Annotated in this window: 197 protein-coding genes and 2 tRNA genes (2 of these 199 only partly in view); 110 read left to right on the forward strand and 89 right to left on the reverse strand. The window is 44.8% G+C overall.

Annotation, left to right across the window (positions count from 1 at the left end):
- The 41 genes from HMPREF0663_RS06420 to rplQ all read left to right on the forward strand — a co-directional run.
- Positions 1-238: the end of a hypothetical protein gene (locus HMPREF0663_RS06420; RefSeq protein ID WP_004369513.1), read on the forward strand. It extends 1,781 nt beyond the left edge of the window; 238 of the gene's 2,019 nt are visible here — the last part of the coding sequence; the start codon falls outside the window, past its left edge; it ends in the stop codon at positions 236-238.
- A 14-nt stretch (positions 239-252) separates the two neighbouring features.
- Positions 253-429 carry a hypothetical protein gene (locus HMPREF0663_RS12055; protein ID WP_004369514.1) on the forward strand — a complete coding sequence of 59 codons (177 nt, stop codon included), beginning with the start codon at positions 253-255 and terminating at the stop codon, positions 427-429.
- 27 nt (positions 430-456) lie between these two features.
- Positions 457-1,554: a DNA/RNA non-specific endonuclease gene (locus HMPREF0663_RS06425; protein WP_004369515.1), complete on the forward strand. Its 1,098-nt coding sequence runs from the start codon at positions 457-459 to the stop codon at positions 1,552-1,554.
- Between the two features lie 189 nt (positions 1,555-1,743).
- Complete coding sequence (locus HMPREF0663_RS06430; protein WP_004369516.1) at positions 1,744-2,223, forward strand: hypothetical protein; 480 nt, start codon at positions 1,744-1,746, stop codon at positions 2,221-2,223.
- Entirely contained in the window at positions 2,220-2,807 is a 588-nt protein-coding gene (locus tag HMPREF0663_RS06435) for a calycin-like domain-containing protein (RefSeq protein WP_004369517.1), read from the forward strand. Before HMPREF0663_RS06430 ends, HMPREF0663_RS06435 begins: the two co-directional genes overlap by 4 nt.
- 6 nt (positions 2,808-2,813) lie before the next feature.
- A complete protein-coding gene (locus HMPREF0663_RS06440) occupies positions 2,814-3,605 on the forward strand; it encodes an HmuY family protein (RefSeq protein WP_004369518.1) in 792 nt (263 codons plus the stop codon).
- Positions 3,606-3,616: 11 nt separating this feature from the next.
- A complete protein-coding gene (locus HMPREF0663_RS06445; protein ID WP_004369519.1) occupies positions 3,617-5,584 on the forward strand; it encodes a TonB-dependent receptor plug domain-containing protein in 1,968 nt (655 codons plus the stop codon).
- Positions 5,585-5,594: 10 nt separating this feature from the next.
- Positions 5,595-6,497 (forward strand): hypothetical protein, encoded by a 903-nt coding sequence (locus HMPREF0663_RS06450; RefSeq protein WP_004369520.1) that lies wholly within the window; start codon positions 5,595-5,597, stop codon positions 6,495-6,497.
- A gap of 453 nt (positions 6,498-6,950) precedes the next feature.
- On the forward strand, positions 6,951-7,334 hold the full coding sequence (gene rpsL, locus HMPREF0663_RS06455; RefSeq protein ID WP_004369521.1) for a 30S ribosomal protein S12: 384 nt from the start codon (positions 6,951-6,953) through the stop codon (positions 7,332-7,334).
- A 246-nt stretch (positions 7,335-7,580) separates the two neighbouring features.
- Positions 7,581-8,057 carry a 30S ribosomal protein S7 gene (gene rpsG, locus HMPREF0663_RS06460; protein WP_004369522.1) on the forward strand — a complete coding sequence of 159 codons (477 nt, stop codon included), beginning with the start codon at positions 7,581-7,583 and terminating at the stop codon, positions 8,055-8,057.
- A 24-nt stretch (positions 8,058-8,081) separates the two neighbouring features.
- Complete coding sequence (gene fusA, locus HMPREF0663_RS06465; RefSeq protein WP_004369523.1) at positions 8,082-10,196, forward strand: elongation factor G; 2,115 nt, start codon at positions 8,082-8,084, stop codon at positions 10,194-10,196.
- Positions 10,197-10,291: 95 nt separating this feature from the next.
- Entirely contained in the window at positions 10,292-10,597 is a 306-nt protein-coding gene (rpsJ, locus tag HMPREF0663_RS06470; RefSeq protein WP_004369524.1) for a 30S ribosomal protein S10, read from the forward strand.
- 43 nt (positions 10,598-10,640) lie between these two features.
- Positions 10,641-11,255 carry a 50S ribosomal protein L3 gene (gene rplC / locus HMPREF0663_RS06475; protein WP_004369525.1) on the forward strand — a complete coding sequence of 205 codons (615 nt, stop codon included), beginning with the start codon at positions 10,641-10,643 and terminating at the stop codon, positions 11,253-11,255.
- Complete coding sequence (gene rplD, locus HMPREF0663_RS06480; RefSeq protein WP_004369526.1) at positions 11,255-11,884, forward strand: 50S ribosomal protein L4; 630 nt, start codon at positions 11,255-11,257, stop codon at positions 11,882-11,884. Before rplC ends, rplD begins: the two co-directional genes overlap by 1 nt.
- An 18-nt stretch (positions 11,885-11,902) precedes the next feature.
- On the forward strand, positions 11,903-12,343 hold the full coding sequence (gene rplW / locus HMPREF0663_RS06485; protein WP_004369527.1) for a 50S ribosomal protein L23: 441 nt from the start codon (positions 11,903-11,905) through the stop codon (positions 12,341-12,343).
- 7 nt (positions 12,344-12,350) lie between these two features.
- On the forward strand, positions 12,351-13,178 hold the full coding sequence (gene rplB, locus HMPREF0663_RS06490) for a 50S ribosomal protein L2 (protein WP_004369528.1): 828 nt from the start codon (positions 12,351-12,353) through the stop codon (positions 13,176-13,178).
- A gap of 13 nt (positions 13,179-13,191) precedes the next feature.
- Entirely contained in the window at positions 13,192-13,458 is a 267-nt protein-coding gene (gene rpsS, locus HMPREF0663_RS06495; RefSeq protein WP_004369529.1) for a 30S ribosomal protein S19, read from the forward strand.
- A 33-nt stretch (positions 13,459-13,491) separates the two neighbouring features.
- Positions 13,492-13,896 (forward strand): 50S ribosomal protein L22, encoded by a 405-nt coding sequence (rplV, locus tag HMPREF0663_RS06500; RefSeq protein WP_004369530.1) that lies wholly within the window; start codon positions 13,492-13,494, stop codon positions 13,894-13,896.
- 8 nt (positions 13,897-13,904) lie between these two features.
- On the forward strand, positions 13,905-14,636 hold the full coding sequence (rpsC, locus tag HMPREF0663_RS06505; RefSeq protein WP_004369531.1) for a 30S ribosomal protein S3: 732 nt from the start codon (positions 13,905-13,907) through the stop codon (positions 14,634-14,636).
- A gap of 14 nt (positions 14,637-14,650) precedes the next feature.
- Complete coding sequence (gene rplP / locus HMPREF0663_RS06510) at positions 14,651-15,079, forward strand: 50S ribosomal protein L16 (protein ID WP_004369532.1); 429 nt, start codon at positions 14,651-14,653, stop codon at positions 15,077-15,079.
- A gap of 3 nt (positions 15,080-15,082) precedes the next feature.
- Entirely contained in the window at positions 15,083-15,277 is a 195-nt protein-coding gene (gene rpmC, locus HMPREF0663_RS06515) for a 50S ribosomal protein L29 (RefSeq protein WP_004369533.1), read from the forward strand.
- Positions 15,278-15,279: 2 nt separating this feature from the next.
- Positions 15,280-15,546: a 30S ribosomal protein S17 gene (gene rpsQ / locus HMPREF0663_RS06520; protein WP_004369534.1), complete on the forward strand. Its 267-nt coding sequence runs from the start codon at positions 15,280-15,282 to the stop codon at positions 15,544-15,546.
- A gap of 2 nt (positions 15,547-15,548) precedes the next feature.
- Entirely contained in the window at positions 15,549-15,914 is a 366-nt protein-coding gene (gene rplN, locus HMPREF0663_RS06525; protein ID WP_004369535.1) for a 50S ribosomal protein L14, read from the forward strand.
- 17 nt (positions 15,915-15,931) lie between these two features.
- Positions 15,932-16,279, forward strand: coding sequence for a 50S ribosomal protein L24 (rplX, locus tag HMPREF0663_RS06530; RefSeq protein ID WP_004369536.1), 348 nt, complete (start codon positions 15,932-15,934; stop codon positions 16,277-16,279).
- On the forward strand, positions 16,279-16,833 hold the full coding sequence (rplE, locus tag HMPREF0663_RS06535; protein WP_004369537.1) for a 50S ribosomal protein L5: 555 nt from the start codon (positions 16,279-16,281) through the stop codon (positions 16,831-16,833). Before rplX ends, rplE begins: the two co-directional genes overlap by 1 nt.
- A gap of 5 nt (positions 16,834-16,838) precedes the next feature.
- On the forward strand, positions 16,839-17,141 hold the full coding sequence (gene rpsN / locus HMPREF0663_RS06540) for a 30S ribosomal protein S14 (RefSeq protein ID WP_004369538.1): 303 nt from the start codon (positions 16,839-16,841) through the stop codon (positions 17,139-17,141).
- A gap of 139 nt (positions 17,142-17,280) precedes the next feature.
- Positions 17,281-17,676 carry a 30S ribosomal protein S8 gene (gene rpsH / locus HMPREF0663_RS06545; RefSeq protein ID WP_004369539.1) on the forward strand — a complete coding sequence of 132 codons (396 nt, stop codon included), beginning with the start codon at positions 17,281-17,283 and terminating at the stop codon, positions 17,674-17,676.
- A gap of 14 nt (positions 17,677-17,690) precedes the next feature.
- Positions 17,691-18,257 carry a 50S ribosomal protein L6 gene (rplF, locus tag HMPREF0663_RS06550; RefSeq protein ID WP_004369540.1) on the forward strand — a complete coding sequence of 189 codons (567 nt, stop codon included), beginning with the start codon at positions 17,691-17,693 and terminating at the stop codon, positions 18,255-18,257.
- Positions 18,258-18,275: 18 nt separating this feature from the next.
- Entirely contained in the window at positions 18,276-18,620 is a 345-nt protein-coding gene (gene rplR, locus HMPREF0663_RS06555; RefSeq protein ID WP_004369541.1) for a 50S ribosomal protein L18, read from the forward strand.
- Between the two features lie 6 nt (positions 18,621-18,626).
- Entirely contained in the window at positions 18,627-19,139 is a 513-nt protein-coding gene (gene rpsE, locus HMPREF0663_RS06560) for a 30S ribosomal protein S5 (protein WP_004369542.1), read from the forward strand.
- 11 nt (positions 19,140-19,150) lie between these two features.
- Complete coding sequence (rpmD, locus tag HMPREF0663_RS11720; protein WP_004369543.1) at positions 19,151-19,327, forward strand: 50S ribosomal protein L30; 177 nt, start codon at positions 19,151-19,153, stop codon at positions 19,325-19,327.
- Positions 19,328-19,354: 27 nt separating this feature from the next.
- Positions 19,355-19,801 (forward strand): 50S ribosomal protein L15, encoded by a 447-nt coding sequence (gene rplO, locus HMPREF0663_RS06565; RefSeq protein ID WP_004369544.1) that lies wholly within the window; start codon positions 19,355-19,357, stop codon positions 19,799-19,801.
- A gap of 4 nt (positions 19,802-19,805) precedes the next feature.
- Positions 19,806-21,143, forward strand: coding sequence for a preprotein translocase subunit SecY (gene secY, locus HMPREF0663_RS06570; RefSeq protein ID WP_004369546.1), 1,338 nt, complete (start codon positions 19,806-19,808; stop codon positions 21,141-21,143).
- Positions 21,144-21,157: 14 nt separating this feature from the next.
- Complete coding sequence (gene map, locus HMPREF0663_RS06575; RefSeq protein WP_004369548.1) at positions 21,158-21,958, forward strand: type I methionyl aminopeptidase; 801 nt, start codon at positions 21,158-21,160, stop codon at positions 21,956-21,958.
- Positions 21,959-21,960: 2 nt separating this feature from the next.
- Positions 21,961-22,179 carry a translation initiation factor IF-1 gene (gene infA / locus HMPREF0663_RS06580; protein WP_004369550.1) on the forward strand — a complete coding sequence of 73 codons (219 nt, stop codon included), beginning with the start codon at positions 21,961-21,963 and terminating at the stop codon, positions 22,177-22,179.
- A gap of 13 nt (positions 22,180-22,192) precedes the next feature.
- The gene (rpmJ, locus tag HMPREF0663_RS11725; protein ID WP_004369552.1) at positions 22,193-22,309 is read left to right on the forward strand and encodes a 50S ribosomal protein L36; all 117 of its coding nucleotides are present in this window, start codon (positions 22,193-22,195) and stop codon (positions 22,307-22,309) included.
- Between the two features lie 103 nt (positions 22,310-22,412).
- Complete coding sequence (gene rpsM, locus HMPREF0663_RS06585; RefSeq protein WP_004369554.1) at positions 22,413-22,793, forward strand: 30S ribosomal protein S13; 381 nt, start codon at positions 22,413-22,415, stop codon at positions 22,791-22,793.
- Between the two features lie 20 nt (positions 22,794-22,813).
- Positions 22,814-23,203: a 30S ribosomal protein S11 gene (gene rpsK / locus HMPREF0663_RS06590; RefSeq protein WP_004369556.1), complete on the forward strand. Its 390-nt coding sequence runs from the start codon at positions 22,814-22,816 to the stop codon at positions 23,201-23,203.
- A 53-nt stretch (positions 23,204-23,256) separates the two neighbouring features.
- Positions 23,257-23,862, forward strand: coding sequence for a 30S ribosomal protein S4 (rpsD, locus tag HMPREF0663_RS06595; protein WP_004369558.1), 606 nt, complete (start codon positions 23,257-23,259; stop codon positions 23,860-23,862).
- A gap of 12 nt (positions 23,863-23,874) precedes the next feature.
- Positions 23,875-24,867 (forward strand): DNA-directed RNA polymerase subunit alpha, encoded by a 993-nt coding sequence (locus tag HMPREF0663_RS06600; protein ID WP_004369560.1) that lies wholly within the window; start codon positions 23,875-23,877, stop codon positions 24,865-24,867.
- Between the two features lie 96 nt (positions 24,868-24,963).
- The gene (gene rplQ, locus HMPREF0663_RS06605) at positions 24,964-25,509 is read left to right on the forward strand and encodes a 50S ribosomal protein L17 (RefSeq protein ID WP_016665316.1); all 546 of its coding nucleotides are present in this window, start codon (positions 24,964-24,966) and stop codon (positions 25,507-25,509) included.
- A 338-nt stretch (positions 25,510-25,847) separates the two neighbouring features.
- Here rplQ and HMPREF0663_RS06610 read toward each other — a convergent pair whose 3' ends face one another.
- From HMPREF0663_RS06610 to HMPREF0663_RS06620, 3 genes are all read right to left on the reverse strand, one after another.
- Positions 25,848-26,687, reverse strand: coding sequence for a DUF4846 domain-containing protein (locus tag HMPREF0663_RS06610; RefSeq protein WP_004369562.1), 840 nt, complete (start codon positions 26,685-26,687; stop codon positions 25,848-25,850).
- Positions 26,688-26,771: 84 nt separating this feature from the next.
- Entirely contained in the window at positions 26,772-27,287 is a 516-nt protein-coding gene (locus HMPREF0663_RS06615; RefSeq protein WP_234955636.1) for a flavodoxin, read from the reverse strand.
- Positions 27,288-27,413: 126 nt separating this feature from the next.
- Positions 27,414-28,259 (reverse strand): aldo/keto reductase, encoded by an 846-nt coding sequence (locus HMPREF0663_RS06620; protein WP_004369564.1) that lies wholly within the window; start codon positions 28,257-28,259, stop codon positions 27,414-27,416.
- 135 nt (positions 28,260-28,394) lie between these two features.
- On the opposite strand from HMPREF0663_RS06620, the gene HMPREF0663_RS06625 reads away from it, so the two are divergent.
- Together HMPREF0663_RS06625 and HMPREF0663_RS06630 are read left to right on the forward strand one after the other, a co-directional pair.
- Entirely contained in the window at positions 28,395-29,228 is an 834-nt protein-coding gene (locus tag HMPREF0663_RS06625; protein ID WP_016665315.1) for a helix-turn-helix domain-containing protein, read from the forward strand.
- 327 nt (positions 29,229-29,555) lie between these two features.
- Complete coding sequence (locus HMPREF0663_RS06630; RefSeq protein ID WP_004369567.1) at positions 29,556-30,401, forward strand: YMGG-like glycine zipper-containing protein; 846 nt, start codon at positions 29,556-29,558, stop codon at positions 30,399-30,401.
- 17 nt (positions 30,402-30,418) lie between these two features.
- On the opposite strand, the gene HMPREF0663_RS06635 is transcribed toward HMPREF0663_RS06630, so the two are convergent.
- The 4 genes from HMPREF0663_RS06635 to HMPREF0663_RS06650 form a co-directional block, all read right to left on the reverse strand.
- Positions 30,419-31,336 carry an endonuclease/exonuclease/phosphatase family protein gene (locus tag HMPREF0663_RS06635; RefSeq protein ID WP_004369568.1) on the reverse strand — a complete coding sequence of 306 codons (918 nt, stop codon included), beginning with the start codon at positions 31,334-31,336 and terminating at the stop codon, positions 30,419-30,421.
- A gap of 6 nt (positions 31,337-31,342) precedes the next feature.
- The gene (locus tag HMPREF0663_RS06640) at positions 31,343-31,918 is read right to left on the reverse strand and encodes a septal ring lytic transglycosylase RlpA family protein (RefSeq protein WP_004369569.1); all 576 of its coding nucleotides are present in this window, start codon (positions 31,916-31,918) and stop codon (positions 31,343-31,345) included.
- A gap of 91 nt (positions 31,919-32,009) precedes the next feature.
- Entirely contained in the window at positions 32,010-33,347 is a 1,338-nt protein-coding gene (gdhA, locus tag HMPREF0663_RS06645) for an NADP-specific glutamate dehydrogenase (protein ID WP_004369570.1), read from the reverse strand.
- Between the two features lie 315 nt (positions 33,348-33,662).
- Complete coding sequence (locus HMPREF0663_RS06650) at positions 33,663-34,946, reverse strand: O-acetylhomoserine aminocarboxypropyltransferase/cysteine synthase family protein (RefSeq protein WP_004369571.1); 1,284 nt, start codon at positions 34,944-34,946, stop codon at positions 33,663-33,665.
- Between the two features lie 183 nt (positions 34,947-35,129).
- On the opposite strand from HMPREF0663_RS06650, the gene HMPREF0663_RS06655 reads away from it, so the two are divergent.
- The 5 genes from HMPREF0663_RS06655 (at position 35,130) to HMPREF0663_RS06675 (ending at position 43,173) form a co-directional block, all read left to right on the forward strand.
- Positions 35,130-35,423, forward strand: a complete 294-nt coding sequence (locus tag HMPREF0663_RS06655) for a hypothetical protein (RefSeq protein WP_004369572.1) — start codon at positions 35,130-35,132, stop codon at positions 35,421-35,423.
- A gap of 247 nt (positions 35,424-35,670) precedes the next feature.
- Positions 35,671-38,628 (forward strand): PEP/pyruvate-binding domain-containing protein, encoded by a 2,958-nt coding sequence (locus HMPREF0663_RS06660; protein ID WP_004369574.1) that lies wholly within the window; start codon positions 35,671-35,673, stop codon positions 38,626-38,628.
- Between the two features lie 484 nt (positions 38,629-39,112).
- A complete protein-coding gene (locus HMPREF0663_RS06665) occupies positions 39,113-40,912 on the forward strand; it encodes a MutS-related protein (protein WP_004369576.1) in 1,800 nt (599 codons plus the stop codon).
- A 210-nt stretch (positions 40,913-41,122) separates the two neighbouring features.
- Positions 41,123-41,812 carry an MIP family channel protein gene (locus HMPREF0663_RS06670; protein WP_004369577.1) on the forward strand — a complete coding sequence of 230 codons (690 nt, stop codon included), beginning with the start codon at positions 41,123-41,125 and terminating at the stop codon, positions 41,810-41,812.
- A gap of 128 nt (positions 41,813-41,940) precedes the next feature.
- Positions 41,941-43,173 carry a sugar MFS transporter gene (locus tag HMPREF0663_RS06675; RefSeq protein WP_004369578.1) on the forward strand — a complete coding sequence of 411 codons (1,233 nt, stop codon included), beginning with the start codon at positions 41,941-41,943 and terminating at the stop codon, positions 43,171-43,173.
- A gap of 194 nt (positions 43,174-43,367) precedes the next feature.
- On the opposite strand, the gene HMPREF0663_RS06680 is transcribed toward HMPREF0663_RS06675, so the two are convergent.
- The 7 genes from HMPREF0663_RS06680 to HMPREF0663_RS06710 form a co-directional block, all read right to left on the reverse strand.
- The gene (locus tag HMPREF0663_RS06680; protein WP_004369579.1) at positions 43,368-44,273 is read right to left on the reverse strand and encodes an alkaline phosphatase family protein; all 906 of its coding nucleotides are present in this window, start codon (positions 44,271-44,273) and stop codon (positions 43,368-43,370) included.
- A 256-nt stretch (positions 44,274-44,529) separates the two neighbouring features.
- Entirely contained in the window at positions 44,530-46,137 is a 1,608-nt protein-coding gene (locus HMPREF0663_RS06685) for an MGH1-like glycoside hydrolase domain-containing protein (RefSeq protein ID WP_004369580.1), read from the reverse strand.
- Positions 46,138-46,177: 40 nt separating this feature from the next.
- Positions 46,178-47,305: an alkaline phosphatase gene (locus HMPREF0663_RS06690; protein WP_004369581.1), complete on the reverse strand. Its 1,128-nt coding sequence runs from the start codon at positions 47,303-47,305 to the stop codon at positions 46,178-46,180.
- A 134-nt stretch (positions 47,306-47,439) separates the two neighbouring features.
- Positions 47,440-48,255 (reverse strand): hypothetical protein, encoded by an 816-nt coding sequence (locus HMPREF0663_RS06695; protein WP_004369582.1) that lies wholly within the window; start codon positions 48,253-48,255, stop codon positions 47,440-47,442.
- A 13-nt stretch (positions 48,256-48,268) separates the two neighbouring features.
- Complete coding sequence (locus HMPREF0663_RS06700; protein ID WP_004369583.1) at positions 48,269-49,081, reverse strand: endonuclease/exonuclease/phosphatase family protein; 813 nt, start codon at positions 49,079-49,081, stop codon at positions 48,269-48,271.
- Between the two features lie 14 nt (positions 49,082-49,095).
- Positions 49,096-50,694 (reverse strand): RagB/SusD family nutrient uptake outer membrane protein, encoded by a 1,599-nt coding sequence (locus tag HMPREF0663_RS06705; protein ID WP_004369584.1) that lies wholly within the window; start codon positions 50,692-50,694, stop codon positions 49,096-49,098.
- 15 nt (positions 50,695-50,709) lie between these two features.
- The gene (locus HMPREF0663_RS06710; protein WP_004369585.1) at positions 50,710-53,925 is read right to left on the reverse strand and encodes a SusC/RagA family TonB-linked outer membrane protein; all 3,216 of its coding nucleotides are present in this window, start codon (positions 53,923-53,925) and stop codon (positions 50,710-50,712) included.
- Between the two features lie 581 nt (positions 53,926-54,506).
- On the opposite strand from HMPREF0663_RS06710, the gene HMPREF0663_RS06715 reads away from it, so the two are divergent.
- The gene (locus tag HMPREF0663_RS06715) at positions 54,507-55,517 is read left to right on the forward strand and encodes a class II fructose-bisphosphate aldolase (RefSeq protein ID WP_004369586.1); all 1,011 of its coding nucleotides are present in this window, start codon (positions 54,507-54,509) and stop codon (positions 55,515-55,517) included.
- Positions 55,518-55,970: 453 nt separating this feature from the next.
- Positions 55,971-58,199: a glycoside hydrolase family 3 C-terminal domain-containing protein gene (locus tag HMPREF0663_RS06720; protein WP_016665309.1), complete on the forward strand. Its 2,229-nt coding sequence runs from the start codon at positions 55,971-55,973 to the stop codon at positions 58,197-58,199.
- A gap of 256 nt (positions 58,200-58,455) precedes the next feature.
- On the opposite strand, the gene HMPREF0663_RS06725 is transcribed toward HMPREF0663_RS06720, so the two are convergent.
- Both HMPREF0663_RS06725 and HMPREF0663_RS06730 read right to left on the reverse strand, forming a co-directional pair.
- Positions 58,456-59,499, reverse strand: a complete 1,044-nt coding sequence (locus HMPREF0663_RS06725; protein WP_004369588.1) for a DUF4831 family protein — start codon at positions 59,497-59,499, stop codon at positions 58,456-58,458.
- Between the two features lie 3 nt (positions 59,500-59,502).
- Positions 59,503-61,020 carry a bifunctional ADP-dependent NAD(P)H-hydrate dehydratase/NAD(P)H-hydrate epimerase gene (locus HMPREF0663_RS06730; RefSeq protein WP_004369589.1) on the reverse strand — a complete coding sequence of 506 codons (1,518 nt, stop codon included), beginning with the start codon at positions 61,018-61,020 and terminating at the stop codon, positions 59,503-59,505.
- 92 nt (positions 61,021-61,112) lie between these two features.
- Here HMPREF0663_RS06730 and hpt point away from each other — a divergent pair, with 92 nt between their 5' ends.
- From hpt to HMPREF0663_RS06755, 5 genes are all read left to right on the forward strand, one after another.
- Entirely contained in the window at positions 61,113-61,649 is a 537-nt protein-coding gene (hpt, locus tag HMPREF0663_RS06735; protein WP_004369590.1) for a hypoxanthine phosphoribosyltransferase, read from the forward strand.
- 24 nt (positions 61,650-61,673) lie between these two features.
- Positions 61,674-62,246 (forward strand): adenylate kinase, encoded by a 573-nt coding sequence (locus HMPREF0663_RS06740; protein WP_004369591.1) that lies wholly within the window; start codon positions 61,674-61,676, stop codon positions 62,244-62,246.
- Positions 62,247-62,407: 161 nt separating this feature from the next.
- Positions 62,408-63,568, forward strand: a complete 1,161-nt coding sequence (gene obgE / locus HMPREF0663_RS06745) for a GTPase ObgE (RefSeq protein WP_004369592.1) — start codon at positions 62,408-62,410, stop codon at positions 63,566-63,568.
- A gap of 27 nt (positions 63,569-63,595) precedes the next feature.
- On the forward strand, positions 63,596-64,363 hold the full coding sequence (gene pgeF, locus HMPREF0663_RS06750) for a peptidoglycan editing factor PgeF (protein WP_004369593.1): 768 nt from the start codon (positions 63,596-63,598) through the stop codon (positions 64,361-64,363).
- A gap of 24 nt (positions 64,364-64,387) precedes the next feature.
- Positions 64,388-65,509, forward strand: coding sequence for a M23 family metallopeptidase (locus HMPREF0663_RS06755; protein ID WP_004369594.1), 1,122 nt, complete (start codon positions 64,388-64,390; stop codon positions 65,507-65,509).
- Positions 65,510-65,922: 413 nt separating this feature from the next.
- On the opposite strand, the gene HMPREF0663_RS06760 is transcribed toward HMPREF0663_RS06755, so the two are convergent.
- The 3 genes from HMPREF0663_RS06760 to HMPREF0663_RS06770 all read right to left on the reverse strand — a co-directional run bounded on the left by HMPREF0663_RS06760 (position 65,923) and on the right by HMPREF0663_RS06770 (position 69,906).
- Positions 65,923-66,123, reverse strand: coding sequence for a hypothetical protein (locus tag HMPREF0663_RS06760; protein WP_004369595.1), 201 nt, complete (start codon positions 66,121-66,123; stop codon positions 65,923-65,925).
- A 37-nt stretch (positions 66,124-66,160) separates the two neighbouring features.
- Entirely contained in the window at positions 66,161-67,342 is a 1,182-nt protein-coding gene (locus HMPREF0663_RS06765; protein WP_004369596.1) for a phosphoribosylaminoimidazolecarboxamide formyltransferase, read from the reverse strand.
- Between the two features lie 164 nt (positions 67,343-67,506).
- Entirely contained in the window at positions 67,507-69,906 is a 2,400-nt protein-coding gene (locus HMPREF0663_RS06770) for a TonB-dependent receptor (RefSeq protein WP_004369598.1), read from the reverse strand.
- Positions 69,907-70,169: 263 nt separating this feature from the next.
- On the opposite strand from HMPREF0663_RS06770, the gene HMPREF0663_RS06775 reads away from it, so the two are divergent.
- Complete coding sequence (locus HMPREF0663_RS06775; protein ID WP_004369599.1) at positions 70,170-70,499, forward strand: hypothetical protein; 330 nt, start codon at positions 70,170-70,172, stop codon at positions 70,497-70,499.
- A gap of 94 nt (positions 70,500-70,593) precedes the next feature.
- On the opposite strand, the gene rplS is transcribed toward HMPREF0663_RS06775, so the two are convergent.
- Positions 70,594-70,956 carry a 50S ribosomal protein L19 gene (gene rplS, locus HMPREF0663_RS06780; protein WP_016665306.1) on the reverse strand — a complete coding sequence of 121 codons (363 nt, stop codon included), beginning with the start codon at positions 70,954-70,956 and terminating at the stop codon, positions 70,594-70,596.
- A gap of 649 nt (positions 70,957-71,605) precedes the next feature.
- Between rplS and HMPREF0663_RS06790 the strand changes: the two genes are divergently transcribed.
- Both HMPREF0663_RS06790 and HMPREF0663_RS06795 read left to right on the forward strand, forming a co-directional pair.
- Complete coding sequence (locus HMPREF0663_RS06790; protein ID WP_004369602.1) at positions 71,606-72,370, forward strand: 5'-nucleotidase C-terminal domain-containing protein; 765 nt, start codon at positions 71,606-71,608, stop codon at positions 72,368-72,370.
- A 44-nt stretch (positions 72,371-72,414) separates the two neighbouring features.
- Positions 72,415-73,263 (forward strand): bifunctional metallophosphatase/5'-nucleotidase, encoded by an 849-nt coding sequence (locus HMPREF0663_RS06795; protein ID WP_004369603.1) that lies wholly within the window; start codon positions 72,415-72,417, stop codon positions 73,261-73,263.
- A 52-nt stretch (positions 73,264-73,315) separates the two neighbouring features.
- Here the strand turns inward: HMPREF0663_RS06795 and porT are convergent, their stop codons facing one another.
- The 5 genes from porT to HMPREF0663_RS06820 all read right to left on the reverse strand — a co-directional run bounded on the left by porT (position 73,316) and on the right by HMPREF0663_RS06820 (position 82,668).
- The gene (porT, locus tag HMPREF0663_RS06800) at positions 73,316-74,062 is read right to left on the reverse strand and encodes a type IX secretion/gliding motility protein PorT/SprT (RefSeq protein ID WP_004369604.1); all 747 of its coding nucleotides are present in this window, start codon (positions 74,060-74,062) and stop codon (positions 73,316-73,318) included.
- A 73-nt stretch (positions 74,063-74,135) separates the two neighbouring features.
- Complete coding sequence (locus HMPREF0663_RS06805; RefSeq protein WP_004369605.1) at positions 74,136-76,946, reverse strand: M16 family metallopeptidase; 2,811 nt, start codon at positions 76,944-76,946, stop codon at positions 74,136-74,138.
- A gap of 1 nt (position 76,947) precedes the next feature.
- Positions 76,948-78,483: a DUF6850 family outer membrane beta-barrel protein gene (locus tag HMPREF0663_RS06810; protein WP_004369606.1), complete on the reverse strand. Its 1,536-nt coding sequence runs from the start codon at positions 78,481-78,483 to the stop codon at positions 76,948-76,950.
- A gap of 5 nt (positions 78,484-78,488) precedes the next feature.
- On the reverse strand, positions 78,489-79,838 hold the full coding sequence (locus tag HMPREF0663_RS06815) for a DUF4876 domain-containing protein (protein WP_004369607.1): 1,350 nt from the start codon (positions 79,836-79,838) through the stop codon (positions 78,489-78,491).
- A gap of 49 nt (positions 79,839-79,887) precedes the next feature.
- Positions 79,888-82,668 carry a TonB-dependent receptor plug domain-containing protein gene (locus tag HMPREF0663_RS06820; protein ID WP_004369608.1) on the reverse strand — a complete coding sequence of 927 codons (2,781 nt, stop codon included), beginning with the start codon at positions 82,666-82,668 and terminating at the stop codon, positions 79,888-79,890.
- 360 nt (positions 82,669-83,028) lie between these two features.
- Between HMPREF0663_RS06820 and fdxA the strand changes: the two genes are divergently transcribed.
- Positions 83,029-83,196, forward strand: coding sequence for a 4Fe-4S ferredoxin (fdxA, locus tag HMPREF0663_RS11730; protein WP_004369609.1), 168 nt, complete (start codon positions 83,029-83,031; stop codon positions 83,194-83,196).
- A gap of 431 nt (positions 83,197-83,627) precedes the next feature.
- On the opposite strand, the gene HMPREF0663_RS06825 is transcribed toward fdxA, so the two are convergent.
- The 10 genes from HMPREF0663_RS06825 to HMPREF0663_RS06870 form a co-directional block, all read right to left on the reverse strand.
- Positions 83,628-85,043, reverse strand: coding sequence for a tetratricopeptide repeat protein (locus HMPREF0663_RS06825; RefSeq protein WP_004369610.1), 1,416 nt, complete (start codon positions 85,041-85,043; stop codon positions 83,628-83,630).
- Positions 85,044-85,116: 73 nt separating this feature from the next.
- On the reverse strand, positions 85,117-86,076 hold the full coding sequence (locus HMPREF0663_RS06830; protein ID WP_004369611.1) for a PstS family phosphate ABC transporter substrate-binding protein: 960 nt from the start codon (positions 86,074-86,076) through the stop codon (positions 85,117-85,119).
- A 7-nt stretch (positions 86,077-86,083) separates the two neighbouring features.
- Complete coding sequence (locus HMPREF0663_RS06835) at positions 86,084-86,920, reverse strand: energy transducer TonB (RefSeq protein ID WP_004369612.1); 837 nt, start codon at positions 86,918-86,920, stop codon at positions 86,084-86,086.
- A gap of 35 nt (positions 86,921-86,955) precedes the next feature.
- Complete coding sequence (locus HMPREF0663_RS06840) at positions 86,956-87,600, reverse strand: ExbD/TolR family protein (RefSeq protein WP_004369613.1); 645 nt, start codon at positions 87,598-87,600, stop codon at positions 86,956-86,958.
- Positions 87,600-88,229, reverse strand: coding sequence for an ExbD/TolR family protein (locus HMPREF0663_RS06845; RefSeq protein ID WP_004369614.1), 630 nt, complete (start codon positions 88,227-88,229; stop codon positions 87,600-87,602). Before HMPREF0663_RS06845 ends, HMPREF0663_RS06840 begins: the two co-directional genes overlap by 1 nt.
- Before the next feature lie 31 nt (positions 88,230-88,260).
- A complete protein-coding gene (locus HMPREF0663_RS06850) occupies positions 88,261-89,100 on the reverse strand; it encodes a MotA/TolQ/ExbB proton channel family protein (RefSeq protein ID WP_004369615.1) in 840 nt (279 codons plus the stop codon).
- A gap of 226 nt (positions 89,101-89,326) precedes the next feature.
- On the reverse strand, positions 89,327-90,520 hold the full coding sequence (locus HMPREF0663_RS06855; RefSeq protein WP_016665303.1) for a pyridoxal phosphate-dependent aminotransferase: 1,194 nt from the start codon (positions 90,518-90,520) through the stop codon (positions 89,327-89,329).
- A gap of 174 nt (positions 90,521-90,694) precedes the next feature.
- Positions 90,695-91,786, reverse strand: coding sequence for a hypothetical protein (locus HMPREF0663_RS06860; RefSeq protein ID WP_004369617.1), 1,092 nt, complete (start codon positions 91,784-91,786; stop codon positions 90,695-90,697).
- 195 nt (positions 91,787-91,981) lie between these two features.
- Positions 91,982-93,193 (reverse strand): bifunctional 3,4-dihydroxy-2-butanone-4-phosphate synthase/GTP cyclohydrolase II, encoded by a 1,212-nt coding sequence (locus HMPREF0663_RS06865; RefSeq protein WP_016665302.1) that lies wholly within the window; start codon positions 93,191-93,193, stop codon positions 91,982-91,984.
- Between the two features lie 28 nt (positions 93,194-93,221).
- Positions 93,222-95,123, reverse strand: a complete 1,902-nt coding sequence (locus tag HMPREF0663_RS06870) for an LptF/LptG family permease (protein ID WP_004369619.1) — start codon at positions 95,121-95,123, stop codon at positions 93,222-93,224.
- Between the two features lie 816 nt (positions 95,124-95,939).
- Between HMPREF0663_RS06870 and HMPREF0663_RS06875 the strand changes: the two genes are divergently transcribed.
- The 4 genes from HMPREF0663_RS06875 (at position 95,940) to HMPREF0663_RS06890 (ending at position 105,749) form a co-directional block, all read left to right on the forward strand.
- Positions 95,940-96,013, forward strand: a tRNA-Met gene (locus HMPREF0663_RS06875).
- Positions 96,014-96,721: 708 nt separating this feature from the next.
- Positions 96,722-100,411, forward strand: coding sequence for a ZmpA/ZmpB/ZmpC family metallo-endopeptidase-related protein (locus HMPREF0663_RS06880; protein ID WP_004369620.1), 3,690 nt, complete (start codon positions 96,722-96,724; stop codon positions 100,409-100,411).
- Positions 100,412-100,516: 105 nt separating this feature from the next.
- Entirely contained in the window at positions 100,517-103,705 is a 3,189-nt protein-coding gene (locus tag HMPREF0663_RS06885) for a SusC/RagA family TonB-linked outer membrane protein (protein WP_004369621.1), read from the forward strand.
- A 22-nt stretch (positions 103,706-103,727) separates the two neighbouring features.
- Positions 103,728-105,749 carry a RagB/SusD family nutrient uptake outer membrane protein gene (locus HMPREF0663_RS06890; protein ID WP_004369622.1) on the forward strand — a complete coding sequence of 674 codons (2,022 nt, stop codon included), beginning with the start codon at positions 103,728-103,730 and terminating at the stop codon, positions 105,747-105,749.
- A 430-nt stretch (positions 105,750-106,179) separates the two neighbouring features.
- Here the strand turns inward: HMPREF0663_RS06890 and HMPREF0663_RS06895 are convergent, their stop codons facing one another.
- Positions 106,180-109,404: a C10 family peptidase gene (locus tag HMPREF0663_RS06895; RefSeq protein WP_004369623.1), complete on the reverse strand. Its 3,225-nt coding sequence runs from the start codon at positions 109,402-109,404 to the stop codon at positions 106,180-106,182.
- Between the two features lie 313 nt (positions 109,405-109,717).
- Here HMPREF0663_RS06895 and HMPREF0663_RS06900 point away from each other — a divergent pair, with 313 nt between their 5' ends.
- From HMPREF0663_RS06900 to rodA, 6 genes are all read left to right on the forward strand, one after another.
- Positions 109,718-110,311 (forward strand): bifunctional phosphoribosylaminoimidazolecarboxamide formyltransferase/IMP cyclohydrolase PurH, encoded by a 594-nt coding sequence (locus HMPREF0663_RS06900; protein ID WP_004369624.1) that lies wholly within the window; start codon positions 109,718-109,720, stop codon positions 110,309-110,311.
- Between the two features lie 145 nt (positions 110,312-110,456).
- Positions 110,457-111,479, forward strand: a complete 1,023-nt coding sequence (locus HMPREF0663_RS06905) for a rod shape-determining protein (protein ID WP_004369625.1) — start codon at positions 110,457-110,459, stop codon at positions 111,477-111,479.
- A gap of 7 nt (positions 111,480-111,486) precedes the next feature.
- Positions 111,487-112,356 carry a rod shape-determining protein MreC gene (gene mreC, locus HMPREF0663_RS06910; RefSeq protein ID WP_004369627.1) on the forward strand — a complete coding sequence of 290 codons (870 nt, stop codon included), beginning with the start codon at positions 111,487-111,489 and terminating at the stop codon, positions 112,354-112,356.
- A 12-nt stretch (positions 112,357-112,368) separates the two neighbouring features.
- Positions 112,369-112,863, forward strand: a complete 495-nt coding sequence (mreD, locus tag HMPREF0663_RS06915) for a rod shape-determining protein MreD (RefSeq protein WP_004369630.1) — start codon at positions 112,369-112,371, stop codon at positions 112,861-112,863.
- Positions 112,864-112,878: 15 nt separating this feature from the next.
- Positions 112,879-114,729 (forward strand): penicillin-binding transpeptidase domain-containing protein, encoded by a 1,851-nt coding sequence (locus tag HMPREF0663_RS06920; protein WP_004369632.1) that lies wholly within the window; start codon positions 112,879-112,881, stop codon positions 114,727-114,729.
- Positions 114,710-116,179 carry a rod shape-determining protein RodA gene (gene rodA / locus HMPREF0663_RS06925; RefSeq protein ID WP_004369633.1) on the forward strand — a complete coding sequence of 490 codons (1,470 nt, stop codon included), beginning with the start codon at positions 114,710-114,712 and terminating at the stop codon, positions 116,177-116,179. The genes HMPREF0663_RS06920 and rodA overlap by 20 nt, the downstream gene beginning before the upstream one ends.
- Here rodA and HMPREF0663_RS06930 read toward each other — a convergent pair.
- From HMPREF0663_RS06930 to HMPREF0663_RS11540, 5 genes are all read right to left on the reverse strand, one after another.
- Positions 116,165-116,629, reverse strand: coding sequence for a gliding motility lipoprotein GldH (locus HMPREF0663_RS06930; protein ID WP_004369635.1), 465 nt, complete (start codon positions 116,627-116,629; stop codon positions 116,165-116,167). The genes rodA and HMPREF0663_RS06930 overlap by 15 nt on opposite strands.
- Positions 116,626-117,855, reverse strand: a complete 1,230-nt coding sequence (locus HMPREF0663_RS06935; protein ID WP_004369637.1) for a PSP1 domain-containing protein — start codon at positions 117,853-117,855, stop codon at positions 116,626-116,628. The genes HMPREF0663_RS06930 and HMPREF0663_RS06935 overlap by 4 nt, the downstream gene beginning before the upstream one ends.
- Before the next feature lie 63 nt (positions 117,856-117,918).
- Positions 117,919-119,046 (reverse strand): DNA polymerase III subunit, encoded by a 1,128-nt coding sequence (locus HMPREF0663_RS06940; RefSeq protein WP_004369639.1) that lies wholly within the window; start codon positions 119,044-119,046, stop codon positions 117,919-117,921.
- The gene (gene metF / locus HMPREF0663_RS06945) at positions 119,046-120,002 is read right to left on the reverse strand and encodes a methylenetetrahydrofolate reductase [NAD(P)H] (RefSeq protein ID WP_004369640.1); all 957 of its coding nucleotides are present in this window, start codon (positions 120,000-120,002) and stop codon (positions 119,046-119,048) included. The genes HMPREF0663_RS06940 and metF overlap by 1 nt, the downstream gene beginning before the upstream one ends.
- A 213-nt stretch (positions 120,003-120,215) precedes the next feature.
- Positions 120,216-120,515: a hypothetical protein gene (locus tag HMPREF0663_RS11540; RefSeq protein WP_004369642.1), complete on the reverse strand. Its 300-nt coding sequence runs from the start codon at positions 120,513-120,515 to the stop codon at positions 120,216-120,218.
- Between the two features lie 123 nt (positions 120,516-120,638).
- Here HMPREF0663_RS11540 and HMPREF0663_RS11920 point away from each other — a divergent pair, with 123 nt between their 5' ends.
- Together HMPREF0663_RS11920 and HMPREF0663_RS11925 are read left to right on the forward strand one after the other, a co-directional pair.
- Positions 120,639-120,788 (forward strand): hypothetical protein, encoded by a 150-nt coding sequence (locus HMPREF0663_RS11920; RefSeq protein WP_004369643.1) that lies wholly within the window; start codon positions 120,639-120,641, stop codon positions 120,786-120,788.
- Positions 120,789-120,800: 12 nt separating this feature from the next.
- The gene (locus tag HMPREF0663_RS11925; RefSeq protein ID WP_004369644.1) at positions 120,801-120,959 is read left to right on the forward strand and encodes a hypothetical protein; all 159 of its coding nucleotides are present in this window, start codon (positions 120,801-120,803) and stop codon (positions 120,957-120,959) included.
- A 533-nt stretch (positions 120,960-121,492) separates the two neighbouring features.
- Here the strand turns inward: HMPREF0663_RS11925 and HMPREF0663_RS06955 are convergent.
- From HMPREF0663_RS06955 to HMPREF0663_RS07010, 12 genes are all read right to left on the reverse strand, one after another.
- Positions 121,493-122,560 (reverse strand): alpha/beta hydrolase, encoded by a 1,068-nt coding sequence (locus HMPREF0663_RS06955; RefSeq protein ID WP_004369645.1) that lies wholly within the window; start codon positions 122,558-122,560, stop codon positions 121,493-121,495.
- A gap of 238 nt (positions 122,561-122,798) precedes the next feature.
- The gene (locus HMPREF0663_RS06960) at positions 122,799-123,218 is read right to left on the reverse strand and encodes a hypothetical protein (protein WP_004369646.1); all 420 of its coding nucleotides are present in this window, start codon (positions 123,216-123,218) and stop codon (positions 122,799-122,801) included.
- 27 nt (positions 123,219-123,245) lie between these two features.
- Complete coding sequence (locus HMPREF0663_RS06965; protein WP_004369647.1) at positions 123,246-123,953, reverse strand: hypothetical protein; 708 nt, start codon at positions 123,951-123,953, stop codon at positions 123,246-123,248.
- 134 nt (positions 123,954-124,087) lie between these two features.
- Positions 124,088-124,921, reverse strand: a complete 834-nt coding sequence (locus HMPREF0663_RS06970; RefSeq protein WP_004369648.1) for a hypothetical protein — start codon at positions 124,919-124,921, stop codon at positions 124,088-124,090.
- Between the two features lie 39 nt (positions 124,922-124,960).
- A complete protein-coding gene (locus HMPREF0663_RS06975; RefSeq protein WP_004369649.1) occupies positions 124,961-125,869 on the reverse strand; it encodes a WYL domain-containing protein in 909 nt (302 codons plus the stop codon).
- A gap of 180 nt (positions 125,870-126,049) precedes the next feature.
- Complete coding sequence (locus HMPREF0663_RS06980; RefSeq protein ID WP_004369651.1) at positions 126,050-127,030, reverse strand: aldo/keto reductase; 981 nt, start codon at positions 127,028-127,030, stop codon at positions 126,050-126,052.
- 172 nt (positions 127,031-127,202) lie between these two features.
- Positions 127,203-127,766 (reverse strand): cyclase family protein, encoded by a 564-nt coding sequence (locus tag HMPREF0663_RS06985; RefSeq protein ID WP_004369653.1) that lies wholly within the window; start codon positions 127,764-127,766, stop codon positions 127,203-127,205.
- A 38-nt stretch (positions 127,767-127,804) separates the two neighbouring features.
- Entirely contained in the window at positions 127,805-129,103 is a 1,299-nt protein-coding gene (locus tag HMPREF0663_RS06990) for an alpha/beta hydrolase-fold protein (RefSeq protein ID WP_004369654.1), read from the reverse strand.
- 34 nt (positions 129,104-129,137) lie between these two features.
- A complete protein-coding gene (locus tag HMPREF0663_RS06995; RefSeq protein WP_016665295.1) occupies positions 129,138-129,851 on the reverse strand; it encodes a hypothetical protein in 714 nt (237 codons plus the stop codon).
- Between the two features lie 94 nt (positions 129,852-129,945).
- On the reverse strand, positions 129,946-131,724 hold the full coding sequence (locus tag HMPREF0663_RS07000) for a GmrSD restriction endonuclease domain-containing protein (protein WP_004369656.1): 1,779 nt from the start codon (positions 131,722-131,724) through the stop codon (positions 129,946-129,948).
- A gap of 45 nt (positions 131,725-131,769) precedes the next feature.
- Positions 131,770-132,099: a DMT family transporter gene (locus HMPREF0663_RS07005; RefSeq protein ID WP_016665294.1), complete on the reverse strand. Its 330-nt coding sequence runs from the start codon at positions 132,097-132,099 to the stop codon at positions 131,770-131,772.
- A 66-nt stretch (positions 132,100-132,165) separates the two neighbouring features.
- Positions 132,166-132,786, reverse strand: a complete 621-nt coding sequence (locus tag HMPREF0663_RS07010) for an HU family DNA-binding protein (RefSeq protein ID WP_004369658.1) — start codon at positions 132,784-132,786, stop codon at positions 132,166-132,168.
- A 466-nt stretch (positions 132,787-133,252) separates the two neighbouring features.
- Here HMPREF0663_RS07010 and HMPREF0663_RS07015 point away from each other — a divergent pair, with 466 nt between their 5' ends.
- Entirely contained in the window at positions 133,253-133,612 is a 360-nt protein-coding gene (locus tag HMPREF0663_RS07015) for an MmcQ/YjbR family DNA-binding protein (RefSeq protein WP_004369659.1), read from the forward strand.
- A gap of 74 nt (positions 133,613-133,686) precedes the next feature.
- Positions 133,687-134,112: a nuclear transport factor 2 family protein gene (locus HMPREF0663_RS07020; RefSeq protein ID WP_016665293.1), complete on the forward strand. Its 426-nt coding sequence runs from the start codon at positions 133,687-133,689 to the stop codon at positions 134,110-134,112.
- A gap of 196 nt (positions 134,113-134,308) precedes the next feature.
- Here HMPREF0663_RS07020 and HMPREF0663_RS07025 read toward each other — a convergent pair whose 3' ends face one another.
- The 3 genes from HMPREF0663_RS07025 to HMPREF0663_RS07035 form a co-directional block, all read right to left on the reverse strand.
- The gene (locus HMPREF0663_RS07025) at positions 134,309-135,988 is read right to left on the reverse strand and encodes a hypothetical protein (protein WP_016665292.1); all 1,680 of its coding nucleotides are present in this window, start codon (positions 135,986-135,988) and stop codon (positions 134,309-134,311) included.
- Between the two features lie 32 nt (positions 135,989-136,020).
- Positions 136,021-136,233: a hypothetical protein gene (locus HMPREF0663_RS07030; RefSeq protein ID WP_004368382.1), complete on the reverse strand. Its 213-nt coding sequence runs from the start codon at positions 136,231-136,233 to the stop codon at positions 136,021-136,023.
- A 489-nt stretch (positions 136,234-136,722) separates the two neighbouring features.
- Positions 136,723-137,178 (reverse strand): nucleoside deaminase, encoded by a 456-nt coding sequence (locus tag HMPREF0663_RS07035; RefSeq protein WP_004369662.1) that lies wholly within the window; start codon positions 137,176-137,178, stop codon positions 136,723-136,725.
- Positions 137,179-137,315: 137 nt separating this feature from the next.
- On the opposite strand from HMPREF0663_RS07035, the gene HMPREF0663_RS07040 reads away from it, so the two are divergent.
- The 3 genes from HMPREF0663_RS07040 to pyrH are packed head-to-tail and all read left to right on the forward strand — an operon-like array spanning position 137,316 to position 139,160.
- Positions 137,316-137,693 (forward strand): YraN family protein, encoded by a 378-nt coding sequence (locus HMPREF0663_RS07040; RefSeq protein ID WP_004369663.1) that lies wholly within the window; start codon positions 137,316-137,318, stop codon positions 137,691-137,693.
- Positions 137,694-137,697: 4 nt separating this feature from the next.
- Complete coding sequence (locus tag HMPREF0663_RS07045; protein WP_004369664.1) at positions 137,698-138,432, forward strand: biotin--[acetyl-CoA-carboxylase] ligase; 735 nt, start codon at positions 137,698-137,700, stop codon at positions 138,430-138,432.
- A 17-nt stretch (positions 138,433-138,449) separates the two neighbouring features.
- Positions 138,450-139,160, forward strand: coding sequence for a UMP kinase (gene pyrH, locus HMPREF0663_RS07050; protein ID WP_004369665.1), 711 nt, complete (start codon positions 138,450-138,452; stop codon positions 139,158-139,160).
- Positions 139,161-139,403: 243 nt separating this feature from the next.
- On the opposite strand, the gene HMPREF0663_RS07055 is transcribed toward pyrH, so the two are convergent.
- Together HMPREF0663_RS07055 and rsmI are read right to left on the reverse strand one after the other, a co-directional pair.
- Positions 139,404-140,258, reverse strand: coding sequence for a Cbp1 family collagen-binding glycoprotein adhesin (locus HMPREF0663_RS07055; protein WP_004369666.1), 855 nt, complete (start codon positions 140,256-140,258; stop codon positions 139,404-139,406).
- Positions 140,255-140,959 carry a 16S rRNA (cytidine(1402)-2'-O)-methyltransferase gene (rsmI, locus tag HMPREF0663_RS07060; protein WP_004369667.1) on the reverse strand — a complete coding sequence of 235 codons (705 nt, stop codon included), beginning with the start codon at positions 140,957-140,959 and terminating at the stop codon, positions 140,255-140,257. Before rsmI ends, HMPREF0663_RS07055 begins: the two co-directional genes overlap by 4 nt.
- An 835-nt stretch (positions 140,960-141,794) precedes the next feature.
- Here rsmI and HMPREF0663_RS07065 point away from each other — a divergent pair.
- The 3 genes from HMPREF0663_RS07065 (at position 141,795) to HMPREF0663_RS07075 (ending at position 143,639) form a co-directional block, all read left to right on the forward strand.
- Positions 141,795-142,388, forward strand: coding sequence for a thymidine kinase (locus HMPREF0663_RS07065; protein ID WP_004369670.1), 594 nt, complete (start codon positions 141,795-141,797; stop codon positions 142,386-142,388).
- A 26-nt stretch (positions 142,389-142,414) separates the two neighbouring features.
- The gene (locus tag HMPREF0663_RS07070) at positions 142,415-143,506 is read left to right on the forward strand and encodes an AI-2E family transporter (protein ID WP_004369671.1); all 1,092 of its coding nucleotides are present in this window, start codon (positions 142,415-142,417) and stop codon (positions 143,504-143,506) included.
- 60 nt (positions 143,507-143,566) lie between these two features.
- Positions 143,567-143,639, forward strand: a tRNA-Lys gene (locus HMPREF0663_RS07075).
- 708 nt (positions 143,640-144,347) lie between these two features.
- Here HMPREF0663_RS07075 and HMPREF0663_RS07085 read toward each other — a convergent pair.
- The 4 genes from HMPREF0663_RS07085 to HMPREF0663_RS07100 all read right to left on the reverse strand — a co-directional run bounded on the left by HMPREF0663_RS07085 (position 144,348) and on the right by HMPREF0663_RS07100 (position 151,154).
- Entirely contained in the window at positions 144,348-146,630 is a 2,283-nt protein-coding gene (locus tag HMPREF0663_RS07085) for a GH92 family glycosyl hydrolase (protein WP_004369673.1), read from the reverse strand.
- 741 nt (positions 146,631-147,371) lie between these two features.
- Positions 147,372-149,909, reverse strand: a complete 2,538-nt coding sequence (locus HMPREF0663_RS07090) for an outer membrane beta-barrel family protein (RefSeq protein ID WP_004369674.1) — start codon at positions 149,907-149,909, stop codon at positions 147,372-147,374.
- A gap of 37 nt (positions 149,910-149,946) precedes the next feature.
- On the reverse strand, positions 149,947-150,627 hold the full coding sequence (locus HMPREF0663_RS07095) for a DUF4974 domain-containing protein (protein WP_004368028.1): 681 nt from the start codon (positions 150,625-150,627) through the stop codon (positions 149,947-149,949).
- Positions 150,624-151,154 carry a sigma-70 family RNA polymerase sigma factor gene (locus HMPREF0663_RS07100; RefSeq protein ID WP_004369675.1) on the reverse strand — a complete coding sequence of 177 codons (531 nt, stop codon included), beginning with the start codon at positions 151,152-151,154 and terminating at the stop codon, positions 150,624-150,626. Before HMPREF0663_RS07100 ends, HMPREF0663_RS07095 begins: the two co-directional genes overlap by 4 nt.
- Positions 151,155-151,556: 402 nt before the next feature.
- Between HMPREF0663_RS07100 and HMPREF0663_RS07105 the strand changes: the two genes are divergently transcribed.
- The 7 genes from HMPREF0663_RS07105 (at position 151,557) to HMPREF0663_RS07135 (ending at position 160,362) form a co-directional block, all read left to right on the forward strand.
- Complete coding sequence (locus HMPREF0663_RS07105; protein WP_004369676.1) at positions 151,557-152,666, forward strand: DUF3239 domain-containing protein; 1,110 nt, start codon at positions 151,557-151,559, stop codon at positions 152,664-152,666.
- A 293-nt stretch (positions 152,667-152,959) separates the two neighbouring features.
- Positions 152,960-153,502 (forward strand): outer membrane beta-barrel protein, encoded by a 543-nt coding sequence (locus tag HMPREF0663_RS07110; protein WP_231375155.1) that lies wholly within the window; start codon positions 152,960-152,962, stop codon positions 153,500-153,502.
- A 189-nt stretch (positions 153,503-153,691) separates the two neighbouring features.
- Positions 153,692-155,278 (forward strand): Na+/H+ antiporter, encoded by a 1,587-nt coding sequence (locus tag HMPREF0663_RS07115; protein WP_004369679.1) that lies wholly within the window; start codon positions 153,692-153,694, stop codon positions 155,276-155,278.
- A 150-nt stretch (positions 155,279-155,428) separates the two neighbouring features.
- Positions 155,429-156,238: a rhamnulose-1-phosphate aldolase gene (gene rhaD, locus HMPREF0663_RS07120; RefSeq protein WP_004369680.1), complete on the forward strand. Its 810-nt coding sequence runs from the start codon at positions 155,429-155,431 to the stop codon at positions 156,236-156,238.
- Positions 156,239-156,595: 357 nt separating this feature from the next.
- The gene (rhaB, locus tag HMPREF0663_RS07125; RefSeq protein WP_004369681.1) at positions 156,596-158,071 is read left to right on the forward strand and encodes a rhamnulokinase; all 1,476 of its coding nucleotides are present in this window, start codon (positions 156,596-156,598) and stop codon (positions 158,069-158,071) included.
- Between the two features lie 20 nt (positions 158,072-158,091).
- Positions 158,092-159,342 (forward strand): L-rhamnose isomerase, encoded by a 1,251-nt coding sequence (locus tag HMPREF0663_RS07130; protein WP_004369682.1) that lies wholly within the window; start codon positions 158,092-158,094, stop codon positions 159,340-159,342.
- Positions 159,343-159,354: 12 nt separating this feature from the next.
- A complete protein-coding gene (locus HMPREF0663_RS07135; RefSeq protein ID WP_004369683.1) occupies positions 159,355-160,362 on the forward strand; it encodes an L-rhamnose/proton symporter RhaT in 1,008 nt (335 codons plus the stop codon).
- A 287-nt stretch (positions 160,363-160,649) separates the two neighbouring features.
- On the opposite strand, the gene HMPREF0663_RS07140 is transcribed toward HMPREF0663_RS07135, so the two are convergent.
- The gene (locus HMPREF0663_RS07140) at positions 160,650-162,200 is read right to left on the reverse strand and encodes a thiol-activated cytolysin family protein (RefSeq protein WP_004369684.1); all 1,551 of its coding nucleotides are present in this window, start codon (positions 162,198-162,200) and stop codon (positions 160,650-160,652) included.
- A gap of 578 nt (positions 162,201-162,778) precedes the next feature.
- On the opposite strand from HMPREF0663_RS07140, the gene HMPREF0663_RS07145 reads away from it, so the two are divergent.
- Positions 162,779-164,446 carry a formate--tetrahydrofolate ligase gene (locus HMPREF0663_RS07145; protein ID WP_016665279.1) on the forward strand — a complete coding sequence of 556 codons (1,668 nt, stop codon included), beginning with the start codon at positions 162,779-162,781 and terminating at the stop codon, positions 164,444-164,446.
- 104 nt (positions 164,447-164,550) lie between these two features.
- On the forward strand, positions 164,551-165,891 hold the full coding sequence (nhaD, locus tag HMPREF0663_RS07150; protein WP_004369686.1) for a sodium:proton antiporter NhaD: 1,341 nt from the start codon (positions 164,551-164,553) through the stop codon (positions 165,889-165,891).
- Between the two features lie 49 nt (positions 165,892-165,940).
- Here nhaD and HMPREF0663_RS07155 read toward each other — a convergent pair whose 3' ends face one another.
- Complete coding sequence (locus tag HMPREF0663_RS07155; RefSeq protein WP_004369687.1) at positions 165,941-166,537, reverse strand: GNAT family N-acetyltransferase; 597 nt, start codon at positions 166,535-166,537, stop codon at positions 165,941-165,943.
- Between the two features lie 492 nt (positions 166,538-167,029).
- On the opposite strand from HMPREF0663_RS07155, the gene HMPREF0663_RS07160 reads away from it, so the two are divergent.
- Entirely contained in the window at positions 167,030-167,548 is a 519-nt protein-coding gene (locus tag HMPREF0663_RS07160) for a hypothetical protein (protein WP_004369689.1), read from the forward strand.
- A gap of 99 nt (positions 167,549-167,647) precedes the next feature.
- Here HMPREF0663_RS07160 and cysK read toward each other — a convergent pair whose 3' ends face one another.
- The 4 genes from cysK to ruvA all read right to left on the reverse strand — a co-directional run bounded on the left by cysK (position 167,648) and on the right by ruvA (position 178,764).
- Complete coding sequence (cysK, locus tag HMPREF0663_RS07165) at positions 167,648-168,595, reverse strand: cysteine synthase A (RefSeq protein ID WP_004369690.1); 948 nt, start codon at positions 168,593-168,595, stop codon at positions 167,648-167,650.
- Positions 168,596-168,627: 32 nt separating this feature from the next.
- Complete coding sequence (locus tag HMPREF0663_RS07170) at positions 168,628-169,923, reverse strand: O-acetylhomoserine aminocarboxypropyltransferase/cysteine synthase family protein (protein ID WP_004369691.1); 1,296 nt, start codon at positions 169,921-169,923, stop codon at positions 168,628-168,630.
- Positions 169,924-170,450: 527 nt separating this feature from the next.
- Positions 170,451-178,031, reverse strand: a complete 7,581-nt coding sequence (sov, locus tag HMPREF0663_RS07175) for a T9SS outer membrane translocon Sov/SprA (RefSeq protein ID WP_004369692.1) — start codon at positions 178,029-178,031, stop codon at positions 170,451-170,453.
- 118 nt (positions 178,032-178,149) lie between these two features.
- Entirely contained in the window at positions 178,150-178,764 is a 615-nt protein-coding gene (gene ruvA, locus HMPREF0663_RS07180) for a Holliday junction branch migration protein RuvA (protein WP_004369694.1), read from the reverse strand.
- Between the two features lie 206 nt (positions 178,765-178,970).
- Here ruvA and HMPREF0663_RS07185 point away from each other — a divergent pair, with 206 nt between their 5' ends.
- The 5 genes from HMPREF0663_RS07185 to HMPREF0663_RS12260 all read left to right on the forward strand — a co-directional run bounded on the left by HMPREF0663_RS07185 (position 178,971) and on the right by HMPREF0663_RS12260 (position 185,605).
- Entirely contained in the window at positions 178,971-179,870 is a 900-nt protein-coding gene (locus tag HMPREF0663_RS07185; RefSeq protein WP_016665277.1) for a diaminopimelate dehydrogenase, read from the forward strand.
- Positions 179,871-180,636: 766 nt separating this feature from the next.
- Positions 180,637-181,038, forward strand: coding sequence for an FMN-binding protein (locus HMPREF0663_RS07190; protein WP_004369698.1), 402 nt, complete (start codon positions 180,637-180,639; stop codon positions 181,036-181,038).
- Positions 181,039-181,159: 121 nt separating this feature from the next.
- Positions 181,160-183,862 (forward strand): SusC/RagA family TonB-linked outer membrane protein, encoded by a 2,703-nt coding sequence (locus tag HMPREF0663_RS07195; protein ID WP_016665276.1) that lies wholly within the window; start codon positions 181,160-181,162, stop codon positions 183,860-183,862.
- A 4-nt stretch (positions 183,863-183,866) separates the two neighbouring features.
- A complete protein-coding gene (locus HMPREF0663_RS07200) occupies positions 183,867-185,477 on the forward strand; it encodes a RagB/SusD family nutrient uptake outer membrane protein (RefSeq protein ID WP_004369700.1) in 1,611 nt (536 codons plus the stop codon).
- Positions 185,477-185,605: a hypothetical protein gene (locus tag HMPREF0663_RS12260; RefSeq protein ID WP_004369701.1), complete on the forward strand. Its 129-nt coding sequence runs from the start codon at positions 185,477-185,479 to the stop codon at positions 185,603-185,605. Before HMPREF0663_RS07200 ends, HMPREF0663_RS12260 begins: the two co-directional genes overlap by 1 nt.
- Before the next feature lie 224 nt (positions 185,606-185,829).
- Here the strand turns inward: HMPREF0663_RS12260 and HMPREF0663_RS07205 are convergent, their stop codons facing one another.
- Complete coding sequence (locus HMPREF0663_RS07205; RefSeq protein ID WP_016665275.1) at positions 185,830-187,236, reverse strand: C1 family peptidase; 1,407 nt, start codon at positions 187,234-187,236, stop codon at positions 185,830-185,832.
- A gap of 510 nt (positions 187,237-187,746) precedes the next feature.
- Here HMPREF0663_RS07205 and dxs point away from each other — a divergent pair.
- From dxs to HMPREF0663_RS07240, 7 genes are all read left to right on the forward strand, one after another.
- On the forward strand, positions 187,747-189,654 hold the full coding sequence (dxs, locus tag HMPREF0663_RS07210) for a 1-deoxy-D-xylulose-5-phosphate synthase (protein ID WP_036875462.1): 1,908 nt from the start codon (positions 187,747-187,749) through the stop codon (positions 189,652-189,654).
- Positions 189,651-190,994: a Trk system potassium transporter TrkA gene (gene trkA / locus HMPREF0663_RS07215; protein ID WP_004369704.1), complete on the forward strand. Its 1,344-nt coding sequence runs from the start codon at positions 189,651-189,653 to the stop codon at positions 190,992-190,994. The genes dxs and trkA overlap by 4 nt, the downstream gene beginning before the upstream one ends.
- Positions 190,995-191,035: 41 nt before the next feature.
- Positions 191,036-192,493: a TrkH family potassium uptake protein gene (locus tag HMPREF0663_RS07220; protein WP_004369705.1), complete on the forward strand. Its 1,458-nt coding sequence runs from the start codon at positions 191,036-191,038 to the stop codon at positions 192,491-192,493.
- A gap of 52 nt (positions 192,494-192,545) precedes the next feature.
- Positions 192,546-193,508 (forward strand): type I phosphomannose isomerase catalytic subunit, encoded by a 963-nt coding sequence (locus tag HMPREF0663_RS07225; RefSeq protein WP_004369706.1) that lies wholly within the window; start codon positions 192,546-192,548, stop codon positions 193,506-193,508.
- A 441-nt stretch (positions 193,509-193,949) separates the two neighbouring features.
- The gene (locus tag HMPREF0663_RS07230; RefSeq protein WP_016665272.1) at positions 193,950-194,678 is read left to right on the forward strand and encodes an ABC transporter ATP-binding protein; all 729 of its coding nucleotides are present in this window, start codon (positions 193,950-193,952) and stop codon (positions 194,676-194,678) included.
- A complete protein-coding gene (locus HMPREF0663_RS07235; protein ID WP_004369708.1) occupies positions 194,668-195,468 on the forward strand; it encodes a hypothetical protein in 801 nt (266 codons plus the stop codon). Before HMPREF0663_RS07230 ends, HMPREF0663_RS07235 begins: the two co-directional genes overlap by 11 nt.
- A 15-nt stretch (positions 195,469-195,483) precedes the next feature.
- The gene (locus tag HMPREF0663_RS07240; protein WP_004369709.1) at positions 195,484-196,305 is read left to right on the forward strand and encodes a hypothetical protein; all 822 of its coding nucleotides are present in this window, start codon (positions 195,484-195,486) and stop codon (positions 196,303-196,305) included.
- On the opposite strand, the gene HMPREF0663_RS07245 is transcribed toward HMPREF0663_RS07240, so the two are convergent.
- Both HMPREF0663_RS07245 and HMPREF0663_RS07250 read right to left on the reverse strand, forming a co-directional pair.
- A complete protein-coding gene (locus HMPREF0663_RS07245) occupies positions 196,259-197,296 on the reverse strand; it encodes a DUF4435 domain-containing protein (RefSeq protein ID WP_004369710.1) in 1,038 nt (345 codons plus the stop codon). The genes HMPREF0663_RS07240 and HMPREF0663_RS07245 overlap by 47 nt on opposite strands.
- Positions 197,297-197,324: 28 nt before the next feature.
- Positions 197,325-198,146, reverse strand: a complete 822-nt coding sequence (locus tag HMPREF0663_RS07250; RefSeq protein ID WP_004369711.1) for an AAA family ATPase — start codon at positions 198,144-198,146, stop codon at positions 197,325-197,327.
- 149 nt (positions 198,147-198,295) lie between these two features.
- Between HMPREF0663_RS07250 and HMPREF0663_RS07255 the strand changes: the two genes are divergently transcribed.
- The 3 genes from HMPREF0663_RS07255 (at position 198,296) to HMPREF0663_RS07265 (ending at position 201,155) form a co-directional block, all read left to right on the forward strand.
- Positions 198,296-199,243: a DMT family transporter gene (locus HMPREF0663_RS07255; protein ID WP_004369712.1), complete on the forward strand. Its 948-nt coding sequence runs from the start codon at positions 198,296-198,298 to the stop codon at positions 199,241-199,243.
- A gap of 115 nt (positions 199,244-199,358) precedes the next feature.
- Complete coding sequence (locus HMPREF0663_RS07260; RefSeq protein ID WP_004369713.1) at positions 199,359-199,913, forward strand: peroxiredoxin family protein; 555 nt, start codon at positions 199,359-199,361, stop codon at positions 199,911-199,913.
- 18 nt (positions 199,914-199,931) lie between these two features.
- Entirely contained in the window at positions 199,932-201,155 is a 1,224-nt protein-coding gene (locus tag HMPREF0663_RS07265; protein ID WP_004369714.1) for an aspartyl protease family protein, read from the forward strand.
- A 24-nt stretch (positions 201,156-201,179) separates the two neighbouring features.
- On the opposite strand, the gene HMPREF0663_RS07270 is transcribed toward HMPREF0663_RS07265, so the two are convergent.
- Genes HMPREF0663_RS07270 through HMPREF0663_RS07280 form a run of 3 tightly spaced genes read right to left on the reverse strand, consistent with a single transcriptional unit; the run spans position 201,180 to position 204,041 of the window.
- On the reverse strand, positions 201,180-202,352 hold the full coding sequence (locus HMPREF0663_RS07270) for a mechanosensitive ion channel family protein (protein ID WP_004369715.1): 1,173 nt from the start codon (positions 202,350-202,352) through the stop codon (positions 201,180-201,182).
- 16 nt (positions 202,353-202,368) lie between these two features.
- Positions 202,369-203,640 (reverse strand): D-alanyl-D-alanine carboxypeptidase/D-alanyl-D-alanine endopeptidase, encoded by a 1,272-nt coding sequence (gene dacB / locus HMPREF0663_RS07275; protein ID WP_004369716.1) that lies wholly within the window; start codon positions 203,638-203,640, stop codon positions 202,369-202,371.
- The gene (locus HMPREF0663_RS07280) at positions 203,637-204,041 is read right to left on the reverse strand and encodes a PH domain-containing protein (protein ID WP_004369717.1); all 405 of its coding nucleotides are present in this window, start codon (positions 204,039-204,041) and stop codon (positions 203,637-203,639) included. Before HMPREF0663_RS07280 ends, dacB begins: the two co-directional genes overlap by 4 nt.
- A gap of 143 nt (positions 204,042-204,184) precedes the next feature.
- On the opposite strand from HMPREF0663_RS07280, the gene nadB reads away from it, so the two are divergent.
- Positions 204,185-205,768: an L-aspartate oxidase gene (gene nadB / locus HMPREF0663_RS07285; RefSeq protein ID WP_004369719.1), complete on the forward strand. Its 1,584-nt coding sequence runs from the start codon at positions 204,185-204,187 to the stop codon at positions 205,766-205,768.
- A gap of 123 nt (positions 205,769-205,891) precedes the next feature.
- On the opposite strand, the gene HMPREF0663_RS07290 is transcribed toward nadB, so the two are convergent.
- Together HMPREF0663_RS07290 and HMPREF0663_RS07295 are read right to left on the reverse strand one after the other, a co-directional pair.
- On the reverse strand, positions 205,892-206,296 hold the full coding sequence (locus HMPREF0663_RS07290) for a hypothetical protein (protein WP_004369724.1): 405 nt from the start codon (positions 206,294-206,296) through the stop codon (positions 205,892-205,894).
- Positions 206,297-206,490: 194 nt separating this feature from the next.
- The gene (locus HMPREF0663_RS07295) at positions 206,491-207,966 is read right to left on the reverse strand and encodes an ATP-dependent DNA helicase (RefSeq protein ID WP_004369726.1); all 1,476 of its coding nucleotides are present in this window, start codon (positions 207,964-207,966) and stop codon (positions 206,491-206,493) included.
- Between the two features lie 180 nt (positions 207,967-208,146).
- On the opposite strand from HMPREF0663_RS07295, the gene HMPREF0663_RS07300 reads away from it, so the two are divergent.
- Genes HMPREF0663_RS07300 through HMPREF0663_RS07310 form a run of 3 tightly spaced genes read left to right on the forward strand, consistent with a single transcriptional unit; the run spans position 208,147 to position 209,961 of the window.
- On the forward strand, positions 208,147-208,623 hold the full coding sequence (locus HMPREF0663_RS07300; RefSeq protein ID WP_004369728.1) for a hypothetical protein: 477 nt from the start codon (positions 208,147-208,149) through the stop codon (positions 208,621-208,623).
- Positions 208,598-209,425, forward strand: coding sequence for a DUF3822 family protein (locus tag HMPREF0663_RS07305; RefSeq protein WP_004369730.1), 828 nt, complete (start codon positions 208,598-208,600; stop codon positions 209,423-209,425). Before HMPREF0663_RS07300 ends, HMPREF0663_RS07305 begins: the two co-directional genes overlap by 26 nt.
- A complete protein-coding gene (locus tag HMPREF0663_RS07310; RefSeq protein ID WP_004369732.1) occupies positions 209,422-209,961 on the forward strand; it encodes an RsmD family RNA methyltransferase in 540 nt (179 codons plus the stop codon). Before HMPREF0663_RS07305 ends, HMPREF0663_RS07310 begins: the two co-directional genes overlap by 4 nt.
- Positions 209,962-210,074: 113 nt before the next feature.
- On the opposite strand, the gene cls is transcribed toward HMPREF0663_RS07310, so the two are convergent.
- From cls to HMPREF0663_RS07325, 3 genes are all read right to left on the reverse strand, one after another.
- Complete coding sequence (cls, locus tag HMPREF0663_RS07315; RefSeq protein ID WP_004369734.1) at positions 210,075-211,499, reverse strand: cardiolipin synthase; 1,425 nt, start codon at positions 211,497-211,499, stop codon at positions 210,075-210,077.
- Between the two features lie 5 nt (positions 211,500-211,504).
- Positions 211,505-213,208, reverse strand: a complete 1,704-nt coding sequence (locus tag HMPREF0663_RS07320) for a hypothetical protein (RefSeq protein WP_004369735.1) — start codon at positions 213,206-213,208, stop codon at positions 211,505-211,507.
- 105 nt (positions 213,209-213,313) lie between these two features.
- Positions 213,314-214,621 carry an alpha-L-fucosidase gene (locus HMPREF0663_RS07325; protein ID WP_004369737.1) on the reverse strand — a complete coding sequence of 436 codons (1,308 nt, stop codon included), beginning with the start codon at positions 214,619-214,621 and terminating at the stop codon, positions 213,314-213,316.
- Positions 214,622-215,223: 602 nt separating this feature from the next.
- Here HMPREF0663_RS07325 and HMPREF0663_RS12060 point away from each other — a divergent pair.
- Together HMPREF0663_RS12060 and HMPREF0663_RS07330 are read left to right on the forward strand one after the other, a co-directional pair.
- A complete protein-coding gene (locus HMPREF0663_RS12060) occupies positions 215,224-215,385 on the forward strand; it encodes a hypothetical protein (RefSeq protein ID WP_004369738.1) in 162 nt (53 codons plus the stop codon).
- A gap of 2 nt (positions 215,386-215,387) precedes the next feature.
- Positions 215,388-216,860 (forward strand): fimbrillin family protein, encoded by a 1,473-nt coding sequence (locus HMPREF0663_RS07330; protein ID WP_004369739.1) that lies wholly within the window; start codon positions 215,388-215,390, stop codon positions 216,858-216,860.
- Positions 216,861-217,110: 250 nt separating this feature from the next.
- On the opposite strand, the gene dnaG is transcribed toward HMPREF0663_RS07330, so the two are convergent.
- The 10 genes from dnaG to HMPREF0663_RS07380 form a co-directional block, all read right to left on the reverse strand.
- Positions 217,111-219,051, reverse strand: a complete 1,941-nt coding sequence (gene dnaG, locus HMPREF0663_RS07335) for a DNA primase (RefSeq protein WP_004369740.1) — start codon at positions 219,049-219,051, stop codon at positions 217,111-217,113.
- Between the two features lie 292 nt (positions 219,052-219,343).
- Complete coding sequence (locus HMPREF0663_RS07340; RefSeq protein ID WP_004369742.1) at positions 219,344-220,258, reverse strand: hypothetical protein; 915 nt, start codon at positions 220,256-220,258, stop codon at positions 219,344-219,346.
- A gap of 24 nt (positions 220,259-220,282) precedes the next feature.
- Entirely contained in the window at positions 220,283-221,455 is a 1,173-nt protein-coding gene (locus HMPREF0663_RS07345) for a fibronectin type III domain-containing protein (protein WP_004369743.1), read from the reverse strand.
- A 23-nt stretch (positions 221,456-221,478) separates the two neighbouring features.
- Positions 221,479-222,672 carry a DUF4856 domain-containing protein gene (locus HMPREF0663_RS07350; RefSeq protein WP_004369744.1) on the reverse strand — a complete coding sequence of 398 codons (1,194 nt, stop codon included), beginning with the start codon at positions 222,670-222,672 and terminating at the stop codon, positions 221,479-221,481.
- Positions 222,673-222,684: 12 nt separating this feature from the next.
- Positions 222,685-223,311: a hypothetical protein gene (locus HMPREF0663_RS07355; protein WP_004369745.1), complete on the reverse strand. Its 627-nt coding sequence runs from the start codon at positions 223,309-223,311 to the stop codon at positions 222,685-222,687.
- A gap of 54 nt (positions 223,312-223,365) precedes the next feature.
- The gene (locus tag HMPREF0663_RS07360) at positions 223,366-224,400 is read right to left on the reverse strand and encodes a DUF4302 domain-containing protein (protein WP_004369746.1); all 1,035 of its coding nucleotides are present in this window, start codon (positions 224,398-224,400) and stop codon (positions 223,366-223,368) included.
- 6 nt (positions 224,401-224,406) lie between these two features.
- Positions 224,407-225,378 carry a putative zinc-binding metallopeptidase gene (locus HMPREF0663_RS07365; RefSeq protein ID WP_004369747.1) on the reverse strand — a complete coding sequence of 324 codons (972 nt, stop codon included), beginning with the start codon at positions 225,376-225,378 and terminating at the stop codon, positions 224,407-224,409.
- A gap of 24 nt (positions 225,379-225,402) precedes the next feature.
- A complete protein-coding gene (locus HMPREF0663_RS07370) occupies positions 225,403-226,923 on the reverse strand; it encodes a RagB/SusD family nutrient uptake outer membrane protein (protein ID WP_004369748.1) in 1,521 nt (506 codons plus the stop codon).
- Positions 226,924-226,935: 12 nt separating this feature from the next.
- Positions 226,936-230,310, reverse strand: coding sequence for a SusC/RagA family TonB-linked outer membrane protein (locus HMPREF0663_RS07375; protein WP_004369749.1), 3,375 nt, complete (start codon positions 230,308-230,310; stop codon positions 226,936-226,938).
- Between the two features lie 50 nt (positions 230,311-230,360).
- Positions 230,361-230,686, reverse strand: partial view of a TonB-dependent receptor family protein gene (locus HMPREF0663_RS07380; protein ID WP_187115886.1) — the end only. 1,930 nt of this gene lie beyond the right edge of the window; the window shows 326 of its 2,256 coding nt (coding positions 1,931-2,256); its start codon lies off the right edge, out of view — the gene reads right to left on this strand; its stop codon occupies positions 230,361-230,363.

Raw genomic sequence — 230,686 nt, forward strand, 5'->3', positions numbered from 1 at the left:
TAAGGCAAGGATAAGAGGCGTTCGCGCTTATTTTAAAATTCCCGTAAATAGTGTTTCTGCAAAAATTATGACAGATACAGAGGGCTCCGGTCCTACAGCAATCGCTCCTATGATCGAAAAAGACCGGCTGCAGGAATACAAGGTTTATGATCTTTGCGGGCGATATGTCGGCAATAGTCTGCAAAGTTTGCAAAAGGGTATTTATATCGTAAATGGAAAGAAAATAGTTATTAGGTAGGCAAAAAAGTGTAAATGAAAAAGGTATATGTATTTCCTGTTTGCTGGAAAACAGTGTGTCGTAACGAAATATTGGCAGGCTCTTCTTCTCATATCTCAGAGGAAGGAGATATAAATATAGGCGGGCAAAGCTCGGCGGGTGATGCCGATGAGGCTGCAAGCAAGTCCATGGATTTCGAATTTGAAGAATAAATATTAATTATAAAATATTTAATTGAGATGAAAAGATATTTGTTATTGGTAATTGTGCCCTTTACTGTAATTAATGTGTTTGGTCAGTGCCAGATAAATAAGTCTGATATCCGGATTAAATTGAAGAATAAAACGGAGGATGTCAAGATTATAAAGAAGGCTGACTATGATAGCGTGCGGATTATTAAAAAACTGGGTGTAAAGATTTATGCCGGTAATAAATCCGAAGATTATCTGTACTCGCAAGCCGAAATCGATTTAGGTTTTACACCGGAAGGCCCCGGCATTATCGATGACGAAGAGAATAAAAACAAAAACGAACAGGCGTGGGGAAAGGAGGTAGGCAGGTTGGAATATCCCCATTTGAATGCCGATAGGGCAACGAATAAGGTGTTGGTAAAGTATGCAGATGGAGATTTAGGCGTGAATTATTCACTGGAATGGGACTGTAAGAAGCGTGCCAATCGCTGGACTTGCTACGAACTGAACAAGACGAATGGTAAACAAATAGTTCCTCGTAAGGATGCTTTCTGTGAAGATGAAGAACTTCCGGTAAAAGCAAGAACCACGTTGCAGGAGTATAAAAATACCGGTTCTGTTTTTGATCGGGGGCATCTATGCCCGGCAGGCGACCGTAGGGCTTCTGAATTACAGCAGAAGCAAACGTATTATCTTACGAACATGCAACCGCAATACCAAAAGCATAACCGTGGCGTATGGAGTAAACTCGAGCAGTTGGTACGTTCGTGGGTGATAGGAAGTAGTCGTGCAAAGTCTGTAACCGATACCTTATATGTGGTAAAGGCTGCCACGATAGATCGTTTGCTTCCTCAAGGCACGCATCCTACGATGGTCGTTCCTAAGTATTTCTATATGGCAATTCTTGCCAAAACAAATGGGAAGTATCATGCCATTGCTTTATGGACAAGACATGTACCCGATGCAAAGACGCGTGCAAACAAGGGCGATTATGCCATAACGATAGAGGAATTACAGAAAAGAACAGGCCTTGATTTCTTCTGTAACCTGCCCGATAATGTGGAGAAGAAGGTAGAGGGAGAGATCGATTATAAGTTTTGGAATTTGCGTCCGGGTGATGGTCGTGAGGAATATGATGGCGATTAAACAGCACCGTTCGTAGGTTCGGGTAGCGATTTTTTAAATATTTGTCAGGCTCCGATAGTACATATAAAACTATCGGAGCTTTATTGTAATAAGGTGTAAAATCATAAGAAGTGAGTATTGTAATTGCTTTTTTGTTTGCTTAATTTTGCAAATGATTCATATACATAATTAATATAAAGGAATTTTAATATGAAAATGAGAACAATTTATCGAGCGCTTGCGTTCGCATTGTTGGCATTCTCGGCCGGTATTCCGGTCGGTGCAGCCGACTATGTAAAGGTGAGTAGCGCAAATGGGGAGGTAACCTATTTCGCTTTGTCCGAGAAACCGGTTGTTACGTTTGCTGCGGACAAATTGGTTTTAACGACAGCGAAACAAACGGTAGAATATCCTCTTACCGAATTCAGATCGTTCGAGTTTACCAATCAGACAACAGCCATAGCCTCGACAGAGGAAAAGGCTACGGGTGCTGTTTTCTCTTTCGGTACCTCGCTTAAAGGCGAAGGACTTCCGGCAGGCAGCAGGGTAATCGTTTATGCCATTGGCGGTCAGGTGGTCGGCAGCGGCATCGTAAGCGAGACCGGCACTGTGGATATCCCTCTTGGAGGGAAGACCGGAGCGTTTATTGTGAAATCATCATCAAAAACATTTAAATTTATCAAGAAATGAAAAAGATATTTACTTTAGCAGTAGTTGCGTTGTTGGGCGTTGCCGGAGTGCAAGCACAAAGCGTTAAAATCAATAAGACAGACGGGACAACCGTTACGATCAAGGCTTCTGAAATTAAGAACATCGAGTTCTCGCCGGCCGAGACAGGCGAGACAATCGTCGGAGATTATAAAGGTGATAACTCGCTCTTGGTAGGCGGGACGATTGGTCCGTATGTGGCAAAGGATGCGGTTTATACTGTTACAAAGAATGCAGACGGCTCCATTAACCTTAAAAGTCATGAAGAAAAGTATAACGGTACGGTGATGGGAGACCTCACATTGGGGACTTATACCATCGGCAATATTCCTTTCGATGCCGCAACCAAGAGCTATGTTCGGGATTACAGTGCAGACGGTTTGACGGTTCATTTCGTTTGTGTAAGTGGGGGTGAGACTACTATGGATAGCGATTATACGTTCAAGCAAGGCAATGTTACCATCGTACAGGGCGAGAACGGAGAGTTGAAAATTACCAACACCTACACGATAGGCAATATGCCATTCCCCATTACTGCAACATTTAACGGTGTAAAGTCTGAGTAATAATTTATGTATTTTGCATTCAAATCCATGAAATACCTTGCAGGTTGTGCCATCATGTTGATGGTTACGGCCTGCAATGGTATCTTTGAAGGCATTTACGATGATGTACCTACGGCCCCTGTTGTTACGCAGGGGCAGTTGTTGGTTGATGCCACGAGTTGGAAAAATTGGTATTATATCGATTTCGACTCGTTGCACCAATACATAGAACGGGGCGACACGGCGGGGCTATTGAAGGCGCAAACCGAGTTTACTGCTTATCCCATACCGACAGTGCTTACATCGGGTACGGGAGACGAGAAGACCGGAATATACACTTATTGGTTCGATGTATTCGGGCAAGGAGTATCGAACAACGAGAAACGTTCGTTTACTCCGACCGACGTACAGCCCGCACCTAAGTCGTGGAGTATTGCCATACACCGCGACAATGTAAGGACGAATAATGGTGCTGTATTGGAAACCAATTATACTTCGATGGATGAACTACCGAAAAATAGTTCATCGTTTACGGGCGCTACTTTCCTTTCCGACGAATGGACAGAGAATGCTGTATGGGCGGATCAGTCGCAGATGTTGTTGAGTTTGATAGGCTGTCAAGGCATTAAGATCAATAAACTGTTATCAACATGGCTCACGCTCGACATCCCTCCTATGCCGCCTTCGTTCACGCTCAATAACCATGTGTTTATTATACGATTGCAGAACGGCAATTATGCAGCCGTGCAATTGCAGAACTATATGAATGCGGCAGGAGCAAAATGCTGGCTCACCATCAATTACAAATATCCTTATTAAGCAGTTTAAACATGAAAAAATATGCTTTTGTCCTACTGTCCGTTTTGCTCTTCCCATCTCTTTCGGTGGGACGGGAACAGGCGGATACTGTGAGTAGGTCGATAGAACTGGAGCAGGTGGTGATAACAGGAACGCGCACGCCCAAGCTGTTGCTTAACACTCCGGTACTGACAAAAGTCATTACATCGGCAGATATTCAGAAGACAGATGCAACCAATTTACGCGATTTGTTGCAGCAAATACTCCCCGGGGTGGAGTTCTCGTATGCCATGAACCAGCAGGTTCACATGAATTTCTCGGGCTTCGGTGGGCAAAGCATGCTGATATTAGTAGATGGAGAACGGCTTGCCGGCGAAACAATGGACGATGTGGATTTCACTCGGCTGGGCATGGAAAATGTGGATCATATAGAGATTGTCAAAGGTGCAGCGTCTGCCCTCTATGGCTCGAATGCCAGCGGAGGCGTCATCAACATTATTACCAAAGATGCCATACGCCCCTTTGTGTTGAACGTTAATGCGCGTTTGGCACGCCATAATGAGCAGCGTTACGGGCTTTCGTTGCAAACGGGTAAGGGTAAATGGGGCAATCTGTTCACGATGAACCGTAACAAAACGGATAATTATAGCGTGCACAACGGAAGCAATCCCGTAACACGTGTTATTGCAACTATATATGGCGATGCCACATGGAACTTCAAAGAGCAGTTGACTTATGCACTGTCTGATAAACTTAAACTAACCGGACGTGCCGGTTATTTCTTCCGGCAATTGGTGCGAACAGTCGAAACACCGGAACGATACCGTGATTTTTCTGCTGGTCTGAGGGCACAGTGGAGACTTTCAGAGCATGATAATCTTGAAGGAGCTTACGCTTTCGATCAATACGATAAGTCGGACTATCAGCGCATCACCCGACTTGATATCCGTGATTATTCTAATGTTCAGAACTCTATTCGGTTACTCTATCATCATTCTTTCGGAGGGGGAGATGTGCTGACTGCCGGAGCCGATTATCTTCACGATTATCTTTTCAATACCAATCTTGATGGTAATACGCGCAAACAAGACTCTTTCGATGCCTTTGCACAGTACGATTGGAGTATCGATAAAGTATGGGAGATTGTCGGTGCATTGCGTTACGACTACTTTTCCAATGGGCATACATCGCATCTCACTCCTAAACTAAGCGCCCGTTATCAGCCTGTGCATAATCTTAACATCCGCTTCGGATATGGCATGGGATTCCGCGCTCCCACGCTTAAAGAGAAATACTATAATTTTGATATGGCGGGAATATGGATCGTGGAAGGTAATCCTAATTTGAAAGCAGAAGTCAGTCATAACTTCAACCTATCCGCTGAATATACTAAAAACCATTATAATTTTACGGTCAGCAGTTATTATAACCGCATCAATAATAAAATAGCAACGGGGGCACCTTATTATGCCAATCCTTCTGATGTTATGCCCCATCTGCCTTATTTGAACCTTTCGGACTATTCGGTCTTAGGTGCAGAGGCAACGGCACAGGCACGATGGAGCAACGGACTTACTGCGCGTCTGGCGTATGCTTTTACTGATGAGCATCTGCCTAAGGATAAGAACGACCGTTCGGTGAACAACCAGTACATTCCGGCACGTAAACATTCACTGACAGCCCATATCGATTGGGATCGTCAGTTCGGCAAGTATTACGGGCTGAATGTGGGACTGGACGGGCGATACCTGTCGGATGTGAACAATATAGAGTATGTAGATTATTACGATATCTCGAAAGGTGTCAACAATATCCACTATCCGGCATATACATTGTGGAAGTTTTCTTTGGTTCAGCGCCTCGGCAAAGCCGTGAAACTCACCGTGGCACTCGATAATCTCTTTAACTATAAGCCAGAATATTATTATCTGAACTGTCCGCTTACAGACGGTACGAACTTGATGGTAGGCCTTTCCGTAGATGTTGATAAGATTTTCTAATAATAAATAAATGGAACAGGAAAGCAAAAATACATATAAGATTTATTGGTGGCGCACGATCGCTTCGTTCATTCTTGTGTTGTTCTCTATGCCGTTGGGCCATACGCTGATGATACTGATGGAGCGGTTTATGTCGCCTGTGGCGATACATTATGCCGGCTTTATAATGGGATTGGCAGGACTGATTATGGTTATTGTCGGCGTATTCGTTAAGGGCGATACGCGTCAGACGCTTTGGGGACTCTTCGGAGGGTTGCTCTTTTGGACAGGTTGGGTAGAGTTTCTTTTCCTTTATTATGCCCGTCGTTATGGCGTACAGCCGGAGATTGAAAACGGCATTGTAGTAACGAAGCCCGAATACCTGATTATGCCGGCATCGTTCGGCATGTGGATGATGACCATGACAATGTATATCTTCAGTACTAAGAACGGGTGTGATTTCATTACTTGGTTGCAGAAACGTTTCTTTGGCAAACGGCGTTCGGAGATTGTATTTCAACCCATGACGCGCCATACTTCTATCGTTACGTTCATGGAACTGAATATGATGTTATGGGCAATGTATCTGTTATTGATGTTTTGTTATGATAAGAATTTCCTCGGCGACCATCATCCGGTAACGTTTCTTGTAGGTATCGGCTGCTTTATAGGCTCTATCTTCATGTTCAAGAAAGAACTCCATATTGCTGCATGGGGTGCCAATATACGCATGGCAATAGCTACAGTGATTATCTTTTGGACGCCGGTCGAGATACTTGGACGGATGAATTTCTTTACCGAAATATGGGTGGAACCGGAGAAATACATTGTGCAGATGTTTTCTATTTTTATTGTTTTCGTGATGCTTGCCGTTTATTTTTGGACTAAAGGGATAAAAAGAAAAACAAGAAAACAACAAGGAAATGAGATATAGTTGGGATGCCTTTTATAATAAAAGTATACGCCTATGTTTGATAGGTGCTTTGTTTGCACCGAATATACAGTCTATCTATGCTTGATAGACTGTATATCTGTTTTTCACACCTCTTATTTCTTTCAAAATTATTTGTGCTTTGCATTATAAGGAAATGATGTAGATTAGGGCATCCGAGGCCTTGAAAATAATCTTAAATCGATAGCTTTAAAACTGCTTATTTTTCTGAATTATTCAGATGTTTTATTTGTTTGGAATTTTTGAATGTTCAATATATCATAACCGATGTTATATTTTGTTAATTATAAGTATTGCGGTTATTTTTCAAATCTTATAAATTAGGTTGTCCCGATAAATATTTGTACCTTTGCACCCCGAAATGCTTCTTTCCGATAGGAGTGTTGGCGATAAATTGATAATAAATAAAATATATATAATTAAAAAAGTAAAATTATGCCTACTATTTCACAGTTAGTAAGAAAAGGCAGAAAGGTTTTGGTAGACAAAAGTAAGTCTCCGGCTTTGGATAACTGTCCTCAGCGTCGCGGAGTTTGCGTTCGTGTTTACACAACAACCCCCAAAAAGCCTAATTCGGCAATGCGTAAAGTTGCCCGTGTTCGTTTGACAAACCAAAAAGAAGTAAACTCCTATATTCCGGGAGAAGGCCACAATCTGCAGGAACACAGTATCGTGCTGGTTCGTGGAGGTCGTGTGAAAGACCTTCCGGGTGTGCGTTATCATATTGTGCGCGGTACTCTTGATACTGCTGGCGTGGCTAACCGTACGCAGCGTCGCTCCAAATATGGAGCTAAGCGTCCTAAGGCAGCTAAAAAATAAAGGATATGTGAGTTGATGAGTTGGGGTGTCTTTTGGTTGGTAAGTATGTGTAGACACATGACTTCGGAACCGAGCGCTGGAAGAAGAATGAAAGCAAAGATGCCGCAATTTGATACTCATAACCCGATAAAAAATATTTTCAATCGTTTTGCTGGAGAAATGTTATAGACAGGTTGAGTAAATGTTCGGGTGCGGATATTGAAGAACAATGTGAACAACCCCATGCAGAATTATCTTTAAAACAAAATGAGAAAAGCAAAACCAAAGAAGCGTGTGATCCTGCCGGATCCCGTTTACAACGACCAGAAGGTCTCGAAATTCGTAAATCATCTGATGTATGATGGAAAGAAGAATACATCTTATGAGATTTTCTACAACGCTCTTGATGTTGTAAAGACAAAAATGGAGAAAGAAGAAAAGTCGCCGCTTGAAATCTGGAAGCAGGCTCTTGACAATATTACTCCGCAGGTAGAAGTGAAAAGCCGCCGTATTGGTGGTGCTACTTTCCAAGTTCCGACGGAAATTCGTCAGGATCGTAAGGAGAGTATCTCTATGAAAAACCTTATTCAGTTTGCACGTAAGCGCAGCGGCAAGTCTATGGCTGAAAAACTTGCTTCAGAGATTGTAGACGCTTTTAATAACCAAGGTGGCGCTTATAAGCGTAAGGAAGATATGCACCGTATGGCCGAAGCTAACCGTGCATTTGCTCATTTCAGGTTTTAATTAATATATTAAGGTAAAAAGAAAATGGCAAATCGCGATTTAACATTGACTCGTAATATCGGTATTATGGCTCACATTGATGCCGGTAAAACTACAACTTCGGAACGTATTCTGTTCTACACCGGTAAGACTCATAAGATTGGTGAGGTGCACGATGGTGCTGCGACAATGGACTGGATGGCACAGGAACAAGAGCGCGGTATTACGATTACTTCGGCAGCTACTACTTGTAACTGGACTTGGAACAATAAGACATTCAAGATAAACTTGATCGATACCCCGGGACACGTAGATTTTACAGCAGAGGTAGAGCGTTCGCTCCGTGTGCTTGATGGCGCCGTTGCAACATATTCTGCAGCCGATGGAGTGCAACCGCAGTCTGAAACCGTTTGGCGTCAGGCAGATAAATATAATGTTCCGCGTATCGGATATGTAAATAAAATGGACCGCTCTGGTGCCGATTTCTTCGAAACTGTACAGCAGATGAAAGATATTCTTGGCGCTAATCCGTGTCCTGTCCAAATCCCCATTGGGGCAGAAGAGAACTTCAAAGGTGTGGTAGATCTTATTAAGATGAAGGCAATCCTTTGGCATGATGAGACGATGGGGGCGGAATATTCTGTAGAGGAAATTCCCGCAGACCTTGTTGATGAGGCTAACGAGTGGCGCGAGAAAATGGTTGAAAATGCTGCTAATTTTGATGATGCTTTGATGGAGAAATACCTCGATGGGCAGGACATTTCCGAAGAAGAATTGCTTGCAGCAATCCGTAAAGGAACTATTTCCATGGAACTTACTCCTATGCTTCTCGGTTCTTCGTATAAGAATAAAGGCGTACAGCCGCTTCTCGACTACACATGTGCATTCCTGCCTTCTCCTCTTGATACGGAAAATATCGTGGGTACTAATCCCGATACAGACGAGGAGGAAGATCGTAAGCCTTCGGAAGATGCTCCAACTGCAGCTCTTGCGTTTAAGATTGCAACCGATCCGTTTATGGGACGCTTGGTTTTCTTCCGTGTTTATTCGGGTAAAGTTACTGCAGGTTCTTACGTATATAATCCTCGCTCGGGTAAGAAAGAGCGTATCAGCAGATTATTCCAGATGAACTCCAAACAGGAAATTCCTATGGAAACTATTGATGCAGGCGATATCGGAGCGGGTGTAGGTTTTAAAGATATCCGTACTGGTGATACTCTTTGCGACGAAAATCATCCGATTGTTCTCGAATCGATGACATTCCCCGATACTGTAATTTCTATTGCGGTAGAACCAAAGAGTCAGGCTGATATTGCAAAACTTGATAACGGTCTTGCCAAACTTGCAGAGGAAGATCCGACCTTTACCGTCCGTACGGATGAACAGAGCGGACAAACGATAATTTCCGGTATGGGTGAACTTCACCTCGATATCATTATAGATCGTCTGAAACGTGAGTTCAAGGTCGAGTGTAACCAAGGTAAGCCGCAGGTTAATTATAAAGAGGCGATCACCAAAGAAGTTACACTGCGTGAAGTTTACAAGAAGCAGAGTGGTGGCCGTGGTAAGTTTGCTGACATCATTGTTACGGTCGGTCCGAAGGATGAGGATTATAAGGAAGGCGATTTGCAGTTTGTCAATGAGGTGAAAGGCGGTAATGTGCCTAAGGAATTCATCCCTGCTGTACAGAAAGGTTTCCAAGATTCTTTGAAGAACGGTGTACTTGGTGGGTTCCCGATGACAGGAATGAAAGTGACTCTTACAGATGGTAGTTTCCATCCTGTAGATTCTGATCAGCTGTCTTTCGAACTTGCAGCACATAACGCTTTCAAGAATGCTTGTCCTAAAGCAGGCCCTGTTTTGATGGAACCTATTATGAGAGTAGAGGTCGTAACTCCGGAAGAGAATATGGGTGATGTCATCGGGGACTTGAATAAGCGCCGCGGTCTTGTTCAGGGTATGGACGAGGCTCGTAGCGGTGCACGTATCGTAAAGGCAATGGTACCGTTGGCTGAAATGTTTGGCTATGTAACGGCTCTTCGTACTATTACTTCCGGTCGTGCGACGAGTTCCATGGAATATGATCATCATTCTCCACTATCGAGTACTATCGCCAAGACCGTACTTGATGAGGTGAAAGGACATTCGGAACTTTTGTAAAAATATAAAATGTGAATTGAGGTGCTATTTAGCGAATGACTCTTAAATAGTGAACCTCTTTTCTTAATATCAATTAAAAATAAAAAGTAAATAAAATGAGTCAGAAAATCAGAATTAAGCTGAAGTCTTATGACCACCAGTTGGTTGATAAGTCAGCAGAAAAGATCGTGAAGGCTGTTAAGGCGACGGGTGCTATAGTAAGTGGTCCCATCCCTCTTCCAACTCACAAACGTATTTTTACGGTAAATCGTAGTACATTCGTTAATAAAAAAGCTCGTGAACAATTCCAGCTCTCGAATTTTAAACGTCTTATCGACATCTATAGCTCAACAGCAAAGACAGTTGATGCATTGATGAAACTTGAATTGCCGAGTGGTGTGGAGGTAGAGATTAAGGTCTGATCTTTTTAATTCTCGAATTATTTAATTTTAAACATTTATTGAAATGCCAGGATTAATTGGAAGAAAAATCGGAATGACATCCGTTTTCAGTGCCGACGGTAAAAATACACCGTGCACTGTTATCGAAATAGGTCCTTGTGTTGTAACCCAAGTTAAAACTGTAGAGAAAGATGGTTACAAGGCTGTTCAATTAGGTTTCGGAGAGGCAAAGGAGAAAAGAACTACCATGCCTATGATGGGAATCTTTAAGAAAGCTGGCACAACACCTAAGAAGCACTTGGCCGAGTTCAAATTTGATGAGGAGTATAACCTTGGTGATACTCTTACGGTAGAATTGTTTGAAGGTACTGAATTTGTCGATGTGATTGGTACATCTAAAGGAAAGGGCTTCCAAGGCGTTGTAAAACGTCATGGGTTCGGTGGCGTCGGCCAGAGTACTCATGGACAAGACGACCGTGCACGTAAACCAGGATCTATCGGAGCTTGTTCTTATCCGGCAAAGGTATTCAAAGGAATGCGCATGGCCGGTCAAATGGGAGGCGATAGAGTGACAACTCAGAACCTCAGAGTGTTAAAAGTAATTCCGGAACAGAATCTCCTTATTGTGAAAGGTTCGTTCGCTGGATGCAATGGTTCAACTGTTTTAATTGAGAAATAATGGAAGTTAGCGTATTGAATATCAATGGTCAGGAGACCGGAAGAAAGGTTACGTTAAACGAATCTATCTTTGGAATTGAACCTAATGATCATGTTATCTATCTTGATGTAAAGCAGTATCTTGCTAATCAGCGACAGGGAACGGCTAAGTCAAAAGAAAGAAGTGAGCATAGAGGTTCTACCCGTAAGTTAGGTCGCCAGAAAGGTGGTGGCGGTGCTCGTCGTGGTGATATCAATTCACCGGTACTTGTTGGTGGTGGTCGCGTATTCGGTCCGAAACCGCGAGACTATGGTTTTAAGTTGAATAAAAAAGTAAAGGCTCTTGCTCGTAAATCAGCTTTGTCTTACAAGGCACAGGAGAATGCTATCGTTGTAGTCGAAGACTTCAATATGGAAGCTCCTAAAACTAAAGATTTTGTAAATATCGCTAAAAATCTTAAAGTTGAAGGTTTGAAGACGCTTTTGCTTTTGCCGGAAGTGAATAAAAACGTATATTTGTCGGCTCGTAACTTGCAAAAGGCTGAAGTTATGATAGCATCTACACTCAATACGTATAAAGTTTTGAATGCAGATGTTCTTGTTGTGACGGAAAAATCGTTGAAGACCATTGACGATATCTTAACAAAGTAAATTTAGAAGAATAAGATTATGGCATTTATCATAAAACCTTTGGTCACTGAGAAGATGACCAATATTACAGATAAAACTTCAGAAAGCAAAAAGATTAAAGCTGCAAATGAAAAAGCTGCTAAGGTTAAAAATGCTGTGGAGGAAAAGGCGACTTTTGTTGTAAAAAAGAAAGGCAAGCCTGATGTTAAGAAAGAAAAGACTATTTATACTTATGTGAAGCCAGCGCTGGCTAAGTATGGTTTTATCGTTAAGCCTGAAGCAAATAAGCTTGAGATTAAAAAAGAAATTGAAAACCTGTATCATGTTACGGTTTTGAATGTAAATACTATTCGTTATGCCGGCAAGCGTTCAAGTCGCTACACGAAAGCTGGTCTCATAAAAGGACAAAAGAATGCATTCAAGAAAGTAATCGTTACACTGAAAGAGGGTGAAACTATAGATTTTTATAGTAATATTTAAATAAAAAATGGCAGTACGTAAATTAAACCCGGTTACACCGGGACAAAGACACAAAGTTATTGGCACGTTCGAGGATATTACTGCATCCGTGCCAGAGAAGTCTCTCGTTTACGGTAAGCGCTCAACCGGTGGTCGAAACAACACTGGTAAAATGACTGTCCGTTATATGGGCGGTGGTCATAAGAGAAAGTATCGTTTGATCGATTTTAAACGCGAGAAAGATGGTGTTCCTGCCGTAGTAAAAACAATAGAGTATGATCCGAACCGTTCGGCTCGTATTGCTTTGTTGTATTATGCTGACGGCGAAAAACGTTACATAATTGCTCCTAATGGATTGCAAGTGGGTGCTACATTGATGTCGGGTGCTGATGCTGCACCTGAGGTTGGTAATGCTCTTCCTCTTGCAAACATTCCTGTAGGTACGGTGGTTCATAATATAGAATTGCGTCCGGGGCAGGGAGCTTTGCTTGTTCGTTCGGCTGGTAATTTTGCTCAGTTGACTTCTCGTGAGGGCAGTTATTGCGTTATTAAACTTCCTTCTGGAGAGACTCGGCAGATTCTCTCTGCTTGTAAGGCTACTGTTGGGAGTGTGGGTAATTCTGATCATGCATTGGAACAGTCTGGAAAGGCAGGCCGTTCTCGTTGGTTGGGACGTCGTCCTCACAACCGTGGTGTTGTTATGAACCCTGTTGATCACCCGATGGGTGGTGGCGAAGGTCGCCAGAGTGGTGGACATCCGCGTTCACGTAAGGGCTTATATGCTAAAGGTCTCAAGACTCGTGCACCAAAGAAGCTTTCTAACAAGTATATTATCGAAAGAGCCAATAAAAAATAAAGAGTAAATATATATGAGTCGTTCATTAAAAAAAGGTCCATATATCAACGTATCACTTGAAAAGAAAATTCTTGCGATGAACGAGAGTGGCAAGAAGAGTGTCGTTAAGACTTGGGCTAGAGCATCAATGATTTCCCCTGATTTTGTGGGACACACTGTTGCTGTTCATAACGGAAATAAATTTATCCCTGTTTATATTACCGAGAATATGGTAGGTCATAAACTTGGCGAGTTCTCTCCGACACGTAGGTTCGGCGGGCACTCTGGTAATAAGAAGTAAGAGGGATAACCATTTTTTAATTATAGAATAATAATGGGAGCAAGAAAACATATAGCGGCAGAGAAAATCAAAGAAGCCCGCAAAACATTGTACTTCGCAAAGCTCAAAGGCGTTCCCTCTTCTCCGCGTAAAATGCGCTACGTTGTGGACATGATTCGTGGAATGGAAGTTAATCGTGCCCTTGGAGTATTGAAATTCTCGAAAAAACAAGCTGCAGCGGACGTAGAGAAACTCTTGCGTTCAGCAATTGCTAATTGGGAAATTAAGAATGATCGTAAAGCTGAAGATGGAGAACTTTTTGTTAATAGAGTCTTTGTTGATGAAGGTGTTACAATGAAACGTATGAGACCGGCACCGCAGGGCCGTGGATATAGAATTCGTAAGCGTAGTAACCACGTTACTCTGTTTGTAGATGCCAAAACTAACGACGATAAATAATAAATAGAATGGGACAGAAAGTTAATCCAATAAGCAACCGTCTTGGTATTATCCGTGGTTGGGATTCAAATTGGTTTGGTGGCAAGGACTTCGGTGACAATCTTGTAGAGGATATGAAAATCCGCAAGTACTTGAATGAGCGTTTGGCTAAGGCTAGCGTTTCTCGTATTGTCATCGAACGTACATTGAAACTCGTTACCATTACTATTTGTACAGCCCGTCCGGGAATCGTTATAGGTAAAGGTGGACAAGATGTTGATAAATTGAAAGAGGAGTTGAAGAAACTTTATAAAAAGGATATTCAGATCAACATTTTCGAAATAAAGAAACCTGAGCTCGATGCAACCATCGTTGCTAATAATATCGCTCGTCAAGTAGAAGGTAAGATAGCTTACCGTCGTGCCATTAAAATGGCTATCCAAAACACGATGCGTACGGGAGCAGAGGGTATTAAAGTTCAAATAACAGGTCGTCTGAATGGAGCTGAAATGGCTCGTAAGGAAATGTATAAAGAAGGACGTACTCCTTTGCATACTTTCCGTGCAGACATTGATTACTGCCAAGCCGAAGCTCTGACAAAAGTTGGACTTCTCGGTATTAAGGTTTGGATCTGCCGTGGCGAAGTTTATGGTGTTCCTGATCTTACGCCTAATTTTGCACAAGACAAGCAGAATGGCGGACGCGGCGGAAATAGTCGTTCGAGTCGTGGCGGTAATCGTAGGAGAAACAATAACCGTTAAAAGAAGATGCTAATATGTTACAGCCAAAAAGAGTAAAATATAGAAGACCTCAAGATGGACGTGGAAATAAAGGAAACGCCAGTAGAGGTACACAATTGGCATTTGGTTCGTTTGGTATAAAAACTCTTGAAGCTAAATGGATCGATAGCCGCCAGATAGAAGCTGCCCGTGTTGCTGTAAACCGTTACATGCAACGTGAGGGACAGGTTTGGATACGTATTTTTCCAGATAAGCCGATTACCCGTAAGCCGGCTGATGTCCGAATGGGTAAAGGAAAAGGTGATCCTGCAGGATGGGTGGCTCCTGTTACACCCGGACGTATTCTGTTCGAAGTCGAGGGAGTAAGTTTCGATGTAGCAAAGGAGGCATTGCGCCTTGCTGCCCAGAAACTTCCTGTTAAGACAAAGTTTGTTGTGAGACGTGATTACGATAAAAACGCTTAAGCTATGAAGATTAAAGAAGTAAGAGAACTTGATAATAAGGCATTAGCCGAAAAGTTGGAGATGGCTGAGACTGCTTTGCATCAGATGAAACTTAATCATGCTATTTCTCCGCTTGAGAATCCATCACAGATTAAGGCAACTCGTCGTGATATAGCACGTATGAAGACAGAACTTCGTCAGAGAGAACTTAATAAATAACAATGGTCCAGATGGAAACAAGAAATTTAAGAAAAGTAAGACAGGGTGTCGTTGTCAGCAACAAAATGGATAAAACCATTGTTATTGCCTCAAAGTTCAAGGAGAAACACCCTATGTATGGTAAGTTTGTACAACATACGAAGAAATACCATGTACATGATGAGAAAAATGAAGCTAATATTGGCGATACGGTTCTTATCATGGAGACACGTCCTTTGAGTAAGACAAAGAGATGGAGATTAGTACAAATTGTAGAAAAAGCTAAGTAATTATGATACAAGCAGAATCAAGACTTACAGTATGTGATAACAGCGGTGCACGTGAGGCTCTTTGCATCCGTGTTCTCGGTGGTACCGGTCGCCGTTATGCAAGTGTTGGTGACGTGATTGTCGTTTCTGTCAAGAACGTCATACCATCAAGTGATTTGAAGAAGGGTGCAGTATCTAAGGCTTTGATTGTTCGCACAAAGAAAGAAATTCGTCGTGCAGATGGTTCATATATCCGTTTCGACGATAATGCTTGTGTATTGCTGAACAATGCTGGTGAGCTTCGCGGAAGCCGTATCTTCGGCCCGGTAGCTCGTGAGCTTCGTGCAGTGAATATGAAAGTCGTTTCTTTGGCACCTGAGGTTCTTTAATTTATAAACAAAAAGTAATGAATAAGTTACATATAAAGAAAGGTGACATGGTTCTTGTTCTTGCAGGGAGAAGCAAGGATGCAAGAAACTCAAATGGAAAGTTTCCTTCACCTCACAAGGTGTTGAAAGTCCTTGTGGATAAGGAACGTGCAATTGTTGAGGGGGTAAATATCGTTTCTAAATGTACAAAACCATCAGCAAAAAATCCTCAGGGAGGTATCGTTAAGCAGGAAGCTCCTATTCATATTTCGAATTTGAGTTTGGTAGATCCGAAGAGTGGAGAACCTACACGTATTGCTATCAAGAAGACTGAAGATGGTAAGAAAGTTCGTATAGCTAAAAAATCGGGAGAGGAGATTAAGTAATGGATACAGCACAGTTAAAGAAAGTATACAAAGATACTATTGCTCCTTCATTGCAGAAGCAATTCAATTATTCTTCATCAATGCAGGTCCCTGTTCTTAAGAAAATAGTTATCAATCAAGGTTTGGGTGATGCAACTCAAGATAAGAAGATTGTTGATGTCGCAGTAAACGAAATATCAGCTATTACCGGTCAGAAGGCAGTTGCAACATATTCAAAGAAGGATATTGCAAACTTCAAACTTCGTAAGAAGATGCCTATCGGTGTGATGGTGACATTGCGTCGTGAGCGTATGTATGAATTTTTGGAGAAGCTTGTTCGCGTGGCTTTGCCGCGTATTCGTGACTTTAAAGGAATTGAAAGCAAGTTTGATGGTCGTGGTAATTACACTTTGGGTATTGCCGAACAGATTATCTTTCCTGAGATCAATATCGACTCAATCGACCGCATCCAAGGAATGAATATTACTTTCGTTACATCTGCACAGACTGATGAAGAAGGATATGCATTGCTCAAGGCATTCGGCCTACCTTTTAAGAACGCTAAAAACGATTAAGCAATATGGCAAAAGAATCAATGAAAGCTCGCGAGATTAAGCGTGCAAAACTTGTAGCTCGTTATGCCGAGAAACGTGCAGCTCTTAAAAAAACTATCGCTACGACTAATGATTTAGCAGAGGCATATGAAGCAGCTCGTAAACTTCAGGCAATTCCTAAGAATGCCAATCCTATACGTCTTCATAACCGTTGTAAAATCACCGGTCGTCCGAAAGGGTATATCCGCCAATTTGGCCTTTCGCGTATTCAGTTTCGTGAAATGGCTTCGGCTGGTTTGATACCCGGAGTAAAGAAAGCGAGCTGGTAAATACGGCAAATATTGTGGTTTGAACGTCTTAGATAGTATATTTGTCGTTGATAGATATATTGTTTAGGATTATTGAATATACCATATAATTTTATTTAATATTGTCGGGGTGGTCCCGATTAATTAAACATTTTATTTTATGACAGATCCAATAGCAGATTATCTGACAAGACTCAGAAATGCAATTATGGCACATCACCGTGTTGTAGAGGTTCCTGCGTCTAACTTGAAGAAAGAGATCACCAAGATCCTTTTCGAGAAAGGGTACATTCTGAACTATAAGTTCATGGATGATGGCCCTCAGGGTACTATTAAAGTTGCTTTGAAGTGCAATCCTGAAACCAAGCAAAACGCTATTCAGTGTTTAAAGCGTGTATCGACTCCCGGTTTGCGTAAATATACCGGCTACAAAGATATGCCGAGAGTAATTAACGGATTAGGTATTGCAATCATATCTACATCTCAAGGTGTAATGACAGATAAAGAGGCTTCTTCACTGAAGATTGGTGGCGAAGTTCTTTGCTATGTTTATTAATTGGAGGATTTATTATGTCAAGAATAGGAAAATTACCAATTAGTATACCTGCCGGTGTTACCATAGAACAGAAGGATGGCGTGGTTTCTGTGAAAGGCCCTAAGGGTGAACTCTCTCAGAAAGTAGATTCTTCGATAAAAGTTAACATTGCAGACGGCCAGATTACATTCGAAGTTGATGAGAATAGTCCGGTGAATTATAAGCAGAAACAAGCTTTCCACGGTTTATATCGTTCTTTGGTCAACAATATGGTTGTAGGTGTAAGCGAAGGTTACACAAAGACGATGGAACTCATCGGTGTAGGTTATCGTGTTTCTAATCAAGGTAACTTGGTGGAATTCTCGCTTGGCTATACTCACCCCATCTTTATTCAACTTCCGAAAGAAGTTAAGGTTGAGACGAAGTCTGAAAGAAACCAAAATCCGATTATAACTTTGGAGTCTTGCGACAAGCAATTGCTCGGACTCATTTGCGCTAAAATTCGTTCTTTCCGTATGCCTGAGCCTTATAAAGGAAAAGGTATCTTATTCCAAGGCGAAGTCATTCGCAGAAAGTCTGGTAAGACAGCTGCAGCTAAGTAATTTTAATTTTTTACGATTATGACAACAAAGAAAGTAGAAAGACGAATTAAGATAAAGTACCGCATTCGTAAAAGTGTGAAAGGAACAGCTGAGCGTCCGCGTCTTAGTGTATTCCGTTCCAATAAGCAGATTTATGCTCAGGTTATAAATGATTTGACTGGTAATACTCTTGCCTCTGCATCCTCTCTTGGTCTTGAAGCTATGCCTAAGATACAGCAGGCTCAGAAAGTAGGAGAACTCGTTGCAGAAAAAGCACAGGCTGCCGGGGTGACAGCTGTAGTTTTTGATCGTAACGGTTATCTTTACCATGGACGTGTAAAAGAATTAGCTGATGCAGCTCGTAAAGGTGGTCTTAAATTTTAAACGATTATGGCAATGAATAGAGTTAGAATAAATAGTGACGTAGAATTGAAAGACCGCTTGGTTGCTATTAACCGTGTAACCAAAGTTACAAAGGGAGGTAGAACTTTTACCTTTGCAGCTATTGTCGTAGTAGGCGATGGTAATGGTATTATCGGTTATGGTCTTGGAAAAGCAGGTGAAGTTACTGCAGCTATCTCTAAAGGAACGGAGGCTGCTAAGAAAAATTTAGTAAAGGTCCCTGTTCTAAAAGGAACCATTCCTCATGAGATAGAAGCACATTATGGTGGTGCACAAGTTTTCTTGAGACCGGCAGCTGCCGGTACCGGTCTTGTAGCCGGTGGTGCTATGCGTGCTGTACTTGATAGTGTAGGTGTTACAGATGTACTTGCGAAATCAAAAGGCTCTTCGAACCCTCATAATTTGGTAAAAGCGACGATTGTAGCATTGAGCCAAATACGCGATGCATATACGATTGCTGGCACTCGTGGTATAACCATGGACAAAGTATTTAACGGATAAGGAGAAAAACAATGGCAACGATTAAAATCAAGCAGATAAAGAGTAGAATAGGAGCTCCGATAGACCAGAAACGTACTCTTTTATCGTTAGGTCTTCACAAGATTTCTCAAGTTGTTGAGGTTGAAGATACTCCAAGCACTCGTGGTATGATCCGTAAGGTCCACCACTTAGTAAATGTAGTTGAATAATTAACCTTATTAAAATTAGAAATAGTTATGAAATTAAATAATTTAAAACCTGCTGAAGGCTCAACACATTCACGTCGTCGTATTGGTCGTGGTCCGGGCTCAGGGCTCGGTGGTACCTCTACCCGTGGACATAAGGGGGCAAAAGCTCGTTCCGGTTACAAGAGAAAGATCGGTTTTGAGGGAGGTCAGATGCCGCTTCAGCGTCGTGTTCCGAAAGCAGGATTTAAGAATATCAACCATAAGGAATATTTAGCAGTAAATCTTTCGACTTTACAATCTTTGGCAGAGTCTAAAAACTTAGCCAAAATCGGAATTGCAGAACTTAAGGAGGCAGGTCTTACCAATGGTAAAGAACTTATTAAAATTCTGGGTAATGGTGAGTTGAAAGTCAAGATTGATGTTGAAGCAAATGCATTCTCTAAGACCGCCGAAGAAGCTATTAAGGCAGTTGGGGGTAATGCAACTATAATCTAAGTCAATGAAAAAGTTTATTGAGACACTGAAGAACTGTTGGAGAATTGAGGATTTGCGTCAGCGTCTCCTCATAACTCTTCTGTTTACGGCAATTTATCGTTTTGGTTCGTTTGTCGTACTTCCGGGTATTAATCCTGCTTCTTTGGAGACACTTCGACAACAGACTGCGGGCGGTCTTATGTCACTCCTTGACATGTTCTCTGGTGGAGCATTTTCCAATGCATCGATTTTTGCGCTTGGAATTATGCCTTATATTTCAGCCTCTATCGTTATGCAGATACTTGCTGTTGCCGTACCTTATTTCCAAAAGATGCAGCGCGAAGGCGAAAGCGGGCATAAGAAGATAAATTGGTATACACGTTGGCTGACTGTAGCAATTTTACTCTTTCAGGCTCCGTCTTATCTTTTTAATTTGAAATCTCAGGCAGGCCAAGCTTTGGCTTCTGGTATTTCATGGACCGCTTTCATGATACCGGCTGTTATAATCCTTGCTGCTGGGAGTATGTTTATCTTATGGTTAGGTGAACGTATTACTGATAAGGGGGTAGGAAATGGTGTTTCTCTGATCATTATGTTGGGAATTATTGCACGTCTGCCCGGTTCTTTTATACAAGAATTCTCGTCACGTGCTACGGATATTTCTGGTGGTGGAATCATTATGCTCATTGCAGAGATATTAGTTCTGTATTTTGTTGTTTGCGCTGCAATCCTTTTAGTGCAGGGTACGCGTAAGGTGCCGGTGCAATATGCTAAACGACTTGTAGGTAACAAGCAATATGGAGGGGCTCGTCAGTATATTCCTTTGAAACTGTTTGCTGCTAATGTGATGCCTATCATCTTTGCTCAAGCTTTGATGTTCATTCCATTGGCTATTGTCCAGTATCAGCCAAAAGATGCGTCTTCTATAGTTCGCTCGTTGATGGATACTCATAGCTTGCTGTATAATGTAATATATGTGGCTCTCATTATTGCGTTTACTTATTTCTATACGGCTATTACATTGAACCCGACACAGATGGCAGAGGATATGAAACGCAATAATGGATTTATACCCGGAATTAAGCCGGGCAAAGATACGGCAGAATATATTGATACCATCATGTCTCGAATTACTTTGCCGGGTTCTTTGGCTATCGCATTTATTGCCGTAATGCCGGCGCTGGTCAGTGTGTTCCATGTTCAACAGGAATTTACTCAATTCTTTGGTGGAACTTCTTTACTTATTCTGGTTGGTGTGGTTATTGATACATTACAACAGATAGAAAGTCATCTGCTGATGCGGCATTATGATGGTTTGCTCAATTCCGGGCATACACGTAGTGGCGGTGTCTCTGCGTATTAAGTGTACTTCCGCTAATGGAGATATTTCTTAAAACAGAGGATGAAATTGAGTTGATGCGTAAGGCGAACCGACTTGTCGGCGATACCTTGGCAGAATTGGCTAAACATATAAAACCGGGGGTTACCACTCTTCAATTGGATAAGATAGCAGAGGAATTTATTCATGATCATGGTGCTGTACCAACGTTTAAGAATTTTCCCAATCCTTTTGGAGAGCCGTTTCCGGCAAGTATCTGTACTTCCGTGAATGCTATCGTTGTTCATGGCATACCGAGTGAGAAAACAATTTTAAAAGATGGTGATATTATTTCGGTAGATTGCGGTGCATTGCTTGACGGATTCAATGGTGACAGTTGTTATACATTTTGTGTTGGTGAGGTATCAGCTCTGGTGAAAGGCTTGCTTAAAACTACTAAAGAAGCGCTTTATATGGGCATTGAACGGGCTGTAGCCGGTAAACATATCGGTGATATAGGTTATGCTATTCAAGAACATTGTGAGCGTCGAGGATACGGAGTGGTACGAGAACTTACCGGACACGGGATTGGACGAAAGATGCATGAGGATCCTGCAATTCCGAATTATGGGGTGTGTGGCAGGGGAGTCATGTTGAAAGCAGGTATGTGTATAGCTATTGAACCGATGATTACGATGGGAGATCGAAAAATTGGGCTTTTGCCGGATAAGTGGGGAATTATAACTCGTGACTTAAAACCAGCAGCCCATTTTGAGCATACTATTGCTATCGGAAACGGTAAGGCTGAAATTTTATCTTCGTTTGAAGAAATTGAACGTTTAGAAGGAGAAATATATTAAATATGGCAAAGCAATCTGCGATAGAGCAAGACGGGACAATCATAGAGTCGCTCTCAAATGCAATGTTTCGTGTAGAACTCGAAAATGGAGTACAGATTATAGCGCATATCTCTGGTAAGATGAGAATGCATTATATAAAGATTCTTCCCGGCGATAAGGTTAAGGTAGAAATGAGTCCTTATGACCTTACTAAAGGTAGGATCGTATTCAGATACAAATAATCAAGTATAAAATATGAAGACAAGAGCATCGTTAAAGAAACGTACAGCCGATTGCAAGATCGTACGTCGTAAGGGGCGTCTGTTCGTTATCAACAAGAAAAACCCTAAGTACAAGATGCGTCAGGGGTAAGTTAAAAAACTGTAAAGGTAAAATAATGTGCAATATTATTAATACCTTTGCATGCTTTTTAGTGAAATTTGAATTAAAAAATTAACTTTTTATCATTTAACAAATGGCAATAAGAATTGTTGGAGTAGATTTGCCCCAGAATAAGCGTGGCGAAATCGCATTGACTTATATCTATGGTATAGGTCGAAGTAGTTCAGCAAAGATATTGGATAAGGCGGGCGTAAGCCGTGACTTGAAAGTCAGTGAGTGGAATGACGATCAGGCAGCTAAGATCCGTGAAATTATCAGTGCTGAATTCAAAGTAGAAGGTGACCTCCGTTCAGAGGTCCAAATGAATATCAAGCGGCTGATGGATATTGGTTGCTATCGTGGAGTTCGTCATCGTAATGGTCTTCCGGTTCGCGGTCAGAGTACTAAAAATAATGCTCGTACCCGTAAGGGAAAGAAGAAGACTGTTGCTAATAAGAAGAAAGCTACTAAGTAATTTTAAGGAGGAAATTAATTATGGCAAAAACAAAAGCAACATCTAAGAAGAGAAATGTAAGAGTTGATGCTGTCGGGCAGCTTCATGTTCATAGCTCATTCAATAATATAATTGTATCTTTGGCTAATAGCGAAGGCCAGATCATATCTTGGTCTTCGGCCGGTAAGATGGGATTTCGTGGTTCTAAGAAGAATACTCCTTATGCAGCACAGATGGCTGGTGAGGATTGTGCAAAAGTAGCTTTCGACCTCGGCCTCCGCAAAGTTAAGGCATACGTTAAGGGGCCGGGAAATGGTCGTGAGTCTGCCATCCGTGCCGTACACGGTGCAGGAATTGAGGTTACAGAAATTGTAGACGTGACGCCGTTACCGCACAATGGATGCCGTCCTCCGAAGAGACGTAAGGTATAGTACTATCACATCTCTATCAAAGTATCAATTAATAAATCGCATATTTTTATATTATGGCTAAATATATAGGTCCGAAATCTAAAATTGCACGCCGATTTGGTGAACCCATTTTCGGTGCTGACAAAGTTTTGTCCAAGAGAAACTTCCCTCCTGGACAGCATGGCAACAACCGTCGTAAGAAGACTTCTGAGTACGGTGTCATGTTGGCAGAGAAGCAAAAAGCTAAGTACACGTACGGTGTACTTGAACGCCAATTCCGTAATATGTTCGAAAGGGCTGCAAAAGCAGATGGCATTACCGGTGAAGTTCTTCTTCAGAATCTTGAGAGTCGTCTTGATAATGTAGTCTTCCGTCTTGGTCTTGCTCCTACTCGTGCTGCCGCTCGTCAGCTTGTTGGGCACAAGCATATCGTAGTTGACGGTAAAGTTGTAAATATTCCTTCTTACTCCGTTAAGCCGGGACAGATTGTTGGTGTTCGTGAGAAAGCTAAATCTCTTGAGGTTATTGAAACGGCTCTTGCCGGTTTCAATCATAGCAAATATCCTTGGATCGAATGGGATGATAATTCAAAGAGTGGCAAATTCTTGCATAAGCCCGAACGTGCCGACATCCCAGAGAATATTAAGGAACAGTTAATCGTTGAGTTGTACTCTAAATAAATCATTGAATTAATGGCGATATTAGCATTTCAAAAACCTGATAAAGTTGTAATGGTGGAGGCTGATGACAAGTTCGGTAAGTTCGAATTTCGTCCATTAGAGCCCGGTTTCGGAGTTACCATTGGTAATGCTCTGCGCCGCATTCTTCTTTCATCGCTTGAAGGTTATGCTATCAACACCATCCGTATAGGAGGCGTTGAGCATGAGTTTTCTTCAGTACCTGGTGTAAAAGAAGATGTTACCAACATTATCTTGAATCTCAAACAAGTTCGATTCAAGCAAGTAGTAGAAGAATTCGAGAACGAGAAAGTTAGTATCACCGTAGAGAATTCCACTGAATTCAAAGCAGGTGATATAGGTAAGTATCTGACTGGATTTGAAGTGTTAAACCCTGATTTGGTGATTTGTCATTTAGATGTCAAAGCCTCTATGCAGATAGATATTACTATCAATAAGGGCCGAGGTTATGTGCCTGCTGATGAAAATCGTGAATTCTGCACAGATGTAAACGTACTCCCAATCGATTCAATCTACACCCCAATTCGTAACGTAAAGTATTCTGTTGAACCATATCGTGTTGAACAAAAGACCGATTATGATAAACTTGTGCTCGAAGTTACGACGGATGGTTCCATTTACCCGAAGGATGCATTGAAAGAAGCAGCAAAGATTCTTATCTATCATTTCATGTTGTTCTCTGATGAAAAGATTACATTGGAGAGTTCTGATCAAGAGAACAATCAGGAATTTGACGAAGAAGTTTTGCACATGCGTCAACTGCTCAAGACAAAACTTATCGACATGAACCTCAGCGTTCGTGCACTTAATTGTCTGAAAGCAGCGGATGTCGAAACTCTTGGAGATTTGGTTCAGTACAACAAGACCGATCTTCTCAAGTTCCGTAACTTCGGTAAGAAATCGCTCTCAGAGCTTGATGATTTGCTTGAGAGTCTGAATCTGTCATTTGGAACCGATATTTCAAAGTATAAACTTGACAAGGAATAATATCGGGAAAGAGACGAAGGATAAGCGATTAGTAGTTAATATTCCTTCTCTTTTTATCCTTTGTTATATTTTCCTTTTCATCAAAGAAAGAACAAAATGAGACATAATAAAAAATTCAACCATTTAGGTCGTACTGCATCTCACCGTAGTGCCATGCTTGCAAACATGGCAGTTAGTTTGATCATGCACAAAAGAATCACTACGACCGTAGCCAAGGCTAAAGCCTTAAAGAAGTATATTGAACCGCTGATAACTAAGGCTAAAGACGATTCTACCAATTCTCGTCGTGTGGTTTTCCGTTATCTTCAGAATAAAGAAGCTATTACAGAACTTTTCGGTAGTGCAAAGGCAAAATCAGAGGGTAAGGTTTCTGTTATCGAGAAAGTGGGCGATCGTCCCGGCGGTTATACTCGAGTAATCAAGCTGGGTACACGTAAGAGCGATGCTGCTCCTATGGCATTTATCGAATTTGTAGACTTCGATGAGAACATGGCCAAAGCTCCTAAGGCTGCTAAAAAGACTCGCCGTAGCCGTAAGGCAGCTCCTAAAGCAGAAGCTGTTGAGCAGACAGCAAAGGTAGAGGCAACCGATGCGCCTGTTGCTACTACGGAAGAAGCTCCTAAGGCAGAGGCTGCAGAATAATTAAAAGGATTGAATTTCTTTTCTTATAAGCGTCTTCACTCTTATGTGAAGGCGCTTTTTCTATATAAATAAGGTCTATTCGATTTACATGCTATTACATAGGAACCTTATTTTTCTATATACTTTTCCTGTCTGCATAAAACATCTTGCAAAGATAATATAGCCTCATAGCCTGAATACATGTGCCGTATAATGGCGATAAAGTTAGGGTGTAAAACTGGTATATGTCGTATCCGATTTTACCGGATACGGCATATAAATTTATAACAGCAGTATTGCGAATAAGAAAAAAGGTACACACTTGTAACAGATTACGGCCGTTGCGAGTGGAAAAAATATTAGTCTTTGAAGCGTTTTAGAAAGTAGTTATTGCTGTTATGCGTATCGAATGTCCACGACGGGGTATCGAGGCGCCTGCCGTCTTTCGAGGCACTGAGCCATTCGGGAAATATCTCTATCTCCTGTGCCGGCATAAAACTCTGTGCCAACAGCACCTTGCGGTCGCCCTTATCGTTCTCTGCTACATCGACAACAATCTCTGCATGTCCCGGAAATCCGCCCTTTATAACCACGTCTCCGGCCTGTATATCTTTCGTCCAACAGCGACCTATGGGCGTCAGTTCTTTGCTGAGCGATGCCGTTCCGGCATATTGAAACACGATATTAAGGTAATTTCGGAATGTTTTATAGGAGTAGTCTTCCTTTTGAGTCTTTATCCAAGAGTTGCAATTACGTATGCGATATCCCTTTGCCCACTTCGAATATTCCGCCTTGAAACCGTTGGTAAAGCGGAAATGTATCTTATCGAACTGCTTGGTTTGCCACAGATAAGAGGCACGAAGAAAGATAATGGCATCGGCGCATTGCTCGTTCGCATTCTTTCCGAAGTCCATGTTTACGATGGCTCCGCCGTATTTAGCCGTCTTAACCTGTCCGTTATAGTAATGAAGATCGCTGTTTGCGGGCTTTAACGGCAGGTTACGAAGGAAATAGGCAAAGCTCCCTTCCGTTACGGCCACCCGCTTATAACCTGCCGGAGCGGGTATGCGACCGGCGAGGTTATCGGGTGTAGCTACTTTTACCGGCTCGTTTTTTACTTGGAGAGGTTTATCAGAAGACTTTGCTCCGCATGCTGTCAGCATGATGGAGGCAAAAAGTAGAAATGCTATTCTGTTCATTATACGCTATTTTTGCCCAAAGATACGAAAAATAGATGTAAAAAGAACAATAAACAGATAGGATAGTGCAGTGCGGTACTATTATTAATAGCCCATGCTTTCCAGCCACTTTTCTACCTTTGCCTTGCCCGAACGCACCTCGTGTCCGTAGATGGCGAACGCGCCGGTAATCGTGGCTTTGGGGTATAGAGACTTCAAGTCTTCGACCACATTTGCCAGTCCGCTGCCCTCATGTGTAGTGAATGGAATAATTGTTTTGCCGTTCAAATCGTACTTCTTAAAGAAAGTAAACATCACCTGCGGATAAGTTCCCCACCATACAGGGCCACCGATGAAGACGGTGTCGTACTGTTCGATGTCGTTCACCGCACCTTTAAAGGGCGGCAGCTCGCCGTTTTCGGTCTCTTTCTGTGCCAGCTTAGTGAGGTCGGAGTAGGGCATATCATAGCTTTTCTCGGGTATAATCTCGAATTCGTCGGCCCCTGTACGTTCCTTAATATAGTCGGCCACGATTTTTGTGTTGCCCACCTTGATGTTTCCCACTGCATAGTTTTCACCCGCATGCGAGAAGAATACGATCAATGTCTTTCCTTTTTTCATATCGTTTTCTTGTTTGTTATTGCCACCGCAAGCCGTAGATATAAGTAACAGGGCAGCCGCGGCGAATGCTTTCAATAGTTTCATATAGGTGTTGTATGAATGTTTTGCCGTTTTTCTTTACATTCGCTATAGGCCTCGCCAGCCCATAAACATCTTCACAGTTTCCGGATCATTGTGGTCGAAGAAGGCGCTCTTGCCCAAATCCAATGCCTTTATTTGTTCCATTTCCGTATCGGTCAGTTCGAAATCATAGATACTGAAGTTCTGTTCCATGCGCTCTCTGTGAGTTGATTTCGGTATGATAATCACGTCTCGTTGGGTGAGGTAACGCAGTGCAACCTGTGCAACGCTCTTGCCGTGTGCCTTGCCTATAGCCTCCAAAACAGGGTTGGTAAAAAGTCCGTTGCGCCCTTCTGCGAGCGGTCCCCACGACATAATGTGCGTTCCGAAACTATCCATATATTCCTTAGCTTTGATTTGTTGGCAGAACACATGTGTTTCCACTTGGTTAACGGCGGGCACGATGTCTACGTTGCTTGCCAAGTCTATAAAGTGATTAGGCTGGAAGTTGCTCACGCCGATAGCCCTCAGTTTGCCCTCGCGATAAGCATCTTCGAGTGCGCGATAGGCACCGTAGTAATCGCAGAACGGCTGGTGGAGCAGCATAAGGTCGATATATTCGGTTTGCAGTTGGCGCAAGCTCTCGTCGATACTTGCCTTGGCATGCTCGTAACCATAGTTGCTGATCCACACTTTAGATACTAAGAAAACCTCGCTGCGGGCTATTCCGCTGTTCTTAACCGCAGCCCCTACGCCTTCTTCATTGCGATATGCCTGCGCTGTATCTATGAGGCGATAGCCCACTTTCAATGCTTCGCTTACACAACGTTCGGCTTCTGCCGGTTCTACCTGATATACACCATAGCCGAGTTGCGGCATCTTTACTCCATTGTTTAATGTTACGTGCTTCATTGTTTTATTCTTTTTAGTTTACAAGTGTAAAGTTATAACGATTTTATGATGATGTTGTTTCACAAATTTCCGTGATGATTTCACAAATTACGCAAATCGTTCGTTGGTTATAAAAATAATATCTATTTTTGCCTTATGAGCGAGATTAAGGAGACGGATTTTGTTTTTTCCACCGATTTTCTGCAGATCAACGATAAACGTTTCCATGATTGTTGCCTGCATTTGATATGTCTCGACGGCGAAGGCAGCTTTGTTTTCAACGACCGTTGTTACCATATCCGGCGCAATGATGCCGTAATTCTCGTTCTTCCCGATAAGGTGTGTAACCCTGCTCCCCACCCTGAATTGCGGGTAGAGTTTTTTGTTGCGCCTTATAGGTTTTTAAACAGTCTGCTTCCGTCCAATAACTTCGGCATCGGAGGAGGCATCAGTTTGTACGATAATCCCGTGATACCTTTAACTGAAACGGATGCCTTGTGCTTCGTAGAAGATATTCACCGGCTTCGCGACCGTATGAAAGAAAATGCTCATCCGTTCTATCGGGAACTGATGGGAAGCCTCTGCCAGACAATGATATACGATCTTTTCAGCTTCCATTCCAAGTATCATGGCACGTTAGACGCTACGGATCGCCGCAGTTTTGTTGTTAAAGAGCTGCTGCAACTGTTGCAAACAGGCATCTCGCGTACACAGCGCGAAGTTTCTTATTATGCCGAACGTCTCAATGTTTCACCCAAATATCTCTCCGATACCGTGCGCCGTACCACGGGTAGCAGTGTAACATCTTTTATCGATCGCTATACGGTACCGATGCTGAAAGGCTTTCTCGAAGACGAACGTTTATCGCTTACACAGATATCAGAGATGATGAATTTCACCTCTCTATCATATTTCAGTCGCTACGTTTCCAAGCATTTGGGAATGACACCCAGCCAATATCGCATGAGTTTACAGCCCGGAAACGGCTGAAGATAGGATTTTATAACAAGCGTTTATGTTCTGATATTGACCGAGTTCCTGTGGTTTTGGAATTTTTATTATGCGTAATTTGGTGTCATGCACGTGGGTGCAAATTGTGATAATATGGGCTTCTGATGGCGGAAAGAATGCTTCATTTCGTAAATTAATGCGACTCCATGCAATGCTGAACAGCTTGTTTAGCAATGATATAGCTGTTACTTGTGACTGCGGTAGATTTAATCTTTTTAGGGATTTCCCTATCTTTATTTAGGGAAAATGCTGGAATCTTGTCGCATAATTTATTTATTTTTGCAATATATTTAAAAGGTTTCGAATATGAAAAAGCTCATGTTATCAACAGTTTGTGCTGCTTTTCTTCTAAGTAGCTGCGATACTTATACGGGTACGGGTGCCTATGCAGGGGGAACGCTTGGCTCTATTCTCGGCTCAGCCATCGGAGGTATCAGCGGCGGACCGCGTGGTTCAGACGTTGGAACTATAGTGGGAATGGCCGGAGGGGCCATCATCGGCGGTGCTATCGGGGCTAAAGCCGATGAGAAAAGGCAAGATGATTTGTACCAATACAGGCGCGATAAAGAAGAACGGGCATACGAACGGCGGCAACGACAGTATGACCGACAAGAGGAACAGGTATATGGAACCGATGCCGGAGAGGAAGAATTGAATAGCGGTTTCGATGCTTCGAATAGCGGAGACGACCGTTTATACGATTTCAACGGTGCCGACTATACGGGCAATTATACTGCTCAAACGCCTACAGTTACTATGCCTGCTACCTCGAGTGTGGAGAACTTGGCCGACGGGTTGCACTATTCGCCGGCGATAGAGATACGTAATGCTCGGTTTGTAGACGATAATCAGGATAACGTAATCAGCCGTGGAGAGTTGTGTAAGATAATCTTTGAGGTGATGAACCGTGGGAAAGAAGTGCTTTATGATGTGCAGCCTACTGTTATCGAAGCTACGGGTAATAAGCATATATACATCTCTCCGGGCGTACATGTAGAGAAAATTATGCCGGGAGCAGGCATACGTTACACCGCTTTGGTTAAGGCGGATAATCGATTGAAGAACGGTAAAGCCAAGTTCTGTGTTTCGGTTGTTCAGGGAACAAAGTCTATATCGAAAGTCAGCGAGTTCAATATTCCTACACGAAAGTAGGAATATTGAACCGATGTTTATTGCTTATAGGCGATTTTAACCAATACCGGATAATGATCGGATGGTGTGCGTCGGGCATATTTCTTGAACTTTAATTCTTTCGGAGCCTTATTGCTGCTTAAATTTTCCTTACTGCCTTTCTCTGTCCAATAGCCGTTAGTAAGCACTCCATAGCGCTTTACATTGAACTTAGGCGATACGAAGATGTGGTCTATACGGCTCTCGGTTTTCAGTTCGGTATCGAAGTCATTGAAAGTACCATTCTCGGCAAAGCGCATTTTAGCTGCCGAATAGGAATCTTTAAGTATGCCTGAAGCAGAGAAAATCTTAAAGATTTCATCGTTTTGGTCTACGTTGAAATCGCCCGTGAGTATCACCGGAGCGTTACCGCCTGTTATCTCTTTGATCTTTCTGATTACTAATTTGGCCGATTCTCTGCGTGCTACAACGCCGATATGATCCATGTGTAAGTTGAAAAAATAGAATTTCAGCTTATCTTTATTGTCCATAAATTCGCCCCAAGTGCATATCCTGATGCAGGCGGCATCCCATCCCAATTTAGGTTTGTCGGGTGTTTCGTTCAACCAGAAGTTGCCCGATCTGATCTTGGTAAGTTTATCTTTCTTGTAAAAAATGGCAGCATATTCGCCTTTTTCCTTGCCGTCGTCGCGGCCAACCCCAATGTAATTATAGCCTTCGAGCCCTTTTTGCAAGTCGTGTATTTGGTTTACTTTGGCCTCTTGTGTACCGAATATATCGGGTTCTTCGAAGTTCAACATGTCGCAGATGATAGGCCAACGCCGTTCCCACCCGTTGCCTTCTTTCTTATCACCATCGTTGTCGTAGCGGATGTTGTACGTACCGACGAAAAGGTTTTGTGCTTGAATGCCTATTGCACAGAACAGGCAAAAGATTAAAATAAATTGTTTTTTCATATCGTTTTATTTGTTTCTGCGTCTTTTCTTGGTTCTCTTTTGACGTTTCTTGGTATGTTTAGGAGTGCGTCTCTTTACGCTTTTTCTTTTTTTCGATACTGTCTTCTTGCTGTCGACCGTACTGTCGTTTTTCTTTTGTTGTGCAAATTTATATTCATCCTGTGATATACCGAAGTCCATTTCGGGCAGTTCATCCTTGTCGTCCGGTTTGTAAGGAACAATTATGCTGTCCACACGTGTTACTTCAACCATGGCCACACCTTTGCTGAGTATGCCCAATTCTTTCGCTGCTCCCCATGAAAGATCGATAATTCTGCCACGTGAAAACGGTCCTCTATCGGTAACTTTCACAACCACTTCTTTACCGTTATCGAGGTTTCTCACACGAAGCATCGTACCGAAAGGATAGGTGCGATGGGCACAAGTCATACTGTCGTGGTGCAACCTGATGCCGCTTGCCGTACGTGCACCGGTTGCTCTCTTTGAATAAAAAGTGGCTTTACCCCTCTGAGTTTGAGCTGTCAGAGGTGTAAAGCCGCTTAGTACGATAATTAAAATACAAATACTTCTTCGATAGTTCACTGTTTTATGGTTTGAAAAGACCGGTGCATCTTCTTATTGTCCGGCAGTGTAACGCCGTTACAATGTGCACCGGTCTTCAGATTAAGCCGTGTCAAACAACGCCTTGTGCCATCATTGCATGGGCTACCTTCATAAAGCCGGCAACATTGGCACCTTTCACGTAGTCGATATAGCCGTCGGGTTGCGTGCCGTATTTTACGCACTGTTCGTGAATGGAGTGCATTATATAGTGCAACTTCTCGTCGACTTCCTGTCCGCTCCAGTGCAGACGAATGGAATTCTGCGTCATTTCAAGGCCCGAAGTTGCTACGCCTCCCGCGTTTACAGCTTTGCCCGGAGCAAAGAGCTGCTGCGCTTCGACGAACTTAGTTACGGCATCTGCCGTGCATCCCATATTGCTTACCTCGGCCACGCAGTCGGGTTTATGTGCCAAAATCATATCGGCATCTTGGCCATTGAGTTCGTTCTGTGTTGCGCAAGTCAGATAGATGTCGGCCTTGCACTCCCAAGGTTTCTTGCCTTCAACAAACTTCGAGCCCTCGAATTTATCGGCATAAGGCGAACAAATGTCATTGCCTGTTGCACGCAGTTCGAGCATGTATTCTATCTTTTCGCCGCTGATACCGGCAGGATCATATATATATCCGTCCGGTCCGCTGATGGTTATCACCTTTGCGCCGAGCTCTGTAGCCTTCTTAGCTGCGCCCCATGCAACGTTTCCGAAGCCGCTGATGACCACACTCTTGCCCTTGATGTCGATATTACGTGTCTGGAGCATCTGGTTTACAAAGTACAGAGCGCCGTAGCCGGTGGCCTCCGGACGCAGGATAGATCCGCCCCATTCCATGCCTTTACCGGTAAGAACACCTTCCCATTGTGTAGTAAGTTTCTTATACATACCGAAAAGATAACCTATTTCTCTGCCCCCTACACCGATGTCGCCTGCCGGTACGTCGACGTTAGGTCCAATATGTCGATACAGTTCTGCCATGAACGATTGGCAGAAACGCATTACTTCAGCATCGCTGCGCCCTCTGATCGAGAAGTCTGAACCGCCCTTTGCGCCGCCCATAGGCAAGGTGGTAAGCGCATTCTTGAATGTTTGTTCGAAGCCTAAGAACTTCATAATCGACAGATTTACCGATGGGTGGAAGCGCAAACCTCCCTTGTACGGGCCTATCGCGCTGTTGAACTGTACACGATAACCTATGTTTACGTGTACGTCGCCCTTATCGTCTGTCCACGGTACACGGAACATCACAATGCGTTCGGGCTCTACGATGCGCTCGATAATCTTGGCTTTTTCGAACTCCGGATGTTGGTTGTAAATATCCTTAACGGATAGAAGTACTTCTCTTACAGCTTGTAAGAATTCCGATTCCCCCGGGTGTTTTTGCTCGAGGTTTTGCATGATTTTTTCAACTTCCATGGTAGTGTAATTTTTTTATAAATGAGTAGTTGTCAAAATGTCAATAACATGTCGCAAATATATATTTTTTATTGATAACCGCCAAATAATACTTGTTTTTTTTGAGTTTTGGCGTTACACTTTGTAAAGTTTAACCTTTTGTGCTTCTTATTTTAAAAGTGTATCGATGGTATTTATGGTGTCTATATGTCTTGCATTGCCTATTTAATCCCGTTAGGATGCCTGTATAAGGCGGATAGTGTGCCGTTCGGGTGCGAATACAACAGAAGCAGACCGCTGTTGAGGGCGGTTTGTTCCTGTCGTATGTGAAATGTTTCAAAGTTGTGCCAAGGCCTGTTTGAGGTCGTCGATAATATCTTCGGCATCCTCTATTCCCACCGATAGGCGTATCAGGTCGGGGGCAATACCGGCTTCGCGCAGCTGTTCGTCGGTTAATTGTCTGTGGGTGTGGCTTGCCGGATGCAGCACGCAAGTGCGGGCATCGGCCACATGAGTAACGATGTTGATGAGCTCTAACGAGTCCATAAACCGTATGGCGGTGTCGCGATTGCCTTTCAAACCGAAAGCAATTACGCCGCACGAGCCGTTGGGAAGATATTTCTGCCCCAGCCGGTAGTCGCTGTCGTCTTTCAAACCGCAGTAATGTATCCACGCCACACGCTTGTCGTCGTGCAGAAATTCGGCCACTCTTTGAGCGTTCTTGCAGTGTTGCGGCATGCGCAGATGTAGCGTTTCCAGCCCGAGATTAAGCAAGAAAGAGTTCTGAGGAGCCGGTATAGAGCCGAGATCACGCATGAGTTGAGCCACGAGTTTAGTGATGTATCCCAGTTTGCCGAATGCTTCGGTGTAAATAAGTCCGTGGTATGAGTCGTCCGGAGTGCATAGTCCCGGGTATTTCTCGGCATGTGCTTGCCAGTCGAAGTTACCGCTGTCTACAACTACGCCGCCCACCTGCGTGGCATGCCCGTCCATATATTTGGTGGTAGAGTGGGTAACAATGTCGCATCCCCACTCGAAGGGGCGGCAGTTGACGGGCGTTGCGAAGGTGTTGTCTATCAAAAGAGGCACGTTATTCCTATGGGCTATGCGTGCAAACTTCTCTATGTCGAGCACACGGCAGCTCGGGTTAGAGATGGTTTCTCCAAAAACAAGCTTGGTATTCGGGCGGAATAACCGCTGTATATCTTCTTCCGAAGCATCCGGACCGACGAATGTACACTCTATGCCCAGTTTTTTCAGCGTTACTCCGAACAGGTTGTAAGTGCCTCCGTATATCTCGTTAGAGGCGATGATGTGGTCGCCCGCCTCGCATATATTGAACACAGCGTAGAAGTTGGCAGCCTGTCCGCTGGAGGTGAGCACGGCACCTATGCCTCCTTCAAGGGCAGCTATTTTCCTTGCAACGGCATCATTGGTGGGATTTTGCAGGCGTGTATAGAAGTAACCTTCTTTCTTTAAGTCGAACAGCATGGCCATTTCTTCGCTGTTGTCGTACTTGAAAGTAGTGCTTTGTATGATGGGCAATACGCGCGGTTCCCCGTTTTGGGGCTCCCATCCTGCCTGTACGCATAGGGTGGCCAGTCTCTTTTCTTTCTTCATTTTTTCGGTTTTTGTTGATATTTTATGCAAAATAAACGCTTTTTGTCCATATAAACAAGAACTTTTTACACTTCTGCAGTTATCATACCTTTGCCGTTAATCTTTTATAACTAAAAAGATGACGGAGGTTATACTGTGATGCTATATCTTTGCAATCGAGTTTTTAATTCAATAAATAGTAATATGAAGAAGTTAATTTTAAGTGCAACGATGGCTGTAGCCATGTTGTGTATGAGCGTCGGCGCGAATGCGCAAGATGCCAAGAATAAGGGAAATGAGAAGAAAACAGAGCAAACTTGCTGCAAGAAAAATAAGGGTTGCGGGCAGAAAGAGTGCGATAAAGCCAAGAAAGAGTGTAAGGGTTCTGCTTGCAACGAGGCCGGAAAGCAAGAATGCAAGGAGCAGGGAAAGGCTCCGTGCTGCAATTCTTCTAAGAAAAAAGCAGCCGATAAAAAGATGAAAAAAGAAAAGATGTAATTCTGTTTCGGCACAACTACCGTACACATATTTATATAAGGCGCACCTTTAGGCCATACCGTAATTCGGTTGTAAGCCAAGAGGATGTGCCTTGTTTATTGTATGTTTTATCCATGTTGCGGTATAATTCTTGTCGAAATGTTCGCTTGTTCCGCCGTTTTTGTGTAAGTTTGTGGCAGTTAAGTGGCAATGCTTGCGACAGTTTTAGCATGCTGTTGCTGTGGATTTTAATAGGAATATCGGTTTTATGAATGAGAACAATCCCGAACAATGGAATAAGTTTTATCTGAAAGACGTCACGTTTGTCAACTTGATGTTGCGCCGTATATATAATGTATTGATAGTGGCTAACCCTTACGATGCATTCATGTTGGAAGACGACGGGCGCGTAGAAGAGAAGATATACAATGAGTATATGGAACTCGGACTGCGCTATCCGCCCATGTTTACGCAGGTAAGTACAACGGAAGAAGCGGCAAAAGTGCTCAGTACAACCAACATAGATTTGGTGATATGCATGCCGGGTACGGCCGATAACGACGCATTCAGTGTGGCACGTTCCATCAAGGCAGACTTCCCGCATATCCATTGCGTAGTGCTCACACCGTTCTCTCACGGCATTACCAAGCGCATGGAAAACGAGGATTTGAGTATCTTCGATTACGTTTTCTGCTGGTTGGGAAACACTAATCTTATTCTTTCGATCATCAAACTTATCGAGGATAAGATGAACATAGAGCACGATATCAAGGAAGGGGGTGTGCAAATGATCCTGCTCGTAGAGGACAGTATCCGCTTTTACTCGTCCATTCTCCCCAACTTGTACAGCTATATATTGCTGCAAAGTCAAAATTTAGCGAGCGAAGCCCTTAATAAACACATCGCTACATTGCGCATGCGTGGTCGCCCGAAGGTAGTTTTAGCGCGCAATTATGAAGAAGCGATGGACTTTTATAGTAGGTATAGCGATAATACACTGGGCGTTATCAGCGACGCAAGGTTCCCTGTAAACGGGAAAAAAGACGCTGAAGCCGGCCTGAAACTGCTGCGTGCCATCCGTGCCAAGGACGAGTATGTGCCGTTGATTATGGAAAGTTCGGAGTCATCTAACCGACAGAAAGCCGAAGCAGAGGGCTTCAAATTCGTCGACAAGAACTCTAAAAAGATCAGTGTCGACCTGCGTAACATCATTGAAGAGCACATGGGATTCGGCGATTTCATCTTTCGAGATCCGAAAACCCATGCGGAGATCATGCGCGTACACTCGCTGAAAGAGTTACAGGATAATATTTTTAAGATACCGGATGACTCAATGCTCTATCATATCTCGCGTAATCATATGAGCCGTTGGCTCAGTGCGCGGGCGATATTCCCCGTGTCGGCTTTCCTTAAGAATGTCACATGGCACAAATTACAAGATGTGGATGCGCACCGAAAGATTATCTTCGATGCCATTGTGCAGTATCGCCACATGAAGAACATCGGCGTTGTAGCGGTTTTCGATCGCCTTAAATTCGATAAATACGCCCACTTTGCCCGTATCGGCGAGGGCTCTTTGGGCGGCAAGGGGCGCGGTTTGGCGTTTCTTGACAATGTGGTGAAGATGCATCCGGAGTTCAACCAACACGAAGGGGCTACCGTTCAAATACCGAAAACCCTTGTGCTTTGTACCGATCTCTTCGATCGGTTCATGGATCAGAATAACCTTTATCAGATTGCATTGAGCGATGCTTCCGACGACGAAATACTCGAACACTTCTTGAAGGCACAGCTTCCAGACTCGCTAATTGCCGATTTCTTTACCTTCTTCGAGGCAACCAAGACACCTATAGCCATCCGTTCGAGCTCGCTGTTGGAGGATGCACACTACCAACCCTTTGCAGGTGTTTATTCTACTTATATGATTCCTTACCTCGACGACCGCTACACGATGCTGCAAATGCTTGCTTGCGCCATCAAAGGAGTGTATGCCTCGGTGTTCTATCGCGACTCTAAAGCCTATATGACTGCTACGAGTAACGTGATCGATCAGGAGAAAATGGCGGTTATTTTGCAAGAGGTAGTGGGCAAACAGTATGGAGATCATTTCTATCCCAATATCAGCGGAGTGCTTCGTTCGCTCAATTATTATCCGATAGGCGATGAAACTGCCGAAGACGGAATTGCCTCCTTGGCGCTCGGTTTGGGGAAATACATCGTTGATGGGGGGCAGACGTTGCGGGTATCTCCCTATCATCCCGCCCAAATATTGCAGACCTCGGAGCTCGATATCGCCCTTCGTGAGACACAGACACAGTTTTATGCACTCGATATGAAGCATGTCGGCAACGATTTCAAGGTCGACGACGGCTTCAATATCCTTAAACTGAAGGTGAAAGATGCCGAGGCCGACGGCTCTCTGAACTACATCGCGTCGACCTATGATCCCTATGATCAGGTGATACGCGACGGCCTTTACGAAGGCGGACGCAAGATAATCTCGTTCTGCGGCGTGCTTCAACAAGGCGTATTCCCGCTGCCCGAAATTCTTCAAATGTCTATGAAATACGGTTCGGAAGCCATGAAACGTCCGGTAGAAATAGAGTTTGCCTGCAATCTGAACGACGACAAGACGGGCGAGTTCTACCTTCTGCAGATACGACCGATTGTAGACAGCAAGCAAATACTTGACGAAGATCTCTCGAAGATTGCCGATGAACGTTGCTTGCTACGCTCTCATAACTCGCTCGGACAGGGTGTCAGCGAAGACGTAACGGATGTTGTGTACGTGAAAACAGACGATCAATTCTCGGCAATGAATAATCCTGCCATCGCTGCAGATATCGAACAGATGAACCGAAAGTTTCTTGCATCGGGCACGAACTATGTGCTCATCGGCCCCGGACGGTGGGGTTCGAGCGATTATTGGTTAGGTATACCCGTGAAATGGCCCCATATCAGCGGAGCAAGAGTTATTGTTGAAGTGGCTCTGAAGAACTATCGTGTGGATCCGAGTCAAGGAACACACTTCTTTCAGAACCTAACCAGCTTCGGTGTAGGTTACTTTACCATCGACGAGAGCCGTGGTACAGGACTGTATAACAAGGCAATTCTCGACGAAATGCCCGCTGTTGAAGAGACGAAGTTCATACGTCATGTGCGCTTCGACCGTCCGCTTAAAATCATGATGGATGGCAAGAAACAGGAAGGAGTGGTACTTCTGTAAATAACACTTGTGCTTGATTTAAATCAAGAAAGCAACGCTTATTGGAAATAATACAATAAAATGTTTGAGATATATGTATAATCTGTATATCTTTGCATTGTGTTTTTCATGGTATTAGATTTAAGGTTAACAAAGATTGGACTACAGCGGTAGTCCTTTTTTATGTCCTTACGTTTCGGCCGTGCTGTCGGTGTGTTGCCGCCACAGTGTGCAAACATCGTTTTTGTTCTTTTCGTATGCTTGGAATAGAAGTGCCTCGGATGCCCGATAAAAGGCAAGTCTGAGGTGCATAGGAGTGCTGCCTGTTGATGACAGACGGTATATGTAATACAAACGAACCATCTGTAACAAGCCATAACAAAGTCTTAAAAAAACGAAAATGAACGGTCCCTATATGTTTTATTTCTTATTTTTGCGTTGCGTTACGCAATCTGCCATCGAAGGCGGTTGCCACGTTTTCCACCTGTAAATCAAAAGAACATCAATGGATTTAAAGATATTTTACATAGACAGGACAGATGCCTTGGCCGGAGAAATAGCAGCGCTTAAAAGGAAAAACCGCGGATTTGTTTCCGGAGAAATCATCTTCTTCTTGGCAATGATAGCCTTTGCAGTGCTCTATACCGTGACAGATTGGGGCGCTGTGTTGCCCGTTTTGGCAGTGTTGTCGGCCGCTGCATACCTCGCAGTCCGCCGTTTAGATGTGATTAACAGTGAGAAAATCGAGGCCAAAAGCAGTCTGTTGAAAGTCTATAAGCACGAAATAGCGTATCATGAGGGCGATTACAGCGCGTTCGGCACCGGCAGCAAATACATAGATGCGCACCATCCGTTCTCGTTCGATTTAGATATATTCGGTCCACAATCGCTGTTTAATCGTATCGACCGTACTGTTACCACGGGTGGGAGCGACCGTTTAGCGGCATTGTTGGGTGCAGAACACGAAGCCGGACAGGGCGAAATAGAGCGGATAACGCGGCAGAAAGAAGCGATAAACGAACTTGCCGAGATGGAAACATGGCGGGCGCAGTTCATCTCCATCGGGCAGACGACGGGCGGAAAGATAGATTCTTCGGCCATCGGTAAGGCTTACGATCGGATCAGTACCGCCGGAATACCGTCGTTTGTGGGCAGTATACCGGTGTTGGTTGCGGCTTGTATGGCCATTGCAGGGATATGGTTGGCGACCATTCTGCCTTTCTTTACATCGATGAGCGGTAATGTTGCCGTTACTTGGGGCGTGGCGCAGTTCGTCATTGTGTACCTATTGTGCTCGAAACCTCTGCGGATCATCGGCAAATCCGTAGGTGTGTTGCACGAACATTTGCAGGCCTATGTGCGTTTGATACGCCTTGTATCGGGCACAGAACTTAGAGCCGAAGTTAATCTGTCGATAGTCCGTCGGCTGCAAACGGCATCCGCATCGTTCGATAGATTGGAAGATATCCTCAACGGACTCGACCGCCGCGGCAACATTCTCGGCATGATACTCTTCGATACTTTTATGCTTAGCGATCTTTTCTTGGTGCGACGTTTCCTGAAATGGCAACGCCTGTATATGTCGCAGGTAATGGAATGGGTAGACGAAGTGAGCCTTATCGACGCATTGGTGTCGATGGCAACGTTCAAATACAACGAACCTGACGGCACGGAAGCGCAACTTACAGACACCGAAACGGTGGTGTATGAGGCACGCGGACTGTATCATCCGTTCTTGGGAGCAAAGGCCGTGCGTAACGATTTTACGGTAGAAGACGGCCGTTACTATATTATTACGGGCGCCAACATGGCGGGCAAGAGCACTTTCCTGCGTTCTATCGGCATCAATTATGTGCTTGCAATGAACGGAATGCCTGTGTTTGCCGACAGTATGAAGGTTTCCATTTACCGCATCTTCAGCAGTATGCGCACCACAGACGACTTGTCTAACGGCATTTCATACTTCAATGCCGAGTTGTTGAGGCTCAAACAACTCATCGAATACTGCCGACACAGCAGACGTACACTCATCATTCTCGACGAGATATTGAAAGGAACGAACTCGTTAGATAAGCTCAACGGCTCGCGTTTGTTTTTGGATTATATCTCTCATTTGCCCGTCAGCGGCGTGATAGCCACTCATGATCTGGAGCTTTCCAAGATGAGTGAGGAGCATCCGAGGCACTTCTATAATTATTGTTTCGAAATAGAACTGGCAGAACACATTACCTATACTTATAAAATAACGCCCGGAGTGGCGCGTAATCAGAATGCTACATTCTTGCTGAAAAGCATATTGCAATAGGGTGAGTGGGCAAGGTGTGCGGGCCATCTGGTGCTAATTTTGCCTACACCTTATTATATTATATGCGGAAAAGCCAAAATATAACCGTAATGACTCTACAACCTGTAAAACTTGAAAACAATTTTTGTTTTTCTTGCCAAACCCAATAAAAATACCTATATTTGCGCTGTTATGTATGATAATGATCATTTTATTTAAGTTTTTTTATATATGAAAAAGTATTTAGCAGAGATGTTTGGCACGATGGTGCTTGTGCTTATGGGTTGCGGAGCGGCCGTGAGTTTGGGATGTAACAACGGTGATCCTGAAACAGTTGTCGGTACAGCGATGGCATTCGGCCTGTCTGTCGTTGCTATGGCTTATACCATCGGCGGTATTTCGGGCTGTCATATCAATCCAGCCATTACTCTTGGTGTGTTTCTAAGTAAACGTATGAGCGCTAAAGACTGCGGTATGTACATGTTGTTCCAAGTAATAGGAGGCATAATAGGTGCATCTATCCTTTATATTATTACATCCAGTACGGGTATAGTGGGCACCGGAGCCAACGATTTGCAGGCTTATGGCGACGGAACCATTACGGTTATCGGCGGTTTCTTGGCCGAAATGTTCTTTACATGCGTATTTGTATTGGTGGTACTTGGCGCTACAGCCAAGACAAACGGTGCAACTAACAACTTTGCAGGCTTGGCTATCGGCTTGTCGCTGATACTTGTACATTTGGTATGTATCCACTACACGGGCACTTCTGTGAACCCTGCACGTTCTATAGGGCCGGCTCTTTTCCAAGGCGGAACGGCACTCCATAACCTTTGGATATTTATTGTTGCGCCGATGGTAGGTGCAGTTATCGCCGCTCTTGTATGGAAAGTGGTCGATCCGGAACAGGTAGAAAAGTAATTATATCATTCATATTTTGTCTCCGGAAATGGGGGCAAACAGCAAGAAAGGTTACCGCTATGTAGTATTTACGGTGGCGGTGACCTTTCTTTTTATTAAGTTATTCATGTTTGGAATTTATAGATAGGATGAAAAAAAATAAGGTTTCGCTGACAGAGAAGAAATATCTTGTGCCCTTTATACTAATAACTTCGTTGTTTTTTCTATGGGGATTTGCAAGGGCTATCCTCGATCTATTGAACAAACATTTTCAGAATGAGCTGCATATTACGATCACACAGTCGGCACTCATACAGGTTACAACCTACCTCGGTTACTTTCTGACCGCCATTCCGGCAGGCATTTTTATCAATAAGTTCGGCTATCGACGTGGCGTAGTTTTTGGTCTTTTGCTCTTCGGATGCGGTTCCTTGCTGTTTATTCCGGGGGCTGAATTGGGCACATTTTATGGTTTTCTTGCCGCTTTATTTATCATCGGATGCGGTTTGGTATTTCTCGAAACGGCGGCAAATCCGTATGTTACGGAACTTGGAGTGCGCGAAACGGCCACGAGCAGGCTCAACCTGTCGCAGTCGTTCAACGGGCTTGGCAGTCTTTTTGCAACATTTTGTGTAGGACAGTTCTTGTTTCGAAACGATACGACCGATGGTAATGTGGTGGTTCCTTATACCATTCTCGGGACTTTGGTATTAGTAATAGCCGTGATATTCTCGAGAGTAGACCTGCCTGAGATAACACATGAAGCGGCAAAGATGGAAGCAGAAAATAAGGAAGACGGTAATCTTAGAAGCCTTTGGAGGCATAAATTGTTTGTTTTCGGCCTGTTTGCATTGCTGGCATACGAGGTGGCCGAAATCTCTATCAATAGTTATTTCATCAATTTCGTGACCGGTCAGAATTGGATGAGCGACCGTACTGCTTCTGTTGTACTTACCTGTGCGCTGGCTTTCTTTATGGTGGGACGTTTCATAGGCAGCTGGATTATGCGACGTGTACGTGCCGAAAAGATGCTGCTGATATGCGGTTCAGGCACGGTAGGTTGCACATTAATCGTGCTTTTGGACATGGAAAATCTGTCTCTGATTGCGCTTTTGTGCAATTACATGTTCGAGGCAATCATGTTTCCCACTATATTCTCTTTGGCTTTGTCGGGCTTAGGACGGCTTACCAAGAGTGCTTCGTCGCTGTTAATGATGACGCCTATCGGCGGTTGCGGTTTCCTATTGATGGGCTATGTGGCCGATAATACGAACCTTGTGGTGCCGTTTATAATTCCTTTGATTGGCTATATGTTCGTATTTCTGTACGCTCTGCGGTTGGTAAGAGGATATAGAAACGATATTGGAACAACAGTGAAGTGATAAAAGACAATAGGATATAGGTTTGAAGTGATGGTTTTCGTTTCAGATCGGGTAAGGACGGAAAGACGGTATCCGTAAAGTAAAAAGCCTGTGCATAAGGATGCTGTTTTTTATAGCATGCCCCTATGCACAAGCAAAAGGTTTATTCTTTATTATATTATTTGCCCTTACAGCATCGTCTATTGTGGCAGCCGTTATTCGAACACGCTATAGATGGGCAGTCCGCGCCATGCCTGCGGGCGTTTTAGGTTGAACACCTCGGCGATTGTGGCAGCCGTATCGAACTGCATCATCACGTCTTTTATTACCATTCCTTTCTTCACGTTCTTGCCGCAGATGATAAAAGGAATTTCCATTTCCTGTAGGGTTTTCCCGCCATGACCTTTGCCTATCCCGCCATGATCCGACGTCATCATGACGATAGTATCGTCGTATATGCCTGCATCTTTCAGTGCTTGAATGATGCGTCCTACCTGCTTGTCGAGCTTGGCAAGCACGTCGTAGTATGCCGGAGTATCGTGCCCGATGGCGTGTCCCACGTGGTCGACCTGATCAAAGCATACGGCCAAGAACGTTGGTTTACTCTTCTTAATGTACTGTTCGGCCATCCGGCAGAGTTGCTCGTCGTCTTTTTCGTAATTAGATGCCACGTCTACGTAATTAATAGCAAGCGAATCGATAAGATATTTTATGCCATCCCACTCGGCAATGTTCCCTGTTTCGGCGTTAGGTATCTGCTCTCTGATGACAGAATAGATGGTAGGATAGATGCCATGAGCATTGGTACACATCGAAGGTATTTCGGGTACGCGCGAATTCCAGTTGGTGTATCCGTGCATTTCAGTACATGCACCGTTGAACATTGCCGACCAATTGACGGCTGATTCTGATGGGAGATCGCAACGTTTCTTCAGTGTATAGCAGCCATTCTGCATGAGTGAGCGTATATTAGGTATGTCGTGTGCCTTCGGTACGCTATATGCACCCCATCCGTCTATACCGATTAATACCACATGTTTTGCCTTCCATTTCTTTGCATTTGCCTGCATTAATCCGAATACCGTAAGCATGAGTACGGCCAATAGTATTTTTCTGTTCATTGTAGATTGATAATTTTATGTTGTTTAAATTAGGTTATGACTTGCGAATATTTACCGTTCGTCGCCGCCTTATCGCTTTTTGCCTTTGATAGGAGGGCGGTATGTCTGAGATGAATGATACATGTAAGCGGCTTGGAACTACGGTCTGAACAAGACAGGTGGCAGGTCTGTCGGGCGCTGAAGCTGCAATCGCGATGCTTATTACTGCATGCGCCTATGGTTATCTGTAATATGATTGGGCGTAGAACGGATGGTTTCAGATAATTTGCGAGCCTGCCTTGATTTCTTTTTCTACCTTATTGTCGCCCCAAAGAAGTACGGCTTTGAAGGGTACATTGCTCTTGATAGTAACCTTGGGCTTCTCTTCGGCATTGCTGCGTTTGGCAACTTTGAACGATATGGAGCCGTTCTCGCCGTAGGGATACTTATCTATACCGTAGGCATCGAGCAGGTTTACGTCGATCGTAATCGTGTTCGACTCATGGTTTGCACGTATGCCGAAGATGTATTCTATCAGTTCTGCGATAGGCGGCAGGCCTGTCCAGCCCACGAAGTCCTTGCGTGCCATGAAGCCGGGTGCAGCCTCTTCGGGTGCATAATACTCGAAGAAAGTACCTGTGTTTTGGTAAACTTTAAAGACGTTGTAGTAATGGTTCAGAGTTATATCGTAGGCCAATTTGCGGTAGCCCTTGTCTGCAAGTCCGGAAATAACCATGTAATTGGTGCTCGGCCATACGCCTCCCACCCAATAACGCCCGTTGGCTTTATACTTAGGATTATCGGCTGCGAGCGACGGAATGCGATGGTAACGGTTGAATTTGGCCGTATCGGACAGATGAGACACCAGTTTGTCGAGACGATCTTTACCGAGTACGTTCGTTTGTAACGCCCAATAGGCATAAATGCCCTGCGTAGTGCTGAGGCTGTCGTTTTCGTATTGATCGTACAGGAAACCGTCTTTGCTGTTCCACATGTTCTTGTTGATGTAGGCAGAAAGCCTTTTAATGTCGTCTTCAAAGGTTTCTATCTCTTGCCAACGCTCAAGATAAAACCCCATTTTGAGCAGAATGTCGGCCACCATGATTTGCTGTAAGCAGGCATCGAGCCATATCATGTGGCCGTTGCTGTAGATTGTATTGTAGCCATCCTGTACACGCGGCATGTTATCCATGCCCGTTCCCCAGCCACTGCTCCAATATGTACCGTTACGCCAAGTACGGTTCAGCTTCAACCATTTGTAATATGCCGCCAATACAGGGAACACCTTGTTCAGACGGTTATCATCTCCGAATTGGGTATAATAAAGCCATTCCGACCACGGCAGCAGGTTCGGGCCCGTACTGGTGGGATCATATCTGCCGAAACAATCGGAACCATCTGCCCGTATTTCGCGGCAGATGAAGCCGTCGGGGTGCTGTTTAGCGTAGAAATTATCAAGAGTTTTCTGGAACGGGAAGAAGTTTTTACCGTAACGGCAGAACATGGTAATAAAGGCATCGTCCCACATGAAGATGTTTCCGTTGTATGCCGGAGCAATATAACTGGTAACGAAACCGGAGTCGTCGAGCGGCTGACAGATGTTTCCGATGCCTATCTGCCACGCTCGCCAGTACATCTCAATCTCCTTCGCATGCCCTTCCCAATAGGGCGAGGGCAACACCTTGCGGGCTTGTTCGAATGTTCCGGGCTTTGTCTTTTCTACTTTCGCCGTACGAAAAGAGTTCTCTGCAACGAGCGTTTCCATAACATAAGTGTTTTTGTACGGCAATTTATATAATGGAGAACCCGAAGGTATCAGGTTTTGTGCAGCAGCCGGTGCCGGCAAGAGCACCGTTAAAAGCAAAATCTTCTTTAGTAGTATCATCGTTTCATTTTATTTTCGCCGGTTATGATTGTGGGGTGCATTACATATCCATCAGTTTCTTGATCTTCCAAAAAATATCGGTATTGTCCATAAAACCGGTAAACTGTTCGGATCCCGGGCCGAATGCATATACAGGAACCATGGTGCCTGAATGGTCTTTAGTAGAGAAATTGCAGACAACGGTGCCGCTTTCAAGGTTTCCGCCATGTACGGTCATGCCGCCCGTTTCGTGATCTGCAGTGATTACCACCAATGTCTGTCCGTCTTTGGCTGCCCATTTCATAACTTCGCCCACGGTACGATCGAAGTCTAAAGTTTCTTTCATAAGCATGTCGAGCTGATTGAAATGCCCGTAATCGTCGAGTTGCGAACCCTCTATCATCATGAAGAAGCCGTTTTTGTTTTGATTCATAAGGTTCATACCTTTCAATGCAGCGCGGGCAAGCAGGTCGCCTCGTTCGTCGGGAAGCGGGGTATCGACGTCGTAGGGCACGCAAAATACTTTGCCTTTCTGCCACTTTTGCAGGTCTTCCCATGTGCGGGAAATGTGATATCCCTTGCTTTTAAGTTCGTTGAAAATATTACGTCCGTCGGTTCTGTGTTCAAAATATTTGGCTCCGCCGCCGAATGCATAATCGATATTGCTGTCTAAGTAATCGGCAACAAGGTCTTGTTCGTTGTTTCTATCTATGTTATGACAGCAGAAATCGCAGGGGGTAGCGTCCCAAAGTCGACATGTAACGGCGATACCTGCATCTTTTCCCTTGGTTTTAGCTAACGTGCACAACGAGGTGAGCGGCTTTCCGTCGGCATCGACGCCCACAGCATGGTAAATAGTTTTATAACCTGTTGCCAACGAAGTGCCTCCCGAGCCGGAGTCGGTGATGAGCCTGTTTGAAGCAGGTGTTTTCGAGAGCCCCGTAGCTTGGGCATTCTCTAACCACAGATGGCCGCGGTTGCACGTCCATGCAGCCTGTATGTGCATCAAGCTCATGCCGTCTCCTATCATCAGAATTACATTCTTTACATGGCCTTTGCCCGAAACAGGAGAAATCTTTTCTACGGTGTATGGCTTTTCTAATGTATATTCTTGTAGGTTGACGGTCTGTGCGTCGGCGCCGATATAGGCAAACAATGCCGTAAGGAATAAAAGTTTTTTAATTTTCATGCCGTGAAATGTTTAGATAGTTTCGATATACAAAAATATCATATTTTCTTTAAGTAGGAAGAATATCTTGAGAAAGGCAGTAAATATCCCTGCCTTTTTAAAAAGATACAGGGATATTTGTTGCGGTTATGTGTTTATTCTACGCTTGCTTCTACAGATATACAGTAAGCATTGAGTGTACCGCTGACAGAGGTGGCTGTTGTTTCTCGCAGTACCCAAGACTTAGGACCGGCCATGAAAATGGCATAGTCGTTGTCGGCATCTTTGGTAACCTGTGTGAATGTATAGCCGTCTACTTGTTCTACAACGCCTTTTAGGCCGGATATAAGACTATTCTTCACAGTACCGACGATCAGTGCACGGTAGGTATTGCTCCCTAATGTTTTTAATGTGGTTACTGCGTTCTTGAGCTGATCATCGTTGTCGAACCTGACAGTAGCAAAGGGTGTAAGAATTTCTATTGGTGAAGCAACGTTCGATTTAGCCATGATAGGGATGAATTGTATATAACAATCGTCGGTAATCTTGAAGCTCTCCACATTATTTATTTTATGATTAAATAGAATTGTACTGCCCTCGATGTTGCCTTGATTGTACTTATTGAAGGCGAAACTCGTAAAACGTGCAGTCTTTACAGCTAATTCTGTGGAATGATTTTCGCAGGTATTCTGCTCTGAATAATTCTTGATATCCGATCTGTCGACAATTCCTATGGAACATTTGCTGCCCTTGTTGTTGAAGAATTGGGCTATATTATCGTAGTTTCCCGTAGTTTTATCGTTCAAGTTAGTAATGAAATAGAAGTCTACAGTTTTATTCTTATTCCATTCCTTCGTATTCGAAGTGCCGTTCTGATTATCGGGAATGACTCCCCAATCTTCTTTAATGCAGGAACAGAATAAAAGAGGAATTGCGAACAATGCCGTTGATAATAGATATTTTGTTTTCATATTAGCCTATTTTTTATTTAAGTTTAACAACAGAGACAACAGGACAATGGTCGGAAAGTTCCTTTCCATTGAGGTGTCGATCAAGTACTTTGCAACTCTTCAGCTCCCATTTACCTTTGGTACCAAGAATGAAATCGATTTTAGAAAGGCCGAGATACGTTCCTGAATCATTGTCCAATCGGTCGTAAACGGTCAGAAGTTTCTTGATAACATCGGAATTTGGCCCTACATTCATATCTCCGCAGAGTATTGTGGGGTAGGTATTGCTTTTCACTTCATCGGATGTAAGAACGGCAGCTTGTTCCAACTGTCCGCCTACATGGTCGAGATGAGTGCAGGCAACCCTTATTATTTTGCCTTCAGGAAGCAGTATGTCGGCAATAACCACACCACGTTGGTCTGCCGAACCGGTAGGGCGCGGCAACTGTATTGTGCTTACATTTAGGATGGGATACCTGCTTAAGATGGCATTTCCGTAAAGTTCGTTTTCGCAGTATTTATAATTTTCTTCCGGATTTTTGCCGTCTTTATTCGATAAATTATAAGAATATCCGAAGAGTCCAAACAAGTGTATACGGTTAGCAAGGTCTTGCACGACATCCCGATACTTGCCATCGAACTGCTGTCGGGAACTTCTGTTTTCGACTTCATTTAAGCATACCACGTCCGGTTTTTCATTCCATAACAATTCCGCATAAGGTTGAGTATTGAAATCTGGTTCGAAAGAGCGGATATTAAACGTAATTATTTTCAGTTCCTGTGCATTGCCAATGAAGGGTAATGCAAGGAAAAGTGCAGTCAGAATATAAATATGTCTTAATTTCATAATCTATCTTTTTATTAATAACCTTTGTTCTGAGTAAGATTTTTGCTGCTCGCAACTTGGGAAGCAGGAATGGGGAAGACTTGATTTTTCACAGGATCGAAAGTACGGGCGTTCCATATTTCAATCTCTTCGATATTGGTTATTCGAGTTCCGTCGGTAGTAGATCGTATTCCATGCAGCGGTTGAGCATAGACGGTTTGTGCATCTCCCCATCTTACGAGGTCGAGATGACGGCTCGGTTGGTATTCAAAAGCAAGTTCGCATCGGCGTTCATTCTTCAGTTGAGCCTTGGTAGCGTTGCTGTTTTCCGGTAATCCGGCACGCTTGCGTATTTGGTTCAGTAACGTTTTTGCCTCGGTGTTTCCTTCTCCTTGAGTCCAGATAAGAGCTTCGGCTTTCATCAGAATGATGTCTGCATAGCGTATCAATACCATTCCTAATGTGTTGCTTTGGTTATTGCCGTTAGGACTTACGTCTTTTCCGATACAGTCTGAAGCCTCGAAAGGCGACATGAATTTACGGAAAGTCATGCCCGATGTGCTGGATATATTATTAGGATTTACACCGAAATGAATATCATGTCCGATGAAACTGATATGCTGTCCGGGATAAAGAATGGTGGCATCGCGGCGGACATCGCCGGTTTCGTAAGCCTTATATAGTTCAAGTGTAGGCTGGAAGTATCCCCATGTGTTGTAATATCCCCATCCTCCGTTTTGGAAAGACATACCATGAAACTTAGGACCTTCTGTAGCATTACCGAGAAGAGAGAACAGGTATTCCTCGCAGAAATTATTCTCTTTACGGAATAACTTGGTAAAATCAGGGTAGAGACTGCGCTTGTCTGCTCCTGTCATATTCATCACTTTATTGCAATACTCGATAACCTTATTATAATAACTTTGGTCGAACTGTGCCGCGTAAAGTGCCGCACGTGCGGCAAACGCCCAGCATGCAGCTTTGTGAGGACGACCGTAATCATCATCTGCTAATTGCGAGAAATAAGGAAGCAGATCGGCTGCTTTGTCCATATCCTGTATAATCATGTCGTAATTTTCGAGCACCGATTTAGGACGCGGCTGATCTAATTCTGCTGTAGGTGTTGTCTCTGTTACGATTGGAATGCCGCCGTTAGGGCCGTTATCGCCATAGAAAGGAGCTATCCACAGATAAGCAAAAGCTCTATAGAAGTGGGCTTGCCCCACTGCTTTGTTCTTGATGTCGGCCGAAATGTTCATTCCGGGCACGTTACGTAGTACATCATTGGCCTTTGCAATGAGTTGATACATGGCAGGCCAAGTATCTTTAGCATCGCGTCCGTTGGCAGCTGACATCTGAAAGTTCTTGATTTGTGCGGCTTCGGCCTGCGGTCTACCCGTAACAAGATTATCGCTGCAGTTCTCAAACCACATAAAACCACGACCTGTAATTCCCTCTTCATAAGTAAATGCATGGAATGCATTTAGCGCACTCTCTACATCTTTTTCTGTCTTCCAGAAGTTTACTGAGCCTTGAAGTCCGTAAGGATCATGCTCCAAGAAGTCGTTACAACTGCCTAATACAGTGCAGATAGTTAAAGAAAACGCCCAATATTTTAGATTTGAAATTTTCATAAGATTGAATGATTTTTAGAAACTAAAGTTTAAACCAAATGTGAATGAACGTGCGATAGGGTAGGTTCCTGCATCGAGACCGAAGTTTCCGACTTCAGGATCGAACCCAGTATAGTCGGTAATTGTGAATGTATTTTCGCAATTGAAATAGAAACGAAGTGAAGAACCTGCAAGTCCTATCGAGCGCATTACGCCTTGAGGCAAGGTATAACCCAAAGTAATGTTTTTGAATCTTAGGTAACTTCCGTCTTCAAGATAGAAATCCGACGGGTTGGTATAATTGCCGTTAGAGTCGTCGGTCAGTGCCAAACGCGGAATTCCGGAGTTAGGATTGTAGTCCCATGCATTCAAGATATCGCGTAACATATTACTTCCTTGTTGGCGTCCTGTAAGCGTCATTTGTTTAAAAGCATTATAGATGGTAGACTTACCAACACCTTGGAATTGGAAATTAAAGTCGAAGTTTTTGTAAGTCACATTACCTCCGAAAGCGAATGTTATCTTCGGCATGTAACTTCCCATATACTGATTGTCGTCGGAATTGATTTGTCCGTCGTTATTAAAATCTACGTATCTGAAGTCTCCCGGCTTAGCATTCGGTTGTATCATCTTAGATAAACCTGTTTTAGGATCTGTCCATTTATAGTTGTTGATTTCCTCCTGTGTCTGGAAAATGCCATTGGTTTTGAGCACATAATACGAGTACCAAGGATGTCCGACGGTAGAACGTAGCGGCTGTTGACTATTAACAACGACGTTATGTGCAAGGAATTCGCGCGATCCGAGGTCTAACACTTCATTATGAACCGTAGAAAGATTACCGTTAACACTAAAGGTTACCTCGCCGATAGTCTTATTGTAAGATGCGCTAAACTCCCATCCTCGGTTAACTACATCGCCTACATTTCCATAAGGTTCGATAGAGATACCGGCAACAGAGGGTACCGGCATTTTTTCAATAAGGTTTTTAGTATGTTTATTATAATAGTCGATAGTAAGGTTCAAATCATTATCGAAGAGTCCTAAATCCAAACCTATTCCCCATTGTTCTGTTGTTTCCCATTTAAGATTTTTTACACCTATAGATTCCGTATATGCTCCATACACTTCTCTGTTGAGGTTTTTACCGTAGATAATGGCATATTTTGTAAATCCCATCGGTACGTTCCATGAATAGCGAGGTACTAAAGCTACGTTTCCTACCTGTCCCCAACTTGCGCGGAGTTTTACCAAATTGAAAATCGATTTGTAAGGAGCAAAGAACGGTTCGGATGAAAGTTTCCATGATCCTGAGATAGCAGGAAATACGTCGGAGTTATTATCTTTGTAAAGTTTTGATGATGCATCGCGACGCAAGCTACCGGTAACGAAGTATCTATCTGCCCAAGAATAGCCTATACGAGCAAAGGCCGAAGTCATCGATTCTTCCCATATTTCTTCATCAGGTTTATATTTTGACCAATCTGTAGCATTAGGAAATGTAGACGAATGACGGTCTTCTAAGGAATAACCCGATGTATATATGGCATACATTTTATATTTATCGTACTTCATAGTCCACCCTGCCATTGCGCTGATATGATGTTCGCCGAACGCTTGTGCATAAGTTGCGGTTGTCTCCCAAATCCAGTTATTCTGGTTACGATGTGTTATATTATGGCGGTTTTCATTAGTAGGATTCCCGGGTTCTGGAACTTTATGATGGAATACATCGAACTCACTGATTTGGATTCCAGCAGTAAATTGCGACTTTAATGTAAGGAATGACCATGGTTTTACCTCTAAAGTTGTAGTAGAGAAGAGCGTATGAGAAGGTCTTTCCTGATCGAGTCGGTCTAACAGGGCTCGTGGATTGCGGAATTCTCCATAACCGCTGATACCCTCATTGGCAGCCCATCGCGGTAATGTTCCGTGGTAAAGCGGACGACCATAATCATCTGTAAGAAGTTTGCCGTTTTTGTCATAGTCGTAAACAGTGGCCGAACGTGGGAAGAAGATGGCGTTGGCGAGCACGCCTTCATGACCGGTGTTCACATCTCCTTGCCCGTCAGTAAATTGATAAATGGCCTGTTCTCCGATCCTTATCCATTTGTTTACTTGGAAATCCACGTTCAATTTAGCACCGAGCTTTTCGGCAAATGTGTTTTCAAGAATACCCCTGTCACGATCGAAATTGAGCGAAGCAAAAGCCTTCAGTTTATTTGTTCCGCCAGAAAGAGACAGGGCATAATGCTCTAAATAGCCAGTGCGGAATATCTCGTCCAGCCAGTTGGTACGCGTAACAGCGCCGTAAGGATAAACTTGCGGATTAGCTGTCGACGGTAAAGAACCGCCATACAGTCTTGTTGCATCCGCCCAAACCTGATTGTATTGCTCGGAGGTAAGTGTTTCAGGTTTATTGTAGACGTTTTTAAAACTCTTGGAAATGTTGAAACTCACACGAATTTTACCTTCTTTTGCCTGCTTGGTAGTGATGACTACCACACCTCCGGAACCTACACTCGCGCCATAGATAGCTGCCGAGGCAGCATCTTTCAGTACCGTGATAGATTCTATATCTTCAATATTATAAGGTGCTCCCGGCACTCCATCCACTACATATAGAACTCCGTCGCCGCTGTTGTAGTTATCATCCGTCCCACGCGAACCGCGACCACGGATAGAAAGCGACGAAGTTGCAAGCGGATCGCCGCCGTTATTCTGTACCATCACGCCCGGCATAGAGCCCTGCATCATAGCCGAAAGAGTGGATGGGCGACTCTTCATACTCTGGTCTAAATTTACAGAAGATACGGCTGTTGAAAGGTCTTGTTTACGCTGACTGCCGTAACCGATAACCACTACTTCGTTAAGAGATTTATTGTCTTCCTTCAATATAATATTCAAAGGCCGGTCTGTAACTGTTACGGTTTGAGTAATAAAGCCGATATATGAAATTTGTAATTTAGCTCCCCTGACAGCTTTCACAGTAAAATGGCCGTCGATATCTGTTGCAACTCCACCGTTATTACCTACTACTTTTACGGTAGCACCGGCTATTGGTTCGCCATTGGCATCTCTTACTGTTCCCGAAATATCCGTGCCGTTTTCCTGCATGGTCATTTCTGTAACAGTTTTAAAACTGCCTGTTGCAAAAGCTGATGATGGGGGCAAAAATGCCAATACTGTCAACGCAGCTATGCTATATAGCCTGCATTGAGCTCTTCTGAATGTTTTTCTTTTTCTCATCATGATTGATTTTGGTTAGTATGATCTGTAATGTAGATATCTCTCTGCCATATTCTGTTCGTAGCCAAGTGCCCGACAGACATCGTTTTTCATTATGCCTCTTCTTCATTGAAGCGGCTTATAGTTTGTTTATCCTTATTATCTTTCAATTTTAAATAGACTGCTTATATAATATGTCGTCTGCATAAAATTGTGTTTTCATTGTACGAAGATGGGTATACCGGTTTTAATTATTCGGTTTAGACATTCACCGTATTGCCGGTTTATTTTCTATAGTATTGCGGTGCAAATGTACTATTTTTCTTTTTAAACTTACTTTTTTGTCCTTGTTATTATTTGTTAATATTATTAAAGTGCAAGACGTATCGGGCTTTTATACCTGCTATGTTATCATTTCAAACGCTCTGTTTATCGTTAAAAATAGGAAAAGTATTTTAAAACGAAATACTCATAATTGTGCCGTCTGTTTAATCTACATGGTATGTTTAAAAAATGTTGCATGCTTTGTCAGCCCAAATTAAAATGTTAACTTTGCAAAGTAATAATAAAAAATGTTGATTATTCATTTTTAAAGATTTAAAAATATGGTAGATTACAAATCATTAGGCCTCGTAAACACCCGCGAGATGTTTAAAAGAGCCATTAATGGCGGTTACGCTATTCCGGCTTTCAACTTCAACAATATGGAGCAGCTGCAGGCAATCATCAAAGCTTCTTCGGAAAAGAAATCGCCGGTTATCCTGCAAGTATCTAAGGGGGCGCGCAACTATGCCAACCAAACGTTACTGCGTTATATGGCACAGGGAGCTGTGGAATATGCTAAAGAATTGGGTTGCAAGCATCCTGAAATAGCATTGCATTTGGATCATGGCGATACTTTCGAGACCTGTAAAAGCTGTGTAGACTATGGTTTTTCATCGGTAATGATCGATGGTTCCTCACTTCCTTACGAGGAGAACATCGCTTTGACCAAAAAGGTAGTAGACTATGCCCATCAGTTCGATGTAACCGTAGAGGGCGAACTCGGTGTACTTGCGGGCGTAGAAGACGAAGTAGTTGCAGCAGAATCTCATTATACGAAGCCTGAAGAAGTTATCGACTTTGTAAAACGTACGGGCGTAGACTCACTGGCTATCTCTATCGGAACGTCTCATGGAGCTTATAAGTTTACTCCGGAGCAGTGTACACGCGATCCGAAAACGGGCTTACTCGTACCTCCTCCATTGGCTTTCGATGTGCTCGATGCCATCATGGTGAAACTCCCGGGCTTCCCAATCGTGCTCCACGGTTCTTCTTCAGTGCCTCAGGAGTATGTTAAGATCATCAACGAAAATGGCGGAAAACTGCCAGATGCTGTCGGTATACCCGAGGAACAGCTTCGCAAGGCAGCTAAGAGCGCCGTTTGCAAGATCAATATCGACTCGGATTCCCGTTTGGCTTTCACAGCTGCAGTACGCAAAGTATTCAACGAGAAGCCGGGTGAATTCGATCCGCGCAAATATTGTGGTCCTGCTCGCGACTTGATGACGGAGCTCTATGAGCACAAGATTGTAGACGTGCTCGGCTCTGAGAACAAGCTCGCGCAATTAGACTAAGCAGAACGGATATTGCCATTAAGCGTAAATATTACGTAAAATACATATATAATTGAATTGGAAAAAGGCGGGGCTAACGTATGTGTGGCGCCCGCTTTTTATTTGTTTTCTCCTGCTAAACATGCAGGCCGTTGTACGTCCGAATTACCGATATTTTCTTTTCTCACGCTGTTTCTGCGGAATGGGCGATGCTTTTATAAGAAATAAATGTGATGTCTAAGCCCCATACATAACACACATATTTGGCTTATAATATTGTTCTATTGGGTTCTGTTCGGTAAGATATTCCAAATATATCTATTTTCTTGCGACATATATTTTACAGTTTCTTGAAAATATATTATCTTTGTGCGGTGGGCGGATGCTATCTATTACCATGTTATGGCCTGCTTACGGGTATCATAGCCTCTCCGTATAACCAACACAATGAATTGTAATTTAATGAAAATATGTATGAAAAAGGTATGTTTTATTATTCTTTTAATCCTGTCGTCATGGAATTTTGCAGTTGCTCAAGTTCCTGTTTATTTGGATAATTCCAAGAGTATTGACGAACGAATAGAGGATGCTATTTCGCGTATGACCTTGAGAGAGAAAATACGCATTATTCATGCACAAAGCAAATTCTCTGCTGCCGGCGTGCCAAGATTAGGCTTTCCTGACTTTTGGACAGACGACGGACCGCATGGTGTGCGGCCGGATGTGCTCTGGGACAGTTGGTTGCAAGCCGGACAGACTAACGACTCGTGCGTGGCATTTCCCGCTCTGACATGTCTTGTTGCCTCGTGGAACCCAGCTATGGCGGCTCTCTATGGGCGTTGCCTCGGCGAAGAGGCGCTCTATAGGGGCAAAGATATGATCTTAGGGCCGGGGGTTAATATCTACAGAACGCCACTCAACGGGCGTAACTTCGAGTATATGGGCGAAGATCCCTACCTTGCATCGCGCATGGTTGTACCTTATGTGCAAGGTATTCAGCGAAACGGTGTTGCTTCATGCGTAAAACATTTTGCATTGAACAACGATGAAGAATACCGAAATCAGGTGAACGTGAACGTTAGCGACCGTGCCTTGCGCGAGATCTACCTGCCTGCGTTCAAGTCAGCCGTTACTGAAGGCGGCGCTTGGGCTATCATGGGAGCCTACAATCTCTACAAGAACGAGCATAATTGCCACAATATGTTGCTGCTAAATGGAGTTCTGAAAGGCGAATGGGGCTTTGATGGCGTGGTTGTGAGCGACTGGGGAGGTGCTCATGATACCGATCAGGCGGTGAAAAACGGGCTCGATATGGAGTTCGGTACGGGGACAGACGGCCTTTCTAAGAATAAAACGAATGCCTATGATGCATATTATATGGCCGATCCTTATTTGCAAGGAATAGCCGAGGGGCGCTATACAACCAAGGAACTCAATGACAAGGTGCGCCGTGTGCTGCGCCTCTATTATCGCACAACGATGAATAAAGCGCGCCCCATAGGCTTCCTTTGTTCCGATGATCATTATAAGGCATCTCGACAGATTGCCGAAGATGGCATCGTATTGTTGCAAAACAAGAACAATGTGCTGCCCATCGATGTTGCACACACCAAACGTGTACTCGTGGTAGGCGAGAATGCAATTAAGATGATGACCGTAGGTGGCGGCAGCAGTTCGCTCAAAGTGCAGCGCGAGGTGTTGCCTTTAGAAGCCTTGAAGGCCCGTTTGGGCAGTGGCGTAACGGTAGAATACGAGCGCGGTTATATAGGTGATGTTACGGGAACCTTCGATGGTGTGGCCACCGGACAGGACTTATCGGAGACTCGTAATGCCGATCAACTTATGACAGATGTCCTTAGAAAGGCGGTAGATGTCGATTACGTGGTATTCTTCGGCGGACTTAACAAGAGCGAATATCAGGACTGTGAAGGACATGACCGTAAAACGTTCGCGTTACCTTATGCTCAGGATCGTATTATTTCGGCACTTGCCAAGGTTAACAAGCGCATTATTTACGTGAATATATCGGGTAATGCGGTGCAAATGCCTTGGAAAGACAAGGTTGCAGCCATTGTTCAGGGCTGGTATCTCGGTAGCGAAGCCGGCGAAGCGCTTGCTTCTGTTCTCGTTGGAGATATCAATCCTTCGGGTAAACTGCCGTTTACGTGGCCGGTAAAGCTCGATGATGTGGGTGCACATGCACTGAATACTTATCCCGGAACATGGCGCAGCGACAAGAAGATTATCGACGAAGATTATAAGGAAGGGCTTTATGTAGGATACAGATGGGTAGACTATGCTAAGAGGAAACCTGCTTTTGCCTTCGGACACGGTTTGAGTTATACCACTTTCCGTATTTCCAATTTGCGTCTTTCGTCCAAGACAATGACGAAAGATGGCCGAATTACCTTTACCGTAAACGTTAGAAATACAGGCAATCGTGATGGGGCAGAAGTGGTACAGCTGTATCTTCACGACGTTAAGTCGTCTTTGGAACGCCCTTACAAGGAGCTGAAAGGGTTCGCAAAAGTATTTTTGAAAGCGGGCGAAAGCAAGGATGTGTCGATCAGCATAGATAACAAAGCCCTGTCGTTCTATGATGATAAGGCCGGTAAATGGACTTCCGAAGCGGGCGAGTTTACGGCCTTGGTGGGTAATTCGTCTGATGCGTTACCACTGAAAGCCACGTTTACTTTGCAATAAGTAGTTATTTCTTGGAAGCGTATTGTACAAATAGTTCAGACAGATATGCCATCTAAGTAGCTTAGATAGGCATTCTGTTTGGCATAGGTGTATCGTTTGCGCCCATAATTCCACAGAAGCGTATCGATTTTTCTAAGTTTTTACTGCTTTCGGAGATTGATGATAGCAGTTCCGAACAGGACAAACAGCGCCTGCATACCCGCGAGAGGGCGGCGGTATGCAGGCGCTGTTATTTTATAATAAGGATGTGTTATCGTTATTCCAACGGTTCGGTATTCATGCTTTCAACATTGCCGTTGATGGGATTAAGTATGATGTGTGTGGTAAATTTTCTCCCGAAAAGAGAACCGCTGATACCCTCTACGCGCCCGAATTGCGCTGCATAGACTTCGAATTGCTTGTCTATGCGCTCCTCACGATAAAGAGTTACTTTGATTTTCCCGGGCATGTTTACGTAGAGTCCGATATCTTCTTTCGATTTCTTTTCGTTGTTTGCCGTTCCTACAAGTTTCGGAATAAGATGTTCATCGGTTATGCTAATATAATAAGGTATGCCGGAGAGGTCGTCTTTATCTACCATTCCTAAGTGGCGCGAGAACCTGAAAAGCAATTCCTTTTGTACCTCTTTCGTGGGTATATAACTGATGGTTTGCTCTAAGGTGTCGGTTACAGTGGTACCTTCGAATACCTGTCGCAGAGCTGTTTCTTGCGTATTGAGCGAATTGAGCATAATTCTGAGCTGCTCGCCATCTTTGGGCATGAACTCTGCTTCGCCTCTTGACAGCTGATTTTTGCTGTCCCGTATGTCGTATATCTCCTGTGCAATGAGCTCAGCTGTCTTGGCACTGTTGCCTGCAGCTATCATATCTTCGGTGAGATAGTCCTTTACGTTGGCAACGGGAGGCTTGCGTGCAGCCTTGAAAGGTATGGGTTGAGCTTGTTCGGCGGCCTTGGCGTTAACGGCTTTCAGCACGTTGTTGTGGTCTAATTCTACCCTTATGATACTATGTTTTTTATCAATGGTTACGGTATATTGCTTGGACGAGTCGGGAATGGCATATGTGGAAAGGCTGATGCCGATAATTCTATATTGCGTGTAAGGGCGGTTTTTCACCTCTTGTTTCATGTAACGCTCGGCGTAGTTGGCGTATTGCCCGGGGGTGAACACTGTCTTTACTTGTAGAAAAGACAGTGTCAATGCCGTTTTGGGCAGGAAATAAGTGGTGCCTTCTGTAGGTACTTGCGCTGTTGCCAGCAGGCAGAAGCATGCGTAGAGAATGGTTAAAGCAGATTTCTTCATAATTTAATCGTTTAATCGTTTAAAGGCCTGTGGCAGATAGTCGATAATATCGCTTGCGATAAGGCTCTCTTTACCGGTACTTTTCATGGCAAGATCGCCGGCCAGACCGTGCAGATACATACCTACGAGTGCGGCATCTTTCGTGTTGTAACCGCGAGCCAGCAGGGCTGTAATAATGCCTGTGAGCACGTCGCCGCTGCCTGCAGTGGCCATACCTGCATTGCCTGTGGAGTTAAAATATACATGTCCGTCGGGCAAGCATAGGGCTGTGTTATGCCCTTTCAGCATGATATAGACACCTAAACGTTCCGCCATTTCGCGGGCTTTGGTAAGTCTTTCGTAACAATCGTTACTGATATTTCCCGCCATACGGTCGAACTCTTTCGGATGAGGCGTAAGTATGATACCCTTAGGCAGTTGTTGCATCCATGCCCGATGGTTGGCTAATATGTTCAAGGCATCGGCGTCAGCCACGATAGGGCACTGTGTTCGGCGCAATTGAGCAATGAGGGCGATGGCCGTATTCTCGTTCATACCGATGCCGGGACCTATTCCTAAGGCATCGAAATCGTCGGTATCTGTCGGTTCGGAGAAGTAAGTATCTTCCCGATCTATTTGCAATACGGCCTCGGGAACGCTTATTTGCATCACGTCGTAGTTGCGTTTAGGGATGTTGACAGTCACTTTACCGGCGCCAGAACGTAGGCATGCCCGCGCTGCAAGTACTGCTGCGCCTGCCATTCCGTAGCTTCCGGCAACGAGAAGCGCATTGCCCATGTTTCCTTTATGTACGAAATCGCTGCGATGGATCATCCGCGGACGAATGTCTTTTTCTTCGATCTGCGTATATAGAGAGTCGGTTTGGACTATATATTCGTGGGAAAGACGGATGTCGAGCACGCGGACATCGCCGACAAATTGTTGGTTATCGGCAAATAGCATGGCCAGTTTCTTCTGCTGTAACGTAAGTGTAAGGTCGGCATTTACGATGTTAGCGCGTATATTGTGTGTGTTTTCTTCGCACATAAGGCCCGAAGGCATGTCGATGCTTACCACTTTAGCAGGCGAATGGTTAATGTATTTCACCAATGAAGCAAAGCCACCGGCCAGCGGTTTATTAAGTCCGGAGCCGAAAAGTCCATCGATTACGAGTGTTCCGGCATCGAGCGAAGGCGGATCGAAGTTAACCGTAATCTCGTTGAAGCTCTTTATACGCCTGCTATCTATAATGCGTTGCTTGTTTATAGCGCAATCTGCCGAGAGTTGATTATGGATGTTGAAGAGGTAAACGGCGATCTTGTAGTCTTGTTCGGCTAACATTCTTGCAACAGCAAGCGCATCACCGCCGTTATTTCCCGGGCCTGCAAACACTACAATGGGTGTCTGATTAGTCCATTCTTCGGAAATAGCCTTTGTTAATGCCTTTGCCGCACGTTCCATCAGGTCTATGCTCCTGATGGGTTCGTGCTCTATGGTGTACGTATCGAGCTCGTGTATTTGAGCTCCGGTAAATATCTTCATACGTTGCAAAAATACAAAATAATACTAATGTATACCAAGTGTTTATTATATTTTTAGTAATTTTGCGACAAATATATCTAAAATAGCACTATATGAGCATCGTTACAATCAAGGATAAAACGTTTAAAACGTTCATTCCTGAGGCAGAAATCAAACAACGTGTAAAGGCTGTTGCCGAAAAAATCAATCGGGATATGGCAGATAAAAATCCTCTGTTGCTTGCTGTACTTAACGGTTCATTTATGTTTGCTGCCGATTTGATGCGCGATATAACGATACCTTGTGAAATTTCTTTTGTAAAATTAGCTTCGTATCAGGGCACTACTTCCACCGGTGAAATTAAAGAAGTAATCGGATTGAACGAGGATATAGCGGGCCGAACCGTAATCATTGTGGAAGATATAGTGGACACCGGAGCGACTATGAAGCGCATGATAGAGACGCTGGGAACCCGTAATCCGGAGTCAATCCATATATGTACGTTGCTTCTGAAGCCCGATAAGCTGCGCGTTCCCTTAGATATAGCGTACACAGCCATAGAAATACCCAATGATTTTATCCTCGGTTATGGGCTTGATTACGACCAACAAGGGCGCAATTTGCGGGATATATACACACTTGTCGAATGAAATAAAAGTTTAAAAGATAAAGAAATGAAGAACGTTGTTATATTTGGAGCTCCGGGATCGGGTAAAGGTACCCAGAGTGATAAGATGATTGAAAAGTACGGTTTCGGGCATATATCTACGGGGGATGTACTGCGTAGCGAGATTAAAAACGGCACGGAGCTCGGCAAAACGGCCAAAGACTTTATCGACAAGGGCCAACTGATACCGGATGAGCTTATGATCGATATCCTTGCAAGCGTATACGACGGCTTCGGGAAAGAACATAAAGGTGTGATATTCGATGGCTTTCCCCGCACTATTCCGCAGGCCGAAGCGTTGAAGAAGATGCTTTCAAAGCGCGGACATCGCGTTGCAGCGATGATAGAGCTTGATGTTCCCGAAGACGAACTGATGAAACGTCTGCTTCTCCGTGGCCAACAAAGCGGCCGTTCCGATGATAACGAGGAGACTATCAAGAAGCGTTTGAACGTATATCATAACCAGACGTCGCCGCTTATCGAATGGTATAAGGGCGAAGGAATTCATCATCATATTGCCGGAATGGGCGAGTTGGAACGCATATTCGGTGATGTTTGCAAGGTGATAGATAGCTTGTAAGCAGTATCTTTTCTACATTCAGGACTTCAAGGCGGTTGTAATTTCAATTTTCCGCAGTTTTTTTAGCGGTTATGCAGTGCGGCTTTTATAACTTCGAAAAGCCCATGTTGCGGTATCAATTCCCTTGAAATCCTTATTTATTTAATCTCTATAATTACAGAATGGCAGACTCCAATTTCGTAGATTACGTAAAGATATATTGCCGATCCGGTAAGGGCGGGCGCGGTTCCATGCATCTCCGTCATGTGAAATACCAACCTAACGGAGGCCCAGACGGTGGAGATGGCGGCCATGGAGGGAGCGTTTATCTGCGCGGAAACCACAATTACTGGACTTTGTTGCACCTGAAATACCGGCGACATGTATATGCCGAGCATGGTGGAAACGGCGGACGAGACAAATGTCATGGCACTGACGGCAAGGATGTGTATATAGATGTGCCTTGCGGAACCGTGGTCTATAATGCCGAAACAGGCAAATATATCTGCGATGTTACCTATGATGGGCAGACTGTATTGTTGCTCAAAGGCGGACGGGGCGGCCTCGGAAACTTCCAATTTCGCAGTCCGACGAACCAAGCCCCACGGTATGCGCAGCCCGGAGAGCCTATGGAAGAGCTGACAGTGATATTGGAATTGAAGTTACTTGCCGATGTCGGGCTCGTCGGTTTCCCCAATGCGGGCAAATCCACATTGCTTTCGGCGGTATCGAGTGCACGGCCTAAGATTGCCAATTACCCTTTTACAACGCTCGAACCATCATTGGGAATTGTGGAATATCGCGATCATAAGTCGTTCGTAATGGCCGATATCCCGGGAATTATCGAGGGTGCAAGTGCAGGAAAAGGTTTAGGTTTGCGCTTTCTTCGCCACATCGAACGCAATTCGCTGCTGCTTTTCATGGTGCCGGGCGATACGGACGATATCAAAAAAGACTATGAAGTGCTGCTGAATGAGCTGTCTCAATTCAATTCGGAGATGCTCGATAAGCATCGTGTGCTGGCTATAACGAAGTGCGATTTATTGGATGAAGAGCTGGAAGATATGCTGAAGAGCACGCTTCCTACCGACGTCCCAGTGGTTTTCATATCGGCTGTAACGGGGAAAGGATTGGGCGATTTGAAAGATATCTTGTGGACGGAGCTCAACAGCGAGAGTAACAAACTGCAGGAAATCACGGCAGAAGATACGCTTATACATCGCGATAAAGATATGTCGAACTTTACAAAAGAGCTGCAAGACGAAGGAGAAGACGGAATTGAATATATCGATGAAGACGAAATAGAGGATGTTGAAGACCTCGAAGATTTCGAATACGAATGAAACGTCTGTCGCATTCAGGTAGATAAGATGATAAAATACTATAACATAGATGCCGAAGTCGTTGCATTTTCTACGACAAGGAAAGGCGGGAATAGCGAGGGTAATTACAGCGAATTCAATATCAATGAATACTGCGGAGACGATGTGGATGCCGTACGCAAAAACCGCCTGTTGCTCTCAGAAGAACTCGGTATCGATGTCGACCGCCTGATTATTCCTCATCAAACGCATGGTATCGAACTCCGGCAGATAGGCAACGAGTTCTTTACATTGCCCGAACAAATCCGCAAAATGTTGATCGACGGCGTTGATGGCATACTTACATCGGTGCCGAATGTATGTATCGGCGTGTCTACAGCCGACTGCATCCCCGTTCTTCTGTACGATACAGAGCACAAAGCCGCCTGTGCTGTTCATGCCGGATGGCGCGGAACAGTGGCACGGATAGTACAAAAAGCAGTGGTAGAAATGCGGAATGCTTTCCATACAGAGCCCTCCTTGTTAAAGGCATGCATAGGTCCGGGCATATCGCTTGAACACTTCGAGGTAGGCGAAGATGTGTACAATGCTTTCTGCGAGGCTGGTTTCGAGATGAAAGAGATAGCAGAGAAGCGCGATAAATGGCATATCGACTTGCCTTTATGCAATAAGATACAGTTAGAACAAATGGGTATAGGCCCCGAACAAATATATGATAGCGGCACATGCACCTATGCCCATGCCGATGAATATTTCTCTGCACGCCGGTTAGGAACAGCTTCCGGCAGGATTTTTACCGGTATCATGCTCAAATAGTATTACCGTCAAATTAAAGAACAAATGATGAAAATAAACTTAAGACTATTGCTCTTGGGCATATCATTCATCGTTACGATGTCGACGTTTGCCCTGATAAAAAATCGTTTCACTGCTGCCGAACAGCAGCAAATCAGTATTGAAACGCCCGGACTCTTTGCACGTTCCAATGTTTTCAATATAGAATTCGGCGAATTGACGAAAGACGAATATTCGTTTCCATTGCCGGTCGGGAAGGCTACCTTGCAGAAGAATGGCAATTTAAAGATAGTTACAGAAGCGGAAGATGTAGTAAAAGCCATGTTCAACGGTACGGTTCGTTTGTCGAGAAAGCACCCCGAATATGGCAATGTTATTGTAATAAGGCATGATAACGGGCTCGAAACCGTATACGGAAACAATGCCCAGAACCTTGTGAAAGTGGGAGAACGGGTGAAAGCCGGACAGTCTATTGCCGTTGTAGGTACCAAAGACGGTAAGTCTTTCTGCGACTTTGCCATTATGGTTAATGGAGGCCGCATCAATCCGGAGGTTGTTTTCGGCATTCGTACCCATAAGTTGCGCAAGCAAACTTTGGTGTGTGAGAAGAACGGATCGAGGGTAGATGTGAGCGTAATGGGCGCAAAAGAGAAAGAAACTGCTGAAAATACCGAAAATCCTTTCGAAAAGAACAGCACTTTTAGGTGGAACTTAGAGAAGATAGGCGATAGAGATTGGGCTTATCCATTGCCGGATGCTCATGTTATAAGTCCGTATGGCGGCAGACGCAACCATGCCGGAGTCGACATAAAGACTAAACCTAACGATAATATACGGGCGGCTTTCGACGGTATAGTAACGAGGGCATGCACGTATTTCGGTTATGGAAAATGTATCGTTATCAAGCATAAATACGGTTTCGAAACGCTCTACAGCCACCAGTCGAAGAATTTTGTAAAGGTAGGCGATAAGGTTAAGGCCGGACAAGTTATCGGATTGACCGGACGAACAGGCCGTGCAACAACGGAACATCTCCATTTTGAGACGCATTTCATGGGGCGTAGGTTCAATCCTGCCATTCTCTTCGACCACATAACCCACACCCTGCAGAAAGCAACGCTTACGCTTACCAAGGCCGGAAGCATCACATCGAAGAAAAATAAATAAGGTCTTAGCCGGCAAGGAGATGTTTTTATGCGGGATGAACCGGCTCACAACCTTTCTGAAGGATGGGAGCCATGTTTGTAAGAGTTAAGTAGAAAAGGCTGCAAGAGCTAAACTTAGCTAAGATATAATGACCGAATATGTGCTTGACTGCGAGAAATTAGCCAAGTAAAGTTCTGATGATATTCGTTGCCACCACAGTGTGTTGTTCTATTATATTATCCGCCTGACAGGCTTATACCATATTTCTAATCATCTTATATAGTATGTTTTATGCCGTTACACCATAGGTTTTTCGGCATAAGCTCAATTATCTTGAATTTAAATATAGATGTGTTTGGTGGTGAAGATATGGTATCGAGTGCTGGTAGAACGGCCGACAGATAATAAAAGAGATAAGGTTCCACCGCGGAACCTTATCTCTTTTTCTTATGTCGGTTGGCACGCTGTTCGCGATATTTGGCCTTTTGGCGGGCCGAGCCCGAACCGTGTGCTCCCGTTATGTATTTCTTTTTCTTGGCTTTGGTCTTAACCTTGTCTTCTTTAGGCCCGTCTTTCGGGGCTCCTCGGAATACGATGCCGCCGCCCGAGATAATATCGTCTATACTGTCGTTCATGTCGTATATGTAAAGATGATGGGGAATGTGAACGCGATTAATGATGGAACAAACGCACGCCGGTGAATGCCATGGCTATTCCGTACTTATTGCATGTGTCGATTACATGGTCGTCGCGTACGGAACCGCCTGCCTGTGCTATGTACTCTACACCGCTCTTGTGTGCTCGCTCGATGTTGTCTCCGAAAGGAAAAAAGGCATCGCTTCCGAGAGATACCTGCGTGTTCTTGGCAATCCATGCACGCTTTTCGTCGGCAGTTAACACCTCGGGTTTCTCGCTGAAGAACTGCTGCCATGTGCCTTCGGCAAGCACATCATCGCAGTCGTCGCTGATATATATGTCTATCGTATTGTCGCGGTCGGCCCTGCGAATGCCCTCTTTGAACGGCAACGACATTACCTTCGGGTGCTGACGCAACCACCATATATCGGCCTTGTTTCCGGCAAGTCGCGTGCAATGAATGCGGCTCTGTTGGCCCGCACCGATACCTATGGCTTGCCCATCCTTTACATAACACACGCTATTGCTTTGCGTATATTTCAGCGTAATGAGCGAGATAACGAGGTCGCGCTTGGCTTCCGGCGTAAATACTTTATTGACTGTGGGAATGTTTTCGAACAGTTTAGGATCGTCGAGCCGTACTTCATTGCGCCCTTGTTCGAAGGTAATGCCGAACACTTGCTTACGTTCGATGGGGGCAGGGGTGTAGTGTGGATCTATTTTAATGACGTTGTACGTGCCTTTGCGCTTAGCTTTGAGTATCTCGAGAGCTTCGGGCGTGAAGTCAGGAGCTATTACTCCGTCGCTCACTTCGCGCTTGATAAGCGTGGCAGTTGCCGCATCACAGGCATCGCTAAGCGCCACAAAGTCGCCGTAGGAACTCATTCTGTCGGCCCCGCGTGCCCTTGCGTATGCACATGCAAGCGGCGACAATTCCATCTGTACGTCGTCTACAAAGTAGATTTTTCGCAATATGTCGCTCATAGGCAGGCCTACTGCCGCTCCTGCAGGCGACACATGTTTGAACGAGGCAGCGGCCGGAAGACCGGTGGCAGCCTTCAGTTCTTTTACAAGTTGCCAGCTGTTCAGGGCGTCGAGGAAGTTTATATAGCCCGGTTTGCCATTGATAACGTCGATAGGTAGGTCGCCTTCTTCCATAAAAATACGCGAAGGCTTTTGATTGGGATTACATCCGTACTTGAGAGCTAATTCTTTCATTTCGAAAAGATGTTGGGTTCTGCGTGCAAAGATACATCTTTTTTCCGACAGATGGCTTATATATACCGTATATTCTCCTTATTTCTCTGAAACACACAGGGCGGGTATTCCGAAGGTGGGGGCATTGTGAATGCTGCTTGGCGGGCCTTGCCGAACGGTTCAGACTATAATCTTTCTATCTCATTGAAGTTGCTCCGGTGGGCGTTGGCGTGCTGTTTACCGAATTTATAACAAACGTTCAGCCTTATTTGTCTTGACTCCCCTTTGCCCCAGTTCCACAATTCGAAGCCGCTGAAACTGCTGTGATTGTCCCATCGGTTGGTATGGAACATGTCTGTTATGCCCATGCCGACCATGATACGTTTACCGAGGAACGATTTATTTAGATACAAGTCGACGTATCCCAACGGCTTCATATATTCGTTGGATGCGCCTAAACGGTGAGACAGGTATGAGGCATTGAGTTCCATTTTGATATCAGAAGGTAGGTTGATAGCATTCTGTATGCCTGCTATTGCGGCCCAACTGTGAAGATTGGACTGCCTGAAACGGTCAAAAGATATATCGTTTTTTACATAATATCCGGTCAGGTTAAGGTTCATTTCCCACCAGTCGAACGGCCGTAGTCCTTGGTAAAACGACAGGGAGAGATGCTTTTGAGTACCGATATTCTTGGGAATCATTACTATTTTACTTACCGACAGTGTGTCGGTGATCTGTGCTTTGTAATTTTTAAGGTAATTGAATGACAGGATAACAGCCGTCTTCTTGTAGGCGTAGTTTATCGACAGATTATGACTCTTTTGTGGAGATAGGAACGGATTTCCTTTCCAATAAGAGAGTTCATCGAGCAGATATTCGAACGGATTTAGGTCTTGATAAGCCGGTCGGTCTATGCGCTTGCTGTAATTGAACGACAGACTACTGTTCTTATTCGGTTGCCAATTCACGGCTACAGAGGGGAACCAGTCGAAGTAGTTGTGCTTGTTGTTTTCGGAATTTACGGAAAGAAGGCGCCCTTCAGCCCATGTGTATTCGCCGCGGATGCCGATTTCGGCCGATAATCTCTTGCCTATATCGTGCGTATAAGATAGGTATACCGCTGCAATCTGTTCCTTGTATTTGAAACGGTTCGACTGTTTGTCGTCGGGAATTGCCATGTCGTGCTCTATATTATAGAACCGATAATCGTTATCGGCATTTACTGTAGAATATTTGCCACCGGTTTTTAATTCGCCTTTCAATAATGGGTTTTGCTGGTCGTAGGCCAAAGCGTAGATGTTAATGCTACGACTGTTGAGCGATTTATATAGGTGCTCTTCCGTTATTTTGTTCTGTTTATCTCTGTATATATTAGGCTGCATATTGCCCGAACCGCCGTCGAAATAGGCGTAGTTGAAGTCTATAGCATACTTTTCCTGTTCTTTCGGCTGATATATGTAATACACATTGCCCCCGTAGCGATTGGCTTTTTGCTCGAAATAGTCGTTCTTTCCGTACAATGTACTTAGCAAATTCATTGTCGAGGCATCGTAAATATGCGTGGTGGTGTTTGTTTCTCCCGGTCCTCCCAACGTGTTAATGTCTAATCGTGTGCCCATGGTATGATGTTCGGACAGTCGGTATTCTGCAGTTAGGTTGCCCGAAATGCTGTGACGTTTGTCTATATCGTGGGTATAGCTGTTATATTCGTTGCCGTTCTGAATACGGTGCATGCCGTAATCAAGGTTGTAATAACCGAAAGAGTGGTTATAGTTACCCGTAACAGAAAGCCTTCCGTTAAGATAATTAAAGGCAACTTCGGTGTTTTGTCTTAGGTTCTTCCAGTAAGAAACGCCATTATTAACGGAGAGAAACATACCGTCTGCCATACGTTTATCTAAGTTGATGTTGAGCATTCCGGCAGTTCCTTCGGTATCATATCGGGCAGACGGATTACGCATAATCTCGATAGTCGACACCGAGGAGGCAGGAGTAGACTTCAATAATGCCGCCAGTTCGTCTTTTTGCATATAGGTCTGTTTGCCGTTGAGCGTAATAAGAACGCCGTTCTTTCCCCCTATACTTATGTTGTTATCGTTGTCTATGAACACTCCGGGCGTCTTCTTCAGCACCTCTAAGGCACTCGTTCCTGCGGTAGAGCCTCCGTTTTTGGGCTGATAAACTATCTTGCCGTGCTCTATTTTGATAGTGGGAGGTTGCCTTTCGCCCACGATTACCACGTTTTCTATTTGTGCCAATTCTTCTTTTAATACGATGACAGGCAGAACAGTGTCGCCTTTCAGGGTGATCGGTTGGCTCAAGTAATGCGTGTAACCGATGCAACTGACGTATATTTTTACCTCGTTTTCTACGGCATTGATAGAGAACTTACCGTTACTATCGGCAATGGTTTGCTTGATCGTCTGCCCGTTAGAAGCATCGAGCAGGGCGATTACGGCGGCGTCGACAGGCGTCTGTGTTTGGTCTATAATTATGCCCGAAACGGTATGTTGTGCCGTTGCAGCGATAGAAAAACCAAAGAATAATGACACTATAAGCCCTCCTAAATGTATTGTTCTCATGAATTAAAGATGTATAAATTAGTAGTTTGGTTTTACAAAAGTAATGCTTTACGTTCGGAAAGAGCCCCTTACTGTTGTTATAAAAGTGAAAAAAAGTCAATTTGCACCTTTCGGATAGCGTCGGAATACCCGCAGGATATGGAAGGAAGTGCTGCCGTATCCTTATTTCTGATGAGCGGTGTTGCGAATATACGAAAAACGTTTGGCAGATATATTTATTTTATATTATCTTTGTAACGTAACACATTAAACCGTTCGAGCGTATGAAACAAGAGTTGAAACTTCTTATGTTAGAGGTGGAAAAGAAAGTTGGTAAGGAAATCAGTGCGGCATCGGATTTCGAACGTCTTGCCCGCCTGTTCTCGCTGCACCATGTAAACATAAAGTCTGGAGCTTTGAAAAAGGTGTGGAATTTTGTTACCATAAAAGAGAAACCTACTGCCGAAACGCTTGATAAGTTAGCTCTCTTCGTGGGGTTCCAGAGTTGGAAAGACTTCCAACAGGCACTGCATGGTACGAATGATGCCGGCCTGAACTACGAAGAGGAGGATGCTACGAAGAAAACGGAAGCCAAAGACGAAACCGCAAGATAAGCCCCTTGCCGGCGGTATAAAATACAAAAAGAGGTTCATCACGATAGTAATGAACCTCTTTTTATTTCTTTCTGAAGAATGTAGAAGCTGCGTGTTATTCTGCAACACTATTGGTACGCTTCTCTTTAATGCGTGCTTTCTTGCCCGTAAGAGCACGAAGATAGTACAATTTAGCGCGACGTACCTTGCCTCTTTTATTCACTTCGATGGAGTCGATGTTAGGAGATTCGATGGGAAAAATACGCTCTACGCCTATTGTTCCCGACATCTTGCGAACGGTAAAGCGCTTCTTATTTCCGTGACCTGATATCTTAATCACCACACCGCGGTAGAGCTGAATACGCTCTTTGGTACCTTCGACGATTTTGTAAGCAACGGTTATCGTGTCGCCAGCCCTGAAATCCGGGTACTGTTTGCCAGTTGCAAATGCTTCTTCAGCAACTTTAATTAAATCCATTTGTTTGATAATTAAATATTGTTCGTCGTTCCAACGTAACATAGCGGGCAACTCTTCTTCCCGTCAGCGATTACGCTAAAAGCGATGCAAAGGTACAAAAAAGTAATGTATAATTACTTGTTTCGGTGGAACAATTTTATGATTTTAACAAAAAAGCGTGCAGTTGCGGGTGCCGAGAGGAGGATTTTCGACTTCTTGGGGTGTGGTGCGAAGGTGGCAGATGCCGAGGATAAAACGGCTGTTAGCCACTCTTTAGCTTTATAAGTTTTCGATAGAGTACAGACAGAAGCACCCTGTAAGGTCGGCAGGCGGCACATATAGGCACCTTAGAATATCTATGTAACGAACTTGAATATATCCTCTAAGCGCCTTAGGCTATATGTCTGCCCTCCGCATCTTGCCGCTTTATTCTTTTTACCCTTTTATTTTTTCATCCGTTCATATTCCGATTATCTTTTTTACTTACGTACTTTTTTACCCTTTTATCTCTTAAACGGCTTCTTTTGCCCGATAATCTGTTTCCCTCTTTGTGCAAAGCCGAAGAAGGCAGGTCTTATCTTTATCGTTGCCGGTTCCTGCGAATTATTTCCTGCGTTTATTTGTCTGTTTCTGTTATTTGGACTATATTTGCATAAACAAATCGAAGACTATGTATAAAAGAATGATGGTAGTGGGCATGATGGCGGTGCTTGTATTGGGCACATCGTGTAGCTCACATTATGTTATGACGGGTATTTCGAGGTCTCGAATCCTTGTAGATAAGACCTACGATGCGGCTCCCGATGCCGATGCTACGGCGTTCTTGGCGCCTTACAAACACAAAGTAGACAGCTTGATGAGTCCGGTTGTGGGCACGAGTGCGGCCTATATGGCGGCACACAGGCCCGAGAGCGAACTGTCGAACCTGCTGACCGATATCATTGTTTGGGGTGGCAAGAAGTTCAACGAGCACCCCGATTTCGGCGTATATAATATGGGCGGCATCCGTGCAGCGCTGCCTAAGGGCAATATAACTTATGGCGACGTGCTCGATGTGGCACCTTTCGAGAACAAAATATGCTTTCTTACGCTCACCGGAGATAAGGTGTTGGAGCTGTTCAGGCAGATGGCACGCCGCGGAGGCGAGGGAGTAAGCCGCAGTGTAAGGCTGAAGATAAGTCCTGAGGGAAAGCTCCTTTCGGCACAGATCGACGGTAAACCGGTGGAAAAGAATGCGAAGTACCGCATTGCCACGCTCGACTATGTGGCGCAGGGCAACGACGAAATGGAGGCATTCAAGGCAAAGACCGATGTAGTTTCGCCGCAGAACAGCGAGAACAACGTGCGTTTTATCATTATGGATTACTTCCGCGAAAAGGCTGCACAGGGCCAATCGGTGAGCGCAAAGACGGAGGGACGCATCGTAGTGGAATAAGATAATGATCGATGATTGGATAAATAGGATTTGAAGAAACGGTTATGAGAAGAAATATTTTTATTTTATGGATGTTGCTGGTTGTGCTGACAGCTTCGGCACAAGTCAAACAACTGACGATATTGCATACGAACGATACGCATAGCTGCATATTGCCGCTGAATTACAACTTGGCAGATACGATGCTGGCTGGCAGGGGCGGCTTCGTCAGGCGTGTGGCCATGCTGCAACAGGAGCGCAAGAAAGATCCGGAACTGCTGCTGTTCGACAGCGGTGACTTCTGCCAAGGTTCGCCGTATTTCTCGCTTTTCAAGGGCGATGTTGAGGTGGGATTGATGAATATGATGCACTATGACGCCGGTACAATAGGCAATCATGAGTTCGATTTCGGCTTGGATAACATGGCACGTATATTCAAGAAGCTGAATTATCCTATCGTTTGTGCCAATTACGACTTTACCGGAACCGAGTTGGCCGATATTGTGAAGCCTTACGTTATATTGAAACGCAAGGGACTGAAGATTGGCGTATTCGGCCTTTCTCCGCAGCTCGACGGACTTGTAGACGTGAAGAATTACAAGACTACGAAGTATCTTGATCCGGTAAAGGTGGCCAAGGAGATGGGCGAACTGTTGAAGAATAAGGAGAAGTGCGACCTTGTAATCTGCATATCGCACCTCGGATGGTTGGAAAGGGGTATGAGCGATCAGAAGATGATAGAGGGTTCGCGAGGCATAGACCTTGTGCTCGGCGGCCATTCACATACTTACTTTAAGACTTTGCGCTACGTAAAAAACCTCGATGGCAGGGAAATCCCCGTGGATCAGAACGGCAAGAATGCTATTTATGTGGGCAAGATTACGCTCGATTTCGGCCGTGCACGCGGTAAATAGCGGGCTGTCTGCTCTGCATGAACACTGTTGTCTGTGCTGCCCGAAGCCTGTATTATTCGAAATAGAAAGTGAGCACGATCATCTTGGATTGCGCTCTGTCTATGGAAGTGGCATAGGGTAGCATCGCTTTGTCTCTGATGTCTTTTACATGGTTGCTGTTGAAACTGTTGGTAAGTCCGAACATGAATTTGAGTTCGGGGCGCAGTTTGAAGTATTGCAGATAGAAATCGCAACCGATACCTATGTCGGCAAACAGGTCGTAACGCTTTAATTCAAGATAATCGTTGCCGTGGCTACTGAGGTTAAGCATGGGGGTTAAGCCTCCCAAAAGGTAAGGGCGGTGGTTGTTGGAACGCGGGGCAGCGAAGATAAGTTCGAAGGCCGAGGCCACATATACGGTCTTCATGTCTTGCTTTTGTTCCTTCGGACTGCCGTTAGGCGTTGTTTCTTTTAAGTTGCGAAATGTGATGTGTCGCGTGCCGAAGTACATTGTAGGTGCGATGCGCAGCTGGAAATGAGTGTTTAGGCGGAACTCCCCGAGCACACCTACATTGAACCCGGGATCCCAACGGCTTTGGTCTGTCGTTACTACAGCTTCGTAACTGGTGCCGTCGTCGTTGGTGATGGTGTGCGAACCTATGTTGTTAAACTCCAGATCTTGGAGATGTGTACCCACTAAAACGCCGAAGTGGAACGGTCGCAAGTCGGTATAAGGGCGGTTCTGCACCTTTCTGTCTTGCTGCGCATGGGTGTTCAGCGCACAAATTATAGCGGTTAAAAAGAAAAAAAGTCTTCTCATATCACCTTATAAACGACTTTTATCGGAAGTTATTGTGTCGGCACGCTTTCGACTTTTGTGCGTGCCGTCGGTCTTATTCGGGCAACATGACTACCTCGATATGATTTCCTGAAGCAAAAAGACGGGTGCGCATAAAGGTCGAAATCTTATCGGGAGTGAGGGCATTTGCCATTTTTTTGTAATCGGTCAGTAGGTCTATCCCTTCTTCCTGATAGGTTTCCAAGGCTTTCACCCAATGATAATTTTGTTTGGCTTGTTCGTCGACGCGTTTTATCATGAACTTCTTTACCTTGTCCAGTTCGGTTGCATCGACTTTCTTTGCCATGCCTATGGCCTCCGCGTACATAATTCTCAGAGCTGTGTCGGCCTTTTCGGGCTTGATGGGACAAATGCCGTAGAGTTTTACATAAGTATTGTTGCCAGCTTTCGACACGGTGCAATGGGCATCGGCTGAATAGGCTGCCGATGCTTCTTCGCGTATCTTGGCGATGTAGAGAGCCGTCAGAACTTGCCCTGCAGCATCGGCTGTCAGTCTGTTTTCCAGTGTGTTTTTGATGCCTTTGGCATACCAAATCATGTAAGCCTTGGCCTTCGGCGTCTCCATCTTCCGCCTGAAGCGGTTGATTACCGTTCCTTTAGCATAGGTTTCTACGTCTTTCCACGATGCTCGTTTGTTTGTCGACGGCAGCGAGGCTATGTATTGTTCGATAAGAGGCAACAGTGTTTTCTCATCGAAATTGCCCACAAAGGTGAACGTGAAACTACCTGCGTTTGCGGTACGTTCCTTGGCTATCTGCAATATGCGGTCGTAGTTCACGCGGTCGATGTCCTCGAGTGTGTAGTTTGAAAAGCGCGGATTGTGGCTGTGCAGGGTTGCTGTAAGAGAGTCGGACAGTGCCATGTCGGGCGACTGACTGATATTTCTAAGTCTTGTACGGTAGCTCGATATGAGGTTGTCGAAGGCTTTCTGATCTTTCTTGATGCGGGTGAAATAAAGGTAAACCTGCTGCATCATACATTCCAGATCGCGGGGCGATGAGGCTCCGGTTACCCGTTCATAATCGGTATCGAGCGAAAGATTGACATTAGCCGTCTTTCCTGTCAGTGCTTTACCGAGTTCCTGCAACGAGAAAGAACCCAGTCCGCTGGAGGCAATCACCTTGTTGAAGAATTTCATATTGATGAAGTCGGCCTTGCCGAGTATCGATGAACCGCCCCGAGAATAGGCATTCAGCAGGATTTCATCTTCTTTGAAATCGGTCTTCTTCAATATTACCCGTGTTCCGTTCGATAGTTTCAGCAGCTTAAATCCTAATCGCTTATTCTCTTTGATACCCGTGATTTTGCCTTTTGGGGGCAGTGATTTGAGCAACGGTTCGTTCCTCACTTTGTCAATATAAGGGCTTACGGGCTCGCTCCGTGCTTGGCGTATGGCCGACAGCAGGTCGGCGGAATCGGGCAAGGCAAGTTCTTCTTTGTCGGGATTGAAGCTGATTATAACCAGATTTCGTTCGTTCTCGGGGATCATTTTGCGCATGAAAGCGTCGGCATCCTGCACTTGCAGGTTGTCGAGCAGACGGGTACGAATGCGGTATTGCACTTCGGGAGAGGGGATAGGCTCGCCGTTAAGGAAGTGCTCGGCATACTGATTGCCGAGGAAGGCATTGTTTCTTTTGTTACGAGCGGCATAGCGTTGGTCGAGTATGTTATGGCTATCGGCCTTGGCACGGGCAAATTCAGTGGGAGTGAAGCCGTGTTTTACGGTTCTCATTATCTCGTTCATGGCCGCTTTTACGGCCTCTGTCGTCTTGCCTTCTTTGGGGATAACGGTTACTTGGAAGGTGTATTTGGTTTTGGAAAATAGGTAGGTACCGTAGCCGACAGCACTCTGCGTGTAAGGACAGTCGGCCTCTTGTGCCCGTTCGGCGAGCCGGTTGCGCAGCATGGTCATCGTCATATCCTTGATGAGCAGATAGCGGTAATAATCTTCGCTCTGCCTCATGGCACGCGTAACGGGATCGTGTTTGTACATCACCTGCACCACGCTTGTTTGCTGTTCCTTGTCTTTATCGATCACAACGATAGGTTTTTCGTTGTCCGGAACGGCTTCGTTGGTTACTTTGGGAGCATCCTTTCTTGCAGGGATCGATGCGAACAGTTCTTTTATTTTCTGCTCCGTGCGGTCTACATCAATATCTCCGACAACGATGATCGCTTGGTTATCGGGACGGTACCACTTCTCGTAATACGCTTTCAATGCCTCGGGCTTGAAGTTATCTACAATCTCCATCTTGCCGATAGGCATGCGCCGACCGTATTTGCTGCTCGGGTAAAGTGCCTCGAGATTACGTTCGAGCAGTCGCGAAGAGGCCGATGTACGCAGTCGCCATTCCTCATGAATAACGCCGCGTTCCTTGTCTATCTCTTTCGGATCGAGTGTCAGTGCACACGACCAGTCGCGGAGAACGAGCAAACAGGAGTCGAGCGACGAGGTTCGGGCTGCCGGCACGTTGTTGATATTGTACACTGTGCGGTCGATAGAGGTATTGGCATTGAGGTTTTCTCCGAACTTCACGCCCAGCGATTCGAGATAATTAATAACGCTATTGCTCGGAAAATGAGCCGTACCATTAAAGCACATGTGCTCAAGGAAGTGTGCCAATCCGCGTTGGTCTTCGTCTTCTTGTATGGAACCCACGCGCTGCACGATGTAAAAGTTTACCCTATGTTCGGGGTAACTGTTGTGTAGAAGGTAGTAAGTGAGGCCGTTCGGCAATGTTCCTATGCGCATACTGCTGTCTGTAGGTATAGGTCTTATGGCGGGTTGTGCCGTCGTTGTAAGGCCGAAGAGCAGCGAAACGACGGCCGTAAGAAATATTTTCATCTCAGAAACTTAGAATGATTGCGGCATTCAGATTATGTCGCATGCCACTGATTTCATAGGTGTTAGCGAGGGCATAAGCAAGGTTGTAGGTGAGCGAAAGCGAGAGGCGATAACGGTAGAATGCCTTTCCGCCGCCGATATTCAGTTCGGTTGCGCCTTTCGCTGTGTGATAGTAGTTGTAAAGGGGCCGTGCCACGTCGGTAGAAAAAATGTTTTCTTGCGAAGCAGGATAGGTAAGCATGGCTGTTGGAAATAATAGCCATTGGCCTGCACCATAGAAGATATAACAAGCGGAACGCAAAGCGTGCTGCCTATGCCATGTCAATGATGCATCAAGACCGCTGCGTTCGAACAGGTGTGCGGAAGAGCCGTCTTGCCTTTTCTCATATTCATAGCCCGCCGACAGGCCATATCGGTTGATGCAACCGGTAGCTGTGTATTGGCAGAGCAGAGCGTTGAAGCCGAGAAGACGGTGGTTGTAAACGTAGTTTTTTTGTCCTTGAAGAATGTTGTCGAGCTTATCCGAGCCTTTTGTAAGATAAGCATAAGCCTGCGTTTGCAGCTTTACAGTGCTGCTAAATGCGTAGTCGACGCCGAGATCAAGGCTTATCTTTGTTGTTTTGTAGGTAGAAAGAAGACTGCGAGATACGTTTGTAGTGCGGCTGCGACGTATGCTGTTGCGCTGTATATCGTAACTGAAACGCGCCCAGAGCGTAAGGCTATCGATGTTACCTTTCAGTTGCAGGCCTGCGTGACGGGTGTAAATGTTCGTTTCGAGCGTCCTGTTCTGGTATTGCTGCGTCTTTCTGTTCATGCCGAACCCCATGAGTTCGTAAGCCATCATGTCGAGTCGTGCCACACGGTCGTTATCCGTATTGTTGTAAACGATGTCGTTGTCGCGCGTTCCATAGCCAAGTCCGCCGCTTAGGAGGACTGAAAATCGGGGCAATGTGATACCTCCGAAGAGGTAATAACGAGAGATGAAACTCTCTGTAGAGGGCCTCGGATCGTTGCTTCGCGCACCTTTTCGGTACTTGATATGTGCCGATGCTCCCACTACAAAGAGCTGTGAAATGTTCCAATCGAAAGTTCCTTTAATGTTGTAAGCCTCTATCTCCCAGTTTCCTTTCTTGGGCGAACCGAAGTAATAAGGCAGTCCGTCTTGCGGCATTTCGCTAAGCAACCATTGTACGCTGTCGTTGTATTGGCGCGTATAGGCAAACTCACCGTAGAGCTGCCATGTGTTTGCCGAATGCAGGCCGATGGAACGTACTCGTATTTCGTTCGCCTTTTCGGGCATCTGGATACGCATCATCTTTCCGCTTTGGTATCCGTATTCCAAAGAGGCATGTCCGAAACTGCTCCTCGGCAGCAGGTAGACGCCTACGGGAGAAGTCAGCTTCGCATCGTACATCCTGACTTCCAAACTGTTAGGGATGATGATTTGGCGCGTAGAGTCCAGCCCTTTTGCCTCCGCACCAGCAGGGCAAAGGGCAAAGGAAACGATGACTAATATCTTCAGGAACTTCTGTAACATGCGTTTTATTGTTGAGGTGCGAACGCTTTAGGATCGGCCTTCATCTCTACGAAGTCGAGCGTAGAGTTGTTGATATCCTGCAATACCTTGCGCGTTCCGTCCACACGACTGACTTTGCGGGTTATGCACATCGAGCTGTAATCGGGTTTTGAATAAGTATAACCGGCATCATCTTTCTTCTGGAATGCCTTGGGAGCAACGTAACCGTCAGCAGTCGGGGTGATCACTTCTACTGCATCGATGACATTGGCGTTAGGAACTTGCATGAATTGATCCTTGGATCCCTTTGCCGGATCTATGGCCGGATAAAGATAAACGGGCAGTGATGCCGGATTAGAGTGACGGAAGATGACGTATCCTTCTTTACCATTGCGCGATAAGCGCATATACTTGTTGTTGCCTTTATGGATAATGGTCATGTTCGCAGCATTGGGATTGTCGAGTGTTTCGTAGCCTTCGTAAACCACATCGAACTCGGCTTTGCTTAAATCAACGGTAAGTTCGGGAGCTTCGGGAGTAATCTGTTTGCCAGTACTTGTAGTAAATGCAGCTTTATAGTTTTGCGCGAAAGCTGCGATAATGAAGCTTTGGCCCGGTTGTATGGGATAGTCTTTCCCCTTACCGGGAACCATGAAGAGCATTTTAGCATAGTAATACTTGGCGTTGGCGCCATCAACGTCTTTCATGTCTTGCGATTTGCTCCAGTCGTAACGGCCGTCTTCAGTATAATAATACCTTTTATCCTGCCACTTATGTCCGTTTCCATAGCGGTTCATCGTGGTAACGGCAATACACAGACTGTCGGCATAGAGCACGCGGTTGGTATTGTTATAAATCTCGATGAACTGATCGTTTTCGCCTGCAGCCTTCTTGTTGTCGGAACCTGCATAGTAGATGGTTTTAATTACGAAATCATCCGTTGAAGCTGTACTTAGTTCCAAAGACAGCTCTTTTACTTTGTCGGGCTCGAGTTGTACGCCAGTTGCCGAAGCCGAGAATAGCACGGAGTCGGTTACTTCTGTCGTCGTACCCGTAGCGTTTTTATAATCTTCGGCCGACATTTTGTAGGTGGCCGTTACGTCGTACATATCTACAGGCAGGTTATCAACTGTGGCAATGCCGTTTGTACCGACTTCTACAGAAGTTTCCTTGCCTGAATTCACGTTGCGTAGTGTAAGATTAACCTTGCCAAGAGCCACCTTATTATATTCTGAAGCGAGTTTCACACTCACTTTGACAGACGAAGAAGACACATCGGGTGTGTCGTTCGAGTCGCTACAAGCAGTGAAAAACGTTACAGCAATCACCAGCATAAGAAAGGCAAACATATTGCCCAAAGAAATTAACTTTTTCATTTTTTACAGTTTAGTTGTGATTATGAATTTAATAAATATAATTATTTTGTTATAGTCTATACGATACATCCATGCTTATGGTGGGTGCCTGATTGAAATATATTCTCACGCCGTCGCGCTCGATATACGGGCGATAATTGAACACATTGTTGACATAGCACGACAGCCTGAGCTTTGCTCCCAGCTCTTTAGATATGCGCAAATGGCAATTAGGTACGATGATGGGCTGATTGATGTTGACGGGAGCATTATCGGTGAGCCATAAATAAGCCCATTTAACGTTCTCCGCTTCGTTGTCTTTGAAGTATATGGCTTTGAAATCTCGGTTGTAATAGCCCTTCGGATAGATGCTGAAGCCATGCCGATTATAGTGGCGATACCAGAAATTCTGCATTCGCAGGTTGAGTATCAGGCCGATGACAGGTATTTGTTTGGTAACGCTGATTGTAGAAATGATTTCATCTGAGCTGTTTTTGGCCGGTGCATAAATGCCCGTTACCGCCTCTCTGGTGAGGTCTACCGAACTGCCTGTGCGGTCGCCTTTCGAATGATAAAGGCTGTAGTTATAGACTAAAGAGTAGTTGAGCGATATGCCCAACGGATGAATATTATTGATGTTTCCTATCAGCTCGATGCCCATATTGCGGCTGTAGAGCAGATTTTTGGGCGTAAAATAGGAGTCGATGATCAGTTCTTTGTCGCCGTCGGGCGCATAGATAGGGCGCCCTGAAGCCTCTTGGCCCACCTTTTTATAATTCTGTACCCACATTGTATCGAGCACAGACTGCGAACTGATGCCCCGCATGTCTATCTTCATATATCCTGTGAGCGATGTGTTGAACCCTCTTCCGTTGTAAGACGTGCCCAGTTCAAAGCTATGAGTGTAGGGCGATTTCAGGTTTTTGTTGGTTGGATCGACCACCTTTGTTTGATAAAGGTACAACCGCTCGTTGGCGTTGTCGCTGTAGTTAGAGAACACCAGTCGGTCGAAGTATACGTTTTCGGGATAGAGATAAGCCGTGGCGGGTATCTTGTAACTGATACCGTAGGCTGCATTGAAGCTCAGTCCATTGTTGAAAGAAAAGAGACTGTTCATGCGCGGACTCATCGTAAAGATGCCCCGTTGTGCCTCTATACGGACACCTCCCGTAACTGAGAGCAGGTTCTGTCCGAAAGGCAGGTTCAGTTTATCTTGCATGTATCCGCCGTATTGCAGCAGTCGGATGTTGTTTTTGTAGTCGTAAGAGCGGTCTCCGCGCCCGCCTTGTCCCCCATCATAGTAGGGTGTTTCGGGATTGAATATCTTTCCTCTGCCCAAGTTTGCCTCGTAACGGCCGAAAATACCTATGCTGAGGTTGTGTGATGCCTTACCCGATTTTACCAATTTACGACTCTCTATATTGCCGTAAAGCGCCAAGGGCTTGCCCTCTATTTCGAGCAGTGAGGTGTAATAAGGCGGCGCAATGTCGGTTTCGTGCAGACCGTTGGTATAGGCATCGGTGATAATGCTACGCCAATAATTAGCGATATACTCCTCGTGCATGTCGTATTGGCGTGAGAGAGAGAATGAAAAGTTATAGTCTGTCATATCGAAAAATCCCTTCCGTGGCGAGAACGAACCGCGTGTAGAAAGTCGAAATGAAGATTGATCGGTCTTTGTGCGGTTGAGGTATGCATCGGGATCGTTCTTCAAACCATCGAGATTTTTAGAGAAATCCAGCGACAGCGTATTCTCCCATTTGAGCTTTCTGCTGAAAGTTTTCGTCCATGTCGTATTGATTGAGATATTCGAATTTGTCTTCAGTTTGTCTCTTCTGTCGCGGGTACTGTGCATATAGTCTATGTTGAAATTGAACAGACCGTACTTCTCGCCCAGCGAGAAGCCCTTGCCGATCGATACATCGAATATGTTGTACTGAACTTTTACTGATCCATAGAACGGCGTAAGCCCTGCACGGCGGTTGATGATGACGGCTCCGTCGCTCAAATCGCCGTATTTTACAGGTGCCACACCCGATATCACTTCGATGCTTTCGATGGAAGAAGCGGGGATAAGCCGCAGATCGTTGCCGTTTCCGACGTTCTCGTTGTTGTCGGTATTGAACCTTCTGTCGAACATTTTGATGCCTCCCCATTTACCATAACTGTCGAGTTGCATGTTGGTGTTGTTGGATATAGGCACGCCATCCACTACATATGAGATGCCGAAAGCGACGTTTCGCGTGTAATCGTTTATCTTGTTGCGGCTGTAGGCATCGAGCGGATTTTCGAGAGAACCCGAGAGTACGGAGCGCAGAGTGAGAAAACTGGCATTATGCATATCGGTGTTAAGGATGGCTTTGCCCGGCAGAACCTGCATAATATCGGCAAGATTGTAGGCTTGAATGTTATCTATAGTGCTGCGTTGTATCACCATAGAGGAGTTAGACTGCTTGGGCACGCGCACTGCATTGACTTGTACGCCTTTCAGGTAGAGGCTGTTGTCCTCCAAAGCGATAGTCATTCTGCCTTTCGAAGGCAATGTGGTGGCGTTAAGAAAAAGTGTTTTCGGACTTTTTCCTACATACGAAATGTTGATTTTAGAGCCTTTTCCTTGGAAAAGCGTCTGCTTTAGCAAAATATTTCCCTGCCCGTCTGCAGTGTAGGTACGGTCTGCAGTCTCCACGTTCACGGTGGCATATGGTAACGGACTGCCGGTCTTGTCTGTGATTGTTAGCAGAATATCGTTGGAAGAGGGGGTATGCGCATAAGCAAGACTTATGCATATCAACCCTAAGAGGAAAAATACGGCACGTTTTCCCCTTGTTGATATTTGAATAAACAATGTCATTTTTTCAACTATATTCTTTCTATATCCCTAACAATTCGTATTTGGTTGCAAAGTTATATATCTTCTGTTGTCGTGAAAATACCTAAAAATGATTATTTGATATGTGTAGTTCATATACTATATATCGGGATTTCGTGTTATTTTAACATGATGGGTATCGTTGTGTGTATAAGCGTTTTACGCTATTCTCCGTATGTGTGGTGTTATGAGAATAGATAAGACAAGATATAAATAGTACAAAAATATGATCATTATTTGTAGGTATGTCGGATTATTTTTTTATCTTTGCATTGTACAAGAATAGATATCTGCTTGGGCAGAAATACAAGAACATTATTAATATTTTAAACATTTAATAGTATGGCTTACGTAATTAGCGACGACTGCATAGCATGCGGATCGTGCATTGATGAATGTCCTGTAGGAGCAATCTCTGAAGGGAACAAGTATAACATTAACCCTGATATGTGCACGGAGTGCGGCACATGTGCGGATGTTTGCCCTAACGAGGCGATCTCTCTTCCGTAATAAATCAGATTGAAAGGATATTTGAGGTAAAAGCAGTTCTCTGTAGGAGCTGCTTTTTTTATTGTCTGTTTTTATTAGATGTGATGCTTGTTGCGGATAGAATATGTATGTATTCGTAATGTATGCATGGACTGATGGGTATGGAGGTGCCATGTATTGTAGTTTCGGCAGGTGGGAAGAATTTTTATGTGTAGTATGCTGTTCTTGTGCAAATGTTGATATATTTTATTCTTGTATCAGTTTACATCTGTAAGGAATTGGTTGGATGGTAATTAAACAATTGTATAATGAGCAGTTCTCTTGCTGTAGTTGGTAGAAAGATGTTCTTTTTATGGTAGTTTTCTTACCTTTCTGATATTAAAAAGGGATGAAGCCTTGCAGGCCTCATCCCTTTTATATTTTGAACGGTGCTATCTTACACCTTCTTTTGATTATTTGCCTAATACTTGTTTTGCTGTGGCGTTATTGGGATCGAGTGTCAATACTCTGTTCCAATAGTCGGTATAATTGGGTTTATCATCTATTTTGTAATAATAGTATCCAAGGTATTGATAAGCCTCGAGCAGATATTTATTTTCGTTCTCATCGCGGTTCTCCTTATCTTTCAGCATATTTGCAAGCTCCTCATAGAAAGGTTTTGCCTGATATGTTTTCATATCGGGATCCATATAAGAGTTGATGCGAGCCTGCCAAAGAGTAGCAAAATCTTTGACGTTGGGATACTTCTCACCGAGTTCTTTGTAAGCGGCAGCAGCTTTCTGATATGCTTCTGTCTGCTCTGCCCCTTTAGTTTCCTGTGCTTGTGTTAGATAGATGCCGGCCAAACCTGCATATTCTGAAGCCGTTTGTTTGTCAAGGCTCTTCAGATATTCCTCATATTTCTGTGCAGCATTAGTATAATCTCCTTTCGCCGAATAGGCATTTGCAATGTTTTTAAGAGCATCTGAACGGTCTTGTTTGTTGTCTGTATTGTTCTCGAGCGATTTGTTGAACATTTCGATGGCCTTGTCATAGTCTTTTTTACCGAGATATGCATAGCCATAATACAGATAGTCGCTTTCCGTTATCTTTGTCTTTTCAGATTTATTGAATAATGCATCTGCATATTGCAGAGCTTCATCATATCGCTTCAAGTTGGTAAGATTGAAGAAGTTGATACGGTTTAATGCAGCATTTGAAGGGAACTTCTTGATACCGAATTGTGCAATCTCAAGGCTCTTATCGAACTCGCTTTTGAGGAAATAATTAAGCGCGAAGCTCACTAATTGGTAGTCTTCCATCTGGTTCTTATCTACCTTATTGTAGTATTCAAGTGCTTTAGAAATGTTTCCGGCCCTGTCATAAATCTCCGCAGAAATGATATCTACCGGATAATCAGGACGCTGTTTACGCAATTCTTCGAGCTTGGCTACAGAAGAAGAAGGGCTGACCTTGCTGTTTACCTGTGCGTAACGACGGTAGCCGTTTGGGTTTTTCGGATCGAAATATGTTGCCTGTTCGTACCATCCGGATGCTGCACCGCCGTTGTCTTTGAATGCTTCTATGTCGCCTGCAAGTACGTAAGCGTCTCCATAATGCTTGTCTCTTGCCATGGCGAGGTTTGCGTATATCTGTGCGTTTGCTGTGTCCTTGATGTCAAGGTAAGCACGTCCGATAGCCGTAAGCACATCGGCATTCTTCTTATTTGCTTTGAAAATGTCTTTGATTTGCTTCTCTTTATTGGCATCTTGAGACTTGATGATTTTAGTTACTTGTTCAATGGTAGCCTTGTGATCGTCTTGTGCATTTACGGAAATATAGCTTCCTGCCATTAATGCACCGATCATTAAATATTTAATAGTTTTCATAATTTTCTATCTTTAAATTGTTTGTATTCTACGTATTCAATGTTATGACGTTCCACGACTTAGGAAGTTTATATTATTCAGTAACATTAACATTTCTGATGGTAATATTGCCTTGTACGGGTAGTAAACCCGATTTCAGAATAATCATCTGCCCTTTAGGGGAAGCGATAAAGTTGGCAAATCCCCATGGCAAGGCATTAATAGGATCGTTGAGAAGAGCATAAATTGTTCTTATCAAGGGATAATTGCCATTATATATATAATATTGGTAAGGTTTCCAGCTGTTGGCCGGCGTTGCTTTAGGCACTTTACTTACCGACATGATCTTAATATTCTTGTTGAAAGTGAGGTTGGTTGAGTCGCGTTTATCGTTCAACCAGTTGCTGCCGATGATGCCGATTGCGTTGGGCGTATGTTCTACATACTCGATCACATCTGCCGTCTTGTTTGTTGCAGCAACATTTTTATTTGTGATAGGTTTACCGCCAAGGATGCTGTCTTCTGCAAAGTGTACAGCACTTGACTTCTTGTTATCGAATACCAATAGGATTTCTCCTCTTTTAGAACCCTTGTATATGTCGCTCCAATTTCGGGCTTGTCCGTTGAGGATGCGCTTGATATCATTTACACTGATACAGGTATCCGTGTTTTCTTTGTTGACGATCAATGCCAAGCCATCGTATGCAATTTTTATTGCCCTTGGCATAAATCTTCTGTCTTGTAAGTTTTTTAATTCCTTGTCTTTAAAATTACGAGAAGTAATTGCAAGGCATACTTTTTCTTTAAGCAGCATATTGATCGCATCCAGCTCATTCGTATAGATGGGATTTACAGTTGCTTTCGTATATATGGATTCGAAGACTTGCTTCTCTTCTTCTATTATAGGACTGAAACTTTCGTCAGAGGCGAAACTAATCACCCCTGACGAATAAGTATCTGTTCTGCCGCCTTTGTGCTTCTGTTGTCCGCATGAAGCCAATAGGCTGGCAGATAGTGTTAATCCTACGAATATGTAAGATAACTTATTTCTCATTTGCAAATTACGATTGCAGTTTAAATGTTACAGGAACAATGTATCTAACTCGTACGAAAGAGCCGTTCTGTTTTCCGGGTTGCCATTTAGGCATGCTCTTTACAACGCGTGCCGCTTCCTTGTCAAGTGACGGATCTACCGGACGTGCAACCTGCACATCGGTAATAGAACCATCTTTCTCAACCACGAAAGATATCGATACACGTCCTTGAACACCGTTCTCTGCGGCAACAACCGGATAGTGAGTATTGCTTCGGAGATACTCCATAAGAGCTGCGGGACCACCGGGGAATTGAGGCATCTGTTCTACAACTTCGAATACCTTGTTCTCTTCCTCATGCTTAGGCGGCTCGGGTTGAGCAATTACTTCCTTAGCTTTAAGAATCTCACCGTTAGCTTCATCATTACCTTGTACGTTGAATGAACCGATTGCTGTCTTGGTAGACATTAATTGGTCTTGTGTCTTGAGCTCGTCTTCAGGTTTTACTTCCGAGTCTTTCTTAATCACCGGTGCTGTAAACTTGACAGAACTCTTTACGCGCTCAACAACTTTTTCAGGCTCTACTTGTATCTTTTTTTGTTCAACTTTAGCTTTCTTCTTCGGTTGATTAAGTGCGGATATCTCGCTAACCTGAGTTGCTGCAACCTTTCGTGCATTCTCATCTACAATGTTCTTAATAGCCATTCCTGCAAATGCAAGTATTGCAACAATAAGCACAACGATGATAGCAATAAGGTTTCTCTTAGAGGTTCCCTTGCGGAGTCTGTAAGCTCCGTAAGCTTGGTTTCTACCTTGAAACACCAATTCTACCCAATCGTTCTGGACTAAATCAATTTTTGCCATTTCTTTTGCTTTTAATTGTTAATTACATGCCATGACTATTCAATTCCCTTCATCTTGAGAAGTTTCATGTCGTCAGGATTGATTTTGTCAATGACGTACTTACCAATACTGCAAATCTGCATTTCATCGAGAGCGTCAACCAAGTTTTTGTAAGTAGCCTTATCAGTAGCTTTGATGATCACAGTCATCGTTGATATCTTCTCGTTTCCGAGATCTCCGCTTTTGATTTTTGACAGTTCAGCGTTGTAAATCGAATCATTATACTTTTTCGGATCTGCAAGCTTCTTCTTGTCTAAGGCTGCCTTGGCTGCCATTACCTGTTGTACAGGCGTTGTACTATCTTCTGTAACGTGGTTTATCAATACGCTGCGGATACCATTCTTTCCCCATGTGGTTTCTTTCATGCAACTGGGATCGTCGTATTTAGGCTGGCCTTCCACATAATAAATTTTATTGTTAGCACCTAAGTATATCGTTATCGTGTAAGATGCTTTTGTTACAGATTTATCTTTATCTTGAGTGTTCTTATCATTACTTGGCATACTCAGCTCCATTGTCTGTGGCTTAGCCAAAGAAGTACAGAGCATGAAGAAAGTGATAAGAAGCATCATCATGTCAACCATCGGAGTGAAGTCCACGCGGACATCCATCTTCTTTTGTTTGCTTTCTTTCTTCTTCATTACTTATTCTCCTCTAACTTTTTGTATTGAGTAATCAGATAATAACGATTTTCACCCATATCCTGAAGTTCAGACATTACTTTCTTGATAACGGCATAAGGAGTCTTCTCATCTGCCTTGATGGCAAGTTTGATATCCGGATTTACAGAATGAACCTGTGTAACCCAAAGCTGGAACTCGCTTTTATCTTTTTTGCCATCGGTCTCGATACTATCTGTAGGAATGCCTTGGCTCTTGATTTCCTCTGCCATTTGGCTTTCATCAAGTTTCAGATAGGCTGAAAGTTTGTCCATAGGAACACCCCACATCGGATCTTTTCTGAATTTCGTCAATTGCTCTTTGTCAAGAGATACGCCGAATTGACCGGTCATACCAGAAAGAACATCCATCATTTGAGCCTGATTATCCATACTCATGAATACCTGTCCTTTCTTGTCGACAAGAATATTCAAGACATCCTTTTCCGGAACTTTTATTTCAGAAATAGATCCGGGAGTTACTACTTTCACCGGTTCATTCTTCACAAACGTCGACGTTAGCATGAAGAAAGTCAGCAAGAGCACCATGACATCCGACATAGGAGTCATGTCGATCCAGACCGTTTGTTTCTTAATTTTTACTTTACCCATAGCGATAAATTTTTAAAGGGTTAGCAAAAAATTAAGCTTCTTCTGCGTGATTGGCTTCGTATGTCTGAGCAATTGAGTAACCAACCTCATCAAGGGCGTATGTCAACTTATCGATCTTGTTTGTGAAGTAGTTATAAGAAATAACTGCACACCAAGATGTCAAAATACCGAATGCGGTGTTGATCAAGGCCTCAGAAATACCAGTTGATAGCGCGAGAGAATCGCCGCCGCCACCTGCTGCCAATGCTGCGAATGACTTGATCATACCGGTTACTGTACCGAGAAGCCCTGTAAGTGTACCCAATGTAACGATAGTAGCGATGATAGGAAGGTTCATCTGAAGAGTAGGCATTTCGAGCTGAGTTGCTTCTTCGTGTGCCTGCTGTATTTTGGCTACCTTCTGTGCTTTCTTAACACCGCTTGTTGCTTCCTGTTCTTTGTAAGCCTTCAAAGAAGCAGATACAACATTTGCTACGGAACCTTTCATCTTATCGCAAAGAGCTTGTGCTTCATTGAAATCGTTAGCTTTCAAAGCTGCTTTGATATTTGTAACGAACTTTGTCAATGAACCTCTTCCGAATGCATTGCGGATAGCAAGCCAGCGCTCAACAGAAAGGCAGAGAACGGTAAGCAACAATGTGTGGATGATAGGAACGACCATACCACCTTTGTAAATGGTTCCGAGGAGGTTACCATTCAAAACGGCACCTGTAGGATCGTTGTTTACAAAGTTTGCGGGATTACCTAATAAGAAACGGTAAATCAAGACTGCAATGAGGAAACATGCAACGATGATCCAAAATGCTGCTCTGATACCTTGAAAGCCCTGTGATTTCTTAGCAGGGCTGGCTGTTTGTTGTGTAGTTGCCATAATTTTACTTTTAATTTTTAGTTATTAATGAATTTAAATTATTTTATTCTGTTTTCGATTTGTAAGTGTTATTGCTTTCGTTTGACCACGATATGTGACTATAAAAAAACAACGCAAAGATATACAATTTATGTATAACAAAAGCGGTTATTAAGAAGTTTTAACGGGTTTTTCGCCGAATTATCTGCTAAATATCGCCTTTGCTTCTTTACTTTTTATTCCCACTTTATCTTAGTCTTGCCAATGCTTCTTTAATTCTATTCATTGCTTTGCGAATATTATCGTCGCTTGTAGCATAACTCATACGGAAGCATTCCGGATCGCCGAAAGCATCACCGCCCACTGTTGCCACGTGTCCGACTTCCAACAAATACATAGCGAGGTCTGTGGAAGTGTTGATAATATGTTTACCATCTGTCTTTCCGAAGAACTTGCTGCACCTCGGGAATAGATAAAAGGCTCCTTCGGGAATATTGATTTCAAGGCCCGGAACATCTTTTGCAAGAGCAACAATGAGATTTCTTCTGCGTTCGAAAGCAAGTCGCATTTCCTCTACGCATCCTTGATTTAAAGTATATGCCGCTTCGGCAGCTTTTTGGCTTACAGAACATGGGCCGCTTGTATATTGCCCTTGCAATTTGTTACAGCCTTTCACGATCCACTCGGGAGCGGCGATGTATCCTATTCTCCAGCCTGTCATGGCATAGGCTTTCGACACTCCATTGACAATAACAGCGCGCTCTTTCATCCCCGAAAATTGAGCAATGCTCTCATGTTTCCCCACGTAATTGATGTGTTCGTAAATCTCATCGGAAAGAACAAATAAGTCTTTATGACGCTTTATGACGTCGGCAAGCCTCTCAAGTTCACTTTTCGAATACACACTTCCCGTAGGATTACTCGGCGAACAGAGTATGATAAGTTTGGTTTTCGGAGTGATGGCTGCCTCGAGTTGTTCGGGCGTCATCTTAAAGTTTTGTTCGAAACTGGCGTTTACAATAACCGGAATTCCTCCGGCAAGTTTTACCATCTGCGGATAACTAACCCAATAGGGAGCGGGAATGATCACTTCGTCCCCCTCGTTAATCAGTGCCATCACCGTGTTGCATACGCTTTGTTTAGCTCCGTTAGATACTAAAATCTCGTTAATGGTATAGTCTAATCCGTTTTCTTTCTTCAGTTTGGCAACAATGGCCTTACGTAAATCGGCATATCCGGATACAGGAGAGTATTTAGAATAATTCTCGTCGATGGCTTTCTTTGCCGCATCTTTAATAGCTTCCGGAGTATTGAAGTCGGGTTCTCCCACACTCATATTGATGACATCAATACCTTGAGCTTTCATTTCATTACTCCTTTGAGACATTGCCAGCGTTGCTGATGGCGCCAGTCGGTTTAAACGATTAGATAATTGTGCCATATATTCAAACTGTTGTTTTGTATTACTTGCAAAAATAAACAATTTATTCTTTTCGAAGAAGAAACTGTGTTATATTTTCAGCGTTATTTGTTATTTTTGTAATTTAAAGCCTCCTTTTTTATTCTAATTGTACAAATTATTGTTATTCTCATTGCATGCCAGTACACATAACGGTTATTCCGGATACTTTTTGGCCAAGGGAAGATAGTAAGCTGACGGATTTTCTCTGTAGGCTTCATGAAAACAATATCGATTCCAGTCCGTATAATAGTCGTCGGCAGGTTTTCCTTCTCTGCTGACTGCTTTTTCCAACAAGCCGTATGCCCACGGCTCTTTGTAACCTAAGAGTGCACGGAATACGATTTCTGCCGCAGGTGTATCATTCTGTATAATACCTGATATATACATCTTCTTTACGGTGGGTATAAATGCTTGATTAGGCCAGTTGGCAATGGCTTTGTAGGCATTATACTTTCTGTAATCAGGATCATCAGGCCAATAATATACATCCTTAATCGTGAGTTTGTCTTTTCCGTTCCAGTCGTATTCTCCTGTTTTTCTAACTGTATATATTATAGTTTCATTGGAAGTCTTAATAACAGGAACCTTCTTTGGCTGTAATTCTTCGAATATAAATCGTTTTGCTTCATTTGTTCGGTATTTGGCGAGCATCGGCAGGGCATCTGTATTATCCTCATTTATATAAATGTTCCTTATTCTATTATAGTAACGGGGAAGGGGAGGCAACTTGTCGAGTAAAGTATTAAGATAATACATATATCCAAGATGGGGCGTATAGAGCACCAAACTATCAATCTGTATCGAGTCTTTCTTTGATATATGATACCGTTTTGTGTTATTTTGTATCATTTGTATGCGCAGGTCTTCTGTGCTTTCGGTGGCACCTTCGCAACCGTTGATGGTAGCTACGGCACTTTTGTCGTTTAGGTTTACAATGGCCATTCTTACCGCCACCTCGGGATTTTTTATCAAAATGGCTTTGAAAGCGCTTAGCCTTACCACCGGCGACTCGTGCTGCCATGCCAGATAGGTAAGTTCTTTCATCGAGGCACATTGCGAAAGATGTTCCGGAATATCCCATTGTGCACTCTTTGTGCCGCTCATTCCAGTGTGCGGAGAGGTATAAAATTGACCGTAAAATTCCAGTTCTTTTACCAATTTAGCGGTTTTCTGATTGAGATGAGGCTTGCATCCGCCGAGTAAAAGTGCCGCTGCTGCGAAAAGTATAACTATACCTTTTTTCATACACATTTTATTTTTATTGCAAATATAAAAAATAATTATCGTATAAAAAAGGCTCTATTCCATGCTGACACAATAGAATAGAGCCTTGTTGTTGATAATCAATGTGTTGTAAAAAGCGTGCGACAAGTTTTGACACACAGCTCATCTGTTCCCATTAGAGAATATGCCTATCTTTGTTAAAGGTCGTGTTTGTTTTTATTTAAGGTGCAATGTGTGCCCCATGCGTTCCTTTTTGGTCTTCAGATACTTATAATCGTATTCGTTCGGAGCGATCTCAATAGGAACGTTCTCTACGATCTCTAAACCATACGCTTCTAATCCCACGCGTTTTACAGGGTTATTGGTAAGCAGTCTCATCTTATGAACTCCCAAATGCCGGAGCATCTGTGCACCGCATCCGTAGTCGCGTTCATCGGGTTTAAACCCAAGATGTACGTTTGCATCTACTGTATCGTAACCTTCTTCCTGCAGTTTGTAAGCAGCCATTTTATTCATCAGTCCGATGCCTCTTCCTTCCTGCTGCATGTAAATGATGACGCCCTTACCGGCTTTTTCTATCATTTCCATGGTTTTATGCAGTTGCTCGCCACAGTCGCAACGCTTGCTTCCGAGTATGTCGCCGGTGGCACATGAAGAATGTACGCGCACGAGGATAGGCTCGTCTTCGTTCCACTCGCCCTTTATCAATGCCATGTGCTCGACGCCGTTGCTTTGCTGACGGAAGGGGATTAGCTTAAAGTGACCGTATTTCGTGGGCATGTCTGCTTTTACTCCCACTTCGATAATAGACTCTCTTTTCAGTCGGTAAGCAATGAGATCTTTAATGGTAATGATCTTGATATCCCACTCTTGTGCTTTCTTTTGCAGTTCTGGCATACGTGCCATCGTGCCGTCTTCGCTCATGATTTCCATCAATGCACCGGCGGGGTATAGCCCTGCAAGTTTACATAGGTCTACCGCTGCTTCGGTATGACCGCTTCGTCTGAGCACGCCGTTGTCTTGGGCATACAGCGGATTAATATGCCCCGGTCGCCCGAAGGTCTGTGGGGTAGAAGAAGAATCGGCAAGGGCTTTAATGGTTTCAGCTCTGTCGTGAGCGGAAACACCGGTAGAGCAACCTTCCAATTTATCGATGGTTATCGTGAAAGGAGTACCCAATACCGAGGTGTTATCGCTCACTTGATGCGGTAAGTCGAGCTCTTCGCAGCGCGACAGCGTAATCGGAGCACACAATACACCACGGGCATTCTTCAGCATGAAATTCACCTTTTCGGGGGTAATCTTCTCGGCTGCGATAATAAGGTCTCCTTCGTTTTCACGGTCCTCATCATCTACAACGATAACGAATTTACCCTCTTTGAAATCTTTTACAGCATCCTCGATGCTATTTAGTTTGAAGTCTCCCATATTTCTATACATTAATATTATGATATCTTTATAAGTTCATTGTTCGAATGCGTTCCACAATATTGCCGTTGGTACGCTGAATAGTTTTTAAATCACGATACAGTCTGATACGGAAACGCCACATCCGAAGGTAAAAGAAAACTCCTGCTGGTATGATCAATCCTGCAACAACGTTCATCCATTGGTGTTCGAACGGACGTGTGTGGGACTTGGCCGCGAGAATAGGATAGCTGTTGAGCTCATGCAGTATAACCTTGTCTTTCGTATTTGAAAGGTCTTCAATAACCTTTTCCATCTCATCATTGATACGTTCAATTTCATGATCGGGCTGATATTTGAAGAATACTTTGATGATATTCGGTGCCGATACCAGTTTGTGCTCATTAGAGTATACCGTTATCTCGCTGCTCATTCTTTCGAGTTTAACAGCATCTTCAGCATATACAGGATCGTTGATGATAACCTCTTTGCTGGAGATATGGCGCTTTACACGCAAACCGAATGCTTTCATAAACATTTCGCGATACATGTCTATATTGAATACCACGGAGTCTTTATTGGCTTTATAAGTAACGAAAGCGGCCAGCGGAATGAGTACGGCGGGTGCCAGTCCTTTTCCGAATTCTATTGTCCACATGCCGCCACGGGCCATTCTGTAGCCTGTATTGTCCAGAATATAATACACGATAAATACAAGTACCGAGATTATAACGGGTACTCCCAAGCCTCCTTTCCTGATAATGGCGCCGAGAGGAGCACCGATGAAAAAGAATATCAGGCACGAAAGTGCCAACGTAAACTTGCTGATCATTTCTATACGGTGTTCTCGTATGAGCTTGTCACCATCGGTTGTGATCATACTCTTGAAGTCTAAATCGCTTACTTCCGACTGCACTTTGTTTAATGCATAGTTGGTTGCACTCAATTTGGCATCGGGTGTCAGTTTATTGAATATCGAATCGAAGTTGTACGATCCTCGCATGGCGGTCTTCACTGCAGCTATGGAATCGTGTTTAGACAGGTTTAGTGTAGGGAATACAGAACGGTCTACATCGGCAAGGAACACCCTCCCGATGCTGTCGTATACCTGTCTTAATGAATCTATGCCTTGGTAAAGTTGCTTGAGACTTTTGCCTCTGGCATTGTTAGAGAGCGAATTGGCGTCGGCCATACTGAACCCGCCGTCGTAATCGAGGATAATTTTTTTCGATACGAATGTTTCTCTTCGGTAGGGTACGGATGCGCTGTTAGCAAGTTCTTCGGCTTGCATGTTTTCGAACCACTCGCCACTCCAAAGCGTTAGCACGAGATGCTTCTTCTCGGCAGTGGACTGTAACATGCCCGAATCGGCAAGGATTATGGCCTGATCTTCATAGCTTCCGGTCATACGATATATCATGATACCGTAAAGCTTACCCGTTTCCATGTCTTTTTTTTGCACGTAAAGATTGCTGTTGGGGATGCCATCGTAGAATATACCTTCGGGAATAGCGAGTTCCGGACTCTTTTGTTTCATGGATATCCATAACTGTGCAATCTTCATATTTGCCGTAGGGCCGACGTAATTTTGGAAGTAAAAAGAACTGAAACTGATTATGATAGAAATGATAATCAGTGATCTGAAAGCCTGTATCAATGATATGCCGGCAGCCTTGATGGCCGTAAGCTCGCTACTTTCGCCCAAGTTACCGAAAGCAATCAGCGAAGATAGGAGTATTGCAAGGGGCAAAGCCTGCGGTACTAACATCAGTCCGGCATACCAAAAGAACTGTGCCATGACTTCCATAGATAATCCCTTGCCTACCAATTCGTCGATAGATTTCCATAAAAACTGCATCATCAGCACGAATTGACAGATGAAAAATGTTCCTATGAACAGCAAGCCGAATTGTTTTGCAATGAATATATCTAATTTTTTGATCCGAAGCATGTTAACCTTATTTGTTCTGCACAAGGGTGTAAACAGATATGCAAAATTAGCATAAAAATATCAGATATTCTTCTTTTTTGTATTTTTTATTACGGATGAATATTATCCTCACCTCTTTTAATTTATATATGCAGATACTTTCCGGTCGCTTAGTAAATATGTCGGTTTGTGATAAAAGAACATAGAAAACAAGAAAATGTGTTTTTTGCTACCATTTGTCAGTACTCTTATAAAATGTTGTTTATCATGGTAATATAACTTTGTTTATGCTGATGATATGACAGAAATACAATGGAAAACTGTATGTTGAGTATTCTTCCGATAAAACTTTCCTTTCATGTTACTATGGTATATATTTTCTTCAGTTATGCTTTATTGCTGGTACATGATAGTTGTATACCAATTAGCAAATAGGTGTATGACTGCAAGAAATTGTGTTCATACGAAATCTTGCTGACATTCTATCAACTTAAATGCCGATATAATCACTTTGTAATCAATAGTTTTATTTCGTTATGGCTGCATGAAAAGAAAGTAATAGAAACTTAATAATGTATATATGTAGAAGATATTTTACATAGATAATTACTGCTCGTAATCGGCATACATTCTTGATAAAGATGAGCTCATTGCTTAAAAGCCGTGTGAAACTCAGCTTTTAGGTCTATTATTTTGCATATTTTCTGTAGTTTACAGATTTATTTTGGTATTCAAAAAGTAAAGAACAAAAAATAAAGATGCGCACAATAAATAATAAATATTTTTTGTGTATTCGGAAAGTTTGTATTACCTTTGCACCCGCAAAACAAGAAAAATGGCGGGATAGCTCAGCTGGTTAGAGCGTCGGATTCATAATCCGGAGGTCGTGGGTTCGGGTCCCACCCCCGCTACTTAGTACAGTTTCCCTGTAAGTTGTAGGCTTGCAGGGATTTTTATTTTATGAACTATGAAGTTTTGGCAACCGGTATGCTCGGACGGTAGCTTGTTTTAAATCTGAATACAAACAGTAGTCACCATTTATTTTGGGAATAGATATTTGGTTTGAAACCGTATTTTTTGTGAAATATTCTGTTTGATTATATTGTCATAAATAAATCTTTGACAATTGTAAGTTAATGGAATGTCCTTTTATAAAAGATGCAATGATTTTAATATTCTATGTTTACTTTTCTTTTAATTTTTTCTTTTTTTTCTGGCAAAAAAATAGTTTGTTAGCAAAAAATGGTTTATCTTTGCCGAGAATAATGTAAACCGACTGTAATCAAGTCTACCTGAAATTGTCGAGGTGCGGACTATTTTACAGAAAGAAAAACAGCATTTGGTAATTTGAAAATAAGCTCTTATTGCTTTCATTTGTGTTATCTTTGCAGTACATATACTGATACAGAATAAAGATTTTAAATCGACTACCAACCCTATAAGTTAAAATGTAATGCCCTATGAAACGAACAAACAATAAGTTTTGAGTTGTTTTTTGTGGTGCGATCAGTCGAATGATGAAATACAGTTGGCGGAAATACTTGATAAGTGATACGAATATAAAGAAGTTAGTTTCTATATCTATTATTTTTTATTATTAACCAATTAATCAATTAATTATGTTTAAAACATTACTTAAACTAAAGAAATCGTTGGTTATGGCAATTGCTTTGATGGCTTCGGTGGGTGTCTATGCACAGACGCAGATCACAGATGAGGCTGGTTTGAAGGCTATAGCCGATGATTTGGCGGGTAGTTATGTTCTTGCGAACGATATTACTCTGAGCGAAGAGTGGGTGCCCATAGGTACTTCCGGTACCCCGTTTACCGGTATGTTTGATGGAGGTGGGCATACTATCAAGGGGCTCACGATTAAGTCGGGAGCTGATAATGTAGGTTTCTTTGCGTTTACCAAGGGAGCTACAATTCAAAATGTACGCTTTACCGGTGCGAATATCCTCGGTAACAAGCAGGCCGGAATTGTGGCAGGACAGGCAAGTGCGACAGAAATAACGAAAGTTTTCACTTCTGGAACTCTGGTTGGTTACGATCATATTGGTGGTATAGTGGGCGATGCTCGTATTGGAGATGATGCCGGAGACCTTACAACGATCAGCGACTGTATGTCTACAGCCGGTGCGTTCAGCACTACTCATCAGGGTGGAGGCATCGCCGGATGGACGAACGGTGCCGTTTTTACCAATGTGCTATTCTTAGGCTCGGCTACTGCACCGAGCAATGGTGCCGGTGGCATTGTCAGTATAATAGATGGCGGCACGGCCAATGTGAAAGGTAGTGTTGGTGCTCCCGTTATGTTGTCGGGGGCAAATAACAAAGTACACAGTATTATCGGTTGGAGCAATGGTGGAAGCTATATTGCGGAGAATAACCTTTCTTCGGCTTCGACTGTGATTTACAGTGCCGGACAAAAGGTTGATATCTCAACTCTTGAAGGCGATTTTCAGGGCACATTGACGAGTGTAGAAGATTTAAAGAAAGCTTCTACCTATACGGGAATAGGCTTTAATACTTCTACTTGGATATTGGCGGATGGAGTATATCCCGTTCTTACGGGTATGACTTATCCGCTTGATGGCGACGGTATTGCGGTAAATTCGCTTCCGGCAAAGTGTGTAATCGGCAAAACTTATAGCAGTAGAGCCATGTCTGCATTGCAAAGACCGGTTACCCTTACAAGCAGTAATACCGATGCAGTCGTAGTAGATGGTACGAACTTGAAGTTTGTAGGCCTCGGCGATGCCGTAGTAACTTATACTACAGCTGGGGATGCTTTCTCTAATGGTGCCACTTTTACACAGAATATCCATGTAGAAAGCATGAACTATAACCTTTCTACCGTGGAAGACTTAAAGGAAATGGCAAATAACCTTGGCGGTGATTACAAGTTGATGAACGATATAGACCTTGCAGGAGAAAACTGGACTCCGTTAGGAGCGTTCACTGGAACGTTCGATGGTCAGGGTCATGTTATTAAAAACATGACAATCAAAAAATCTACGAGTCGTGTAGGATTTTTCGAAGTTGCTCAAAATGCAACTATACAGAACCTTGGCTTCGAAAATGCAAATGTAGTAGGAGGCGATCAGGACGTAGGTACGATCGTAGGACAACTTCAGGGCTCTACTATTAAGAACTGCTATGTGGCTAACTCATATATTGAAGGACATGATCATACAGGTGCTCTTGTCGGTATGATAAGAAATGTGGAAGGACTGTCTGAAGACGATCCGAATATGGTTGGCGGAACTGTTTCTAACTGCATTTCGGATTCGCATGTAGTATCTCTGTATTATCAGGCTGGCGGTTTGGTGGGAGTTTCCCGTGGCGGACTTATCGAGCATTGTATCTTTACTGGTATCGTTGAGTGTAAAGGCTCAGGAAATGTTACCGGTATCGTTAGCTTGATTGATGTTGCCGGGCATGATGCAGAAGGCAAAGAAACCATAGCTACGACGACGATTAGGAACAACTTGGTTGCTGCTTCCCATATCTATGGCTCTATGATACGTAGGGTTACGAATCCTGCAAACCGTGCTGTTACGTTGGAGAATAATTATGCAATGGAGACTGTGTATATCGGTTCCGATTCTAACGATGCCGGTGTAATGGAAAACCAGACGGATGCAACTTCTGCAAATGCAGCTAATGTGGCTGATAAAACGGCTAAAACGAAAGCTTTCTTGACAGGACTCGGTTTCGATTTCGATAACAATTGGAAATATTTTGACGGGACAGAGGGAAAAATGTTGCCAGTATTAAAGTGGATGAATGCTCCGCTTACAACAACAATATTCGATATGCCGTTGAATAAGTCTATCCTTTATAAGGATGGTTCTGAGGCAATCAGTTTGAAATGTGTTCATGCATCTTGGGGACAAGACATCAACTTTACTCTTACTCAAGGCAGTGAACTTGCTTCCTATTCAGAAGAAGAAGTCGCCCTTTACGCAGGAGATGAAAATGGAAACTTTAAAGGCTCGGGCGATGTAACCGTAAAAGTTCTGTTCGCAGATGGTCTCGCCTCGTATTTTACAGTATCTGGTGACGATAGTTTTGGAGTTTATATTGGAGAGAGCAGTACGGTTACTGAAATTTCGACAGTGGATGATTTTCAAAAGATTACCAGAAACTTGGCAGGAAACTATAGGCTTACTACAGATATTGATATGAATGGTGTAGAGTTCCATCCGCTCGGTAGTAAGTCTGCACAATTCAGTGGTACGTTAGATGGCGACGGTCATAAGATTTTGAATATGACAATCAATGAAACAGGAGGTTCTGAAATTGGTTTCTTCAGTTATACTAATAATGCAACGATCAAGAACCTTGCATTTGTCAATGCAACGATTAATGCTCCGAGCAGCAACCATGTAGGAATCCTCGCCGGTACATTGCTAAGCGGTACAGTCGACCAAGTAGCTGTTGCTGGAACGGTTATAGGTAACGATCATGTTGCCGGTCTTGCCGGCGATGGTAATAGTGTTGCTGTGACCAATACGTATGTAGATGTCAACGTTACAGGCTACAGTCAGGTCGGAGGTTTCTTTGGATGTACGATAGGCAGCCTTAATGTTTCCAATAGTTATTATAATGGTTCTGCATCGGTGACCACTCGCGGATGGGTTGGCGGAATTATAGGTTTGATAGACAAGGGAAATTGTACAATTGAAATCAATAATTGCGTATCTATTGGTAATCTTGCATCCGTTGGTAAAGGTTCTCCTCACGCAGCCAGTGCGTTTATTGGAGGAAATGGCCCCGGTAATTTACCGAATGCAATAGTTAACTTTACTAACAATGTTATCAATGATAATGCTACGATTAATGTAGAGGGTGATAATGCTTTGGCATGGCCTACGAAGAATATAACCGTCGAAGGTGGAAATGTAGAAGATGCAACAAGAGTGAACGCTGCACTCTTGAAAGTTGCAAGTACCTATACAGACCTTGGTTGGAACTTTACCGATATCTGGAGCATCGATCCTGCTGATGCAGAATATCCTTATCCGGTATTGAAGAAATTCGGAAATATATCTACAGGAATCAATGATATTATTACAAACGATACTATGGCCGGTTATGCCATATCTGCATCTGATAATGTTCTTACGGTTGCAGGCATCGATGGAACTGCTAAGGTTTATGTGACGAATGTTGCCGGACAACAAGTAGGTTCCGTAAATGTAAGCAGCGGTAAAGCAATATTTGCTCTTCCGGGACATGGTCTCTATATCATTACTATTGTAAACAATGGTACGATGAAGTCTTATAAGATAGTTAATAACTAAACTGAAAAATAAGGTGACCGGAGGTAACTTCGGCCACCGTTTACATTTAATAGAATTATTCCGTGCGGGATATTCCGGCGGTATTGATACTAATACCTTTATTGTATGTTTAAAGCTAATACAGAAAAATTATGGAAAGGTTTGTTGCTCATTGCAATATTACTTGTATCCATTCCTGCTTTTGCTGCGCCTATTAAGGTCACCGGCCGTGTACAAGACGTTAATGGTGATCCATTGATAGGTGTCTCTGTAAAAGAAAAAGGTACGAACAATGTTACCGTTACCGATGTGAATGGTATTTATAATATTGCGTGTTCTTCGGATAAAGCAATACTTGTTGCTGAATATATCGGTTTCCAGTCTGAGGAGCGAAAGGTAACAGGAACATTGATAGACTTTGTTTTGAAAGATGAAGTAAGTAAACTTGACGAAGTTACGGTTGTAGGTTATACCACAGCAAGGAAAGTGTCTGTGCTTGGTGCACAGTCGTCATTGAAGATGGATCATGTAAAGGCACCGGTTGCAAATATGAGTTCTATTCTTGCTGGACGCGTTTCGGGTGTGGTTTCTGTGCAGCGTACGGGGCTTCCGGGGCAAGATGATTCCGATATTTGGGTGCGTGGTATCTCTACACTTACTAACCGTAATGAAGGACCGTTGATACTTGTCGACGGTATTGAACGTAGTTTCAATAACCTCGATCCAGAAGATATTCAGTCGGTAACTGTATTGAAAGACGCAGCTTCTACGGCAGTATATGGAGTGAGAGGCGGTAACGGAGTTATAATAATTACTACAAAGCCGGGTGTTGTAAGTAAGCCAAAGTTTTCTGTCGATGTATATCAAGGAATTACACAGCTAACAAAAGTACCCGATCTTGCCGATGGTATAGAATATATGAATGCTGTGAACGAGGCGTATAATAATTCTTATGGAAAGGCATATTACTCACAACAATATATAACAAATACGAAAGTAGCCAACGGACTTCCTACACCTGAACTTACTTCTGAACAGAGAGCAGAGCTGGAAAGCCAGCGTTCAATTAACAAATATCTATATCCTAATGTAGATTGGATGAGAGAACTCTATCATAAGTATGGGTGGAACCGGCGCGTAAATCTCAATATACGGGGGGGGGCACCGAATGCTAATTACTACATCTCGCTTTCTTATTATCAGGAGAAGGGCCTGACGAAGACCGATCCAACGCAAGATTACAGCACCGAGATCGACTATAATCGTTACAACTTCTTGACGAACGTTAATCTAAAGGCTACGAAGATGACAAATATCGATGTCGGCGTAAGTGGTTATTTTGCCAGTGGAAACTATCCGAATAGAAGTCTTAATGATATTTATACAAGGGCAATGAATACAAATCCGGTTATTTATCCGGTGCAATATCCCAATGGAGAGAACCCGGGGTATTCGCAAGTTCAGCGTGAACTTGATAATCCGTGGGTAGAGCTTACCCGTAGAGGTTATCAAACACAGTATAATACGCAGGTTAACTCGAACCTGAAGATTACACAAGACCTCGGTTTTTGGGATTGGAGCAAAGGACTTACGGCAAGAGCACTTGTTGCTTTCGATGTGAGAGCAACGCAAACATTGTCTTATTCCGTAGATAACAGTACGTGGAAACCGAGCGGTTCAAAGGACCCTACTACCGGTGATACATGGCTTGATGACGGAAATCTTTATGACGAGAATGGCAATATTAAGCTTCAAGAAGAATTCAAAGGCAATACAACCATGTCTTTCAAATCCGACAAGTGGGTGTATCGTACATTCTATTTTGAAGCGGCACTCGACTATAAGCATACATTTGCGAAACGTCACAATGTGAGTGGTCTTGTTGTTTTCAATATTAGAAACTATCGTGATGCCAATGGCGACTTGATTGGCTCGTTACCTCATAAGCAGGAGAGCCTTTCTGCGCGTGCGACTTATGACTATGATAACCGTTATTTTGTAGAAGCCAACCTTGGTTATACCGGTTCGGAGAACTTTGCAAAGGGACATCGTTTCGGTACTTTCCCTGCATGGGCTATCGGTTGGGTGCCATCTAATGAGGGGTGGTGGAAGCCGGTTTCGCATGTTATCTCTTTCTTGAAACTGCGCTATTCTGACGGTACGGTGGGTAATGATAGCCAAAACGGTCGCTTCGGTTACTTTACCGAGATTACTGGAAAGAGCGGTTACAGCTCTTATTGGGGCACTGATGGCATAGGATACAATAAATACGGTTTCCAAGCACAGTGGTCGAAGATACGTAAGCAAGACCTCGGTATCGAAATCAATTTCCTGCACGACGACCTTACATTTGTGTTCGATTTATTCAAGGAGCGCCGTACAAAAATTTTTGTAGACCGCAACAATTTGCCTCTTCTTGCAGGATTTGCCGCTACGGCATCTGCTAATGTCGGCATAGTAAAGAACAAAGGTTATGAAATAGCGTTGGAATATAGCCATCAGTTCGGTAAAGACCTTTTCGTATCCGTGCGTGGCAACATAACAGAAAATACGGATAAAGTCGTTGAAAACGCGGAAGCAGAGCCGGCATATCCGTGGTTGGAGCGCCGTGGACACAATGTGCTTGCCCGTTGGGGATACATTGCAGAAGGCCTGTATACCAGTACCGAACAGATTACTCAGCGTGGTATTACACAGTTCGGTGAAACTCATCCGGGAGAACTGGTAAAACCGGGAGATATTATGTATAAAGATTTGAACGGTGATAAACACATCGACGAAAACGATATGACATGTATAGGGCGAGGTGATATTCCCCGTATCTATTACGGCTTCGGAGGAGATATTCGTTATAAGAATATCGGCGTGGGTGTTCTTTTCCAAGGTGTGGCCGATGCAGACCGCGAACTTCAAGGGAATGGTATACGTCCGTTCCGGAGTTCTACGGGAGGTGGAACCCTTTATTCTAATATTACCGATCGTTGGAACTCTAATAATCCGACCAAGACCGATGTGTTTTATCCGCGTTTGGCATGGGGTGAGAAAGACGCATCGAATACCAACAACTTTGTTACAAGTACTTGGTGGCAGCGCGATGTAAGCTTTATGCGTCTGAAACAGTTCACCATCTCATATTATTTCCCTAAGGCATGGGAACGTAACGGTATACTCAAGGGCGGCCGTTTCTATATCATGGGCGAGAATGTATTTACTTTCAGTAAGTTTAAGCTGTGGGATCCGGAGCTTAATACTGATAACGGTATATCTTATCCGAATGTCAGGACATTCTCTGTCGGCGTTAATTTCAATATTTAATGGCTAAGAAATCATGTAAATTATGAAAAGAAATATTTTTAGTATATTATTTTTAGCTTTTACGGCTATTGCTTTTACATCGTGTGAAGACTATTTCGATACGGTGCCGAGCGATGTGATCGATATTAACGACGTATTTACCAATCGCGGATTGTCCTTGCAATGGTTGACCAATATATATTCTTATATTCCTGACAATACGAATATGGATAACTATACGCAATACTCTACGGAGGGCGTGTGGACGGTAGCTTGCAATGAAGGATACTTGCCTTGGTCGCAGTGCCAGTCCAACAATATCATCTTGGGTACTCTCTATCCTTCGACCGGATATGTACGCCAACAGTGGACAGCCTATTATCGTGCTATTCAAAAGGCAAATATATATTTGGCCGAGATAGACCGTTGTACGCCGATGAGCGATAAGGAAAAGGCATGGACAAAGGCAGAAGTAAGAGCGTTGCGCGCTTATTTTTATTTTAATCTTATGAGGCTTTTCGGGCCGGTACCTATTGTTGGAGACCGTGTGTACACCATCGACGATCCTTTAGGTGATATGATGCTTTCGCGCTGTACGGTAGATTCGTGTTTTAATTACATTACATCGGAACTGAAAACAGCTATCAATGGCGGCAATCTTATATCTCAGTTCAATGAGGCAGGCGCGTTCGATGACCAATTTGCAGGCAACCTTACGCAAGAGGCGGCCGAAGGAATTCTTGCCGAGGTTTATATGTTCCGGGCAAGTATGTTGTTCAATGGAGATCCTTATTACAAGGATTTGAAAAATACCGATGGCACATTGTTATTCCCTCAGGGTGAGGATATGAAGAAATGGGAGGATGCCCGCGACGCTGCAAAGAAGATAATCGACAGCGGTAAGTTCCAGTTGGTTTATCGCGATGTAACGGGAAAACGCGTGACAGATGTTAAACTTTCCGATCCTTATAACTCTTGTTTTTATTCTTGTCTCGGTAGACCGGATAATGAAGAACAGATATTCTTCCGTACGGTACCCAATAACCGTATTTATTATGAAATGTGTCCGAAGCATAGCGGTGTTACAAATGCGCAATCTGGAGCGGGTGCTCTTTCGGTGCCTTTGCAAACGATAGACCTCTTCTTTACGAAAAATGGTCTTCGTATAGATGATGATAGCGATTATTTTACTTACGATGTGGATAACCCGACTGCAAGCAGCGTGCGCACTATGCTCAGCACTTTATCTTACAAGGATCAGTTCTCGGGCTATACATACTTTACGCCTTCGAGCGATAATAGGGTAATGAAGCAGTTCTACAACCGCGAACCGAGGTTTTATGTTGCGTTCACTTTTCAAAACCGACGTTGGGATTTCGATGCTTCAAAGACCTATTATACGGATATGTCGCTTAATGGTAATTCTGGTCCGGCGAAGAACGGGCACGATCATCCTGTCTTTGGAGTAATAGCGCGCAAACTCTATGTTGATCAAGGATCGCGTCAGAGTGTGCCTTACAGTGTAAAGCTACGTCTGTCGGAAGTTTATCTGAACTATGCTGAAGCTTGCAATGAGCTCGGCGATGTGGCCACAGCTTTGCATTATGTGAACTTGATACGCAGCCGTGCAGGCATACCTGAGTATAAAGGCCTTAATGCCGAAGACCAAACGGCACTTGATGTGCGTGGGAAGAGCCGTGTGGAATTGGAGTCTTACGATAAAGATTTCATTCGTAAGGTAATCTATCGTGAGCGGTTGATTGAGCTTGCTTTCGAAAGCAAACATTACTTCGATGTGCGTCGTTGGGGTGTTGCTGACATGGAGCAGGGCGATGGTTGGATATATCCTTCGTATCATCAAGGCGGAGAAGGTGGCGACATGCTCGGTTTTAATGTGAACAACGTAGGAAGTTCAACGGAGCAAAGTAATCAGTTGAATTTCTATAAACGTCTGAAAGTACAGCACCGTATCTATACCAAACGTATGTCGTTCTTCCCGATACCACAAATGGATATAAACCGCGACCGCAATCTTGTTCAGAATACCGGTTGGACGGTTGAATAACGTTTGAGGAAATCGTGAGTAATGTAAAAGCTGCCCGATAGGCAGCGGGCATTCGTATTTATCTGCCGATTTGTATGTCTTGCACATACAATCGGCAGTTTTTTATGTCTTATCCTTAATGGTTTTCTCCTATTATTTCCTCATGTTTTTGTGCTGTGCCTTATAACTAAAAGTATATGATGGCAACTGTCTTTTGTCCGATAGTTATGAATAGGTGAAACGGATGGATGACATAATGGTATTAGAAATATTACCTATAGCTTTTAGAGGTATGGAGTAACAAGTATATATGAGGAAAGAAAGATTAGTTAATCGTTATTGAGATTTGCTTTGTTGCTGTTTTTGCGGTGTAAAAACAGATATGAAAAAGGGAGTCTCGCAACGATGCGAGACTCCACGAAGAATTGTTTGTGAAAAATATTGCAAGTTTTTATTTGGCGTATTTCTTACCGTTGAATATATAAATACCTTTGGGCAGCGATTTCAGAACAGTGGTAATGTTGTATTCTGTTGCTACGGTAACTTTTATGCCGTTTGCGTTATACAGATTCATCTCTTTGTCTTGTCTGTCGGTCTTGATGTCGGTAATGCCTGTAGCTGTTGTTTCGTCGCCGATAATCAGCGCTTTTGCAGTAGCTGCATCCTGATTGTTAGCTACGAAGTATGCATGGAAAGGAGCGATGGTGGCCTTGCTTACAGCCGTAAACTGCCGCCCATCGGCATCGAGCGTATATGCATTATCCAGTGTGTCGGCGATTATCGTCCCCATATATTTATAATCAGTGCTGTAAGTAGATATCCGTTCTGCGGCCACGACCATTGCGTCTGTTGCGCTGAAAGTAATTGTCTGTCCGCTGTGGTTGAATATCTTGCCGTTTTGAGTACCCGCATAAGCAACCATATATGGACGGTTTGCATTCAGTTTATCGGCAAAATTGAAATATACGTGATTATCTTCGGCCGAACTGAATTCTTTCAATACGAGTTCTTTTCCTGTGTCTGTGGCGTTGCGGAACCAGTCTATAGCTTTACCACCGGCCTCTATTGTCTGTGGCGCAAATGGCAGGACGATGGTGCTCCAACCATGGTTAGTGTCTATATTTCCCACTTTATGGGCATAAGATATCTGTTTTGCCGTAAACGATTTGGGGACACAAAGATCGTATGTATCGTCGATCACAATTTTTTCGGCTTCGTTTCCGAAGACTATATTATTGACCTTCTTTTTCATAATCGTTAATACGCGTTTGCTGACGTTTGCATTTTCTTCATAATATACAATGAGATTTTTGTTGTATTCGTCGCCAATGGATATCGTAACCGGTGTGCTTTTGCCCGGAATATCGACAGCTACCATATCTTTTGTTACAGAGAAGCCCGATTGGTTCTTAGCTCCATGCTTTATACCATCGCTTGTCCAATACTGAATACCTGTCCTTACGCAGAAGTCGCCGCAATTTGCAGAACCGCTGTTGTCGCTGTTAGTGTGGAATTTATAGGTACTTCCGATGTTCAAGTTCTTGATTTCGAACACAAGGGTGGTATCTCTACCGGCCTCAAGATTAATGGCTTGGGTTAACTCTCCTCTGATCCAGTAATAACTTCCGGCAAGTTCCCATGGCGCAACCTTAATGTTTCCGATGTAAGGAATGCTGTCTTTATTGAATACCCTTACCTGCATGTTCATTTGGTTGCCATAGATAGTACTCGGATTTGTGGAACTTTCCACATACGAGAGCGGTGTCATCACAATGGCGAGGTTACCTTTAGTAGCTTTGGTAATGGTCTTTGTGGTAGTATAGAAGATATCTTCCTTTTGTTTTGACCTTGAAAGTGCGAGCGTATGTTGGCCGGCTGTTTTGGGCGTGTATTTAAAGAACACCTCTGTGGTCTTGCCTGCAGGCAGGTTTACACAGTTTCCCGATATCCATTTATCGTCTTCTATCAGGTACATCTCGTTGTAGTATTCGCTGGCGTTGTTGGTGATATTCACCTTAACTTTCTGTTCTGTGCCCACGCTGCTATTGCCTATCAGGTCTAAAGAGTTTACCTTTAGATTGAATATTGGGAAAATAGTAAGTGTAAGTTCAGTTTCGTTCTTGATTTCGGCAATGATGTAGTTGGTGTTGAAGTATTTATCTTCCACCCAATCATCCGTTCCGTGTTTACGACTACGCCCTTTTATGTAATATGTACCGTCGGGGAGGCCCGGCCCGAACAAAGTCGTAATGGATCGGGTGGGCCAATATGTGCCCGGTGAAAGGTTGAAACCGGATTCCATTCCGATGTTCTCTTTCACAATATTTCCCTTGGTGTCGTATAATGTGAACGTTGTATCGAAAATATAGCTCTCTCGCATACTTGTGCCGGCGGCATAGGTTATTTTTGGTGTAAAGTAGCTTTTTGCAGACTTTCGCGTATATGTTGTATTATCCAATCGCAGGTCGAAGATACTGATACGTGGCACCTCCTCGTCTGCTACGGCACCGCTTTCAGCCGGTTTAATACCTACAACGATTCCTTGTCCCATAGAGTATCCGTCGGCACTCGAGCTGCCACCGATTCCTTGTTGCCCGGGTGACATGACTGTAAGCAAGAAATAGCCATCGTCGAGGCCTCCCCATCCCCAATTTATATGGTAGTAGCCGTTGCCGTCGTAGCCATCTAAAACGAATTCATGTCCGCCTCCTCCTTCGGAAGTATTGGCATTCATCGCTAATGGACGCCCCGCTGCAAGTTCTGAATAAATTAGGTCTTCCCACTCTTGGTAGGAATAGCTGCTGTGCGACTCATAATGCAGATTAGGATCGAAACCGAAATATTTGATGAATGCTGTGGCGATATGTCCTATGCCTGCTCCCGAAGAAGGGCCGTAACTCATATGTACGGATTGCCCAACATAGCGCATCAATTGGCTGATGGCCTTCTTACTTTCTGCAGAGGAATTGTCATCATAGATATCTGTAATATGCTCCCAATCGAATGTTACCGGTGGAAGAGCGTCGAGTGTATAAAGAGAATCTTCATAAAGATATTTGTAGGAAGGGATTCGGGGAACAGTTGTTACAGGGGTTCTCCAATAGCCGAGAATCTGTGCCATGGCTGTTGCTACGCATCCGGTGGCGCATCTACCTTTATTACCGTTCTTGCTTTTATACTCAGGACAGTCGAGATTATAGGGCTCTCCTTGGTTCCACCGGCATTGCACGAGTATAGGAATAACGTTCTTCGTTATCGATCTGGTTGATGATGCTTTGGCTTGTGAAACCTTTTTCTTACCTGCAGTTTGTCCGCTTTCCATCATTGCTACAGCTGTAGATAGTTCTTTGAACCATTCTTTCATCGGATCAGGAATGTTTCCGGCATCGATTGCCCCCGCATCAGTGTAGCCCAATATGGCTTGTGTACGGTCACTTCCCGAAACAACCACGTAGCCATTATCGGTTCCGACATTAAAAACATAGAAATTGGGATCTTCCATAACGGCAGTTAACTGTGAAGATGTTCCTTTTGCTTTGCCTTTTCTCATGCCATTAGCTGTAGTTGAGGTGAGGAAAGTTTTTGCTTTTTGTTTGGCTTGTTCCTTTGTAATCGGTTTTGCAAATGCAGTAAACTGACAAAGAACCAATACCGCAATGAGTAATTTTGTTTTCATTTAAGATGCATTGGTTAGAAATTGTAATTAGATTTTATTAAAAATAAATATATCGCAAAAGTACGAATTATTTTTCTATTATACAAAAGATTATATGAATATAATGCCTATTTGATGTAGATAAAAATAATATGTAAATGCTTTAAGAAATATAAATATGGTCGGTATTCCATGGAAATATATGCGGTGTTTGGGAATAATCGTTAAGGGTGTGTTATAAATTGTTTCAAACAGAGCATTTTTTTAGCTTATCAAGTGCCTTATTCAAGTGTTTTTAGTAACTTTGCAAACTGAAATTATAAAGTGCGCATTTATGGCTGAAATAAAGAAAATAAAGACAGCACTGATATCGGTCTTTCACAAAGACGGGCTGGAAAGGTTGCTTGCTAAGTTACATGATGAAGGGGTAAAATTTCTTTCTACGGGGGGAACACAACAGTTTGTTGAGTCTTTGGGCTATGAATGTCAGACAGTAGAAAGTGTTACTTCTTATCCTTCCATCCTTGGTGGTCGTGTTAAAACGTTGCATCCGAAGATATTCGGGGGAATTCTTGCACGTCGTGATAATGAAGTCGACCGTAAGCAGATGGAGCAATATGACATTCCAGCCATAGACCTTGTGATAGTAGATCTTTATCCTTTCGAGCAAACGGTAGAAAGTGGAGCTCCAGATGCCGATATTATAGAGAAAATAGATATCGGAGGAATATCGTTGATACGTGCAGGAGCTAAGAATTTTAAAGATGTAGTTATTGTGCCCAGTAGGGCTGAATACGGCATGCTGTTTGATATTCTGAATAAGAACGGTGCACAAACCACGCTTGAAGAACGTAAACTTTTTGCCGGCAGGGCTTTTGGCATAAGCAGCCATTACGATACGGCCATTCATGCTTGGTTTGCTAAATAAATTATGAAATAATGATTGTGGAATAATGAATTATGGTTATTTATTTGCGATAATGTGAATGTTTCTTGATAGAAGCGTGTGTTTCTGTAAGAGTAATCAGCATTTTTTATTCCCAGCTAACAACTAAACAAATAAAATTTAAAAGATGGGATTTTTTTCTTTCATTCAGGAAATTGCAATGGACCTCGGTACGGCAAATACAATTATTATCAGCGATGATAAAATCGTAGTAGACGAGCCATCGGTGGTTGCACTTGACCGTCGTACGGATAAAATGATTGCTGTGGGCGAGAAGGCTAAGATGATGTATGAGAAGACTCATGACAATATTCGTACCATTCGGCCGTTACGTGACGGTGTTATTGCTGACTTTACTGCTTGCGAGCAAATGATGCGCGGACTAATTAAGATGGTTCACAGCGGAAGCCGGCTATTTCCTTCATCTCTTCGTATGGTAATCGGGGTACCATCGGGTAGTACTGAGGTGGAACTACGTGCTGTTCGTGATTCTGCAGAGCATGCCGAAGGTCGCGATGTTTACCTTATATTTGAGCCTATGGCAGCAGCTATCGGTATCGGTATAGACGTTGAAGCGCCTGAAGGCAATATGATTGTTGATATAGGCGGTGGCAGTACCGAGATTGCAGTGATTTCTTTGGGTGGTATTGTGAGCAACAATTCCATTCGCATTGCCGGTGACGACCTTACAGCAGATATTCAGGAATACATGAGTCGACAGCATAATGTGAAGGTAAGTGAACGTATGGCTGAACGGATCAAGATACATGTGGGTTCTGCATTGACCGATTTAGGAGAAGAGGCCCCCGAAGATTATATCGTGCATGGGCCGAACCGCATCACTGCATTGCCTATGGAAGTTCCTGTTTGTTATCAGGAAATTGCCCATTGTCTTGATAAAACCGTAGCTAAAATAGAGAATGCGGTGTTGAGTGCATTAGAGAATACACCTCCGGAACTTTATGCTGATATCGTAAAGAATGGTATATATCTGAGTGGTGGCGGTGCTTTGCTTCGCGGACTTGATAGGCGACTTACCGACAAGATTAACATTCCGTTCCATATTGCAGAAGATCCATTGCATAGTGTAGCAAAAGGTGCCGGCATTGCATTGAAGAATGTAGACCGTTTCTCTTTCTTGATGCGTTAGGTATGCCATGCGAAATCTTTTAGCATTTCTTGCAAAGTATAATCATTGGTTCGTATTTATTGTACTTGAGGTAGCCAGTCTTGTGCTGTTGTTTCGATACAATAGCTATCAAGGCAGTGTGTGGTTTTCATCGGCTAATGTAGTTGCAGGGAAGGTTTATGAGTGGGATTCGCAGATAGAGGCGCTCTTCTCGCTTTCTTCGGTTAATCAGGAATTAACCCAACGTAATCTGTATTTGGAGCGTCAGGTCAACATGTTGTCGGAAAAGTTGCTCGCCATAACGAAAGACTCTGCCGAATTTCGTACGGATAGGACTGATGTAAAAGCCTTTCAGGGGTATCGTCTGATTGATGCAAAGGTTATAAGTAATACACTTAGAGATAAGGACAATCTGATCACGATAGATAAAGGAGCGGCCGATGGAGTAAAGAAAGACATGGGAGTTGCATGCGGTACGGGTGTTGTGGGTATCGTTTATCTCGTGTCGACTCATTATTCTGTAATTATACCGGTACTTAATTCTCAGTCGAATATTAGCTGCACGATTAAAGATCGTGGCTATTTCGGCTACTTACACTGGACAGGCGGGAGTTCTGAAAGGGCTTTTGTCGATGATATTCCGCGGCATGCGCACTTTAAACTCTACGACCAAATCGTAACCAGTGGCTATTCGTCTGTATTTCCTCCGGGTATTTTGGTCGGAAAGATTATGCATGTGTATAATTCTGCCGACGGGTTGTCTTATCGTTTGAATATCGAACTATCGACGAATTTCGGGCGATTGCGTGATGTTTGTGTTATAGATAATACGGAAATGCAGGAGCGTATTGATCTGTTGCGTGCTGCTCAAGATTCGATTAAGGCGAAAGAAAATTAGGGAGTTACGATTATGGAACAGTTTCGAAAGCTATTGTTTTTTATCCTTCTCTTATTGACTCAAGTGCTGGTTCTCAATAGGATACATCTCTTCGATTGTGCTACGCCGATGTTGTATGTATATATCATGCTTCTTTTTCGCAGAAACTATCCACGGTGGGGAATTCTCGTATGGGGATTTACTATTGGACTTTGTATAGATATTTTTTCCAATACCCCGGGGGTGGCAGCAGCTTCGTTGACTCTGCTCGGATTGCTTCAACCATATATATTGATGCTCTTTGTGCAGCGTGATAGTCCTGACGACCTGCAACCTTCAATGAATACGTTGGGTGTGGGCAACTTTATATATTACACAATTATCGTTGTATTACTTTATTGTACGGTGTTCCTTACATTCGAAACATTCAATTTTTTCAATTGGATACAATGGCTTGAGGGCGTAGGCGGTAGCACGGCGATTACTGTAGCCATAATCTTGGTTATAGAAAACTTGCGTAAGGGGTAGTTAGCTTTGTATTGAATGAAAGATTTTGATCTTGGAAATCGTCGCTTTGTGATAGGTGGTGTGGCGCTGGCAATTGTTATCGTCTACATCGTCCGCCTGTTCACGCTCCAACTTCTGAGTGATGATTACAAGAAAAATGCCGACAGTAATGCTTTTCTGAAAAAGATCGAATTTCCATCGCGTGGTATTATGACTGACCGGCACGGTCGGTTGATGGTGTACAACCAGCCTGCTTATGATATAATGGTTGTGATGAGTGAGGAGAGTGGGAGGCTCGATACCACCGAGTTTTGTACCGCTCTCGGTATTACAAAACAATTCTTTATCCAGCGCATGAATGATATCAAGGACCGTAACAAGAACCCCGGATATTCGCGATTTACACAACAAATGTTCATGAGCCAGCTATCGGACAAAGAGTTCAGTGTATTTCGAGAAAAGATGTTTCGCTTTCCCGGGTTTTATGTACAGAAGCGAAGCATCCGTCAGTATCAATATCCATTTGCGGCACATGTACTTGGTGATGTGGCGGAAGTGTCGCCAAGCGATATTGAAGACGATGAATATTATCAGCCCGGCGACTATATAGGGAAGATGGGAGTAGAACGTTTTTACGAAAAACAACTGCGTGGAGAGAAAGGTGTGCAGGTTTTACTTCGTGATGCCCATGGGCGTATTCAGGGTAGTTACCAGAATGGTAAGTTCGATCGTAAGCCCGTACCCGGAAAAGACCTTATACTTAGCATCGATTTACGGCTGCAAGCGCTTGGAGAGAGGCTCATGCAAGGCAAGATTGGCAGCATTGTAGCTATAGAACCTTCTACCGGTGAAGTGCTTTGTATGGTGTCGTCGCCTACTTACAACCCACGTGTAATGGTAGGGCGCAACCGTGGGAAAAATCATATTGCTTTGTCGCGTAATGTGTGGAAGCCTTTATTGAACCGAAGTATAATGGGACAATATCCTCCCGGTTCAACCTTTAAAACCTCTCAGGCGCTTACTTATATGACCGAAGGCATTATTACTCCTCATACCATGTTTACTTGCCATCGTGGTTTCTATTATAAAGGACTGCATGTAGGATGTCATGGGCATGTCTCGCCCTTGGCCTTGGTGGATGCGATAAGTACATCGTGTAATGCTTATTTCTGTTGGGGATTGTACTATATGATGGGCAATCGTCGTAAATATCCCCATGTGCAAGATGCCATGAACCTATGGCGCGACTACATGGTAAGTATGGGATTCGGGTATAAACTCGGTATCGATTTGCCGGGAGAAAAGCGAGGTTTGATACCTAATGCGTCTTTCTACGACCAAGCATATAAAGGCTCATGGAACGGACTTACTGTAATCAGTATAGCTATCGGACAGGGAGAAGTAAACCTTACACCGCTTCAAATTGCTAATTTGGGTGCAACTATTGCCAATAGGGGATATTTCTATGTTCCTCATGTGGTGCGTAAAGTGAAAGGAGAACCGCTCGATACGCTCTTTACCCGCCGTCATTATACTAAGGCCAGCCGCCGTGCATACGATTATGTTGTGGCAGGTATGCGCTCTTCTGTTATCAAAGGAACTTGCAGGGCGGCCAATAGATCGGATTATCTCGTATGCGGGAAGACTGGTACGGCGCAAAACCGTGGGCAAGATCACTCTGTCTTTATGGGATTTGCCCCAATGGATAAGCCTAAAATAGCTGTTGCCGTGTATGTTGAGAATGGTGGGTTCGGTGCCGATTATGGCGTTCCGATCGGCTCGTTGATGATGGAACAATATATTAAAGGTAAGTTGTCGCCCGAGAGTGAGAGGCGTGCGACAGACTTCCAAAGAAGAAGAATTGCTTATGGTCCGAGGAACAGATAGACATAATAGCGTGTTACGTTCGCTCGATTGGTGGACGGTAGGCATCTATCTTGCACTGCTCGTCTTCGGATGGATCAGTGTCTGTGGTGCCAGTTATACGTATGGAGATACCGATATCTTCAGTTTAAGTACGCGGTCGGGTATGCAGATAGTATGGATAGGAACGTCGATTTGCTTGGGTTTTGTATTGTTGATGCTCGACGACAGGTTCTATGATATCTTCGCTTATGTTATCTATATCTTGTTTTTACTTTTGCTTTTCGCCACTATTTTCAATCCTCACGAGATCAAAGGTTCACGTTCTTGGCTTGTTCTCGGTCCGTTGCGTCTGCAACCAGCAGAGTTTGCAAAGTTCGCAACAGCCTTGGCTATTTCCAAATTTATGAGTACTTATAGGTTCGATATACACCAATGGAAGCATTTTGCTACGGCTATCGGTATTGTCATTCTGCCTATGTTGTTCATCGTGGCGCAAAAAGAAACAGGATCGGCACTTGTATATCTGTCGTTTTTCTTAATGTTTTATCGTGAAGGAATGCCCGGGAGTATCCTATTTACCGGTGTGGCCATGATTATTTATTTCGTAGCCGGTATAAAATATGAGGATGTAATGTTGGGGCAGACACCTACTTCTGTCGGAAAATTTATCGTCATGTTGTTGGTACAGGTCTTTACGGCAGGAATGGTATATACATATTGTAAAAATAAAAAACAGACAGTTAAGATGCTTATTTATTGTATCGGAATTACATGCATTGCTTTTCTGTTTTCGCAATTTGTTATACATTTCGATATTGTTTACGTACAAATCTTTCTCTGCATAGCTTTGTTAGTCTATTTACTTTACCAAGGTTTGCGTACCCGGCTTATCAATTATTTCTATATTGCTATGTTTGCGGTAGGCTCTCTGCTATTTTTCTATTCGGCAGATTATGTGCTTAACGATGTTATGGAGCCTCATCAACGTGTTCGTATCAATGTTCTATTAGGTTTAGACGAAGACCTTAGCGGGGCCGGATATAATGTGCATCAAAGTGAGATTGCCATCGGATCGGGCGGACTGCAGGGAAAGGGTTTTCTCAATGGTACACAGACCAAGCTCAAGTTCGTACCGGAACAAGATACAGACTTTATTTTCTGTACGGTAGGAGAGGAAGAAGGTTTTGTTGGTTCGGCTGGAGTATTGTTGCTATTCCTTGCATTGATATTAAGATTAATACACTTGGCCGAGCGGCAGCCGTTCAAGTTCGGGCGCATATATGGATACTGTGTGCTCAGTATTTTCTTATTCCATGTGTTCATTAATGTAGGAATGGTGCTTGGACTTACCCCTGTTATCGGTATTCCGTTGCCATTCTTCAGTTACGGAGGCTCCTCTCTCTGGGGGTTCACACTATTGCTTTTCATCTTTTTAAGAATAGATGCAGGGCGTAATTTAGTACGCAGTTAGCATAAAACCGATGTCACTTATCCCGGGTAGTATTTCGCGTTGCATATCGTGGCGGATGTTTACGTGTATGGAGTCGCCTTGCTTTAAATAGAGTTCGGATACAGGGAAGTTGTATTGATAGTAATTTACACCTTGTCCTTTGGCAATACCATTCTCGTCTATCAGTCTGCAGTTGATGGTATCTATTTTTACTCTTTTGTCGGGATACACGGTTTGTTCTACAATTAACGATAAACGCATGAACGGATAGGCACCGTTAATACGTAATCCTAAATCGGAATGATATCTGCCTTCTTTCGCTATGTGTGATATGTCGAACGACAATGTGTCGTTCTTCTCCCATCCGGCAATAGGGGTATGATTGTATTTATCATACGCTATCTTCTCATTGCAAGCCGAAAGAATTATGAGAATTATTAATGTCAATATCGTGAAATCGACTCTTTTCATGGTTGCTTTCCGGTATTTCCGGCAGGTGTTTGGCCACTTTGTAGCTGCTGTTTAGAAGTGCGATTTACGTTATTTCGTCGGCGATTATTGTTATTCTTACGAGATTGATGTTCCTGATGTTCCTGCGATCTGACATTGTTTTTCCGCTTCTTGTTTTTATCGAAACGACTGATATCTGCACCGGCAAGTAAGTCTATAGGTTTAGACGGCGCTTTCTTCTCGCCATCTGCAAGCAGCGAGAGGGGCTTTTCGCCGGTTTTGTTCAGTTCAATGATTTCGCGTGCACGTGCCACAGAGATGGTTTCGAGATTGGCTGCGAGGTTCTTGTCTGTGGAATATGTAACCGTGCCCGATAAGATGTCGGCCTTGAAGAAGTAGTAGTCGGCGTCTTTGGTCTGTAGTTGTATTTCCTTACTCGGCAGCTTGCGGCTTGCTTCCACATAATCGTCGATCTCGTAGTTAAGGCAGCATTTCAGCTTTGCACACATGCCTGCCAGCTTTTGCGGGTTCATTGAAAGGTCTTGAATGCGGGCTGCATTGGTGCTCACGCTTACGAAATTCTTCATCCAAGTGGCGCAACATAGCTCTCGTCCGCACGGGCCTGTGCCGCCGATACGCCCTGCTTCCTGTCGTGCACCGATCTGCTTCATCTCTATTCTTACATGGAAAGTCTCGGCAAGCACTTTGATCAACTGCCTGAAGTCTACGCGTTCGTCTGCGATGTAGTAGAATATGGCCTTGTTGCCATCACCTTGATACTCCACGTCTCCTATCTTCATCTTCAGTCCGAGGTCTTTTGCAATCTGCCTGCTCTGTATCATTGTGGCATGTTCTCGGCTTTTGGCTTCCTTGTATTTGTCCATATCCACTTGCTTGGCAACGCGGTATATGCGCTTGATTTCGTCGGGAGACTTCAGATTGGCTTTCTTGATTTGAAGTTTTACCAGCGCCCCCGTTAGTGTTACCACACCGATGTCGTGCCCGGGACTGGCCTCTACTGCAACGACATCTCCTTTCTTTAAGTCCAGTCCGTTTACGTTATGATAGTACCCCTTACGGGTATTTTTGAATTGAACTTCTACAAGGTCTGTCGTCAGTGTATTGCCCGGAACATCGGCAAGCCAGTCGTATGTGTTCAGCTGCATATTCTGGCGTCCGCATGCGCAGTGGCATAATCCTCGGTCGCAACCTCGGAATATCTTAAATTTCATGTCTTTATAATCCATAGTTGTATATATATTGTCGGTGCAGTGCTGTCCGTTTATCTGCGGGGCACCTGCTACTCGGTATTATTTTCTGATAAGCAGAACGATCATTTTCAGTGCCAAATCGAAGAATACGATCTTGGCATTTCCGTTCTGTGTGATGTCTCTTTTGCATTTCTGCAATTCTTCCGCAATGTCTATAACGTTGCTCTCGTTGATAAATCTGGCAAAGTTTCTTGAGAAGTTTTCCTCCTCTTGCGTCATATAATTCAGCTCTGGAGTCTTGAAGTTATAGACGAAATTCTCGCGAATCATCCTGCCGAAATAGTCGAGCATGCGCTTTTGTTTCTCGCGTCCGTATGTTGCAACGGTGTCGCTCCATTTCTTCAAATCCTTTATATTGCGCATGTACGACAGTCGCATGAGCATGATGAACATATCCAAGAACATTCTGTTCTCGTTACCCGTATCGAGTGTTTCGAGCGCTTTCAGCCAGCTGCCGTTGGCCACGCGTGCTATTCTGCGGGCAGTTTCTTGCTCTATGCCCCGTTGTTCTATGAGTGCGCGCTCGATATCTTCGTTGCCGATACGCTTCATGTCGATACGTTGCACGCGACTTCTGATGGTATCCAACAGCTTCTCGGGCTCTTCGCACACCATGATGAATACAGTTTGCAGCGGCGGTTCCTCTAATAGTTTCAGCAGTTTGTTGGCACATTCGGCATTCATTCGTTCGGGCAGCCATATCAGACTGACCTTATAGCCGCCCTGACTCGACTTCAAACTTAGCTTGCGTGTCAGTTCATCGCTTTCGGCTGCGTATATCTGTGCCTGCTGATTGGCGGCTTTCATCGCATCAAGCCATTGGTCTATCGTAATGTAAGGGCCTTCGGCAAGCAGTGCATGCCACTCACGGGCAAAGTCGTCGCTTACCATTTTATGGTCGGCAGAAGTTCCTGCGGGACGTATCACGGGGTAAGAGAAGTGCAAGTCGGGGTGTTCCCACCTGCGAAGCATGGCCTCTGCATTGCCTATGGAGCTGTCGTCTTCGCGTTCTCCCAACAGAAATGAGGCGAAAGCTAATGCAAGCGGCAGCTTTCCGCAGCCGTCAGGACCGCAGAACATCATGGCATGAGGCACCCGATGTTCGTGCACCAACTGCAATAAACGCTGCTTAGCCTCTTCTTGACCTATTACTTCGTTGAATTTCATTACATAATCTTGCTTACTATTTCCTTAACTGCATCTGTGGCAGATACAGTATAGAAATGAATAATTCCCACGCCCTTGGCATAGAGTTCCTTGCATTGATGGGTGCTCCATTCTATGCCGAGCGTCTTCGCATCTTCGTCTGTCTTGCATTTCACCACCTCGTTGGCAAGCTCCTGCGGCAGGTCGCAATGGAAAGTTTCGGGCACTATCGAGAGTTGAGATAACTTGGCAAACGGTTTAATGCCCGGAATAATGGGAATAGTGATGCCCATCGTGCGTGCTTTCTCTACGAAATCGAAATACTTCTTGTTATCGTAAAACAACTGGGTTACGGCATATTGTGCTCCTAAGTCTTGCTTTTTCTTCAGGTATTCCATATCCATTTCGATATTGGGTGCCTCTTCGTGCTTCTCCGGATAGCATGCCACCCCATAATTGAAGGGTATTCCCGGGTGCTTCATCGGCGTGCCGTCTATGAAGAAACCCTCGTTGAAACGGTTCACTTGCTTAATCAAATCGGTGGTATGTGCATGCCCTCCATGTGTCGGAACGAAGTGGTTGTCTTCTTTGGCCTTGTCTCCACGCAAGAGCAGCACGTTCTCTATATTCAAAAATTGCAGGTCGAGCAGTTCGTATTCAATCTCTTCTGTGGTGACACCGCTGCATATCACGTGCGGTATCATGGGTATGTTGTACTTGGTCTGTATGGCAGAAGCGATGGCAACCGTGCCCGGCCGGCGACGTATGCGCTGCCGTTCGAACTGTCCGTTGGGCAGTTCTTTATAAACAAATTCGCTATGATGCGTCGTTATATTGATGAAAAGCGGATCATACCCTTTCAATTTATCGATGGTAGAAAACAAGCTACCCGTTCCATTGCCCTTGATCGGGGGGAGTACTTCGAAAGAAAACCGCCTTTTGTCTGTATCTTTGTTAATGATGTCGATAATCCTCATTTATCTTGCAAATAGATGCATACGTTTGCAAAGTTACTAATTTTTTGCAGAATATTATTTTCATTCCCACATTATTTAATATATAGGCATGTTTATCTTTTGCCGACTATTGCGATCGGAGCATACAGCTTGGCGGGGTTTATCGATGATATCGCTGCGTTTTCCATCGCTGTTCCTGAATGTAGTCTGCCCTTTCATCGTCACCGTGTCGGGTTATTGCGGTTTCAATACGGTCTTTTTATATGTGCGTGCCCTTGCTGCCGTTTGTACTTTTCGGGTAGAGTCGTTTTCTTGTTGATAAGGCAGAAGCCGATGAGCCCCATGAGTTTGCGGACCTTCAAGGTGTTGGCATCGTCGGAAAACTGTAAATCTGCCGATTGCAGGGGAATATTTTACTGCGGCAGCAGAATGCTTGAGAAACTGATAGACTGTTACGATTAGTATGATAGTCTGCAGCTTAACCAATGGCTTTTCGAGCGTGAGAAAGATGAAGGCAATACGTTTTTCCGGCATATCTTCCGGCGCAACGATAAAGGAAAGCCGGTTGTATTGCCGTTGCTCATCAACACTATCGAGAACAGCATGTAGGGGTGCAGCAGCTTTTATTACAACGTTTTCGGCTTACTTGTTTGTCAAATGCTGCAAGATGAGGCCGGAAATAACCCCGATAAGTTTGATCTTGACGAGAAGGCTCGCATATTTTGCTGTTATGCCCGCTCTGAATACGTTATGCAAAACAAGTATGAGCGTTTTTTAGACACGGGCGATTGGGGGCGAACTTCGTAGACTTACATTATCATGACCAACTGCGACGGGGTGTATGAGCAAGCGCGTAAACATCGCTTTTGCGGTATCTGTAAGCCGCAGGTAATGGAAGAAGAGGAACAAGAAGGCATGGAACTGCCCCCTGAAGATGATGATGAAATGGAACGGAGGGAAAAAATAAAAGTCGAGTAGGATATGGATAGGTGGTGCGAATGGGTAGTAGGTGTGTGGAAAATGTATTATTTCGCACGAGGAGGCAGTATAGAAACTTCTTATATGCCTTTCCTTATTTAAATCCGGATTTAGAAGATGATATCGGTAGATGGGAGAGTATGTCTTCCCGACAACTGCGAAATGCAGGAATATACGTATAATCTATTCGTGTTATATCGTATATCCAATGGCGTTAGATAAACATCCTGTTTGCCCTATTTTATGGTTTAATGTCGTAACTTGCTGTAAATTTAGGGGAGAAGTCAGTATAAGTTCGATGAATTTAAACTGTTTGTTTAATTCGTTGTGAATACCTTAAGTGTATTGACAACTTTATTATTGGTTCCCTAAAAAAGATTTTTAGAGAACCATATTTACTTGTTGAAGTATCCAATCCAGAGTGTTTTTCTCGAATAATAAGACTGTCTGAAATCTTTTTCTCTTGTCTGTACGACAAAAAGACCTCCACTCTGCGAGTACAATGATAGTAATTTTTTTATTTTGTGGAAACGTTATTTCACGTCCAACCGGTTCTTATGCAGCCATTCGGCGAAGAGGTCAGCAAGCACGTTGTTGTTGAGGTCTTGCATCAGGAAATGCGTATTGCCTCGAATGCCTATCTTGGGAAGCTCCACGAGCGTTGCGTTTCCGCCGTGACGATTAATACATTCAACGAACTTACGCCCCATTTGCAGGCGCACGCGCCAGTTCTCATCACCGAGGTTCTTGCTCGGTGTCTCGGGTATGTAGTCGCCGAAATACATCACGATAGGTTTCTTCGTAAGCTGCATGAATTGCACCATAGGCACGGGAATGCCCTCGCATCCGCCCGTCAGTCCGTCTATCTTGGCAGGCACTTCGCCCTCGGGAAAAACGTATGCGCCGGGCTCATAGGCTGCTACTGCTTTTATGTGTTTGTTCTGCATGGCGGCAAACCAACCCGTAACGCCGCCTGCCGAGTGGGTAACGAGTATGTTGTCGCCAATCCGATCTGCCAGTGCGTTGATGGCGGGAATATCTTGCGTGTGGTCACTTAGGTCGGGCGTCATCTCGCGGAAGAACTGACTAAGATAAGCCGAGTCAGTCTTGAACTGCACACCTTTATTGTAATTGGGCCATATTCCGATGCGCCAGATGTCGAACCAGAACATCTCGTCGGCCACGGGTTTTACCTCTGTAGTAGCCGAAGTGCGTCCTGCTCTGCCACGGCCCGGCAAGTCCATCACGTAAGTGCTATAGCCGTGGCGGAGCATCAGCGTGGCGAAGCCCTCTCGCCCGTCGGGAGTCATCTCCCAGCAAACGCCCGAACCGCCGTAGCCATGAACGAACACTAACGGCAGATGCCTGTGTCCTACGGGTATCTGATAGTCTACAAACGCGTGGTTTACACGGCTACTCTGCCCTGTCTCTACTTGCGTTGCCCAGCCAACGAATTTGGAGTTGTCGTACTTTCCCCCGTGTTGCAGGGTAGTTCCGCCCACGGAGAAGTTTCCTTGGCGGATAATCGTGATAGGCTGCTGCGCCACGGCAGCCGTTGACAGTAGCAGGGCAGCCAGAGTTAATGCTTGTTTTGTTCTCATTGTTTGTTTGTTGATTAATGATGCTGCAAAATTACGAAATAATGATAAGGAAGGACTTACACAAAAGTCGGATATTCGTGTCCTTTTCTGAAAAGATTGTTTGTGGAATCAACAAAGAACACTGAAGCGGATTTTCCCGTTCACAAGGAAAGCATTCCTCATTATTTCACTTACAGTAGGTGTGAAGTTCAGCACAAATGAGTTTCTAAATACACAGCCCCAATTATCGCCAATACCATCACCGTGCTGCGACGACGATTCTTGAGATGTTATCCTCTCTTGCCCCCATTCCCCATTTTATCTGACAATCACGACTTGAGGATGTAATTGTACCTATAAGTTCTTGGATATACATCATCTCTTCCATGCCAATAGGTGCAGAGGCAGGATATTGAATAGACATAAGAATCAGCTCACTTGCCTGCTCTTTCCGGATGAGTTTGGGATATTGTTCCAAAAGAGTCTCGCCTATAATTTTGAATCGTTTGTCAGAACAATCATCGCTACTCGCTTCAATTACAGATATAGCTGATTCCCCCTTTTCCTCAAAGACTTGTATGTCGTTGCTGTCAAGACTAATCATCATGTTCTGTGAATGAAGAATTTCCTCTTTGAACTGCGCCCATGTCAGGGCCGTAAAATTGTTTTGTTTACTCATATTGATGTTGATGGATTAAAAAATAAATTATTCATAGAAATCGGCTTGTTCCCAATTGAGATTATCCCGATCGGGAGAGCCTGTATAATGAGTTTCTTCGCAACTTACTTCTATACAGAAATCGCGCACCCAAAGAAAGTCGAAGATGGAAAATTCGCACTCCTCGTAAAGCGCATGAAAGGCATAACAAAGGTTCATATCCTCTGTTTTATCCCTATCCAAGCCTTCATTCCAATTGCAGGTTTCGCCGAGATAGATAAGTTCATCTTCAGAGGGGGCCTCTTCGTCTTTCCACAAATGAAGCATGTTCACGCCATCTTCATAAAGTGGTATATAGTTATCGTATGAACCACTCAATACGCCCCACATCTTCTTGGCTCTCATATTTTGCACAGGATGAGTCTTTGGATATTTATAACTCATAAAAACCTTCCCAACAAACTCTACCTCACACAAGTCTGTATGTTGCATTGCCTGCCTTGTTGCCAATAATTGGCTTCGCATTTTCAATTGAGCCATAATAAGTGCTTGGTTGAAGTCGGATAGCAACTGTTTGTATTCAGGTGTAAGAACGAACAGTTGATTAAGAATGCTTTTGCGCACTTCGAGAAGATGTTGAACAACAATTTTGGTGTCTCGTACATGAGGGTCGCGAAAACAATTCGACACAACATTTAGTATCTCTAACTCTATCGCTTCTACGGCAGGAGTCTTGAATATTTCTTGCACAGTCATCTTTTCCTGTTCATTTAAGTATGAAACGATTTCCTTTTGTTTGATGCCAATAGGAGCTAAATCAGATGCAAAATAAAAGGGGAGGTGTACAAACTGTGATCATACTTCATCCATAAAATGATATAAACATGTTATTATTCTTGGTGGAAGGCTATTTCAGAAGCCAATCGGCCAGCCTCACGTGCACGTTTGGTCCATGTGCCTGACCGATTTACGCCTATCACGTTAGTATATTTCTTAGAGCGGTAAAGTCCGTCTCCATACTTTTCATATTCTCCATATGTGTAATCAGACATGGTTTGCTTACCAAGACATACAATGCACTTAGGTTTCACATACCCTCCAATGAACTGGCGCAGTATATGAATAAGATGACGCTGAACATCCCATTCCTCTTTGAAAACTGTATTGTTTGGAAAATCAGAATCCTTACGCAACTTTTCAAACAGCTCTCTCAGTTTTTTTTCATTTTCAGTACCAAAAGGATAAAGGTTGAGTGTCATTACTTTCTTCTCAATATTTTTTCCCCATGAAGGTTTTGAATTTACTTTATCTCCTAATTTTGGGGCAGTTTTAAACTTAGAGTTCTCTGGAGAGGCTTCGAAAAAACTATATAGGAGCTCTATGATATCTGCATAAAAACGACTCTTTCTGGGCTTTTTCCTCTCCCACCATTTACCTTTCTTATATGCTTCTCCATATTCTAAAAATCCAAATGGCCTCTCACCTTGATTTACAAGGTGACCACCCTTATAGTCCCATTCTCGATATTTTCCATGTTTAGGATTATGCCCAAGGATAAGGATATCGGGGGTAAGGTTAAGATAACCGTCAATGGTTACTCCTCCTTGAAACTCTTTGTATTTGTCTTGGCGTTCGACAAATAAATCGAAATAGGGACGATATTCCTTTTCGAGTTTGTAAAACGCGAGTCTGAGCTCCGATTCTGATTTTTCTTTTTCTGTCATAATTCATTGTTTTTAAAATTGATAAAATGTTCATGTGCTTTATGGATTATATTTATTCCACATTTTCTTTATTCTCCCGGCTATTTCCTTACGCAACCAGAGCGGCTCAAGCACTTCGATGTGTTCGCCGTTCCATAATATCTCTTGTTGGAAATCAAAGGTAGGACGAACCTTTAATGTGAAAACACTGTATTCTGCAGTACGTTCCACTTCCCGCTGCGACTCGTGCAAGGGCAAATCACGGATATAATTGGCTTGACTGGCAGAAACTTTGAGACGAACCTCTTGTATCTTGGTGTCTGTACCTGCAATAATGCCAAAGCATCCATCAAAGTATTCACGAGGATTAAAATCTTTCGGATATTGGAAAGTATGACTTGAAAATCGGATGTCCTGTATGCGATCAAAGCAAAACAGCATGTCCCTGTTTAACGACCACACACGTCCAACCATATACCAACGCTGCCTGTAGAGTTTCACACACAAGGGCATGATATAAAATTCCTTCGCATTTTCACGCCGATAACAAGAGTAGGTGATATGGATAAATCTGTTATCCTTCATTGCAGCAAGGATTGAATCCAAGTATTTCCGTCCGCTTGGCACTTCTTCCAACAAAATTCTGTCCTTGATAGATTTACGTTCGATGAGCAGGTTGCTAACAGATAAGGTGTCGAGTAACCAGTTCTCAATGCTCCCTCGCTCCATCTCATCCGCATTTGCAATATAATATCTGTATGGCGCAACCTTCTCGCACTCAATAACGAGCCCAAATGTGTCGAGAATATTCCACTTCCATTTATGAAAAGTACGTTTCTGCATTTCCTCGCCGCCACTCAAATCTGTATTCTCCTGCCACTTGCGATTGAGGTCTTCAAAAGAAATCTTTCGAGCCTTGTGGATGGTTTCAATTATCCAAACAAGTTTATTCGTTTGATTAAGTGCCATAGAATATTCTTTTATCTATTTAACGATTTGGCAGCAAAATTATTATCATGGTGTGCCATTTATGTTCACACCCTTTCCTTTCTTATGTTTTCGACACGCTATCCAGTGCTGTACGCCCTACTGTAAAGCAATGCGGCGCTCTTTTTCATGGCATTAAAGCCATCTTAAACTAATCCCCTCTCACCTGTCTATATTCTTTTGCGCCTCGGCCGAATAGCGGTTGCCTTGCAGTACTATACCATCGAGTGCCTTATTGATTTGTTTCATCTCCTCGTCAGTGTAGGTTACATCAGCCGCGGCGATGTTATCGGCTAAGTGTTTCAGACTTCGACTGCCCGGTATGGGCACGATGAACGGCCGCTGGGCGATGAGCCACGACAGGGCAACCTGTGCCGGAGTGATATGCTTGCGCCGGGCAATCGACTTCACCAAATCTACGATAATCATGTTGGCGTTGATATTCTCTTGTGAGAAGCGGGGCACGGTGGAACGGAAATCGTTCGCGCCGAACTTCACGTCCTTTGTGATAGCGCCCGTGAGGAAACCTTTACCCAGCGGACTGAACGGCACCAAGCCGATGCCCAATTCCTCTAATGTGCCAAGCAGTTCCTGCTCGGGTTCGCGCCAAAACATGGAGTATTCGCTCTGAATGGCGGTAAGCGGCAGCACGGCATGGGCACGGCGGATATTGGCTACGCCCGCTTCGGACATGCCCCAATGCAGCACCTTGCCCTCTTTCACCAGTAGTGCCACGGTTTCTGCCACCTCTTCGATGGGCGTGTTCTTGTCTACGCGATGCTGATAATACAGGTCGATGTGGTCGGTACGCAGTCGGCGCAACGAACCTTCCACGCTTTGGCGGATGGTGGCGGGACTGCTGTCGAGCGTCTGCTTGAAGTCTTTGAGCTGTATGCCAAACTTCGTGGCGATCTTCACCTCGTTGCGAATGGGTTCTAATGCCTCGCCCACCAGCTCCTCGTTGATGTATGGGCCGTAGCATTCGGCCGTGTCGAAGAAGTCAACGCCTAAGTCGTGCGCTTTGCGAATAAGCGCAATCATCTCGCCCTTGTCGCTTGCGGGACCGTAGCCGTGGCTCATGCCCATACAGCCCAGTCCGATGGCCGACACCTGAAGGTCGGCTCCTAATGTTCTTTTCTCCATATTCTTGTGTTATTTGTTTATTGCCATCGCTACTATTGAGAACAAGAGCGCGACCGTTTTAACTGATTTACGGATGCAAAGATAAGCAAAAATCACGATGTTAGCCTTACACAAAAATAGGTGATTCTTTCCCTTTTCAGAGAGAATCCCGATTCTTTTTGCAGCAAACAACCTAAACATCGGCCACGACACGGCAGGGAAGACCGGTCATATTGCTGAAGTTCATCGGATAGGTATGGGCATGGAAAGTGGCATACGGCTTGCCATTCAGTATCTTACCAAGGTTGCAAAGGTTCTCGATAATGAAGACACCATGGTCGGCGCACAGCTGGTCGGTAGGCGTGTGCTCCTTGCCGCAACGGACACCGGCGAAGTCAATACCAATAATCGATATTTTCTTTTCAATAAGCTGATGAATCACCTCCATGCTCAGTTGTGGATGCTCCTTGAAATAACCTGCCCCTCCATAACCTTCCTGCTCGATGAAGCCGCTGTGGAATGCGACAAACATACCCGGCTTTACCAACGAAAGATCTATGTCGTCGGGCATCGTCTCACCTTGTCCGTTATCTTTGATATCAAAGACGATACCCTCCAATTCGGTATATTCCAGCGGGAAGGTCTTGTTCATCACGTCAAAGTGCGTACCGAGATGACCGGTGAGCGCTTTCTTCAGATTTTCCTGTGCGTCTTTCGCCATTTTTGGCGTTACCAAGAGCGTAATATCAGTCTTCATCGCTTGTGAAATTTATAGTGATAGTTTTGATGCGCTGTTTACTTTCGCTTCTGGCTGAACAGCCATTCCTTCACGCCGTCGATGTCGTAGGTTATGAACCACGTGGCGCGGTGACTTCCTCCCGTGAGGTGCGTGTAATAAAGGTGGACGGCGGGACTTACCATTGCCTTTGCCTCGGCGGAGAGGTCGGCAGGCGCGGCTTTCATATTCCATGTAGCTTCGCTGACGGTTGCGCCGTTGCTGCGCCAATAGCTGACGGCCTTGCTTTGCAGTTTGGTCGAGCTGGCGTCGCCCTCGCATGAAATAATCCATAGGTTTTGCTCGGCAAGTGGCGCAAGAACGTCGGGATCCCATTTGCCCGCCACAAGCAGTGCACCGGCGAAGAGATGGGGCTCCTTCAGCATCAGCACCATCGACGACATGCAGCCCATCGACTGCCCCGTGACGTAGATGCGATGTGCGTCGACAGCATACTTCTGCATAAGTTCCTTCAGCAGTGCTACGGTAGCGTCAAGGTGGTGGCTGTAGTTCCAGTTGTCGTCCACGGTAACGTAAGGATATTCCGGAGCTACGACGATGCACGGATGCTCTGCCTGCCACTGCGGTTCGGCCCACGTCACGGCGCCGCGCCCTTGTATGAGCGGCGTCTTGACGGGCGAACTTGCCACGCCGGCATCGTGAATGAAGAGCACGAGCGGATAGTTCTTCTTCGAGTCATAGTCCTTGGGCAGGTAGAGGTTATAGGGCAGTGTCTGGCCGGTATAAGGACTTTTGAACGACTGCTGCTGAAAGTCGTCGGCCACGAGGTAACGGTTTACCGTACTGCTGAACGAGATGCCCGACGCTTCGTAGACTTTTCCGCCTGCTGTCCTAATGGGGGCTTTCTGCGTGACGACGAGGCTGTCTACGTACATGTCGTCGCCTCCCGTGCTCCATCCGGCTCGCAGCCCCGGTCCGCCCATCATCTTGTCGCGTTCCTTTTTCTTTTGCTCGTCAGCCGGAGTCTGCCTGCGCGGCTGTGCATTGAGGTCGGTAGCGGCCTGCAGTTCGATGATGACGAAGTGCCCGTCACGTCCCTTTGTGTCGGCTTCGCCTTTCGTGTTGGCATACACCCGCAGAATCTTTTTGCTAGCCACGTCAAAAGTTGTCGGCTTCAAGTTGTGGTTGCTTACGGGCGCATCGTAGTCAATCACGATAGTTTTCACCTTGGCTCCGTCGCCGAAGACTTGGCGGATAGCCGTAACGCTGTTCACATGCTGTGGAAGCGTGGAGTTGTTTTCGGCAAACGCGTGCGTGCCGAGGAGTCCTGCCAGAACCATAAACACAAATCTTCTCATCGTCTTTATTGTTTATTGATTGTCGTAATCGTTTCTAATCGTCGCACTCGCATCGAATATCTTTCAGCAACTTCTTGAAATGCTTTTCATATCCCTTTTGAGTGACATGCGGCAGCAGTCTGTTGGCATAGTTCCACCAACCGTATGTCAGCACATCTCTGTATGCCCATTCCTCTCTCTCGGGAGAGTTGTATCTGCTGTCGAAACTACGCTGCATTCCGTCGGGATCGGCATTGTGCTTTTTCTTCATCTCGATTAGCTTTGCCCACGCTTTCAGCAGCTGGTCGCCGCCGGCGATGAGGGCATCGCGGAAGTATCTGCAGTTCTTGTCCACCAATTTATAGCCGTGCAGTTCTTTGGGTGCCGTTCGTGCCTTGATAGTCACTCGCCTGAGTTCGCGCGTGCTGTTGATGTATTTTATCATTTTCTTTCTCACGTCTTGCCAGAAGCTGTCGTCCACGATGTCGAGCTGTCTGATAAACGCCAGCTTCTGCCTGCATTCCTTTTCGAGTGCATCCAAGAGTGCCGCCGGTTCTTCGTCGAAATCGACGGGGTAGGTATCTATACTACTTGCATCCCCGAAGTACATGTACTCGAAAGTGTTTTGCAACTGCTGCCTCGAATATTTGGTAGAGTCGAAGTTTGCTGTGCATTCGCATAACTCTGTCGCATATTCGAAGCGGGCATACTGCGCCTGCAGGTTGATATGGCAGAGCAATAATAACAATATGGTTAATTCTTTCTTCATCGTCTTTGTTCTTTTGTTAAACGGTAATCTCATAACGCTTTCCTCATCTTGTCTTCAAAAGACTCACTCCTGTACGCGCTTCGAGGCAGTGGGCTCATTCTGACAACTTATCATAGGCTTTACGTATCGTCTGCGCCATCAGCTTTCTGCGTTCGATAAGGAAATCCCTGTAAGCCAAGGTTTCAAAGTTTTCAGGCAGGGCATTCTGTTCACAAGCCGTTTTATAGCTTTCCTCTCCCAAGCGGCTACGATAAGAACCGACGTAGGTTGCTGGCGGATTGTCGGAAATATCGATATTGGTGGAATAATCCAAATACGTGTAGTTCGCTATCTGGTTCCTGTCGCGGTCGTCTTCAATGCCGATGGTGGCCAGATAGTGTTTGGGAAAGATATGATGAATGTCTATCGATGCTTTTGGGCCGCTTGCTCCGGTAATGAAATACTTGGAGGTGGGAGTGGTGCTGAACAGCATTGGATAATTCAGCACGTTTAGCGATGCCACATATCCATACCAGATAGGAGAGGTCACGGAAGAGGTTTCCAAATCATTAATAAGGTTGTACTTGAAATAGTCATCAGTGAAATTATTACTGATTTCGTTCTCAAGGAAGCTAACGAAATCGTTTGCCGTCGTTACTGAGCGGAGGTCAGCAAACTGACGTTCCACCGTCGATTCAGGAGAATCCGTATAATAGCCGCGGATTGTTGCCATAAACACCCATTTCCGCATGAGTTTGTTAAGCCGTACACTCTCCACCTTATACTCCAGCTTGCCTATGAGATAAAGCATGTAGGAGAAGATGATAGCATTGTCCGACGAAATCAGCGTGCTCTTTAAATATCCAGCATCGGCCACTATGTTCATAAAGGCATGCCACAGATTGAGATTCATAACGAGCGGAAGCGAATTGCGGAATGCATAAAGATTCTTTGTTTGCGTTTCTTCAGAAGATTTGCCCGTCTTCAGGTCCTTGCCGCGTAGAAGCATGTAAGCATATCTTAGGCGGGCACGCTTGAATGCCAAGCCGACCGTGGCACGAATGATATGGACAGGATCCACTTCTATGATATGATTGTATGAGGTCCTCTCCTTTGCGATGCGCGAGTCTCTGCAGAAGTCATTGATTTGTTTGTACAGTTCATTGTCATACACGGAAAGAAGCGTCTCTATAAAATTCTTTTCCGTCAGTTTCTGTCCGCCCGAATTCACTCTCACAAAGATGTCGGCAACATCTTCTTCGCTCGCCGCCGCTTTGATTTCCAAAGTTGGCAGCGTATAATCCGCGAGATTGAGCAAGTCGTTAATACTGTCTTCTATCCGTATTTCCTCATCATCCGTCAGTTCCGTCAGTCCATCCCGCAAACGCCGCTCATTGACTTGCTTTATATACGCTCTGCGCAATTTGGTTATCGTGTTGTTATCTTTGGCTGCAAACACGTCGCTAATGCTGCTTATCCATTCTTGCGAACGTTCGTAAGCCTGTGACCATACGGCAAACTCGTGCTTCAGCGGATGATAAGAAATCCTTATGTTACGTTCCCTATAGTTTACATCTTTAATCTTTACGCCTTTGATGGCAGCCAACAATGCCGTCAATCGTTGCTGCCCGTCTATTATCAAGTCTCTCGGCACAGAGAAAGCCTTGTCATTGCTGCCGATTTGCCTCTTATTCTCAAAATCCGCCGGCGATTCCCATAACATGACAAACCCGATGGGGAAGCCTTTCAGCATTGAATCAAGCAATTCGCGTACCTTATTGTCTTTCCACACAAACGGACGTTGTAAGTCAGGTAGCCCGATGCGTCCCATTTGCACATCAGTCAATAAGTCACCAATTCTTCTATTGATGGGGATAAACAATTCCTTAGCCATTATTTCTTGTATTTATCGTTAACTTCTTTCGGAAAAAAGCTCGTATCAATGTGCCGAAGCCTTAGAGAATGTGTTGAGAATGACCACTCCTGCGATGATGAGCGTGATACCGATACCAGCCGCCCAGTCGAACGGCTGCTTGAAGAACGCCACCGACACGACGTTGGTCAGCACCAGCCCCAGCGCGGCCCAGATGGCGTAAGCCACGCCTAAGTGAATGCTCTTCAAGGCGAGCGAAAGGAAATAAAAGCAGGCGATGTAGGCAATGATGGTGCCTGCCGTGGGTAGCAGACGGGAGAAGCCGTCGGAGAGTTTCATCAGCGTAGAGCCGCATACTTCAAGGATAATGGCAAGTGCTAAAAATAAATAGTGCATAGTTGTATTTGTTATTGTGATGTTATTGATACGTAGCTTTTCCTTATTGTTTAAGTGTAATTTCAACTAAGTTACCTGCGATGTTTCCTTTCCCCCTCTCACAAACATCTTGCGGTAGCGCGAACCTACGTTCTCCAGCTTGCCCTCGGCTTCGAGGCGGCGGGCGAGGCGGTAGGCAACGGGCCGCGAGAGATGCAGTTCGGCCTGCAGGTCGCCCACGAAGATATAGTCGGCCTCGGCGAAGAGGCGGGCCAGCGCGGCGTCGACGTCTTGCGGCGTGGGCGTGCGGTGCGGCTCATAGCGGTGGGTAACGTTCTCGAACCGCGTTCCGCTCAACGCTCTGAGCAGTTCTTTTTCGGGGCGGAAGTTCACCGTTCGCACGTATGGGTTGCGCAGGCGAAACTTGTGCGTGTTCGGATCTTCGTAAAGCTCGCCCTTGACGGAGAGCGAGAAGTAGCCCAGTCCGGGCAGATGCACGCGGTTGCCCAGCATGAGCTGCTCCACCAGTTCGTACCTGATTGCTTCGAGCGCGCCTACGAGGTCGCCCATCGTTAGTGATGTCGCCTTCACGATCCGGTCGCCCAAGAGCTTGATGCCCACGGTTTCGTACACGTCGAGCACGGCCCGCAGGTCTTTGTTGTGCGGGAGTTTCCCGCCCGTCTTTAATAGTTTGTAGGGTACTGCCATCTTCTTCTGTCTTTGTTTTACGTTGATATGTCGCCGCCTTTTAAATGTCGCCGGTCTTTACGTTGATGCACCATTACTATCCTTATAGGAATATGAGACGGTTTCCATCCGGTTCGTCTTCATCGATATACCTAAATGAATAAATTATTACCATGGTGATAAATCTGTCTCACCATGTAGATAAGAATATATCACCGTGGTGATAAATTCGTATCAACATGTAGAGAAAGTATTAATCTCGGTGCAAAGATAATAATAGTTACGGTATCTGCCAAGGAATTATCCGATAATATTTAATGTAATCAATAAGGTATTTCAGCTCCCGAACGGGCACAGGCCCGCAGATCGGCCTTTCTCTCTGTCCAAAATACGGCGAGAAACCGTAATATGTGTAATTCGTTCGGTATTTTTTATAACGTGGGCGGCGGAGAATGTTCGTATCTTTGCAACATTAAATATAAACAAAATGAATATCGAAGACGTAAGGACATTTACTTTGAGCCTCCACGAAGCGGTGACGGAGGAGCTTTTTGCCGGACATTGGATTTCGTTCCGCATCGGCGGAAAGTGGTTTCTGCTGATGCAACTCGACGCGCCCGAGCCGCGTGTGGCAGTGAAGATGCTGCCCGAGATGGCAGCGGAACTACGCGAGCGATATGATGGCGTGCGCCCCGCCTACCACATGAACAAGAGGCATTGGAGCGACCTCTACCTGAACCTACTCGACGAGGATTTCGTGCGGCAGTGTATCCGCGAGTCTTTCTGGCTTGTTGCAAGCAAGTTGCCCAAGGGTGTGAGAGAGCGGTTGGCAGGTTCGGAAAAATAATATGCAACAGTAATTCTACGGTTTTTATGAAAAAGATTGTATTCATTTTATTCATACTATTAAACGTAACAGTTATGAACGCACAACAGACAGAAGACCAACTGGCATTGAAGAGGCTCGTAGATACGTTTTCTAACCTTGCCGACGTGAAGGATGTTGACGCACAGGTACTGCTCTTTACCGAGGATGCCGAAGTGATAAGCAAGAGCGGCGGACAGGTGTTCACCTGCAAAGGGCGCAAAGAGATAGGCAAGGCTTTTGCGGGGTTTCTTGCCGGCTTCGACGTGGTTTATCACCTGAACGGGCAGCAAACCGTGGATATCGACGGCGACAAGGCCACGGGCATTTCTTATTGCTACGTAACGCTCATCGGCGGCGGCAAACGTAACCAAAGCGGCGTGCGCTATCACGACACTTATGTAAAGCAGAACGGGCGCTGGCTCATCCAGAAGCGCGAATCCGACTTTATGTTTACTGTTGTAGAGGACATTAAGAAATAACTTGGCAGCATTATATAAACATTGAGCGCAAGCCGTTGCAGGCTTGCGTTCAATGTTTGATAAATGTCCCGTGACAACCCTTCACGACCTTACAGGGGCATAAGGCACTGCACAAAAGAATGTTGCTAAGGTGTGTAGAGCCTTGCAAATTCGACGGGTAGCGATCGCCCTCATGTATGCACCTGCTTGCGGTTCATTATCGGTCTGCCGGCCATCGTCCGTAATCTCCTTGGCTGCGATTGTCATAACTAACCTGAATGTATTGGTCGGCTCCAATGCTTTGGAGATATAGAGAGTATGCCCTCTTCACGGTTGGCTCTGTGGATAACGTAAAAGGCGTGCTCGACCAGTAGTGGCCATAGTTTCCTATTCCATTCAGGAAATATTGAGCTGGATTTCCGCCAACGAGGGTGCCGTATGAGCCCGTAAGCGGTAGGCAGAAGTAATTTTCTATATCGCTCGGTCTTCCATCTGAGAGCCCTCCGTGGATATCGGCTTCGGCTTTATTGAGGCTTCTTGTGTAGTCGGTACCGTCGGGGGCCTTCTCTTTCAGTTCGGCAACAGTCTTATTCTCGTTCTGGGCGATTACGCTCAGCTTTCTGAACCATACCCTGCCGGAGTAAAGACGCCCCATTGCAGCCCACATCTCTCTATCGTAATGGGGAACACCCCGCTTTACATACCAGCATAGTTCGTTGACGTTGGGGTAGGCAGCACTGCTGTGAGTAGCGACTACGGCAGGGGCAGCCCCGGTAGGATCGGCATAGGACTGCACCTCGTTGTACCAACGGGCGTCGGTATTGTCTTTCGGAATATTCTCACTGTAGTGGTGGTTCGGTATAGAGGGATGAGGTTGTTCGGGGTTAGTGCCATCCCATTCGTAGCCCTTCCATAAGTGTTCAACGGCATCCCACATATAATACTCATTGCCGGGATATTCGTCTACATGCAGGTCTTGGCTGATTAGCTTGTTCTTGCCGGCAGTGAAAGTAACCTTCGGATAGGTTCTTGTGATGGTGCCTTCTTCATTTGTCAGACCGTCCCATACAGAATATTGTATGGTGAAGTTGGTGTACGTGCCCGGGGCGATAGCCATGATGATGTAAGGGCTTGAGGCCGTGATTTCAGACGGAATATTGAACAAGGATGATGTTAGGCCGGGTGTGCGAACTGACTTATATTGGTCGCTGATGGGGCGAGAGCTGAGGTCGATCGTGTCGTTCTTGAAGTCGAACGTACCGCATAGGGCTTGGTCGGCAGACAGAGTAATCATCCGAATTGTTCCCTTCGTAACGGCTTCCTGCGTGGAGTATGGCTTGATGGTGACATAAGAGGCCTTGTGATCAAGCATAAAGGTGTAACGCCCGTCGGGTTGCCGGTGCGCAATACCCGTGGCGCAATCGCCCATTTGGAGATCTGCCGGCTTTTTTACATTGGGCCCCATATAGTTTTGAGTGTTCGGGATAGTTACTTTGTCGGGATAGGTAGAGTTATTACAGCCCATGAAGCGTACGCGATATTCGGGCTCGGTGAAAGTTCCATTGAACCAGAATTTGGCCGTTGGTGTGCGGCCGGTACCTGCAGCATGACCAAGCTCGTAGATGTTGTTCGTTACATCGACTCTCCATTCGGATGTAGCTGTGGGGTTATTCACAAAGAGGCGATCCCTCTCCGTCCAATAAAACTTGACGCCTGTGCCTGTGTATTCGCCTACGACGCGTGTTGTAGGCGGAGTGCTGTTTTCTTCCAATGAAAAGGCAGTGAGACCTTTCGTGTCGGGTTCCTGCTGCCGGTTGTCTGCCGTGTCTTCGCTGGCGCAGGCGGCAAAAAGCAGCAGACCTGCCAGAGGAAGCATTGATAAAATACTTGTTTTCATCGTTTTATGTTCTTTTAATTTTAATGTTCTGTTTACTCTTCCCAAGGGTTCTTGCTGTAGGAGGTGGTACCGATTGTTTCTTCCTCATCGAAGAAGTTGACGCCTTTGGCGTGCATGGGATCGTTGTCGTTACCGGCGTCATTGTGCCCGCCGGAAAATTCTAACAAATGCAGTTCCGTGGCTACGCCCAGCACTTTCGTTTCGGGCCGCACGTAGACTTGTTTCTTGTTTTGTTCTTTGTTCATATATTTATAGTTTTTATGGGTTAATATTCGTCTTACAGCCCACCTGCCTCGCTGGCAAAAGGGCACGATAAAAGAGGCAGGGGGAACTTGCGGGAGCCCTCTGCCTATGCAGGTTGCGGCACGCCTTACGCGCGCGTATGCGAAAATATATTAAAGAGAAGTTACGCCGGTAGCGCCTGTGTGTGTGTGTGTGTGTGTGTGTGTGTGTGTGTGTGTGTGTGTGTGTGTGTTAGCAAATTATTCGAGACGGCCAAATATAATGTGTTAAAAGTTGCGGAGAAACCTATGTTTCTTCGCTCTGCGCCTATACCTTTCTTTATATAAGAGGTATGCGGCCGGCTCGTATCGCCTTTCATCAAATTCACATCTGTAGTTTAGTATACGTGTGCAAAGATATATAAAAAAAACTAAACAACAAACTTTCGACGCATATTTCTTATTCTCTTACGGTCTTCATTGGTGAGGTCGTGGCATTATGGGAGATGAAAACTATCTTTTCGATAGGAAGAATTGTCGCATCAGTTCTCGGCACTCCTGCTCCAAGATACCTGCCGTTATAGTGGCTTTGGGGTGCAGCGCTTCCGGGGCATATTTATGGAAGCCCCGTTTCTCGTCTGTAGCCCCATAAACGATGCGTCGGAGTTGTGCCCAACCGATAGCACCGGCACACATGGTGCATGGTTCAATGGTGACATAAAGTGTACATTCCGGCAGATATTTGCCTCCTAAAGCATCGGCAGCTGCCGTGATAGCTTGCATTTCGGCATGTGCCGTCACGTCATGTAGCGTTTCCGTGAGATTATGCGCCCGTGCAATGATCCTGTCTTTGCAAACGATGACGGCCCCGATGGGTATCTCTCCCGCATCGAAAGCCGCTTTGGCTTCGATAAGCGCTTTCTGCATAAACTGCTCGTCTTTTTGCTGTTGTTCTTTTTCTTTTGTCATGTTGATAATCTACCTGTGTGAACCATGCTTCGAATTCTGCGCTGTGACTGAATGTATCTGGTGCAAAAATACAACATTCTTTTTTGATGTGTGGAATAAAAGTACTAATTTTGCGATAGATAAACCATATTTATAGCATGGCTGCACATAACGAGCTTGGCAAATGGGGAGAAGAAATGGCGGTGGAATACCTGCATGACAAGAGGTATATCATCCGCGAATGCGACTGGAAATTCGGTAAGCGCGACATTGACATCATTGCTCTTACGCCCGATGAGACGGAGGTGGTGTTCGTAGAAGTGAAGACGAGAACTACGGATGAAGTTGCCAAACCCGAAGATGCGGTGGACATGCGAAAGATACGGAGTATAGGGGTTGCTGCCAATGCTTATGTGAAAATGTGCGATGTGGTGGAGGAACTGCGGTTCGATATCATCACCATTGTGGGTACTACTCGCGATAATATGCGAGTGGAGCATATCAAAGACGCATTTAATCCTTTATTGTTGTTTTAAGAGGATGAAACGAACAATCATCAAACTGCAGGAAACTGATTCCACTAATAAATATCTGAGAGGTTTGCAGGAAGAGCCTTCGGCAGACATAACCGTCGTGACTGCTGATTACCAAACGGCTGGCCGAGGACAGGGAGCCAACGGCTGGGAGAGTGAAGCGGGCAAGAATTTGCTGTTTTCTCTGCGCATACACCCTGCTATGGTGTCCGTTTCAGAGCAATTTCTGCTGTCGATGGCGGGCGGATTGGCATTGCATGAAACACTCCAAATGTATGCCGACGGCTTCACGCTGAAATGGCCCAACGATGTTTATTGGCGCGATTACAAGGTGAGCGGCACGCTGATAGAAACGACAGTTGCCCATGGCGGGTTGCAAAGTTGTATCTTCGGCGTAGGCATCGATGTGAACCAGCGCACGTTTCACAGTGATGCACCCAATCCGATGTCACTCTGTACGATTATCGGTCACGAAATAGATCGCGAACGACTATTAGAACAGGTACTCATAACATTTGAAAAATATTACGGTATGCTGTGCAGTGGTGACTATTGTACAGTTATTTCGCTATATCATGAAGCATTATATCGGAAGAACGGGTTTTATAAATATCGCGATGCAGAGGGCAGTTTCGAGGCAGAAATCGTAAAGGTAAAGCCTGACGGACACTTAGTTTTACGTGACCGGCAGGGCATGATGCGCAGCTATGCCTTTAAGGAAGTAGAGTTTATATTGAATTAAAACAACAAATAGAACGTATGGCTAAATTTAAAAGAATACTGCTCAAGTTGAGTGGTGAGAGCTTAATGGGCAGGCAAGGTTTCGGTATCGATGCCGAACGATTGGCTGATTATGCTGCGCAGATTAAGGAAATACACGAGATGGGTGTGCAGATCGGTATTGTGATTGGTGGCGGGAATATCTTCAGAGGGTTGAGTGGTTCGCAGAAAGGTTTCGATAGGGTGAAAGGCGACCAGATGGGCATGTGTGCTACAGTTATCAACTCACTGGCATTGAGTTCTGCCTTGGGGGCGTTAGATGTCAAGTCGAAAGTGCTTACCGCTATTCGTATGGAGCCTATCGGCGAGTTTTACAGCAAATGGAAAGCTATCGAGGCTATGGAGAACGGTTATGTATGCATCTTCTCGGCAGGTACCGGCAGCCCTTATTTCACCACGGACACGGGTTCTTCGCTTCGTGGAATAGAAATAGAGGCCGACGTGATGCTGAAAGGCACGCGTGTGGACGGCATCTACACGGCCGATCCTGAAAAAGATGCTACGGCTGTGAAGTTCAATGAAATTACATACGATGAAATCTATACCCGCGGACTGAAAGTGATGGATCTCACGGCAACGACCATGTGCAAGGAAAATGGCCTGCCCATTTATGTGTTCAACATGGATGTGAAAGGCAACTTGCGAAAGGTGATCGATGGTGAAGACATTGGTACGCTGGTGCACAATTAAAATTAGATCGGATTTTCTCAAACGGATAAAGGGGAAATCCGCTTATTTATTTTTACTTAATTTCTAAGGCAGTTATAAAATCAATGCGTTTGGTTTTATCAAAACGATTAGACGTGAGAAACTAACTTGTTATTCTCTAAATGGTTTATTAGAGAATTAAAACGAACTGTTTAGAAATAAAAATAGTTGAAGAGGCGTGACACTCTTCAACTATTCTTGTATATTCACTATGTAAACGCTATGTTACTTCACAAGGATAACCAAATACTTGCTGGTACTCCAGAATATTTGCGGGTTAGTAATGCGAAGTACATACTGTTTATTGGCATCGCGTGTGAGCGTATAGCTTGACGACGGATGCGTAGTCATAATTTTGGCAGACTTGGTGTAGAGTTTGATTTCTTTGTCTACACGAATATCGATCTTTGTAAAGTAATTTTTATTAAAATTAGATTGCAGTACACGATTATCTTCTATAATACGCTGCTCTTTCAGTTCGTTCTTAGTTCCGAATACATACCATGCCGTGTTCAGCTGCTTGTCTTGATTGCTGATGGTTTCGCTCTTCTGATTACTCTCGGCAGTCAGGTTGCTGACATTTGTATTCAAATTGTTGATGGTTTCGTCCAATTCCGAGATATGAATGTCTTTAGCATCGAGTTCGGCACGCAGTTGTTGTAACTGTTGTTCTTTTTCGTCAAGCTGTTTCATCAGATTGTCAATGGTGGTCTTAAACTGCCCTCCCTTAACACTACTTTCGCGCAATTGCTGACGGAGCTTATCTACAAGCTGGCGATTACGCTTCATAGCAGTGGAAATAAACTGGATATTCTCCTTAATCTGCTGTGTCTTGTTAGTGCCTTCGCCATCTTTAGCAATAGTAACACGATTTTCTGCCTCGTTTATCTCGCGGAAACCTTCTTGGATTTCGTTGAGTGTTCCCAGCATATCGTTAATCTCACTGTCTTTTTGAGCAATGATTTTCTGCAACGAGTCGTTCTGTTCTATATTGGACAATTGCTGAGCTTTATTATCTTGCTTACAGCTTATAACTGCCAACATTGTAAAAATGAAAGTACAAAGCAATAATTTTTTCATATCAGTTCCTTTTTTTGGTTTTTACTTTTTATATCTTTTCCGGCAAGAATAATTACTATCTCGCCCCGTGGTTCGGTCTTAGTAAAATGTTGTATCGCTTCTTGAATAGTGCCACGTATATATTCTTCGTGCACTTTCGATATCTCTCTTGCCACACTGATTGATCTGTCTTCGCCGAAAATCGCAGCAAATTGTTGCAATGTTTTGAGCAGGCGATAAGGCGATTCGTAGAAAATCATCGTACGTGTTTCGTCTTTTAATGCCTCTAAATGGCTTTGGCGTCCTTTTTTCTGTGGTAGGAAACCTTCGAAACAGAAACGGTCGCAGGGCAATCCTGATGATACGATAGCGGGAATGCAGGCCGTGGCACCGGGGAGACACTGTACTGTGATGCCGGCTTTTGATGCCTCGCGAGCCAGATAAAACCCGGGATCGCTGATGCCGGGTGTACCGGCGTCGCTGATGAGCGCAATATTTTGTCCGGCTTTCAGGCGCTCTACGATGACTGCCGAAGTACCGTGTTCGTTGAACTTATGGTGTGACATCAGGCGATTTTGGATACCGAAATGTTTCAACAGTATACCCGACGTGCGTGTATCTTCGGCCAATATCAAGTCTGTCTCTTTCAGAATTCTGACAGCTCGCAGTGTCATATCCTCCATATTTCCCACCGGAGTAGGTACGATATATAGTGTGCCCATATTTGGTAGCAAATATAATTAAATATTCTTCATCGGCAAAAAAAGCATATATTTCTTTGCAATTTTTAAAACGTCTTTGTTTTCGTTGTGTCATTGTATCCTTTTGTTAATTTGCGTTTTACATTATTAAATGAGTAAGTTGCAGGGGTGTTTTTACACGGTTTTAAAGCAGAATAGAAAACAAAAACGGTTATATCAAGTCTAACTTTCTCGCATTACTTATGGCTATTAGAGGTAAAATAACAAGGAAAATAAATTCTTGTATTTTTGCCATTATATTATTGTAGTAATTGTAAACAATTGATTATTAGGTAAATATAGCTGATTTTAATATGAAAGGATGACAGTAACTTTGCCGTCAGCAATCTGTTTTTGTTATCTCTAAAGTTATATTTGTTCTTTGACTTGCTATAAGATATGCTTTGTAAAACTATATTATATCTTCCATATTAAGTATATGTACGGGCGATACAGAATAGCCATAAGGCAAAACGGAAATGTTGCTGACGGCAAAGTCCCTGTCATACTGCCAGTTTGTACATACTTGTAACGACATTGCATTCAGAGGTTTATGTGTATTTTGATGGTGTGATAGTAAAAATAGAAAAAGTGTATGAAAAGATTTTTTATATAAATATGGCTACTTCAGACCACCGTATATCCGAAAAAAGAAGATGGAAAATCTTTGCTAAAGTAGCATGAAAGTCGAGAAAAAATTGTAAGTTTGCAAAAGATTAACAACGGTTTTATGAACCGAAACAAATATAGTTGTACAATAATAAAAGATTACAGCGGGTTATAGGATGATTTACGGTAACTCGTACTTTGTACCGGTATGATGGAAAACTTGACGGGTGAAGCACATCGCCCCGGAAGAATAGAAGTGGTGTGCGGTTCGATGTTCTCGGGCAAAACCGAAGAACTTATTCGCCGTATGAAGCGTGCGAAGTTTGCAAAGCAAAAAGCTGAGATATTCAAGCCGGCGATAGACACGCGGTATTCTGAACAAGATGTAGTGAGCCACGACCTGAATGTTATCAATTCTACTCCTGTTGAATCGTCGGCATCTATCTTGCTTTTATCTTCGGATATGGATGTTGTCGGCATTGATGAAGCACAATTCCTTGACGATGGCTTGGTGGATGTGTGCAATGAATTGGCAAATAGAGGCGTGAGAGTGATTATAGCGGGATTGGATATGGACTTTAAGGGTATACCATTCGGACCAATTCCGGCATTATGTGCCATTGCCGACGAGGTTACGAAAGTGCATGCAATATGTGTAAAATGCGGAGCCTTGGCTTATGTGAGCCATCGGCTTGTACCTAATGACAAACAAGTGTTGCTTGGTGAGAAAACGGAATACGAGCCGCTTTGCCGCGATTGTTATCAAAAGACGTTGCAGGAAGAGAAAACGAAAAATAAATAATTAAACGATGTAAACGAGAAACGGCTATGCTGGAAAAGGAGATTACGTTTGATAGATTTATTAGATTGGCGGGTACGATTTTATTGGTAGGCGCAGTACTCTACGGTGTAAATTGTCTTAGCAGCGTGTTATTGCCGTTCTTCATAGCATGGTTGTTTGCCTATCTGCTTTATCCTATTGTGAAATTTGTGCAGAACAAACTTCGTGTAAAAGTGCGGGTATTGGCAATTCTTATTACCATGTTGTTTGTTATAGGCATAGTAGGCGGAATTTTGTATCTTATTATTCCGCCGATAATAGAACAGTTTGAAAAACTTGGAGACGTGCTTTCGCGATGGATACATCAAACTACGAATACGAATAACATCACAGCTCTTATCCAAAAATGGTTGCAGGATAATCAACAAGAGGTGGAGAAGTTTTTCAGAAGTAAAGATTTCACCGATGCCGTGAAGACCGCCGTACCGCAGGTGTTCTCGTTTGTAGGGCAAACGGCAAGTGTGGTTATCAGTATCGTAGCTTCGTTGATTACATTATTGTATATGTTTTTTATTCTTCTCGACTATGAGTTTCTTACGGAAAACTGGATCAGAATATTCCCACAAAAGCACCGCGCATTTTGGAGCGACCTTATGAAAGATGTAGAGAGAGAACTGAATAATTATATCCGCGGACAATGTTTGGTGGCACTGTGTATGGGCATTATGTTTTGTATAGGCTTTACCATACTCGATTTTCCGATGGCTATAGGCTTAGGAATATTGATAGGTATATTAGACCTTGTGCCTTATTTACACACGTTTGCACTGATCCCTACTGCTTTTCTTGCTATGCTCAAGGCAGCAGACACAGGACAAAGTTTTTGGCTTATATTTGGGTTGGCCGTTGGATTATTTATCTTAATTCAGGCAATTACCGATATGATAATAACGCCTAAGATTATGGGAAAAGCGATGGGATTGAACCCTGCCATACTTTTGTTGTCGCTATCTGTTTGGGGAACAGTCTTGGGATTTATAGGATTGATTATCGCTTTACCGCTAACCACACTGCTCATCGCGTATTGGCAACGGTATGTAACGAAGGAATATCAAATCAAAGAAAAAAGCAAAGAATAATTTGGTTGTTCTAAAAAAACATTGTAACTTTGCATTCGCTTTTGAAAAAGAAGTTGGGAAGATCCGCTAGCTCAGTTGGTAGAGCACAACACTTTTAATGTTGGGGTCATGGGTTCGAGCCCCATGCGGATCACAAAAACGGTAAAAAGGGGATTCTTTCGAGAGTCTCCTTTTTAGTTAATATATCGGCACTTGTGCTCCAACTCGTTGGTTTAGAGGATTTTATGTCAATGTTAAATCCTGTGACCAACGGGAAGTATCGGGATGTGAAAAGCACCATTTGGAATGATTTGTACTACACGTCTGCCAAATGTACTACACATTTATGTTACACAAAAGTAGTTTTTATCACCCATCTCAATCTCTTGGCGACGTTTTCAAAGATCGGTACAAACGTCGCCTACTACATTTTCAGCATTATTATAGTCCACCAAAGTTCTTGCGTAAGCAAGAAACCGAGGGTAAACTTTCTTGAATATCTCACAGAATCGTGATAAACAGATTTCTTCCATAAATTTTTTGTTGCAATATAAGTGATTTCTTTTTTCACGCTTTTGTCAGGTCAAAGTTGATATTTGGCCTTATTCTTGTGTATCTCCTTAAAGTTTTATACTACTTGAAAATATATTATTTTTTTGTTGTTTTTCATTCGATAACACAAAAGTAATGTCCATTTTTAAAAGGTACAAGGAATGAAACAAAAGTTGTTAATGAGAGAGAAAAAACATTTGAAAACCTCCGCCACTTGTGTCTATATCTTTATTATATTATATAAATGAGAAACGGCGGAGGTTTTGTTGATGTACAGAGAGTTGCTTCGGTGTATTTAGCTTGCTATAGTTTACTTTTTGGAGAAAGAGTAAGGTACAGAAGCTGCGGACGTGCCGCGCTGTTTGTTGGGCATGTCAGCCATCGTATATCTAACGGTTGCACCGTTTAGAAGGTCGGTGTGTGTCAGATAATTCTTGTCGTATACGGTTCCGTTGAGGCTCATAGATTGTATATAACGGTTGGTAGGACTGTTATTATCGGCAATGATGGTTACCGTGTTTCCGTTGTCGAGATGTAAAGTTACCTTGTCGAAATACGGTGTGCCGAGTACATACTCGTTAGAACCCGGACATACGGGATAGAAACTCATGCCCGAGAATACATACCATGCCGAGGTTTGTCCGTTATCTTCGTCGCCGCAATAACCGTCGGGATTGGCATTATAAAGGCGATCCATCACTTCGCGAACCCAATATTGCGTCTTCCAAGGCTGGCCGGAATAATCATATAGATAAATCATGTGCTGTATAGGTTGGTTGCCGTGTGCATAGTTACCCATATTCATAATCTGCATTTCGCGTATTTCGTGTATCACACCGCCATAATAACTGTCGTCGAATACGGGTGGCAGATTGAATACTGAATCGAGCATGGCATTGAACGTATCCTTGCCACCCATTAAGTCTATGAGTCCTTGTGGATCGTGGAACACAGACCAAGTGTAGTGCCAGCTGTTGCCTTCGGTAAAAGCATCGCCCCATTTCAGCGGATTGAATGGACTTTGGAACTTGCCGTCTTTGTTTCTGCCCCGCATCAGTTTGGTCTCTTTATCGAACACATTGCGGTAATTCAGCGCGCGTTTCTTAAACGGGGCCAGTTCTTTTTCCGACTTTCCGAGGGCTTTTCCCAACTGATAGATGCACCAATCGTCGTAGGCATATTCCAAAGTACGTGCTACATTTTCGTTGATTTTTACATCATAGGGCACGTACCCGAGCTTGTTATAATACTCGTATCCGAGACGTCCGGTAGAGGAAACGGAAGGATGAACAGCATTGGCGCCGTGTTTTACAGCCTCCCACAGCGTCCCGATATCGTAGCCCCGTAAACCTTTCATATAAGCATCGGTCACAACAGATGCCGAGTTATTACCCACCATGCAGCCACGATGTCCCGGACTGGCCCATTCGGGTAAAAAGCCGCTTTCCTTATAATCGTTTACCAAGCCCTCCTGTATTTTTCGGTTCATCTCCGGATATACTAAGTTCAGCAGGGGGAAGAGACTGCGGAAAGTGTCCCAAAAGCCGGTGTCTGTAAACATATATCCGGGCAATACTTTACCGTTGAACGGACTGTAATGTACGATTTCTCCATCGGCATTTTTCTCGTAAAACATACGCGGAAAGAGTACCGAGCGATACAAACAAGAGTAAAACGTGCGCAAATGATCGATGTTTCGGTCTTCTACTTCTATCTTTCCGAGCGTTTTGTTCCATGTTTCGCGCCCATCGGCACATATACGGTCGAAACTATGTGTGCCCAACTCTTTCAGGTTGAGTTCCGCCTGATCGAAGCTGATAAACGAGGATGCAACGCGTGCATGCACCTGCTCACCGCGCTTGGTTTTAAATCCGATGATGGCACCGGCATGCTTGCTTGCCGTTTCAACCTTATTCTCGCTGATTTTGTTTTCTGATACGACGGCATTGTAAGCAAAAGGCTTATCGAACTTAATCACAAAGTAGTTTTTAAAGTTATCGGGCACACCGCCGCTATTTTTCGTAGTATAGCCGATAATCTTGTTTTCAGACGGTATGATTTTTATATAAGAACCGTTATCGAAAGCATCTACCACGACATACGCATTGTCTGTCTGTGGAAAAGTGATGCGGAAAATGGCGGCGCGTTCGGTGGGGGTAATCTCGGTTGTTACGTCATAGTCGGCAAGATATACCTTATAATAATAAGGTTTAGCAATCTCTGCTTTGTGAGAGAACCACGAGGCACGCTGGTCTTGGTCGAACACAGGCTTACCCGTAACAGGCATGATTGCGAACTGTCCGTAATCGTTGATCCACGGACTGGGCTGGTGTGTCTGCTTGAAACCCCGTATCTTGTCGGCCGAATAAACGTATGCCCATCCGTCGCCCATCTTACCTGTCTGGGGCATCCAAAAGTTCATTCCCCATGGCATAGCTATGGCGGGATAGGTGTTTCCGGTAGAAAGAGAGTGCTTAGACTCCGTACCTACCAGCGGATTAACGTAGTCTACCGGCGCTATCTTGCTGTCTGCATCGGCTGCAAGTGCTGCGAATAGCATCAGTGTAGATAAACAAATTTTCGATAAATTCATAAATATAGGTTTAGTTATAATGTTTTCTATGGCACAAATATACGATATTTTCTTGAAATATATGGTATTTGGTAGCGTATAAAAAGTAAGTGGCAAATAATATATAAGTTCGTGAAAAAAGAATACGGAAAATAAAAAGATACATAATTTGCCGTCTTATAATGGCACAAACAAATAATCGGAAAAATCTATATATTTGTTTTCTTGGTTATCTAAATCATGAGTTGTTATATCATCGGGATGCCATGTAACAGTTACCTAACTCTTTTCGGAAATCGAAATCAGTAACGAATGATACCTTGATTATCAAAAGCTACACTTTATACTCCAACAGAAATATTACAGAATTATTAATAGAGAATTCAAGAAGATTGTAAGAACCAATCGAATTTATACACCTTATGTAGTAAAAATCAATAAGTGGATGCAAAAGGAATAAAATTGTTTATTGAATATATGCAATGGGAAAAATACTATTATTAGCACTCGACATTTTCTGAAAATCGATCATAAACTACACGTAGGAAGCCGTTGTAAATACGATAGGATGCCATTATAAGCCATATACACGGCATTCTTATCTTTCTTAGAATATCTGTATGTTACTATAACACACCCCGAAAAATTTCCCTAACAAGTTATTCTTGCTTAATACTGTTGTCTCTTTTTATTTCTTGTTTTACTCCTTTACCCTTTTACTCAAATATTATAACAAATATACAGGTATAATTTTCCTTTTTTCTACAGTCTTCCTTTCTCGCTTTCCCCTGCTCCTGTACCTTTGTACTTGCTGTCCGTGGTGTTGAAACGGTACGATACCGTCAGGCTTATGAACCTCGTGTCAGTGTATGCCTTGCGGTCTACTGTCATGTAAGCTCCTCTGTATATTCCGCTGTTTCTGTATGTTTTGAAGATGTCTGCCGCCTTGATTCTCACGCTGAGCCTGTCTGCGAGGAATGTTTTGTGCATTGTTAACGATAGTGCGTGCCTTGCCCTGTTGTATGCGGTGAGTTCGTTTCCGGCCGTTGTGCAGTCGTATCTCAGTGCCGCATGTATTCCTCCGGGGAGGTAGAACGTGTTTGAGAACTTGAACGTCCAGTATGGCTTGTCCATCCGTGCTGTAATACCTTCTTGTGAAAGGTCGAATATCTGCCTGCTCATTCCTGCGCTGTATCTGGGATGCCACCGTCCTATGCGCTCCGAATATGTCAACATGAGGTGCAGGTTCTTTCTTCTTTGAATGTTCACGGGTGTGTACAGTATGGCCTTTCCTCCGTATATCCGGTCTATCCATGCCACGTCGTTGTGTACGTCGGCATAGGTGCACAGCATTGTGATTCCCCCGTGCTGTGCCTCCAGCGAGAGCGTGTGTACCTTGGAGAAGCGCAGCAGCGGGTTTCCTCCCTCGTAGATATGCTCGTCTTCGTAGAGCCTGTTTCCCGTGAGGTTCTCGTATGCCGGCCTCTGCGTTCCCGTAGTGTATCCCATTCGGCACGAGGTTCTTCCTTTTGAATATCGTGCCGACAGCGACGGATACCATCCTCTGTATCTGTTGCTCTGTTCGTGGCTGAACACTCCGAAGCGGTAGTACTGCGTCCCTGTATGCTCGTATCTTATACCCGCCGCTGCCGAGAAATCGCCCGCAGTGAGGGCGTATTCGGCAAACATGGCGGATGTCCTCTCCCTTATCTCGTCGTCTGAAATGGACTCAATCCCCCCGCTGCCGGTGAAAATGCTGCTTCTTATGGTCCTTACATGCTCTAATCCCACGCTTACCTTTCCCTTGTAGCATGAATAGGCCATTACGCTTTTGATAGCGAACATCCTTGTGCAGTTGTTGTTCAGCGAGTTTACCGCATACACTCCCTGCTCCTTCTCTATTTGTGAGTCGTTTCCGATCCTGTTGCGCGCATACACGAAGTCTGCGTCGAGATCAATGTTTATCCTCCCCACAGTCCCGTTATAGTACATGCATATCGTGGGCATAGTCCTTCCCTTTCGTTCCATCGACATTCGGTTGGTGTATTTTTCGTCTGTTCCTCCCTGCTGTCTTCCTTTTATTCTGCCGTTTCCCTGCCCTATGGAGTGCATGCGTCGCACGTGGCAGGTAAGTCCTGCGGAGTGTGCGCTGCAGAATTCGTAGTTTATACGGAACCTTCCGCCTAATTTCGATGTCCTGTCGTCGTAGCAGAGCACCGAGTTTTTCTCAACGATCCCCCTTATGTCCCAGTACGTGTCCTGCTCCTGTCTTCGGTGTAACATCGAGCATGTCATGCTTCCCGATATGTCCAGTCCTCCCGTCCGGTAGTTCAGGCTGGCATTCGCGTTCCCGCTTCCGAATCTTCCGATGCGTCCTTCGGTCTCGAAAGTTCCGCTCCATCCCTCTCCCTTCTTCCTTACCGTCCTGATTCTGATGACCGCCGTCACCGCCGCTCCGTAGTGTGCTGCGGGGCTGGCAATCACCTCCACGTTGGCAATCTCCTCCGACTTGAGCAGCGTGAGCTCGTCCCTGTTGAGCACCTTCTTGCTGTTGATGTAGATCACCGGTCTTCCCGCCCTTCCGAACACAGCGATGTGTCCGTCCTCAGCGGTGATGTCCGGCAGCATTCCCAGCACATCCTCGGCCGTCCCTGCATGACTCAGATTCGTTCCCTGCACCCCTGCCACGAGCCCTTCCTTTCCTATTCTGTATGCGGGCCTGTGCGCCTTTACAGTCACGTTCCTCACAGGCACAGTGCTTGTGCGCATCCTTATGGTCCCTACGGCTCCCACTTCTGCGAGATGGTACAGCGTCCTGTATCCCACGCAGCTCACCCTCATGAGTACTCGCGATCTGCTTGTCGGAATGACGAAGTCTCCGCTCTCGTTGCTCACACCGCCGGTTACGAGAGTGGAGTCCTCCGGGTTGAGCAGCGCTATGTTTGCGTATATTACGGGCTGTGCATGCTGGTCAACGATCCTTCCTATGAGCCTTTTCCCTCCTTTCTGTGTGCATTCCACGAAAATGTTGCTCCCGCTGTGGTCGGTAATGATCCGTATGGGATAAAATCCCACTGCGTCTCTGATGGCTGCGGGAATGGTCTTGTTCTTGAAAGAGGTTGTCACCACGAAGTCTTCCAGTTCGTCGAATATGAAGCTGATGCGGTATTCGTCTGACTCTCGGTCTAATGTTTTGAGCACTTCTGCGAGCGATTCTCCCCTGAAGACGTGGCTTACTCGCTGCGGATGTGCCGTTATTGAACTCAGAATGATGTACAGGATGAGTGCTAACTTTTTCATTGTCTGCCTTTGTTTTTCAAGTGCTACTCCCGTTGTGTCACTCCACTACGATTGTATCCCCGATGAGAGAGAGGCGTATGTTCTCGAAATGATTGAACAGAGCCACCACTTCTTCGATCGTCTGTCCGCTGTTCCATCTGAGATAAAGCCTTATAGCCCTTAGCTCCGGCCGTGCGTATCGCACCCCTACATGATATACCGAAGCCACGTCTTCGAGTATTTTCTCGAGCGTTGCGTTGTCGTATATGTACGGTCGCGGACGTGACATGGCAGTGCGCAGTGCCATTCCCGCCGTATCTTCGGGCATGGCGTTGCATGCCGTTCGTACGTCCTGTGGCGGCCTTTCCCCGAGGGCACGTGCGTCGTTGCCCGTTCCTTTTGGATGAAGCATGGCGAATGCCAGCACCGATACCACTGCCAGAGAGGTGACGGACACCACCGCCACTCTCCATGCACTGCGTCTGTGCGTCACATGCGAGCGTCTGAAACGTTGCCATTCCCTCATGGCATCTGGCGTCTGATCTTCCTTGTTCACTTGCTCTGCCGCCATGGCACGTCGTACCTCGCAGAGCTTTTCGTAAAGTTCCCTGCACTCATCGTCTTCGAGCATCTCGTCCTTGATTCTTTCAGGGAAGTCCTCCGGACGTTCTATGAGCTGCAGCAGCAGTTCGAGTCTTGTGTTATCTTCCATAATATGGGGAATTGGTTTCTTATTCATTGTATGGTCTTGTTGTTGTCGTAGCGACCGCTGCGGGGGGCTGAGAACTTTGCCCTCAGCTCCCTCAGCGCCTGAACGACGTGCTTGTTTACAGTAGAAACGCTTATTCCGAGCGCCTCTGCGATCTCACGGTAGCTCTGCCCTTCTCCGTAACGCATTCTCAGTATTCTCCCTGCCTGCGGTGTTAAGTCATGGTCTATGGCATGGAGAAGCTCTTCGATGCGCCTGTCTTCCTCGTCATCCGGCACGACGAGGAGCGGCATCTGCAGCGGATACAGCTTCCTCAGTTTCTCGTCCCGTCCCTTCCGTGCGATCAGGTTGAGACACCTGTTCCGTACGCATGAGAGCAGAAAGGCGTGCTGCGTGTCCTGCTTGAGCGGCGTTCCTTCGTCCCACAGCCTTGCGAAAACCTCGCTTACAACATCTCTGCTCTCCTCGTAGTCTCGTAGGAAAGAGAATGCAAAGCGGTACATCGCGTCATAATGACGTCGGAACATAAGGGCAAAGAGTTTCTCCTTGTGGTGCATAGGTTTTTTAAAGTAATACAAACAACGTGCTGAAATCATCACCCCTTCGTACCTAAAACCTCCAATATTCAATACATCTATCTTTTTTTACGTTGAGCGGTACGCCGTGCGCAATTTCCGTATAAAGTTAAGACAATAATTCAGAATACGGCCAAGGAATAAGAACAAAATGAGACGAATGCATCTGGAATCAATAGATATTATAAATGAAAATGAATTTATTCATAACCAATTTCTCAGTCGGATTGTGTAAAATTAATGGAAAAACAGTATATTTGTACAGATATTATGGTTGGTATAATATTTATAGATTATTATTTCGTTATTAACGAGGTGGTGGAGAGAATATCGCTGGCAAAGCGGCTAATACTGACGGATTATTAAATTAAGATTTATAATAAAATGGAAAATCAGAATGAAACAGGGAGTTCTTTTAACTTCTCTCGGGCCTCAAGGACGAGTGATGTAGAAGTAAATAAGGAGTTGATGAAGAAATATGACGAGCAAAGAGCCATGTTTATGAGATTAAGTTGGCGTCAGTTCGGCTTGTTTCTTATTATGTTTAGTCTTTCGTTAAAGCTGTATGTGGATGCCCATTGGGTATGGGGAACATTGCCGATGCTCATAGCTTTGTTTGCATTGTTTAGGTTTTACATGTATCGCAATGCAGGCGGAAGCTCGGCATATACGAGCGGTTTGCTTGTTCCGGCCATCATCGTGCGAACAAATCCTGTTGAGTTGGTGGCATTGGCAGATGTATGTTGCGATGATACCGGCGAAGAACAATTCGCATACAAACGTTTTGCGGTAAAGAGTTTACCCATGCATAAAGTAGTTGAAGGTGAACGAATTCCCTGTATGGCCTTATTCGGAGGGAGCACAAACGGACAATGGACGAACTTTGAGCCGCGACCGTTGTGCTGGGTAACAGACGATGCGGCTGCTATTAAGCGTAATATCGACCGTATCGAGGAGCGTGAATGGGATATTTTGAGTAAGATTACAGATGATACATCTGCTGCTACAGACGATATCGTGCTGCTTGATATGGATAAACATACGGGCGAAGTAAGGAGAAAAACAAATAAGATAGAGTACGAAGACGTGTCTTTCTGTTATCCCGATTCATGGAAAACAGAAAGGGAAGAGGGGGATAACGGCAGTTATTATATAGATTGTGAAAAGAAAGGCGACGACTCTTCGGAGATCATAACCATAACTGCTGTGTCGGCACAAATAGATGTCTTTGCGAAATTAGAGGAAACTTTAAACACGATGAAGGAGCAGAAAGTGTATCGCAACATGTGTACCGAACCGGTCAGGAATGTATCTTTGGGCGATAACGATGCGATACTTTGCAGCTTTGTCTGTAGTTTTTCGGGCACAAAGTACTTCGGAAGAATTTACATACTTAATGTATCCGGTAAGACATTTACCGTGCTGATGCAGGATGAGGAGGATGCTTTTGAGAATAAATTCAAGTTCTTTACCGATAGCTTTACTATAAAATAAGGTATAAAATAATATTGCCAGCCAGAGGAGGAGGATTGTTGCAGATAGCGAAAGTTCAGCAACAATCCTTTTTAGTTTGAAACTGTTTTTTTGCGTAAAGAACGTATAAAAAGTGTTTATATAGTCGTCTGTCGTGTGAATGTTTGTAAAATAATGACGCTTTCCGCTCTTTTTCTTACCGTTTCTTTGACAGAATATATTACTTTTACGCCGTGCTTGGTGCACGAATAGTAATATAAAAGTCAGGATTTAAGTGTTTAATAAATTAATGTAAACGTAAAAAAAGAATGATTATGAAAAAGTTTTTTATGACTTTGGCTGCTGCTATTATCGCAGTAAGTGCAAGTGCTCAGGTTTATGTTGGGGGTAACGTAGGAATCTCAAGTGTAAAGATTGCTGGCGGAGACAGTGAGACTGCTTATAAATTTCTCCCTGAATTCGGTTACAATATCGATAGAGACTGGGCTGTAGGTATGGTTGTAGGCTGGGGTAAAGGCGATCCTGTAGAGATTGAGGAGCACCTTAAAAATGCCGCAAAGACATTCGAAATCAATCCTTATGTTCGTTACACGGCCTTGCATTCAAAGTATGTAAACGTGTTCTTTGATGGCAGCGTTGGTTATAGGTCTTATAAGAATGTGGGCTCTGAGTACTCTTTCGGCATCAAGCCCGGACTTTCAGTTAATCTGAACGATCGTTTCAGTTTCGTTGCACATGTAGGCTTTCTTGGCTACAAATGTTACGATCCTAAGGCAGACAATACGAAGAACAGCAGTGCATGGGGTGTAGACGTAAATGGAAACAACGTAACATTCGGTGTGTACTACAACTTCTAATTCTGTAAATGATTAGGAAAAATTATTTATATCGATAAAAAACTCCTGCTTGTTCCTTGTGAACGGGCAGGAGTTTTTTGTATAAATGGGCGCTTTGTTACCCAAAGTCTGTTCATATCAGGCGTATGTGTTTAACAGAGAACGCCGAGTGAGCATTTACGAGCATACTATAAATACCGATTGCAGATAATGGAACACAATGTTATTTTAGCGGTTATTCTTATTCTGGTTATCTGTCTGCTGACGATGCTCAGCAACAAGATAAAAGTTGCTTATCCCATTCTTCTCATCTTGGCAGGGCTTTTACTCGGTTTCATTCCCGATATGCCGAAGATAGAGATCGATCCCGAACTCATTTTCCTTGTATTCCTTCCGCCGATACTCTACGAGGCAGCAGTAAATAATTCGTGGAAAGAGCTTTGGCGGTGGCGTCGTATCATCTGTTCGTTTGCTTTTGTCGTGGTGGTTATTACAGCCTCCGTGGTGGCTTTCATTGCCAATCAATTTATTCCGGGTTTCTCGATTGCCCTCGGTTTCTTGTTGGGAGGTATCGTTTCTCCGCCCGATGCAGTGAGTGCAGCTGCTATTATGAAGTTCGTGAAAGTGCCCAAGCGTCTGGCCGTTCTTCTCGAGGGAGAGAGTTTGTTCAATGATGCAAGTTCGCTTATCATTGTAAAGTTCGCCCTGATAGCCGTAGGTACAGGTCAGTTTGTTTGGTACGAAGCTGCCGGTACATTCCTTTGGATGGTGGTTGGAGGCGTAGGATTGGGCGTGTTGATCTCCATTTTATTCAATCAGATGCACAAGATATTGCCGATGGATGAAAATATAAACACCGTATTCTCATTGGTTACACCTTATATAATGTATATATCAGCCGAGGCAGTGGGCGCTTCGGGTGTGCTGGCCGTAGTGAGTGGCGGGCTTTATTTCTCTTATCGTAGCGTGCTCTTTATACGTTCATCGTCGCGACTTCGGGCACAGAGCGTTTGGAGTTACCTGATCTTCTTGCTGAACGGCTTCGCTTTTCTGCTGATAGGACTCGATTTACCGGAGATAATCGCCAGCCTGAAAGCAGACGGTGTGAGCCTGTGGACGGCTGTGGGGTATGGTGTGTTGGTGACGGCTGCACTGATTGTTTGCCGTATATTGTGCGCCTATGCGGCCGTGGTGGTAACAATGGTGATGAGCAGATTTATAACTGTGGCCGACAGGCGCAATCCGGGAAAGGGCGCTCCATTGATTTTGGGATGGACGGGTATGCGCGGTGTCGTCTCTTTGGCAGCTGCCCTATCCATACCGTTGACCGTTACAGGACAGCAAGTTGCTTTTCCTGAGCGGAGTATGATACTCTGCATCACCTTTATTGTGATACTCCTAACGCTCGTTTTACAAGGGCTTTCGCTCCCTGTTTTGCTCAAACATCTGCATTTCCCCGACTTTGGAGACCATCTGTCTGAAGAAGAAACCGCAAGAATTATCCGTAAAGGATTGGCACAGACCAGCATAGATTATCTGAAAGATAGAAACCTTTGTCCGAGTATAGAGCAGAACAAAGTAATCAACAATATGGTTTCGCACTGGATAGAGCAAATATCTAATGAAGAAGTAAGGTCGTTATACGGCGATGCACGCGATATCTATATCAGCATTTTGGAGCAACAGCGGCTGTGGCTGTATCGGCTAAACAACGAAAACCCCATGATCGAAAAAGAAATAATCTATCATTATATCCACCGTATAGACTTGGAAGAAGAACGTATGCTCAAAGAATAACGCTCCGCCGGCCTTCTTGTTTGTGCCGAAACGACCGAAAATATCCGAAACTATTATGTTTTTCCCAAAAGTTACAGTTTATAAATCAAAAGTAAAGATATAGTAGGTAGTTAAAGTGTTATCTTTGCAGCATTACTAATATCATCGACTATGAAGAGTATTTTAGACGGTCGACCGGCGTTGAAGCAGGAAATAGATCGCTTGGCCGAGGTGGCCGGATATCTTTGGCAGAACGGTTGGGCGGAACGTAATGGGGGAAACATTACCATAAATATAACAGAATTTGCAGACGAGGGCATTAGATCGCTGCCTTTTATCGGCGAAGTAACGCCGATAGGCAAGACTCTGCCACAGCTGAAAGGCTGTTATTTCTATTGCAAGGGTACGCAGAAACGCATGCGCGATCTTGCTCGATGGCCGATGGACAACGGTTCGGTGATACGTATTCTCGATGACTGTGCAAGCTATGTCATCGTTGCCGACCGCCCAGTTGCACCTACTTCCGAACTTCCTTCACATCTCTCGGTGCACAACCGCCTGCTCGAAAAGGGTTCGCCTTATCGGGCTACGCTCCATACACACCCGATAGAACTCATTGCCATGAGCCATAATAGGGAGATGCTCGGTCGGGATGTGCTTACTAAAATACTATGGAGCATGATACCGGAGACCAAAGCGTTTTGCCCACGAGGCTTGGGTATCGTTCCTTATAAGTTGCCCGGAAGCGTAGAAATGGCCGATGCAACGCTACAAGAGCTTGAAGATTACGATGTTGTGTTGTGGGAGAAACACGGCGTGTTTGCCCAAGGACTTGATGTGATGGATGCTTTCGACCAGATTGATGTGCTCTCGAAGAGCGCCAAGATATACCTCGATGCCTGTATGATGGGCTTTAAACCCGAGGGTATGAGCGATATACAGATGAAAGAACTCTCGGAAGTGTTTCATCTGCCCAAGTAAAATATCCATGGAAAACAAGGCGGGTACAGTTCTTGGCACAACGGTGCCGAGGGCCGTATCCGCCATTTTGTGTATAACGGTTTGCAAGTGTGTGGCGGATACATGGCCCGTTTATCTCCGATAGGCAGATAACCTGTTCTGTTCAGATATATTTTCTATACCTTATATATAATAGTTGTACCGGTTGTAATGGAGGCGTCGAGGGCGGGAATACCGGTAGCATATCGAGAACGCAAGACAATGTAATAATTCGAAAAATGCCAAAACAATAGGTTTTAAAATCAAAAATTCATATTCGAGAGGTGATAAATAGCATACCTTTGTGTTCGGATTAATTCTATCAAACAATAATACTTCATGGAAAATAAAAGCAGCTTTTTGGCAGTAGACCTCGGCGCCACAAGTGGCAGAACCATTCTCGGAACGTTGGAAAACGGCGTAGTCGAATTACAAGAACTCACTCGTTTCGACAATACCATTATTGAAGTAAGCGGACATTATTATTGGGATATCTTCGCACTTTATAATGAAATCATCAAAAGTCTGAGGTTTATCTCTAAACAGGGTATTTATATTCAAAGCATAGGCATTGACACTTGGGGTTGCGACTTTGTATGCTTCGGCGACGACGGGGGCATTCTACGCAACCCGCTTTCTTATCGTGATCCGCATACTGCAGGGGCCATGGAGCGATATTTCGCCGAAAAAATCGGTAAAGAAGAGGTGTATAACGCCACCGGCATACAGTTGATGAACTTCAATTCGCTGTTCCAACTCTACATAATGCGCCGGAATAACGATGCTGCTTTGCGAAACAGCGATAAAATATTATTCATTCCCGATGCCTTGAGCTATCTGCTGACGGGTGTATCTGTTTGCGAATATACCGTTGCTTCTACCTCGCAGCTGCTCAACCCTGTGCTTGCAGAGCTGGACGAACGACTTTTGGCAAGCGTCGGTCTAAGGAGAAACCAGTTCGGAAAGAAGACTTTTCCGGGCACAGTTATAGGGATGTTGACACCGGAGGTACAGAATATGACAAGTCTTGGGTCCATTCCGGTTGTTTCTGTGGCCGGGCACGACACGGCAAGTGCCGTGGCCGCCGTGCCCGCAAGCAACAAGAACTTTGCTTACTTGAGCTCCGGAACATGGAGTCTTATGGGCATCGAGACCGAAAAACCTATCATCAATGCCGAGAGTTTCCGTCGGAATTTCACCAATGAGGGCGGTGTCGAGAGCACTGTACGTTTCCTGAAAAACATTTGCGGCATGTGGATATACGAACGATGCAGGCAGGAGTGGCGAGACGAAGCGGGTGTAGGCCATGCCGAACTGCAGCAGGCAGCCTTGCAAGCAGCACCGTTCAGGAGTCTTATCAATCCCGATGACGCTCGTTTCGCTAACCCCGAATCGATGACAAAAGCCATACGCAGCTATTGCGAGGCTACCCGCCAGCCCGTTCCCGAGACGCATGCAGAGGTGTGTCGCTGTATCTTTGAATCTCTCGCATTGCGCTACCGACAGGTGTTTAACGATCTGCAAGAGCTGGCAAACTTCCCTATAGAAACGCTGCACATTATAGGTGGCGGAAGCAGGAATGAGCTGCTCGATCAATTTACGGCCAACTCGTGCGGCATCGCCGTAATGGCCGGTCCGCAAGAATGTACCGCATTGGGCAACATTATGTTACAGGCAAAGGCCGCAGGTATTGTAGACGACATTCTTACCATGCGCCGGATGATTGCACAGAGCGTGCAACTAACGTGCTTCGAGCCGCAAGATACGGCACTTTGGGAGGCAGCCTATCAAAGATTTTTGAACATCACAAAATAAACAAAAAACGAATAAAGATTATGAAAACAGAACTCATTGAAAAGGCTTATGCCATAGCTAAGGAACGTTATGCAGCCATCGGTGTGGATACCGACCGTGCTCTCGAGATTTTAAAACATACGCCTATCTCGCTTCACTGCTGGCAGGCAGACGACGTAACGGGCTTCGAACGAGGCGAAGCGCTATCGGGTGGCATCCAAGCTACGGGCAACTATCCCGGAAAGGCGCGCAATATAGACGAGCTGCGCCAAGACATTGTTAAGGTTAAGTCGCTCATCGGCGGCACTTATCGTTTCAACCTGCACGAGACGTATGGCGAGTTCGGAGGCAAACAAGTAGATCGCAACGAGGTTGAAACGAAGTATTTCCAAGGTTGGATAGACTGGGCAAAAAGTATAGGGATGAAACTCGACTTCAATTCAACGAGCTTCTCGCACCCCAAGAGCGGCTATCTGTCGCTGTCGAACCCGGATAAAAGCATACGCGACTTCTGGATCGAGCACACCAAGCGTTGCCGGAGAATTGCCAATGACATGGGAAAAGCGCAGAACGATCCGTGCATCATGAACATTTGGGTGCACGACGGATTGAAAGATATTACCGTGGAAAGACTGCGTTACCGCAAGCTCTTGAAGGCTTCTTTAGATGAGATTTTAACCGAAAACCTGCCTGATATGAAGACATGCCTCGAGGCCAAGCTCTTCGGCATAGGCATGGAAAGCTACACGGTGGGCTCACACGACTTCTATGCAGGCTATTGTTCGAAGAACAACGTGATGTACACACTCGACACAGGGCACTATGAACCGACGGAAAACGTAAGCGATATGATTAGTTCTTTGCTGCTTTATGTTCCCGAATTGATGCTTCACGTGAGCCGACCGGTACATTGGGACTCGGATCATGTAACGATTATGAACGATCAGACGCTCGATTTGTTCAAAGAACTTGTACGTGCCGATGCACTCAACCGCGCACATATCGGGCTCGATTACTTCGATGCATCCATCAATCGTATCGGTGCATATGTGATAGGCATACGGGCTACGCAGAAATCTCTGCTCGCCGCACTGCTCGAACCATTAGACATGTTGCGCCAATACGAGGACGACGACAAGGGATTTGAGCGGCTCGCATTGCTCGAAGAGGCCAAGACATTGCCGATAGGCGCTGTTTACGACTACTTTAACATGACCAACAACGTGCCCGTGGGCGAGGATTTTATTGCCGATGTAGAACGATACGAGGTTGATGTTTTGTCGAAACGATAAAGCGTAAGTGCCATGGAAATTCTATTGGGACTTATCATTATAGCCATCGGGGCGGCTTGTCAAGCATCGTCTTACGTACCCATCAATAAAGTAAAAGACTGGAGTTGGGAGAGTTACTGGATTGTGCAGGGCGTTTTCGCATGGCTGTTGCTGCCGCTGCTCGGCGCTTTGTTGGCCGTACCCGCTGGCTGTAATCTGTTCGATCTGTTCGTTCAAAATCCGCGCTCCACCGGTCTCACCATATTTTATGGTGCGCTGTGGGGCGTGGGCGGTCTCACCTTCGGGCTCTCTATGCGCTATCTCGGCGTTGCGTTGGGGCAGAGTATCGCGCTCGGAACGTGCGCTGCGCTCGGAACGTTGCTCGCTCCGATTTTCACAGGTCATACCGCCGACCTTACTACATCGGTATTCATCGGCGTCGCGGTTACGCTCATAGGTATCGGTATCATTGGGGTTGCGGGCAATATGAAGGCTAAATCGTTGAGCGAAGAGGAAAAGAAAGCCGCCGTAAAAGACTTTAATTTCACGAAAGGCATAGCGGTGGCGCTGCTTGCAGGCTTCATGAGCGCTTGCTTCAACATAGGACTGGCGCAGGGAGCCGATCTTACTTTCGTCGGTGTGAACCCCATGTTCGTCTCGTTGCCCGCCACTCTGCTTGTTACTTTCGGTGGGTTTGTCACTAATGCTGCCTACTGTTTCTATCAAAACAGCAAGAACCATACGTGGAATGATTACCGTAAAACGGCAGTATGGGGCAATAATACGCTCTTCTGCCTGCTTGCCGGCGCTCTTTGGTACAGCCAATTCTTCGGTCTTTCTCTCGGTAAAGGCTTCCTAACATCATCGTCTGTGCTCACTACGTTTGCTTTCTGTATTCTCATGGCGCTCAACGTTGTGTTCTCGAACGTATGGGGCATTATTCTGAAAGAATGGAAAGGCTGTTCGCGTAAGACCATCACGGTGTTGATAGCCGGCATAATTGTTCTGATCATCTCCTCGTTTCTTCCGCAGTTACTGTAGTACACGGTAATGACAGACCGCAGGTGAACGTGGTATAAAGATAATTTCTATCTGTATTACCGATGCTTGGTAATGCAATTATCAAGCATCGGTAATTATTATGAGAGCCAACTTTGTTTAAAGTTGTCCATGCATTCGCCCTTATTTTGTGTCGATTGAATGTTTGAAATAATAAAGAGGCAGTAGGAAAAATAAATTCTACTGCCTCTTGTCGACGTTATGCTTTTATACTCTCAAAATATTTATAAGTCGTTTTATATCGGCTGTGTATTTGAGAGAATTAATGCCTATTTTTCAAATTTCAGCTTTTCTATACCAAAGCCCATGACAAGTGTGCCTGTGGTATCTCTTAATTTCAATGGTTTGTTATTCAGGTCATAAAGTTTTTTGGAGTCTCCCTGTATTTTCTTACCTTCTCTTACTAATGTTTCGAACAGGGGGAGTTCAAAGGTATATTGTTTATTATATTCGTCTTTCATTCCTGTTCTATCGAATATTACAAAGATCTTTTCTTCGCTTTTGTAACTTGGTATCGTATAGCGTTTATGTCCATAATACCAGTCGAAGTGGAATTCGTTCTTTTTTGAAGAACCATTTCCAACCTGTACATATCCTCTTCCTGTATTTATTTTCTGACCGGATAAAGTTTGCAAATTATCAGGAATTAGCAAATCGAAACTTAGCTGAGAAAATTCTCCTGCATACGGATCGTTCTTGGTATATTTAGAATAAATGACGGTTTTGAAGGTTCGGTTTGTACCCAATTCTTTAAGTTTATAGGCGATAGGTGCTCCGGGATTTTCCGTACTAAGCCTTGCTCCTTCTTCAATGAACTTCTTTATATCTTCTAAACTGATGGCTGCCAATGAGCCAAGTTTTGCATCTCCTCCCAATACACGGCCCTTTATAGTAGATTCTTTTAGAAGATCATTGTAGGCAGCTTCGGCATTTGCACCAATCTTACCGCCGAGAATAGATGCCTGAAGTTTAGCTTCAGCTTCTTTCTTCGTCATGTTCGTTTCTATACCTAAAAGTAAGATACGCCCGTATTTAATAGAAGAAACGAACAAAGGCTTTTCTGCTCCGAATTCTCTTTTATAGTCGAATTCCTTTGCAAAGAAGTCTGAAGGGCTCTTAGGCAAATCGATACTTAATTCATAGAAAACCTGTTGTACTTTTACGAGGAAGCGGTTTTTCTCTTTGTCAAAGCTGAAACCTGTACTTGCTTCTACGCTATTGGCTGCCCCTTTATAGTTTCCTCCCATAGCCATTTTTAGGTGTGCTTTGTCATAAACCTCCTCAATGGAATAGGTGAGATTAGCACCCGGAGCATTAAAACCGCGATTGAGCAATTCGTTTATGGCCTTTCTCACAGTAGAAAGCGATGGCTTTTGTACGGTAATGGTTGGATCGGAGCTTCCGTTCAGATCCGTAGAAAGAACAATTGGAGCACGATCTGCTTCGATAGGTTCATATTCACCTTCTACAACACTCTTTGCTCTAAGTAATGCACCGGGATAAAATACGTTTTTGTCATCAGAGAAAAGTAGCTGTTCTTCAAACTCTTTTGCTTGTTCGTAGAATTCTTTTATAGAAGATGCTCTTGTGGCTGAAAGCATGTAGGCAAGAGTTGCATTTTTACTTTCTTCGACTTTTCTTTCTGTGAAAGGATTTATTTGCTTTACTGATGGTAACTCCTGAACGTATGAGTTAATTGTAGTGGAGAATGTTCCTTTTTCGATACCTGTTCCTAAATCTCCGTCTTTCTCGTTTCCACATGCACAAACAAGAAATGGGATAATAAAGACTAATCCTTTTTTAAAAACAAATCTTTTCATTTTTCTTTTTGATTTTAATTACTTGTTGAATTATTACTGTTACTTTAAATTAATACTGTTTTGTATTTTATAATTTCTTTGAAGGTTTCTATTATCCTAAATATACTTTAACTATAAGATATCCTTTGCCCTCATTTTAAGCTCCTTTTACATTGGTGGCCTTTCTTTTTGAGCCTTTCTACAAAAATGTTAAATAGTTTCATAATTACTGTTTTTTTAAAAAATAAATGTGTTTTGCGGGCCAAAGGTAATTATTTTGTTTCGAGAATTGATATTTTAGTTGATGTTTTATACTGTTTTTAACTTTTATATATTGTGAGAAATTTAGATTTTGTAGTCTCTATCTTAATTTGGAAAACGAAATGTAAAGATACAGAAGAAGTTATTTGTCCTTTCACTGTTTTTCTTGACTAACTGGAAAATATAAGATATTAACATTTTGTTACTTTATCCTCTTATCTCAGGTCTTATTTGCTGTGGTTATGCTTTACTTTTTGCAGAAAAAGCTTGTTTTATGTAAATAAATGAATTATATTTGTCACATTATTAAACAGTATCAATTAAATTTGCAAGGTATCATGAAGACTGATTTTGAAATTGCCCGTGAGGCAAAGTTGCAACCTATCGGCGATATTGCGAACAGAGCGGGTATTCCCGTTGATGCGCTCGAGCATTATGGAAAGTATATTGCAAAGGTATCCTACCGTCTTATTGATGAGGAACGGGTGAAAAGGTCTCATCTTATTTTGGTAACCTCTATCACTCCAACCAAATCGGGTAATGGCAAGACAACCGTCAGCGTGGGGTTGGCGCTGGGTATGAACCGTATCGGAAAGAATGCGATATTGACATTGAGAGAGCCTTCGCTTGGTCCATGCTTCGGAATGAAAGGTGGTGCGGCAGGTGGCGGATATGCACAAGTGCTGCCTATGGAGAAGATAAATCTACATTTTACCGGCGATTTCCATGCTGTCACATCTGCCAACAACATGATTTCCGCATTGTTGGATAATTATATTTATCAGCATAGGGAAGATGGCTTCGGCATGAAGGAGGTGCTGTGGCGGCGTGTGCTTGATGTGAATGATCGCAATCTGCGTAATATCATTACCGGACTGGGCGGTAAAAATGATGGGGTGGTGAGCGAGAACGGTTTCGATATCACGCCTGCATCTGAGATCATGGCTATTTTCTGTCTTGCCGAAAGCGAAGAAGATTTGCATCGTCGTATCGGAAATATACTGCTCGGCGTTACGTTCGAAGGCAAACCTTTCACTGTAAATGACCTTGGCGTGACGGGCGCCATTGTTGCCCTCCTGCATGATGCCATCCATCCGAATCTCGTACAGACCACGGAAAATACACCTGCCTTTATTCATGGCGGTCCGTTTGCTAATATTGCTCATGGCTGTAACAGCGTAATGGCGACCAAGATGGCAATGACTTTCGGCGATTATTGTATTACGGAAGCCGGTTTCGGTGCCGATTTGGGAGCGGAGAAGTTTTTCGATATCAAGTGTCGTAAGGCGGGTATTGCGCCTAAACTCACTGTTCTTGTGGCTACGGCTCAAGCTTTGAAGATGCACGGAGGTGTGGATGTGGAAGAGATTAAGCGTCCGAATGTGGAAGGCGTACGCCGTGGATTGGCGAATATGGATAAGCATATTGCCAATATGCAGGCTTTCGGACAGACGGTGGTGGTATGTCTTAATCGTTTTGATACCGATACCGATGAAGAGTTAGCAATCGTGCGTGAGCATTGCGAACGGTTGGGCGTAGGCTTCGCCATCAACACTGCTTTTACTGAAGGAGGACAAGGGGCTGAAGATTTTGCCCGTTTAGTAGTAGAGAATATCGAGCAGCATCCGTCTGCACCGTTGCGACTGATGTATGAAGATAGTGACAGCGTGGAAACGAAAGTGCTCAAGGTGGCGCAGAACGTTTATGGTGCCCGTGGCATTGTGCTGAAACCTGCGGCAAAGAAGAAGTTGAGTCAGATCAACGCGTTGGGCTTGGAACACTTCCCTGTGTGCATAGCCAAAACCCAGTATTCGTTTTCGGAAGATGCGAAAGCTTACGGATTGCCTACCGATTTCGATATTACCATCCGTGACTTTGTTATCAATCAAGGAGCGGAAATGCTTGTTGCCGTAGCCGGAGAAATCATGCGTATGCCCGGATTGCCTAAGAGTCCACAGGCCGAGAGGATAAAGGTAGTTGATGGAAGAATTGAAGGATTGTCGTAAGACCGTAAAAATATCATCAATTCAGTGCTTCGGCGAGCTATATTCTCAATAAAATGTTCTACCTTTGTACGCAATAATCATAGTTAAAATGTAAAAGCATCGAAATGAGTATTCTTACTGTATCTATTATCATCGTGTTCGTGGTGGGCTATCTGTTCATTGCGCTTGAGAGCATGACAAAGGTGAATAAGGCAGCGATAGCCTTGTTGATGTTTGTTTTCTGTTGGACGTTGTTCATGGTCGATCCGGGCAGTTATATTAGCGGCTTTGCCGGTCAAGACCTTGTTAACGAGGTGAGTTCCGTTATCGAACGGCATTTGGGGAGTACGTCTACCACGTTATTCTTCCTGATGGGAGCTATGACAATCGTAGAAATAGTAGACCAGAACGGTGGCTTCAACTTCGTGCGCGATACGATGAAGACCAAAAGTAAGAGGGCATTGTTGTGGCGCATCGCCTTTATGACATTCTTTCTTTCGGCTATTCTCGATAATCTTACCACTTCGATCGTTATGATTATGGTGCTTCGAAAATTGGTAGAAGATCATAAAGACAGGCTTATCTATGCCTCGATCATCATCATTGCGGCTAATTCTGGTGGTGCCTTTTCGCCCATTGGCGATGTTACGACCATCATGCTTTGGAACTCCGGTGTGATTACTGCGGCTGGGGTTATCAGGGAAATATTTATTCCATCGTTAATATCGCTCATTATTCCGCTACTCATTCTGCAGCGTTCTTTGCGCGGACAGCTCGATGTGCAGGACGTAATGATGAAGTCTGATTACGCTGTACTGGATTTCTCAGGCCGTCAGCGTAAGATTATTTTCTTTTTAGGTGTAGGCGGATTGATCTTTGTTCCTATTTTTAAATCAATCACTCATCTGCCTCCGTTTGTCGGTATTCTGCTTGTACTCGGATTACTTTGGGCTACTACCGAAATCTTTTACCGTAAGGTGCGCCGTGAGAAAGACGGTATGTCGAAGCGTGTGAGCAATCTGCTTTCGCGTATCGATATGTCTACCATCCTTTTCTTTCTTGGCATACTGATGGCTGTGAGTTGTTTGGAAGAAATAGGCGTGCTCACTACTGTGGGGCAATGGCTGAACGAGGCTTCGAACGGTAATCATTATGTGGTGACAGGTATTATCGGTATCATCTCAAGCATTGTAGATAATGTGCCGTTGGTGGCCGGATGTATGGGTATGTATCCGCTTGCTCCTACGGGCGACATGGCGGTCGACGGCATTTTCTGGCAACTGTTGGCCTATTGTGCAGGCGTGGGCGGATCGATACTCATTATCGGAAGCGCGGCCGGAGTGGTGGTCATGGGCTTGGAAAAGATCACTTTCGGCTGGTATATGAAGCGTGTCAGTTGGATTGCCTTAGTGGGTTATCTTTCCGGAATATTCTCTTATTGGGTGATACGTACATTTATTTGGTAATAGAAAAAGGCATTGTTGTGCCATTATCACGTATTGATAGGGTGCCATGTTATAATATATATTGTAAATGCTTCATGGTATGACCGCCCCAAACGGCATCACCTGCATATTCAAATCCCAATGTCTTGTATAAACGTTCGGCATTGGGATTTGCTTTGTCTACCAACAATCCCGTGCGTGGAATACCCGTCTGACGGGCTTTTTCTATGGTTTGTCGCAGCAGCATGCGTGCTATGCCGCGGCCTCTATAGGCTTCTTTCACAGCAAGACTGTCTATATAGAATTCCCCCGCCCCAGTTTCGTCGGGCATGTCGCTATAGTCTATGCCGAACGCATGGCGTGCTCCGTCTATGAAAGCGCGGCGCAAGCTGTGCAGTTTTGCCCCATCGTAGCCTACACATACGCCGACTATCTCATTTTCCTTCATTGCCGACAGACAGTTTCTGTAGCTATATTGGCTGTCTTCTGCGGCAACCAGTTCCGTCATCAGTCGGTGAAAATCTTCTAACGTATGCTCGTTGCCGGCCAGATTTCGACAGCATTCGTGGTTCATTGCCGTCATGATGAGCGAGGCGATGGTGCTTGCGTACAGCTTTGGCGGTTGGCATATGGCGATATCATGAAGATGCAAATCTGTCGTAGTCATATTTCTATTTCCTTATAATATTGCTGCAAAGATAACCATTCTTTATGGATTAAACTTTCGGAACAGAGAAAAATCGAGTTCGAACATAATCGGCAGCGAGAATAAAAAATGTCGAAATCTCCGAAAGAATTCCCCTATTTTCAAATTCTTTTCATCAATTTTCGGTTATAGCGGGTGTATTGTCTGAATACAAATCTTCAGAAAGTCTTGAATAAACCTTTATGGTTTTTATATATAATAGCCATTTTGATAGAATATGAAAGGAAAATAAGCTCGTATGATAAATATTGTAAGAATAATTATATGTTAAGTTTTTATTTAAAAGAATAATCCGTATATTTGCATTGTAGTTCTAAAAATTCAGATTATAAGGTTATAGAAAATTGCGAAAAGTTTAAGAGAAGCATAGCATTATTTAATTTTTATGATTATGAGAAAATTAGTAATTTATTGATAGTGTTTAATTATTTATCTTTTAGGAGTTATACGCAAATGAAAAAAGAATATATTCTGAAGGTATTATTGCTGTCGTGGTTATTGACGGTAGGCGTGGTTTCGTATGGACAGAAAGAGGATTTTAGAGTGGAAATTCATACCCAAGGTTCTGTTTCCAATCAGCAGTTCAAACCTTATGAGCTATGTTGCGACATCGGATATAACCTTACTGACCGGCTGTTTGTGAACCTCCGAGGCGAGAGCGCCATAGCCTTGTTTAAGATAGGAGGACAGAAAGACTATTACACTAATTACATTTATGGGGCGAATGCGGGATATACAATGCTCAAAAACGATATTTGTAATCTTGACGTACGCGTAGGGTTTGGCGATAACTTGCGTAAAAAACAGGATTGGAAGTACAATTATTATGATGCAGGTGTATATGCTCATATAGGTAAATATAAGTTAAAACCCTGTGTGGGTTTTGGCATAAGGCGTTATCATTCGCGTAATTCGTTGTTCAAAAACTATACACGCTTTTATGCTTCGATAGGTATAAGTTTCGGATCATAACCACATTTTGAAAAACAGCCTTGCGGCTATGAATATAAGAAAAGAAGGGCGCACCACATGGATGCACCCCTCACAGAAATCTCTCTCATCAATTTTCGGTTACAGTGGATATTCTTCGAACGCGTAGAGCACTGTGGAAAGGTAGCGCTCCCCTGTATCAGGCAGCAATGTTACTATCTTCTTGCCGGCATTTTCGGGGCGTTTAGCCAGCTGAGTGGCTGCAAAAGCGGCTGCACCCGATGATATTCCCACCAACAGACCTTCCTGCCGAGCCAGCTGGCGACCTGCAAGAATGGCTTCGTCGTTCTCTACTTGCACCACTTCGTCAACCACCGAACTGTCATAGGTTTTGGGTATAAAGCCGGCACCGATACCCTGAATTTTGTGCGGGCCGCTCTTTCCGCCGCTCAATACGTGCGATGCAGCGGGCTCCACAGCTACGATTTTCACGTTCGGGTTCTTCTCTTTCAATCGTTTTCCTATGCCCGAAACGGTACCGCCCGTGCCCACTCCGGCCACAAAGATATCTATCTGCCCGTCGGTATCGGCCCATATTTCCTCGGCAGTCGTTTCATAATGTTTCCTTGGATTGGCCGGATTTTCGAATTGTTCGAGTATAATAGAGTCGGGAATGGTCTTTTTAAGTTCCTCGGCTGCCTTGATAGCGCCTTGCATACCGTCTTTCCCGCTCGTCAGTTTTACCTCTGCACCGTAGGCTCTTACGAGGTTTCTGCGCTCCACACTCATGGTTTCGGGCATGGTGAGGATAAGTTTATATCCCTTTACTGCTGCAACCAATGCCAATCCAACGCCGGTATTGCCGCTCGTGGGTTCTATGATGGTAGCGCCGGGACGCAGTTTACCGTTCTTTTCTGCCGCTTCTACCATCGACAGGGCAATGCGGTCTTTTACGCTTCCGCCCGGGTTAAAATACTCAACCTTGGCAATGACGGGCGTTTGCAGGCCGCGCGAAGCCGAATACTTGTTCAGTTCTACCAATGGAGTTCGGCCGATCAGGTCGGTTATTTGCTTTGCAATCTTTGTCATAACATGTTTCCTTTCTATATATGTTTAATTGTTTATTTTACGTATGTGAATGCTTCGTCGAGGGCATCTATCAGGTCTTCCACGTGTTCCGTACCTATGCTGAGGCGGATGGTCGAGGGGTAGATGTGCTGCTCTTCGAGTTCCTTGGGCGAGAGTTGCGAGTGGGTAGTGGTGGCAGGATGGATAACCAAGCTCTTTACGTCGGCCACATTTGCCAAGAGCGAGAAGATTCTAAGGTGATCGATGAATACCCATGCCTCCTTTTCACCGCCCTTTATCTCGAAAGTGAAGATGGATCCGCCGCCGTTGGGGAATAGCTTTTGGTATAACGCATGGTCGGGATGACTCTCCAACAAGGGATGATTAACCTTGGCAACCTTAGGATGGCGGGCAAGATGTTCTACTATTTTCTGCGTGTTGTAGGCATGCCGCTCTACGCGAAGACTTAGCGTTTCGAGTCCTTGGAGCAATATCCATGCGTTGAAAGGAGATATAGCGGCGCCGGTATCGCGCAGGAGTACCGCACGTATACGGGTAACGAAAGCTGCCGCACCGGCCACATCGGCGAACACAGCGCCATGATAACTGGGCTCCGGCTGTGCCAAAGAGGGGAATTTGCGGGCATTGGCTTTCCAATCGAACTGCCCGCCATCCACGATTACACCGCCAAGACTGCTGCCATGACCGCCAAGAAATTTGGTGGCAGAATGCACTACGATGTCGGCGCCATGTTCGATCGGCCGAATTAGATAGGGGGTGCCGAAGGTGTTGTCTACGATTACCGGTGTGCTGTGCCTATGGGCTATCTCTGCAATACGGTCTATGTTGGTAACGCTTGCATTGGGATTACCGAAAGTTTCTATGATGATTACTTTTGTGTTATCGCGAAATGCACGTTCCACTTCATCGAAGTCGGCAGGATCTACGATCGTTGCAGCTACGCCTTGTGTACTGAGCGTATGCTCTATAAGGTTGTAAGTGCCGCCGTAGAGATTATTTGCGGCGATGATATGGTCGCCGTTTCGCGCAATATTCTGCAGAGCATAAGTAATGGCAGCGGCACCTGAAGCAACGGCAAGTCCGGCAACTCCGCCTTCGAGAGCGGCCACACGGTCTTCGAAAACGCCTTGGGTAGAATTGGTAAGTCGGCCGTATATATTTCCCGCATCGCGCAGACCGAAGCGATCGGCAGCATGTTGAGAGTTGCGAAAAACGTATGATGTTGTCTGATAAATAGGCACAGCGCGTGCATCGGTTGCCGGATCGGGCTGTTCTTGTCCCACGTGTAGTTGCAGTGTTTCGAAGTGCAGTTTCTTTTCGTTGCTCATAATTCGTCTCCTTTTTTTGCTTGTTGTTTCCAAAATATATTACCTTTTTGTCGACGATGCAAAGGTACGGTGACTTTTAATGATACGAAATAGCACAAATAGGGCATTCTGCATACCACGATTGTGGTATATGTTTGAGATGAAAGATAAGGGGCGTTAGGATAAGTGATGAATGAATAACGATGAATGTTAGATGGATGTGTTGCAGAAATTTTGTTTGTCTGAGTTTTTGAAGAATGTACTGTTTTAATGATACATATATGGAGACTTAACTTATTTAATCCCCTACAATTTGATTATATTATCTGTTTATCAAAAATAGATGGTGTGCCTGTAAGGCATAAATCATACATGTAATAAAATTACCATATAAATATACCTGTTTCAGTAAGTACTTCTTTCACGATTATATAGGTGAGAATGGGGTGATATGCTACATGTTATATCGGCTTTCGCAAAACTTGTTCTCTTCCTGCAGAGAGGGGGTAGCGAGAAGATAAAGAATAGGGAAGTTGGTTATTCTTAGCTTATCTTGTAAGTGAAAACTTAAGACTCAATCCGAAGTCGCGGGTTGTAGTAGGATAACTGTTGCTTGATAGGAGCGGTGTGTTGGTTTGATGGTCGTAATAAAAACTCATGGTGAGCATTTTAGACAGTGTGTAATCGGCCATGAAACTAAGTTTGAAGGCTGTGTTCCCGCTGCTTGCAGCGCTCGTCATCGAGGCAATGTCGCGGCTGATACTTGCCTGACGTCGGTAACTGATGTCGAGACGTAGGTTTAAATCGTGGTTGGGATTGCTGCTGTTTCGTGTAGATGTGCTTTGAGTTTGGTTCTGCTGAGGCTGTTTATTCCTCGCTTTCGACTTGATACGTCGCGAACCACCCATGCCGAAAAGGTTGAAATCGTTGAGTTTGTAGGCCAGTCCGATCACCCAATCGCGGCTTACAGCCTCGTTGATCTGTATGCTTGTGGTACTCAGGCTGAGCACCCGTGTGGTGCGATACTCTATTTTAGTGGTTAAGTTGTTGTTGAATGTGAGGTCTATACCGAGAAGCGGCGAGAACGCCTCGTTAATACTAACCGCCGAAATGTTATACATACTGTTGGGCGTAGGGTTGCCTGTTGTGGCATCTGTTATGAAACCGAGCCCGTTCATGTACTCTTGAAAAGTGCTGAACGTGTTGTACGAGCCAATGGCAAAGATGCTCTTATAGGAATGGTTGATGTTTACGCTCTTGAAAACATCGCGGAACCACGGCAATGAAGATAATCCGCTGTAGCGCAAAGTCCAGTTGGGAAGCAGACGAGAGAGGGCGGGGAAGAGGCTCAGCGATTTGCCCGACATGCTCGTATAGGTAGAGATGAATGCGGGAATCATTACATCTGCGCTGTATTTGTTTACGGTTCCGTTGGCCGGATTGAACGGTCTGCCGGCGAGAGATGTACCTGCAGGGTAGATAGAACCGGCATATAAGGCTTCTACACGGTCGCGGAAGCCATCGAGAGAGTTACAGAAGCGGATGAAGGAACTGCTGCGAAAGCCGTTGTTTGCATTGCCTATGCCTTCGAAAGCGCTTCTTAGCGAAATTGTAGTCATGGTAAAGGTGCCGCTCTGCGTGGTTGGATTGCCGGCGTACATATATTGTATGCTCTTTGCTATAGTTTGTGTGCGGCTTGCATTCAGGTCTATTTTAAGGTTTCTTATGGGTTCTAAGGTCATTCTTATCTGCAAGTCTTCGGTTTTGTTGGTGGTGGCAGGGGTGGCAACAGAGTCGTTTTGCAGTAACCAGTTATTCTCGCGTGCCTTGTTTATATAAGAATCGCCGGTAAGACCGAATGCAAAGTCGAGGCCCGGAGATAGAACTCCGGCGCCGCGTGTCTGCCCGAAAGCGTCGCCGATGGTAGGCATGAAGCCCGGCAGCGACATAGAGTATTGGTTGCGATAGGATATGCTGACGTTGCGAGCCATCATAAGCAGGCGTGCTACAGTTTGTGCCGTGCGGTACCAACTTTTGTTTTCGAGCGGTTCTTTGGGCAATACAGTAATCTTAAGTTTAAGAGCTGAGTCTACTTTATTCTTGATGCGTATGCTGTTTTGGTCGATCTTGCGGTATTTCAACTTAAATATTCTGCCTTCGGGTGTTCTTGCCGAAATGATAAGGCGTTTGCTTCTTTTGCCGTGGTTCACGGTGATAGTAGTGTCGGGCAAAAGTGTTATTTCCTGTTCGAAACTGTTCTTGTTTTTGGGGAGTGCCTTTTTCTGTTGCTCGGCTTTACTATCTTTTGCCTCTTTTTCATTATTGTCTTTTTCGTTTTTGGTTTTGATGGGCTTTTGTTTTTGTACTTGTTTACGATTTGTATTGGCATTGCGGTTCAGTGGTTTGTTAAACCTGTCGTTGACAGCCTTGAGGAACGGGATGTGATTATACATCCTCTCTAAGTTGAATGTGCCGTTGATATTCAGGCTGCGGTTGTTGGCTATGGTATTTCCGAGCGATGTTCCGTCTTCGAGATCGGTGCCTCTTACCCAGTTGTATACGGCTGTGTAGTTGGCATCTGCATTGATCCAATCGAATAGGGGTAACAAATTGAGCGGCAATTGGTAAGAAAGAGAGAAAGATTGGTTATAATCTAACGGTGTTCCGAAATGTTTAATACTGTTCCAAACAGAGTCTTTCCAAGCCTGATAGCGGTCGGGATAGAGGTCTTTATTGACGGGTGTGTAGGGCTCTTCTATCTCTGCATGGGTGGCACTTTGGAAGTTCATGTGGATATTCTTCGTGATATCCCAGCGCAAGGTAAAATCTCTATTCCAAAGAAACTGCTGATTAAAAGTCAAAGGAAGTTTAGAATTGTCCGTACTTTCCATATCCCGTTCCTGCAATTCATAATAGTTACGGGTAATCTCTGTATTGAATGCCACGTTTTGTGGTAACCAGTTGAGTCCGAAGCGCTTTAGTATATCGAACCATTTCGAACGGTTTTTTATTTTTCTGAAAGGCTCCAGCGGTTTGTAAACGGGTGTCCAGTTGTAATTGAGTGAACCTCTCCAGTTGTCTTCTTTTTCATATACCGTGGTTTTACCGCTCGTATATCGGTGCGAGTGGGCGTAAGAAAACGAAAAGTTTGCCGGATCGTAGGGCATAGGGTGGCGCTTTGTCTGTATTCCTACACGTACGTTCGACAGTGAGAAGTTAGTATTTGTAGACTTTGTTACGGCAATACTCCTGATCGAATCGCGTGCCGATTTGCTTTCGGCAGCGTTGAGAGCATCGCTCAGTTTCATGTCTGTGTCGAGCGGGTTATATTTCGGGCTCTTTTCTTCTTTAGTAATACTGTAGTAGAGTGGTGCACTTACCTTGGCTTTATCGGGGAAAAATTTGCCCAATTCGAAGTTTGCGGTAACGCTATAGTTCTTGTAATCGTCGGTAGAACGTTGGCTTACGCCTTCTTCAAGCCCTCCGAAACCGTTCGACATGTAACGTCCTTGCATATTGACCGTGCCGAAATCCGACAGTTGAACGTTCAGATTGCCCTGCGCAGCCCATCCTCCTTCGTTGTTGTATTCCTTGAGTCGTAGCTCATTGAGCCACACCTCGCCGCTCTTTATGTCGCCTGCTTTATTCCTCACACCGATAACCATGGTTTTTACTTCGCCAAGTGTCGGGTTCCCTTTTATGGTAATTCTGTTTTGGGGCTTACTTTCATCGTAGGCACTGTAGGCACGGTTGAACGACGCACGCCCTTCTGCTTTGGCTTTGTTGCGTTCTTTTTTTAGAGAGGTAAATATGTCTAACGGAATATCGAGCATATTCTCTTCCGGCCATACCGCCTTGCAATCGGCTAAAGAATAAGTGTCGTAACGCCTCGGAGGGGTGAGTTTCAAAGGAATTTCATACTCATAATAATTGCTCTTATAATCGCTTCCCAATCTTATAAATACCGCCAGTTGGTTATCTGTAAGGTTTGTAATGTTTTGTTCCATGGCATTTGCATGCACGAACATTTGCAAACGTTTGTATTGGCGCAAGTCTAAATTGGTTTTCTTATATACGGCTTTCGCTTCTCTTGTTCCCAAATTAGTGAGTATCATGTCCAATGCTTGCTCATTACTTTCTACAAGTTGCGGTTGTGTAGGGTCTTGTGCGCGTCGTATTCCCGGGGGTAAGACGTAATTAACTGGCGTTTTATCGTTATTCTCTTCTATGTTTACGGCGCTTACGGCCATCTTCCCCGAGGTGGAAGGGGAGTCGTCTAAGTTCTGCTCATATACTCTCCATTCGCCTCGAACGAGATCGAGACTGCCGAAACGCAGCACGATCGGGTGCTTGAAACCGGTCATGAACATGCGCATGAAACGTATGCTGGTGAAGTCGGAGATGGCACCTACGCGCCTTTCGAACTGATCCAAAGGGATACGGAATTGATACCAAGTGACGGTACGGTCTTTACCATTGCGGAGCGAAGGCTTGGTATCGCGCTTGTCTACGATGAAGTTATGTCCTACGACCAAGTCTTCAGGGCGTATCGAAACGCGGTATTGATAATATTTTTCGTACTCGTTGAGAGTATAATCTTGGTTAATATCCTCTACATCGGGTGTAGTCTTGTACGATGTGTCGTAGCTTTCGCTGCGGGTATCTGTGTCGGGTGAGTTGCCCTGAGGGTTGTTTATGTATTTATATCTGCGGAGGATGGGTGCCTCGATAGCATCGTAATCCGCGCCTCTGAAGTAGTGGTAATTGTCATTGGCGGGATCTTTAAGAATGGAATCGAGTACGGCCGGGTTCACTCTACCTTGTATAGAACTGATGAAGTTTTGGTAAGAAGGGTAGTTACGTTCCTCTTCATCGTTGAGTCCATTGAACCCCACATCCTGCAAGGCACGCGATCCTTTACTGGTAGCAAAGGCATATGTTACTGTCGATTGGGTTGGAATCTTGCCCCATTGCGTCGTCGTGTAGGCTTGGGAGCCATCTACAGGCATGCCACTCTCATAGAATTTCTTGCCGTCATGTAGAATGTCCTCGCTCACTTCGCCAAGGTTAATATAGAAATCTCCTCCATAATCCGAGGCTGTTCCTGCATCCTTGGTGTAGATGAAGGGATCGAGCATCCAGAATTCTATATACTCTATGTTCGCTGTTTCGAAATCGCTCGTGTCTAATTTACGCATCATGCCGCCCCAATGCTGCGTTGGATTATTCAAAGAACCATCGGCTGACAGGTCGGGATTGAAATTGTAAGGGCCGCGTTCGTTAGGATAATAAGCGAGATTGAGCACGGGTATGGTAGACGTAGCGCCGTTATAAGAGCTTTGGTTGCGGTTCGGGAACAGCTCTCTGACATAAATTTCGCGCACATAGAAGTCGGATAATTGGTCTAAATCGCTTTTTATGTGGCCCGGGGTAAGCGAACTGCTACGACGGGTGAACAACGGATCGATGTTATACCATGCCAATAACGAGCGGTTAAAGCCGCTTGCCAGCGTTGTTTTGTCGTTGTGTTCGGCGAACATGGACGGTACGCTCGAGATGATCCATGAAGTAGGTGTACTTACATCGATCGAGGATTTGGTATTTTCGAAGTCATCAAGGTACGAAGCATTGTCCTGTGTGCCGTGACTTTGGCCTGCTATAAGCTGTGCAAATTCGCCTGTGAACGAGATATTCGATGGTTGCGTAAGGTGCAGGAATGGCAGTTTGTCGAGCATATTAGTAAGCCATTGGCTCTCTTTTTTCCAGTTTATGTTCACTCCCCACAGCGTATTGTTCAGCGGTTCCGAACCCATATTTACCTTAGTTGTAAGGGCTTGTTCCGACAGATGCTGCAATGTTCCGCTCATTTGGAAGTTTTTAGAGAAGTTATATTCCCAATTCATGCCAAACATAGTCTTGCGTTCTTGCGCATAATCGGAGTTACTCTCCAATGAAACGTTCACATTAGTGCCGGCATCTATAATACTTTGGTTCAGTATAGTGACTTCTCCCGCACTGTAGTCTACCGAGTAGTCGGTACCTTCGCGCAGGGTAACGCCGCCGGCCGTAACCACAACAGAACCTTGAGGTACGTTGTATGCGCCAAGAGAGATAACATTAGCGGAGGAACCTCTGAACTGTCCAGTCAATATATACTTGTCTTTTTCGGCTATTTGTTTAGCTGCAGTTTTGGTAGAGTTATAGAGTTCCGTAAATGCATAGCGCGAAGCCTTGTCAGTAGATACACCTTTATCGATGAGATAGTCGTAGATATATTTGCCGAAAGGCTCTGTTACGGGGAAGAATACGCGCCCATTACTTACGGTATATCCCTCTACGAAGTCGAAATAACCGTTCGAATGAGGCTTATTGTTATTATCAAGACGATCGGCCCCCAATACCCTTATCAGGGGATAACTCTTAACTTGAGGTTCGGGGATATAGGTAAGATATACGCCGGCAGTATCGCTTTGGAATTTTACATCGAGGCGGAACTTCGCACGTTCGATATTGTCACCGAGACGATACACATTCTTCATCATCAAATCCCAGTTGCCCTGTTCGGGATTGTTGCTCGTATTTTTCAGCGACTTTACAAAAAGAGCTTGATTTACATCGGTCAGATCGGCAGCGAATTCGCCCACCTGATAGGTCAATCCGCCGTAAGTATATTCGTAAGCCACGGCAAGTACTTGGTCTGTTTGCAGGCCCTGTTTGAGCGAAATATATCCCAAAGCCGTATTTACTGTGTACTCCGAACTGTTCAGAAGTCGTGCGCTCTCCAGTTTTTCGTAATCTGTACCACCGACGAGCCCTACTCCATCGAGCGTTGAATTGGTCTGGTCGATGTTACGTGCCGTACCGTAAGCGTTCACCATTTCGGCATATTCCGAGTTCGAAGCATTCGAAGGCACAGGCTGGCCAGTTAGCGTCCACCGCGTATTCGATACTTTCGCATTTTCTCCGAGGTCGGTAAGAGCAACGATATTGCGGGTATTCGTAGTTGTACCGGTTTTATTTGTCACCCATATCTCCACGCGGTTCATTTTAATTCCTGTAGTAAGATTGGGCAAACTTCTCATGCCTGCATTATAATGGTCGCGGAAATATTGCGATAAGAAGAAGTGCCTGTTTTCCTCATAATCGGATACATCTATCTCGAAAGGTGTATATTGCACACCTCCTTTGGATGAAACGCTCTTGTTGGACGACTTCTTTTGCGAGGCAACCAGTTGGAGTTTCAGCTTTCCGAACTGTAAATCGGTGCGCAATCCGAATAAAGAACTGGCGCCTTTTATCAGGGATGAATTGGATGGGAATGATATATTGCCGCCTTCAACGAGCTTTATAATCTCGTCTTCCTTACCGTCATACTTCAATTTCAGGCTTTGTGCGTCGAAATCAAAGGTCGCATCGGTGTTGTAGTTCAGGTTCATATTAACCTTATCTCCCACTTTACCGTTCATATTCAGGTTTATCTTCTCATTAAAGTCCATCGAAGTCGTCTTACGGTTGCGCTCCGGAATAGAGGGATTCTCTATGTTTTTCATCGTTGCACCGAACTTCAATTCGGCCGTTCCCTGTGTTTTAATGCGCACACCGCCCGGTCCGAATATCTTTTCTGCGGGGCCCAAGTCGAAGTGCATGTCGGTAAAGTCGAACTTCTCCTTACCTTTAGCTTTGTAAATTTCGTCGTTTTTCGACCGGAAATATTGGCTCATTTGCTGCTTTTCGCTCCATTTACGGAATTCTTCCGGTGTCATCATAATGGGTGCAGATATGTAAGACGGCCCGATTTTAGTACCTATAATGTAGCGATTTAGCGTGTCGTTGTAAACAACATCCTGTTTTAAGTTGTCCGGACGTTTCAAATCCATGGCATTCTGATCAAGGTCGTCTAAAGTAATCGGTATGGTTCGTTGCACTTTCCATCGGCTGTTGAGCAGCGAGTCGGGTATGGAATCTTCGTTATCTATAATGGGTTGGGCGGCTATTCGCATGGTGTCGCGCTGTTGAGAATGCCTTCGAGCATGGTTATCCTGCCAGAATGGTGCGGATATGGCATAGCTTGCCACGCTGATAGCAAACGATATGAGCAATATACTATATATCCGAACCTTAGATTTCATTTGTTAATAACGTATGTAGAACAGACAAAAGACGAATAAAAACATAAAATTTTCATCCCTTATCTTTCATCCTTCATCCAAAAACATCGCTCCTCTCTCCTTCCTAATTCCTCTTTTTCTATTTAATTTGTTTTAGGGCTAACTTCACTACTTGTTCCACCGGAAGATCGGGATCGGCTTTTAGAATTTCGGTAACGGCCTTGGCCGACGGTGCCGGAGAGAAGCCCAACATGGTCAAAGCGCTCACTGCTTCATCTTTGATACCGTTGTTTACCATCGCTGCAGGCTCGCTGCTTACGTGTAATTCGGTAGCAATACCGCTGTTAACTATCTTGTCTTTCAGGTCTACAATGATACGTTGTGCCGTTCGCAGGCCTATCCCTTTCACTGCTTTCAGCATTCTTTCGTCGCCATTTGCTATGACATTGCACAGTTCAGCGGGCGAAATGGTGGAGAGGATCATACGGGCAGTGTTGGCACCTACGCCAGATACCGTGATTAAAAGGCGATAGAGTTCGCGTTCTTGTTTCGAAGCAAAGCCGTAGAGTGTAAAACTGTCGTCGCGACCGCCCGTAACCAACGCTTCATGAACATACAGTTTCACCTTTTCTTTACCTTGTATAGCACTGTAAGTGTTGAGCGATATGCTAAGCGCATAGCCTATTCCCGCCACTTCTACAACGGCCAGAGCGGGGGTAAGTTCTGCAAGTTCGCCCCTGATATATTCTATCATGATCTGTTTTTTATTTTGTATATATACGATAATATAACGCTCTGCACCTTCTCTTATTGTATTTCAGACGAATTTAACAATAATAACTTTTATTTTGCCTGCTTGTTTTAAAACGATTAAAAAATGTATTCGATTGGTAGATGTTACGCAATAATCGTGTAAATTTGCAACCGATAAGAAAATTCAACTCATTAAACATTCAAGATATGAAGAAAATCAGAGCGGCCGTAGTAGGCTACGGAAACATTGGAAAGTATGCGATCGAGGCGCTTGAAGCGTCGGAAGATTTCGAGATTGCAGGCATTGTGCGTCGTCAAGGGGCAGCAGATAAGCCTGCAGAACTGGCACAATACGAAGTGGTGAAAGACATCAAGGAGCTGCAGGGGGTAGATGTGGCTATTCTTGCTACGCCTACTCGCAGCTGTCCGGAGTATGCCAAGCAGATATTGCCTTTGGGTATCAATACGGTAGACAGTTACGACATTCACACCGGCATTCGTGCCTATCGCGACGAGCTGATGCCTCTATGCAAGGCAAACGGCGCAGTAAGCGTGATAAGTGCCGGTTGGGATCCGGGTTCGGATAGCATTGTGCGTACTCTTTTGCAAAGCCTTGCGCCCAAAGGTCTGTCGTATACCAACTTCGGCCCGGGCATGTCGATGGGACACAGCGTATGTGTGCGCAGCAAGAAAGGCGTAAAGAATGCTCTTTCGGTAACCATTCCGCTGGGCGAGGGCATACATCGACGCATGGTATATGTAGAACTTGAAGACGGTATAAGGCTGGATGATGTTGCTAAAGATATCAAAGCCGATCCGTATTTCGCCAACGACGAGACACATGTGTTCCAAGTACCGTCGGTAGACGATGTGCGCGACATGGGGCATGGTGTGAATTTGGTGCGCAAAGGGGTAAGTGGAAAGACGCAGAACCAGCGTTTCGAGTTCCGCATGAGTATCAACAATCCTGCGCTTACCGCACAGGTACTGGTCAATGTAGCACGTGCTTCCATGCGTTTACAGCCCGGATGTTACACGATGATAGAAATTCCGGTGATCGATATGTTGCCGGGTGAGCGTGCCGACCTTATAGAACATTTGGTATAGTTGCCGTTCGGAACGTTGCGAATACCCGCTTGTGATCCGTGTATATATGTGGTTTCGCAGGCGGATATTCTGTTTTTATACATGTTGCGGGCATAGTATGTAAAGAGTACGCAAATGTTTTTGCCGAATCATCCGCGCCGTACTGTTCTACCCAGCGAGTGTTATATAAAGAATATGCAGTTTTTCTTGCGAGGTCAGCTGCATGGCTGATGTACTTTCTGCAGGGCAGGTGTTGGAGCGAAGCACCTATCCTGTGTGTGATATACACTTAACCATCCGCCTCTATCAGTATTGTGCTTTTTTCTTATAAATACCAAAAGGGGAGGAAAGAACACAGTGCCTGCGGAATTGCAGGTTATTGTCATCATCGTGAACGTATAGGTGCTTCGCACCAACACCTGCTCTGTAGAAAGCCAATTTCTGATAGGAATTTTCGTTGCATGTATCATCTATGATTGGTATATATGCAGGGTACCGACGACAGACTTATAGTCTATGCCTCATAGATATATTATTTGTTTCCATTGTTCCTTTCAGTATCTTGCCGAAGGGGTGTTATGCGCTTTGTGAAGATTTAGCATGTTCAAACTCAAAAGGTTACGGTTATCAATATTTCTCTGTTCTGATATGCCTATTTGTCGTTTGACAAATCTACCTCGATATAGGTATTTTGTGCCAAAAAAAGCTAATTTTAGGGCTCTGTTTTCTTGCTTTCGACATTAATATTTATCTTTGCATGCGAAATAAAAAATAAGGTAAACAGGTTATGGATAAGAAAACAATCGGTATGATAGCCACAGTAATAGCCGTAATGGTAGTGGCATTATTCGTCAGTGCAATGCCTTCCGACGGCGTTATTTCTAAGAGTGATGGCATGACAGTTGTAAATACTCAGCTCATTGTCAAGAATGTTAAAGGCTTTCAGGGGCCTACTCCGGTGAAGATATTTATTTCAGATAATAAGGTTGCAAAGATAGAACCGTTGCCCAATAAGGAAACTCCAAAATACTTCAACCGTGCAAAAGAGCTGCTTGCAAAGTACGAAGGCGTGCCGGTAAACAAGGCTGTAAAGATGGATGTCGATGCAGTTAGCGGCGCTACATTCTCTTCTCGTGGGCTTATCAAGAACGTACAAGAAGGGCTGAAGTATTATAAGAAGCATAAATAATCAGTCTCTTGGCAGAGCTGAAGTGCAGAGGGAAATCGGAAAGATTTCCCTTTTTTCGTTGGTATATATCCGAAAATATATATATCTTTGTATAGTTTTCTAATCCTAAATATTGTGAGCCATGAGGATATTGCGGATGTTTGTCTTTTCTTTTTCGTTTTGTTTGGCCTTTCCTTTGTATGCTCAAAGGGGATATCTAAGTCTGAATACCGATTCTGTTTTGGGTGTTTTGCGGTCGGGCTCGGCCGATAGAATTACCGAGGAGCGTATGAACAAGGGGCTCGTAATCAATTCGCTCGATGCGCTGAACGGGCAGGCAGCGGGCGTGAACATTGCCTCGAGCGGTGCCGAACGTATGGCCATGCTGAGCAGTGTGCGCGTAAGAGGAACCACATCGCTTACGGGTGGTAACGATCCGCTGGTAATCATCGACGGCGTGTCGTCCGATCTGGCTGCGCTGAGCAGCATCTATCCGGCCGATATCGAGAGCTTTACCATCTTGAAGAATGCCGCTGAAACGGCGCAATACGGTTCGCGCGGTGCCTCGGGAGTTATCGTTGTGGCCACCAAGAAAGGGCATGGCGGACAGTTTCATATATCTTACGAAGGTAACATGGGTTTCGAGTCGGTGTACAAAAACATGAAAATGTTGCGCCGCGATGGCTATATTTCTACCGCTAAAGCGTTGGGGATAGACTATAACGACGGTGGTTTCGATACCGATTTTCCTGCATCTGTTACGCGTACCGGATTTGTTCAAAACCACCATGTGGCGTTCAGCGGAGGTACGGAAAGTTCCAATTACCGCGCTTCGCTCGGCTTTATGGAGCATAATACGGTAATAAAAATAGTGCAATACGATAACTTTGTGGCAAAATTAGACCTTTCGCAGCGGGCGTTCGACAATCTGCTGACGGTAGATCTTGGTGTGTTTGGCTCGTCTATGCACAGCAAAGATATCTTCGATGTGCAGCAACTGTTCTACTCGGCAGCCTCGCAAAATCCCACTTTCTCTACAGGAATGAATGCCAAGGGGGGCTGGGATAAGAACACGACTGCCTCGCAAATAAACCATCCTATGGCATTGTTGGGTGAGAAAAACGATGAGAAAAGCATGAATTTCAATACGCATCTTAAACTTACTTTCGATGTAATGAAGGATTTGAGGCTTACGTTGTTCGGCTCGTACACTTATATCTCGACCGAAAATGCGCAGTTCTGTCCCACATGGGTGTGGGCGCAAGGGCAGGCATATCGCGGAGAACACAAGCAAGAAGACTGGTTTAGCAACCTTACTTTAGACTACCGGCATACGTGGGGAGTGCATCATTTGGCGGCAACCCTGCTCGGTGAGTATCAAAAAAGCAATCGGTCGGGCTTTTGGACGCTTGTAAAAGGGTTTACGACCAACCTTTTCGGTTACGATAACTTGGCCGCAGGTTCCACCATTCCCTACGGTGGAACGGGATCGGGTTATGAAAGTCCGGCACTCGGATCGCTGATGGGCAGCTTTACTTATACGCTTTTAGATCGTTATTCGCTCACCCTGACCACACGAGCCGATGGCAGCAGCATGGTCGGGAAGAACAATACGTGGGGCTACTTCCCGTCTGTATCGGCGGAATGGAATGCGAAAGCCGAGTCTTTTATGCGCTCTTTGCGGTGGTTGAGCCAGCTGAAACTGCGCACAGGTTACGGAACTTCGGGTAATCTCGGTGGTATCAGTTCCTACAATTCGCTGCAACTTGTACGGCCGATCGGCATTGTTTCGTATGACGGAACACCCACTGTGACGATGGGAACCATAAGGAATGCGAACCCAGACCTAAGGTGGGAGACGCGTAGTACATTCAACATCGGCGCCGATATGGGCTTTTGGAGCAATCGTCTTGTACTTACAGCAGAATATTATTACTCGAAAACGAGCGATATGCTCTATCTCTACGACGTTCCGGTGCCCCCCTATGCCTATAATAAGTTACTTGCAAACATAGGAGAGATGAGCAATAGCGGTCTCGAAATAGGTTTGGGGTTCACTCCTTTGCAACGAAAAGACATGGAACTTAACGTGAACGTGAACCTCAGTTTCCAAAAGAACAAGCTTATATCGTTGAGTGGAAACTATAAGGGTGCCTATATGTCGGCGGCAGACATCACGAGTATCGGCTCTCTAAATGGAGCTGGCTTCCATGGAGGTAACAACAACATCGTGTATCAGATAGTAGGACAGCCGTTAGGTGTGTTTTATTTGCCTCATTGCACGGGACTTGTGAGGAATAACGATGGCTCTTATCGCTATCAGATAGAAGACCTTGATAAGAACGGAACCGTGAATATCGAAGACGGCGGCGACCGCTATATCGCCGGACAGGCCACTCCGAAGCTGACGTTAGGCTCGAATATCAGCTTCAGATACAGAAATGTCGACGTTAGTTTGCAGATGAACGGCGCTTTCGGGCACAAGATATACAACGGAACCGCACTGACTTACATGAATATGTCGAGCTTTCCGGATTACAATGTAATGGTTCAAGCGCTGGTGCAGAATATCAAGGACCAGACTGCAACCGATTATTGGCTGGAGAAAGGCGACTATCTAAACTTCGATTATCTTACTGTTGGGTGGAATGTTCCGCTGCATTCCAAGCATATCAGCTCGCTTCGATTGTCGTTAAGCGTTAACAATCTTGCCACGATAACGGGCTATAGCGGTCTTACACCTATGATTAACAGTTATGTGGTGAGCAACACATTGGGCATAGACGATAAGCGTTCTTATCCTTTGTACCGCTCTTATTCATTCGGTTTAAGCATTCAATTCTAAGAATATGAAACATTTTGCAGTCATTATATTGGTGTTATTGTCGCTTACATCGTGTCTTGATGAGCACCCGAGAGACCAGATACCGGAGGCGGAAGCATACACTTCGGCAAAAAGTCTGTACATCAATGCCGTGTCCACATTATATAATTATATAGGAGGGCATGCTGATAGTGAGGGATTGCAGGGTACCTATCGCGGCGTGTACGACTATAATACGTTCACGACCGATGAGGCTATGCTCCCTACAAGAGGCGGCGACTGGTACGACGGGGGCTTCTGGCAGAACTTATACCTGCACCGTTGGACATCTACCGACCGCTCTTTGTACGATACTTGGGGCTATCTGTATAAGGTGATTGTGATTTGCAACCGCTCTCTGGTGCGTATTGAGGAGAATAAGGCGTTGCTTACGGATGCGCAAAAGGCGGCTTACGAAGCTGAAGTACGTGCTGTGCGTGCCATGTATTATTATTACCTTATAGATATGTTCGGCAATGTACCGCTCGTAGTTTCCGAGGGAACCTCTATTAAGGATATAGAACAGAGCAGCCGGAGTAAGGTTTTTCGTTTTGTATTCGATGAATTTCAGGCTGTTGCACCGCTGCTTCCCAACGAACACAGCAACCGAGAAGGTGCTTATTACGGGCGCATCACCCGTCCTGTAGTGTGGTTCTTGCTGGCCAAACTCGCACTGAATGCAGAGGTATATGCCGACAACGATTGGACCGATGGCACAAAACTTGATGGTAAGAATATCTATTTTACGGTGGCAGGGCGCAGGCTCAACGCTTGGCAGACAGTGGAATGTTACGCCGATTCGATAGCTTCGGCCGGCTATTCTCTTGAGGATAATTACGCTAAAAACTTCACAGTGCACAACGAGAGCAGTGTGGAAAACATCTTTACCATACCGATGAACAAGATTGTCTATGCCAATCAATTCCATTATTTGTTCAGAAGTCGGCATTATAGGCATGGGGATATGTTGGGAATGGGTTCTGAAAACGGGACGAGTGCTACCGTTTCAACGGTCGAAACCTATGGCTACGGCACGGGAAACGTGGACGCCCGTTACGCCTTGAACTTCTATTCAGACACGCTGCGGGTGGATGGAAGCGTTGTTTACCTTAGCAAAGACAAGCCGTTGGTGTATATGCCGTTGGAGGTAAAGCTCGATCTGACGGGCACGGAATATGAAAAGACCGCCGGTGCACGTATGAGCAAGTACGAGATAGACCGCACTGCATACTTGGATGGAAAGCTGCAAGACAACGATATCGTGCTGTTCCGTTACGCCGATGTACTGTTGATGACGGCGGAAGCCAAGGTGCGTAACGGTGAAAACGGCGATAGGGAATTGAACCGAGTGCGGGCAAGAGCTGGCATGCCGGCACGCTCTGCTACGCTTAAGAATATTCTCGACGAACGTTTGTTGGAACTGATGTGGGAGGGATGGCGCCGACAAGACCTCATCAGGTTCGGCAAATTCTCCTCGTCTTACGACCAACGACCGCAGTTGGATGGCGAGAGCAGCGGCTATACCACCGTATTCCCCATTCCCGATGCGGTATGCAAACTGAATGTAAACCTAAAGCAAAATTCCGGATATAAGTAATGACAACCACCGTGTCTTATAAGTATGCCGCCCTTTCGGCTTTGGTAAAAAAACGCGATGAAGATGAGTTTCTCCCGTTAAAAGTACCGATGCCGTGTGCATTGGCGGCATTCTTCGACTGCGATTGATAGCACCTTTGCCTTCTTATGCTGATGAATAGCATCGGTTGATGGAACCTGTGCCCGAGGAATTGCGGACGAATACCGTTACCGGTAGCAAACAATTCATCCGATTGTTCTAAGCAATGATGTGAATACTTAAGATGAAAGAGCGACGCAACTATTTGCAAGAGAACGAACGATTGATGAACTGATTACAGACAGATATGCCGATCTGCCCCCACAGACCGTACTTAATCATCCATTCCGAACAGTGGATCGTCGGGCGCAACCATCGTTGCTTTCTGCTCAGAGGCCTTGAGTATATTCTCTGGAACGTACTTCTTGTCGATAACCATGCGGAAAGAAAACTCGTTGAACCAGCGGTCTGTCATGATGAGATAGCCTTTCTGTCCGTAGTCGGGGCCCCAACTGTTTTCCACTTTCCATTTCTTTGGTTGTCCTTTCTCGTCCAGATCAACCGCTGTGAGCGTCATGGCATGGGTGCTTCCACTATCGAATGTGGCAATACGGTCGGCCTTATTCATGCCGAAAGTAGTACCGAAAAGCGAACCATAATCATAATTCTCGGTATCAAGATAGCCTCGCTTGCGGTCTAACTGCTTACCCACATCGTAGCTGGAGTACAGTTTATGTCCGTCTTGTAGCGATGCAATAGCCATTCGGGCAATATCTTCTATGGGCAAATTCACATATTTCCAGTTATGTCCGTCGTACATGTGTCGGTCGTATTCCACCTCGTAAGTCTTGTAATACGGCCTGCGCGGATCGTTCATAGCCATAATGAAAGAGCCGTTGAGGGCCTTTCCGACCGTTTCTTTGTAGAATTCGAGCGGTGTATACCGTTTGACCGGCGTAAGTGCCTTGCCCTCTTTGTTGGTGAAGGCGTATGTGAAATCTCTTACAGGATCACCGATTGTGAGCGTTAGAATGTGATATATCGAAGACAGCATCTCTGTCTTGCGGGCTTGGATGGCCGTTGTTTTCTTACCATCTGCCACCATTCGGCGTAATTCCAAGCCATATTCACGCAGTTTAGATGATATCATGCGGGCCATGATCTTGGTGTTATCGGTAGAATAGGTTTCGGGCATCACGCTCATAGGTACCAGTCCGTATTTCTCTGCGAGGTCGGCAACGCCGCAAAATGTACCGCCATCGTTGATTGGATTCTTAAAGAAGAATTGCACACGGGCATCCGTAAGAGGCTTCTTTGCATTGTCTATCACGCCTTGAAGCATCAAATTAGCCTTTTCTAACTGGTCGTAAAAGAAGAGATAAGCCTGTGAATACTCCACAGACAGTGTATCTTGATGCGCTTTAGCGAAGTTTGCGCGCAATACATTTAGTCCGGAGAACATCCAGCAGCGCCCGCTACTCTGCTGATTGTGTATGTTTTGCTTGGGTGTTTCTACGCTGAAATAAGTATCTACCGTTCCTTTATTGGCGTAATTCTTTGCCAAATCGTCGATATTATTGGATGCAATGGCGTTGAAGAGCGCCTTACTGGTGGAGGAATGAACCTGCGCCATGTCTATTTTTTCGAGCATCTGTGGCGATATTCCGCCATCTTTAGTTTGTGCGATCATAACTGATGAAACTGCTAAACAAGTGCTTAATAATGCGATTTTCCTGTTCATAGGTGCTTTGTAGAATTCATTTAATTTATAAAAATAGTGCAAACGAGTGCAATGAAAGCCTGCTTTCAAATTGCCGAGTGCAGCCTATTTTCTGCAAAGATAGTGCAAACGAGTGCAATGAAAGCTTGCTTTCAAATTGCCGAGTGAGACCTATCTTCTGCAAAGATAGTGCTTTTTTCTTGGTTCCACAAAAGATTTTGAACAAGAAAGAGTTATCTTTTTAAGAAACAGATATACGGTTTATATTTAATAGGTCTATAAAATGTTGCCGATAAATAGTACTTCTATCGGCGATAGATATACTGTCTGCCGACGAAAGAAAGCAGACGTAATGCTGCGAATGGGTATTTATATTTCATTTACATAGTCATTCGCAATATAACGCCGATTTATTTCAATAAACATATATACTGCATGGAAGCAAGATATCCGGCTCTAAATAAAGTTCCTTTTATTTTGTTTTGTTCCCGAATTGCATTACCTTTGCATGGTTATTCATACCGAATTTCGATGGATGAAAGTAAATTTGGATTATTAAGCAAGATCAATTATCCGGCAGACTTGCGCCGGTTAGACATCGAACAGTTGCCGGATGTTTGCAAAGAATTGCGGAGGGATATCATCGAAGAGGTATCGGTAAATCCGGGACATTTTGCTTCTTCGTTAGGCGTTGTGGAGATAACGGTGGCTTTACACTACGTTTTCGATACGCCGGACGACCGTATCGTGTGGGACGTAGGGCATCAGGCTTACGGACATAAGATACTTACAGGGCGGCGAGATATATTTTGTACCAATCGTAAATTGCGAGGTGTCAGGCCTTTTCCTACGCCCTGTGAGAGCGAGTACGATACTTTTGCCTGCGGACATGCATCGAATTCCATCTCTGCAGCGCTGGGTATGGCCGTTTCGGCTAAGAAAACAGGCCACGAAAACCGCCATGTAGTGGCCGTAATCGGTGATGGTTCTATGAGTGGAGGGCTGGCTTTCGAGGGATTGAATAATGTTTCGTCTACGCCGAACGATTTGTTGATCGTGCTTAACGATAACGACATGAGCATCGATCGAGCCGTAGGAGGAATGGAAAAATATCTGCTCAATCTCGATACCAACGAAACCTACAACCGTTTGCGCTTTAAGGCATCGCAATGGTTGCATGCAAAAGGCTACCTTAACGAAAACAGACGTAAGGGCATTATCCGCCTGAATAATGCCATCAAATCGGCCATCAGTCATCAACAGAATATCTTCGAAGGCATGAATATACGCTATTTCGGGCCGTTTGATGGGCATGATGTGAAGGAAATAGTACGTGTGTTGCGACAGTTGAAAGACATGAAAGGGCCGAAACTCCTGCATCTTCATACCACCAAAGGCAAGGGCTACGAGCCTGCGGAGAGGAGTGCAACCATCTGGCATGCACCGGGGAAGTTCGATGCCTCTACGGGTGAACGGCTTGTTACCGACTGCTCGCAGCGACCGCCCAAGTATCAAGAGGTGTTCGGGCATACGCTCTTAGAGCTTGCAGAAGCCAATGAACGTATCGTAGGCGTAACTCCTGCGATGCCTACAGGCTGCTCTATGAACATTATGATGGAGAAGTTTCCCGATCGGACATTCGATGTAGGTATAGCAGAGGGGCATGCCGTTACCTTTTCGGGCGGCATGGCGAAAGACGGACTGGTACCTTTTTGTAACATATACAGTGCGTTTGCACAGCGTGCCTACGACAATATTATCCACGATGTGGCGCTGTTGAACCTACCGGTAGTACTGTGTTTCGACCGTGCAGGCTTGGTGGGAGAGGACGGTCCTACGCATCATGGTGTGTTCGATATAGCTGCTTTGCTCCCTGTTCCTAATATCACCATCGCTTCTCCTATGAATGCACATGAGCTGAGGCGACTGATGTACACGGCTCAACTGCCCGATAAAGGTACGTTCGTGATACGTTATCCGCGCGGAAACAGCGATACTGTGAACTGGGGATGCCCGCTCGAAGAAATCAAGGTGGGCACCGGACGTAAGATAAAGAGTGGCAACGACGTGGCTGTGTTGAGCCTCGGACCGCTCGGGAACGATGCTCTTGAAGCGATAACCGAGGCTGAAACTGAAGCTGCAAATGCCGGTGAGCCGCGCTCGATTGCGCTCTACGACATGCGTTTTGCCAAACCGCTCGACGAAGATATACTGAATGAAGTGGGCACACGGTTCTCGAAAATCGTCACGATAGAAGATGGAGTGCGCAATGGCGGTATGGGTTCGGCTGTTTTAGATTGGATGAACGACCACAAGTTCAAGCCTGAAGTGGTGCGAATGGGTGTGCCTGATAAGTTTATAGAGCACGGAACGGTAGAACAGCTCCGTGAAATCGTAGGATTGGATAAAAAATCTATTAAGAAAGTATTGCTGCAATGAAGATAATCATTACCGGTGCTTATGTCATCGGAACCCACTTGGCCAAGCTCTTGTCGCGCGATCATGAAGACATAACGCTAATAGATGAGGACATCGAACGGTTGAACAAAATCAATACCGAGTTCGATCTGCTTACCATGCAGGCCATGCCTAACAGTATAAAAGCGTTGAAGGAGGCGGGCGTGAGCAATGCTGATCTGTTCATAGCCGTTACGCCCGACGAAAATTTGAATATGACTTCGTGCATGTTGGCCAAGGCTCTGGGGGCTAAAAAGACCGTGGCTAAGATCGATGATGCGGAGTACACGGAGCCACAGTTGCATGAGTTTTTCTCGAATCTTGGGGTAAGTTCCATCATTTGTCCGGAGATGTTGGCCGCAAAGGATATTAATAATGGCTTGAAAATGTCGTGGGTTAGGCAGCGTTGGGATGTGCACGACGGAGCTTTGGTAATGCTCGGAATTAAGTTGCGCGAAACGTGTGAGATACTTAACCGTCCGTTGAAAGACCTTTGCGGGCCCGATGATCCTTACCATGTCGTGGCCATTAAGCGCGACGGAGATACCATTATTCCGGGCGGAAACGATGAACTAAAGCTCTATGATCTTGTTTATTTCATGACTACAAAGCAGTATATTCCCCTTATTCGTAAGATGGTAGGGAAGGAACATTATATAGATGTGAAGAATGTAATGATAATGGGAGGCGGCTCGACGGCCGTTCGAGCCGTTGAAACCATGCCTGAATACATGCATGCAAAGATCATTGAGATCGACGAGAAGCGCTGTGAAGAGCTGAATGAACTACTGAGAACCGACAAAACATTGGTGATTAACGGCGACGGACGCGACACCTATCTGCTCAAGGAAGAGGGAATAAACAACACGCAGGCATTCGTTGCCCTTACCGGAAATGCCGAAACGAACATTCTTGCATGCCTCACAGCTAAGCGACTCGGTGTGAGAAAGACCGTTGCTGTGGTAGAAAATTTGGATTATGTGAGCATGGCGGAGAGTTTGGATATAGGAACCATTATCAACAAGAAAGCCATTGCGGCCAGCCATATATACCAGATGATGCTCGATGCCAATGTGATGAACGTAAGATTTCTTATGACAGTGAACGCCGATGTGGCCGAGTTTGTGCCGCAAGAGGGGGCAAGAGTTACCAAAAAACCGGTGCGCGAACTGGGCTTGCCGCGCGGTATGACTATCGGAGGTATTGTGAGAAACGGCGAAGGAATGCTTGTCTCGGGTAACACTTTGATACAGGCAGGCGACACGGTTGTGGTGTTCTGCTACGGTCTGAATATGAAGAATATCGAGAAGTTCTTCATTTAAGCATAACAAACAATGCCGTCTGGGGCGGCTTTTTAGGAGGAATGATTCATTTTAAAATCATATATAAGATATTAGGATCGTTGCTTTTCATCGAAGCATCGCTGATGATATGCTGCCTTGTTATGGCACTTTGTTACAATGAAGACGATCTCTTTGCTTTCATTGTATCGGTTATAACGACGTTATTTTGCGCTTTCGTGCTCCGACATGTGGGGCGTAATGCCGATAATTTCCTATCTTTACGCGATGCTTACCTCGTTGTAACGTTGGCATGGATGGTATTCAGCCTTTTCGGAACGTTGCCCTTCATCATCAGCGGCTACGTTCCGAGCTTCACAGATGCCTATTTCGAAACCATGTCGGGGTTCACTACAACCGGCGCAACCGTAATAGATAACGTTGATATATTGCCGCATGGCTTGCTTTTCTGGCGTTCTTTAACGCAGTGGATAGGCGGTCTTGGCATCGTATTCTTCACGATTGCCCTCCTTCCCTCGATGGTCGGCGGCTCCGTTAAGGTGTTTTCGGCAGAAGCAACCGGCCCGATCAATTCCAAATTACACCCGAGATTGTCGATGAGTGCCAAATGGATATGGATGGTATATCTCGTTCTTACGGCAGCATGTTTCGGGTGTTATCTGCTTGGAGGTATGAACTGGTTCGACGGACTGAACTTTTCGATGTCGACAACAGCCACAGGCGGGTTCGCTACTCATAACGAGAGTATCAGCTATTTTCATTCCCCGACGCTGGAATATGTATGCACCGTGTTTACTTTTCTATCGGGAGTGAACTTCACTTTGCTATATTTTTCGGCAGCAAAGTTTAAGTTCAAGCAGCTTTTCAGCAATGCAGAGTTCCGTTTCTACTTGCTTCTGATCGTTTCGTTTTCACTGTTTATCATGCTTGAACTGATAATTCGTAACCATTACGACATAGAACATGCCTTCCGTTCGGGCATTTTCCAAGTGGTATCGTTTATCACTACCACCGGTCTCTTCAACGATGATGCGGGCAAGTGGCCGCATGTAACGTGGGTAATCCTTGCCATTTGCATGTTTTTCGGTGCCTGTTCGGGCAGTACAAGCGGCGGTATGAAGTGCATACGTGGCGTAATGTTGCTCAAAATCATTAAGAACGAATTCCGACAGATACTGCATCCCAATGCGGTGTTGCCTATGAAAATCGACGGTGTGAACGTACAGCAGCAGAAACGTGTTACGCTTTTGGCTTTCCTCACCGTGTACCTTATTCTTTGTCTTATTGTGTCTTTCACCATGATAGCAGTAGGAGTAGACAATACGAATGCCATAACCATCACCCTCAGCAGTATCGGAAATGTTGGCCCTACACTGGGTATAGAAATCGGACCTACCATGTCTTGGAGCATGTTACCGGCCCTTGTGAAGTGGATGTGCTCGCTGATGATGCTCATAGGCCGTTTGGAAATCTTTACCGTTCTCGTCATCTTTACGCCGCAGTTCTGGAAAGAAAACTGATTATATCGCCCGAAAAGCGATCCACATAACTACAAACAAATAAAATAAACGCATGAAACCATTAAAATTCAAAGCGCTGCTAAAGCAGACAATCTGGGGGGGAGACAAGATTATACCGTTCAAACATCTCAGCGAGAAGCTCGATAATGTGGGAGAAAGTTGGGAGATTTCCGGTGTTAAAGATAATGAAACGATGGTGAGCGAGGGCGATCTTGCAGGCCAATCGCTCAATGATATCGTGCGCAGATATAAGGGCGAGCTCGTGGGAAAGGACAATTATGAACGCTTTGGCGATGAGTTTCCGTTGCTTATCAAGTTCATCGATGCCCGTCAGGATTTGAGTATACAGGTGCATCCCACCGATGAGATTGCCCACAGGCAAGGCAAGCGTCGCGGAAAAACAGAGATGTGGTACATCATGAACTCCGATCCTGATGCCAAACTTTATTGCGGATTGAAGGAACAGATTACGCCCGAACAGTATAAAGAGAAGGTGGAAGACGACACTATCACCGATGCCTTGGCGCAGTACAGCGTAAAAGAGGGCGACGTGTTTTTCCTTCCTGCCGGTCGTATCCACGCCATCGGTACCGGCTGTTTCTTGGCCGAAATACAACAAACCTCCGATGTTACCTACCGTATCTACGACTTCAAGCGCAAAGATAAGGACGGTCATTACCGCCAATTGCATACGAAAGAGGCTGCCGAATGTATCAACTTCAAGGTCGAGAATAACTATCGAACAGAGTATGTTCCGCAGAAAAACCAAGGTGTGAGCCTTGTGCAGTGCCCGTATTTCTGTACTGCGGTTTACGATCTCGACGAACCTATGACCATCGATTACAGCGAACTCGACAGCTTTGTGATACTTATAGGCATGAAAGGCGAGGGAACTATCGTCGATAATGAGGGAAACGAGTGCGTTATCCGTGCAGGGGAGAGCATTCTGTTGCCGGCAACAACGCAGACGATCAAGGTGTCTGGAACCGTTAAATTCCTCGAAACCTACGTGTAGGCATGGAGAGAAAGGGTTTTATCCTGCCTCTTCCGTAGGAGCGTAACCCTGTTATAATCGTATTTATCCCTTTGGAAAGGGGAGGTACGGAGGGAATCGGATTCTTTTACTTTCTACGTACAATCTCTTTCCACCCTCGTTTTTCCAAGGGAAAGAGCGTGTTTTCAGAACGGCGTTTGTCGTCTGTTTGCTGCAAATATATTATAAGTATCGTTTTTAAACAGGCTATGTAAATGTTTTAGATGGGTAGTGTAAGATATTTAGACGGGGCATTTAATAAAAGTAGTTTGTATAGGTTTCTGTTTCGGGGGATAACCCCTCCCTTTTTGAATGAGACGGATGAGACGGCTATTTCTCCCGGATATATCCTCAAAAGCCTATATTAGAGTACTTAGGACAGCACTAAAAGCGCAATTATTTCAACTAAACAACAATGATAATATGAGTACATTGGAAGTGAAGAGGCTGACTTTCAGCTACAAAAAGACAAGGGGTGCCGTGTTTAGAGATTTCAATATGGAGTTGTCGCCCGGGCATATATACGGACTGCTCGGCGCCAACGGCACGGGCAAGTCTACGATGCTCTACCTTATGTCGGGCCTGCTGACGCCGCAAAGCGGGCTGGTTACCTACAACGGAACGGACGTTAGGAAGCGGTTGCCCGGCACGATGCGCGAGATATTCATCGTGCCCGACGAGTTTGAACTGCCGAACGTTACGCTTAAACACTACATAGAAACCAACCGTATGTTCTATCCGCGCTTCTCGGAAGAAGATATGAACACCTATTTAGATGTGTTTAATACGCATACAGATGCCAAATTGAGCGAGTTGTCGCTCGGTCAACGCAAGAAAATCTTTATGAGTTTCGCTATGGCAACCCACACCCGTGTGCTCTTGATGGACGAACCGACCAACGGACTCGATATACTTAGCAAGGAACAGTTCCGCACCTTCCTTACCAAGGGGCGCAATGAAGAGAGCATATTCGTGGTGGCTACGCATCAAGTTAAGGACATCGAGGCGGTGCTCGACCGTATTATAATGATCGATGGAACACGCATTATCGCCGAAACAGATGCCGATAGCATTCGCAAAGACGGCAAGATAGACCTCGAACAATATTATAAAGATACTTTAAAGAGTAAGGAGAATAACCATGAGCAATAACGATTTCTTTGAATGGAGCCGCTTTGCAGGCTATTTTAAAAAGCTGTTTATCGAACGTTGGCGCACCAACTTGATGCGCTCTGTGATCCTTTTTGCAGGCCTATTGGTGGCCATTATGTGGACTTCCATACAAACTTATTCTTTTTATAGTAATGAAGATATCGTAAAATACAACTTAGAAATTCCCGATACAGATCCCCAACGATCGGTAGAGGAGGTTATTTTTAAAGTGGCGATCGTTATACTTGGCTGCTTTGTAGCATCGAGGTTTCTGCACGACAGCAGGCGTAAAAGCGAACGGATAGGGGTGCTTACCACACCCATTTCCATGTTCGAAAGCTGGTTGGCGCGGTGGGTGATGCAGGTACCCATGTTCCTTGTCGTGTTTTTCGCGTGCTTCTATGCCGCCGACCTTATCCGTGTAGCGATGTTTGCTCCTATCTACAGCAAGCTCCCGATAACGCTATTCAGCCTTTGCGGGAAATATGAAACTGCGACGGATATAATAGATTTCTTTATATTTTATGGGGGATGCGTCTCTTTCTACTTGCTTGGAGGAGTGTTCTTTCCGCGACGTGCCGTGCTTGCATCGTCGGTTGTTCTGTTCTTTCTAATATGGTATTATGCCTTTGTCTTTATGTCTTTCTCCGGTATCTTTACTGGCTTCTTTAATGAGGAGTTTGCTGTTCGCAACACGTTGATCCGTGTTTTCTTTGTTGTGCTTATCCTTTTCAGCTGGTGGTTGTCGTACCGACGGCTCAAAGAACTTGAAATTATCGACCGTTTATAATAGGAGGAACAGAAGATGAAGAATACTACATACATCACATTGGGTACGCTTATCCTTATACCTTTTATATTTATCTTGCTCTTTTTGGTGCCTGAAAAGGAGCTGTCTGATGTGTTTAACCTAACGAAAATGGCCGACCGTAAGCTCAAGATGGTACATAATGTCGTGTTCGACGGTAGGATCGATCTGCTCGACAGTGCGAATGTGCAGCTGCAGTTAGTCATTGTACCCGACACAACCGGCAATGGCTGCAGCGTTAATTATCCTTCGGAAGTATTAAAGGTGGTGCAGATAGGCAACACGTTGCGTATCCGCGTGTCCGATGAAGGCAAGAGTTTGCTGCGAAAAAACTTGCGACTGTTGCAGAATGCCGATATGAACAAGATCGATCCGGATACTATCTATAGTAGCGACACGTTGAAGATAAAACTTTTGGCAGACCGAAGTCTTGAGAATATCGATTTGAAATATGAGCACGAAATTGTGCTCGAAGGTGCGAAACTTCCCAAACTTACGGTACGTACACCGGGCGTTATCACGCTTAGTAAGGGCACGGAAATCGGCCGACTCCGTATCGTTGGGCATCCTACGCTGCATCTCTACAATTCTAAAGCGGGCAATATCTTCTATCGACTTATATCCGGTGAAGAAAACGAAAGTGGCGCCTTGTACGGCGAAAATTACCATATAGGCACGCTGACCATTGCCGGAAACGGGTACATGACTGGGATAGATGCCGCGAAGTGCGACCATCTGATTATCGATCCCGATAGGGGTGAGGATGGCGGACTTAATGTGTCGTTCGATGAAGTGAAGGCTCTGTGGAAGGTAAAATAGCGTTTACGAAGCGTTCCACATCGGCTTGAATGCGCGCGAAAGGTTCGGATGACAGGTATCCGGTGTTCTTCTTGAGCATCGAGGCAATATCTCCGACGCTGTTACTGTAACAAGACAGTTCGTTTCTCCGTTGGGTATAATGCAGACTTTGGTACGATATTTCGTTCTCACGTTCCCTTATAAGACGGTTACATACTTTGTTCAGCATCGGTAGCACCACCTTGTTGAAGAGGTGGTGCCCCTGTATATATAAATAGGTGGTATCGGGTGTTACGCCAAGACGCCGCAAATCGTCCTTTAATTTTAGGTAACTGTCCTTAGCGTTCGGGTGGTTTCTCTTCAGTTGTCCTACTTTCTTTTCCACTTTCCTGCGTACGTTTTGCAGAATATCCTCGGCATGTTGAACGCTGAAATTGCCCGTTTCTATTACACGGAGAAAGTCTGTAATGGTGAATTCCCCATAGTTTGGCGTGCGATAAAACCATATATTCCACACGAAGAGGGGATAGATAGCCTCGGAAAACAGCCGTATATACTCGGTAAATGGAAAAATAGCGTGATCGTTCAGTGTAACCATCACGCATACATCGTGCAACGAAGGCGCATAACACTGCAGGTTTTCGATGGCGTATGCGTAAGTATGGAACACATACGGATTGTCTACGACCGTTCGAGAGGTCGATGTGGCGCCTTGGATAAGGTAATCGTAATCGGCATCTACACAGGCTATCATGTCTGTACCGACTTTTTCCGAAAGTAGGTTCATGAGTACGGCCTTCTTTCCGCGCTCTAAATGCCTGACGCGCGATGGGAGCATCACCTGAAAATACAGCCTTTCGTTCTCGTATTTGCCCAAGACAGACCGCCAAAAGAATACATCATCGTAGCTTTCGACGTATGCCACGATGCGACGCCTCGCCCGTTTAGAGTTCAAACGGTTGGCGGCTTCCAAGTATCCCGACGATAAATGTTCTTGCAATCTGTGCCCCATGTTGCAGCCTTTCGTTGGTGTTACGGGTTCAATTTTCTCGGTCTGTAATGTCTGAAACCTCGGTTACCTTGTCTATCCAGCCATTCATAATAACGGCAGGCGAATGGGTTGTAAGTATTATCTGCACGTTGGGATTGAGCTGCAGTATCAGGTCGATGAGCTGTTGTTGCCAGTCTACGTGCAGACTAACCTCGGGTTCGTCCATGAAGAGCACATAAGGTTTGTTGTCTTCCACAAGAACTGTGAGCAGTATAGCGAGCATCTGTTTCTCTCCGCTCGACAGTTGATAAGGGAAAAGTGTCTCTCCTATCTGTGTAAAACGTATCTCATTCTCGTTACGGATAATCTTTTTACCGGTCTCGGCAAACAGTTTATCGATCGTATCTTGGAATATTTTCTTCGGTTCCGATATGCGCTGAGCCTCCAAGGCGGCATCTGCAGCGCCGCTTTGCAGTATATGTATGATGCGATTACCGACATTTACTTGATAATCGAGATACTTCCGTTGCAGCTGAAACAACTGCCAATCGAGCTCGGTTGCCAGACTTGCGTCCATTTTAGTTAGTGTGTCGGCGTTGATAAGAGGCCGGTCGAACGAGCGAATAATATCGTATCGTATCCATTTAGCGTCTTCCGGGCTCACTTTCAGATGCACTCCTTTGAGCATATGGCTTGGAAATTCGCCTCCTGCAGCCAATCCCTTTACCACTTTGTTCAATATTGTACTCTTGCCAACCCCATTGACTCCGCTCAATATGTTTACCTGCCGATCGAGGTTCCACACCACATGTCTCTGCCCGCTCCATAGAGATTCTATCTCTATCTGTACTATATAATCCGCATACTTCATAGCTTTATCGGTGTTACATTTATTGTCTGTTGCAGACAGATGTGCCGTCTGTCTTGCCCGACATGGCAAATATAGCAATTTATTACCAATTACGAATGGCAAAACAAGAATTAAATAACTACCTTTGTGCTTGATTTAACGAATAACAGATGGAAAAGATAAACAGGCAACCTCTTATTGCTCATTTAAGTATGTTTATGGCATGTGCCTTTTGGGGACTGATGTCGCCCGTGGGAAAAGATGCCATGACGCACGGTATAGATAGCTTCTGCATGGTTTCTTTCCGCGTTCTTGGCGGCGCAGTTCTATTCTGGATTACCTCTATATTTGCTCCCAAAGAGCGTGTTCCCTTAAAAGATGTGCTGCTGTTTGCCGGTGCTGCCGTGTTCGGACTGGTGTGCAACCAGTGCTGTTTCACCATCGGACTGGGCATAACATCGCCTATCAATGCCAGTATCATGACCACCTCGATGCCGATCTTTGCCATGATACTCTCGTTTGCCATTCTGCATGAACCGCTTACAGGCAAGAAAGTGTTGGGCGTACTTACAGGTTGTTGCGGCGCATTGATACTGATTATGACGAGTATGGGGGCAGTAAATGCCAAGGTGGGCAGTATATCGGGCGACGTACTTTGCCTTGCCGCGCAGTTTTCGTTTGCGCTCTATCTGTCGTTGTTCAACAAACTGATCAGGAAATATAGCGTTTTTACGGTCAACAAATGGATGTTTACATGGGCTGTGGTGTTCGTTTTGCCCTTTACCAACGGCCATATACGAGCCATAGAGTGGAGGAGCATCGCCGATACCACGCTTTGGGAGGCTGGCTATGTGGTCTTCTTCGGCACTTATGTGAGCTATCTGCTTACGATGGTAGGGCAGAAGATGCTCCGTCCTACGGTGGTAAGCATCTACAATTACGTACAACCGTTGGTGTCGGTAGTGGTAAGCGTGCTTACCGGCATAGGTGTTTTCAAGTGGAGTCAGGGCCTTGCAACGATCTTGGTCTTTACGGGTGTGTGGATGGTAACCAAGTCCAAATCGCGACGGGATATGGAAAAAGCTGCCGTGTCTGCAGCGAACAGAACGGATAAATAGGCCTCGCCGGCATTTTATTTCCCGTAAAAAGAATTAATACACCCCGAAGATTTGGCTGTTTCCTGCTTTTTTTGTTTCTTTGTGGCATTATAAACGATTAAAACAGACCGGAAAAATGAAACCGATAAAGAAGAATTTAATGTGGCTTATGGCCGTGCTAATGATGATGACAATGCAGCAAACAGCAGCGGCACAGACGGCAGATAATGCCGATCCCGATGCGAAGTACGCCACGGAGTTGCTCAAGGTAGGAACCGCAGTGCCCGCGTTCAGCCTGAAAACACCCGATGGGAAGACCGTGAAGTTGAGCGATTTTAAAGGCAAATACCTTATACTCGACTTCTGGGCATCGTGGTGTCCGGACTGTCGGAAGGATGCTCCGAACTTGGTACGCATGTATGATAAGTTTCATAAACGGGGATTTGAGTTCCTTGGAGTATCGTTCGATACCGACAAGGAGGCATGGAAAAAGGCGATAAAGCAATATGGTATTGCTTACAGGCAGGTGAGCGAACTCAAGAAGTTCCACGATACGGACATCTCGAAAGCATACGGTGTGAAGTGGATACCCTCGATGTATCTTATCGACAAGGATGGTAAAGTGGTATTAGGCACCGTGGTTTCCGATAAATTAGAGGCTCTCTTGACCGAATTGGCCGAAGGAAAATAAAGGGCATATCTGTCGTTTATGGTTTCCATATCCGTTATTCGTCTGCGTTATCTGCTGCTCCTCGTAGGCTCTGCACTTGCGTTTACGGCCTTTGCACAATCAAAAAACAGCACATACATCGACTTTACGATCGATCGAAAAGACTTTGTCGACACTATTCCCATCAACTACCGTCGCGGACAGATAATTCTTGCAGTGGCGATAGACGGCGAAACGTACAACTTATGTCTTGATACAGGCGCCACTATGGGGGGCATTCATGATAATTCCGCCATAAGATCGTTGTGTAAAGATACATCAGTTGTCGTGGCCGATAGCCATAACATCGGGCGGAAAACGCGGTTGGTAAGGCTCCCGCTCATGCGCTTAGGCAGTCTTTCCATTACCGATTATCCTGCTGCAACGGTGCCTCCGTCGGTCATTTCAGATTGTTTCAACGACGGTGTTATCGGTTTTAACCTCTTTTGCAAAGGCATTTTGGTTAAGATCGACCTAAGAAGTAAGGTGCTGATACTGACCGACCGCAAAGACTTCTTCCGTAAGGAAAAGGGCATAATGCTACCTTACGAGATGCACGGAGTGCCCGTTGTAGAGCTCGAGCCATCGGCTTCGTGTAAAGATAAAGCTATCTTTGATACCGGTTTCAATGGCTTCTATACAATGAACAAGGTTGGGGCATTCGACGTGTTTGTCCAAACAGACAAGGAAAAGTTTATGCCTGTTGCCGAAAAAATGCGCAAACAGGTGCGATGGACGGGCGTGGGACGCGCGAGTATGGGTGTGTTCGGTACGGGAAAAGAGCACGAAATCGTGGTGTTGCAGTTAGATAGATTGCGCGTAGGCAGGATGTCTTTCTTCGGTGTACCGACAAGTACCGGCGTTGGAAACTCGCTCTTGGGCTGTCGGATGCTGCAATATGGATCGGTAATTATTGATCCTTTCCGCGAAAGACTTATTTTCCGACCTTATCATGATGGCGATACGTGCCATGTAGATCGCCAACCGTCCGACTTTTTCGTGGTGCCTGTCGACGGTAAGCCTATAGTGAGTCTGATCAATGAACAGAGTAAAGTGTATGCAGACGGTATGCGTGTGGGCGATACCGTTACGGAAGTAGATGGGAAAAAGATAGACGATTTCTGCACATTCGTAACGGAAACCGAGGACGAGAAGCCCATGTACAGGTTTTCTTTACAGTCTGGAGACGGCGTAAAGAAAGCGGTTGTCTACGAAAGACAATAGTCTTGCCGCAGACAATAATGCGGTCTATTCGCCCGAAGCAGCCAGTTGTTGGTATATTTTCAGTCCGAATATCGGTGCAAGAGCATACGCCCATTCCATAAGGGCGGAGCGTTCGTGTTCGTAATGCACCCACTCTTTGTTGCGTAGGAAGAAGTAGAGTTCCATCGGAAGGCCTGTTGTAGTAGCCTCGAGCAGGCGCACCATGCACGTTAGGTCGGTGTTTATCTGCGGCATTTTGAGCAGTTTGGCCTCGATATATTTACGGTATAGGCCTACGTTAGTTATTGTTCCGTCGTCCGTATCGGCCGGTGCATAGCCCTTATCTTTTAGCTTTTGCAGCATTTCACCCTCTGCCAAGCAGATGCTGTTGAAGTCTATATATATCTTACGTGTTACTCTTCGGCCTGCACTTTGTTGCATCCCGATCCAGTTTTGGAACGAGTCGTCGACTAAAGTTTGCGGGGTTACCGTTATTATAGTATTGTCGAAGTTGCGTACTTTTACCGTTGTAAGGCTGATCTCCTCTACGTTTCCGTCCGCTCCAGCCTTGGGTACGGTGATCCAGTCGCCCACACTAACCATGTTATTACTGGTAAGTCGGATGCCTGCAACTAATCCCGAAATGGTGTCTTTGAATACTAACATGAGCACAGCCGATGTGGCTCCAAGGCCTGCAAATAATGTCATCGGGTTCTTGTTGAATATGATAGCGATGCCGACAATAGCGCCTATGAAGATTACAACTATCTTCAACACCCCGCAGAACGACTTTATGTACTGCTGGGTGGAACTGTTATCGGTGGTTTCGAGCGTGTTGAAAGCATTGATCAGCACGATGCACAGCCGTGCGGTCATAATGGTAATGTAGATAGCTGTAAGGCGTGCGAGCGTTTCGCGTACCGCAGGGAACTGATAGAATACCATCGGAAGGAGTTCCCATATAACAATTGCCGGCACAATGTTGCATGCCTTGATGAGTACATTGCGGTTGAAAAGCACGTCGTCCCATTTGAGTGGCGTCTTTTTTGTTAGCTTCAAAACTACCGGAACGAATACTTTACGACAGATAAAGTCGCTTAACCATGCCAATAGGATGGCAATGGCGACCAGCAACACGTGGCGCAGAACGGGGATATATGTACCGTCTATGCCGCTTATTTGTAGGATGTGTTCTACATAGATCCTAATTCTATCCATATTATATATACTGTTTTTATTGGGGAGAGCATAAACTTTCGCACACTTGATCTTGGAAAGCGCGGCCGTTCTTGCCATGCATAAGCCCCTGATTGATGATAGCAAAGCACAACGTGTGCCCGTTGGAAGCCTTGCAATAGCCCGCCAGACTGCTGATACCCGTAACGGTTCCCGTCTTTGCCCATACCCTTCCGCGGGTGAAGGGGCCGCGCATGCGTTTCTCGAGTGTGCCGTCTACGCCCGCCGTAGGCAACGAAGGTTGCAAATGCAGATAGATGTTGCCGTTGCGATAGGCATAGCGCAGCAGGGCTACTTCGAGCTCTGCGCTCACATAATTATATAGTGAAAGGCCGGAACCATCGGCAATCCGGTAGCTTGCAGGGTTCATTCCGAGCTTGTTGATGAGGCGTTTAATGACGGCACGTGCACTCTTCGACGTTGCCGGACGGTTGCCTGTCGACGCTGCAAGTTGGTAGAACATCGATTCGGCATACAGGTTATCGCTCTCTTTCATCATGCGCAGCAAGATTTGGTCGATGGTATGGAACCGACGGCAGATACAGAAAGCGTCTTCGGGCTTACGCCCTGTAGAGCCGAAAGCATCTACAATAATGCCCGATTCGCGCAGTTTATCCATGAATTTATCCACGAATTTGTCTTTTCTCGATATGAGCAACGGCGACAAGATGGGGTTATCGTCGTCCCAACACCATCCTTCTCCGAGCGTATTTTGGTCCTTCATGCTCTTATCGGCATACAGATGACCGCGGATAGTGTCTACTCCCATCTTCTGTAAACTCTCTACGAAAGCGTTCATGTCGTCGCTGTTAAAGCGGGGATCGAAGCCACCTACGCAATATACATCGCCCGTCAACGTGTTGTTTTCTACCTTTCCGGTGTAGCAAAGTTCCGTTTTGAATTGGTAATCACCGCCCAACTTATCGATCGCGGCGATAGCTGTAATGATCTTCATCGTAGAGGCTGGCCGCATCAGTTGCCGCTCGTTGTGGCGATAGAGGGTGCTGTCGGCGTCCAAATCGTATACCATCAGTCCTATTTGGGAGGTCTTGAACATGCTGCTCTGCAACAGTCTGTCGATGTTTCTTTGTACGGATTGCGGCCACGGCAGCGCTATACTGTCGGCTTCGATGGTAGCAATCATTGCCGAATCGGCTATGTTACTTTGGTCTTCATCTTCTATATTCTCATCGTCTATCTGCGCTGCAGCGGGCAAAGCTGCGGCAAATATGAGCGCAAGACCGATGATATATCTTAAAAACATATTCATTTTAGCAAGTCTTTTTCTTGTCTTTTCCTCAGCTCTTCCATAAACCTGTCGGCGCTGTTGGGCTGTATACTGACGAAATGTCTTACTCCGTACTCCAATAGCAGGTAGGAGTAAATGCCGAAGACCGTTGTCATTTTTGTGCATTTGATAATGTCGTTCACCCGAATAACTATGTTCTTCGAAAAACGTCCGTGGTTTATCGTAAGCATTTCGCCTCGGTCTGTGGTAGCGAAAGTGTAGGAAGAATGAACCACGCGCTCTATTATACCTACCACAACTATCAGAACTACGGTGCCTGTCAGGGCGCTCTTAATCCAGAAAAGGTATGCGGCAAGCAACGAAAATAGGGCGATGCTGCACTTTGCAACGAGCGTAAAGCGCTGATGAAAGACTCTGTTCATAAACTTAAATTACCTCCTCAGCCCGCTTGTGCGGTGCCGGAAAGGGCGTTACATACACCGTGCAAAATTACAAAAATATCTGCTTTCTTCTGCCAAATTACAGATAAATTGCTACTTTTGCAACGATATATATATAATATGTAATGGTTTTTAAGTACGATTTCCTTATTATCGGGGCCGGTGTTGCCGGTATGAGTTACGCCTTGAAAGTAGCAAGAGCTTGTAAAGGCAAGATATGTATCATCTGCAAGTCGTCGCTCGAAGAGGCGAACACGGCATTTGCGCAGGGGGGAGTGGCCTCGGTTACCGATTTCGGAGCGGACAATTTCGAGAAACATATCCGTGATACGATAGTGGCAGGCGACTACATCAGCGATCCGAGAGCTGTGGAACAAGTGGTAAAGAATGGCCCCGCACAGATCGAAGAACTGGTGAATTGGGGCGTTAACTTCGACCGGAAGTCCGACGGAACGTTCGATCTACACCGAGAAGGCGGGCATTCTGAGTTCCGTATATTGCATCATGCCGACGATACAGGGGCCGAAATCCAGCGCAAACTGATAGAGGCAATAAAGCTAAACCCTGCTATCGATGTGAGAGAAGGGTACTTCGCGGTGGAGATTATTACCCAACATCACCTCGGATTCGAGGTAACTCGTCGCACTACAGGCATAGAATGTTACGGCGCTTACGTACTTAATCCCGACACGCAGAAGGTAGATACCTACCTTAGCAAGGTAACCTTGATGTGCACAGGGGGCTGTGGAGCGGTGTATCAGACCACGACTAACCCCGCTATAGCTACGGGCGACGGCGAGGCGATGGTATATCGGGCCAAGGGAACTGTGCAGGATATGGAGTTCGTACAGTTCCATCCCACGGCTTTGTTCTATCCTAAAGAGACGCATCCCGCGTATCTTATCACCGAAGCTATGCGCGGATACGGCGGCATATTGCGCCTTCCGACGGGCGAATCGTTCATGGAGAAATACGACGAACGGCTCTCCTTGGCGCCCCGCGACATCGTGGCAAGGGCGATAGACAAGGAGATGAAGATACACGGAATAGACCATGTGTGCCTCGATGTTACCCATAAAGAGGCGGAAGAGACTAAACTTCATTTCCCTAACATTTATCAGAAGTGCCGGAGTATAGGCATTGATATAACGAAAGAGTATATACCTGTGCGCCCTGCAGCTCATTATATGTGCGGTGGAATTAAGGTAGATCTCGACGGTTGCTCCAGTATAAGCCGCTTATATGCCATAGGTGAGTGCGCTTGTACGGGACTTCACGGCGGTAACCGGTTGGCCTCGAACTCGCTTATCGAGGCTGTAGTGTATGCAGACATGGCTGCTAAGCACAGTGTAGCTCGATTTAGCGATTATACATATAACGAACAAGTGCCCGAGTGGGACGATGAAGGCACGTTAACCAATGAAGAACGCGTGCTTATAACGCAAAGTGTGAAAGAAGTTGGCGAGATAATGAGCAATTATGTGGGCATTGTACGTTCGGATATGCGCCTGAAGAGGGCTTGGAACAGGCTCGATTTGCTGTACGAGGAGACCGAAACACTCTTCAAACACGTAAAGGCAAGTCGCGATATATGTGAGCTTCGAAACATGATTAACGTGGGTTATCTGATTACACGGCAGGCTATTGAGCGCAAAGAATGCCGCGGATTGCATTACACGATAGACTATCCGGTGCACGCATACGAATAGGCTTGTTCGTTTGAGAGGCAAGGGTAGAGACGGGATGATTATCTTAAAGCAGTTGATTATGGAGTGTTTAAATGAGCTAACTTGTTGCGATGCGGCCATTAAACCTTCATCGTTCGTCCTTCATCATTCATCCTTACCGGTGGCAGATACCTGCTCTATGCTACTTACAATGCTGTCGCCAGACTTTAAAACAAAGAATTTTACGCGGATAATATTGCCGATTTCGGTGTTTCCCTCCACCTTCAGATGGCGCGCCTTGCCGTATGTAAACGTGTCGCGCCGCGAGGGGAAAGAGAGCAGCTGCAGCGTATGGCGATCGGAACCATCGCCGATAACGAAGATGCGGGCACTGTCTTTCACTGCTGTTTGGGCTTTCTTTGGCTTTGCCGGTTTGTTTTGAGTGTCGAATACATCGAAAACGCTTGCGGCAACCGTATCGCCTAATTCTTCTTTAGGGGCATATTTGCACGACGAAACGGACATCATGGCAAGCATAAAGCCGAAAATAACGAAAAATATCTTCTTCATATATCGATATCGAATAGGGATGTTTGCTGCGGGATAATATATTTCTGCGTGGCTCGGAACACATCCGTTTAGTGCAAAAATAGTCAAAATACACATGTTCTGCGGCCTGTGCGCTACATTATTATGTTTATTTAAGGAAGCATAGACGTGCTGTCTGTGTGCGATAAACGTACTGCCTGTGGCCGCCAGACGGGCTATCTGTCTGTGATAGGTGCATGATCTATGGTTTGCGTTTCGGGCCAGTTCACGAGATAGAGTTTCTCAGTGGCCCGCGTAAATGCCGTGTAGAGCCAGTGCAGATAGTCGGGTGTGAGCATTTCATCGGTCATATAACCTTGGTCAAGATATACATGTGCCCACTGTCCACCCTGTGCCTTGTGGCAGGTAATGGCATAGGCGTATTTTATTTGCACGGCATTGAAGTAGTCGTTTCCTTTCATCTTTTTGATACGTTCGGCCTTTACGGCGATGTCGCCGTAATCTTCTTCCATCACTCGGTTGTAGAGTTGTTCTTGCTGTTCGTGTGTAAGAGCGGGCGCATCGGCGGCAAGCGTGTCGAGAATAACGGTGGTATCGAGCTCGAAGTGGTCGTAGTCGGGGAAGTCGAGCGTTACGTCTGCGAAACGAAAATCATAGAGCTCGCGCACGTTTCTCACACGTCTGACGCAGGCACGGTCGCCGTTTGCGATGAACGAAATGCCGCGATCGGCGGTCGCAGGCAGTACGGATGAGGATGACGGAGCATAGTCCAGATACTTGTTTTTTACTACCATAAGCATGTCGCCTGCGGTCAATTCCTCTTCTCTTCCTAACACCATGTTGCGTATTCCGCGGTTATAAATGTTGCTACGTTTATTACTTCGGGTAATTACCATGGTTTCATCGGTGCCCACTTTGCTATAACTGGATGCCAAAGACTCTATGAGTTCGTTGCCCGTAACGATGCTGATATCGGCAAATCCGTGCAGTCTGATCTTGGGAAGCAGTGTGTGTGCATCGTGTGTAATCATGGTACGTATGGTCGTGGCATTATAAAGAATGCCGCTATCTTGGCTCTGTCGGAGCACTTCATTCAAGTCTTGTTCGTATAATTTAAGTCCGTAAGCGGCAATAACCCTGCTGTTCAGTGCCGGCGACTCTTGCTCTCCGACGGGCGGCAGCTGCGCTCTGTCGCCGATAAGCAGCATGCGGCAGTTGCGTCCGCTGTATATATATTGTATCAAATCGTCTAATAGTCGGCCGCTACCGAATGCCGATTCGCCGCCTGTACCGTTCGATATCATGGAACATTCGTCGATGATAAAGAGCGTATCGGTGTGCATGTTGTCGTTTAGATTGAATGTTCCGCCGATGCCGGAGTAAGACCTTTCGCGGTAGATGCGGCAGTGTATGGTAAATGCCTCGTGGTTGCTGTTGATGGAGAACACCTTGGCAGCGCGGCCGGTGGGTGCGAGTAACAGCATTTTTTGCCCCAAACTTGCCAGCGACTTTACGATGGCAGCAGCGATAGAAGTCTTTCCGGTGCCCGCGGAGCCGCGGAGTATCATTGCTGTATGGGCATCGCGATCGGCCATGAACGAGACGAAAGTGCGGATGGCTTGCCTCTGTTGCGCGGTTGGAGTAAAGTCGAATTGTCGACAGATCTGGTATGATAATTCGTCAGCTATCATTGAAATTAGAAAAGTATTTTGTATTTTTGCAGAATATAGGCGGCATTTCGGCAAATTGAAGCGAACTTCTTTGCATTCGACTTGCACTATTTTTGCAGAAAATAGGCTATGCCTTGGCGATTTGAAAGTTTGCTTTGTGTATAATACAATGCAAAAGTAGGAAAAGTATTCCGAACGTAGATGAAAATAAAGAATAATTATATATTGGGCTTCTGTGTACTGCTGTTGGCGGTGCTCTGCGTGCTCAGCGTGAGCACTCCGGTGAGGTTCCGGAGACAGAAACAACAGAGAGAGGTCGAAGTAAAACGCTGTTTGATGGCTATACGTAGGGCGGAAATGAAGTATCTGCAGGCATACGGCACATATACCGATAATTTCAGAGCGCTCACAGCGGCACGTCTGTTGGCAGATTCTGTACAATATATACCTTATTCGGGCGGCAAACGTTTCCGACTTGCCGTATCCGTACAGCTTACGAAGACGGGCAATCGCGTGCCTTTAATGGAGTGCAGCGCTACGTATACAGACTATCTGCATGGGCTCGATGCCTCGCAGATTGCCGATATAACTGAAGATGCGAACGCTTCAGGGCGCTTTGCAGGATTGAAGATAGGGGATTTAACAACACCAAATGATAATGCAGGAAACTGGGAATAGTACACTTGTTTCGAGAATGAGGCCGGTAATACGTATCAGTAAAGGCGCTCTGTCGTTCTCGGTGGCAGATACTGCCACCGAAACACAGGTTGTCTACGAGCCTTACGCCGTAAAAAGCGGCATGTCGATGGCGGCGAATTTGCGTGAAGCCTTTAATGAGAGCGAGTTGTTGATGCGCGGATATCAGCGGGCACAGGTAATGCTCGATGCACCTGTGTTGATGGTTCCGGTGGAGGAATTTGATGAGAGTGAGATCGATATACTTTACAACCATGTTTTTTCGGGGCATGACTCGCAGGAGATATTGTATGCGGTTTTACCCAATCTGAATGCCGTTGCGGTGTTCTCTATCAATAAAGATCTGAAGTTAGTGCTTACGGATCATTTCGATGATGTGCACTTCTATCCGCTCGTTCAGCCCGTTTGGAGCTACCTGCATAAGCGCAGTTTCATGGGTGGAAGGCGCAAGTTGTACGGATATTTCCACGATAAGAAGCTGGAAGTTTTCTGTTTTAATCATAATAGGTTCAGGTTTACCAACAGCTATGATGTATCCCATCCGCACGATGCCATATACTTTTTGCTCTATATATGGAAACTGTTGGGCTACGATGTGGAACATGATGAGATGCATCTTGTCGGCGATATCTCCGACGAACGCGAGGAACTCTTGCAACAATTGCGCCGTTATGTGCAGAAAGTTTATGCAATCAACGCTTCTGCCGAGTTCAACCGTTCGCCCGTTACAGGCATTAAAGGAATGCCTTTCGATCTGATTACATTATTTATAAAGGGAAGATGAGGGTAATTACCGGAATATATAAAGGGCGTCGTTTCGATATCCCGCGCACGTTCAAGGCGCGTCCGACGACCGATTTCGCAAAGGAGAACATTTTTAATGTGCTTAATGGTTACATCGATTTCGATGGTACAGCGGCGTTAGACCTGTTTTCGGGCACCGGAAGCATCACGCTCGAATTGCTTTCGCGTGGCTGTGCAACGGTCGTAAGCGTAGAGGCTGACCGCGATCATGCCGACTTCATTCGCCGCTGCGTGGATAAACTCGGAGCGGAAAATAGTCTGCTTGTTCGCGGTGATGCGTTCAGATTTCTGAAATCATGCCACCAACAATTCGACTTTATCTTTGCCGATCCGCCTTATACATTGCCCCAATTGGCCGAAATTCCGGCGCTGGTATTCGAGCATAACCTATTGAAAACGGGCGGTATCTTCGTATTCGAACACGGTCGGCAGGACGATTTTTCTAACGAACCCCACTTTATTGAGCGTCGTACCTACGGCAGTGTGAACTTTTCGTTGTTCGGTTTAACTGAATAGGAGATGAGGGATGAAGGAATAAGGATGAAAGATTGTTCGTTATTCTTCGTTATAAATTCGGCTGATAAACGTTCATCTTTCATCCTTATTCCTTCATCCCTCATCTCCTACCCTTACAACAAAGGAGACAATAAACGTGTGAGTGACTCCCACAGGCGTTGCAGGAACGGGCGACGGGCTATGTCTGTAGGGCTGTCGATAAGGTTGCATAGCTCTTGATCAGCAAGGAATATCTGCTTGAATCTTAATGCCATATCTCTGTCATAAAAGAAGATATTCGACTCAAAGTTATTCTCAAAGCTTCGAAAGTCTACGTTCGTACTCCCGCAGGTGCACAAACTGTCGTCGGCAACCAGTAATTTTGAGTGATTGAACCCCGCCTTGTAGAGATAAACCTTTACGCCTGCTTCGAGGATATTCATAATGTATGAGCGGCTTGCCCATTCCACCAATCGGGCGTCGGTGTGCAAAGGAACCATCAATCTTACATCTATACCGGTGAGAGATGCCGTACGCATGGCAAATAGGATAGGCTCCGTGGGCAGGAAGTAGGGCGACTCCATGAAGACATAATGCTTGGCTTCGAGCAATACTCTTACGTAACCTTGCATGATATCGGGCCATGGAGAGATGGGACTACTAGTAACTACCTGCGCTATACAGTCGTTTACGACCGACGTATTGGCTTCGGGATAGTATTTGCGGTCGGATATAAGCGTGCGATCCACGAAATACCAGTCGACAAGGAAGGCACGCTGTATGGAATAGACAATGCCTCCGGTGACGCGAAGGTGGGTGTCTCGCCATGATTGACGGGGGGTACCTTTCACGTAGCGCAGGGCTATGTTCATGCCACCTATAAAACCTACCTTGCCATCGATTACGCAGAGTTTGCGATGGTTGCGGTAGTTAACCTTGCCGGTAAAGGCGGGGAAGCGTACCGGAAGGAATGAATGTACGTCTATTCCGGCATTTCTCATGCGTTCGAAGAAACGGTTCGACACCCGCCAACAGCCCACATCATCGTAGATGAAGCGCACTTCGATGTCTTCGCGTGCCCTATCTATCAGCGCATCAGCTACCAATCGTCCGAGCGGATCATCAGCTATAATGTAAGTATCCAGATGAATGTGATGCTTAGCCTTACCGATTTCGCGCAGCAGACCGAGGATGAAGTCGTAGCCGTTAGTATAAATATCGGCCTCATTATCTTTGAATGGCAGCGACATACTTTGGTTGGCGAAGAGTTTCATCAGTGCTTTATGGGTATCAGGCAGGCGCAGATTGCGTTGTTCGGCAAACTCCAACATCGAACGTTTAGACAGTTGATCGAGCCTGCGTTGGCTGATATAGCGCTCTTTGCGTGTGTTCTGTCCGAAGAAGAAGTAGAAGATAATACCTACAACAGGTACGAATATAAGCACCAACATCCATGCCATGGTCTTTTCGGGCTGCCGGTTTTCCATGAGAATGCGCACCACTGTGGCAATTACAATGATGATGTAGAGGGCAAATATTATCCAATGTGCGTAGATCATAGCTATTATTTCGCTTCCTTTTTCTTCTGTATATAAGCTAATTCATGTATTGCAAAGTCTGCATTTTCGGGCTCATCGATCATTTTGCGCAGCATTCTTTCGGCCTCATCGTAGCTCTTTCTTTCCACAAGGATATAGGCCTTGCGCCTCTTCAGAAAGTTCCTGAAAGGTTCGAAATAGTTTTTCACCTTTTCTTTTTCGGGTAAATTGGAGAGCTCTTGCAGCAGTCCTTCGATGATACCGTAGGCGCGCAGGTCGCCTCCATTTACCATACAATTGATATATTCCTCGGTATAAATGATGTTATGCAGCGGAAGAAGCAGTTCTAAATAGTAATATGAGCGGTCGTATTGGTGCAGGGCGTTGTAACAGTAGCCTATCATATAGCTCACTTCAAAGAAGTATTGCTGCATTTCGGGTTGCTGTTGCGGCAGATACTGCTGCAATGTGTGATATACATATTCCAAGAGTGCAACCGCTTCTACAAAGCATTTTCGGTTAAAGAGCATCTTTCCGCGATAAAGATAATATCCCATTTGCGGATTTACACATGCCACGAGCAGGCGTTCTTCGTCTGTAAGACTGTCGATACCTTCGTGCCCGAGTTTAGCCATAGCTTCTTTCCACAGATAACGAAACTCATCGGTACGCCTCTGAGCCGGCCTGAGATCGTGCGCTGCGAGTGTACTCAAAGCGATGGTTTTATTATTGTCGGTGCCTACAGGATTTGCTTTTTGCGCCGACAGAGGCAACTGGGTAACGGTTATGCGGTAATAAAGAGTGCGTTCGTCTCCCTGTTCTGCCGACAGATGAATGATGAGGCGTCGTTCTTTTTCAGCCATGATACGGTCGAAATACGACAGGAAGAGCGTGGCCGTGCGGTGCACGAATTTGCCTTCGGCGATAAGTTCGGCCGAGAGTTCCAGCTCGCTTATCCTGTCGGCATCTACTTTCCGTACGTTGCGGTCGTCGGTAACGACGGTCATACGTATGGGAAGAAAGTGCGATATACCCAATGCCTTGGCAAACAATCGCTTGATGGTAATACCCTCGTCGGGCTGTTCGCGCCACTCGGAGCCTGTTTCTTGGTGCAGCATTTCCTGTTCGCGTACCAGATAAATGTTGCGCCCGATATCCATACCGGTTCTTTCTATATCTGTAAATCCGATTGTTTCGGCATCTTTTATCATCTCTTCGAACCGCTTGACGAATACGTTTTTCCATAGGAACATGTCCTCCATCGTTCGTTTAAGCAACAAAGAAGACGTGATATCGTTCAGCAGCAGGCCCGATACTATATGTACGTATGCCGTGCCGTTGGCGTTTTCGATGGTATAGATGATGCGACAGTTATCAGTATTCAAGTTGCATTGATTGCAAATGTTGCGCATAAGTTCCAGCTGTTCGGCATGAACAGAATAGATAGACAGGTAAGATAGCCGTGCAAAAGGTGAGTTCTTGTTAAGACGAATGCGGAACGAACCGCCTTGATATTCGTAATCAGCAAAGGTATCTTCGTTTTCTTTCTTCCATACAGGCTTACAGTTGAGTGTGCGCAACGCCCTTCTGATGATGCGGCGATTATCGTTCGGCGAGTTCGAATAACGGTTCTGCTTGGCACGGAGATAACCCTTCCAAACAAAATACGATGCCAATGTAGCAAAAGCACACACCGTACAAATCAATAGCATCAGTTCGATGTAACCCATGTTTCAGCCTTGTAATTCTTGTCTTCTTATGCTCTGTAGCTTTGTTTTGTTATGAAATCCGAATGTAGAAGTAACGACAATAAGCATCCTGCCGCCCTGTTATTTTTATTTCACTGTGAGTTCGACTACGCAATCTATATCTTTCGGCACCGACGGGAGCTCTATCGTAATGCCGTATTTACTGCGTGTAAAGTTCACTTTCGTATGGTTATTGAACATTACGGCATTGGTTATTTTCGAATTGTCGACCGGAAGAAACAGTCCTTTATCCTGCAAATTCAGTATATGTACATACAGTTTATTGCCCTTTTGCGTACTAACTCCCCATTCATGCGGTGCTATAATGCCTCCACGGGTGCCGTATATGGTTTCGCCGTATGTACTCATCCATTTGCCTATCTCGCCGAGGCGTTGCGCTGCAGCGGCAGGTAATTGCCCGTCGGGTTGCGGCCCTATGTTCAATAACAGGTTGGCATTTCGCCCTGCGGCACGCACAATAAGGTGGATAAGTTCCTTAGATGTTTTGTACAGACTATCGGTAATGTTGTATCCCCAACACCTGCTCATGGTCTCACATGTTTCGAGTGGCAGGGCGCTGATGCCGTTCTTGCCCGAATATCCGGCCTTGTTTTCGCCGGGAAGGTCGCGTTCGAATATCTGTATATCCTCTCCCTCGAACGGTACTTCGTGATGGTTATTGCCGATGAGGCATGCAGGTTGCAGTTTGTGGATTAACTCATATTGTTTGCCGAGCTGCCAGTCGAAAGGCTTATCATCACTGTCATGATCCCAAAAACCGTCGAACCATATCGCACCGATAGGCCCGTAGCCGGTTAAAAGTTCCGTAAGTTGTTTGTTCATAAAGGCATAATAACTGCGCCAGTCTTGCCTGTTAGCCGGTCTGCCGAGCCATCTGCCGGTCCTACCGAGCGGGTAATCGAGCCTATGCCAGTCGAGATGCGAGTAATAGAAGTGCAGTGAGATGCCCTCGCGTCGGCAGGCCGTTGCCAGTTCTTTCAGCACATCGCGCCCGAAAGGTGTAGCATCAACGATGTTATATCCGTCGGATTTCGTGCCGAACATAGAGAACCCGTCGTGGTGTCGCGCCGTTATGGTGATGTACTTCGCACCGGCTGTTTTGATTGCCTTTACCCATTCGTCGGCATTGAACTTAGAAGGATAAAAGCCGCCGGCAAGTTTCGAATACTCTATATAGTTGATATTCCGGTTGTTCATCACCCATTCGCCCTCGCCGAGCATGGAATATATTCCCCAATGAAGGAATATCCCGAACTTGTTGTCTTGAAATTTGTTGCGGGCATCGATGTTTCCCGTTGCGGGCAGGTAACCGTTCTGTGCACCCCCTGCAATGCTCATAAGCAAGACGACAATAGTTGGTATGAATTTTTTCATGCTTTGGTAACGGTGTTGAAGTATATCTGCAAAGATAACGATTATTATCGGAATTGCAACACCACAGGCACTTTTTTACTTCACTCTAAAGGGTTTGCTGCTTAAATATTTATTATTCGGTTGGGTTGCAGAGGAGGTTTGGCGGTGCTTATTTGCAGGTTTACCGTGAACGAAGCATGCCTCGTGCCGTGATACACGGTACATCTGTTGTCGACAAGCGGGCTTTATACGAGCTTTATATTATATATGTATGCACGATAGAAACTACTTTTAATGTGAACGAATCGTAAATATTTATATGAAAAAATGTGAAAAAATCAGGCGTGTCTTTAGTAAGAACGAAAGTATTATCTTATCTTTGCAGCGCAATTATTTAGGAAACTTCGGTATTTTATGATTAGGATAACACCGTTTGTGCAAATGAACAGTTGCAGATTTCCGGTAATTAACGAATTCTGGTATCGGCATGCAGTTAACCCAAAGGTATGTTTAACGAACCAATGATTTTATAACAACGATTATCATGCCATAAAAAGATGTATCTGTCTTATACCGAATTAACATTATGAATTAATATTACTTTAAAATTTTTATGTACAAGTATGAAGGCTAATTATGTAAAACCACAAGTGAATTCATTATCTGTAAAATCTCAATTGCTGGCAGGCAGCAATCCTAAAAATAAGGGGCAGCTTGGCGATTATGAAGAAGGAGAAGACTTGGGAAGTGATGATATGAATGCTAAAACAAATTTTATTTATTGATTATGAAAGCAAACAAGACAAATTTATCGGTTTTATTCGGAACATTGCTATGTGTTTCTGCATGCACGGGAATTAACGATATCGGTAACGATAGGGCGGATAAAGGCGGACAACCGAGCAAGATAGTAACATTAAAGGCTATGATGCCCGATCTTAGCACGCGCACTATTTTCAAGGATGAGCAAGGGAAAACGCTGAAAGTAGGATGGGGTAAGGGCGACAAGATACGTGTTTCGCCCCTGAACGGTGCCCCTTCTTCGATTTTCTCTGCACCGGCTGACGCAAGTGGAAAGCTTGCTACCTTCACCGGAACGTTCGATCAATCTGCACAGGTGAATAAGATATGTGCCGTATATCCCGCTACAATGCCCGAAAGTGATGACAGATGGGCGGTTATGAACGTAGACTATTCTTCGCAGGAGGGCTCTTTGGATTACATACAGGAGCATGCCATGATGACTTCTAAGATGGATTACCAACCCGAAGGCAGCAATCTTCTGCAATTCAAGAACGAGGCTGCCATCGTTAAGTTTACGATAAAGATGCCTAAAAAGGATGAACAAAATCCCTTGTTGCCAACAGAAGACAAGATTAGTTCTGTGGTAATAGCCACTCCGTTGGCGCAAGGAGAGAGCGTAGCAGATAATAATTTGGTGCATAGCCGTAAGTGGAACGGGCTTTACAATACGTGGAGTTCGGATGGAAAAGGGAACATGTTGATTAAGTTTGCTGAAGATGTAACGTTCGATATGGGGCATCCTATCGTAGGATATGCTATGATTCTTCCGCAGAAGTTGAAAGATGGACTTGTCATATCTGCACGTGGTAAGCGCATGAATTATTCTATCTCTACGAAACCCAATGTCGATCTACAGGCCGGAAAGATATATCGTATCGCAAAAACAGCTACTCCCTTGCACCTGTATTACCAATGGGATGCATACAGTCCTTATGTGAAAGGTAACAGCAGTAAGGAGTATTTTCATGAAGGAGGCGAGGGATATAACCGCGCTTGCAGTACTCCGGAGCACTCTTGTAAGGAATGTCCTACTAAGGAACAGATATTGATGTATCTCGGTACCAATGATTTATATTATAGCAATGGGGTAGGTATTTATGCCAATACAAAGGGACTTTGGCTGCCTAAACGGCAGTATATCGAAGGGTTCGATGCAGGAACAGCTAAAAAAGTTGATATGAAAGACAATGAAAGCAGTAATGATGTCTACCCGAAGACAGAGCGGCCAAGCGATATAAGCAAATACTTTTTCCTCCCTGCAAGCGGCTGTTATGAAGATAACGACCTTATTCTAAAGGAACGAGGAGGCCATTATTGGGCGAGTACTTGTTATCCTTATGCCGACGGATATGCCTTCTTTCTCGAGTTCGACCTTAGTGGAGACAACACAACTGCCTTTGCCGGCTTAAGAAAAGCACCCAAAGCCTTCGGGCATTTTGTATGGAAAGTGGAGTAATACCATTGTAATCAGACCGATAACATGAATGCCTTGCAGGGCATATCGAGATATCTGATGGTGCAAGTCGGCCTGTATGCTGCAGGCGAAATATCGTTCGAGGTCTGACAGACGATATTTCTATTGCCGACAGAAGGGCGGTATAAAAGGCTTACATAGTACGGATATGTGCAATAAAAGGTGCTTCTATGGGCGACAGGATTATGAGCCCGAAGAAGCACCTTTATTTTATGGCTGCGCTGCAGCTTGTTTATACGATGATATTGTTACCCAGTTTGCGGGCGAGAGTGTTGCGAATGTTCTGCATATCTTTGTATTCTTCCATGAGTTTAAGCATCTTTTCGGGCTCGTTTACGGCCAAAGAGATGCCTTGTTGCAGCTCTTTAAGACGCTTCTCCACATAATCCATGCGGAAATCCAGTAACAAATGTATGGTTCTGTTGAGCAATCTTTCATCGTCGACTTCCTTTTTCAAGCTCTCTGAAAGTTTGAACTTGTCGGCCGTCATGTCTATAGCAAGGCGGCTCACCTCTATGTCTTCGTGGTGAATAAAATAGGTCTCGGCACGGAATCCCTCTGTTCTGCAGCACTCGACCGCCTCGGCCAGTATCTTGTTATATAACTCGTTGCCGAATTGCAGGTTGTCTGTGTTCAGGTTATAGTCGATGAATTGCGCTACCGAAAGCGTGTAAACGTTGCCTTCTTCGTCGGTGGCATCTTTCACGATAATACGCTCTCCGTACTTCATAACGAGTTGTATGAGCATTTGTTCTACCTTCTTGGCCTGTTGCATGGGCGTTGCAGGTTGTATGGGCTGCCGAGGTGCGACTTGCGTTTCCTGTTCCTGCTGCTTGCGATCGGTCTCTTTGGCCTGTGCATCTCGGCTGTCTCTGATAAATCGGTTCATGGTATTGATGAGCGTTCCCTCATTGATACCCATGCGTTGTGCACAGTCATGCAGGTATGTATCGCGCAATATCTGGTTTTGAATGACCGATATACTCTTCACAATCGAGTTGATTGCCTCCGATCGTTTGATGGGATCGGTCTCGTTTTTCAGTAATAAATCGGTCTTGAACTGTATAAAGTCGGTCTGATGGTCGTTGATGTATTGGCGGAAAACAGCCGCCGAATGCTGACGAGAGAAGCTGTCAGGATCGTTACCATCGGGGAGTAACAGCACTTTAAGGTTCATCCCTTCGGCCAAGAGCATATCTGTACCGCGCAAAGCTGCGTGTATACCGGCCTCATCGCCATCGTATAACAAGGTTATGTTAGAGGTGAAGCGGTGCAAGGTATGTATCTGATGAAAGCTGAGCGCGGTGCCCGAGTTGGCCACCACGTTCTCTATGCCGCACTGGTGCATGGAAATAACGTCGGTATATCCCTCGACCATGTACACTCGATCTTCTTTTGCGATGGCTTTTTTGGCCTGATAAATGCCATAGAGCTCATGGTCTTTGTGATAAATATCAGACTCTGGCGAGTTTACATACTTAATATTCACGCCTTTGGTACGCGAGTCAAGCACGCGACCTCCAAATCCAACGACCTTACCGCTTACGCCTATCCACGGAAAAACTACGCGGCCAGAGAAACGGTCGATGAGTTCGTGGCGGTCGTTTTCGTAGCATATACCCGTTTTAAGCAGGAACTCGGGCTTATAACCTTTCTTAATGGCTGTGGCAGCCAGTGCATGACGGTCTTGCAGGTCGTAGCCCAATTGGAACTTTTCTATAATGTCGTCGCGGAAACCTCGGCTGCGGAAGTATTGCATACCTATGGCCAAACCGTCGGGGGTGTTATGTAGAATGTTTTGAAAATACTTGGCTGTCCACTCATTAACTATGAACATCGCCTCCCGTTCGCTCTGTTCACGCTTCTCATCATCGGTAAGTTCGCGCTCTTTTATTTCTATGTGATATTTGTTGGCGAGCCATTTGAGCGCCTCAGGATATGTCATTTGCTCATGTTCCATTATGAAACTCACGGCATTTCCGCCCTTTCCACAGCCGAAACAATGACATGTACCGCGCGAAGGCGATACGACGAACGACGGTGTTTTCTCGTTATGAAAGGGGCACAGGCCCATGTAATTGGCGCCACGCTTACGGAGCGACACGAATTCGGATACCACATCTACGATATTGGCGGCATCTTTAATCTTTTCAATGGTTGGTTTGTCTATCATCGGTTCTTATAACAGTCATTGCAAAGTTACTCATTTTTATTTAATATACAATTTGTTTTGCCGTTACATTACCTATGCCTATCTGTTTTAGAAGTACCGAATATGAAAAATATCCCTACCGTTTATGCGTTGTAGATGTGCCATCTACGCAAAATCCCCCTAAAAGCAACCGGAAGACTTTTAGAGGGATTGTATTGTTAAGAGAACCTTAGAAGTATATTTCTCGATGCGTTTGATTACTTTTCCGTTGGAAAATTTGATGCTATTTAAGCCTTCCCATCGCTGCCGGCGGTTATCTCTTCTCGTACGGTATTACGAACTTATATCCTCGACCTCTAAGCACTACATCCTTTTCTCTTACCTCCTCTACGTATAATTTGTAGTTACCTTCTCTTAGATTGCTGTCGTCAAATTCGTCCGGATAGGTCATCGATAGCGAAATGTCCACATACGTTCCGGCCACAGGATTGACAATTGCGGGAGTTATCTTCAACACCCTTCTCGACGAATAAGGACGTGCACCGCCGCAAAGCCATACTCCTATGCCCGATTTCCGCACAGCCATAACGGTATTCATCTGTACATATATGTTGTGTGAAGTGGTGCCGTAAATCCCTACTTTGCCTGCTGTACCGTCGCAACGCACCGTAACTTTCAGCGTTTTTTCTTTCTTGTTTTGCGAAATAACCTTAATCATAGCTTCGCCTTCATAGTTGGCTTTTATCTCCAGAATGTTCGTCTTGGCATTCCACTTGGCATCCATAATCTTGTCAGGATCGTCTATTTTCAGGTCTACAATATCGCCTCCGCCGTTCAAACTTACGAACTTACTTTCGTCGCGAGGATAAAGTCGTATCTCCGATTGGCTGATACTAAGCTCCGGAACCACCACGTTAATCTCCACACGTCTTTTGAAATCTCCCGATATGATCGTGACATAAGTGCGCCCTTCCCATATTCCGTTAATGCGCAATGTATCTTTGCTTATCTCTACACCGGCAATCTTAGAGTCGGCCACGTTAGCTGTATATTTGCCGTTACCGCCGCTCAGCAGGATTGTCCGGGTAGAAAGTTTATTGAGAGATACCTCGTTTAAATCTTCAGAACCCACTCGTATTTCCGATAAATCCTGTTTGTTGTCTTTATCGCAGGCAGCCAAACCGAACGTGCACAACAGCAACAGCGAAAATATTATTATCTGTTTCATATTTTTTCCGATAGATATAATTTGTTAATCCACAATCAATTTATACTCTATATCCCATTTGCGTTCGGGTGTTTCCGCAATCTCTATCCGCAACAGATGTTCGCCTTTGTTTGCGAAGGTAATACTGCTGTCGGCGGGTGTAACGGCAACACCGTCTACCCAATAGCTTATCTGTGCATCCTTGTTGGCCAAGTCGTAGTAGAAAAGTCGTAGTGTTCGGGTACAAGTTCCTACCTCTCGTACCGTATATAAATAAGGTATACGCCCATCTTCGTCTATTCCTCTGCTCATTTGTTGGGTTTTTCGTGTAACGGGAGCAGATGGTTCAGAGGCGTCAGGTCCTTTTACTGTGCGTATTCTGATTTGGTAAGATGTGTTCGGTTCCAACTGTTCAACTATGTAAGACGTAGCTTTTGTGGTAGCAAGAACTTGCTCATTCTGCAGTATCTGGTAGCTTACACCGTCCTCATCAACGGCACTCCACGACAATTCTATTTCTCTCTGTTGCGGCACTGCTTTAATGTTAGAGGGGGGAACCAGCTTTGCTGATGGCGTTACCGCTTTGGTCTGTACGAACGAAACATCGTCTATAAGGATGTAACCGCCGGTATTTGCCGACTCTGGATCGCTCTCGAAAAACAATCCTACACCGGCTCTGTCTACTCCGGCAGGGGCTTTGAAAGTCAATGTTTTCTGTTGCCAAGTATCCGAGAAGTTACTTGCTTTATCGTTCCAACCCGTACGTGTATCCTTTTTAATAGATTTCGAACCTTTATACCAATCTACCGTAACTATAATATTTGGTTTTTTTGCTGTTCCTTTATACCAGTAGGAAAGACGATATTCACCGCTGGGATCGGCCACAATATGGTATGGATTGAAGTCTTTATCGCGCGAAAAGAACGATCCGCCGTTAGGATAAACCTTCACAGCAAACATACCTTGGTGCGCATCTTTTACCCTCGAATAGGCCAAGGTAGAATTGAAATACCAGTAAAGTGGTTTCTGATAAGGATCGAAATCCATTGTTTTCTTATTGTCTTCGTCTTCTTCATCGCTTTCATCTTCCGAAGATGGAGGTGTTGTCTTGGTATATTCTTCGAATCCTCCGTTAGGAATAAGCTCTTTCCCTAATTGGGCTTTTGCTGCAAAAGGTAAGAACATCAGCAGCAAAGCGATATATATATTCTGTTTCATTATATATTATTTTGTATTAAAAATTAGTTGGAAGGCTTGATATCGTCGGGTGTCAGGCCGTAATGTTTGCCTATGGAAGCGGCTATGTTCTTAAGAGAACCGTCTACAGTTTCTGCAGAAAGCAGCCGTTCTTTGTCCCATAAACCGTTTCCGGAGGTAAGCAGAGAGAGGTAATGCATTACCTCATCGTAAGAAAGATGGGGCTTGCCCGATTGCTGCAAGGTAAACTGAAGAGCGTAAAGAGCACCGTAACCTTGCGATAGAAATACCAAGGCGTTGTTCAAATCCTCATCTATATTCACAGTAGTTATCTCACCTATGAGCAGATTCATGGCACGTACGGCTGCCACTTTCGATAGTTCTGCACGTATTATCTGTAACTGTACGTGCACCTCATCGTAACGAAAATCGGTGAGAGCTGCACGGCCGAGCGCAAACGCATTATAGATTTTTATACGGCTCTCGCGTAATACAGATAAGGCATTTGTTTGTATGAAAGGCAACCAATACTGGTAATAACCGTAAGCCAAGTCCCAATGATGTTCGAGTTCTGTATAATTTCGCCCCGGTAGGAGGGTGGTGTTTTCGTGTTCTCTGCGCAATCGGGCATCGTTGTACAGACTGTCGTTAAGGTGCACATTGAGTATTTTGTCTAAATAGATTCCACCCCAAACGATACCGTTAAATACTTCTGCTACCACTACCCCTTTCTCATTAGCAAAGGCGATGTTTATATCACCGATGGAAGTTCCCACGTATCCGCCTTGTCCTTGGCGGGCCTTTTGGTTACGATAAGTGCCCGGACTGGGTTGAGACAGTCCGCTCAGCTTGCCTGTAGTAGTAAAAATGTTTTCCACATCTTTTAATATACGCGCCCTGTCGGCTTTGTGCAGCGAAGATGCAGCCAACTCCTCTTTGGGCTTTAACCCGAATTCGCCGTTGGTAAAATAGTCTTGTACTTTTTCCATGTTGGCATTGTACATAATCAAGGCGTTCTTCAGATAACTGCTGTAGATATAGTCTATTGGATCTCGCAACAGACTGCATTCCAGATAATCCACACTGCTATTGCCGTTACGTTTAAACTGGTAAGAGGGATCGGGCACCTGTGGTTCTCTGTAAGCCGACTCTACTGTTTCGCCTTCCCAGCTGTTACATGAAGCGAACATCAACGGTATAGCGAGCAATGTCATACAAATTGCAATATTCTTTTTCATATTCTTTATACATTAGGGTAAGATAATGTAACCGCAGAACGGGGCTTTTATCTTGTCGAGCCCTTCTTCGTTCTGATATTCGTGCACGCTGAGAGGCTTAACAATTGTTAAGCCATCTTCAGATATGGCCGATATCTTGGCTTTGACAGACGAACTGCGAGGTCCCACACCGTTAACACATAGATACATGGGGTAGCCCGACTTTGCCGTGAAGGTTATAGTATCTTCCTTGTTGTTGGTTAGGAATATGTGTGCTGTACTGTCTCGTTTGTTAGACGATATGATACGCAGACGCTTGTCGGTATCTATATATCTGATGGTATACCGCGATGTTAAATCGTCTTCGTCAATAAGTTCACCTGCAATATCCACCTCGGTGAACGAACACGTAAGCGTTACCTTGTAATTACGAACATTATCGGTAATATCCACTCCGGGATATACATAATCCGAGATAGGGGCATCGGGATCGCCCAATTGCACTACCTGATCTTCATACGAAACCTTGGGTTTCTCTACTCCGGGGAAAGGAAAAAGCTTCTCATAATCCTCGTCTGCATAGTCTTCACTGCTGTGCGAGCAGCCCCCGGTGAGCAAAGCAAGGCCGATAAAAGCATATTTTATCAAATTTATATTCATAATCTATTGTTCTTATTTCTATAACTTATTATCTTTACATCATGTGTTTGTCTGTCATTCTGCCGCCGCATCCCATATTTCCGCCTGCAGTCCGGTGGGCTCACCTTGCGGATGAAGGTGCTTACTTACTATGCGTGTGCTCCTTAACAAGGGCTCGTATACCGATACCAGCTCGGCAACAAAACGGTTACCTTTACGTTCAAAGTCGAAAAACATGGTTTTGTTATCGTATCGCAAACCTGCCCTAAACGTTATACCATGCTCTGTTCCGGCATATCCCGAGCCCAAACCGGTCATCTCTTTGGCAGGATATTCCGGTATAGGATTTCTTTTTTGCGTGAAAAGGAACAGGTAGTATTTCTTTTCCTTTATCTCTTTAAGCAGGGCCCGATTGGTTTCCACGTTTCGTTTGATGTATATATCGCTGCGGAAATAAGTACGCCCGCCCTTGTGAATGTGTAGCTGTGGGTTCACCATCTGTTCGAAAAAAGTGCGGTTGGCATAAGCTTTTTGTACGAAGTCGGCAGCCTCTTCAGCACTTTTCAGTTTGGTGAAAACGATATATTCGCGTGCCGGCTGAAGGTAAGATGCCGTGCGGAACATCAAATCACCGTCCTCGTTCTTACCCATATACAGAAAGTCTGACGAGCCTGCGAAGCGATCGTTCACGAGCTGGTGGATATAATTATAGGTAACGAAACTTAACTGTGTGAAGCTGTTGCGGCCTATCAAATACTCGCTCTTCATGGTTTCAGCGGCCGTTCGGCTTGTAAAATCGGCCAGCATCTCTACCGTATTATCGGCCGAGAACTTCATGATAAAGCTGTCGCCCCCGTAACCGTAACGCCCGCGGAAGCCATTTTGAGGGATGATTTCAGAGGGGGTTGAGAACAACAGAGAGTCGGTTTTGGGGAAGTAGAGCACGCGCCAGCCGTGAGTAGCCCCCACGAGTTCGTTCTTCAAAGCCGTAATACTTTCGTTACTGCGTTGCGAGGGAGATTTGTCGAATGCATCGTCATTGTCCGAACATCCTGCCAACAACAGTGTCAATACTATATAACTATATTTAAATAAACGTATCTTATCCATTTTCTTCTAATGCTGTTTTACGTAATAGTTTATCCTTCTGACGCTGGTTACCTGCATCTGTTTAAGGTTTATATGCCAGCTCTTCTGCACGTATTCATCTACAAAAGCCTGCTTCTCCGTAAACTCTTTGTAGGCTTGTTCGGCCTCTTTGGCATAACGTGCGTTCACTTCGGGATCGATGTCCGTATCGGGTGTTTTCGCCATGATACCGGCATCATACACCTCTTTGGGTGTACTGGTAAGCGTAGAACTGATGATTTCGGCAAAATCATCTTCTGCAGAAAGGAAAGAGAGCATAGTATAAAACCCTCTTTTGTTGGCATAGTCGGCCAATCCAAATTTCTCCTTTCCCGTACGGGCATAACTTAATGGTGGGGCTATTAGTTCGGTAGAACCCGTGTAACGGTGCCCGCTGATTGCTAAAAACTTATCGCGATCATAAGGAATAAGCTGCATCAAACGCTTGGCAAACTGATGATAAACGCTGCGCATCAGTACAAATACCTTGTCTGCATTGCCCGGATTAAAGTCGTTCACATTATATATACACATCTCGGCCGCCGTAAGTTGCGGGTTATAAAGGCGTTCTACCCCGTTTTCATCGGGGTTCCCTCCGCCGTACAGATACATCTTAATGGGTACACGGCCGAGCAAGAAATCTTCTCCGCCCACCTCTTTTAACCGGTAGGTTTCTATGCACAGCTCCTTGACCGCTTCGAGCACCGTGCGTACATTCTCTAATTTCGGCGGATAGATGAATGTTCCGGAGGCGCCGGCATGCTTTTCCCAGCGGTAAATAACCTCTATGCCGTAGGGCTTGGTTATATTTTCGAGTATCCAAGTATCTAATTGTGTAGGCTCTATCTGCTGCTTGCCGTCGTCTATAACGCTTCTGTCGTTAAGCGTTTCTTTGTTACATGCCGCCAGCCAAAGGACTGTACATGTGGCAAGAATTATCTTTGTAGTTATCGTTTTCATTGTTCCTGTTTTATATAATACTGTTTATCTGCGAGGTTCGTTGCGCTCGCGAGGGTTGGCGGAAAGGCCTCTTTGAATGGCTTCGGTCGGTATCTGAAGCACTTTTCGCGGATCTTCTTTCTCTAAAGGAAAATAGTATGAACTCTTTGAAGAGCGTTTCACAGCCAGATGGAAACGCCGGATGTCGAACCAGCGCAGGCCTTCTTGGTAGAATTCCTTTTGCCGGAAATCGAGAAAGAGTTTCACTATAGCAAGCTGTTTCAGGGTAAGTCCGTAGAATGGAGTATAAACATTGTAGTTCTCGCTATTTGTAGAAGTGTACACATTTCTATTGACCGAGGGCATAAAACCGAACTTTCCCTGCATATATTGCAGAAAATCATCGATGGCACGATTATAGTTTTTCTGCATTGCATGGGCTTCCATACGGTTTAGGAGTACCTCGTCTGTCGAAAAGAGCACATTCGTAACATAAAGACCGCGCGGTTTTGTGCCTGTACTTTCCGAGTTGGAAAGCTCGTCGAACTTAGCCAGATAACGGCCGGTTGTAACGGGTGCTGCCGATGACGTGAAAATGTAAGTGCCTATGAAGTTCATTTTGGAGTAATCGCCACCGCCTTCAATGCCCTTTTGGGCGAAAATCTTGTCTACCGTTCCGAAGGTAGAACCGTACTTATCTGTAGGTGTTGTGCGTGCCAGACGCGACTCCGTGCTGACCAACAGCAGGTTGGCAGGTTCATTCGTAGCGGCATATTTGCGATAAAGGTTTTGGTGATTGAACTCTAATTCGTTGGCATATTGTGTCCAAGGCCGTAGTTGTGTCTTCGGATCTCCGCCAAGTACATAGTCTGCATAGGCTATTACCTGCTTCCATTCGCCTTTCATAAGATAGAAACGAGATGCGAATGCATAGGCTGCCTTTTTATTGAAATGGAATTTGGGGTGCTTGTAATAGGTATCCGAAACCAAGGATATACCTAATTTCAGGTCTTTTTCTATCCGGTCGTACACCTCGTTAACCGTACCGCGTTGATAATCTACCAAAGCATTTTTCTCGGGTTTTGTGATATAGGGAATACCCGGATTGGTGGATTTTCCGCCATATGGCTCCGACCAAATGTTGACCAACATGAAATGTAGGTAAGCTCTTAGCAAGAAAGCCTCTCCGTATAGAGCTTTTACGCGTTCGCTTTTCGGATAACGGCTTAAAAGTTCTAAGGCCTTATTGGCTTGCGCAATTCCCTTGTAACAGGCATTCCAGTAGTTCAAGGGAGTATCGAGATCTTCCTGATCGTAGTCTTCCCAAAAGAACATAGCCTCGTTCAAACGGGAATGGATGCCGTTGGTACGCTCATCGACATTATCGGTACGCGGTTCCAAGAACGGGATGTAGCTTGCCTCGGGATAAGCTCCGGTGAGCAATTCTGCTATCTTTTCTTCCGAATTAATGTCGACATCAAGCTCTGAATCAGGACTTTTATCAAGGAAGCCATTACATCCTGTGCACAGCAAAGCTACTGTGAATAGCAATATATTTTTTTTCATATTTTTGTTATGTTAGAAACCTATGTTCAATGTTAAGGTATATTGTTTGGGAGTAGGGAGCGATACACCGCCCGATTTATAATACTCCGGGTCTTGTCCTTTGAGCTTCTTATCCGAATAAATCAGGAAAGGATTGGTGATATTTAGGCGCAAGTTCATTGTATGTAGCTTCATCTTTTTAAGGAATTTATCAGGAATATTATATCCTAACGATATATTTTTCATACGTACAAAGCTTCCGTCTGCAACCATTTTCTGCGAGTAATTATAGGTATTATAGGCACGTTCGATGTTTTCTTTGCCCACTTTCGCAATCAATTCCTGCGACGGAAGTACCGGAATATCGGTCTTTAACTCATCTCCCGGATTGAGCCAACGGTTGTAATATGATTTGGAAAAGACATTAAGATCGCCGAATTCGGGATCGAAAGTGGGGTTCAGACGTATCTTATTTCCTGCCTGCATGGTTACGAAGAACGACAATTCCCAGTCTTTATATTTAAGAGTATTCGACAAACCGCCTATCACTTGCGGTTCTATAGGGCCATGATACAAGAGATATGATTTGGCATATTGCGTATCAAGAAAGTCGGCTCCGGCAATATTAGAGTACTCTCCTTGACTGGAAGGATATAGTCCGAAGTCGAATGTTGGCAAGCCATTGTTGTTCAATCCTTGAAAGTTGAATGAGAAAAGCGAACCTCTCGGATAGCCTACGATATTGCCGCGTCCCCTTCCTGCCACCATATCGAAGGCATTAGGCGTATTCAACAGGCGTGTTATTTTCTGATTCATCGCGCTCAATGTAAGGCTTGTACTCCAGTTAAATGTTTCTGTTACGATGTTCTTGGTATGTACGCCAAGCTCTATGCCTCGTGTGCGCATATCGCCGAAGTTGGCATATTTGTAGTATTGCCCCCCCACGCCAGAAGTGCGCACAAGGTCGATCAAATCGAAAGTATTGCGTTGATACACGTCGAGTGTTGTGCTGATGCGATTGTTAAACAGGCCCAATTCCACACCTATATTTAGCTCGTACATCTTTTCCCATGTAAGGTCTCTGTTCTCAAGATGCAGAATATTGAGTTTATTCTCTCGGTCCTTGAAATGATAGCGGTTCACAATACCGCCTTTAAAAATAGAATTGGCGTTGATAGCTTCTTCGTTCATCTTCGCCGTAAGGCCGTAGCTGGCGCGCAAGGCCAGTCTTGAAATGGTACTGTTGCCTTTCATGAATGCCTCTTGGTCTATGTTCCATTTGGCTCCGATATTCCATGTAGGCAGCCATAAAGCCCTTGCTCCTTTGCCGGAAGTATTGGAACCCTCGCAATTGAATACCATATTGAAGATGTATTTGCCCGCATAACCGTACGTACCGTTAAAGGAGAACGTTACTCCACGGTCGTTTCGTTTGTGCAGATTGAAGTAGCTATTGCCTTCGTTGATAAGTTTATCGAATATCAACGGGTTGGTATATATCTGATTTCCCCTGTCGTATTGGATGCCGTATCCTTGGAAAGGGTTGACGGTACGAACGGTCGAACGTATTTCGGTAAAGGCAAAAGCCTTTACATCGTGCTGGTCGATACGTTTATCAAAGTCGAACGCGATACGTGCCAAGAAGCTTTTTAGCGAGGCTTCTGTCTTGTTAAGGATGCCACCATGTGTCAATCCCACCTTTGGTTGCAGCAACGGATTGTCTTTGTCGTGTACTAAATAGATGTTCTGCTGTGCTACGAACGGATTTTCGTTTGCGCGATATGCCTGTACTACATTAGAATTTTCGTATACTTCATGCGTGGTTGTGGTGTATGCTTGCCGTGTAGAAACCAGCGTTTTTATAGCTAAATCGGTGTTCACCCTATAGGTTGCCTCGCCTTGTAGCTTAAAGTCTAAGACGTTGATGTTCATTTTGTTATTGGCATATTCGTTCAGAATGTTGAACGGAGCCCAGTTGTTGCGATAATATTCAAGGCTGCCGTTTTCGTTGTAAGGCCGAAGGGTGCGGCTCGTTCCGAGAGCATACGAGAACGGGTTGATATCGAAATCGCGTTCAAAGGTGCCGATCGCGTTGTTTTTACGTTGCGGCATAGTGCCCGGGGCTTTCTGTGAACGAATGTTACCCTGTGCCGTAAGTGTGGTTATGAGTTTATCGTTGATGTAGAAAGTGTTCTTTATATTGGCGGTAAGTCTGCGAACATTGTCGGCAATAGTCCATCCTCCGTCGTAATAAAAGCCTATGGAAGCGTAGGTGGCCGTATTTTTACCGCCGCCGGAAAGCGTTATAGAATGGTTAGTGATAGGCTTCATGGTAAATAGAAGATCGAACCAGTTGGTATTGGCATATTCTCGTTTGCGCAGAAAATCCATCTTTGCGTCGGGTGTGTTAGGAAGATAATAAGTGCCCGTGGCGGGATTGATGGTGCTTATTCCTTTGTATAGCTGGTAATATATTCCGCTTCGTCTTCCGTAAAGAGAGTTGCTGATGCCGAAATATCCCTTGTCGTTCATTTCTTGATAGAGCGACATCGTTTCTTGAGAATTCAGTAAATCGAAATCGGCATAGCGGGGTTTCAGACGTACAGTATTCTCCGTAGAGTAGCTTATACGCAGGGGAGAGTTTTTTCTGCCCGACTTTGTTGTTATTACGATTACACCATTCAATGCCCGTGCGCCGTATACCGATGTGGCCGAAGCATCTTTCAGTACTTGTATGTCTTGTATGTCGGCCGGATTGAGGCCCGATACAGCAGAACTAATCAGCGTTACAGCGTCGCCGGATGCCAACTGATCAATGCTTAGGTGTACAAGATCTTCGTACACGGCGCCATCGATAACCCAGAGAGGCTGCACGTTTCCGATGATGGAAGCGCCCCCTCGTATGTTGATGCGGGGCGCTGAACCGAACGTTCCCGATATATTCTGTATCGATAAACCGGGCACACGCCCTTCGAGCATGCGAGATACGTCGGCAATTCCTTCGAGCTTGATGTCGTTCATTTTTACCGATGTTGCAGCACCGGTGTACACCCTGTTTCGGATATTTTGGTAACCTGTTATCACTACTTCGTCTACCTGATGGCTGTTGTCATATAATGTAATGTCCATAGATAGTGCTGTTATCTTGACTCGTCGTGTAGCCATCCCGATATAGCTCACCTGTAAAGTTTGCCCCGGTGTAGCATTTATCGTGAATTGTCCTTTCGCATTCGTAACGGCTTTTATCTGTGTACCCACGACATTGACGTATGCTCCCACGAGTGTTTCGCCTTGTTCCGTCTTTACTGTACCCGTTATAATATCTCCGGATTGTGCTATCGCGGCAAGCGATACGAGTACCAATAGGCACACGGCAAAGACTTTTTTAATATTTGCTTGTATATACATTATTGAATTAATAACTGTTTATTTGTCGTTTAAATAGAAATTGTAGTTTCTTATAGATGCACTTGTAATCCTCCGTAGATACCGAACGGATGCCCGGCCCTAAGTCCTGACGGATGTCGCGATACCAAATACTTACGATTGGTTAAGTTGATAGCATTCACAGTTAGAGTAACGTATTTGTTGATATGCCCTTTCAACGAGGCGTCTAAGATAAGATGAGCAGGGATTTTCTCACGTTCTGCAATCTTTCCTTGTCCGGGTATGGTTCGCATATCGCCGTTGTAGCGCAAGCCGAAGTTGGCTTCCACTCGTTTGTGTTCGATACTTACCTGTGCATTGAAAGCATGCTTGTAAATATAGGGTATTTCATCGCCAT

Source organism: Hoylesella oralis ATCC 33269, assembly GCF_000185145.2.
Lineage (GTDB): Bacteria > Bacteroidota > Bacteroidia > Bacteroidales > Bacteroidaceae > Prevotella > Prevotella phocaeensis.

Excerpts from the sequence above, each read along its gene's own strand:
- HMPREF0663_RS12055 (WP_004369514.1), top strand. The coding sequence starts at position 253 with ATGAAAAAGGTATATGTATTTCCTGTTTGCTGGAAAACAGTGTGTCGT.
- HMPREF0663_RS06425 (WP_004369515.1), top strand. The coding sequence starts at position 457 with ATGAAAAGATATTTGTTATTGGTAATTGTGCCCTTTACTGTAATTAAT.
- HMPREF0663_RS06430 (WP_004369516.1), top strand. The coding sequence starts at position 1,744 with ATGAAAATGAGAACAATTTATCGAGCGCTTGCGTTCGCATTGTTGGCA.
- HMPREF0663_RS06435 (WP_004369517.1), top strand. The coding sequence starts at position 2,220 with ATGAAAAAGATATTTACTTTAGCAGTAGTTGCGTTGTTGGGCGTTGCC.
- HMPREF0663_RS06440 (WP_004369518.1), top strand. The coding sequence starts at position 2,814 with ATGTATTTTGCATTCAAATCCATGAAATACCTTGCAGGTTGTGCCATC.
- HMPREF0663_RS06445 (WP_004369519.1), top strand. The coding sequence starts at position 3,617 with ATGAAAAAATATGCTTTTGTCCTACTGTCCGTTTTGCTCTTCCCATCT.
- HMPREF0663_RS06450 (WP_004369520.1), top strand. The coding sequence starts at position 5,595 with ATGGAACAGGAAAGCAAAAATACATATAAGATTTATTGGTGGCGCACG.
- rpsL (WP_004369521.1), top strand. The coding sequence starts at position 6,951 with ATGCCTACTATTTCACAGTTAGTAAGAAAAGGCAGAAAGGTTTTGGTA.
- rpsG (WP_004369522.1), top strand. The coding sequence starts at position 7,581 with ATGAGAAAAGCAAAACCAAAGAAGCGTGTGATCCTGCCGGATCCCGTT.
- fusA (WP_004369523.1), top strand. The coding sequence starts at position 8,082 with ATGGCAAATCGCGATTTAACATTGACTCGTAATATCGGTATTATGGCT.
- rpsJ (WP_004369524.1), top strand. The coding sequence starts at position 10,292 with ATGAGTCAGAAAATCAGAATTAAGCTGAAGTCTTATGACCACCAGTTG.
- rplC (WP_004369525.1), top strand. The coding sequence starts at position 10,641 with ATGCCAGGATTAATTGGAAGAAAAATCGGAATGACATCCGTTTTCAGT.
- rplD (WP_004369526.1), top strand. The coding sequence starts at position 11,255 with ATGGAAGTTAGCGTATTGAATATCAATGGTCAGGAGACCGGAAGAAAG.
- rplW (WP_004369527.1), top strand. The coding sequence starts at position 11,903 with ATGGCATTTATCATAAAACCTTTGGTCACTGAGAAGATGACCAATATT.
- rplB (WP_004369528.1), top strand. The coding sequence starts at position 12,351 with ATGGCAGTACGTAAATTAAACCCGGTTACACCGGGACAAAGACACAAA.
- rpsS (WP_004369529.1), top strand. The coding sequence starts at position 13,192 with ATGAGTCGTTCATTAAAAAAAGGTCCATATATCAACGTATCACTTGAA.
- rplV (WP_004369530.1), top strand. The coding sequence starts at position 13,492 with ATGGGAGCAAGAAAACATATAGCGGCAGAGAAAATCAAAGAAGCCCGC.
- rpsC (WP_004369531.1), top strand. The coding sequence starts at position 13,905 with ATGGGACAGAAAGTTAATCCAATAAGCAACCGTCTTGGTATTATCCGT.
- rplP (WP_004369532.1), top strand. The coding sequence starts at position 14,651 with ATGTTACAGCCAAAAAGAGTAAAATATAGAAGACCTCAAGATGGACGT.
- rpmC (WP_004369533.1), top strand. The coding sequence starts at position 15,083 with ATGAAGATTAAAGAAGTAAGAGAACTTGATAATAAGGCATTAGCCGAA.
- rpsQ (WP_004369534.1), top strand. The coding sequence starts at position 15,280 with ATGGTCCAGATGGAAACAAGAAATTTAAGAAAAGTAAGACAGGGTGTC.
- rplN (WP_004369535.1), top strand. The coding sequence starts at position 15,549 with ATGATACAAGCAGAATCAAGACTTACAGTATGTGATAACAGCGGTGCA.
- rplX (WP_004369536.1), top strand. The coding sequence starts at position 15,932 with ATGAATAAGTTACATATAAAGAAAGGTGACATGGTTCTTGTTCTTGCA.
- rplE (WP_004369537.1), top strand. The coding sequence starts at position 16,279 with ATGGATACAGCACAGTTAAAGAAAGTATACAAAGATACTATTGCTCCT.
- rpsN (WP_004369538.1), top strand. The coding sequence starts at position 16,839 with ATGGCAAAAGAATCAATGAAAGCTCGCGAGATTAAGCGTGCAAAACTT.
- rpsH (WP_004369539.1), top strand. The coding sequence starts at position 17,281 with ATGACAGATCCAATAGCAGATTATCTGACAAGACTCAGAAATGCAATT.
- rplF (WP_004369540.1), top strand. The coding sequence starts at position 17,691 with ATGTCAAGAATAGGAAAATTACCAATTAGTATACCTGCCGGTGTTACC.
- rplR (WP_004369541.1), top strand. The coding sequence starts at position 18,276 with ATGACAACAAAGAAAGTAGAAAGACGAATTAAGATAAAGTACCGCATT.
- rpsE (WP_004369542.1), top strand. The coding sequence starts at position 18,627 with ATGGCAATGAATAGAGTTAGAATAAATAGTGACGTAGAATTGAAAGAC.
- rpmD (WP_004369543.1), top strand. The coding sequence starts at position 19,151 with ATGGCAACGATTAAAATCAAGCAGATAAAGAGTAGAATAGGAGCTCCG.
- rplO (WP_004369544.1), top strand. The coding sequence starts at position 19,355 with ATGAAATTAAATAATTTAAAACCTGCTGAAGGCTCAACACATTCACGT.
- secY (WP_004369546.1), top strand. The coding sequence starts at position 19,806 with ATGAAAAAGTTTATTGAGACACTGAAGAACTGTTGGAGAATTGAGGAT.
- map (WP_004369548.1), top strand. The coding sequence starts at position 21,158 with ATGGAGATATTTCTTAAAACAGAGGATGAAATTGAGTTGATGCGTAAG.
- infA (WP_004369550.1), top strand. The coding sequence starts at position 21,961 with ATGGCAAAGCAATCTGCGATAGAGCAAGACGGGACAATCATAGAGTCG.
- rpmJ (WP_004369552.1), top strand. The coding sequence starts at position 22,193 with ATGAAGACAAGAGCATCGTTAAAGAAACGTACAGCCGATTGCAAGATC.
- rpsM (WP_004369554.1), top strand. The coding sequence starts at position 22,413 with ATGGCAATAAGAATTGTTGGAGTAGATTTGCCCCAGAATAAGCGTGGC.
- rpsK (WP_004369556.1), top strand. The coding sequence starts at position 22,814 with ATGGCAAAAACAAAAGCAACATCTAAGAAGAGAAATGTAAGAGTTGAT.
- rpsD (WP_004369558.1), top strand. The coding sequence starts at position 23,257 with ATGGCTAAATATATAGGTCCGAAATCTAAAATTGCACGCCGATTTGGT.
- HMPREF0663_RS06600 (WP_004369560.1), top strand. The coding sequence starts at position 23,875 with ATGGCGATATTAGCATTTCAAAAACCTGATAAAGTTGTAATGGTGGAG.
- rplQ (WP_016665316.1), top strand. The coding sequence starts at position 24,964 with ATGAGACATAATAAAAAATTCAACCATTTAGGTCGTACTGCATCTCAC.
- HMPREF0663_RS06610 (WP_004369562.1), bottom strand. The coding sequence starts at position 26,687 with ATGAACAGAATAGCATTTCTACTTTTTGCCTCCATCATGCTGACAGCA.
- HMPREF0663_RS06615 (WP_234955636.1), bottom strand. The coding sequence starts at position 27,287 with ATGAAAAAAGGAAAGACATTGATCGTATTCTTCTCGCATGCGGGTGAA.
- HMPREF0663_RS06620 (WP_004369564.1), bottom strand. The coding sequence starts at position 28,259 with ATGAAGCACGTAACATTAAACAATGGAGTAAAGATGCCGCAACTCGGC.
- HMPREF0663_RS06625 (WP_016665315.1), top strand. The coding sequence starts at position 28,395 with ATGAGCGAGATTAAGGAGACGGATTTTGTTTTTTCCACCGATTTTCTG.
- HMPREF0663_RS06630 (WP_004369567.1), top strand. The coding sequence starts at position 29,556 with ATGAAAAAGCTCATGTTATCAACAGTTTGTGCTGCTTTTCTTCTAAGT.
- HMPREF0663_RS06635 (WP_004369568.1), bottom strand. The coding sequence starts at position 31,336 with ATGAAAAAACAATTTATTTTAATCTTTTGCCTGTTCTGTGCAATAGGC.
- gdhA (WP_004369570.1), bottom strand. The coding sequence starts at position 33,347 with ATGGAAGTTGAAAAAATCATGCAAAACCTCGAGCAAAAACACCCGGGG.
- HMPREF0663_RS06650 (WP_004369571.1), bottom strand. The coding sequence starts at position 34,946 with ATGAAGAAAGAAAAGAGACTGGCCACCCTATGCGTACAGGCAGGATGG.
- HMPREF0663_RS06655 (WP_004369572.1), top strand. The coding sequence starts at position 35,130 with ATGAAGAAGTTAATTTTAAGTGCAACGATGGCTGTAGCCATGTTGTGT.
- HMPREF0663_RS06660 (WP_004369574.1), top strand. The coding sequence starts at position 35,671 with ATGAATGAGAACAATCCCGAACAATGGAATAAGTTTTATCTGAAAGAC.
- HMPREF0663_RS06665 (WP_004369576.1), top strand. The coding sequence starts at position 39,113 with ATGGATTTAAAGATATTTTACATAGACAGGACAGATGCCTTGGCCGGA.
- HMPREF0663_RS06670 (WP_004369577.1), top strand. The coding sequence starts at position 41,123 with ATGAAAAAGTATTTAGCAGAGATGTTTGGCACGATGGTGCTTGTGCTT.
- HMPREF0663_RS06675 (WP_004369578.1), top strand. The coding sequence starts at position 41,941 with ATGAAAAAAAATAAGGTTTCGCTGACAGAGAAGAAATATCTTGTGCCC.
- HMPREF0663_RS06680 (WP_004369579.1), bottom strand. The coding sequence starts at position 44,273 with ATGAACAGAAAAATACTATTGGCCGTACTCATGCTTACGGTATTCGGA.
- HMPREF0663_RS06685 (WP_004369580.1), bottom strand. The coding sequence starts at position 46,137 with ATGATACTACTAAAGAAGATTTTGCTTTTAACGGTGCTCTTGCCGGCA.
- HMPREF0663_RS06690 (WP_004369581.1), bottom strand. The coding sequence starts at position 47,305 with ATGAAAATTAAAAAACTTTTATTCCTTACGGCATTGTTTGCCTATATC.
- HMPREF0663_RS06695 (WP_004369582.1), bottom strand. The coding sequence starts at position 48,255 with ATGAAAACAAAATATCTATTATCAACGGCATTGTTCGCAATTCCTCTT.
- HMPREF0663_RS06700 (WP_004369583.1), bottom strand. The coding sequence starts at position 49,081 with ATGAAATTAAGACATATTTATATTCTGACTGCACTTTTCCTTGCATTA.
- HMPREF0663_RS06705 (WP_004369584.1), bottom strand. The coding sequence starts at position 50,694 with ATGAAAATTTCAAATCTAAAATATTGGGCGTTTTCTTTAACTATCTGC.
- HMPREF0663_RS06710 (WP_004369585.1), bottom strand. The coding sequence starts at position 53,925 with ATGATGAGAAAAAGAAAAACATTCAGAAGAGCTCAATGCAGGCTATAT.
- HMPREF0663_RS06715 (WP_004369586.1), top strand. The coding sequence starts at position 54,507 with ATGGTAGATTACAAATCATTAGGCCTCGTAAACACCCGCGAGATGTTT.
- HMPREF0663_RS06720 (WP_016665309.1), top strand. The coding sequence starts at position 55,971 with ATGAAAAAGGTATGTTTTATTATTCTTTTAATCCTGTCGTCATGGAAT.
- HMPREF0663_RS06725 (WP_004369588.1), bottom strand. The coding sequence starts at position 59,499 with ATGAAGAAATCTGCTTTAACCATTCTCTACGCATGCTTCTGCCTGCTG.
- HMPREF0663_RS06730 (WP_004369589.1), bottom strand. The coding sequence starts at position 61,020 with ATGAAGATATTTACCGGAGCTCAAATACACGAGCTCGATACGTACACC.
- hpt (WP_004369590.1), top strand. The coding sequence starts at position 61,113 with ATGAGCATCGTTACAATCAAGGATAAAACGTTTAAAACGTTCATTCCT.
- HMPREF0663_RS06740 (WP_004369591.1), top strand. The coding sequence starts at position 61,674 with ATGAAGAACGTTGTTATATTTGGAGCTCCGGGATCGGGTAAAGGTACC.
- obgE (WP_004369592.1), top strand. The coding sequence starts at position 62,408 with ATGGCAGACTCCAATTTCGTAGATTACGTAAAGATATATTGCCGATCC.
- pgeF (WP_004369593.1), top strand. The coding sequence starts at position 63,596 with ATGATAAAATACTATAACATAGATGCCGAAGTCGTTGCATTTTCTACG.
- HMPREF0663_RS06755 (WP_004369594.1), top strand. The coding sequence starts at position 64,388 with ATGATGAAAATAAACTTAAGACTATTGCTCTTGGGCATATCATTCATC.
- HMPREF0663_RS06760 (WP_004369595.1), bottom strand. The coding sequence starts at position 66,123 with ATGAACGACAGTATAGACGATATTATCTCGGGCGGCGGCATCGTATTC.
- HMPREF0663_RS06765 (WP_004369596.1), bottom strand. The coding sequence starts at position 67,342 with ATGAAAGAATTAGCTCTCAAGTACGGATGTAATCCCAATCAAAAGCCT.
- HMPREF0663_RS06770 (WP_004369598.1), bottom strand. The coding sequence starts at position 69,906 with ATGAGAACAATACATTTAGGAGGGCTTATAGTGTCATTATTCTTTGGT.
- HMPREF0663_RS06775 (WP_004369599.1), top strand. The coding sequence starts at position 70,170 with ATGAAACAAGAGTTGAAACTTCTTATGTTAGAGGTGGAAAAGAAAGTT.
- rplS (WP_016665306.1), bottom strand. The coding sequence starts at position 70,956 with ATGGATTTAATTAAAGTTGCTGAAGAAGCATTTGCAACTGGCAAACAG.
- HMPREF0663_RS06790 (WP_004369602.1), top strand. The coding sequence starts at position 71,606 with ATGTATAAAAGAATGATGGTAGTGGGCATGATGGCGGTGCTTGTATTG.
- HMPREF0663_RS06795 (WP_004369603.1), top strand. The coding sequence starts at position 72,415 with ATGAGAAGAAATATTTTTATTTTATGGATGTTGCTGGTTGTGCTGACA.
- porT (WP_004369604.1), bottom strand. The coding sequence starts at position 74,062 with ATGAGAAGACTTTTTTTCTTTTTAACCGCTATAATTTGTGCGCTGAAC.
- HMPREF0663_RS06805 (WP_004369605.1), bottom strand. The coding sequence starts at position 76,946 with ATGAAAATATTTCTTACGGCCGTCGTTTCGCTGCTCTTCGGCCTTACA.
- HMPREF0663_RS06810 (WP_004369606.1), bottom strand. The coding sequence starts at position 78,483 with ATGTTACAGAAGTTCCTGAAGATATTAGTCATCGTTTCCTTTGCCCTT.
- HMPREF0663_RS06815 (WP_004369607.1), bottom strand. The coding sequence starts at position 79,838 with ATGAAAAAGTTAATTTCTTTGGGCAATATGTTTGCCTTTCTTATGCTG.
- HMPREF0663_RS06820 (WP_004369608.1), bottom strand. The coding sequence starts at position 82,668 with ATGACATTGTTTATTCAAATATCAACAAGGGGAAAACGTGCCGTATTT.
- fdxA (WP_004369609.1), top strand. The coding sequence starts at position 83,029 with ATGGCTTACGTAATTAGCGACGACTGCATAGCATGCGGATCGTGCATT.
- HMPREF0663_RS06825 (WP_004369610.1), bottom strand. The coding sequence starts at position 85,043 with ATGAAAACTATTAAATATTTAATGATCGGTGCATTAATGGCAGGAAGC.
- HMPREF0663_RS06830 (WP_004369611.1), bottom strand. The coding sequence starts at position 86,076 with ATGAGAAATAAGTTATCTTACATATTCGTAGGATTAACACTATCTGCC.
- HMPREF0663_RS06835 (WP_004369612.1), bottom strand. The coding sequence starts at position 86,920 with ATGGCAAAAATTGATTTAGTCCAGAACGATTGGGTAGAATTGGTGTTT.
- HMPREF0663_RS06840 (WP_004369613.1), bottom strand. The coding sequence starts at position 87,600 with ATGAAGAAGAAAGAAAGCAAACAAAAGAAGATGGATGTCCGCGTGGAC.
- HMPREF0663_RS06845 (WP_004369614.1), bottom strand. The coding sequence starts at position 88,229 with ATGGGTAAAGTAAAAATTAAGAAACAAACGGTCTGGATCGACATGACT.
- HMPREF0663_RS06850 (WP_004369615.1), bottom strand. The coding sequence starts at position 89,100 with ATGGCAACTACACAACAAACAGCCAGCCCTGCTAAGAAATCACAGGGC.
- HMPREF0663_RS06855 (WP_016665303.1), bottom strand. The coding sequence starts at position 90,520 with ATGGCACAATTATCTAATCGTTTAAACCGACTGGCGCCATCAGCAACG.
- HMPREF0663_RS06860 (WP_004369617.1), bottom strand. The coding sequence starts at position 91,786 with ATGAAAAAAGGTATAGTTATACTTTTCGCAGCAGCGGCACTTTTACTC.
- HMPREF0663_RS06865 (WP_016665302.1), bottom strand. The coding sequence starts at position 93,193 with ATGGGAGACTTCAAACTAAATAGCATCGAGGATGCTGTAAAAGATTTC.
- HMPREF0663_RS06870 (WP_004369619.1), bottom strand. The coding sequence starts at position 95,123 with ATGCTTCGGATCAAAAAATTAGATATATTCATTGCAAAACAATTCGGC.
- HMPREF0663_RS06880 (WP_004369620.1), top strand. The coding sequence starts at position 96,722 with ATGTTTAAAACATTACTTAAACTAAAGAAATCGTTGGTTATGGCAATT.
- HMPREF0663_RS06885 (WP_004369621.1), top strand. The coding sequence starts at position 100,517 with ATGTTTAAAGCTAATACAGAAAAATTATGGAAAGGTTTGTTGCTCATT.
- HMPREF0663_RS06890 (WP_004369622.1), top strand. The coding sequence starts at position 103,728 with ATGAAAAGAAATATTTTTAGTATATTATTTTTAGCTTTTACGGCTATT.
- HMPREF0663_RS06895 (WP_004369623.1), bottom strand. The coding sequence starts at position 109,404 with ATGAAAACAAAATTACTCATTGCGGTATTGGTTCTTTGTCAGTTTACT.
- HMPREF0663_RS06900 (WP_004369624.1), top strand. The coding sequence starts at position 109,718 with ATGGCTGAAATAAAGAAAATAAAGACAGCACTGATATCGGTCTTTCAC.
- HMPREF0663_RS06905 (WP_004369625.1), top strand. The coding sequence starts at position 110,457 with ATGGGATTTTTTTCTTTCATTCAGGAAATTGCAATGGACCTCGGTACG.
- mreC (WP_004369627.1), top strand. The coding sequence starts at position 111,487 with ATGCGAAATCTTTTAGCATTTCTTGCAAAGTATAATCATTGGTTCGTA.
- mreD (WP_004369630.1), top strand. The coding sequence starts at position 112,369 with ATGGAACAGTTTCGAAAGCTATTGTTTTTTATCCTTCTCTTATTGACT.
- HMPREF0663_RS06920 (WP_004369632.1), top strand. The coding sequence starts at position 112,879 with ATGAAAGATTTTGATCTTGGAAATCGTCGCTTTGTGATAGGTGGTGTG.
- rodA (WP_004369633.1), top strand. The coding sequence starts at position 114,710 with ATGGTCCGAGGAACAGATAGACATAATAGCGTGTTACGTTCGCTCGAT.
- HMPREF0663_RS06930 (WP_004369635.1), bottom strand. The coding sequence starts at position 116,629 with ATGAAAAGAGTCGATTTCACGATATTGACATTAATAATTCTCATAATT.
- HMPREF0663_RS06935 (WP_004369637.1), bottom strand. The coding sequence starts at position 117,855 with ATGGATTATAAAGACATGAAATTTAAGATATTCCGAGGTTGCGACCGA.
- HMPREF0663_RS06940 (WP_004369639.1), bottom strand. The coding sequence starts at position 119,046 with ATGAAATTCAACGAAGTAATAGGTCAAGAAGAGGCTAAGCAGCGTTTA.
- metF (WP_004369640.1), bottom strand. The coding sequence starts at position 120,002 with ATGAGGATTATCGACATCATTAACAAAGATACAGACAAAAGGCGGTTT.
- HMPREF0663_RS11540 (WP_004369642.1), bottom strand. The coding sequence starts at position 120,515 with ATGCCGGAAAAACGTATTGCCTTCATCTTTCTCACGCTCGAAAAGCCA.
- HMPREF0663_RS11920 (WP_004369643.1), top strand. The coding sequence starts at position 120,639 with ATGCTGCAAGATGAGGCCGGAAATAACCCCGATAAGTTTGATCTTGAC.
- HMPREF0663_RS11925 (WP_004369644.1), top strand. The coding sequence starts at position 120,801 with ATGACCAACTGCGACGGGGTGTATGAGCAAGCGCGTAAACATCGCTTT.
- HMPREF0663_RS06955 (WP_004369645.1), bottom strand. The coding sequence starts at position 122,560 with ATGAGAACAAAACAAGCATTAACTCTGGCTGCCCTGCTACTGTCAACG.
- HMPREF0663_RS06960 (WP_004369646.1), bottom strand. The coding sequence starts at position 123,218 with ATGAGTAAACAAAACAATTTTACGGCCCTGACATGGGCGCAGTTCAAA.
- HMPREF0663_RS06965 (WP_004369647.1), bottom strand. The coding sequence starts at position 123,953 with ATGACTGTGCAAGAAATATTCAAGACTCCTGCCGTAGAAGCGATAGAG.
- HMPREF0663_RS06970 (WP_004369648.1), bottom strand. The coding sequence starts at position 124,921 with ATGACAGAAAAAGAAAAATCAGAATCGGAGCTCAGACTCGCGTTTTAC.
- HMPREF0663_RS06975 (WP_004369649.1), bottom strand. The coding sequence starts at position 125,869 with ATGGCACTTAATCAAACGAATAAACTTGTTTGGATAATTGAAACCATC.
- HMPREF0663_RS06980 (WP_004369651.1), bottom strand. The coding sequence starts at position 127,030 with ATGGAGAAAAGAACATTAGGAGCCGACCTTCAGGTGTCGGCCATCGGA.
- HMPREF0663_RS06985 (WP_004369653.1), bottom strand. The coding sequence starts at position 127,766 with ATGAAGACTGATATTACGCTCTTGGTAACGCCAAAAATGGCGAAAGAC.
- HMPREF0663_RS06990 (WP_004369654.1), bottom strand. The coding sequence starts at position 129,103 with ATGAGAAGATTTGTGTTTATGGTTCTGGCAGGACTCCTCGGCACGCAC.
- HMPREF0663_RS06995 (WP_016665295.1), bottom strand. The coding sequence starts at position 129,851 with ATGAAGAAAGAATTAACCATATTGTTATTATTGCTCTGCCATATCAAC.
- HMPREF0663_RS07000 (WP_004369656.1), bottom strand. The coding sequence starts at position 131,724 with ATGGCTAAGGAATTGTTTATCCCCATCAATAGAAGAATTGGTGACTTA.
- HMPREF0663_RS07005 (WP_016665294.1), bottom strand. The coding sequence starts at position 132,099 with ATGCACTATTTATTTTTAGCACTTGCCATTATCCTTGAAGTATGCGGC.
- HMPREF0663_RS07010 (WP_004369658.1), bottom strand. The coding sequence starts at position 132,786 with ATGGCAGTACCCTACAAACTATTAAAGACGGGCGGGAAACTCCCGCAC.
- HMPREF0663_RS07015 (WP_004369659.1), top strand. The coding sequence starts at position 133,253 with ATGAATATCGAAGACGTAAGGACATTTACTTTGAGCCTCCACGAAGCG.
- HMPREF0663_RS07020 (WP_016665293.1), top strand. The coding sequence starts at position 133,687 with ATGAACGCACAACAGACAGAAGACCAACTGGCATTGAAGAGGCTCGTA.
- HMPREF0663_RS07025 (WP_016665292.1), bottom strand. The coding sequence starts at position 135,988 with ATGAAAACAAGTATTTTATCAATGCTTCCTCTGGCAGGTCTGCTGCTT.
- HMPREF0663_RS07030 (WP_004368382.1), bottom strand. The coding sequence starts at position 136,233 with ATGAACAAAGAACAAAACAAGAAACAAGTCTACGTGCGGCCCGAAACG.
- HMPREF0663_RS07035 (WP_004369662.1), bottom strand. The coding sequence starts at position 137,178 with ATGACAAAAGAAAAAGAACAACAGCAAAAAGACGAGCAGTTTATGCAG.
- HMPREF0663_RS07040 (WP_004369663.1), top strand. The coding sequence starts at position 137,316 with ATGGCTGCACATAACGAGCTTGGCAAATGGGGAGAAGAAATGGCGGTG.
- HMPREF0663_RS07045 (WP_004369664.1), top strand. The coding sequence starts at position 137,698 with ATGAAACGAACAATCATCAAACTGCAGGAAACTGATTCCACTAATAAA.
- pyrH (WP_004369665.1), top strand. The coding sequence starts at position 138,450 with ATGGCTAAATTTAAAAGAATACTGCTCAAGTTGAGTGGTGAGAGCTTA.
- HMPREF0663_RS07055 (WP_004369666.1), bottom strand. The coding sequence starts at position 140,258 with ATGAAAAAATTATTGCTTTGTACTTTCATTTTTACAATGTTGGCAGTT.
- rsmI (WP_004369667.1), bottom strand. The coding sequence starts at position 140,959 with ATGGGCACACTATATATCGTACCTACTCCGGTGGGAAATATGGAGGAT.
- HMPREF0663_RS07065 (WP_004369670.1), top strand. The coding sequence starts at position 141,795 with ATGATGGAAAACTTGACGGGTGAAGCACATCGCCCCGGAAGAATAGAA.
- HMPREF0663_RS07070 (WP_004369671.1), top strand. The coding sequence starts at position 142,415 with ATGCTGGAAAAGGAGATTACGTTTGATAGATTTATTAGATTGGCGGGT.
- HMPREF0663_RS07085 (WP_004369673.1), bottom strand. The coding sequence starts at position 146,630 with ATGAATTTATCGAAAATTTGTTTATCTACACTGATGCTATTCGCAGCA.
- HMPREF0663_RS07090 (WP_004369674.1), bottom strand. The coding sequence starts at position 149,909 with ATGAAAAAGTTAGCACTCATCCTGTACATCATTCTGAGTTCAATAACG.
- HMPREF0663_RS07095 (WP_004368028.1), bottom strand. The coding sequence starts at position 150,627 with ATGAATAAGAAACCAATTCCCCATATTATGGAAGATAACACAAGACTC.
- HMPREF0663_RS07100 (WP_004369675.1), bottom strand. The coding sequence starts at position 151,154 with ATGCACCACAAGGAGAAACTCTTTGCCCTTATGTTCCGACGTCATTAT.
- HMPREF0663_RS07105 (WP_004369676.1), top strand. The coding sequence starts at position 151,557 with ATGGAAAATCAGAATGAAACAGGGAGTTCTTTTAACTTCTCTCGGGCC.
- HMPREF0663_RS07110 (WP_231375155.1), top strand. The coding sequence starts at position 152,960 with ATGAAAAAGTTTTTTATGACTTTGGCTGCTGCTATTATCGCAGTAAGT.
- HMPREF0663_RS07115 (WP_004369679.1), top strand. The coding sequence starts at position 153,692 with ATGGAACACAATGTTATTTTAGCGGTTATTCTTATTCTGGTTATCTGT.
- rhaD (WP_004369680.1), top strand. The coding sequence starts at position 155,429 with ATGAAGAGTATTTTAGACGGTCGACCGGCGTTGAAGCAGGAAATAGAT.
- rhaB (WP_004369681.1), top strand. The coding sequence starts at position 156,596 with ATGGAAAATAAAAGCAGCTTTTTGGCAGTAGACCTCGGCGCCACAAGT.
- HMPREF0663_RS07130 (WP_004369682.1), top strand. The coding sequence starts at position 158,092 with ATGAAAACAGAACTCATTGAAAAGGCTTATGCCATAGCTAAGGAACGT.
- HMPREF0663_RS07135 (WP_004369683.1), top strand. The coding sequence starts at position 159,355 with ATGGAAATTCTATTGGGACTTATCATTATAGCCATCGGGGCGGCTTGT.
- HMPREF0663_RS07140 (WP_004369684.1), bottom strand. The coding sequence starts at position 162,200 with ATGAAAAGATTTGTTTTTAAAAAAGGATTAGTCTTTATTATCCCATTT.
- HMPREF0663_RS07145 (WP_016665279.1), top strand. The coding sequence starts at position 162,779 with ATGAAGACTGATTTTGAAATTGCCCGTGAGGCAAAGTTGCAACCTATC.
- nhaD (WP_004369686.1), top strand. The coding sequence starts at position 164,551 with ATGAGTATTCTTACTGTATCTATTATCATCGTGTTCGTGGTGGGCTAT.
- HMPREF0663_RS07155 (WP_004369687.1), bottom strand. The coding sequence starts at position 166,537 with ATGACTACGACAGATTTGCATCTTCATGATATCGCCATATGCCAACCG.
- HMPREF0663_RS07160 (WP_004369689.1), top strand. The coding sequence starts at position 167,030 with ATGAAAAAAGAATATATTCTGAAGGTATTATTGCTGTCGTGGTTATTG.
- cysK (WP_004369690.1), bottom strand. The coding sequence starts at position 168,595 with ATGACAAAGATTGCAAAGCAAATAACCGACCTGATCGGCCGAACTCCA.
- HMPREF0663_RS07170 (WP_004369691.1), bottom strand. The coding sequence starts at position 169,923 with ATGAGCAACGAAAAGAAACTGCACTTCGAAACACTGCAACTACACGTG.
- sov (WP_004369692.1), bottom strand. The coding sequence starts at position 178,031 with ATGAAATCTAAGGTTCGGATATATAGTATATTGCTCATATCGTTTGCT.
- ruvA (WP_004369694.1), bottom strand. The coding sequence starts at position 178,764 with ATGATAGAATATATCAGGGGCGAACTTGCAGAACTTACCCCCGCTCTG.
- HMPREF0663_RS07185 (WP_016665277.1), top strand. The coding sequence starts at position 178,971 with ATGAAGAAAATCAGAGCGGCCGTAGTAGGCTACGGAAACATTGGAAAG.
- HMPREF0663_RS07190 (WP_004369698.1), top strand. The coding sequence starts at position 180,637 with ATGGATAAGAAAACAATCGGTATGATAGCCACAGTAATAGCCGTAATG.
- HMPREF0663_RS07195 (WP_016665276.1), top strand. The coding sequence starts at position 181,160 with ATGAGGATATTGCGGATGTTTGTCTTTTCTTTTTCGTTTTGTTTGGCC.
- HMPREF0663_RS07200 (WP_004369700.1), top strand. The coding sequence starts at position 183,867 with ATGAAACATTTTGCAGTCATTATATTGGTGTTATTGTCGCTTACATCG.
- HMPREF0663_RS12260 (WP_004369701.1), top strand. The coding sequence starts at position 185,477 with ATGACAACCACCGTGTCTTATAAGTATGCCGCCCTTTCGGCTTTGGTA.
- HMPREF0663_RS07205 (WP_016665275.1), bottom strand. The coding sequence starts at position 187,236 with ATGAACAGGAAAATCGCATTATTAAGCACTTGTTTAGCAGTTTCATCA.
- dxs (WP_036875462.1), top strand. The coding sequence starts at position 187,747 with ATGGATGAAAGTAAATTTGGATTATTAAGCAAGATCAATTATCCGGCA.
- trkA (WP_004369704.1), top strand. The coding sequence starts at position 189,651 with ATGAAGATAATCATTACCGGTGCTTATGTCATCGGAACCCACTTGGCC.
- HMPREF0663_RS07220 (WP_004369705.1), top strand. The coding sequence starts at position 191,036 with ATGATTCATTTTAAAATCATATATAAGATATTAGGATCGTTGCTTTTC.
- HMPREF0663_RS07225 (WP_004369706.1), top strand. The coding sequence starts at position 192,546 with ATGAAACCATTAAAATTCAAAGCGCTGCTAAAGCAGACAATCTGGGGG.
- HMPREF0663_RS07230 (WP_016665272.1), top strand. The coding sequence starts at position 193,950 with ATGAGTACATTGGAAGTGAAGAGGCTGACTTTCAGCTACAAAAAGACA.
- HMPREF0663_RS07235 (WP_004369708.1), top strand. The coding sequence starts at position 194,668 with ATGAGCAATAACGATTTCTTTGAATGGAGCCGCTTTGCAGGCTATTTT.
- HMPREF0663_RS07240 (WP_004369709.1), top strand. The coding sequence starts at position 195,484 with ATGAAGAATACTACATACATCACATTGGGTACGCTTATCCTTATACCT.
- HMPREF0663_RS07245 (WP_004369710.1), bottom strand. The coding sequence starts at position 197,296 with ATGGGGCACAGATTGCAAGAACATTTATCGTCGGGATACTTGGAAGCC.
- HMPREF0663_RS07250 (WP_004369711.1), bottom strand. The coding sequence starts at position 198,146 with ATGAAGTATGCGGATTATATAGTACAGATAGAGATAGAATCTCTATGG.
- HMPREF0663_RS07255 (WP_004369712.1), top strand. The coding sequence starts at position 198,296 with ATGGAAAAGATAAACAGGCAACCTCTTATTGCTCATTTAAGTATGTTT.
- HMPREF0663_RS07260 (WP_004369713.1), top strand. The coding sequence starts at position 199,359 with ATGAAACCGATAAAGAAGAATTTAATGTGGCTTATGGCCGTGCTAATG.
- HMPREF0663_RS07265 (WP_004369714.1), top strand. The coding sequence starts at position 199,932 with ATGGTTTCCATATCCGTTATTCGTCTGCGTTATCTGCTGCTCCTCGTA.
- HMPREF0663_RS07270 (WP_004369715.1), bottom strand. The coding sequence starts at position 202,352 with ATGGATAGAATTAGGATCTATGTAGAACACATCCTACAAATAAGCGGC.
- dacB (WP_004369716.1), bottom strand. The coding sequence starts at position 203,640 with ATGAATATGTTTTTAAGATATATCATCGGTCTTGCGCTCATATTTGCC.
- HMPREF0663_RS07280 (WP_004369717.1), bottom strand. The coding sequence starts at position 204,041 with ATGAACAGAGTCTTTCATCAGCGCTTTACGCTCGTTGCAAAGTGCAGC.
- nadB (WP_004369719.1), top strand. The coding sequence starts at position 204,185 with ATGGTTTTTAAGTACGATTTCCTTATTATCGGGGCCGGTGTTGCCGGT.
- HMPREF0663_RS07290 (WP_004369724.1), bottom strand. The coding sequence starts at position 206,296 with ATGAAGAAGATATTTTTCGTTATTTTCGGCTTTATGCTTGCCATGATG.
- HMPREF0663_RS07295 (WP_004369726.1), bottom strand. The coding sequence starts at position 207,966 with ATGATAGCTGACGAATTATCATACCAGATCTGTCGACAATTCGACTTT.
- HMPREF0663_RS07300 (WP_004369728.1), top strand. The coding sequence starts at position 208,147 with ATGAAAATAAAGAATAATTATATATTGGGCTTCTGTGTACTGCTGTTG.
- HMPREF0663_RS07305 (WP_004369730.1), top strand. The coding sequence starts at position 208,598 with ATGATAATGCAGGAAACTGGGAATAGTACACTTGTTTCGAGAATGAGG.
- HMPREF0663_RS07310 (WP_004369732.1), top strand. The coding sequence starts at position 209,422 with ATGAGGGTAATTACCGGAATATATAAAGGGCGTCGTTTCGATATCCCG.
- cls (WP_004369734.1), bottom strand. The coding sequence starts at position 211,499 with ATGATCTACGCACATTGGATAATATTTGCCCTCTACATCATCATTGTA.
- HMPREF0663_RS07320 (WP_004369735.1), bottom strand. The coding sequence starts at position 213,208 with ATGGGTTACATCGAACTGATGCTATTGATTTGTACGGTGTGTGCTTTT.
- HMPREF0663_RS07325 (WP_004369737.1), bottom strand. The coding sequence starts at position 214,621 with ATGAAAAAATTCATACCAACTATTGTCGTCTTGCTTATGAGCATTGCA.
- HMPREF0663_RS12060 (WP_004369738.1), top strand. The coding sequence starts at position 215,224 with ATGAAGGCTAATTATGTAAAACCACAAGTGAATTCATTATCTGTAAAA.
- HMPREF0663_RS07330 (WP_004369739.1), top strand. The coding sequence starts at position 215,388 with ATGAAAGCAAACAAGACAAATTTATCGGTTTTATTCGGAACATTGCTA.
- dnaG (WP_004369740.1), bottom strand. The coding sequence starts at position 219,051 with ATGATAGACAAACCAACCATTGAAAAGATTAAAGATGCCGCCAATATC.
- HMPREF0663_RS07340 (WP_004369742.1), bottom strand. The coding sequence starts at position 220,258 with ATGAAACAGATAATAATATTTTCGCTGTTGCTGTTGTGCACGTTCGGT.
- HMPREF0663_RS07345 (WP_004369743.1), bottom strand. The coding sequence starts at position 221,455 with ATGAAACAGAATATATATATCGCTTTGCTGCTGATGTTCTTACCTTTT.
- HMPREF0663_RS07350 (WP_004369744.1), bottom strand. The coding sequence starts at position 222,672 with ATGAAAAAGAATATTGCAATTTGTATGACATTGCTCGCTATACCGTTG.
- HMPREF0663_RS07355 (WP_004369745.1), bottom strand. The coding sequence starts at position 223,311 with ATGAATATAAATTTGATAAAATATGCTTTTATCGGCCTTGCTTTGCTC.
- HMPREF0663_RS07360 (WP_004369746.1), bottom strand. The coding sequence starts at position 224,400 with ATGGATAAGATACGTTTATTTAAATATAGTTATATAGTATTGACACTG.
- HMPREF0663_RS07365 (WP_004369747.1), bottom strand. The coding sequence starts at position 225,378 with ATGAAAACGATAACTACAAAGATAATTCTTGCCACATGTACAGTCCTT.
- HMPREF0663_RS07370 (WP_004369748.1), bottom strand. The coding sequence starts at position 226,923 with ATGAAAAAAAATATATTGCTATTCACAGTAGCTTTGCTGTGCACAGGA.
- HMPREF0663_RS07375 (WP_004369749.1), bottom strand. The coding sequence starts at position 230,310 with ATGTATATACAAGCAAATATTAAAAAAGTCTTTGCCGTGTGCCTATTG.